General features: G+C 51.7%; 163 protein-coding genes, 3 tRNA genes, 2 rRNA genes and 1 riboswitch. Of the genes, 133 read left to right on the top strand and 35 right to left on the bottom strand.

The annotated features are described in order from the left end of the window. The 11 genes from rrf to ABH899_RS25665 all read left to right on the top strand — a co-directional run. Positions 1-94, top strand: a 5S ribosomal RNA gene (rrf, locus tag ABH899_RS25615); the annotation flags it as partial. Between the two features lie 165 nt (positions 95-259). Next, the gene (gene guaB / locus ABH899_RS25620) at positions 260-1,717 is read left to right on the top strand and encodes an IMP dehydrogenase (RefSeq protein WP_370001546.1); all 1,458 of its coding nucleotides are present in this window, start codon (positions 260-262) and stop codon (positions 1,715-1,717) included. Between the two features lie 91 nt (positions 1,718-1,808). Beyond that, positions 1,809-3,128, top strand: coding sequence for a D-alanyl-D-alanine carboxypeptidase family protein (locus ABH899_RS25625; protein ID WP_370001548.1), 1,320 nt, complete (start codon positions 1,809-1,811; stop codon positions 3,126-3,128). Between the two features lie 115 nt (positions 3,129-3,243). Continuing rightward, on the top strand, positions 3,244-4,125 hold the full coding sequence (gene pdxS, locus ABH899_RS25630) for a pyridoxal 5'-phosphate synthase lyase subunit PdxS (protein WP_009677085.1): 882 nt from the start codon (positions 3,244-3,246) through the stop codon (positions 4,123-4,125). Positions 4,126-4,154: 29 nt separating this feature from the next. Continuing rightward, a complete protein-coding gene (pdxT, locus tag ABH899_RS25635; RefSeq protein ID WP_370001550.1) occupies positions 4,155-4,727 on the top strand; it encodes a pyridoxal 5'-phosphate synthase glutaminase subunit PdxT in 573 nt (190 codons plus the stop codon). Positions 4,728-4,816: 89 nt separating this feature from the next. Further along, positions 4,817-6,100, top strand: coding sequence for a serine--tRNA ligase (gene serS, locus ABH899_RS25640; RefSeq protein WP_370001552.1), 1,284 nt, complete (start codon positions 4,817-4,819; stop codon positions 6,098-6,100). Positions 6,101-6,182: 82 nt separating this feature from the next. Then, a tRNA-Ser gene (locus ABH899_RS25645) sits at positions 6,183-6,272 on the top strand. Between the two features lie 208 nt (positions 6,273-6,480). Further along, entirely contained in the window at positions 6,481-6,831 is a 351-nt protein-coding gene (locus tag ABH899_RS25650) for a hypothetical protein (RefSeq protein ID WP_009677036.1), read from the top strand. 31 nt (positions 6,832-6,862) lie between these two features. Next, entirely contained in the window at positions 6,863-7,009 is a 147-nt protein-coding gene (locus ABH899_RS25655; RefSeq protein WP_016423741.1) for a hypothetical protein, read from the top strand. A 42-nt stretch (positions 7,010-7,051) separates the two neighbouring features. Next, entirely contained in the window at positions 7,052-7,201 is a 150-nt protein-coding gene (locus ABH899_RS25660; protein ID WP_370001555.1) for a small acid-soluble spore protein P, read from the top strand. Positions 7,202-7,585: 384 nt separating this feature from the next. Continuing rightward, positions 7,586-8,167: a thioredoxin family protein gene (locus ABH899_RS25665; RefSeq protein WP_370001557.1), complete on the top strand. Its 582-nt coding sequence runs from the start codon at positions 7,586-7,588 to the stop codon at positions 8,165-8,167. Positions 8,168-8,267: 100 nt separating this feature from the next. Here ABH899_RS25665 and ABH899_RS25670 read toward each other — a convergent pair whose 3' ends face one another. The 9 genes from ABH899_RS25670 to ABH899_RS25710 all read right to left on the bottom strand — a co-directional run bounded on the left by ABH899_RS25670 (position 8,268) and on the right by ABH899_RS25710 (position 16,754). Continuing rightward, positions 8,268-9,410, bottom strand: coding sequence for a hypothetical protein (locus ABH899_RS25670; RefSeq protein ID WP_370001559.1), 1,143 nt, complete (start codon positions 9,408-9,410; stop codon positions 8,268-8,270). Further along, complete coding sequence (locus ABH899_RS25675; protein WP_370001561.1) at positions 9,400-9,948, bottom strand: hypothetical protein; 549 nt, start codon at positions 9,946-9,948, stop codon at positions 9,400-9,402. The genes ABH899_RS25670 and ABH899_RS25675 overlap by 11 nt, the downstream gene beginning before the upstream one ends. After that, on the bottom strand, positions 9,945-10,469 hold the full coding sequence (locus ABH899_RS25680) for an RNA polymerase sigma factor (protein ID WP_009676999.1): 525 nt from the start codon (positions 10,467-10,469) through the stop codon (positions 9,945-9,947). Before ABH899_RS25680 ends, ABH899_RS25675 begins: the two co-directional genes overlap by 4 nt. A gap of 170 nt (positions 10,470-10,639) precedes the next feature. Continuing rightward, positions 10,640-11,482 (bottom strand): ATP-binding cassette domain-containing protein, encoded by an 843-nt coding sequence (locus ABH899_RS25685; protein WP_370001563.1) that lies wholly within the window; start codon positions 11,480-11,482, stop codon positions 10,640-10,642. Then, positions 11,479-12,315: a hypothetical protein gene (locus ABH899_RS25690; RefSeq protein WP_370001565.1), complete on the bottom strand. Its 837-nt coding sequence runs from the start codon at positions 12,313-12,315 to the stop codon at positions 11,479-11,481. The genes ABH899_RS25685 and ABH899_RS25690 overlap by 4 nt, the downstream gene beginning before the upstream one ends. Next, complete coding sequence (locus tag ABH899_RS25695; RefSeq protein WP_370001567.1) at positions 12,308-12,925, bottom strand: RNA polymerase sigma factor; 618 nt, start codon at positions 12,923-12,925, stop codon at positions 12,308-12,310. Before ABH899_RS25695 ends, ABH899_RS25690 begins: the two co-directional genes overlap by 8 nt. Positions 12,926-12,968: 43 nt before the next feature. Continuing rightward, positions 12,969-13,685, bottom strand: a complete 717-nt coding sequence (locus ABH899_RS25700) for a hypothetical protein (protein ID WP_370001569.1) — start codon at positions 13,683-13,685, stop codon at positions 12,969-12,971. After that, positions 13,682-15,892, bottom strand: coding sequence for an ABC transporter permease (locus tag ABH899_RS25705; RefSeq protein ID WP_370001571.1), 2,211 nt, complete (start codon positions 15,890-15,892; stop codon positions 13,682-13,684). The genes ABH899_RS25700 and ABH899_RS25705 overlap by 4 nt, the downstream gene beginning before the upstream one ends. Continuing rightward, positions 15,885-16,754 carry an ABC transporter ATP-binding protein gene (locus tag ABH899_RS25710; RefSeq protein ID WP_218231370.1) on the bottom strand — a complete coding sequence of 290 codons (870 nt, stop codon included), beginning with the start codon at positions 16,752-16,754 and terminating at the stop codon, positions 15,885-15,887. The genes ABH899_RS25705 and ABH899_RS25710 overlap by 8 nt, the downstream gene beginning before the upstream one ends. A 187-nt stretch (positions 16,755-16,941) precedes the next feature. Between ABH899_RS25710 and ABH899_RS25715 the strand changes: the two genes are divergently transcribed. From ABH899_RS25715 to ABH899_RS25730, 4 genes are all read left to right on the top strand, one after another. Further along, positions 16,942-17,018: transfer RNA gene (locus ABH899_RS25715), tRNA-Pro, on the top strand. 217 nt (positions 17,019-17,235) lie between these two features. Continuing rightward, complete coding sequence (locus ABH899_RS25720) at positions 17,236-18,783, top strand: CAP domain-containing protein (protein WP_370001573.1); 1,548 nt, start codon at positions 17,236-17,238, stop codon at positions 18,781-18,783. 234 nt (positions 18,784-19,017) lie between these two features. Further along, positions 19,018-21,006, top strand: coding sequence for an FAD-dependent oxidoreductase (locus ABH899_RS25725; protein WP_370001574.1), 1,989 nt, complete (start codon positions 19,018-19,020; stop codon positions 21,004-21,006). A gap of 196 nt (positions 21,007-21,202) precedes the next feature. After that, on the top strand, positions 21,203-23,359 hold the full coding sequence (locus tag ABH899_RS25730; RefSeq protein ID WP_370001575.1) for a sensor domain-containing protein: 2,157 nt from the start codon (positions 21,203-21,205) through the stop codon (positions 23,357-23,359). Between the two features lie 104 nt (positions 23,360-23,463). Here the strand turns inward: ABH899_RS25730 and ABH899_RS25735 are convergent, their stop codons facing one another. From ABH899_RS25735 to ABH899_RS25780, 10 genes are all read right to left on the bottom strand, one after another. After that, complete coding sequence (locus ABH899_RS25735) at positions 23,464-24,693, bottom strand: phenylacetate--CoA ligase family protein (protein ID WP_370001577.1); 1,230 nt, start codon at positions 24,691-24,693, stop codon at positions 23,464-23,466. 66 nt (positions 24,694-24,759) lie between these two features. Next, positions 24,760-26,049 (bottom strand): 3-dehydroquinate synthase II family protein, encoded by a 1,290-nt coding sequence (locus ABH899_RS25740; protein WP_370001579.1) that lies wholly within the window; start codon positions 26,047-26,049, stop codon positions 24,760-24,762. A gap of 18 nt (positions 26,050-26,067) precedes the next feature. Next, positions 26,068-27,417, bottom strand: coding sequence for a phenylacetate--CoA ligase family protein (locus tag ABH899_RS25745; protein ID WP_370001580.1), 1,350 nt, complete (start codon positions 27,415-27,417; stop codon positions 26,068-26,070). A 27-nt stretch (positions 27,418-27,444) separates the two neighbouring features. Then, the gene (locus tag ABH899_RS25750; RefSeq protein WP_370001581.1) at positions 27,445-28,206 is read right to left on the bottom strand and encodes an amidohydrolase family protein; all 762 of its coding nucleotides are present in this window, start codon (positions 28,204-28,206) and stop codon (positions 27,445-27,447) included. Continuing rightward, the gene (locus ABH899_RS25755; RefSeq protein WP_370001583.1) at positions 28,203-29,087 is read right to left on the bottom strand and encodes a class I fructose-bisphosphate aldolase; all 885 of its coding nucleotides are present in this window, start codon (positions 29,085-29,087) and stop codon (positions 28,203-28,205) included. The genes ABH899_RS25750 and ABH899_RS25755 overlap by 4 nt, the downstream gene beginning before the upstream one ends. Positions 29,088-29,813: 726 nt before the next feature. After that, positions 29,814-29,887: transfer RNA gene (locus tag ABH899_RS25760), tRNA-Arg, on the bottom strand. A gap of 81 nt (positions 29,888-29,968) precedes the next feature. Further along, positions 29,969-30,502: a tRNA adenosine(34) deaminase TadA gene (gene tadA / locus ABH899_RS25765; RefSeq protein WP_370001585.1), complete on the bottom strand. Its 534-nt coding sequence runs from the start codon at positions 30,500-30,502 to the stop codon at positions 29,969-29,971. Positions 30,503-31,099: 597 nt separating this feature from the next. Further along, on the bottom strand, positions 31,100-32,302 hold the full coding sequence (gene alr, locus ABH899_RS25770) for an alanine racemase (protein WP_370001587.1): 1,203 nt from the start codon (positions 32,300-32,302) through the stop codon (positions 31,100-31,102). Positions 32,303-32,457: 155 nt separating this feature from the next. Next, positions 32,458-33,591: an alanine dehydrogenase gene (gene ald / locus ABH899_RS25775; RefSeq protein WP_009676981.1), complete on the bottom strand. Its 1,134-nt coding sequence runs from the start codon at positions 33,589-33,591 to the stop codon at positions 32,458-32,460. 137 nt (positions 33,592-33,728) lie between these two features. Further along, positions 33,729-34,955, bottom strand: a complete 1,227-nt coding sequence (locus tag ABH899_RS25780; protein ID WP_218231360.1) for a PucR family transcriptional regulator — start codon at positions 34,953-34,955, stop codon at positions 33,729-33,731. Between the two features lie 352 nt (positions 34,956-35,307). On the opposite strand from ABH899_RS25780, the gene ABH899_RS25785 reads away from it, so the two are divergent. From ABH899_RS25785 to ABH899_RS25795, 3 genes are all read left to right on the top strand, one after another. Next, the gene (locus ABH899_RS25785) at positions 35,308-36,735 is read left to right on the top strand and encodes an amino acid permease (RefSeq protein ID WP_218231359.1); all 1,428 of its coding nucleotides are present in this window, start codon (positions 35,308-35,310) and stop codon (positions 36,733-36,735) included. A gap of 185 nt (positions 36,736-36,920) precedes the next feature. Continuing rightward, positions 36,921-37,376, top strand: coding sequence for a hypothetical protein (locus tag ABH899_RS25790; protein WP_218231358.1), 456 nt, complete (start codon positions 36,921-36,923; stop codon positions 37,374-37,376). Positions 37,377-37,511: 135 nt separating this feature from the next. After that, positions 37,512-38,048: a hypothetical protein gene (locus ABH899_RS25795; RefSeq protein ID WP_370001591.1), complete on the top strand. Its 537-nt coding sequence runs from the start codon at positions 37,512-37,514 to the stop codon at positions 38,046-38,048. Between the two features lie 106 nt (positions 38,049-38,154). Here the strand turns inward: ABH899_RS25795 and ABH899_RS25800 are convergent, their stop codons facing one another. Together ABH899_RS25800 and ABH899_RS25805 are read right to left on the bottom strand one after the other, a co-directional pair. Beyond that, positions 38,155-38,550, bottom strand: coding sequence for a recombinase zinc beta ribbon domain-containing protein (locus ABH899_RS25800; RefSeq protein WP_370001741.1), 396 nt, complete (start codon positions 38,548-38,550; stop codon positions 38,155-38,157). 341 nt (positions 38,551-38,891) lie between these two features. After that, positions 38,892-39,470, bottom strand: a complete 579-nt coding sequence (locus tag ABH899_RS25805) for a hypothetical protein (protein WP_326050721.1) — start codon at positions 39,468-39,470, stop codon at positions 38,892-38,894. 80 nt (positions 39,471-39,550) lie between these two features. On the opposite strand from ABH899_RS25805, the gene ABH899_RS25810 reads away from it, so the two are divergent. From ABH899_RS25810 to argH, 93 genes are all read left to right on the top strand, one after another. After that, entirely contained in the window at positions 39,551-39,865 is a 315-nt protein-coding gene (locus tag ABH899_RS25810; protein ID WP_370001593.1) for a DUF3139 domain-containing protein, read from the top strand. A 264-nt stretch (positions 39,866-40,129) separates the two neighbouring features. Then, complete coding sequence (locus ABH899_RS28615; RefSeq protein WP_483312624.1) at positions 40,130-40,279, top strand: YhjD family protein; 150 nt, start codon at positions 40,130-40,132, stop codon at positions 40,277-40,279. 98 nt (positions 40,280-40,377) lie between these two features. Then, positions 40,378-41,478 carry a redox-regulated ATPase YchF gene (gene ychF, locus ABH899_RS25815; RefSeq protein WP_370001595.1) on the top strand — a complete coding sequence of 367 codons (1,101 nt, stop codon included), beginning with the start codon at positions 40,378-40,380 and terminating at the stop codon, positions 41,476-41,478. Positions 41,479-41,693: 215 nt separating this feature from the next. Next, positions 41,694-42,764 carry a peptide chain release factor 1 gene (gene prfA / locus ABH899_RS25820; protein ID WP_370001597.1) on the top strand — a complete coding sequence of 357 codons (1,071 nt, stop codon included), beginning with the start codon at positions 41,694-41,696 and terminating at the stop codon, positions 42,762-42,764. Between the two features lie 7 nt (positions 42,765-42,771). Then, a complete protein-coding gene (prmC, locus tag ABH899_RS25825) occupies positions 42,772-43,674 on the top strand; it encodes a peptide chain release factor N(5)-glutamine methyltransferase (protein ID WP_009677038.1) in 903 nt (300 codons plus the stop codon). A 665-nt stretch (positions 43,675-44,339) separates the two neighbouring features. Beyond that, the gene (gene spoIIR / locus ABH899_RS25830; protein ID WP_370001600.1) at positions 44,340-45,050 is read left to right on the top strand and encodes a stage II sporulation protein R; all 711 of its coding nucleotides are present in this window, start codon (positions 44,340-44,342) and stop codon (positions 45,048-45,050) included. A 29-nt stretch (positions 45,051-45,079) separates the two neighbouring features. Then, positions 45,080-46,165 carry an L-threonylcarbamoyladenylate synthase gene (locus ABH899_RS25835; RefSeq protein ID WP_370001602.1) on the top strand — a complete coding sequence of 362 codons (1,086 nt, stop codon included), beginning with the start codon at positions 45,080-45,082 and terminating at the stop codon, positions 46,163-46,165. Positions 46,166-46,405: 240 nt separating this feature from the next. Beyond that, on the top strand, positions 46,406-46,978 hold the full coding sequence (locus ABH899_RS25840) for a manganese efflux pump MntP (protein WP_009677045.1): 573 nt from the start codon (positions 46,406-46,408) through the stop codon (positions 46,976-46,978). An 84-nt stretch (positions 46,979-47,062) separates the two neighbouring features. Further along, the gene (locus ABH899_RS25845; RefSeq protein WP_370001604.1) at positions 47,063-47,644 is read left to right on the top strand and encodes a low molecular weight protein arginine phosphatase; all 582 of its coding nucleotides are present in this window, start codon (positions 47,063-47,065) and stop codon (positions 47,642-47,644) included. A 102-nt stretch (positions 47,645-47,746) separates the two neighbouring features. Further along, positions 47,747-47,827: riboswitch (ZMP/ZTP riboswitch) on the top strand. Positions 47,828-47,992: 165 nt separating this feature from the next. Continuing rightward, complete coding sequence (gene rpiB / locus ABH899_RS25850; protein WP_009677057.1) at positions 47,993-48,451, top strand: ribose 5-phosphate isomerase B; 459 nt, start codon at positions 47,993-47,995, stop codon at positions 48,449-48,451. A gap of 29 nt (positions 48,452-48,480) precedes the next feature. Next, positions 48,481-49,140, top strand: a complete 660-nt coding sequence (locus ABH899_RS25855; protein WP_370001607.1) for a TIGR01440 family protein — start codon at positions 48,481-48,483, stop codon at positions 49,138-49,140. 103 nt (positions 49,141-49,243) lie between these two features. Further along, the gene (locus ABH899_RS25860) at positions 49,244-50,494 is read left to right on the top strand and encodes a serine hydroxymethyltransferase (protein WP_370001609.1); all 1,251 of its coding nucleotides are present in this window, start codon (positions 49,244-49,246) and stop codon (positions 50,492-50,494) included. A 240-nt stretch (positions 50,495-50,734) separates the two neighbouring features. Next, the gene (upp, locus tag ABH899_RS25865; protein ID WP_009676968.1) at positions 50,735-51,364 is read left to right on the top strand and encodes a uracil phosphoribosyltransferase; all 630 of its coding nucleotides are present in this window, start codon (positions 50,735-50,737) and stop codon (positions 51,362-51,364) included. Positions 51,365-51,388: 24 nt separating this feature from the next. Then, positions 51,389-52,525: a non-hydrolyzing UDP-N-acetylglucosamine 2-epimerase gene (gene wecB / locus ABH899_RS25870; RefSeq protein ID WP_009676984.1), complete on the top strand. Its 1,137-nt coding sequence runs from the start codon at positions 51,389-51,391 to the stop codon at positions 52,523-52,525. Positions 52,526-52,722: 197 nt separating this feature from the next. After that, complete coding sequence (locus ABH899_RS25875; protein WP_009677071.1) at positions 52,723-52,956, top strand: AtpZ/AtpI family protein; 234 nt, start codon at positions 52,723-52,725, stop codon at positions 52,954-52,956. Continuing rightward, positions 52,949-53,317: an ATP synthase subunit I gene (locus tag ABH899_RS25880; RefSeq protein WP_103996922.1), complete on the top strand. Its 369-nt coding sequence runs from the start codon at positions 52,949-52,951 to the stop codon at positions 53,315-53,317. Before ABH899_RS25875 ends, ABH899_RS25880 begins: the two co-directional genes overlap by 8 nt. 26 nt (positions 53,318-53,343) lie before the next feature. Beyond that, positions 53,344-54,123 carry a F0F1 ATP synthase subunit A gene (gene atpB / locus ABH899_RS25885; RefSeq protein WP_009677116.1) on the top strand — a complete coding sequence of 260 codons (780 nt, stop codon included), beginning with the start codon at positions 53,344-53,346 and terminating at the stop codon, positions 54,121-54,123. Positions 54,124-54,229: 106 nt separating this feature from the next. Beyond that, positions 54,230-54,442, top strand: a complete 213-nt coding sequence (atpE, locus tag ABH899_RS25890) for a F0F1 ATP synthase subunit C (RefSeq protein ID WP_009677035.1) — start codon at positions 54,230-54,232, stop codon at positions 54,440-54,442. A gap of 110 nt (positions 54,443-54,552) precedes the next feature. Beyond that, positions 54,553-55,038, top strand: a complete 486-nt coding sequence (gene atpF / locus ABH899_RS25895; protein ID WP_009677031.1) for a F0F1 ATP synthase subunit B — start codon at positions 54,553-54,555, stop codon at positions 55,036-55,038. Then, a complete protein-coding gene (locus ABH899_RS25900; protein WP_009677091.1) occupies positions 55,035-55,583 on the top strand; it encodes a F0F1 ATP synthase subunit delta in 549 nt (182 codons plus the stop codon). Before atpF ends, ABH899_RS25900 begins: the two co-directional genes overlap by 4 nt. Positions 55,584-55,599: 16 nt before the next feature. Further along, positions 55,600-57,114: a F0F1 ATP synthase subunit alpha gene (gene atpA, locus ABH899_RS25905; RefSeq protein ID WP_009677068.1), complete on the top strand. Its 1,515-nt coding sequence runs from the start codon at positions 55,600-55,602 to the stop codon at positions 57,112-57,114. A 48-nt stretch (positions 57,115-57,162) separates the two neighbouring features. After that, positions 57,163-58,026 carry an ATP synthase F1 subunit gamma gene (atpG, locus tag ABH899_RS25910; RefSeq protein ID WP_009676985.1) on the top strand — a complete coding sequence of 288 codons (864 nt, stop codon included), beginning with the start codon at positions 57,163-57,165 and terminating at the stop codon, positions 58,024-58,026. A 44-nt stretch (positions 58,027-58,070) separates the two neighbouring features. After that, entirely contained in the window at positions 58,071-59,480 is a 1,410-nt protein-coding gene (gene atpD / locus ABH899_RS25915; RefSeq protein ID WP_009677112.1) for a F0F1 ATP synthase subunit beta, read from the top strand. Positions 59,481-59,627: 147 nt separating this feature from the next. Next, positions 59,628-60,032, top strand: coding sequence for a F0F1 ATP synthase subunit epsilon (locus tag ABH899_RS25920; protein WP_009677079.1), 405 nt, complete (start codon positions 59,628-59,630; stop codon positions 60,030-60,032). A 189-nt stretch (positions 60,033-60,221) separates the two neighbouring features. After that, a complete protein-coding gene (locus ABH899_RS25925; RefSeq protein ID WP_370001615.1) occupies positions 60,222-60,587 on the top strand; it encodes an NADH-quinone oxidoreductase subunit A in 366 nt (121 codons plus the stop codon). Continuing rightward, complete coding sequence (locus ABH899_RS25930) at positions 60,572-61,090, top strand: NuoB/complex I 20 kDa subunit family protein (protein ID WP_009676983.1); 519 nt, start codon at positions 60,572-60,574, stop codon at positions 61,088-61,090. The genes ABH899_RS25925 and ABH899_RS25930 overlap by 16 nt, the downstream gene beginning before the upstream one ends. Further along, positions 61,087-62,058, top strand: a complete 972-nt coding sequence (locus ABH899_RS25935; RefSeq protein ID WP_370001616.1) for an NADH-quinone oxidoreductase subunit C — start codon at positions 61,087-61,089, stop codon at positions 62,056-62,058. The genes ABH899_RS25930 and ABH899_RS25935 overlap by 4 nt, the downstream gene beginning before the upstream one ends. 4 nt (positions 62,059-62,062) lie before the next feature. After that, positions 62,063-63,160, top strand: a complete 1,098-nt coding sequence (locus tag ABH899_RS25940; protein WP_370001618.1) for an NADH-quinone oxidoreductase subunit D — start codon at positions 62,063-62,065, stop codon at positions 63,158-63,160. Continuing rightward, a complete protein-coding gene (gene nuoH / locus ABH899_RS25945) occupies positions 63,160-64,167 on the top strand; it encodes an NADH-quinone oxidoreductase subunit NuoH (RefSeq protein ID WP_370001620.1) in 1,008 nt (335 codons plus the stop codon). The genes ABH899_RS25940 and nuoH overlap by 1 nt, the downstream gene beginning before the upstream one ends. A gap of 46 nt (positions 64,168-64,213) precedes the next feature. Further along, positions 64,214-64,666, top strand: coding sequence for an NADH-quinone oxidoreductase subunit NuoI (nuoI, locus tag ABH899_RS25950; protein WP_042233867.1), 453 nt, complete (start codon positions 64,214-64,216; stop codon positions 64,664-64,666). Then, a complete protein-coding gene (locus ABH899_RS25955; RefSeq protein ID WP_218231343.1) occupies positions 64,659-65,189 on the top strand; it encodes an NADH-quinone oxidoreductase subunit J in 531 nt (176 codons plus the stop codon). Before nuoI ends, ABH899_RS25955 begins: the two co-directional genes overlap by 8 nt. Position 65,190: 1 nt before the next feature. Next, the gene (gene nuoK, locus ABH899_RS25960; RefSeq protein ID WP_370001623.1) at positions 65,191-65,502 is read left to right on the top strand and encodes an NADH-quinone oxidoreductase subunit NuoK; all 312 of its coding nucleotides are present in this window, start codon (positions 65,191-65,193) and stop codon (positions 65,500-65,502) included. Positions 65,503-65,583: 81 nt separating this feature from the next. Further along, the gene (gene nuoL / locus ABH899_RS25965; RefSeq protein ID WP_370001624.1) at positions 65,584-67,458 is read left to right on the top strand and encodes an NADH-quinone oxidoreductase subunit L; all 1,875 of its coding nucleotides are present in this window, start codon (positions 65,584-65,586) and stop codon (positions 67,456-67,458) included. Next, entirely contained in the window at positions 67,448-69,076 is a 1,629-nt protein-coding gene (locus ABH899_RS25970; protein WP_370001626.1) for a complex I subunit 4 family protein, read from the top strand. The genes nuoL and ABH899_RS25970 overlap by 11 nt, the downstream gene beginning before the upstream one ends. Positions 69,077-69,079: 3 nt before the next feature. Beyond that, positions 69,080-70,594, top strand: a complete 1,515-nt coding sequence (locus ABH899_RS25975) for an NADH-quinone oxidoreductase subunit N (protein ID WP_370001627.1) — start codon at positions 69,080-69,082, stop codon at positions 70,592-70,594. A 135-nt stretch (positions 70,595-70,729) separates the two neighbouring features. Next, positions 70,730-73,282 carry a S8 family serine peptidase gene (locus ABH899_RS25980; RefSeq protein WP_009676970.1) on the top strand — a complete coding sequence of 851 codons (2,553 nt, stop codon included), beginning with the start codon at positions 70,730-70,732 and terminating at the stop codon, positions 73,280-73,282. 4 nt (positions 73,283-73,286) lie between these two features. After that, positions 73,287-73,538 (top strand): DUF1146 family protein, encoded by a 252-nt coding sequence (locus ABH899_RS25985; RefSeq protein WP_009677070.1) that lies wholly within the window; start codon positions 73,287-73,289, stop codon positions 73,536-73,538. 165 nt (positions 73,539-73,703) lie between these two features. Then, positions 73,704-75,026: a UDP-N-acetylglucosamine 1-carboxyvinyltransferase gene (murA, locus tag ABH899_RS25990; RefSeq protein ID WP_009676982.1), complete on the top strand. Its 1,323-nt coding sequence runs from the start codon at positions 73,704-73,706 to the stop codon at positions 75,024-75,026. A gap of 225 nt (positions 75,027-75,251) precedes the next feature. Then, the gene (gene spoIID, locus ABH899_RS25995; protein ID WP_370001629.1) at positions 75,252-76,292 is read left to right on the top strand and encodes a stage II sporulation protein D; all 1,041 of its coding nucleotides are present in this window, start codon (positions 75,252-75,254) and stop codon (positions 76,290-76,292) included. A 77-nt stretch (positions 76,293-76,369) separates the two neighbouring features. Beyond that, positions 76,370-77,116, top strand: coding sequence for a M23 family metallopeptidase (locus ABH899_RS26000; protein WP_326050627.1), 747 nt, complete (start codon positions 76,370-76,372; stop codon positions 77,114-77,116). A gap of 199 nt (positions 77,117-77,315) precedes the next feature. Continuing rightward, positions 77,316-77,606 carry a sporulation transcriptional regulator SpoIIID gene (spoIIID, locus tag ABH899_RS26005; RefSeq protein WP_009676986.1) on the top strand — a complete coding sequence of 97 codons (291 nt, stop codon included), beginning with the start codon at positions 77,316-77,318 and terminating at the stop codon, positions 77,604-77,606. Positions 77,607-77,773: 167 nt separating this feature from the next. Then, positions 77,774-78,775, top strand: a complete 1,002-nt coding sequence (gene mreB, locus ABH899_RS26010) for a rod shape-determining protein (RefSeq protein WP_009677017.1) — start codon at positions 77,774-77,776, stop codon at positions 78,773-78,775. A 9-nt stretch (positions 78,776-78,784) separates the two neighbouring features. Then, the gene (locus ABH899_RS26015; protein WP_370001632.1) at positions 78,785-79,603 is read left to right on the top strand and encodes a flagellar hook-basal body protein; all 819 of its coding nucleotides are present in this window, start codon (positions 78,785-78,787) and stop codon (positions 79,601-79,603) included. A gap of 76 nt (positions 79,604-79,679) precedes the next feature. Then, positions 79,680-80,549, top strand: coding sequence for a flagellar hook-basal body protein (locus ABH899_RS26020; protein WP_370001634.1), 870 nt, complete (start codon positions 79,680-79,682; stop codon positions 80,547-80,549). A gap of 29 nt (positions 80,550-80,578) precedes the next feature. After that, positions 80,579-80,836 (top strand): DNA-directed RNA polymerase subunit beta, encoded by a 258-nt coding sequence (locus tag ABH899_RS26025; protein ID WP_231392080.1) that lies wholly within the window; start codon positions 80,579-80,581, stop codon positions 80,834-80,836. Between the two features lie 116 nt (positions 80,837-80,952). Then, positions 80,953-81,507, top strand: a complete 555-nt coding sequence (locus tag ABH899_RS26030) for a CDP-alcohol phosphatidyltransferase family protein (RefSeq protein ID WP_370001636.1) — start codon at positions 80,953-80,955, stop codon at positions 81,505-81,507. A 201-nt stretch (positions 81,508-81,708) separates the two neighbouring features. Then, positions 81,709-82,137, top strand: a complete 429-nt coding sequence (gene fabZ / locus ABH899_RS26035; RefSeq protein WP_009677001.1) for a 3-hydroxyacyl-ACP dehydratase FabZ — start codon at positions 81,709-81,711, stop codon at positions 82,135-82,137. A gap of 45 nt (positions 82,138-82,182) precedes the next feature. Further along, positions 82,183-83,877, top strand: coding sequence for a phospho-sugar mutase (locus tag ABH899_RS26040; protein WP_370001638.1), 1,695 nt, complete (start codon positions 82,183-82,185; stop codon positions 83,875-83,877). Between the two features lie 100 nt (positions 83,878-83,977). Further along, the gene (locus ABH899_RS26045) at positions 83,978-86,041 is read left to right on the top strand and encodes a DUF5693 family protein (RefSeq protein WP_370001640.1); all 2,064 of its coding nucleotides are present in this window, start codon (positions 83,978-83,980) and stop codon (positions 86,039-86,041) included. Then, complete coding sequence (gene csaB, locus ABH899_RS26050) at positions 86,005-87,153, top strand: polysaccharide pyruvyl transferase CsaB (RefSeq protein ID WP_370001642.1); 1,149 nt, start codon at positions 86,005-86,007, stop codon at positions 87,151-87,153. The genes ABH899_RS26045 and csaB overlap by 37 nt, the downstream gene beginning before the upstream one ends. A gap of 15 nt (positions 87,154-87,168) precedes the next feature. Further along, positions 87,169-87,948: a WecB/TagA/CpsF family glycosyltransferase gene (locus tag ABH899_RS26055; protein WP_370001644.1), complete on the top strand. Its 780-nt coding sequence runs from the start codon at positions 87,169-87,171 to the stop codon at positions 87,946-87,948. A gap of 118 nt (positions 87,949-88,066) precedes the next feature. Beyond that, positions 88,067-89,179: a glycosyltransferase family 4 protein gene (locus ABH899_RS26060; protein ID WP_009677093.1), complete on the top strand. Its 1,113-nt coding sequence runs from the start codon at positions 88,067-88,069 to the stop codon at positions 89,177-89,179. A 266-nt stretch (positions 89,180-89,445) separates the two neighbouring features. Continuing rightward, positions 89,446-93,315: an S-layer homology domain-containing protein gene (locus ABH899_RS26065; RefSeq protein ID WP_370001646.1), complete on the top strand. Its 3,870-nt coding sequence runs from the start codon at positions 89,446-89,448 to the stop codon at positions 93,313-93,315. Between the two features lie 430 nt (positions 93,316-93,745). Beyond that, positions 93,746-96,742, top strand: coding sequence for an S-layer homology domain-containing protein (locus tag ABH899_RS26070; RefSeq protein ID WP_370001648.1), 2,997 nt, complete (start codon positions 93,746-93,748; stop codon positions 96,740-96,742). 68 nt (positions 96,743-96,810) lie between these two features. Continuing rightward, positions 96,811-97,377: a hypothetical protein gene (locus ABH899_RS26075; RefSeq protein WP_370001650.1), complete on the top strand. Its 567-nt coding sequence runs from the start codon at positions 96,811-96,813 to the stop codon at positions 97,375-97,377. A 227-nt stretch (positions 97,378-97,604) separates the two neighbouring features. Next, positions 97,605-97,883, top strand: coding sequence for an alpha/beta-type small acid-soluble spore protein (locus ABH899_RS26080; RefSeq protein ID WP_009677087.1), 279 nt, complete (start codon positions 97,605-97,607; stop codon positions 97,881-97,883). Between the two features lie 146 nt (positions 97,884-98,029). Further along, complete coding sequence (metK, locus tag ABH899_RS26085; RefSeq protein WP_218231329.1) at positions 98,030-99,238, top strand: methionine adenosyltransferase; 1,209 nt, start codon at positions 98,030-98,032, stop codon at positions 99,236-99,238. 475 nt (positions 99,239-99,713) lie between these two features. Further along, the gene (locus ABH899_RS26090; RefSeq protein ID WP_370001652.1) at positions 99,714-102,332 is read left to right on the top strand and encodes a stalk domain-containing protein; all 2,619 of its coding nucleotides are present in this window, start codon (positions 99,714-99,716) and stop codon (positions 102,330-102,332) included. 88 nt (positions 102,333-102,420) lie between these two features. Then, positions 102,421-103,608, top strand: a complete 1,188-nt coding sequence (locus ABH899_RS26095; protein ID WP_218231327.1) for a sensor histidine kinase — start codon at positions 102,421-102,423, stop codon at positions 103,606-103,608. After that, on the top strand, positions 103,580-104,305 hold the full coding sequence (locus ABH899_RS26100) for a response regulator (protein WP_009677083.1): 726 nt from the start codon (positions 103,580-103,582) through the stop codon (positions 104,303-104,305). Before ABH899_RS26095 ends, ABH899_RS26100 begins: the two co-directional genes overlap by 29 nt. A 50-nt stretch (positions 104,306-104,355) precedes the next feature. Beyond that, a complete protein-coding gene (locus ABH899_RS26105) occupies positions 104,356-104,748 on the top strand; it encodes a glycosyltransferase family 2 protein (protein WP_370001654.1) in 393 nt (130 codons plus the stop codon). Between the two features lie 1,155 nt (positions 104,749-105,903). After that, positions 105,904-107,073, top strand: a complete 1,170-nt coding sequence (locus tag ABH899_RS26110) for a helicase-related protein (protein ID WP_370001655.1) — start codon at positions 105,904-105,906, stop codon at positions 107,071-107,073. Positions 107,074-107,403: 330 nt separating this feature from the next. After that, the gene (locus tag ABH899_RS26115) at positions 107,404-107,910 is read left to right on the top strand and encodes a ComF family protein (RefSeq protein ID WP_370001656.1); all 507 of its coding nucleotides are present in this window, start codon (positions 107,404-107,406) and stop codon (positions 107,908-107,910) included. Between the two features lie 130 nt (positions 107,911-108,040). After that, positions 108,041-108,457 (top strand): flagellar protein, encoded by a 417-nt coding sequence (locus ABH899_RS26120; RefSeq protein WP_009676992.1) that lies wholly within the window; start codon positions 108,041-108,043, stop codon positions 108,455-108,457. 144 nt (positions 108,458-108,601) lie between these two features. Continuing rightward, positions 108,602-108,865: a flagellar biosynthesis anti-sigma factor FlgM gene (gene flgM / locus ABH899_RS26125; RefSeq protein WP_009677024.1), complete on the top strand. Its 264-nt coding sequence runs from the start codon at positions 108,602-108,604 to the stop codon at positions 108,863-108,865. A gap of 25 nt (positions 108,866-108,890) precedes the next feature. Next, a complete protein-coding gene (locus ABH899_RS26130) occupies positions 108,891-109,391 on the top strand; it encodes a flagellar protein FlgN (RefSeq protein ID WP_326050658.1) in 501 nt (166 codons plus the stop codon). A gap of 51 nt (positions 109,392-109,442) precedes the next feature. Further along, complete coding sequence (flgK, locus tag ABH899_RS26135; RefSeq protein WP_009677022.1) at positions 109,443-111,008, top strand: flagellar hook-associated protein FlgK; 1,566 nt, start codon at positions 109,443-109,445, stop codon at positions 111,006-111,008. Positions 111,009-111,021: 13 nt separating this feature from the next. Beyond that, positions 111,022-111,933, top strand: coding sequence for a flagellar hook-associated protein FlgL (flgL, locus tag ABH899_RS26140; protein WP_370001658.1), 912 nt, complete (start codon positions 111,022-111,024; stop codon positions 111,931-111,933). Between the two features lie 12 nt (positions 111,934-111,945). After that, positions 111,946-112,518 carry a DUF6470 family protein gene (locus ABH899_RS26145; protein ID WP_370001659.1) on the top strand — a complete coding sequence of 191 codons (573 nt, stop codon included), beginning with the start codon at positions 111,946-111,948 and terminating at the stop codon, positions 112,516-112,518. A 62-nt stretch (positions 112,519-112,580) separates the two neighbouring features. Next, positions 112,581-113,012 (top strand): flagellar assembly protein FliW, encoded by a 432-nt coding sequence (gene fliW, locus ABH899_RS26150; protein WP_370001661.1) that lies wholly within the window; start codon positions 112,581-112,583, stop codon positions 113,010-113,012. Then, positions 113,013-113,264, top strand: coding sequence for a carbon storage regulator CsrA (csrA, locus tag ABH899_RS26155; protein WP_370001663.1), 252 nt, complete (start codon positions 113,013-113,015; stop codon positions 113,262-113,264). It abuts the gene before it with no gap. A gap of 166 nt (positions 113,265-113,430) precedes the next feature. Then, positions 113,431-114,252: a flagellin N-terminal helical domain-containing protein gene (locus ABH899_RS26160; protein WP_370001664.1), complete on the top strand. Its 822-nt coding sequence runs from the start codon at positions 113,431-113,433 to the stop codon at positions 114,250-114,252. A gap of 79 nt (positions 114,253-114,331) precedes the next feature. After that, on the top strand, positions 114,332-114,667 hold the full coding sequence (locus ABH899_RS26165; RefSeq protein WP_370001665.1) for a flagellar protein FlaG: 336 nt from the start codon (positions 114,332-114,334) through the stop codon (positions 114,665-114,667). A gap of 22 nt (positions 114,668-114,689) precedes the next feature. Continuing rightward, positions 114,690-116,177, top strand: a complete 1,488-nt coding sequence (gene fliD / locus ABH899_RS26170) for a flagellar filament capping protein FliD (RefSeq protein WP_370001667.1) — start codon at positions 114,690-114,692, stop codon at positions 116,175-116,177. Between the two features lie 61 nt (positions 116,178-116,238). Next, positions 116,239-116,622, top strand: coding sequence for a flagellar export chaperone FliS (gene fliS / locus ABH899_RS26175; RefSeq protein ID WP_370001668.1), 384 nt, complete (start codon positions 116,239-116,241; stop codon positions 116,620-116,622). A gap of 5 nt (positions 116,623-116,627) precedes the next feature. Continuing rightward, a complete protein-coding gene (locus ABH899_RS26180) occupies positions 116,628-116,948 on the top strand; it encodes a hypothetical protein (protein ID WP_370001669.1) in 321 nt (106 codons plus the stop codon). 14 nt (positions 116,949-116,962) lie between these two features. Next, complete coding sequence (locus ABH899_RS26185; protein ID WP_370001671.1) at positions 116,963-120,142, top strand: IPT/TIG domain-containing protein; 3,180 nt, start codon at positions 116,963-116,965, stop codon at positions 120,140-120,142. A 62-nt stretch (positions 120,143-120,204) separates the two neighbouring features. Further along, positions 120,205-121,434, top strand: a complete 1,230-nt coding sequence (gene fliB / locus ABH899_RS26190) for a flagellin lysine-N-methylase (protein ID WP_370001672.1) — start codon at positions 120,205-120,207, stop codon at positions 121,432-121,434. Between the two features lie 10 nt (positions 121,435-121,444). Continuing rightward, complete coding sequence (locus tag ABH899_RS26195) at positions 121,445-122,302, top strand: glycosyltransferase (RefSeq protein WP_370001673.1); 858 nt, start codon at positions 121,445-121,447, stop codon at positions 122,300-122,302. A gap of 284 nt (positions 122,303-122,586) precedes the next feature. Then, the gene (locus tag ABH899_RS26200) at positions 122,587-124,347 is read left to right on the top strand and encodes a glycosyltransferase (protein WP_370001674.1); all 1,761 of its coding nucleotides are present in this window, start codon (positions 122,587-122,589) and stop codon (positions 124,345-124,347) included. Between the two features lie 55 nt (positions 124,348-124,402). Continuing rightward, on the top strand, positions 124,403-125,161 hold the full coding sequence (locus tag ABH899_RS26205; RefSeq protein ID WP_370001675.1) for an FkbM family methyltransferase: 759 nt from the start codon (positions 124,403-124,405) through the stop codon (positions 125,159-125,161). A gap of 244 nt (positions 125,162-125,405) precedes the next feature. After that, positions 125,406-125,603 carry a cold shock domain-containing protein gene (locus tag ABH899_RS26210; protein ID WP_009677088.1) on the top strand — a complete coding sequence of 66 codons (198 nt, stop codon included), beginning with the start codon at positions 125,406-125,408 and terminating at the stop codon, positions 125,601-125,603. A gap of 197 nt (positions 125,604-125,800) precedes the next feature. Then, positions 125,801-126,349, top strand: a complete 549-nt coding sequence (gene hpf / locus ABH899_RS26215; protein ID WP_370001676.1) for a ribosome hibernation-promoting factor, HPF/YfiA family — start codon at positions 125,801-125,803, stop codon at positions 126,347-126,349. 493 nt (positions 126,350-126,842) lie between these two features. Further along, positions 126,843-129,347 carry a preprotein translocase subunit SecA gene (gene secA, locus ABH899_RS26220; RefSeq protein ID WP_370001677.1) on the top strand — a complete coding sequence of 835 codons (2,505 nt, stop codon included), beginning with the start codon at positions 126,843-126,845 and terminating at the stop codon, positions 129,345-129,347. A gap of 197 nt (positions 129,348-129,544) precedes the next feature. Then, a protein-coding gene (prfB, locus tag ABH899_RS26225; protein ID WP_370001679.1) for a peptide chain release factor 2 occupies positions 129,545-130,658 on the top strand; the annotation gives its coding sequence in 2 pieces (ribosomal slippage) (positions 129,545-129,616 and positions 129,618-130,658; 1,113 coding nt in all). Between the two features lie 584 nt (positions 130,659-131,242). Beyond that, positions 131,243-132,127: a YitT family protein gene (locus ABH899_RS26230; RefSeq protein WP_009676976.1), complete on the top strand. Its 885-nt coding sequence runs from the start codon at positions 131,243-131,245 to the stop codon at positions 132,125-132,127. Positions 132,128-132,376: 249 nt separating this feature from the next. Next, complete coding sequence (gene argC / locus ABH899_RS26235) at positions 132,377-133,426, top strand: N-acetyl-gamma-glutamyl-phosphate reductase (protein ID WP_370001681.1); 1,050 nt, start codon at positions 132,377-132,379, stop codon at positions 133,424-133,426. 145 nt (positions 133,427-133,571) lie between these two features. After that, entirely contained in the window at positions 133,572-134,798 is a 1,227-nt protein-coding gene (gene argJ, locus ABH899_RS26240; protein WP_370001683.1) for a bifunctional glutamate N-acetyltransferase/amino-acid acetyltransferase ArgJ, read from the top strand. Between the two features lie 45 nt (positions 134,799-134,843). Then, entirely contained in the window at positions 134,844-135,629 is a 786-nt protein-coding gene (argB, locus tag ABH899_RS26245; RefSeq protein WP_370001685.1) for an acetylglutamate kinase, read from the top strand. Between the two features lie 41 nt (positions 135,630-135,670). Further along, positions 135,671-136,861 (top strand): acetylornithine transaminase, encoded by a 1,191-nt coding sequence (locus ABH899_RS26250; protein ID WP_370001687.1) that lies wholly within the window; start codon positions 135,671-135,673, stop codon positions 136,859-136,861. 65 nt (positions 136,862-136,926) lie between these two features. After that, the gene (argF, locus tag ABH899_RS26255; RefSeq protein ID WP_370001689.1) at positions 136,927-137,883 is read left to right on the top strand and encodes an ornithine carbamoyltransferase; all 957 of its coding nucleotides are present in this window, start codon (positions 136,927-136,929) and stop codon (positions 137,881-137,883) included. Positions 137,884-137,915: 32 nt separating this feature from the next. Beyond that, positions 137,916-139,154, top strand: coding sequence for an argininosuccinate synthase (locus ABH899_RS26260; protein WP_370001691.1), 1,239 nt, complete (start codon positions 137,916-137,918; stop codon positions 139,152-139,154). A 99-nt stretch (positions 139,155-139,253) separates the two neighbouring features. Beyond that, a complete protein-coding gene (argH, locus tag ABH899_RS26265; protein WP_370001693.1) occupies positions 139,254-140,669 on the top strand; it encodes an argininosuccinate lyase in 1,416 nt (471 codons plus the stop codon). 127 nt (positions 140,670-140,796) lie between these two features. Here argH and ABH899_RS26270 read toward each other — a convergent pair whose 3' ends face one another. After that, positions 140,797-142,239 (bottom strand): VanW family protein, encoded by a 1,443-nt coding sequence (locus ABH899_RS26270; RefSeq protein ID WP_370001695.1) that lies wholly within the window; start codon positions 142,237-142,239, stop codon positions 140,797-140,799. A gap of 258 nt (positions 142,240-142,497) precedes the next feature. Here ABH899_RS26270 and ftsE point away from each other — a divergent pair, with 258 nt between their 5' ends. The 5 genes from ftsE to ABH899_RS26295 all read left to right on the top strand — a co-directional run bounded on the left by ftsE (position 142,498) and on the right by ABH899_RS26295 (position 148,407). Next, the gene (gene ftsE, locus ABH899_RS26275; protein WP_370001697.1) at positions 142,498-143,184 is read left to right on the top strand and encodes a cell division ATP-binding protein FtsE; all 687 of its coding nucleotides are present in this window, start codon (positions 142,498-142,500) and stop codon (positions 143,182-143,184) included. Then, positions 143,174-144,091: a permease-like cell division protein FtsX gene (gene ftsX, locus ABH899_RS26280; protein WP_370001699.1), complete on the top strand. Its 918-nt coding sequence runs from the start codon at positions 143,174-143,176 to the stop codon at positions 144,089-144,091. The genes ftsE and ftsX overlap by 11 nt, the downstream gene beginning before the upstream one ends. 44 nt (positions 144,092-144,135) lie before the next feature. Continuing rightward, a complete protein-coding gene (locus ABH899_RS26285) occupies positions 144,136-145,392 on the top strand; it encodes a murein hydrolase activator EnvC family protein (protein ID WP_370001701.1) in 1,257 nt (418 codons plus the stop codon). Positions 145,393-145,487: 95 nt separating this feature from the next. Further along, the gene (locus ABH899_RS26290; RefSeq protein ID WP_370001703.1) at positions 145,488-146,942 is read left to right on the top strand and encodes a S41 family peptidase; all 1,455 of its coding nucleotides are present in this window, start codon (positions 145,488-145,490) and stop codon (positions 146,940-146,942) included. A 175-nt stretch (positions 146,943-147,117) separates the two neighbouring features. Next, positions 147,118-148,407: a PDZ domain-containing protein gene (locus ABH899_RS26295; RefSeq protein ID WP_370001705.1), complete on the top strand. Its 1,290-nt coding sequence runs from the start codon at positions 147,118-147,120 to the stop codon at positions 148,405-148,407. Between the two features lie 248 nt (positions 148,408-148,655). Here the strand turns inward: ABH899_RS26295 and ABH899_RS26300 are convergent, their stop codons facing one another. Both ABH899_RS26300 and ABH899_RS26305 read right to left on the bottom strand, forming a co-directional pair. After that, a complete protein-coding gene (locus ABH899_RS26300; protein WP_370001707.1) occupies positions 148,656-149,483 on the bottom strand; it encodes a flagellar motor protein MotB in 828 nt (275 codons plus the stop codon). Further along, complete coding sequence (locus ABH899_RS26305; protein WP_370001709.1) at positions 149,467-150,267, bottom strand: flagellar motor protein; 801 nt, start codon at positions 150,265-150,267, stop codon at positions 149,467-149,469. The genes ABH899_RS26300 and ABH899_RS26305 overlap by 17 nt, the downstream gene beginning before the upstream one ends. A 290-nt stretch (positions 150,268-150,557) precedes the next feature. Here ABH899_RS26305 and uvrB point away from each other — a divergent pair, with 290 nt between their 5' ends. Both uvrB and uvrA read left to right on the top strand, forming a co-directional pair. Next, positions 150,558-152,555 (top strand): excinuclease ABC subunit UvrB, encoded by a 1,998-nt coding sequence (uvrB, locus tag ABH899_RS26310; protein ID WP_370001711.1) that lies wholly within the window; start codon positions 150,558-150,560, stop codon positions 152,553-152,555. Between the two features lie 469 nt (positions 152,556-153,024). After that, a complete protein-coding gene (gene uvrA / locus ABH899_RS26315; protein WP_370001713.1) occupies positions 153,025-155,916 on the top strand; it encodes an excinuclease ABC subunit UvrA in 2,892 nt (963 codons plus the stop codon). 264 nt (positions 155,917-156,180) lie between these two features. Here uvrA and ABH899_RS26320 read toward each other — a convergent pair whose 3' ends face one another. Continuing rightward, entirely contained in the window at positions 156,181-157,797 is a 1,617-nt protein-coding gene (locus ABH899_RS26320; protein WP_009677005.1) for a nitrite/sulfite reductase, read from the bottom strand. A 304-nt stretch (positions 157,798-158,101) separates the two neighbouring features. Between ABH899_RS26320 and ABH899_RS26325 the strand changes: the two genes are divergently transcribed. Further along, a complete protein-coding gene (locus ABH899_RS26325) occupies positions 158,102-158,302 on the top strand; it encodes a DUF2759 family protein (protein WP_009677089.1) in 201 nt (66 codons plus the stop codon). A gap of 78 nt (positions 158,303-158,380) precedes the next feature. Here ABH899_RS26325 and ABH899_RS26330 read toward each other — a convergent pair whose 3' ends face one another. The 6 genes from ABH899_RS26330 to ABH899_RS26355 form a co-directional block, all read right to left on the bottom strand. Further along, a complete protein-coding gene (locus ABH899_RS26330; RefSeq protein ID WP_009677027.1) occupies positions 158,381-159,349 on the bottom strand; it encodes a sugar phosphate isomerase/epimerase family protein in 969 nt (322 codons plus the stop codon). Positions 159,350-159,503: 154 nt separating this feature from the next. Beyond that, positions 159,504-160,655: an MBOAT family O-acyltransferase gene (locus ABH899_RS26335; RefSeq protein WP_218231301.1), complete on the bottom strand. Its 1,152-nt coding sequence runs from the start codon at positions 160,653-160,655 to the stop codon at positions 159,504-159,506. A gap of 153 nt (positions 160,656-160,808) precedes the next feature. Continuing rightward, the gene (locus ABH899_RS26340; protein ID WP_370001715.1) at positions 160,809-161,714 is read right to left on the bottom strand and encodes a hypothetical protein; all 906 of its coding nucleotides are present in this window, start codon (positions 161,712-161,714) and stop codon (positions 160,809-160,811) included. Between the two features lie 11 nt (positions 161,715-161,725). Continuing rightward, positions 161,726-162,919 carry a class-II aminoacyl-tRNA synthetase family protein gene (locus ABH899_RS26345; RefSeq protein WP_370001716.1) on the bottom strand — a complete coding sequence of 398 codons (1,194 nt, stop codon included), beginning with the start codon at positions 162,917-162,919 and terminating at the stop codon, positions 161,726-161,728. A gap of 4 nt (positions 162,920-162,923) precedes the next feature. Further along, positions 162,924-163,175 carry an acyl carrier protein gene (locus tag ABH899_RS26350; protein WP_009677019.1) on the bottom strand — a complete coding sequence of 84 codons (252 nt, stop codon included), beginning with the start codon at positions 163,173-163,175 and terminating at the stop codon, positions 162,924-162,926. A 123-nt stretch (positions 163,176-163,298) separates the two neighbouring features. Then, complete coding sequence (locus tag ABH899_RS26355; RefSeq protein WP_370001717.1) at positions 163,299-166,520, bottom strand: FG-GAP-like repeat-containing protein; 3,222 nt, start codon at positions 166,518-166,520, stop codon at positions 163,299-163,301. A 178-nt stretch (positions 166,521-166,698) separates the two neighbouring features. On the opposite strand from ABH899_RS26355, the gene ABH899_RS26360 reads away from it, so the two are divergent. Further along, on the top strand, positions 166,699-168,843 hold the full coding sequence (locus tag ABH899_RS26360; protein WP_370001718.1) for a methyl-accepting chemotaxis protein: 2,145 nt from the start codon (positions 166,699-166,701) through the stop codon (positions 168,841-168,843). Between the two features lie 161 nt (positions 168,844-169,004). Here ABH899_RS26360 and ABH899_RS26365 read toward each other — a convergent pair whose 3' ends face one another. After that, on the bottom strand, positions 169,005-170,390 hold the full coding sequence (locus ABH899_RS26365) for a glycine--tRNA ligase (protein WP_009677029.1): 1,386 nt from the start codon (positions 170,388-170,390) through the stop codon (positions 169,005-169,007). An 805-nt stretch (positions 170,391-171,195) separates the two neighbouring features. Between ABH899_RS26365 and ABH899_RS26370 the strand changes: the two genes are divergently transcribed. Then, positions 171,196-173,268 (top strand): glycosyl hydrolase family 18 protein, encoded by a 2,073-nt coding sequence (locus ABH899_RS26370; protein WP_370001720.1) that lies wholly within the window; start codon positions 171,196-171,198, stop codon positions 173,266-173,268. A gap of 333 nt (positions 173,269-173,601) precedes the next feature. After that, on the top strand, positions 173,602-176,268 hold the full coding sequence (locus ABH899_RS26375) for a U32 family peptidase (protein WP_370001722.1): 2,667 nt from the start codon (positions 173,602-173,604) through the stop codon (positions 176,266-176,268). 66 nt (positions 176,269-176,334) lie between these two features. Here ABH899_RS26375 and ABH899_RS26380 read toward each other — a convergent pair whose 3' ends face one another. Together ABH899_RS26380 and ABH899_RS26385 are read right to left on the bottom strand one after the other, a co-directional pair. Beyond that, positions 176,335-177,660, bottom strand: coding sequence for a DUF4179 domain-containing protein (locus tag ABH899_RS26380; protein ID WP_370001724.1), 1,326 nt, complete (start codon positions 177,658-177,660; stop codon positions 176,335-176,337). Continuing rightward, on the bottom strand, positions 177,653-178,270 hold the full coding sequence (locus tag ABH899_RS26385; RefSeq protein WP_370001726.1) for a sigma-70 family RNA polymerase sigma factor: 618 nt from the start codon (positions 178,268-178,270) through the stop codon (positions 177,653-177,655). Before ABH899_RS26385 ends, ABH899_RS26380 begins: the two co-directional genes overlap by 8 nt. 150 nt (positions 178,271-178,420) lie before the next feature. Between ABH899_RS26385 and ABH899_RS26390 the strand changes: the two genes are divergently transcribed. From ABH899_RS26390 to ABH899_RS26415, 6 genes are all read left to right on the top strand, one after another. Beyond that, positions 178,421-179,797 (top strand): ABC transporter ATP-binding protein, encoded by a 1,377-nt coding sequence (locus ABH899_RS26390; RefSeq protein ID WP_370001728.1) that lies wholly within the window; start codon positions 178,421-178,423, stop codon positions 179,795-179,797. Further along, a complete protein-coding gene (locus ABH899_RS26395; RefSeq protein ID WP_009674182.1) occupies positions 179,790-180,506 on the top strand; it encodes an ABC transporter permease subunit in 717 nt (238 codons plus the stop codon). Before ABH899_RS26390 ends, ABH899_RS26395 begins: the two co-directional genes overlap by 8 nt. A 5-nt stretch (positions 180,507-180,511) precedes the next feature. Next, positions 180,512-181,900, top strand: a complete 1,389-nt coding sequence (locus ABH899_RS26400; protein WP_370001730.1) for a GldG family protein — start codon at positions 180,512-180,514, stop codon at positions 181,898-181,900. After that, on the top strand, positions 181,897-182,817 hold the full coding sequence (locus tag ABH899_RS26405; RefSeq protein ID WP_009674181.1) for a DUF4340 domain-containing protein: 921 nt from the start codon (positions 181,897-181,899) through the stop codon (positions 182,815-182,817). The genes ABH899_RS26400 and ABH899_RS26405 overlap by 4 nt, the downstream gene beginning before the upstream one ends. Before the next feature lie 176 nt (positions 182,818-182,993). Then, positions 182,994-183,242, top strand: a complete 249-nt coding sequence (locus ABH899_RS26410) for a hypothetical protein (RefSeq protein ID WP_009674191.1) — start codon at positions 182,994-182,996, stop codon at positions 183,240-183,242. Positions 183,243-183,323: 81 nt separating this feature from the next. Beyond that, entirely contained in the window at positions 183,324-184,523 is a 1,200-nt protein-coding gene (locus ABH899_RS26415) for a spore coat protein (protein WP_370001733.1), read from the top strand. A 92-nt stretch (positions 184,524-184,615) separates the two neighbouring features. Here the strand turns inward: ABH899_RS26415 and ABH899_RS26420 are convergent, their stop codons facing one another. Continuing rightward, on the bottom strand, positions 184,616-184,915 hold the full coding sequence (locus ABH899_RS26420; RefSeq protein WP_016423760.1) for an HNH endonuclease family protein: 300 nt from the start codon (positions 184,913-184,915) through the stop codon (positions 184,616-184,618). 144 nt (positions 184,916-185,059) lie between these two features. On the opposite strand from ABH899_RS26420, the gene ABH899_RS26425 reads away from it, so the two are divergent. From ABH899_RS26425 to ABH899_RS26445, 5 genes are all read left to right on the top strand, one after another. Beyond that, positions 185,060-185,482, top strand: coding sequence for a DUF6130 family protein (locus tag ABH899_RS26425; RefSeq protein ID WP_009674186.1), 423 nt, complete (start codon positions 185,060-185,062; stop codon positions 185,480-185,482). Positions 185,483-185,774: 292 nt separating this feature from the next. After that, positions 185,775-186,461 carry a heptaprenylglyceryl phosphate synthase gene (gene pcrB / locus ABH899_RS26430; protein ID WP_370001735.1) on the top strand — a complete coding sequence of 229 codons (687 nt, stop codon included), beginning with the start codon at positions 185,775-185,777 and terminating at the stop codon, positions 186,459-186,461. A gap of 50 nt (positions 186,462-186,511) precedes the next feature. After that, positions 186,512-188,845: a DNA helicase PcrA gene (gene pcrA / locus ABH899_RS26435; protein ID WP_370001737.1), complete on the top strand. Its 2,334-nt coding sequence runs from the start codon at positions 186,512-186,514 to the stop codon at positions 188,843-188,845. Positions 188,846-188,886: 41 nt separating this feature from the next. Continuing rightward, positions 188,887-190,905 (top strand): NAD-dependent DNA ligase LigA, encoded by a 2,019-nt coding sequence (gene ligA / locus ABH899_RS26440; protein ID WP_370001739.1) that lies wholly within the window; start codon positions 188,887-188,889, stop codon positions 190,903-190,905. 465 nt (positions 190,906-191,370) lie between these two features. Further along, positions 191,371-191,451 (top strand): 16S ribosomal RNA (locus tag ABH899_RS26445); the annotation flags it as partial.

Consider the following 191,451-nt stretch of genomic DNA (forward strand, 5'->3'; position numbering starts at 1 on the left):
ACCACGCGTACCCATCCCGAACACGACCGTTAAGCCTTCCAGCGCCGATGGTACTTGGACCGAAGGGTCCTGGGAGAGTAGGACGTTGCCAAGCACAAATAAAACCTTTTCGAATGAGAGTTCGAAAAGGTTTTTTGTTATAGAAAAGAGACATGCTAGCAGGGAACGCCAAGATTGTCATGCTCTGCTTCTTGACATGAAAAAACGCCTTATGTATGATTGCAATAATATCTAAAGACAGAAGAGGAGGGCAAACCCTGTGTGGGATGCTAAATTCGCAAAAGAAGGATTGACGTTTGACGATGTACTTCTGGTGCCTCGTAAATCAAATGTGTTCGGTAAAGAGATTGATGTTTCCACCAAGCTTGCCCCGAAAGTGAAATTAAATATTCCTCTCCTCAGTTCAGCGATGGATACGGTGACAGAGGCCGCTCTGGCGATTGCAATCGCCCGTGAAGGCGGAATCGGAATTATTCATAAGAATATGTCCATTGAGCAGCAAGCCGGCGAGGTAGACCGGGTTAAGCGTTCGGAGTCCGGTGTTATTACGAACCCTTTCCACCTTACACCGCAGCATCATGTATACGATGCGGAAGCGCTCATGGCGAAGTTCAGAATCTCCGGCGTGCCGATCGTCGATGAGAATAAGAAACTGGTTGGGATTTTGACCAACCGTGATTTGCGTTTTGTTCATGACTACTCCATTAAAATTGAGGAAGTCATGACAAAAGAAAATCTGGTGACGGCTCCGGTTGGGACAACCCTGGAGCAGGCGGAAGGAATTCTTCAACAGCACAAGATCGAAAAGCTGCCGCTGGTGGATGACTCTTTTGTCCTGAAAGGTCTCATCACGATTAAGGATATCGAAAAAGCTATTCAGTTCCCTAATGCAGGCAAAGACGAATTCGGTCGTCTGCTGTGCGGAGCCGCAGTAGGAGTTTCCAAAGACGTGATGGAACGCGCCGCGGCACTTGTAGAAGCCGGAGCGGACGTGCTGGTTGTTGATTCGGCTCACGGTCATCATATCAACATCCTGGAGACGGTCAGAAAGCTTCGCAGCCAATATCCGGAGCTGACGCTTATCGCTGGTAACGTGGCTACCGGAGACGGAACGCGTGATCTGATCGAAGCAGGCGCTTCTATCGTCAAAGTTGGAATTGGCCCTGGGTCAATTTGTACAACCCGTGTTATCGCCGGTATCGGTGTTCCACAAATCACCGCTATCTACGATTGTGCGTCCGTTGCACGTGAGTACAACGTACCGATCATTGCAGACGGCGGCATCAAGTATTCCGGTGACGTAGTTAAAGCGATCGCCGCGGGCGCAAGCGCCGTTATGCTGGGAAGCCTTTTTGCAGGTACGGAGGAAAGCCCAGGAGAGTCGGAGATCTATCAAGGCAGACGCTTTAAGGTTTACCGTGGTATGGGTTCACTCGGAGCAATGAAAGAAGGCAGCAAGGATCGTTATTTCCAGGAGAACGAAACCAAGCTGGTGCCGGAAGGTATTGAAGGACGTGTAGCCTACAAAGGGCCGCTGGCCGATACCATTTATCAACTCGTTGGTGGTCTTCGTTCCGGTATGGGGTACTGCGGTGCTCCCGACATCCACACCTTGATCAACGATACAACATTTGTTCGTATCTCGGGTGCGGGTCTACGTGAAAGCCATCCGCATGATGTGCAAATTACGAAAGAAGCTCCCAACTACTCGTTGTAACTAGATTGTTTCGAGCCGTATAGGCGACCCCGGTTTCAGGACCGGGGTCGCCTTTTTTTTATGCCCGGGGAATGGTACAATAAGACACATCATGAATTTACAAATAGGAGTGTGTGAGTTGAAAAAATTTGGTTTCTGGAAAAGAAAAGTATCTTTGGCCCTCGTTTTTGCAATGCTACAAGTATCCTTCCTTCACATATTTGCGGTTACCGCGTTGGCGGCTGACGGCGAACCCGAATTGGATGTTAGATCTGCAATTTTGATGGAAGCGAGTACAGGACAGATTTTATTCGAGAAAAATGCCGATGAAGTCTTGCCTCCGGCAAGTATGTCCAAAATGATGACGGAATACCTGGTTATGGAAGCGATTCACAATGGCAAGCTCAAGTGGGAAGATACCGCCACGGCAAGCAAGTACGCGGCCAGCGTTATCGGATCCGGTCAGCTAATCGCGGAAGGCGAAACCCTGACCATCAAAGATTTGTTTTATGCGATGTCGATTTATTCTTCCAACGATGCTTCTATTGTTCTTGCGGAAAAGCTTGGCGGGTCGGAAGAAGGTTTTGCCAAGTTGATGAACGACAAAGCAAGAGAGCTCGGCATGTCGGATAAAGCCCAATTCATTAATGCGACGGGCCTATCCAGGGCAGATATTAAGGAGAATGCCCCTAAAAGTATTCAAGGGGAGACGGTGATGTCAGCGAAGGATGTAGCCATTCTCGCAAGACATCTGGTTACAGAGCATAAAGAAGTGCTGGAGTATACAAAGGTTCCTTCAAAAAAACTACGCGAATCAGATAAAAGTCCGATGATTAATTACAACTGGATGCTTGAAGGCAACAGCAGCAATGTGAATTTCAAGAAATATGCTTATCAGGGTCTGGACGGTCTTAAAACGGGGCACACCGATGAAGCTCTGTATTGCTTTACAGGTACGGCCGAACGCAACGGCATGCGCTTAATCAGCGTTGTGATGGGTGCTAAGACAGAGCCGGAACGTTTTAACCAGACACGCAAATTGCTGGACTACGGATTTACCAATTTTGAATTCAAAACGTTGGCTAAAGCCGGAACTGCTCTCGACGCGCAGAAAACCGTGCCGATTACAAAAGGCGTAGAACTGGAAGCGCCTGCTGTCCTGAAAAACGATGTAGCTTTTGCCGTGAAGAAGGGAACCGCGGATACGAAGCTGGAAACGAAGGTGGATCTGCTGGCAGCGGACAAACTGGTTGCCCCTCTCAAAAAGGGAGACAAGCTGGGTACAGCTACCCTGTCCTTCGGTAAAAACTCCGAAACGGTTGATTTGGTGGCCGAAAACGATATGGAAAAAGCAAGCTGGTTCCGGATGATGATGCGGGCGATCAAAAACTTGTTCGCAGATCTGTTCAACGGGGTTAAAGGCTTATTCTAAGCGGGTTCTCTCAGGAAAAGTTATTGTTTTCACGAACAGGTTCATGTAAAATGTTAGCTTAGAAGTTCATGAACGAAAAATCTAGCTAGGGATATAAATTCCAGGAGGATTTAATATGGAGACGGGTACTTCGCGCGTAAAAAGAGGCATGGCTGAAATGCAAAAAGGCGGCGTCATCATGGACGTCATGAATGCGGAACAAGCTAAGGTTGCAGAAGCTGCGGGTGCTTCCGCGGTTATGGCACTGGAACGGGTACCATCCGATATCCGTGCGGCAGGCGGCGTAGCCCGCATGGCGGATCCGACGGTTCTGGAAGAGGTTATGAAGGTTGTTTCCATTCCGGTAATGGCTAAAGCGCGTATCGGTCATATTGTAGAAGCACGCGTGCTGGAAGCGCTGGGTGCGGACTATATTGACGAGAGCGAAGTACTGACACCGGCAGACGAAGTGTTCCATATCGACAAGAAGGACTTCACCGTTCCGTTCGTATGCGGAGCGAAAGATATCGGCGAAGCTTTGCGCCGTATCAACGAAGGAGCTTCCATGCTTCGTACGAAGGGTGAACCGGGAACAGGCAATATTGTGGAAGCGGTTCGTCATATGCGTCTTATTCAATCTCAAATCCGGAAAATCCAGAGCCTGGCGAAGGACGAGCTGTATGCCGAAGCCAAAAACCTGGGTGCTCCATACGATCTGGTTCTATATATTCACGAGAACGGCAAATTGCCGGTCGTTAACTTCGCCGCAGGCGGTGTAGCGACTCCTTCCGATGCGGCTCTTATGATGGAGCTTGGCGCGGACGGTGTATTCGTAGGCTCCGGTATTTTCAAATCGGACAGCCCTGAGAAGTTCGCGCGTGCGATCGTAGAAGCGACTACACATTACAAAGACTACAAGCTGATTGCGGAGGTTTCCAAAAACCTGGGAGCCCCGATGAAAGGCATCGAAATCTCCAAGCTGCATGCTTCCGAGCGGATGCAGGATCGCGGCTGGTAATCAGCCGAGGCAGGAAGCGGGGAAGAACGATGAAAGTTGGCGTATTGGCTCTGCAGGGAGCCGTAGCGGAACATATCCGCCTGATCGAGGCGGTTGGCGGAGAAGGCATCGTTGTGAAGCGGACGGAGCAGCTTGCCGAACTGGACGGCCTGATCATTCCCGGAGGCGAGAGTACCACGATCGGCAAATTGATGAGACGCTACGGTTTTATCGAAGCGATTCGGGATTTTTCCAATCAGGGAAAAGCGGTCTTCGGCACGTGTGCCGGACTGATTGTGATCGCGGATAAGATTACGGGTCAGGAAGAAGCCCATCTGGGATTGATGGATATGACCGTGCAGCGCAATGCGTTTGGCCGGCAGCAGGAAAGCTTTGAAACCGATCTGCCTGTTAAGGGCATTGATCGGCCTGTAAGGGCCGTTTTCATCCGTGCGCCGCTTATCGATCAGGTCGGAAACGGCGTGGACGTGTTAAGCGAGTACAACGGGCAAATCGTGGCCGCCAGACAAGGTCATCTGCTTGCGGCTTCGTTCCATCCCGAACTGACGGATGATTCAAGCATGCACGCTTATTTTCTGGATATGATCCGGGAAACCCGTTAATTGATCCAAAAGCAGAAGCACCTCTTTTGCTCCATACGAGAGAAGGGTGCTTTTGTTCCATTTTTACAACTTTAGGAGGAGGAGTCTCCTTGTTTGATATTAAATTAATCCGTACCGACATAGAAACGGTTCAAACCGCTATGAAAAACCGCGGAGGCAAGCAGCTCGAAGAAGTTACGCGTATAGCGGAACTTGATGTGAAACGCAGAGAGCTGCTGCAGGAAGTGGAGCAGCTGAAGAACCGCCGGAACACGGTATCGCAGGAAGTGGCGATGCGTAAGAAGGCAAAAGAGGATGCGGACGATCTGATCGCCGAAATGAAAGGCGTGGGTGACCGCATCAAAGAACTGGATGAGGAGCTCAGGACACTGGAAGTCGAGCTGAATCACCTGCTTCTTTCTATACCGAATGTTCCTCATGAAAGCGTTCCGGTGGGGGCCACGGAAGAGGATAACATTGAGATCCGCCGCAATGGGAACGTTCCGGAGTTCGGATTCGAGGCGAAAGCTCACTGGGATCTGGCCATGGATTTGGGAATTCTGGATTTTGAAGCGGCCGGTAAAGTAACGGGCTCACGCTTCGTGTTCTATAAGGGTCTGGGCGCTCGTCTGGAGCGCGCTCTGATGAACTTTATGATGGATCTGCACAGTACGGAGCACGGGTATGAAGAAATGCTTCCTCCGTATATCGTAAACCGGGACAGCCTTACGGGAACCGGGCAGCTTCCGAAGTTTGAGGAAGACGTGTTCCATATCGAGAATTCGGAATATTTCCTGATTCCGACGGCGGAAGTGCCGGTGACCAATTACCACCGGGATGATATTCTTGCCGCGGAGCAGCTTCCGCGTAAATTCGTCGCGTTCAGCGCATGCTTCCGTTCCGAAGCAGGAGCTGCCGGAAGGGATACCCGCGGCCTGATCCGCCAGCACCAGTTTAACAAAGTGGAGCTGGTCAAGCTCGTCAAGCCCGAGGAATCGTACGAGGAGCTCGAGGAGCTCACTCAGAACGCGGAGCGCGTGCTTCAGCTTCTGAAGCTGCCTTATCGCGTTCTGACGCTCTGTACAGGCGATATCGGCTTCACATCGGCTAAGACGTACGATCTTGAGGTATGGCTGCCAAGCTCGGAAGCCTACCGGGAGATCTCCTCGTGCAGCAACTTCGAGGACTTCCAGGCGCGCCGCGCCAATATCCGTTTCCGCAGAGATGCCAAAGCGAAGCCGGAATTCGTACATACGCTGAACGGCTCGGGGCTTGCCATCGGACGGACGGTAGCGGCCATCCTTGAAAATTACCAGCAAGAAGACGGTTCGGTTACGGTTCCGGAAGTGCTGGTTCCTTACATGAATGGCGTTACGGTGCTGCGTAAAAATTAACACTTGTAAATAGAACTTTGATTGTGATAAAATTTCTCTGTTACAGTTACTGTCTTCTGTGATCGGAAGTCGGTAGCTTTCTGGAGAGGTGGTCGAGTGGTTTAAGGCAGCGGTCTTGAAAACCGCCGTGTCTGTGAGGGCACCGTGGGTTCGAATCCCACCCTCTCCGCCATTCAACTTTTATAAAATAAGACCTTACGAACTGCGGGCTTAAAGCGCCGCAGTTTTTTGCGTTTGTGTATATTCTTTTAAACCATTGGGAGTGCTTTGGTTGCCTTGAAGGAAGGCTGCAGCACGGAAATCACCCAGCTTTTGTCGCAGCGGGAAAAGAATAAGCGGACCACGCCTTGACGCATGTTAACGGTAGGGGGTGGTGTAGGATGATGATCAAGACGGAAAAGCCGTCTGTGGAAAGAGATCAGCTCGCCAAAGCTTGGATGGAGGAACTGCCCAATACGCTTCCCGAGTCCGATCATGCGCGCGTATGGCCCGATGAGGCTGACCCGCAGGCAATCCGGATTCATATCACGAACGCGGGCAGGACGCATTACACGTTCGATTTTAAATGTACTTACGTGGACTCGCGGGAAGTGAAGGTGGAACTGGTGGATGTGGAGCGTGATGACGTGCACGCGGATGAAACCAGCGAAATTATTCAGGGCCTTGTCAAGGATTATGTCCGGCATATTCACGAGTGTGCTCAAGTTCTGCAAGAGCTCACGCATGCGTAACTGCTTGTAGCCGAAATGGGGGTGGACTGATATGACCCGACAAAGAACGCGGGATAAGAATCTGCAAAATGTGGCCAAAGATTTGAATAAATCGGCTGTAAACAGTCATGATGCCCAGCAAATTCAGCAGCAGACCAATGACCGCCGTCATCAGGATGCTTTGAATCACGAAGAATAGAAGTGCAAAATTCCGAAAACGGACCGTTTGGGGTGAAAAAAGATGTCCAAGCCGAAGACGCAACCCGTAGGGGACGGCGTGACGCAGGAGGAACGGGAGAGATACAACACTCCTGCCAATGAGCCTCTGTCGGGCTCGAAGAAAGCGAAGAAACGGAATCATTCCCGCCAAAATCAGGGAGAAGGAAGTTAACGATAAAAGAAAAAACTTCGCGCGGAGTGCATAGCAATTGAGAACCGGGACATACTAGGATTGTCGGTGAACACAGAGAGGTGTGGTTCCGTTGGAAAAGTCAGCAGAACAATCATCTGAAGGTCATTCGAGCTTGTAAAGCCAAACTGGAGGAGATGTGCCAAAGACACCGGGACGTGTTCTAAAAGCCGTTTCACTGTGAAGGTTTGTGAACAGCAAGATGTAGAAGATCATCCAAGTAATCACCGACGGAAAGGAACCCTTAGGGGTTCCTTTTTCATTTTGATATGCATGAAATTTCTTACAATTTGGTAACAAACCGATTCTAACTTCGTCATAAGAGGTACTGATAAGGTATAGTTTATAGTCAAGGAGGGATGAATTATGGGATTTACGTTAGGAATTGGAGACGGGGCTAGGGATTTTCGTTTACAGGGTACGGACGGCAATATTTACACATTAGACAGTTTCCGGCACGCCAAGGCATTGGTTGTTTTCTTTACGTGCAATCACTGTCCGTATGTCCTGGGTTCAGAGGAGATCACGCGGCGCACGGCGGAGCAATTTACCGAACAAGGCGTCGCTTTCGTTGCGATTAACAGCAACAGCTCCAAGACTAACCCGGAGGATTCTTTTGAGAACATGGTCGAACGCATGGAGGAGAAGAAATTCCCCTGGGTGTATCTTCACGACAAGGGTCAGGAAGTTGCACTTGCGTACGGCGCTCTCCGTACCCCTCATTTCTTTGTGTTTAACGACAGGCGTAAGCTGGTCTACACAGGACGCGGAGTCGATAACCCGAGGGAAACCGCTAGCATGACCGTAAACAACCTCCAAGAGGCCCTAGAAGCGATTTCGGCAGGTAAACCTGTTCCTACCCCTGTCACTAACCCGATTGGCTGCAATGTCAAATGGGAGGGTCGTGACAAGCACTGGATGCCGGAGGAAGCCTGCGACTTGGTTTGAATGGCTAGCCGAGGGGATAGGCGCGCTTTTCCTGTCTCTAAATTCATGAAAAAGAAAATCCGCAGGGCAATATGCTCTGCGGAGCTTGGCGTTGGAATTTTTAAGATTTCCGGTTCGGGGAATTGAAGAGTAGGGTTAACCCGCCCCCGATTAGAACCAAGGCGACGATAAAGGTTTGGAAGTACGAGGAGATCGAATACGGCCAGTGCCAATCCGGATAATATCTCCGTAATACGTCGAGCAGTACTTCATTCGTCAGATAGTACAGGCCGATCAGAATGATGAGAAAGCCGATCTTGCGCTGATGGCGTTTGATTCCTTTAAAAATCGGCTTGTCTTCGACATATCCGAATTCTTGCCGGGAAATCAGCTGCAGGGCATCGAAAAAGCTGTAAAACCAGAAGATCGGAATCAGGAACAAAAAGAGCGAGAGGCGGAGGACATCCATAATATAAATGGAGAACAGGAAGCCTGCCATGATTTGAAGCCCTCTCATTTGAAGCCCGAGATACAAGTGGGCGGCGCCGGGAAATACGGCCAGAACGGTAGCGATCGTCTTGCTCCGTCTGCCTTCCTGACGGCTTTCGCTGAAGTCGTCGAAGAACGTCCGGTCCGTCAGCTCCATGCCGGCCTGTTTCTTTTCCAACTGCCGGACGGCATCAAAAAGAATATAGATCCAAAGCACGGGCAGCGCGAGCAGGAAGAAGAGAAATTCTCCGGTATGGGTGAGCGATGCCCCGAAGAAAATCACAATCGCTGCCCCGATAAAGAAGGTCATAGCGGAGAGCCCGCGGTACATCATGCCCAGCATGTAGTGGCCCAGGCCGGGAATAAAGGAAGCCAGGATAATCTTCCGGCGCTCCTCCCTGCGCTGCCATTCGTAGACGGCCGGATTGAATTCCGGAACGGCGCCAGGGCCGGGACGATGACTATGACCATGGCTGAAATCGTGTCCCGGGTTTCCATATTCATGGTAACCGGGAGGGGGATACGAAGGCCTGCTGCCGAGTGTAATAAACATGTCGACCATGTTAACGACCCAACATGCGGCCGCAAAGAGCAGGAGGAGGACGGCATAGTCTTTAGAGCCGTGCCCATCCACAACAATGAGAAAGGCCAAGGCGACCGGACCGAAGAAACCGGCTCCGTACAGGAAGGCCCTGAAAATGCGTTTTAAGTACAAATGCCCGAGTCCCGGTATAAACGAGAGCAACAGCGCGACTGTGTTGGATCTAGGGTTCAAGGGGATGTCCTCCTTTTGGTTTCTGGGCATGCAGAGAATCGAAGAAAGCGAAGGTCTGTTCCATAAGCTTATCGGACACCGGTGTAGCGAGCGGTTTCTTCTGTTCGGTGTGGACCAGGGAGAACTGGTCCGTCATGCGTCCGAACACGCCGGTGGTCATAAGCAGGAACGTCGCCGCGGCTGCTATAGCGTAATGGGTTAGGGCCGTCCGTCTCGGGGAGCGGGCTTTCCGGTGTTTTTTCGCTTCCGTCCGGTCAAGGCTTTCTTCGGGTTCTTCCTGTTTCTGTGCAGCCATCGGAGCCGCTTCCTGTACAACCGGCAGGCTGCCGCTTCGGGCTAGAATTTGATCGATCATGCGTTCAGTATCGGCCTCATCCGGAAGGGGAAGAGTCGGTGACAAGAATTCCAGGCATTCCGTATATAGCTCCAGGCAAAGATCACATTCATACAAGTGATCCTCCCAAAGGCCTCTCTGACGATCATCCGTAATTTCTCCGGCAATGTAAAGCTTCCATTCATCGCGGCTTCTATGACTCATTCGAACTCTTCCTCCTTCCAGTGCTGCTTAATCCACTGTTTTGCCCGGTATAGTTTGGATTTGATGGTCTGCACGGTGACTTCCTGCTCGTCGGCAATTTGCTGGTACGATTTATCTTCGTAGTAGAAGGCAATAATGACATCTCTATAGTTTTCGGGAAGCTCCTCCAATTTGCGCATAACAAGCGCCTGAAGCTCTTTGCTTAACAGCGGATCTTCGGTATCGGACCCACTCAGGGAGGGAGGGGGCATTGCTTCTTCCATGCCGTCGGTCGCTGTTTCCCGCTGGCGGTAGGCTTTGCGTTTGTAATCGATCGCTTTGTTGACGGCCACGCGGGAGATCCAAGCTTTCAAGCCTTTTACCTCGGTTTGGGGGAGGGAGGTATACATCTTGAGAAAGACTTCCTGCATGACGTCTTCCGCATCTTTGGGATGCCGGACGACCGAAAACACAATTTGAAACACGTAATTCCGGTAAGTCCGGACAACCTCACGAAAGGCTTCCTCATCTCCGGCAAGCATGCCTTGGACAAGCAGTTCCTCTTGCTGCGTTAAAATGTCTTTCTCCCTCCCCTCTCCATCACTATAGACGAAACGATTTGATTCGAGTTCTGCACTTCCGGTAAAAATATTTTTCCAGGTACAAAAAAACCGCCATCTGGTCGAACCAAGGGCGGAATTTTATAAAAAATTTACATTAGGCGCCGGGAGCGGATAAAGTACGCATCCTCGGTTGTCAGCGGGACTTGGACAAACCCCGGTGCGGGGCATTCGCGGCTGAATACCCGCCATTCGATGTGGTCTCCAACCAGCTTGCGGATCATTACGCAAGCCTCGTCGAAGAGGCAGGCATCAGCACGGGGAAGAATCCCCTGCCAAACACCGAGAGGAACTTGCCTCCAGGCTCCCGGCGTTCCGTAAAATTCCGGCTTGCCGGCGTTCAGCCATAGGAGCTGGTCGGCTTCCTGCCACTCGTTCAGCTCATGGGCCGCGATAAGGACGACACTGCCGCGGGCATGCCGGTACAAGAGGCGGATAACCGTTTTGCGCTCGATGGAATCCAGGTAGTTGAGAGGTTCATCCAGCAGCAGATAACGGGGAGAGCCGAGTAGAGCCTGCCCGATTGCCAGCCGCTGCTTCATTCCCTGGGAAAGAGACCCGATCCGCTTCCGTTTCACATCCTCCAGATGCAGCTCGCGCAGCAGCTGTTCTCCTTGAGAAGGATCGGCTCCTTTAAGAAGACACATGTAGTTCATCAGCCGGACGGGCGTCATGTCTTCATGAAGCTCCACATCGGTCGGCACATAACCGATCCGGCTCCGTATCTGGGGAAGCTGCTCCTTAACGGTTCCTTCCAGATAGCTGATTTCCCCTCCGTCGGGAAAATCAGCGGTAGCCAGCAGGCGGAGCAGAGTGGACTTGCCTGCTCCGTTCTTTCCGACGAGCAGAATCAGGCCGGGAGCTAGCGTCAGTTGATCTACATGCAGCCGGATATAGCCCTCGTAGAGACGGACGAGCTGATTAAGCCGGATCATGCCGACCGCCATCCCTGCACGCCTGTCAGCCGCAGACTTTTCCGATAGGCGGATAGAAGGAAAAGAACACCCGCCGCGATAAGCACCGCCTGAAGAATCAGTGCCCGGTTCCAGACCGGTCCGGTTAGTTCCCGGCGAAGCCACTCCTCCATGAACAGTTCTGCCCCCCAGCCTGTCAGAGCGGCCATTATAGCGGAGAGCATGCCGCGCTTCATCATAAAAAAAGCGGTCAACCCCGTGACGAGTAGAAGCGGAGCAATCCAGTCGAACAGAAAAGGAAGCGTCATCCAGGACCTTGAATAGCTCATGGTTGCAAACGTGTAGAGAGAGCCGATGAGGCCGAGCACCGCATTCGTAACGAGCAGAACGATTAAGCGGCTGAACATGAGCAGCGCCGGGGGATAAGGCGTGACGCTTTCGATCATGCGCATCCCTTCATTCCAGCTTCGGTACTGGTACAGAAAGCCGCAAACGAGCAGCAGCGGGAAAGCCAGCGAATAAGACGAGCGGCCCGGCAAAGAGCCGGCTATGGTGTAAGGCGAGTTCAGCAGCAGCAGCATGGCAAAGAGCAGCAGGCTAAGCAGCCAGAACCACTTGTTGTACATAAAAAGCTGGTGGCGGCAAAGCTTCCACAGGGACGGCCGCAGGTCCGCCGAATGTTCAGGCCGGGTTGTATCCGGACCGTTCTCGCGTATGGCATCGAAGTGGCTCTGAAGCCTGCCGAGCAGGTTCGCAGTATCTATGCGGTCAGGCGTTTTAACCAGGTATCCGTTCAGCAGGACAGCCGTATCTTTCTCCAGTTGGTCCAGCTCTTTATCGTCAGGTTCATACATAAGGGGTCCCCTCCTTGGTCGGTTTGCCGCGATTTTCTTTCCGTCCGCCGCCGGTATCGGTTAAGCTCCCGGCTTTGGGGCCGAGGAGAGCTTTGAGTTTACGAAGGCCGCTGTAAAGGTGAGTCTTCGTCGTGCTGAGCGGGATTTGCAGAACTTCCGTAATTTCTTGAAGCTTCAGATCATGAAAGAAACGAAGAATGACAATTTCCTTCTGAACTTCAGGAAGGGAGCGGAGGGCTCCGATAATTTCTTTGCGTGCCTCCTGCCGCTCGTAAATTTCAACAACCGAAGGCTGGGTATCCTGAGACTCGGGCGGTTCAGCCGTCAATTGCTGCTCGTTTCTGTAAGCTAGGCTTTTCCAGTAATCCCGGCATAGATTTAAGGCTACCCGGTACATCCAGGGTCGGATGTGATCGGGGATTTTCTGTTGCTGCAGCTGCTTGAGCAGACGCACAAATACTTCCTGGACCAGGTCCTCCGCCTTGCGGGGATCGTGCAGGGTCCGCTCGAGATAATGCTGAAGCGGTGCGTGATAGCGGTGCACAAAGGCCTCAAAAGCGGCCTGATCGCCGCGGGCCATGGCTTGGACCAGCTCTTCATCCGTAAGCATCTGTCTTCTCCTTTCTCCGGTCACGGTAATGGGGCCGGCTATATTATTCTTCTTCGGAGACAATCCAGCGGCTGCGGTCATGAACCGTATAGTTCAAGATTACGGTTAAAACGAGTGCAGCAGACAGCAGAACAAGGCGGTTCGGAAGAAAAAGATCCGGGATCTCCTTAGACTGCTCCTGAATATGGACCGTATAAATGGTGAAGTAAGGAAGCCAGCTCCCGTGTGAAAGAATATCGAGCATCCACAGGGCGAGCCCTGCAAAAAGTCCGGCGTAGAGCTTCTTGACCGTAAGCATAACTGTAAAGGTAAAAACGGCGATAAACAGCAGAGCCGGCAGCATCTGCAGCAGAAGCGGCATAAAGCTGTGTAAGGTACGCATAGAAGACTGACCGGCAGGGCCGTAAGAATACACCAGCGTTGTTACGGCACCGAATTTCGCCTGGTAGGCCGTAAACCAGGCAGCCTGATAGCCCGTGCAGACGGCAAGCAGGATCAGTCCTTTACGGGCCGCCATCCCTGTCAGGGACTGGGGAAAGGTCGCGTAAATTTCCAGGGGCCCTCCGAGCTCCCGATGAAACAGCGCGGCACAAAGCATGACAACGAGCGGGTAGAAGGCAAGCTCCCCGTAAAACAATGCATTGCCCGGCTGCTCCGGATCCGAGCTCCAGATAGCACATCCGAGCATAAGTACATAAAGAAGCGGAGGCAAGCCCCACATGCTTTTAAATCCTCTGAGGTCCTGCAGCCAAAGACTCACGATCCGAACACCTTTGCCCATTCCCGGTTCCAATCATCGAGAGTGACTACCGGATAGCGGAAAGGGGCGTCGGGAGCGCTAAGACCTTTTTTATAAAAAGAGGCCAGCACTTTTTTCACTTCTTCCGTTTTTCCCGCATCCAATGCCTCACGGACTTGAAGGAGAATATGGTTCTTGATCTGTTGGCCGAGACCCCGGTCGCCGGTCATTCGATCCTTCGGAAGAAACTGGTCCGAGAACTGAACGCTCCTGATTTGCTCCTCCGTAAGCTGAAGTCCGTCCCGATAATACAGATATAAAAACGCGGCACGGATTTCCATGAAAATGGAAGGCTTGATGGTCTCATCTGTGTTACCGTTCGCATCTTTGGAAACCTCAGCGTAACTGCTCTGGTAGGAGTCATCTCCGAACAGGAGAGCATAAGTGGTCCGAATACGCTGATAATCGTCCAGGTTGTGATTTCTGGATTCGTTGATATAATAGCTGCTTCCCGCAACCGCCGATTGACGGCTGTCCGGAGAAATCAGATTCCCGTAAGACAGGTACACGATGTTACGCACGGCGCTTAGATTTGTCTGCAGAAGAGCTTCATAATAAGCTTTCATCCTCAACATATCTTTCCAGAAAAGGTCGGCTTCCAGCCGGTTGCCCGGAGTTGTTTGCAGCTTGAGACTGCCCTTGGCGTCACTGAACTGAATAAGGTTTCCCGCTATGAAGGTCAGATGTTGTACACCCTTCTGCTCAAAATGCTGGATGCGCGCGGCACCTTGTTTTTCCGTAATAGAACCGTAGATGAGGTTGGAAAACCCTTTAAAAGTGACATCGAAATCGGCTGGCTGAGCCAGGGGTTGCGGTCCGCCGTAGAACAGCCCTTTTTTGCGCTCATCGGTAAGGTAGAGCGGTCCGTTGTTAGGTAAAGGATACCATGCTGCCGAATTGGGCAGGTAAAGATAAGGGTCCATGACGAAAGAAATAATCTGCTCACCCTGCTGCGGTCCGTATGTCCAATTGATTCCTTTGCTTTCATAGTTGAAGGTAAGCGTCTGGCTGCTTTTGGAGGAGTCAAAATGACGACTCTCGACGGAAACTAAATTGCCGTGGCGCGTAAACGATACAGGCTGATTATCGAGCAGCAATTGTTCCACGTGAAAATAATCATGCAGGGTAAATGAAACGTCGCCCTGGGGCAAATCCGCGGGCCGGAGCGACACTTTTACAGAGGCCCTGAGTCCATCCGAAGAAGCAGGGGCCAGCTCCATTTTGTAAGAAGAGACGGTAAACTGAGTAATCGTGCGCTGATTATAGACCGATTCTGTCGGTGCGTTCCGAAGTTGTTCCCGGTATGCCGCAAAATGCGGAGTCCAGAATCCCACATAGGTGTAATAAGAGCCCGCGGACAAGACGGTAAAAAGAATCAGGGCGCCCGCCCATCTGGCGCGTGTTCCGCTCGGACGGACCCATTTCAGAATCGTAACGCAAACGGTAAGCAGGACCAGGGTGAAACTGAGTACAAACCATCTGGCGAGCCAAGTTTCCCGTTCTTTTATCCACGGTCCCCATGCTTCATTGGCGTAGAAGGAATCGAGCGTTATCCCGCTGAGATGGAAGGGCTTCAGTACCCGCAGCTCCAGAATGCCGAGACGTTCGATAATGAATTGATCGATAAAAAACGTGCCGAAAACCCACGCGCAAAAGCCGATCAGATACACGATGCGGTTGCGGATGGAGATGGCCAGAAGCATAGCCAAGGCCAGAGTAACCATATAGGACCATTCGTACTGGACTGCGAAAAAGGAAAGCTCCCGAAGCATGATAGGCCTGCCGATGCCGTAGTGAAGGGCAAAGCACACATACACGACTGCCATGGCCGCCGTAAACAAGGAAAGATACAAGAGCCCGGCCGCATATTTCACGCTGAAAAGGACCGCAGGTGAGACGGGAAGGCCCGCCGTCCATTCGTAGGCTGTTTTGGCGGTATCCCTGCGGATAAGCAGGATGCCCAGCAGCATGGCCGCACCCAAAGTAAGCGTGTGCTTCACCTTATGAAAGTCATACACGTACAAATAAAGGTCCTGCGATACAGGAGGAGCGATTCCTGAGAGAGAGTAGACCATCCAGGCTCCGAACAGAACCGGGAGGACCAGAAGAACGGGATTGCTGCGCAGCAGCCGCAGTTCCAGCGAAAAAGCGCGCAGCCATCTATGCACGCCGGTCACCTCCGATCAGCGCGAGGTAGCCGTCCTCCAGCGTGGGCTTCACGGCTGCGGCATTCCCCGCGGGCGGGGTCGCCGACACGATGCGGCAGAGCATGCCGTGGTCGGTCCGGCGGGCGGTTACGACCTCATGCGGCTCATAGGCCGCAAATTCCCGCTCGCTGAGCTCCGTTTCCCAGACCAGACCCTCGGCGCACTCCTGCAGGCCGGCGAGACTTCCCGCGAAGGCGACGCGTCCACGGTGCAGCACCGCTACCCGGCTGCAGCTGCTCTCGATGTCCGCGACGATATGCGTGGACAGCAGTACCGTCCGGCTCAGGCTGGAGCGGTTCAGGAGATTGCGGAAGCGGACCCTCTCCTCGGGATCCAGCCCCGCCGTGGGCTCATCTACGATGAGCACCCTGGGGTCCCCGAGGAGAGCCTGCGCAATCCCCAGACGCTGTTTCATGCCGCCGGAGAAGGTTTTGATCTTGGCGCGCGCTTTGTCGGTCAGATTGACCTGCTGCAGAATCTCGCCGATCTGGGATTTGCGCTCACGGGCGCTTTTGATGCCTTTCATGACGGCCACATAGTCCAGAAATTCGTAGGCTGTGAGCTGCGGGTAGAGATGAAAATACTGGGGGAGATAGCCCGTGATTTTGCGGATATGCTCCGCATCCGAAAGCAGGTTCAAGCCTCCCACGCGAACAGTACCTTCCGTAGGCTCAAGCAGAGTGGACAAAATGCGCATGAGCGTTGTTTTGCCGGCGCCGTTCGGCCCGAGCAGGCCAAACATCTCTTGTCCGATCTCCAGGTTCACCCCGGTGAGAGCCGGGTGATTTTTATATTGTTTAGATAAATTGCGGATCTCAATCATGAGGATCTTCCTTTGTGAAGGTTTACTTTACGCGTATGTACTCTTTCAACGATAGAAGATGTAAAATAGTTTGGACGGCCGGGTGATTGCCGGCTTTTTACGGATCATTTTTGCGTAAGAGGAGTATTGAACTCTTTTGCCGCTGTGCTATAATATTTAGTATCGAATTGATCTATTTCCGAGTAATCGAGACGTGGCTCAGCTTGGTAGAGCGCTTGCTTCGGGAGCAAGAGGTCGCAGGTTCAAATCCTGTCGTCTCGACCATCATTTCCCCCATGAATTGGCTCATTCTCTAAGTACATGTACATACAGACCGCCGACAGGCGGTCTTTTTAGTATGCCGGGAAAGAGGGTTCCGACCCGCCTGACGAAGAAAAAACTTCTTCAATCGCCAAAATCTATCAAATTATCAATTTACCCCGTCCCCATGATTCGCTAGAATAGAAGAGCGGCATCATAATTCCGATCAAGGAGTGAGGGTATGAGAACTAGAACAGGCAAAATGTTGATCGGCGGTTTTTTAACGGCAGCTCTGCTGGCTTCAGGACTGGGCGGGAATGGCTATAAGGCCGCTGCGGCGTCCCAGACGTCCCCTTCCTATAAATCCGCGTTTAAGGACACCAAGGGCCACTGGGCTGAAGAAACGATCCGCTGGGCGTATGAGCACAAGATGACGGACGGTTATGCGGACGGCACGTTCCGGCCGGATAAGGCCGTTACCGAACCGGAGTTTCTGGCATTGCTGCTGCGCGCTTATAACAAAGTGGGGTCCGGAACGGCGGCAGGCTCCCAATGGTTCGATCCCTATTATACCAAAGCGGCTATTTATTCCTGGCCGTTGCTTAAGAATACAACTTCCCCTTATTTACGGGGAGATGCGGCCAGACTGATTGCGGCTACGCAGGGCAATCTGCTTTCAACCAAGGAAGCGGTGCAGCGTTTGCTGGATCAGGGCTTGTCTCAAGGCAAAACGGACGGGAGCGAGAACGGATTCCGCCCCGATGACGCTTTAACCCGCGCGGAAGCGCTGAAGTTCCTGCAAAATCTGCTCGGCGTGCAGAGCGATCTCGTCGCTGTCGCTTATTCGGAAAACCCGAATAATTCCGGCAGCGCCGGCGGGACCGCACCCGGTGGAACGGTCGCCGTGGTGGACAAGCCGGATAGTAACGGCAGCACTAAGACGGAAAGCCCGGAAGCCCGGCATTTTGTGATTGAGGGTGCGGCCGTAGGCGATACGGAAGCGGACCTGATCAAGCGGCTGGGCCAACCCGACCGCAAAGATACGGGAGGCAGCGGGCTGACCTGGTACATATACGACACCACGGACTACAAGCACTATCTGCAGGCGGGAATCAAGAACGGCCGAGTCGCCGCGCTGTATACGGTCACAGGTAATTGGACGGAAGCGAACGGAGTGACGACGCTTATGAACGAGGCGGCGGTCCGGATGAAAATGACAGGCGCCAAAGCTGTCCGCGGTACGGTCAAAAACGCGGTTTCGTTCGAGACGGACGGGCTGAATGTCAGCTTCTATTTCGACACGAACGACAACGGGAAGCTGATCGGCATGCTCGTCCAGGATACGTCCATGTCCGCCGCAAACAGCAGCTCAGGCACCTTAGCCTCGCGCAGTGAGGATCAGCGGATCGCCTACGAGAAGCAGACGTTCGATCTGACGAATGCCATTCGCGTCCGTCACGGCAAGACGCCGTTCGAATGGGACGCCTCTATCGCATCGACGGCCCGCAAGCACAGCGAGGATATGGCCGTGAACGGGTATTTCGATCATACAAACAAGCAGGGACTCTCTCCTTTCGAACGGATGGAGAAGGACGGGTTGAAGTTCTGGAGTGCGGCGGAGAACATCGCGTCCGGCTACTCGGGACCGATTGAAGTGGTGAACGGCTGGATGAATTCCTCCGGACACCGCAAAAACATAATGGGCGATACCACCCGCTTGGGCGTCGGAGTTTACTTCGGCGGCTCCATGAACGTATATTACACACAAAACTTTTATACACCGAGATAATGTAATGTGCATCTCATCTCCTGCGGGAAGACCCGTGGAGCGACGGGTTCCTGAGAAGGAACCCTTTTTTCCGGTTAAGGAACGGAACGGGCAGGCTGTCTCCCCGCGGGTTCGCTTGCGGACAGTCAAAATGAAACCTATCCTCGCCAAACTTCGTCTAAATAAGAGATTTATCGACGGCTTATTCACCAGGGGATTGAGGGGAACCTATTTCGCAGAAGGATGAGGTTGAAGATGACGCAAACGACGGATTCGAGAAAAAAAGAGAGTCAATCACGTACTTATCCCCGTAAGGGAATGGGATTAATAAGCGCTTTTTCTTTTCTGCTGCTGATCAGTTTAAGCTGGTGGGCCTGGTCGGCCTGGAAAGGGACGGATACGGTCAAGCCCGGTCAGTCCCAATCCGTCAAGAAAGTGGCCTCGATTAAAGCGCCCGAGTCCGAATACGACGTGATCGTCGCGGGTACGGACCCGGAAGGCATCACCGCGGCCGTATCGGCGGCCCGCAACGGGCAGAAGACGCTTCTCGTGGAGAACCGCGACCGGGTTGTGCTGGGGGGCTTATTCACCGAGGGCTGGCTTAACAGCCTGGACAACAGCTTCGCGCCCAACGAAGAAGGGAAATCCGACGCCGGCAAGTTTCTGAATGAGGGAATTTTCCTGGAATGGCGCAAGGGGATTGAAGGCACTTCGTTTGACGTGACAACCGCAGCCAACGCATTCTACGACCTGGTGCGGAAGGAGAAGAAAATCGACCTGCTGATGCATGCCAAGAGCTTTACGCCGATGGTGAACGGATCGCAGACCGTAACGGGATTGAATATCACGACGGCGGACGGCAAAGAACACAAAGTGAGTGCCCGGGCCGTCATTGACGCCACACAGGACGGAGACGTGGCTGCGGCCGCCGGCGTGCCTTTTACAATCGGACGTCAGGATCTTGGGGATGACAAATCGCTCATGGCCGTTACGCTTGTATTCCGTTTAAAAGGAATGACCGAAGAAATCTGGCAGCAGATGAAAAAGAACGGCGAGAACGATCCGCATCTGCTCAGAGGCATGGGCGCCGATGCCATGAGCGGCTGGGGATACTCGGCCATGTGGGATTACAAATCGACGAACCCCGAGCGGGTTCGCATGCGCGGCTTGAACATCGGCCGCCAGAACGACGGATCGATTCTGATCAATGCGCTGCAGATCTTCGGGGTTAATCCGCTAGACCCCGCTTCCGTCAAGGAAGGAATGGAAATCGGCCGTGCCGAGCTCCCGCATGTGCTGGATTATATGAAGAAAGAATTCCCGGAACTTGCGCCGCTCGAACTGGACGGCTCCGCTCCCGAGCTGTATGTCCGGGAAACGCGCCATATGATCGGCGAATACCGGCTTACTATGGTAGACGCGCTCGATAACCGCGATCAGTGGGACAAGATAGCTTACGGCTCCTACAACCTCGATATCCAGAGTACGGACGCCAAGTATCGCGGGGATATCGTTTTGAAGCCGAGTCAGTACGCCGTCCCGTTCCGGGCCTTGGTCCCGCAGAAAATAAACGGGCTGCTGGTGGTCGGACGTTCGGCGAGCTTTGATTCGCTGCCCCACGGATCCGCACGGACCGTCCCGGTCGGGATGGCGTCGGGTCAAGCGGCAGGTGCCGCGGCCGCGGTGGCGGCCAAAAACAAGGTCAGCTTCCGAGAGCTGTCCTTGTCGAAGCCGATGGTTACCGAACTGCAGGAAACCCTGGTGAAACAGGGCGTGCGCCTGGAGCCTTACAAATTCGCTGCACCGACGTATACCAAACATAAAGCTTACGAAGGCTTGAAAACTGCCGTAAGTCTCGGTATCGCCGCGGGAGGCGAGAAGAACGAGTTTCAGCTGGACGAGCCGTCCAACCCGCGGCGGTTTGCCAACCATTTTAACACGATGAAGACGGTGCTTGGCCGGACCTACCCCAAAGCCGTAAGCGGCGGCGCGGATGCGGCGGTCAAGGGATTGACCAAACCCGGAGACATCGCACTGACGTGGGATCAGGCGGCCTGGACCATATCTCAGGCGGTGGGAGCTAAAGTAAGACGGAGCGAATCGGCCGCTTATGTGTTGGAACAGAAGCTGGTCGAACCGGCGACTTTCGAAGCGATCGAGAACAAATCGAAGCTGACCAACGGAGAAGCTTATATGCTGCTGCGCGATGTGCTTAAAGCCCAAGCCGGGGTCGTTTACCGGTAGTAGAAAGTGCAGCGAAAACGAAATGAGTCATATTCGGAACCGGTCGTCATGTGCGGCCGGTTTTATTTCTTTTACAAAAATAAATTTATACTAAAACAAGAGAAATGTATCCCTTTAGTCTAGTAGATATCTGCTATAATGATAATAAATGGTAAATGTATGAAGGTTATAATTCCATAAGAAAGTGAGCACTTGAATGAGGCAGCTGAGGTCTAGTCCCGTATATCGGCACATTATCCGAAATGGCAAGGCTTATTTATTAACGCTTCTTGTACTCACTATCGTGAACAACTTGTTCTCGGTCGGACAGGACCACATGATTAAAGTGTTTATATTCCTGACGACCGTTCTATCCGCCGTATTCCTGAGAAAATCAGTTGTGCTGCAACATATCCTCGCTTCGATAGCCTATATTACCTTGTTTACTCTGCTTCACAACATCGACTATTTCAAACTTCCTTCCATCATGTATACTCTTCTGCTGCTGTATGCTTTCCTGCTTCCTGGATTGTGGGTACCGACGATTGTCGGAGCGGGCTTTCTGCTTTTTCTGCTCACCTATTCAAGCACGGTCCAGTTCGATTATCTCCGGGCCAATCTGGTCGGTGTCGTGTTTAATACGGTCGTTTATGCCGCATTAAGCTATTTCTTCAGGCAGATGATCATAGAACGCGATCGGCTTAAAGAAAGCGAGAACCGTTACCGGAGTTTGATCGAAATATGCCCGGAGCCGATTGTGGTCCAGCAGAAGGGCAAGCTTGTCTATGCCAATCCGGCTGCCGTCCAATCACTGGGTGCGGAAGACGTGAACAAACTTTTAGGGCGATCGGCCTTGAGGTTTCTCCATCCGGAATCACGCAAGAATGCCCTGGAGCATGTGAACGAAGTTTTGGAAAAAGGGGCTTCCGCCCGCATGGAGCAAAGGTATGTCCGTCTGGACGGTCAGGTAAGGAGCTGCGAACTGGTACTCGTTGCAACTAATTACGGGGGCAAGCCCGCGTGCATGAGTATCGGCAAGGACATTACGGAACGCAAGAAGGCCGAGGAAAAGATTAATCATATGGCTTACCATGACACCTTAACGGGGCTGCCTAACCGCAGCTACCTCAACGAGTGTCTATATATGGCGATCGAGAGAGCCGGGCAGATGGGATCGCAATTGGCGGTGCTTTTTTTGGACCTGGACCGGTTTAAAAATATTAACGATACCGTTGGTCATATATACGGCGATCTTCTGCTGAGACAGGTTGCCGAACGGCTGCAGGCATGTCTCGGTCCGTCCGATACCGTATTCAGGCACAGCGGGGACGAATTCGTCATTTTGCTTGAAGGGGTGACGGAAGAGGGCGTCCGTGTCCAGGCCCAGACGGTGCTGGATCAGTTTAAGCAGCCATTCCAGCTGCACGGGCACGAGGTCTATACGACGACAAGTATCGGCATCAGTATTTACCCGCAGGACGGCATGGACCGTGATGTACTGATCAAACATGCGGATATGGCTATGTACCTGTCCAAAGAAAACGGGAAAAATAATTACCAGTTTTACCGGGTGCACAACAACCGGCTCGCCCGGAAGCTTAAGCTGGAGAACGGGCTGCGCAGAGCCCTGGAGAAGCAGCTGTTTACCCTTCACTACCAGCCGCAAATTAACCTGGCCAGCGGAGAGATCGTAGGGATGGAAGCCCTGATTCGCTGGATGGACCCGGAACTCGGGGTTGTCACGCCAGGGGAGTTCATTCCGATCGCCGAGGAAACGGGGCTTATCGTGCCTATCGGCAAATGGGTGCTTCACACAGCCTGTCACCAGTACAAACAGTGGAGGGAAGCGGGACTGCCGGAAATCCGTCTGGCCGTCAATATCTCCGTAAGACAATTCCAGGATAAACAGCTCGTCTCAACCATCCAAAGCGTCCTCGAAGAATTCGACATGAACCCGGCTCATCTGGAGCTTGAAATTACCGAAAGCATCATGCAGAATCTGGATCAGTCTCTCGTGATTTTGACCGCATTGAAGAAGATTGGAGTCAAGCTTTCGATCGATGATTTCGGAACCGGCTATTCCTCCCTCTTCTTATTGGATAAACTGCCTATCGACCATATTAAAATCGACCGCACCTTCATAGAAGAAATCACGTTCAATGCCAACACGGAAGCTATTGTCCGAACCATCATCGATATGGGCCGGCATTTAAAATTCCAGCTTATCGGAGAAGGCATCGAACATGAGAGGCAGATTCATTTCCTCCAGGAGCATCAATGCACGATCGGACAAGGCTTTTTCATCAGTCCTCCGTTACCCAGCGAGAAGGCTGGAGAGCTTTTAAGCAGGAAACAGCCATTCGTTCAAGTCTGAAGACCTTTCGCCGACAAACAAATAAAATCCCCCGGCCAAGTAAGGCGCGGGGGATTTTGCTGTATTCGACCCTATCGGGAGTAGACGCCGAACGTTACGACGGTTTAAAGCATAACCTCTGCCGGCTTTACGATGTAAAGCGGCTTGGTACTGACCTGGCGCTCAACAAGCAGGCGGCGGTCGAAAAGGGCTCCGGGCTCGCCTGGTTCCACAACAACCGGAAGCTGAAGCTGTTCGGCGAGAATGGACGCAAAACGCGCGAGCACTCCGGCGTCTTTGCCCTGCCATTCGAACGTGAAGTGAAGCCCGTCCTGCGCGGGCGTTACTTTCCAGGCATCCGGCAGATCCGGCAGGGAATACACGGCGTCATGAATGTCCGCCGGTTCCAGTATCCGGCCGGCAACCTCCAGCCTGTCCAGCTGCCGTCCGTAATGGGTCAGCCTGCGTCCGCTTCTTCCGCACGGACAGTTGACTTCTTCGAGGGAGATCACGTCCCCGTTCAAATAACGGAGAAGGGGGGATCCCTCGTGGGTCAGCGTTGTGATCACGGCAAGACCTTTGCCCCCGCCGGGCTCAACCGCCGCTGACAGGTCTTCGTGCAGCACTTCCACGAAGAAATCGTCTTCGGCCACATGCAGGATGCCGTGCTCGCACATCGCGGCTATGTTGGCCGTCTCCGTAGAGCCGTACAAGTTGTAAACCGGCACGCCCCAAAGCTCTTCAATCTTCTTCCGGCGCGACTCGGCCAGAAGTTCTCCCGCGACGCCGATGGCCCGGAGGTGAGGGAAATCTTCCCGGCAGCCGAGACCGTGCAGTCGTGCGGTTTCTGCCAGTATTTCCATCTCGCGGGGAAGGCCCGTCATCACCGTTACATTCAACTTGCGCAGCAGTTCAATGATGCGCGGATATGGCGTCATCGTATTCCGGCTGCTGGCCGGAAGCACGCATGCGCCCGCCTGCCGCGCGGCCTGTTGAACCAGGTGAGCCGGCAGGGACAGCGCGTAAGGGAACCGGTTAAGCAGCCGGTCCCCGGGTCTAAGGCGCAGGCCGGAATCGCCGATCTGACGGCCTCCCGCCTCCAGATCCCGGACTGTGTACCAAGCCGAAGCGGGCAGGCCGGTCGTTCCGAACGTTTCGAAGTACTGGCAGACTTCCTCCGGCGGCACCGCCAGCAGATTCCAGGGACCCGCTTCACGGAGGTGGTCTTTGGTCGTAAGCGGCAGCTCGCCGATGCGGGAAATATCTCTTATTTCCCGTTCCTCTGCCGAAAGGTGTTTTCTATAGAAAGGTGATTGTTCCAATCGCTCCATAAGGGCGGTAAATTTCACGGACACAGGATGTTCCCCCTTAAATGGGTATGGGCTTGCAGATCGAGAAGGATCTGGTTTTAGAAACGACGCTTACTGTTCGATAATCAGCTCGTCAACTTTCACGCCGACATGTCTGCCGGGGTCCATCGTATAGCCCAGCACCTGGTCGCCGGGCTTTAATGTCGTAATGTTGATCGGCTGGCCCTCTGTGCCGAATACGCGCACGTGCCAGTCCTCTTGCATAATGACATTAAGAGTCGTTCCGTCTTCCGCCCGGGCTTCGATATAAAGCAGAGGGCGCCGTTCGATTTTCACGCGGCCGACCGAAACGCGTCTCGCTTTGCCGGATGTGCTGACGACGAGGACTTCCATTCCCGATCGCAGATCGGACAAGTACCAGGTCCGGTTATCCGGCGCCAGCACATAGGTGTGCAGGCTGCCCGCATTGATGCGGAAAGGTCTCGTCGGCATATACGGAAGCGGGTGTGTCTCGCTGCAGGCAAGAATGCCCCCGCAGGAAAAGGAACCGAGCAGCACGCCTTCGTCGAGGCCGAGATAGCTCGTCAGGTCGATACAGGCGCGATCGCCCATGCCGACATGCTCCGTCCGTGTAATGGTCAGCTTCTGAAGCGGCTGACCGCCTTTTTGGCCCGTTGAAGTAATTACTTCGCCGACCGCATATACTTGGCCGAGATCGCCCGACGCGATCAGGACGCCATCCGCCCCGCATTCGAGTACGCCGAAGACGACTTTCGCTTCGACATCGTCGCGTACTTTCATGACCACTTCGGTACCGAAATTCTGGGCGTCCGCCAGAACGATTTCAAGCGGAATTTTTGTATCGTCGCGGAATTCGACAATTAGCAGAGACACCTCGTGGGTCATGGCTACGGCGAGCTGCAAAGACTCAGGGTCCGTTACATTCACGCTCGTGCCGATTTTACAGGTAATGGCCTCACGGTTGCGTCTGAACCAGCTGCCGCCGATCACCGACGGTTCCAAAATAACGATGTCGTAGGCTTCATTTAAAGCCGCCAGCTTATCGGGAGAAGGGGTTCCTTCGACATAGGTGATTTTATCCAAATTCGGAGGAAGCTGCTTCACCTGCTGCTCGTTGGCTACGACACCGGTGAATTTCTGATGAGGCAGAGCTTGTACGATAGCGCCCCATTGCTCCGGTGTGGTTAAAGAACTGATATCGAACCACGCGTATTTGCTGCGCACGGGCGCGATAGGTTTATTTTTGGCCTGATTAAGGCTGGAAACCGGAGTGGCTGTACCGCTTGCTTTCGCTTCGGCCGGTTTTTCGGTTGGCTGGGTGGTGGAATCGTTAGGTGCCTTCGGATTAATATCAGGCGTTTCTTTCAGCGCTTTACTCATTTCGCAGATCTCCTCTTGTTATAGTCGAATAACCCGGCGGGCTTTTCCCGCGTCTCGCTCCACGTAATCCACGACTTGAACGTCGCAGGATTGCTGGATGCTCGCTTCGATACGTAGCTTTATCTCCGATAATAGCTCCGCCCGGTGTACGCTTGAATCGGAAGCTTCGACGAGTATGGAAAGCTCCCCGTTTTCAACGATAAATTGGTACCAGTTTCCTGTTCCGCCGATTTGCAGGAGCTGCTGTTCCAGATACAGGGGAGAAAAATTCCCGCTGTTAAGGGCGAGCTGATCGCCCATACGTCCTCTCAGCTGCAAACGGCGCAGACGGCAGCCGCAAGGGCAGGGACCTTCCTCAATGCAGCCGAGATCTCCGGTTTTGTACCGGATTATGGGCATGCCGTCGCGCATCAGGGTAGTGAGAACGACTTCGCCGACGATGCCGGGAGCTTGGGGCTCCCCCGTAACAGGATGAACGATTTCGGTATAGATATGGCCTTCTGCCAAATGGTAACCTTGGTGCTCCAGGCATTCGATCCCGATCAGACCTACCTCAAGCGACCCGTACCAGGTTGTCACCGGTGTATTCCAGATCCGTTCGATCCGTTCGCGAAGAGCGGGTGAAGCGCCTTCACCGGTCAAAAACAAATGCTGCAAGTTGAAATCCCGATGAAGGTCCATTCCTAGTTTCTGCGCATGTTCAGCCAGGGTCACGGCGTAGGAAGGAGCAATAATCAAGGTTTGCATATCCCAAGCCAGCATGCACTCAAGAGCCTTATCGGGGTGAGAATAAGCTCCCCCTTTGCCGACAGGCAGTACGCAGCAGTCCTGCATATATTGGAACACCCGATGGAATGAAAGCCCGGACGAGCTCATTTCGTAGGGCAGGGCGTTTCCGACTACGGTATTTCGCGTGTTCTGCATAAGGGATGGGTAGCGGGGGGCCGTATCCAGCCGATAAAGATCATTCAAAGTATGGCCGATGAAGATCGGCTTGCCTCCGGTTGTGCCGGTCGAAGTATGGATATGAGCCAGATCAGGCGAGCAAATGATGCAGCGCGGATCATTGCGCAAGTCTTCCTTTGTCAGGAAGGGCAGCTGGGCAAATAAAGCCGGATTGGATGCTTCTTCGGGAGTCAGATCAGTGATATCCATACGCTGTTTGTAAAACTCGTTGGTTTCATACACAAATTGAAGTAAACTGCGTAAGGCCCTCCGGTGATAAGCATCCACTTCCGCCTGGCTCAGGTTCTCTACCGACATTCCGCGTTCGGTCAGGCTGTTAAGCCACCGGACGTGCGGCTCGAACCTGTCCGCCGCTTTTTGTCCGGACATCAATTCCATTTGGCTTCTGGCTGTTACGGCCACGTGCTTTCCCTCCTTATACGGCGAATATTATAGTCCAAGCAAGCGTGAAATCGTATGATGTAAAATCGTTTCCTTATCCGCATCGGAGATAGAGAGACGGTCGATTTTGACCTTTTCTACGAATGGGTCCGACAAGGGAAACTCCGAACCGAACATAAGTTTATCCGGCCCCGCCAGTTTAACAGCGGTCTGAATCGCCAGCGGGTTGCCCGTAGACGTTTCCAGGTAAACATTTTCCCTTCGTGCCGCTAATTCTATGGCATCTATATCGAGCGGGCCGAATCCCATATGGCCGATAACGAAGTTAGTACCGGGAAAAGCTTCGGCGAGAGAACCCAGTGCGGCCGTGTTTGCGGTTGCTTGAATAACTAGGTGCGTATAGAAGGGAATTCCATAGTCCCCACACAAGGCGGCAAGCTCTTTAACGACGTCTCCCATAAGAGAAATCTGATGGACAAGAGGTGACAGCTTGAGGCCTTTGAAGCCATTTCGATAGGCCTTCTCCAGAGAAGCTAGAGCCGCCGGAGCCCCGTCGTTAGGATTAATGCAGCAGATTCCGTAAAATTTGTCCGGGTATTCACGGATAATATCCAGCACGGTATCGTTGGGCGGATCCGTCAGGATCGGCTTTTCCGCTCCGGTGATGTACCGGGTCATGCGCCTAACGTCCAGCATGCCGCCCGGCACCAGGACGGCTTTGTCTATACCCGCTGAATTCATATCGTCCAGCAGCCGTTCGGGGCTGCTGTAATCTTGTCTCGATATGTGGGCGTGGCCATCAATGATCATGCGTATTCCTCCCAGGGGTCAAATTGTACGGCGGCAATTCCGGGGTCGGTCTGCTTCGTGATAAGCGGCATGCGGGAGGAGGAGGCTAAGTAGGTCTCGTAAGCTTCCTCCGCGCTGCAGTCCTTATGAACAAGATCTCCGAGCGCACGGCACATATCATCGGGACGGGAATCCTCGAACAGATTCCGGCCTATGCACAGACCTTTGCCCCCGGCATCGAGCATCTCCCTGATCCCACGGAAAAAAGCCAGCTTGTCGCCGACCGAACTTCCTCCGGCCATCAGCACGGGGATGTTAAAAGCGGCTACGGCTTCAGCCGCTCTCTGGGGAGTAACCGGCGTCTGGACTTTGACAAGATCCGCGCCCAATTCTCCGGCAATACGGACCGCATGGGCTATTTTATTGGTCGCCGCCGCTCCCCCCGAAAGATCTTCTTCAGGAACGTTCATCATTGCCAGGACCGGAAGGCCCCAAGCATAAGCCTCATCACAGATAAGACCGAGGTCGCGCAGCATCTCATGTTCCTGGGGGACGCCCAGGTTAATATGTACGGAAAGGCCGATAGCCCCGATTTGCAGGCCGTGACGGACAGTCGATACGATTTGCTTATTGGACATATCCGGTGACATTTGAGTGGACGCCGAGAGATGGAGAATAAATTCGGTTCCCCACGGCGATTCACTGCTTTCAAGGGCACGACGGATGGCTCCCTTATGAGCAATGATAGCCTGCAGTCGGAACCGGTTGGCCATACGAAGCAAAGCCGGCATGGAGGAGATTCCGTTAAGAGGTCCGTAGGTGGTGCCGTGATCAACCGGAAGCATGAAAGCGCGGCCGGATTTCGGATGAAAAATCTTTGAAAGACGCAGCAATTTACTCATACATAGATCTCCTTTCCGATGAACATGCAAAATTAAGAAAGAACCCCATTTTCTGAACGGTACGAAAATGGAAGTGATACCGGACAGGCTGAAAAGCGCAAGCTAAAAGATTGTTGCTGAATGTTATGGATGGTCTTGAAGTGAGGAACTCAAAAAATCGTTCTTTTGTCACAGTACGAATAATCCGGAAGATAGGGGTGAAAAGAGGAAGTAGGCCAATAGATTCGAAATGGATGAAATGTAAATAGATACATAAAGATCCATAACCATCTCTTCAACTATGATTTTACTTTTTTAGACAAAAAAAGTAAATTAAAATTTCGTTAAATTGCTCAAAAATCTTTAAATTAAGTTTTAGTATTTAATTTTGGCCTGGCTGTTTTTAAATGGCGAAAGGAAATGATGTGGATGATGCATGAATTCGGAAACCCTGATTGGAGTAAGGGGACGAAGGGGGGAGAACGGTAATCAAGAATCAATTTCGCTATATAAGAAGCAGAGGGAAGCAAAACGGGAGGGGAATATATTTCTAATCTGAGTTAAAATTTGTAATAAATTGTAAAAATAATTTGTCGGTTGGAGGGAGAAAAGAAAAACCGGCTCTACAAAAGAGAAATGCTGCCCAAATTAACCCCACAAGAAAACGCGCAATCAATGCCGAGTTTAATCTATGCCGTAAAAAGGAAAAAACCCTTGTGTACCAAGGGTTTTTGAGCGAATATAGAACGCGCCCGAGAGGATTCGAACCTCCGACCTGCAGTTTAGGAAACTGTCGCTCTATCCTGCTGAGCTACGGGCGCAAATTAATTCCGTTATTCAGTATACCACAGAATGGTTTGAGGGAGGAAGAATCTCCAAGGCAAAACCTTAGAGGAGCGAGGTTACTCCTCCGTTGGAAGTGCCTTCTTCGCTTCCTTGGCCCGGCGGCGCAGTTCCCGGAAGAAATCAGTCAACTGGGAAGCGCACTCGGGCTGCAGTACCCCGCTGATCACATCAACGCAGTGGTTGAAGCGCTCTTCCTGCAGCAGGTTCATCAGCGTTCCGGCACAGCCCGCTTTGGGATCCGGCGTGCCGTAAATCACCTGGGGAACGCGTGACTGGACGATGGCGCCCGCGCACATCGGGCACGGCTCCAGCGTGACGTAGAGCCTGCAGTCCAGCAGCCGCCAGGCTCCCAGCTTCTCGCTGGCTTCGCGTATCGCGATAATCTCCGCATGAGCGGTAGGATCCAGCGAGGTTTCGCGAAGGTTGTGGCCGCGTCCGATGATCTCGCCGCCGCGGACAATCACGGCCCCGATGGGAACCTCCATCAGCGCTTTTGCTTTGTCCGCTTCGAGCATGGCTTCCCGCATCCATTTTTCGTGTTCGGCTTGTATAGGATCATGAGAATCATGGTCAAATTGTACGGTTTCCATAAAGTTGTTTCTGCTCCTTGTCCGGCCTGTTACAGCAGTTATGAGGGAAGAAAATGAAGTTATGCCCCGAACGTTCATTCCCTTTGTTAACATGTTGTGGATAAAAGTGTGGATAACTTCATTCATTGTACCTGTGAATCGTACATTAGTCTATCCAAAATGAGCGACGCAAGCAAACAACGCTACTTGTAAAAAAGGATAAATAAACACAACGTGTTTAAGGATAGTAGATAAAAGAAGAGAAAAGTGCGAAGCGTAAACCCGCGTGAATACTGAGGAAAATTCAGTTTAGTCGTAAAATTCGGAAAATTCAAACACGTTGAAAAAGAACGAAATCCTACCCATCGAGAAATCCGAGAATTATCAAACGTTACCCACAAGTGGATAACGTTTTCCGGTGAATATTTGTTAACAACTTGTGGATAACGATGTTAACAAGTGATAAATCTGTGGATAGTGTGTGACTAACTTATTGAATATACCATGGCTTGACCACGAAAAAAAGAACCCGATCCTTAAAGAGGGAACGGGTTCGTGCTGTTTTATAACTGGGCTCCGGAATACGGGGAGGAACCGGCACTTCTATTTTTAAACCTATCAGGACGGAGAATCCTGAGCAGGTATTTCACCGATCAGATTGTTGACCGAGGCTGCGGGCTTCCCTTTATGAAGGTACACTCTGGGAACACGTTTTCCGATCAGGCAAACGACTTCGTAATTGATGGTGTCCATCAGTTCCGCGATTTCATCCACATGAAGAAACGCGTCTCCGGATTTGCCGAAGATCGTCACCAGATCGCCTTCCTCGGTATTCTCCACGTCCGTGATATCCAGCATCGCCTGATCCATGCACACTCTGCCGGCGATTCTGACGCGTTTTCCGTGCAGGAGCATATCTCCACGGTTGGAGAGGGACCTGGAGAGGCCGTCCGCATATCCGGCCGGAATAGTGCCGATCCGGGTGGGCCGTTCGGCGATGAAGGTGCTGCCGTAGCTGACCGGGGTTCCGATCTCGACGTCCTTCACCTGGACGAGCCGGGTCTTGAACTGCATCGCCGGCTTCAGAGGGTGAGTGTCCCGCTCGGAGGCTACGGAGGGCAGCAGGCCGTACAAGCTGATCCCGACACGGACCATGTCCAGGTGCATGTCGGGATACTGCATCGTAGCGGCGCTGTTGCAGCAGTGGCGCAGCGGGATGTCGATGCCGTCGTCGGAGAGGTGATCGACGATGTCCATAAACCGCCGGAACTGCTCGCGGGTAAAGGTATCGTCTGCGCTGTCGGCGGTTGCGAAGTGTGTAAAGATTCCCTCAAGCGCTACGCCCGGCGTCTGAATGGCTTGGCGGGCGTAGCTGAGGGCTTCCGCCGCTGTTCTCACGCCGATCCGGGTCATGCCGGTATCTACTTTGAGATGGATGCGTGCCGGCGTCCGGGACGAAACCGCTGCGGCGGCTCCGACCGCCTCCAGTACGTCGGTCGTAAACACCGTGAGCGTCACGCCGGCGCGAACGGCTTTCTTGACGGAACGGGGCGGTGTATAGCCCAGTACAAGCACCGGCTCCGTGATGCCCGCCGCACGCAGTTCCAGCGCCTCGTCCAGCAGAGCGACGGCGAGGTACTCCGCGCCTGCGCGGAGAGCGGCACGTGCGGTTTCGTAGGCCCCGTGGCCGTATCCGTCGGCTTTGACGACAGCCATCAGCTTGCAGCCGCGCTGCAGATTTTTTTTGAACGTACGGGCATTGTGTTCGATCGCGTCTAGCGAAATTTCCGCCCAAGTATCGCGGTAGCTGGCAGGATGCATGCAGAATTCGCCTCCAAAAACATTTTGACGAGAACTAACCCGAAAAGAGGTAAATCCCCCCGAAGCAGCTTCGAGGGGATGAAAGCCGCGGAAACCGCGGTATATTTTCGTTAAAGTGACGGATGCGGTTGGCTGGCTCTAAGAAAAGGACCGTTTTAAGAAGAAACCGAGATTTTGTCCAAAGCCTTGCCGACCGGCACGTATTCGTAGCCGAGATCGCGGGCAACCGCTTCATACGTAATGGAACCGCCGGCAACGTTGACGCCAAGCTGAAGAGCGGCGTTGTCTTTCACGGCTTGCAGTACACCTTTGCCTGCGATTTGCAGGGCATAAGGGAGGGTGACGTTGGTCAGTGCCAGAGTAGACGTGCGCGGAACCGCACCCGGCATGTTGGCAACCGCATAGTGAACGACTCCATGCTTCACGTAAGTCGGGTTGTCGTGCGTCGTGATTTTGTCGACGGTTTCGATGATACCGCCTTGGTCGACGGCCACGTCAACGACTACGGAGCCCGGTTTCATGGAAGCGATCATCGCTTCGGAAACCAGCTTAGGCGCTTTGGCACCCGGAATGAGAACGGCCCCGATCACGAGGTCCGAAGCCGCAACCGCTTCCGCAATGTTCAGCGGGTTGGACATCAGCGTGTTCACCTGATTGCCGAACAGGTCGTCCAGCTGACGAAGGCGTTCAGGGCTAAGATCGATGATCGTTACGTCCGCGCCCAGACCGACCGCAAGCTTCGCCGCGTTCGTACCTACGACACCGCCGCCGATAACGGTTACTTTGCCGCGCTGTACGCCCGGTACGCCCGCAAGAAGGATCCCTTTGCCGCCGTGCGGCTTCTCCAGGAACTGAGCGCCGATTTGAGCGGACATGCGTCCGGCCACTTCGCTCATGGGAGTCAGCAGCGGAAGCGTACGGTTCACTTCGACCGTTTCGTAAGCGATAGCCGTCACGCCTTTAGCCGTGAGTGCTTTAGCCAGCTCAGGCTCTGCCGCAAGGTGAAGGTAAGTGAAGAGAATGAGACCTTCGCGGAAGTACTCGTACTCGGAAGCAAGAGGTTCTTTAACCTTCATAATCATGTCCGCTCCGGCCCATACATCCGCCGCCTGATCGATCAGGGAAGCTCCTGCTGTTAAGTATTCTTCGTTCGTAAAGCCGCTTCCGATACCGGCATTCTTCTCCACGAGAACTTCATGACCTGCTTTAACAAAAGCCACAACGCCCGAAGGAGTTACGGCGACACGATTTTCGTTGTTTTTGATTTCTTTAGGAACACCTATCCGCATAAGAACTGCCTCCTTAGATTAGGAAATCTAAGGCTAGTATAGTTTTGAAAACGCTTTTTTGCTTCGTGTACTTTCCAGAAAAAAGCGCCCGCTTTTTGTGTAAATCCACAAAGCTTGCCATAGAATGCCGAATGGCGCTACAGTTTTTCGCTTTTCAAATCGAGATATAGGCTGACTTTCTGGTCCATATCTTTCAGATCGATGTTGCCAATCTCGGAAATCCGTTTCAGCCGATAGTTTAGCGTGTTGGTATGAACGTGGAGAGCATCGGCGGCGTCTTTGACGTTGCTGTCCTGCAGAAGAAATATTTCCAGTGTATGCAGGAGATTGCCGTTATGCTCCCGGTCGTACTGCCGCAGTTTAAGCAAGGACGGGTTGGTGTGGGCGTGAATCCGGTTTTCCTCGGCCATAAGAGGAAGAAAGCGATAGAAACCGAGATCCCGGTAATGAACAAACCGTTTCGTTTCCTGGGGAAACTGCCGCTTCACCTGAAGAACGGAGAGAGCTTCCCGGTAGCTTTTTTCGACCAGGCCGTAGTCTTCATAGATATTGCCGATAGCGGTTTGTCCGGGGGAGACACCGAACCGGTCTTTCATCTGCTGGGCAAAGAGCCGCAGGAACTCCGAGGAATCCGCCGCAAACTGATTACGGGAAGAAGAGGTCCCGAGCAGAACAAGCTGGGTGCGGTCGACAATATGAAGGGCGATCCGGATCCGCTGGGTCGTACTGATAAGGTAGCGGATCTGCTGAGCCCTCTGCTCGCTGATATCCGAATCGAATTCGACGATCATGACCTGGAAGCAGTCCATGAGAGGAATGCCCAGCTTATCGGACTTTTGCCGGACGGCGTCGCCCGAGGATATATGGCCGGTGAGCAGCTGCCAGAAGAAGTCCTCGAATCCTTCCTGTTCCTTGCGTTTCTGCAGCTGCAGCTGCAGCAGCTTGGTTTTGGCCGCGCGGGAGGCGTGCTTAAGCTGTAGGAAATCGGCTTCTTCCAATAAGCGTGCATCCTCCAGCACCCAAATGTAGCCCAGCACCTCGCGGTTGTTGCGGATGGAAATGGCGATGCGGCGGCCGAGTTTGACGTCGTCCAGCGCTTTGATGGGCACAGGATCCTCGCTTTTCATCAACTGCTGAATAAACCCCTCGCGCCAGAGGCTGGCGATAACCTTCTCGGGCACGCGGCGGCCGACGATCGTGGCGATCCGTACGGGGTCGGTCTGAGCTTCGTGCGTGCTGTACGCGATCAGCCGATGGTTGGCGTCTTCTATGGTGATGGCGCAGCCGAGCACCTCGCTGATGGTATCCGCCAGTGCTTCCAAACTTTCAAAACTTCGATCGAACGGATTTAATTCGTTGCTCATGCGGGTCTTGACTCCATTTCCTTTGGCTTGCGAAGCGGTTTGTTTTATATAAGTAAGGTTCATTTAATGTCGGTACTTTTATTATAAAACGATTGTGCGAAAAGCCATAGACGGAATGCGCCGGTTTGTGCATTTACACAAATCGCGGAAGAAACATTCTCATAATCACACAAAAACAGATCCTACACAAATATGCTACACTTCTTTTTGTAAATGAAGCGCTTTCAATAAACATAAAACAAATGATAACGCTTACTTTTACAGAAATTAGCTACTTTTGTTGGACAGACTTCACGCCCTTAAGGAGGGTATAATCAGTACACGTTTAAGACGAATTTTTCAGGAGGTACCTATGTCCAAAAAAACTCAGCCCAATGAACTGCAAAGAGGATTGGAACAACGACATATCACCTTGATGTCACTTGGTGCCGCCATTGGTGTAGGCCTGTTTCTCGGCTCCGCCTCCGCGATCAAACTTGCCGGTCCCGGCATTCTGCTGGCTTACGCGCTCGGAGGTCTCATTATTTTCTTCATTATGAGAGCTCTCGGGGAAATGGCCATTGAAAATCCCGTAGCCGGTTCGTTCAGCCGGTATGCGAGAAATCATATTTCACCTCTTTTCGGATATTTGACCGGATGGAACTATTGGTTCCTATGGATAATCACCTGTATGGCCGAAATTACGGCAGTCGGCATTTATATGGAGTACTGGTTCCCGGGAACTCCGCGCTGGCTCTGGGCCCTTGGTGCGCTTATTCTCATGAGCGCCATTAACCTGATCGCCGTTAAAGCTTACGGGGAATTCGAGTTCTGGTTCGCTTTGATTAAAATTGTCACGATTATCGGCATGATTGTTATCGGAGCCGGGATGATCTTCTTCGGACTCGGTAACGGCGGCATCGCGGTCGGATTCAGCAACCTCTGGAGCCACGGAGGATTTCTCCCTAACGGGGTAACGGGTCTCCTGCTTTCTTTCCAGATGGTTATGTTCGCTTATCTGGGCGTTGAGATGATCGGGGTAACCGCGGGCGAAGCCCAGAACCCTGAGAAAACTCTGGCAAAAGCCATCGACACTGTCTTCTGGCGTATTCTTATTTTCTACATCGGCGCACTTGTTGTCATCATGTCCATCTATCCGTGGGATGAAATCGGCAAAGCTGGCAGCCCGTTCGTGATGACGTTCGAGAAAATCGGAATTCCGGGAGCCGCGGGCATTATCAACTTCGTTGTCCTGACGGCAGCCTTGTCTTCCTGCAACTCCGGTATTTTCAGTACGGGCCGTATGCTCTTCAACCTGGCTCAACAGGGCGAGGCGCCGGATTCCTTCCGTAAGGTTTCCAAAAGCGGCGTTCCGGGCAAGGCCATCGTCGTATCGGCCATCGCGCTTCTTATCGGCGTCATTCTGAACTATATCGTTCCGGAAAAAGTGTTTGCCTGGGTAACAAGTATCGCCACTTTCGGAGCCGTATGGACATGGGCGATGATTCTCATCTCCCAAATGAGATACCGTAAGAAACTAAGCCCGGATCAAGTTCGTAATCTTAAGTACAAGATGCCGCTGGCGCCTTATACTTCCTATATCTCTTTGGCATTCCTCGTGCTCGTCATTGTTCTTCTCGGCTTCTCCGCGGATACGCGCGTCGCGCTGATTGTCGGGCCGATCTGGCTGATCGCTCTCGTTGTCGTTTACTACAGCAGGGGATATCACCGGAAAAACGCGCTTCCCGAAAAGAACTCCGATAGCGCCGGAATCAGCATTAATCCTCAGTCTGAACTGTAAGTCCGGTTCTTGAATGAACAAAACGTTTATAAAGGTAAGGACGGATTCTGAAATGGAGTCCGGACTTGCCTTTTTTTATTTTCAGTAAAATTTATGAAAAACCCTTGTTTTTGGAAGCCCGATCTGGAACTTTTAAGGACTCCCGGTCGTTATAAAACTAAGAGCATTTTCAGGAGGGGGTCAGGTTGTCAGCCAACCGTGAAGCAATGGGACAAAAGCAATTCGCCAAAGGTCATTTCCTGTTCATCCTTGGAACTTGTCTGCTCAGCTTGCTGCTGGGTATTTTATATACCCCGATATGGGGAGGAGAAACGGCATTCTCCATTCAGTTTATTGCACACGAAATCGTGGCCGAACCCCGCGGGTTAAAGCTTTGGGCTTATCTTTCCATCGGTCTGGGGGCCATCTTGCTGGCCGGGTTGGTCGGACTGATCCGGCCCGGAAAAGCTTGCGGACTCAGCTGTATCGTCCTGGCCGGAATAGCGGGCGTTCTTGTGCTGATTCAGCTTCCGCCCGTTTTTCTGTGGGGGATGGTGCTTCCGGTAGATGCCGCTGCCTGGCTCCCGATCTTACTGCATGGGACGGCTCTGTTTGTCGGACTGTGTGCGGCGGGTCTGCTCAAAGGCTTGAAAAATAAATGACAAAATGGAATTCATACATAGATTAAAACTTTTAAAATTCCAAAGGTTCACCGACAATGGCTTTGAATAGACTTACCCGACGGCATTTAACTCCGCAACCATTGCTCAGAACTAGGCAATTAAGGAGGCAGCTCGTTGAACATTAAAAAAACACTGATAGTCGGTGTCTGCTCGGTAACCGCTCTTGTAATAGTCGGTTTGGGTTTGAACAGTTCCAGTCAGGCAGTTGGTTTTGATAAGAAAGAGAGACTGGAAACTTTAAAGAAGGAAGAACAACGGTTAAGAGCTACACTCGATTCCAGACAGCCGGGGGCTTCCGAAACGACCACAGAAAAATTACAACGTGAGCAAGATGAGATCTTGGTCAAAAAAATCGGAATCGAAGCGGGGACTTTGCAGGATGAGTTATACCCGCCTGACTCTAAGACAGTCCTTGAAGAAAATATAAGATCGCTAAAGAATATATTAGAAATTAACGGTTACTACGAGATTAAGAAGAATGATCCCGTAAATGGGAAGGCTTATGAAAAAGCTGCTCGGATTTTGAATGAAAAGAAAAAGACGCTTGCAGAAATTGAGCATCAATTAAAAGACGGGAGCAAGCCCATCGAGCAATTAACTAAGGAGTTCGAGGATTTAAGAGCTGTCCGGGAACTAACTATAAAAGAATAAAAAATTTATAGCTTTAACGAGTGTTTGGCTGCTAGCCGGTTTAACCGTATGGTGGTTCGGATGGGGCATAGCTGCCCTTTACCATCAGCCGATAACCGCGGACCAATTATAAAGAGGCTGTGATGTTCATTTTCCGCAATTGGCCCGGCGCGGCCTTAATAACTTCTTGGATACGGGAGATAATAAGGGTCTCCAATTCATCCCGTTTGACGCTATGAAAAAAGCATTTGCTTTTTTTTGAGGTACCCGTCACAGAGTATCGGTAATGCACATTGGTGCTGTTTAACTTCTTGGAATAATTCTGGCTCATCTTCCCATTCATCTTTGATCCGCAATGAGCGCAGACGACAAGCCCGGTCAATAAATAACGGTCCTCATGATAATATCTCCCGATACTCTTACTGCCAGCGAGTATAATTTGCAGATCATCGAATGTTTCTTTGTCCAAGATCGGCTCATGATGATTTTCGATGCGTATCCATTCCTCTGGTGGCTTCTTTATTACCTTGTTTGAGCAATTTGGCTACATACTCACCTTCGGGGCGTATCTCGGGGGTCGGAGCTTTGCCAACGCCTTCTCCACGTCTGCTTGCTACCATTGAGGCCGCTTGGATGCAAAATAACAATGAGGGGTAAGGTAATCGCTCCTACAATTACAGTTAACTCCAACGGTGATAATACAGAGGAAATGGCTAATAGAATTGCACAGGAGATAAAGTCCAATTTTACCAAGTGCCTATGAATATTCTGTGCTAAAGAATATACAAAAAGCAAATGATACCTAATATTGGTATATTAGGTATCATTTGCTTTTTGTATAAGTTATTATAAAGAAGTATTTGCTCAGTCTGTTGCTCTAGAGTCGAAACTGGCTTTTTTAACCAGACGACCACTACTAATCAACTTGGAAGGTGTAATGATATCAGGAACACTGCCTGTTGACGCAGTTAAGTCCGTGCCTCCTCCGTAATAAAACGCCTGCCAAACAAATTTTGAGCAATAATTGTCATCAAGTGTTGAGTGATCATTTGTAATCCAGTATCTTTTCATTTTATAAATGTTCTGAGCCGCCCAAGATGCGGCAGCAGAAGCGCCGTAACTAGCACGGTAAACTGAAATTGTCTCATTTGGTTTATGCCTTTGATTCATATAAAAAGTAAGTGTATCTTTAGCAGGACCGTCTGGATGTGCATGATATAAGTAACCGTCGTTGCCTACAACCGCCACGTGACCCACAAAAGGTTGAGCGCCGAAGAGAGATTTACTGGAATAGATAACATCGCCTGGTGTTATTACAACTTGAGTACCCGGATAGTAGGCATCTGGAATACCTTCAGCCTCAGCAGCATAAGACGATTGGGGAAGCAACAAGATGGTAAAAGTAAAAATAGCGACTAGAAATGACAAGACCTTCTTTTGCACTTAACAAACATCCTAATTTTTGGTATAAAAATACTATAATATATAATTATGGAAAAAATCAACAGAAAGGAAGTTTTTCAGTGAAAAAATTTATAGTTGGCTTTTTGGTAGTGTTGATTGTTGTGGGTGCGACTGTTTTTGTCACGATGAAGATTAAAGCGAATGAGCTAAAAAAGGAAGTGCAGATACATCTGAAGAATAAAGGTTATAAAGAAAGCGACCTTAAAAATGTAGAGGGCAAAATATCTAAAACACCACAATACGTAGCTCGAGTAACATTTAATGATGAGCCTGATATTGTTTACTTTTATACCAAAAATGAACAAGGTATAACCCAATACGGTGCTACGCTAATCCAAAATTATCAGTATAAACATAAAGAGTCCAATTGGTAGAATGGTTTACAAAGTACTTTATGGTCTGATAAACGCAGATGCCCCCGCGCCTAATGGCCGGGGGCTTATTCTTATTTCACTTTAGCAAACTTCTGAACAAATTGTTCTCGTCCTTGCCTTTGTGAAATGTTTATTTGAAAGCTGTTCTTTCCACTTCTCGTTACTCTTATCTGCATTTAATTCCGCGAATTTAACTCCGTAATAAGCCTCTGCACTCTTTTTATCCAGCAGCTCAACAGAATAGGTTTTTCCCTCAAGGTGTACATGGTTACGGAGGATGAAAATAGCCTGCGGTGCATGTACGCCTTTTCGGGTTGTGAAGAACGGATGTCGATGGTCTGGCGGCTTGTAAAAGCTGAGGTAACGACACGCATGAAGTATTATTTAGAGATCGGTGTAGCTAAGACGAATTAAACTATAGGATTTTACGCGTTTTTCCTGTATAATACATTGATTGAAGACTTAACTTAAAATCACTAATCATAACCTAACTTCAGAGGAGTTGTTTATATATGCCACTCTCTTGTGGTATCGTCGGGTTGCCGAACGTAGGAAAATCGACGCTATTTAACGCGATTACACAAGCGGGTGCCGAATCCGCAAACTATCCTTTCTGCACGATTGATCCGAACGTCGGTGTGGTTGAGGTGCCTGACGAAAGATTGCAGAAACTGGCCGATATTGTGAATCCGAACCGGATCGTGCCGACTGCTTTTGAATTCGTCGATATTGCAGGTCTGGTCAAAGGCGCGAGCAAAGGCGAAGGCCTTGGGAATAAATTTTTGGCAAACATTCGCGAAGTGGATGCGATTGTGCATGTCGTCCGCTGTTTTGTGGACGAGAACATTACCCACGTGTCCGGTAAAGTCGATCCGATCTCCGATATCGAGACGATTAACCTGGAGCTGATCCTGGCGGACCTGGATTCCGTGGAGAAGCGCATCGACCGTTCGCGCAAAAATATGAAAGGCGGCAACAAGCAGTATGCCGCTGAAGTGGAATGCTTCGAGAAGATCAAGGAAGCTTTGTACAACGACCAGCCGGCCCGCAGCGTGGAGCTGACGGACGAGGAGCGCGTGCTTGTGCGCGACCTTCATCTGCTGACCATGAAGCCCGTGCTTTATGCCGCTAACGTGAGCGAAGCGGAAGTGGCGGACGGCGATAACAACCCTTACGTGCAGAAGGTCCGCGAGTTTGCGGCTCAAGAAGGCGCGGAGGTTGTGGCCATCAGCGCGAAGGTTGAATCCGAGATCGCCGAGCTCGAAGGCGAAGACAAAGAAATGTTCCTGGAAGAGCTCGGTCTTCAGGAGTCCGGTCTTGACCGTCTAATTAAAGCGGCCTACAAGCTGCTCGGTCTTTACACCTACTTCACGGCCGGTGTTCAGGAAGTAAGAGCTTGGACCATCCGCAAAGGAACGAAAGCTCCGCAGGCGGCTGCCGTCATCCATACGGACTTCGAACGCGGTTTTATCCGGGCGGAAGTTGTATCTTATGAAGATTTGACCGCAACCGGCTCGATGAACGCGGCCAAAGAGAAAGGCCAGCTTCGTCTGGAAGGCAAAGAATATATCGTGCAGGACGGCGACGTGATGCACTTCCGTTTCAACGTTTAGGGTGCAGATACAGCTGTGTCCTTAGCTTGATACGGTGTTATATAGAACAGGCGGGAATGTACATCCCTCGGTGGTATAAAGGCCCTTGAACGGTTAACCGGTCACCTACGTAAACTATCCTGACCGCTGCCGAGAGGTGCGTTTAGTATTTAAGCTGTTTGCAAAAGCAGCGCAAGGCCCTGATTATTTTGACATTATGGTAAGGAGTGGTCCAAATGCTGGATCGTTTGCAGGCTCTGGCGGATCGCTATGAGAAACTGAGCGAGCTGCTCTGTGACCCGGATGTAACGAGCGACACGAAGAAGCTCCGGGAATTCTCAAAAGAACAATCCGACCTACAAGAAGCCTACGATGCTTATGTGGAATACAAAGACGTGCTGGAACAGCTGGATGCGGCGAAAGCGATGCAGGCTGAGAAGCTTGATGACGAAATGCGCGACCTCGTGAAAATGGAGATTGAGGAACTGTCCGGCCGCAAAGACGAGCTGGAAGAGCGTCTGACGGTGCTCATGCTGCCTAAAGATCCTAACGATGACAAGAACGTGATCGTGGAAATCCGCGGTGCGGCCGGCGGTGACGAGGCCGCTCTGTTTGCCGGAGATCTGTACCGCATGTACTCCAAGTTCGCGGACGCCCAAGGGTGGAAAACCGAAGTGCTGGAAGCGAACCTCAACGACCTTGGCGGATTTAAAGAGATTATTTTCATGATTAACGGCAAGGGCGCATACAGCAAAATGAAATACGAAAGCGGCGCACACCGCGTTCAGCGGATTCCCGTTACGGAATCGGGCGGCCGTATTCATACATCTACTTCCACGGTTGGCGTAATGCCCGAAATGGAAGAGATCGATATCGAGATCAAGGACAGCGATATTCGGGTTGATACGTTCTGCTCCAGCGGAGCGGGCGGCCAGTCCGTTAATACGACGAAGTCCGCGGTCCGGGTTCTCCACGTGCCGACAGGCATTATGGCGACCTGCCAGGACGGCAAGTCTCAGAACGATAACAAGGCGAAAGCGCTGCAGGTTCTGCGCGCGCGCATTTACGATGTTAAACGTCAGGAAGAAGAAGCGAAGTATGCCGGGGAGCGTAAGAGCAAGGTCGGCACGGGTGACCGCAGCGAGCGCATCCGGACCTACAACTTCCCGCAAAGCCGCGTAACGGACCACCGCATCGGTCTTACGCTTCACAAACTGGATACCATCTTGAACGGAGACATGGGCGAAATCGTCAATGCTCTGACTATGACGGCGCAAGCCGAGCTTCTTGAAAAAGGGGAGCAATAAAACCATCATGAACAGGCTTATTTATCAAGCCGGCATGTCAATCCGAGAAGCCTATACCCAGGCTTCTTCTTTTTTCAAAGAGCGGCAAATCCAGGACGCGGCTATCTGTGCGGAGATTCTGCTTCAGCACGTGCTGGGTCTGAGCCGGACGGAATTCTTCTTCCGGATGGAAGAGCCTTTTCCCGCTGCGCATGCGGAGCAATGGGGCGAGGTCGTGGAGCGTAAGGCCGCGGGCGAGCCGGTGCAGTACATCACCGGCGAGCAGGAGTTCTACGGCCTAACGCTCCGGGTCACGGACGCGGTCCTGATCCCGCGTCCCGAAACCGAGCTCCTCGTGGAGGAAATCCTCCGCGAGGGCTCGCGCCTGTTCCCGCAAGGCGCTCCCCTCCTTGCGGATATCGGCACCGGGAGCGGAGCTATCCCGGTGAGCCTGCTGCATGCGCGCCCCGATTGGCGCGCGGCGGCATGCGACCTCTCGCCGGAGGCGCTGGAGGTCGCCAAGGGCAACGCCGAACGATGCGGCGTAGGGGAGCGGATCGCCTTCTGCGAGGGCGATCTGCTCCTGCCCTGCGTCGAACGGGGGCTGCCCGTCGACATCCTGGTTTCGAACCCGCCGTACATTCCGGCGGGGGATTCGCCGTCGCTGCAGCCGGAGGTGCGCGACTATGAGCCGCATCTCGCGCTGTTCGGAGGCGAAGACGGGCTGGATCTGTACCGGCGGCTGGCCGGCCAGATCCCCCTGCTGCCGAAGCAGCCGAGGCTGGTCGGGCTGGAAGTCGGCATCCATCAGGCGGAGGCAGTGGCGGACCTGCTGCGCGCGGCGGGGGAGTGGAGCGAGATCCGCTTCGTGAAGGACCTGGCTGGGATCGACCGGCATGTCATAGCGATACAGGACCCCTCAGAAGCCTGACTCTGGCAGGACCCGCACAAAGCAGTCAGAGGCCGGTCACAGGCTATGAATCCTTGATTGGAGCGGCGAAGCCCAAGTCCTAGACGACCACGTCGGAGATATTCAGTGAGTTGATGTCGATTTCATGACTGTCCGGGTTAACAAAGGACTTTGGGCCGCGTCTTGTATCGGCAAACGTTAGTCTGACCGGTAGCTCAAAGGATTTATCGTCGTACGCAAATAGCGTGTGGCTGTGAGAAATCCGCTTGCTTAGGAAACCGACTGCGTGCAACGGGGGGGAAGGATGGCGAACCCCATTTTTGACGTGGGTATAGCGAAAGAATAGCTTTTCAACAGAGAGATGCTGAAGGCTTTGCTATTACCCTTCCCCTAACGGGAAATCTATAAACCTCGTATCTAGCGAGCATCAATTTTTTAAGAGATATCAGCACGTTCGCCATACAGGCCCACTATGAAAGTCCTGTGCTGCGATAACGTCGCTGCGATTGCCGGTCACTTTCCTAAAGGTTTCTATGTTTCACACCCACAAATTGTTCCACGTGAAAAAATCATAGATTACTAGTTTAAAAGAATTGCCTTTTGACCATACTAACCGTTACAGAGGAAGAAACAGAGAACAGCTTCGAAGCTGGCGCTGTTTTTCCGGGAAACGGGAGGGAATTATTATGGTCATCCGCAAATCATACAAGCACTTGTTTTATACGTTTTTCGCTCTTGCCATCATGATGATGAGCTGGGAAGGTACGCGTTCGAATGCGGCTCTGGCGGAAGGGGCTATCCCGGACCAGTCGATCCGTCTTCGCATACTGGCCAACTCCGATAAGCCGGAGGATCAGGCCATCAAGCGGCTGGTGCGGGACGCCATTGTCGCTCAGATGAACGAATGGGTCACCGGACCGCATTCCATTGACGAAGCGAGGCAAATTGTGCGGCAAAACCTTCCGATTCTGGAAAAAGTCGTCCGCGATACACTGACATCCCGCGGTCTGGGAGGGCTTCCTTACACAGTGGAGCTCGGACAGGTGCCGTTCCCGACCAAAATGTACGGCAGTCGCGTCTATCCGGCTGGGGATTACGAAGCTCTTCGTGTATCTCTGGGCGAAGGGAAGGGCCAGAACTGGTGGTGCGTGCTTTTTCCTCCACTTTGCTTTGTAGACGGCGTGTCGGGCGAAGCGGTGGCCCAGGCGGCTCCTGCTGAAGACGGCGGGGAAGGACCCGGTGAAGCCAAAACCGCTGGCGTGCAGAAAAAAACGGCCGACGCTCCCGCCGAAGGATCGGCGGCGGCTGCAACTGCCGGCGGAGATACGGAAGTGAAATTTTTTCTGTGGGAACTGCTTCAAGGTATTATCGGATTCTTCCTGAATCTGTTCAGATAAATTTCGGAAACCAGTAAGGGTGAACAGCATTGACAACGACTAAACTATGGCAGATTCACGATGAAGCCGGAACGGGGACGGGGACAAGAGAAACGGCGGATAAAGCGATTGCCGAAGCTGCCGGTCTTCTCGTTCAGGGAGAGACCGTAGCGTTTCCGACCGAAACGGTATACGGCTTAGGAGCCGATGCGACGAATTCCGCTGCGGTAGAAGGCATTTACCGGGCCAAGGGCCGTCCGTCGGACAACCCGCTGATCGTCCACGTCGCGGACCGCTCCCAAATGGACGCGTTCGCGGAGGGCGCGCCCGCCGAGCCCCTGCGCAGGCTCATGGACGCCTTCTGGCCCGGGCCCCTGACGGTCATCGTGCCGGTCCGCGCGGGCGCGGTTTCCCCGCTGGTCACGGCGGGGCTGTCTACCGTCGGGGTCCGCATCCCCGACCATCCTGTCGCCTTGGCGCTGCTGCGCGCCGCAGGCTGCCCGGTTGCGGCCCCGAGCGCGAACAGCTCGGGGCGTCCCAGCCCGACGATAGCGGAACACGTCGCCGATGATCTCGGCGGACGAATCGGCGGCATCGTCGACGGGGGCCCGACGGGCGTCGGCGTAGAGTCGACCGTCGTGGAGTGGGCGTCCGGGGCGGTCTACATCCTGCGCCCCGGCGGGGTGACGGCCGAGCAGCTGCGCGAGGCGCTGCCGGACGTGCCGGTGCGCGAGCCTGTGCGCACCGGGGAACCGGCCGGGACACCGCGGGCTCCCGGCATGAAGTACGCGCATTATGCCCCGAAGGGGAGCATGCGCGTGGTGCTGGGCGACGATCCGGAGGCCGTCGCCGAGTGGATGCGGCGTGACCTGGACGCCGCCAAGGCCCGCGGTGAGCGCACGGGCGTGCTCACCTATGACGAGCGCCGCGGTCTGCATCACGCGGACGCCGTAATCTCCTCCGGCCGTCTGGCCGAGCCGGAGACGATCGCGCGCGGGCTGTATGCCGCGCTCCGGCAGTTCGACCGCGAGGGAGCGACGTATATTCTCGCGGAAGGCTGCCCGGACACGGGAATAGGCCGTGCCGTCATGAACCGTCTGCTGAAAGCGGCGGGTCAGGAAGTCATCCGGGTTTAAACACACAAGGGCAAACCCGGTGCCCGTAGAACGGCCTCTTAAACTCTCCGGTTCGTATAAGGTAACTGCCGTCAGAGGCTAAGCTTCGGGCAGTTGCAGGTCCCCCGGAACGTCTTTATTCTTTTCCGTTCCGAAAAGCAGCCGCCTGTATCGGTTATGCAGACAGGTACAAGTCCATAGCATGTTTCCCGGTTTGTCCGCATATCTTGAGAGAGAAAAAGTGGACAGGGGGAAATACCAATGGCGGCACTGGCGGGCGTGTCACCTTTCGTATGGGGCCAACTGGTGACGATCTTCATCATGGCTATTGCGCTTGGTTTTGACGCGTTTTCTTTAGGGATTGGAATTGGAATGAGGGGTATACGCCTGCTGCATATTCTTAAAATCAGCATCGTGATCGGTCTCTTTCATATCCTCATGCCGCTGCTCGGCATGTATGCGGGACATTATCTCGGTTCTTTACTCGGACAAGTTGCCGTAGCGGCCGGGGGCGGTCTGCTCATTTTGTTAGGATCCCATATGATTTACAGCTCGTTCCGGGGAGAAGATTCCAATGCATTCGATCATCGCACCTTCTGGGGAATGGTCCTGTTTGCGTTAAGCGTGAGCGTGGATTCTTTTTCTGTCGGCGTTTCGCTGGGGATTTTCGCAACGGATGTGGTTTTGACGGTGCTGCTTTTCGGATTGCTGGGCGGAGGCATGTCGATTCTGGGGCTTATGCTCGGGCGTCATGTGGGAAGCTGGATCGGTGAATACGGAGAAGCGCTGGGCGGTGTGATTTTGCTGCTGTTCGGTCTGAAATTTCTGCTGTAAAGTGTCCCTGATTTCAAAAAAACGGTACAATATATAGAGAGCGGAATAACCCGTTGGAATACTCTGTAAGGAGGTAGACGAAACATGAAACAGATCCTTTTTGTCTGTACCGGAAATACATGCCGCAGCCCGCTGGCTGAAGGGATTTTGCGTCATATGGCCCGGCAGGATAACCTGGAAGTCCATATCCGTTCTGCAGGGGTTTTTGCTTCCGACGGCAGTCCGATTTCCCGGCAATCTTCCTCCGTTTTGCGTGAAAAAGGCTGTGAAGCTTCTATCAGCTCCAGTCTTCTTAGATCCGCAGACGTGGATTGGGCCGATCTCATCTTAACGATGACACAAGATCATAAACGCGCCGTTATTCAGCGGTTCCCGCAGGCGGCGGATAAAACACATACACTGAAAGAATTTGTAGAAGACGACCCCAAGGTTATCACGGCTGCCGCGGAATGGGAGAAGCTGATTGCCGAAGTGCAGGTTAAGCATGCCCTTTCCGAAGAAATCACGATAGAAGAGCGGACACGGCTCATCCACTTGGAAAAACAACTCCCGGATTACGATATTTCCGATCCTTACGGCGGTTCGTTGGAGCTTTATCGCCATACGGCGGAAGAAATCGAAGAAGCGCTCGTTAAACTGGTTCAAAAGCTAAAGGAAAGCCGATGAGCGTCAAACGGTCGCAGTATCTTTCTGCCCGGCCTAACAAAATCTTCATTTTTTAGCGGCTTTACAGTTTTGCGGGAATACGGTAAGATAGGGGCATAAAAGAAGACCCGATGTAACTGGCGACGAGTGGGTGTAACCACAGTGGAGCATCGGGGTATACGGCCGGTCGCCTGGGCAAAAGAGCAGTACATGCGTATTTACGCGTGTCATGCTCTTTTTTTCATTGTCTCTTAACGATTACACAGGTGCAGGTTAAGTCGGAATTTGCCGGTTTTTTTTCTCCGGCCGATCGGTTTGGGTTATAATAGAGCCAAACGCAGTTTATTCCCACCCGAGGAGGGCTTTTCAATGAAAATTGCAATTGGCGCCGATCACGCCGGATACCGGCTTAAAGATGTTATCGTTCCTTACCTGGAATCGTTAGGTCATGAAGTGAAGGATGTCGGCTGCAACTGTGAACAATCGGTCGACTATCCGGACTACGCCGTTCCGGTTTGCGATATGGTGCTTAACGGGCAGGCGGACAAAGGTATTCTGATTTGCGGTACAGGCATCGGCATGACCATTGCCGCGAACAAAATGCCGGGCATCCGCTGCGCGCTTGTGCACGATATGTTCTCCGCGAAAGCAACCCGGGAGCACAACGACACGAATGTGCTTGCTATGGGAGAACGCGTAATCGGACCCGGCGTGGCGCAGGAAATCGTCAAGATCTGGATTGAGACCGAGTTTTCGCACGGCGAACGTCATGAGAACCGCCTGAACAAAGTGAAGCTTTTGGAAGAGAAGAATACGATTCATCCGTAAGGAGCTCTATTTTAAATGGAGGTGATCGTATGAATGACGGTGAGAAAGCCTGGCTGGACGGAATAGGGCCTGCGGTTGAGGCCAATTTCCGGGCGCTGATTGAGGCCGGCGGCTTAAGGCGCGGCCAGATCGTCGTGTTCGGTACCTCGACCAGCGAGGTCCGGGGCCAGAGAATCGGCACGTCCGGTACGCCGGAAGCGGCCGAGCGCATTTTCGCCGCCGCTGTCCGGGTGGCGGAAGAACACGGGCTGCGGCTCGCCTTCCAGTGCTGCGAGCATTTAAACCGCGCGCTTGTCGTCGAAGAAGCGCTGCTGGAGCAAGACTCCCGGCTGGAGCCGGTGAATGTAGTGCCGGTGCCCAAGGCGGGCGGCTCGATGGCCGCCCATGCATACCGGCACCTGGAGCGCGCATGCGTCGTGGAAGAGATCGCCGCCCATGCGGGCATCGACATCGGCGACACGCTGATCGGCATGCACCTCCGCCGGGTAGCCGTCCCTGTGCGCCCGCCCGTGAAACGGGTGGGTGAGGCGCACGTGACGATGGCGTATACGCGTCCGAAGCTGATTGGCGGACAACGGGCGGTGTACGAAGCTGTCCCGGAGAGCCCGGGCATTCCCGTACTCGTCGGCGCTGCTGCTCCTGCCCGGACAAGTCCGGGAAGTGCGGCAGACAGCGGCGCCTGCGAATAATGTATCTGGAGCCGTGATAAGCGGGGGACCTTTTTTTCTGCTTATCCGGCTTGTACAAAGTGAAACTGATTGTGATTTTAAAATCCATGGGAGGTTGTTATAGATGGTAGAATTTTTGCGTAAACAGGACCCGAAAATCGTTGAGGCTATGAACCTGGAGCTTGGCCGTCAACGCGACAAAATCGAGCTGATCGCTTCCGAAAACTTTGTAAGCCAGGCGGTTCTTGAAGCTATGGGCACCGTGCTGACGAACAAATACGCGGAAGGCTACCCGTCCAAGCGTTATTACGGCGGCTGCGAGTACGTGGATATCGTCGAAGATATCGCGCGCGACCGTGCGAAGGAACTTTTCGGGGCCGAGCATGCCAATGTACAGCCTCACTCCGGCGCTCAAGCGAATATGGCCGTTTATCTGGCCGCGCTGAAGCCGGGGGACACAGTCCTGGGTATGAACCTGGCGCATGGCGGACACTTGACACACGGCAGCCCCGTCAACGCGTCCGGTATCCTCTATAATTTCGTAGCTTACGGCGTAAGCGAACAGGATTCCCGCATCGATTACGACGATGTCCGCAAAGCCGCGTTCAAACACAGACCTCGGATGATCGTTGCAGGGGCAAGTGCTTACCCGCGCATCATCGATTTCGAAAAACTGGGACAAATCGCGGACGAAGTCGGCGCCCTGTTTATGGTTGACATGGCTCACATCGCGGGTCTTGTTGCGGCAGGTCTGCATCCGAACCCGGTTCCGCATGCCCATTTTGTCACGACAACGACTCACAAAACGCTTCGCGGACCGCGCGGCGGTTTGATTCTGTGCCGCAAGCCATGGGCTGCCGCAATCGACAAAGCCGTATTCCCGGGCTCCCAAGGCGGACCGCTGATGCACATCATCGCCGCTAAAGCCGTTGCGCTGGGAGAAGCCCTGCAAACCGACTTCAAAACATACGGAAAGAACGTTATTGATAATGCCAAAGCGCTGGCTGAAGGTTTGACGGCCGAAGGCATCAACCTCGTTTCCGGCGGTACGGACAATCACCTGATCTTGATCGACCTGCGCAGCCTGAACATCACGGGTAAAGACGCCGAGCATCTTCTTGACGAAGTGGGTGTGACCGTCAACAAGAACGCGATTCCGTTCGATCCGACCAGCCCGTTCGTAACCAGCGGTATCCGTATCGGTACGCCTGCCGCGACTTCCCGTGGAATGGATACGGAAGCCATGAAGCAAATCGCCAAGATTATCGCCCTTACGCTTAAAAATCCGAGCGATTCCGCCGTTCACGAGCAAGCCCGCGGACTCGTTAAAGAAGTTACCTCCAAATTCCCGCTGTACACGGGATTGGAATATTAATTCTTCCATATAAAATAGCCTGCTTTCCAGTAGGCGGTTTGTGAATCGGGGAACCCGTAAAGGGTTCCTTTTTTTATGAAAAAAAAGAGGGTGGATTGTTCATACAAAAGCAGATTCTTGTCATAAGAGAGTGTGCTTTTTGGGGAGGATATCTAAACAGACATATGATATAATGGACGAGGTTTGTGGAAAGTTGGAAAGACATCCAGATCAGCCAGATCGATATTCGGGAGGAATACTATGAGTAAGGTGTTCATTTGCGACCACCCCTTGATTCAGCACAAACTCACATACATAAGAGACGTAAATACGAAAACCAAGGATTTCCGTGAATTGGTGGATGAAGTCGCCACTTTGATGGCGTACGAGATTACGCGTAATATCCAGCTGGAGAACATCCAGGTCAAAACGCCTGTAGCGACTGCGGACTGCCGGATTATTTCCGGACGCATGCTCGGGATTATCCCGATTCTCCGCGCAGGACTCGGCATGGTGGACGGGATTCTGAATCTGATTCCGGCTGCGAAAGTAGGCCATATCGGGCTGTATCGCGACCCCGAGACGCTTCAACCTGTCGAGTATTATGTGAAATTACCCACAGATGTACAGGAAAGAGAATTGATCGTCGTGGACCCTATGCTGGCGACGGGCGGTTCCGCTAACCTGGCTATCACCGCTTTGAAAAACCGAGGATGCGTGCAAATCAAGCTGATGTGCCTGATCGCCGCTCCTGAAGGGATCGAAGCCGTCCAGAAAGAGCATCCGGACATTGACATCTATGTGGCCGCTATCGACGATTATCTGAACGATCATGGTTACATCATTCCCGGTCTGGGAGACGCGGGCGACCGTTTATTCGGTACGAAATAAAGTATTTTGGGGGGACGTACGTTCATGAAAAGGTTGAAAGTGATTACGATTTTCGGTACAAGACCGGAAGCCATCAAGATGGCTCCGCTTATTTTGGAGCTTCAGAAGCATCCGGAACAGATTGAATCACTCGTGGCCGTAACGGCCCAGCATCGTCAAATGCTGGATCAGGTGCTTGAGTTGTTCAATATCCAGCCAGATTTCGACCTCAACGTCATGAAGGACCGTCAAACACTCAACGAAGTTACTATCCGGGTTCTTCAAGGCCTGGAGCCTGTTTTCCGCGAAGCGAAGCCGGACCTGATTCTGGTGCACGGCGATACGCTGACCACCTTCCTTGCCAGCTATGCGGCCTTCCTGCAGCAGATCAAAGTCGGCCATGTGGAAGCGGGCTTGCGGACCTGGAACAAGATGTCGCCGTATCCGGAGGAGATGAACCGTCAGTTGACTGGCGTCCTCGCGGATTTGCACTTTGCTCCGACCCAGTTGTCGGCAGGCAACCTGCGCAAAGAGAATAAATCGGAAGACACGATTTATGTTACCGGCAACACCGTAACGGACGTATTCCAGTACACCGTGAAGAAGGACTTCCACCATCCGGTTCTGGACTGGGCGGAAGGCAAGCGTCTCATCCTGATGACGGCCCATCGCAGGGAAGCGCAGGGCGAGCCGCACCGTCAGATCTTCAACGCGGTCAAGCGCATTGCGGACGAATTCGAGGATGTCGCGATCGTGTATCCGGTTCATCCGAGCCCGGCCGTTAAGGAACCGGCTTATGAGATTCTGGGCAACCACCCGAGAATTAAACTGATTGATCCGCTCGACGTGTTCGAATTCCATAATATTTATCCTCATACTTATATGATTTTGACAGATTCCGGAGGTATGCAGGAAGAAGCCCCTTCTTTCGGGATTCCGACCTTGGTTCTTCGTGACACTACGGAACGTCCGGAAGGCGTAGAAACCGGAAACTTGGAAATGGTTGGTACAGACGGGGAAAAAGTTTACGAGCGCGCACGCGCTTTGCTCACCGATCCGCAAACGTATGATCGTATGAAAGACGCTGTGAACCCTTATGGGGACGGACAAGCTTCCCGCAGAATCGTGCAGGGAATCCTTCACCATTTCGGCTATAAAACGGAAAAACCGGACTCATTTTGACGCAACTCTTTCGACATTGTGACGATGCAATGACAAAGGTCACACTGTACAGTTCCACTGTTTGGTTTTAAATGCTGAAATCCCTTGATATACAAGGGATTTCGGCAGTGCTGTTCACGAAATGTTTGATTTTATACGAATTGACAAAGTAGACTTTGCTCCGATACAATATATGAGGATTGATAGGGGTCAAAGCCATGAAAAACAAAGGAAACCGCGATAATCCTTGGAGGGCGGCCGGCCTTGTAGGCGCACTCGGGCTTGATATCGCTATCTGTACACTGCTCGGCTACTTCGCCGCGAACTTCGCAGTCCAGCGTTTTGGCGGTCCGAGAAGCTGGATAGTAGCAGGCGTGATGCTTGGTCTCTTCGCGGGGATCGCTTCGGTTATCATGCTGCTTAAGAAGTTTCTGGAGGAACCCGATGAATGACCTGCTCAAGAAAGCTATGCGTATCGCACTTCTGCTTCTCGCCGCATGTTTACTGGTCTGGGCGCTTGTCCCTTCCGTACGCACGGTAGCTGCAGGATTATCAGTAGGTGCGGTTGCAAGCGGCATCAATGCTTTGCTCCTTCAGCGCAGAGTCGATTTGATCGGCAAAACCGTTGCAGAGCGGGGCGCACAGCGTATGAGTCTCGGATTTTTAAGCCGTCTGGCTACCGTGCTCCTTGCCGTTATGATTGCGCTTAAATTTCCACAACATCTTGATATCGCCTCAACCATTATTGGTTGCTTTTTGGTTCCATTTATACTTTTGCTAGTCGGCATTTTGAGTCGTCCACACAAACCGTAATGCATGGAAAGGGGTGAAATTGGAAAATGCATGAGTTTCCCGTGCTACACTTCGAAAATGGTATCGATATTGACATTTCAACCTTTTTGGCGATTATCGTATCCTGCGTGGTTGTGTTAGTCCTGGCTCTTCTGTCCGTGCGGAATCTGTCCGTCGACAAACCTTCCAAATTGCAAAACTTTATGGAATGGGTCGTTGAGTTCGTTCATAACACGATTGCGAGTACGATGCCGCTCAGCAAGGCAAAGTCCTACATTTCGTTAGGATTGACATTAATTATGTTTATCTTTGTCTCCAACCTTCTCGGTCTTCCGTTCGGTATCGTAACCGACCATCATAATGGATTTACGCTATTCGGTCAGCAAGTCTTGACGGATGCCCGTATTCATGAGCTGGAGGCAGCAGGCAAGCATGCTTCTGTGGCTTGGTGGAAATCACCGACAGCCGACCTTTCCGTAACGTCCGCACTCGCCCTGATGGTGTTTGTTATGACGAATACACTCGGTTTGACACAGAACACGAAACATTATCTGAAGCATTACTTTGAGCCGTTCTGGTTCTTCCTGCCGCTGAACATCATTAAAGAGCTTTCCAAGCCGTTGACGCTTGCTCTTCGTTTGTTCGCGAACATCTTTGCGGGTGAGGTTTTGATCTCCACCATTATGATGCTGGGTGTTGTAGGGATACCGCTGCTCGCCGTTTGGCAGGGCTTCAGTATCTTCGTAGGTGCCATCCAGGCATTCTTGTTCACCATCCTTACCATGGTTTACATTTCCCAAGCTACCGTTCATCATGAAGATCACTAAATGATCGGCTCAGCTGCGATTAGCAGCTCTGCGCGGCTTCCGCAAGGCGTGGGATCCATATACACATTACAGGTACAAAACCTATTTTCTGAGGAGGAAATTTTTCATGGAATTCCTGGCAGCAGCATTAGCAATCGGTTTGGGCGCACTTGGCGCTGGTATTGGTAACGGTCTGATCGTAAGCAAGACAGTAGAAGGTATCGCTCGTCAACCTGAGCTTCGTGGTACTCTGCAAACAACGATGTTTATCGGTGTTGGTATCGTCGAGGTTGTTCCGATTATCGGTGTCGTTCTGGGCTTCCTGATTTTCTTCAAATAATTCGCATAGCCTCGGTTGGGCGGGGAAGGCCTGAGCCATCCGCGCCTTCGCTATGAATTAGGTTTTTGAAGAATCGCCCCAGCACACAGTTACGGAAAGGAGTGACTCGAATGTCTTGGAATTGGGAATCGTTCGTATTCGCGCTTGTCGCGTTCGGAATTCTATACTGGGTGCTCAGCAAATACGCCTTCGGTCCGTTGCTCGCAACGATGGAAGAGCGCAGAAAGCTGATTGCCGACCAGATGAACTCTGCTGACGCAAGTCGTGTTCAAGCCGAGCAAATGCTCGAAGAACAGAAGCAGGTAATTCAAGAGGCACGTAAAGAAGCTTACCAAATGATCGAGCAAGCTAAATTGACGAGCTCCAAGCAAGCCGAAGAAATCGTCGATAAAGCGAAAGGCGAAGCGGACCGCGTGAAAGAAGAAGCGGTACGCGAGATCGAAAGCGAGAAAAACAAAGCGGTTGCAGCACTGCGCGGTCAAGTTAGCGCTATGTCCGTTATGATCGCTTCTAAAATTATTGAAAAGCAAGTTGACGAAAAGTCACAGGAAGAATTGGTGAACCATTACCTGAATGAGGTAGGGGGATCTAAATGAGTGACATCGTGGTAGCGAAAAGATATGCGAAAGCACTTTTTGAAGCTGCGAAGGAGCAGAACACGGTCGCTCAAGTTGAAACTGAACTGACCGAGATTGTTCAGACGATCCAGGATCATGCGGAACTGCGCAGCGTTCTGGATCATCCGAATATCGACGTGCCTGCGAAACGTCAGCTTTTGTCGAACATCTTTGCGGATCGGATTTCTCCGCTCGTTATGAATACGATTAAACTCCTGATCGATAGAAGACGGCAATCCCTGCTTCCTATTGTACTGTCCGACTTTGTTCAGATTTCCAACGAGTCGCTTGGCCAGGCAGATGCTACGATTTACACAGCCCTGCCGCTGTCTGAAGTACAAGTCAAGGAAATTGCAGACAACTTTAGCCGTATGACCGGCAAACAAATTCGTGTACAGACGGTAGTCGACCCGAGCTTGCTTGGCGGCATTACTGTTCGGATCGGTGACCGTCTATACGACGGCAGTTTGGCTGGCAAACTCGAACGTTTGGAAAAATCGCTGAAACAAGCTCAAGCAATGTAGATAGGGGTGAGGTTCGTTGAGTATCAGACCTGATGAAATCAGCACGCTGATTAAGCAGCAAATCGAAAATTATACAGCAGATCTGCAAGTCGTTGAAGTCGGTACGGTTATCACTATCGGTGACGGTATCGCTCGTGTGCACGGCTTGGAGAACGTCATGGCCGGTGAGCTTCTCGAGTTCGCCAACGGCGTTGTGGGCATGGCGCAGAACCTGGAAGAAAACAATGTAGGTATCATCATTCTCGGACCGTATTCCGACATCCGCGAAGGTGACCAAGTTAAGCGTACAGGCCGCATTATGCAGGTGCCTGTAGGCGAAGCGCTGCTCGGGCGCGTTGTTAACGCACTGGGTATGCCGATTGACGGCAAAGGACCGATCGAAGCTTCCGGATACCGTCCGGTTGAATCCGCGGCTCCTGGCGTTATGGCGCGTAAATCCGTACACGAGCCTATGCAGACCGGTATCAAGGCGATTGACGCGCTTGTACCGATCGGCCGCGGCCAGCGTGAGCTGATCATCGGTGACCGTCAAACCGGTAAAACGGCGATTGCCATCGATACGATCATCAACCAAAAAGGCAACGGCGTGAAATGTATCTACGTGGCCATCGGTCAAAAGCAGTCCACCGTTTCCAACGTAGTGGATACACTCCGCCGCAACGGCGCTCTCGATTACACGATCGTGGTAACCGCGAGTGCATCCGAACCGGCTCCATTGCTCTTCCTGGCTCCTTATTCCGGCTGCGCAATGGGCGAATACTTCATGTACAAAGGCGAGCATGTCCTGATCGTTTATGACGATCTGTCCAAACAAGCTGCCGCTTATCGTGAGCTTTCCTTGCTCCTCCGTCGTCCACCGGGCCGTGAGGCTTATCCGGGTGACGTATTCTATCTTCACTCCCGTTTGCTTGAGCGTGCAGCTAAGCTGAACGACGAACTGGGCGGAGGCTCCATCACGGCGCTTCCATTCATCGAAACTCAAGCGAGTGACGTATCGGCGTACATTCCGACCAACGTTATTTCCATTACGGACGGTCAAATCTTCTTGGAATCCGACCTGTTCTATTCCGGTCAGCGTCCGGCCATCAACGTGGGTATCTCCGTATCCCGTGTAGGTAGCTCCGCTCAAGTGAAAGCCATGAAGAAAGTTGCCGGTACCCTGAAGACTGACCTTGCACAATATCGCGAATTGGCTGCTTTCTCGCAGTTCGGTTCCGACCTTGATAAAGCAACGGTTTCCCGTCTGAACCGTGGTGAGCGTACACTGGAAATCCTGAAGCAGGGTATTAACGAGCCGATGCCTTTCGAAAAACAGGTTATCAGCATCTATGCCGCTACTAAAGGATTCCTGGACGAATTGCCGGTTAAAGACATTACCCGTTACGAAAAAGAATTCCTTGCATACCTCGATGCCAACAAACCGGAAATCGCCAGCTCCATCCGTGACACGAAGGATCTTACTTCCGACACGGAAAAAGCGCTGGTTGCAGCTATCGAGACATTCCTCAAAGGATTCTCGGTATCCGAATAATTATGAGAATTTGCGATTCCATAATCAAGCTGCAGGGGGTGAAACAGTATGGCTAAGGGTATACGCGAGATTAAGCGTCAGATTAAGAGCAAACAGAACACAAGGCAGATCACTAAAGCGATGGAGATGGTCGCGGCTTCCAAGCTGAAGCGCGCCCAGAACAATGCGGAGGCATCCCGTCCTTATGCGGATAAGATCCGCGAAGTGGTGTTTAGTGTGGCTGCAGGCTCGAAGGGCGTTCAGCATCCGATGCTCCAGGTTCGTGAAGTCAAACGCACGGGATATCTGGTTTTGACTTCAGACCGCGGACTCGCTGGCGGTTTTAACGCCAACGTGCTTCGGAAGGCGTTAAATGCTATTCGTGAGCGGCATAAATCTACGGATGAATATGCGGTTTTCGTTGTTGGCCGCAAAGGCAAGGATTTCTTCAAGCGGAGAAACATCCCGGTCTTTGACGAAGTCTCAGGTCTCAGCGATTCTCCGACGTTTGCCGATATTAAGCAGCTCGCTTCGTCCGCTGTACAGAACTTCATCGACGGCAATTACGACGAGCTGTACGTCTACTACAACCAGTTCCATAACGCAATTACGCAAACGCCGGTTGAGAAAAAGCTGCTGCCGCTCGAGCAGCCGGAGTCCGGCAGCAGCGCTGTCTCTTCTTACGAATATGAGCCCTCCGCCGAAGGCGTTCTGGAAGTACTGCTTCCGAAGTATGCGGAAACGGTCATTTTCAGCGCCGTGCTGGAAAGCAAAGCGAGCGAATTCGGCGCGCGTATGACCGCTATGGGTAGCGCGACGAAGAATGCGACGAAGATGATTGCAGAGCTTACACTTTCCTACAACCGTGCACGTCAGGCGGCAATTACCCAGGAAATCTCGGAGATTGTTGCCGGTGCCAACGCATTGAACTAATGCGCAGTGCGGAACTAAGCATTTGAGTACAGGAGGGAAATACAATGAGCAAAGGACGTGTTGTTCAGGTCTTGGGACCAGTTGTCGACATCGAGTTCGAACGTGGACATCTTCCCGAGATTCTGAATGCCATTAAAATTCAAAAAACTGCTCAATCCGCTGATCAAGAAAACAGCGAAGTGACAGTTGAAGTTGCCGTACACCTTGGCGACAACCAAGTACGCTGTGTGGCTATGTCTTCCACGGACGGTCTCGTGCGCGGAATGGCAGCTATCGATAGCGGTGCCGCTATCTCCGTACCGGTCGGTCCTGCTACGCTGGGTCGTGTATACAACGTACTGGGCGATCCGATCGACGGCAAAGGTCCTGCGGACCGGACCCTGACATCCCCGATTCACAAGCAAGCTCCTGAGTATGTCAACCTGACGACTCAAGCTGAAATGCTGGAAACGGGTATCAAGGTTATCGACCTTCTTGCTCCTTACATGAAGGGCGGAAAGATCGGCCTCTTCGGTGGTGCGGGTGTAGGTAAAACCGTAACCATGCAAGAGCTTATTCATAACATCGCGCAGGAGCATGGCGGTATCTCCGTATTTGCCGGCGTAGGTGAAAGAACACGTGAAGGTAACGACCTTTATCACGAGATGAGTGATTCCGGCGTTATCGCCAAGACCGCAATGGTGTTCGGTCAAATGAACGAACCTCCAGGCGCGCGTCTGCGTGTTGCTCTTTCCGGTCTGACTATGGCCGAGTATTTCCGTGATGAGGAAGGCCGTGACGTACTTCTGTTCATCGACAACATCTTCCGTTTCACACAAGCGGGTTCCGAAGTTTCCGCCCTCCTCGGACGTATGCCGTCCGCGGTAGGTTACCAGCCTACGCTGGCAACCGAAATGGGTCAACTTCAAGAGCGTATTACTTCCACGACCAAAGGTTCCGTAACGTCGATTCAAGCGATCTACGTACCGGCGGATGACTACACTGACCCGGCTCCGGCAACCGCGTTTGCCCACTTGGACGCAACGACTAACCTCGAGCGTGCCATTGCCGCGAAAGGTATCTTCCCGGCGGTTGACCCGCTTGCCTCTTCTTCCCGTATCCTGACTCCTCAGGTAGTAGGCGAAGAGCACTATGAAGTGGCGCAAGGCGTTAAGCGTCTGCTTCAGCGTTACAAAGAACTTCAAGATATTATCGCGATCCTCGGTATGGACGAGTTGAGCGAAGAAGACAGGGTTGCCGTTAACCGCGCAAGACGCGTAGAACGCTTCCTGTCCCAACCGCTCCACGTTGCCGAAGCGTTTAACGGTATGCCAGGTCTCTACTGCCCGGTTAAAGAAACCGTACGCAGCTTTAGAGAACTGCTTGACGGTAAGCATGACGATCTGCCGGAAGCAGCTTTCGTTAACGTAGGTTCGATTGATGAGGCCGTTGAAAAGGCAAGAACGATGGTATAAGCAATCGGGTCATGCGGGCATCTGCCTGCTTTCCCGGGTTTGAGCCGAGTCGGGGAGAGGATCTCTCGCAGAGCGCTTCTTTCTGACAAGGTGAAAAGCTTACGAAGCGAACGAACTTTCTAGCGAAAGTTCTGGGGAGGAATGAGCGTGAGTACTTTCCTTTTGGAAATCGTAACTCCGGAGCGCATCGTATATACCCAGAATGTTCACATGGTAAGTGTCGACGGCATCGAAGGCCAACTTGGCATTCTTCCGAACCACATTCCGTTTGTGACACCCTTGAAAATCGCACCCGCCACGATCAAATTTGAGAATGGCAAACAAGAAACTGTCGCTTTGAACGGCGGTTTCATGGAAGTGCGCAAAGATAAGGTTGTCATCCTGGCGGAAAGTGCGGAGCTGCCTGGCGACATTGACATCGAACGTGCGAAGTCTGCGAAGGAACGCGCCGAGAAACGTTTAACGGGTAAGAAGGACGAAGCTGATTTCCAGCGCGCCGAACTTGCTCTTAAACGGGCGTTGAACCGGATCGGGGTTTACGAGCATAAATAAGCAAGAAGAACAGAGGACGTTCATGCGTCTTCTGTTTTTTATTTTCTCAGCAAAGTATACGCTTACATCTAAAATCATTTTCATTAGACACATTTTTTGAGCGTATGCTATAATTGGAAAGGCGTTACATTACCAAATTTTATGAGATGATTCAAGATTTCTTATGAAAATGGAGGCGGTTTCAAGCAGATGTACGCGGTAAAGTATGTGATCGTAGCCATTTTCGTCGCACTCGGCATTTTGCTTCCGGTTGCAGCTCTTACGATCGGCAGATGGCTTAGACCCAACAAGCCGAACGAAGACAAGGCGACCACTTACGAAAGCGGAAATGAGCCGGTAGGGGAAGGTCAGGTCAGGTTCAATATCCGGTATTATCTTTTCGCCTTATTGTTTGTTATTTTCGATGTAGAAACCGTATTTTTGTATCCGTGGGCCGTGGCGTATAACAAGCTGGGGCTGTTTGCACTGGTGGAAATGTGTATTTTTGTCCTGCTTCTCGGTGTCGGGCTACTTTATGCTTGGAAGAAGAAGGTGCTGCAATGGACTTCAATTTAGAGTCGATAACTCCGGAGGATCGTGCTGAACTGGATCGTAACGTGTTTATGACAACCCTGGAGCAGGTCAAAGCCTGGGCAAGGAGCAATTCCTTGTGGCCGCTCACTTTCGGTCTTGCCTGCTGTGCCATCGAAATGATGGGTACGGGCGCATCGCATTATGATCTGGACCGTTTTGGCGTTATTTTCAGGACATCTCCCCGCCAATCCGATGTGATGATCGTGGCCGGCACGGTGACGAAGAAAATGGCTCCGCTGCTGCGCCGTCTGTACGATCAAATGCCGGAACCGAAGTGGGTCATTGCGATGGGGTCCTGCGCTACAGCGGGCGGTCCGTACGTAAAATCTTATGCGGTTGTAAAAGGCGTCGATCAGGTGGTTCCGGTTGATGTCTATATTCCGGGCTGTCCGCCGAATCCGGCGGCATTGATTTATGGAATCAATAAGCTTCAGGAGAAAATCCGTTACGAGGCAAAAACCGGAAAGCAGGTGACGAACCTGTGACCGATAAGGAAAAGGAAAATCCGCAGGAAACCGATATTCGATCAAAACCGACAAAATCAGACGAAAAATTGGAAGCGAATACAATTGAATATAAGGAAAAACAAGGGATTTTGTCGAAAGAGGAAAAAGACGAGTTACATACAAGTTTAGAGAGCACAGGATCAGCGGGGGACGGCACGGCGCCTCGGGTCCCTTCGCCCGAGCAGAGCGCCTCGGCAGCGGACACCGACGAATCGGCGCCGGAGACCCCGGCGTCCGGTGCTGCACAGCGCCCGGACGCAAACCGTGCGGCAGCGCGAAGCACCGCTGCCGCTGAATCCGGCGGCACCGCTCCGGCCGCGGTGAGCGGCGCTGCCCCGACTGAGGGTGCAGCGGCCGAGGACGGCGGCGACAAAGCGAAAGCCTCCGCCGAAGCTCGCGCAGCCCGTGCGGCGGCCCGCGCCGCCAAAACCGGGGCTCCGGCGGAGGATGCCCCGCCGAAGCCGCCGTCCCCGAACCAGCCGCTGCTGGACCGGCTGGTCGAGATCCTGAAGGGAGAGGTGGCCGAAAACGCCGTTGATGAAGCGTTCATCAACGAGATCGACGGCCACCGTCCCTTCGTGGTTATCCGCGGCGAGCACTGGGTGCGTGCCGCGGAGGTCTTCCTGCAGCACGAGGAGCTGCAGTGCGGCTACCTGCGCAGCGTGAGCGGCGTAGACCTCGGCAGCCAGCTGGAAGTGGTTTACCATCTGCTCTCTATCCCGCTGCGCAAAGAATACGGAGTCCGCGTGCGCACAGAGCGGGAGGCTCCGTCCGTTCCCTCTGTCGCTTCCGTATGGCCGACCGCGGACTGGAACGAGCGGGAAATCTATGACCTGCTGGGCATTGATTTTCCCGGCCATCCCAACCTGACGCGCATCATGATGCCGGACGAGTGGGTCGGCCACCCGCTGCGCAAAGATTACGAAGCGTACGACCCGGAGGTGTAGCGTTGTGTTACGGACAGAAGAACTGCTGCTTAACGTAGGGCCTCAGCATCCCAGTACCCACGGGGTATTCCGGATTATCGTCAAGCTGGACGGGGAGATTATCCGGGAGGCGATCCCTGTAATGGGTTATCTGCACCGCGGTACCGAGAAACTTGCGGAAAATCTCAATTACACACAAATTATTCCTTATACGGACCGGATGGATTACGTTTCGGCCATGACCAACAATTATGTGCTGGTCAATGCGGTCGAACGGATGCTTGGCCTGCAAATACCCGAAAGAGCCGAATATTTGCGTATTCTGGTCATGGAGCTTCAGCGGATTGCCAGTCATCTGGTCTGGTGGGGAACTTATTTGCTCGATATCGGGGCGATGAGTCCGTTTCTTTATGCGTTCCGCGACCGGGAGATGATCATCGACTTTTTCAATGAACTGTGCGGCGCCAGACTTACCTACAATTATATGCGTGTCGGCGGGGTCAAATGGGATGCCCCGGAAGGCTGGCTGGACAAAATCCGGGCATTTATTCCTTACATGAAGAGTAAGCTGGAAGAGTATGACCGTCTTGTCAGCGGCAATGAAATTTTTCTCGCTCGGATCAAAGGCGTGGGCCGTTACGATGCCGATACGGCTATCGCTTACGGATTAAGCGGGGCGAACCTGCGTTGTACCGGCGTGAAATGGGACTTGCGTAAGGATCAGCCTTACTGCATCTATGATCGTTTCGATTTTGACGTACCGGTGGGAACCAAGGGTGACTGCTACGACCGTTATCTCATTAGAATGGAAGAGATCGTTCAATCCCTGCGTATCATCGAACAGGCGCTGGATCAGATTCCCGAAGGCGATACGATGGGAAAAGCCCCCCGGGTCATTAAGCCGCCGGAAGGCGATATTTATGCGCCGATCGAATCACCGAGGGGGGAAATCGGCTGTTTTATTATGTCCAAAGGGCGGCCCGAACCGTTCCGGCTGAAGTTCCGCCGCCCCTCCTTCGTGAATCTTCAAATTTTACCGAAGCTGCTGGTCGGGGAAACCATGACGAATCTGATTACCATTCTCGGCGGGATTGATATCGTTGTAGGGGAGGTGGACGGCTGATGCTGGATCTGGTCGGACAACCGCTGACATGGACGACGGGGCTTATTTTCGCGGCCTACGGCGTTGTGCTGCTTCTTATCATCCTGGGATTCGTAACGTATGCCATCTACTTCGAGCGAAAAGTCATTGGCTGGATGCAGGGGAGATACGGCCCGAACCGTGTAGGTCCGCTGGGACTGCTGCAAACGGTCGCTGACGTGTTTAAGCTGCTCATCAAGGAAGATACCATTCCGCGCAAAGCGGACCGGGAGCTGTTCATTCTCGCGCCTGTGCTTACGTTTATCCCGGCGTTCGTCGTTGTGGCGACGATTCCGTTCACGGCCAATCTCATTCATGCCGATCTTGATGTCGGCCTTCTTTATTACGTAGCGTTGTCCGGTATTTCCACCCTGGGAATGATTCTCGGCGGTTGGGCTTCCAACAACAAATATGCCCTGCTTGGCGGCATGCGGTCAGCCGCCCAAATGATCAGTTACGAGGTTCCTCTCGTCATTTCCGTGATCGGGGTCATCATGATGACCGGCACCTTGAACCTTCATAAAATCGTGGAAGCCCAAGGCGATAACTTCTGGAACTGGAACTTCCTCCCCCAGATTGTCGGTTTTATCGTCTTCGTCATTGCGGGCGTGTCCGAGCTGAACCGCACCCCGTTTGACCTGCCCGAAGCCGAATCGGAACTTGTAGCCGGCTACCATGTCGAATACAGCGGATTCCGTTTCGCTTTCTTCATGCTTGCGGAATATGTGTACGTCTTTGCGATCGCTTCTTTAACGACGGTCCTTTTCCTGGGCGGCTGGCACGCTCCTTTTGCTTTTCTCGCTTTTATTCCCGGCATTGTCTGGTTTCTGCTTAAATTCTCGTTCATTGTCTTCTTCTTTTTCTGGATCAGGGCGACTTTGCCCCGAATCCGGATTGATCAGCTGATGGGACTCGGCTGGAAGGTGCTTTTGCCTCTGGCGCTGCTCAATATTTTTATAACGGCTCTCTACATGGGGATTACCGGGTAACGCGGCCGCTGCCGTTCTATGAAGTCGTAAAAGGAGGAGAGGGCCAGTGAAAGGTCTTATCAAAGGATTAGGCGTCACACTCAAAACGATGACCCAGAAAAAAGTGACCTACGCTTATCCCGATGTGCCCCTGCAAATGCCGGACCGGTTCCGGGGAATCCAGCATTTCGAACCGGACAAATGTATTGTCTGCAATATGTGCGCGAAAGTGTGCCCCACGGAGTGTATTACCCTGACGGGGAAACCCAATCCCGATCCCGATAAAAAGGGCAAAATTATCGACACTTACGATATTAATTTTGAAATCTGCATCCTTTGCGATCTTTGCACGGAAGTTTGTCCGACCGAAGCGATTGTGATGACCAACCATTTTGAATTGAGCGCCTACAGCCGTGACGAGCTGTTTAAAGATATGAAGTGGCTCACGGACAACAACACGCTGGTGCGTAAAGAAAACAACTCCGCCCTTCCCAAAGGAGGCGCGAAGAAAGATGTTTAGCGGGTTAGGAAGCTTTTTGTCGCAGGGGGAGAACTGGTGGTTCCTTCTGTTTGCCATCTGTGCGATAGGAGGCGCCATCTATATGATCACCTTCACGAAAGTCGTTCATATGGTGCTGTCCGTTGCTTTTACGTTCGTGAGTCTGGCCGGGCTGTACGTGCTGCTGGAAGCGGAGTTTGTCGGTTTTGTCCAGATTCTGATTTATGCGGGAGCCATCTCGATCCTGATGATTTTCGGCATTATGATGACCAACCACCGGGCTGAGGAGAAGGCCAAGAGCGGGCCGGTTCAGAAGATTCTGCTCGGTATCGGGTCGTTGGGGCTCTTCGGCATCCTTTTCTATGCGATTCAAAATACGACCTTTCCGTCGGCCTCAGGCTCTCTTCAGACCGGGCAGGATAATACGCTTGAGATCGGAAAACTGTTGTACAACGAATACGTCATTCCGTTCGAAATTATGTCCGTGCTGCTGACGGTCGCCTTTATCGGAGCGATTGTCGTTGCCAAAAGAGAGGAGGATTAACGTGACAAGTGTCGTGACTCCTTATCTGACTCTGGCGGCCATTTTGTTCTGTATCGGTTTGTACGGGGCTTTGTCCAAGAGGAACGGTGTCATCGTTCTCCTCTCCATCGAACTGATGCTCAACGCCGTGAACCTGAATCTGGTCGCATTCGCCAAAATGGGCGCGCAGCCTGCGCTGATCGGGCAAGTTTTTTCCTTGTTCACCATCACGGTAGCGGCAGCGGAAGCGGCTGTTGGCGTCGCTATCCTGATCGCTCTCTACCGCAATAAGGGAACGGGCAACGTGGATGAAATGAACACCATGAAGCATTAGCGGCGAACGGTGCGGCTCTTATCCTCATCTTTGATTGGCAGAGCTGTCTAACGTCATGGCCTTGAAGGAGGAAGGAAAAATATGATTTCCGTTTATTCGCAATATGCCTGGCTCATCCCGCTGTTTCCGCTCCTGGCCTATGTTCTGATAACCGCTTCGGGCAGGTCGGCAAGAAGAACAGGTCTATACCTGAGCACGGCCGCTATCTTCGCTTCGTTTGTTGTGGCCCTTCTCATTCTTATCGAGAGACTTGGAAAAGGCGTTCAAGACTACACTTGGAACGGTTTCCAGTGGCTGCGGGTGGGCGATTTTGCGGTGAGCCTGGGCTTCGAGGTCAATAATTTAAACGCGATCATGCTCATTGTTGTCACTCTCGTATCATTGCTGGTCCATATCTATTCGATCGGATATATGAAGGATGACGAGCGGGTCCATGTGTTTTTCAGCTACATAGCGCTCTTTTCTTTTGCGATGCTGGGGTTGGTTATTTCGGTCAACCTGGTGGAGTTTTACATGTTTTGGGAACTTGTCGGAGTCTGCTCGTTCCTGCTGATCGGATTCTGGTATACGAAACCCGAGGCTAAGGCTGCCGCAAAAAAAGCTTTTATCGTGACAAGAATCGGCGATTTCGGATTGTTTATCGGAATTCTTCTTCTGTTCTGGAGCATGCCGGGTCATGCGTTGGATTTTAATTCGGTACAAAATGCGTTTACAAGCGGTCAGGTGGAAAGCTCCGCAGCAACTTGGATCGCGCTTCTCTTCTTTATGGGGGCCATGGGAAAATCGGGGCAATTCCCACTGCATACCTGGCTGCCCGATGCGATGGAAGGCCCTACTCCGATCAGTGCGCTTATTCATGCCGCGACTATGGTGGCGGCCGGGGTTTATCTGGTCGCCCGTACGTTCGATGTTTTCCTCGCATCGGATACGGCCATGCAGGTCGTCGCTTATGTAGGCGGTTTTACGGCGATTTTCGCAGCGACAATCGGAACGGCGCAGAACGATATCAAACGGATTCTCGCCTATTCGACCGTATCCCAGCTGGGGTATATGATGATGGCGCTTGGAGTGAGCGCTACGTATACGACAGGAATATTCCATTTGTTTACGCACGCGTTCTTTAAAGCTCTCCTGTTTCTGGGTGCGGGCAGCGTTATTCATGCCGTACAAACGCAGGATATTACCAAAATGGGCGGAATCGGCGGAAGGATGAAGATTACGGCGTGGACGTTCGCGATCGGAACGCTGGCTTTGTCCGGAATTCCTCCGTTCTCCGGTTTCTGGTCCAAGGACGCGATTCTGTCTCAGGCTTACGAGACGAATTCGTTGCTGTTCTGGGTCGGCATCGTCGGTGCTTTCTTTACGGCCTTGTATATGGCCCGGCTCTTTTTCCTGGTATTCTGGGGCAAATCGCGCAGCGGTCAAGAGGTTCACGAATCCCCGGCCTCTATGACGCTCCCGCTCCTTCTGCTGGCGGTTCCCGCCGCTCTTGCCGGCTTTCTCTACACCCCGTGGAGCGGGTGGTTCGGCGACTGGCTGACAGGCAGGACCGAGGAAGAGGCCGTTCACGCGGGCGTGATGCTTCTCTCTACGGCGGCGGGCGTTCTGGGCCTCGTTCTAGGCTACTTGCTGTACGCAAGAAAGTCGGGAAGCTTTGTGTTCTCCGCAAAGTTTCCATGGCTGTACAATCTCGTACGTCGTAAATATTATATCGACGAAATTTACCAGACGGTCATTGTCCTCCCGCTGCGGGGAATCGGGTATCTCTTGCAGGCCGTAGACACGTTTATCGTGGACGGTGCCGTCCGGCTCGTGGCCGCAACCGCCGTCGGACTAGGCCGAACGGGCTCACGTCTGCAGAACGGCCAGGTCCAGACTTACGGTCTGATCACCCTGCTCGGCCTGCTTGTTCTCATCCTTGCTGTAGCCGGAAGGAGGTTTATCCATGTCGGCTAACCTGCTTAGTCTGATCGTGTTTTCCCCGCTGCTCGGCGTGCTCGTCCTCCTTTTTCTGCCGAAGGAGAACAAGAAAGCGCTCCAGGCCGTATGCATGGCGGCGACCGGAATCCCGCTTCTGCTCAGCGTATGGCTGTATGCGGCTTATTCCAACGGAGCGTCGGGGATGCAGTTCAAAGAGCAGCTGGACTGGATCCGCATCCCCCTTAACAAAGAAGGGGTCGAAGGTCTCGCCAGCTTCTACTGGACCGTTCAATACCATCTGGCCGTTGACGGTTTGTCGATGCCGCTCGTTTTCCTCACCGCGTTAGTGTTTACAATGGCCGCCCTCGCTTCGATCTACATCAAAAAAAGATGGAAGGCTTATTCGATCTGGCTGCTGCTGCTGGAAGTCGGCGTTTTCGGCGTGTTTACGTCCCAGGATCTGTTTCTGTTCTTCCTCTTTTTCGAAGTCACCCTCGTTCCGATGTTTTTCCTGATCGGAATCTGGGGCCGCGTAGACCGGGAAAAGGCAGCCGGCCGCTTTCTGATTTACAACGGACTCGGCTCGGCCATCATGCTTGTCGCATTCGTTATTCTAGTCACGACGGCGGGAATTTCCCAGCAGGTCACCGGCAATCAACTGACCGTATTCTACAGCGGCGATATCCAGACGATTGTACATAACCTGCTCCAGGACCCGGCCGCCCTGGTGAATCAGGTGTCGCCTAATCCTCAAGCGGAAAATCCGTTCTTCTTGAGCGGGGGCATGAAAACGGCCCTCCTGGTCATGCTTCTCATCGCTTTCGGCATCAAGCTGCCGATTTTTCCGTTTCACACCTGGATGCTCAAGGTGCACACGGAAGCTCCGCCTCCCGTGGTGATGATTCACTCGGGTATTTTGCTGAAAATGGGCGCTTATGGACTCATCCGTTTCGGCATCCTGTTGTTTCCGGCGCAAGCGCAGGATTGGGCATGGTTACTTGCCCTGTTGGGTGTCATCAACATTTTGTACGGAGCCCTGCTGGCTTTTGTCCAGAACGAGTTCAGGCTAGTGCTCGCATATTCCAGTATCAGCCACATGGGCATTGTACTGCTGGGCTTGGCGGCCTTTAATCCGATCGGTATGCAGGGAGCGATTTTCCAACTCGTTTCTCACGGCCTGATTTCCGCTCTCATGTTCCTGCTCGTCGGCAGTATTTACGAACGGACCTCCACGACGGAACTAGGCAAGCTGGGCGGGCTGGCGAAATCCATGCCTTTTCTTAGCGCTATTCTGCTTGTGGGAGGGCTTGCTTCCCTCGGTCTGCCGGGGCTCTCCGGCTTCGTGAGCGAACTGCTGGCGTTTATCGGCTTGTTCGGTACGGCCCGGATCCTGGCGATTATAGGTGCAGTCGGCATTATCCTGACGGCCGCTTATGTGCTGAGGGGGGTCATGAAGATGACGTACGGACCTCTGCCGGAACGGTTCAAGGGACTGCCGGACGCCCGGTTTATAGAAGCTGTGCCGATGATTGCGCTGGTCGCCTTCATTCTTCTGCTAGGCGTGTATCCGGGTATACTGAGCGAGCCTCTGCAGCAGACGGTAAACGGGTTTCATCAGACGATTCACAGCTTAGCTGGGAAGATAGGGGGATAGAACGTGGAACCGATACGAATTCATGTACAGGATTTAACGCATCTGCTCCCGGAAATGACGCTGGTGATCACGGCTATCCTGCTGTCGGTGCTCGACCTGTTTTTGCCGAAGGGGGTCAACCGGAAATGGATCGGCGGGCTTTCCCTCGCCGGTATTGCGGTCTCTATCGCCTTTGTCATTGCCCAGCTTAATCCCGGTCAGGCAATTGTGCTCCTTAACGAAAGCTACCGCGTAGACGATTTCGGAAACCTGCTGAAACTGGCGTTCCTCGGCGGAACCGCGCTGATTATTCTGATGAGTCTGGGAAGCGTGGAAGACGGGGAGATACCGCATGTCGGGGAATATTATTATTTCCTGCTGCCGGCTGTGCTGGGTGCCATGGTGATGGCTTCCTCCGCCGATCTCATCACGCTATTCGTAGGATTGGAGCTTCTGAGTATTACTTCTTACGTGCTTGTCGCCATGAAAAAGAAAAACACCCGGTCCAACGAGGGCGCCTTCAAGTATGTCATATTGGGCGGAATATCGTCCGCCGTTATTTTATACGGAATGTCATTCCTTTACGGAATTGCGGGAACAACGAACCTGGGGGCGATACAGGCGGCCATCGTCGCAGGTTACGAGAGCTACAAACCGCTCCTGTATGTATCTTTCTTCCTGCTCTTGGCGGGGTTCGGTTTCAAAATAGCGGCCGCGCCTTTCCACTCGTGGGCGCCGGATGTTTATCAGGGAGCCCCGACACCGGTCACCGCTTTTCTCGCCGTTATATCCAAAGGGGCGGCTTTTGCCATCCTGTTCAGGGTCTTTTATGTGCTTCTTGCCTTAGGACAGTTCGGGGACGAAGGGCTTCAGAAAGACATCTTCCTGGCCCTGTCGGTGGTAGCGGCAACCGCCATGATCTGGGGCAATACAGTCGCGCTGCGGCAAAAAAACGTTAAACGGCTGCTGGCTTATTCCGGAATTGCCAATGCCGGTTATCTGCTCGTTCCTTTGGCCGTCCACATCAACCTGGTGCAGGTGGATAACTTCTCCAAATTTTTCTTTTATTTGACCGCCTACATTCTGATGAATATCGGCGCCTTCGCGGTCCTTCTGATTATAGAAAGATCGACCGGAGACGAGGAGATTAAAGGGTTTGCCGGTCTTTATTACCGTGCCCCCTGGACTTCTGCGGCCGCTGTCATTCTTCTTCTGTCGCTTGCGGGCATTCCGGTTTCTGCGGGTTTTTTTGGAAAGTTGTATCTGCTGTTTGGCACCATGCAGGCGCATCTGTATTGGCTCGGTGCCGTTATGATGATCACGAGCGTCATTTCGTTTTATTATTACTTCGGCATTATCCGACAAATGTTCATGCGCGCCGACCTTGAAGACCGGCCCGTAAGCGTGCCGGTCCCCCTCGGAATCACCCTTTGGATATGTGCCGGCTTGACGTTATTGCTGGGACTCGTTCCCGGATATCTGCTCGCTTATATCGATCGGATATTCAGTTTGACTAGGGACCTCCTAATCCTGTCATAAATTTGATATAATATAAGCTTCTCCGCTGTTTGGGCAGTGGAGGGGCTTATTTTTATTGTTTTTATCTTCGATTAGACGGCGTAAAACTATCCGGGCTTATTATTTTTTTAAAATGACCGAAAGAGGACTCTCTAAATGAACCGAAAATTTCGATATAAATGGATGTATGGATGGCTCGGGATTGTACTGCTCGTATGGACCGTCGGCATATCGAATGTACAGGCGTATCCGGTTTCCAGCGACCCTTTGCGGGTGAAACAAACCTATTTGGATGACATACATATGGATGAAGGCTGGGCACAGGCAGGCGATAGCGATGAACCCGTCATCGTGGCGGTCGTGGATACGGGCGTCGATCTGACGCATCCCGATCTCGAAGGCAGACTCGTCCCGGGAGCGAACCTGCTTAATCCGCAGGAGAAGCCCCAGGACGATAACGGCCACGGTACGAACGTGGCCGGGATTATCGCCGCCAAGATGAACAACGACAAAGGCATCGCCGGCATCGCGCCCAACGCGAAAATTATGCCGATCAAGGCATTGGAAGCGGACGGTACGGGCGGGGAGACCAAGCTCGGCGAAGGCATCCGTTATGCCGTCGATCACGGAGCCAAGATCGTCGTACTCTCGCTGGGCTTGAACAAATATTCAAGCTTCATGGCCGGCACGGTCCGCTACGCCGAGGAGCGCGGCGTGCTTCTCGTCGCCGCCTCCGGCAACGAAGGCGGCAGCGTGAAGTATCCCGCCGCGTACCCGACGGTGCTCGGGGTAGGCGGCATGACCTCCGCGCGCCTCGCGGACGACCGGTCGAACTACGGACCGGATCTTGACCTCGTGGCGCCTTGGCAGGTGTACACCACCGCCAAAGGCGGAGGCTACGAGAGCAAGGAGGGCACGTCGATGGCCGCTCCGCAGGTGGCGGGCGCTGCGGCGCTGTTATGGGGCCGCGCCCCTTACCTGGAGCCCTGGCAGCTCAGGGAGCTCATCAAGCAGACGGCGGAGGATCTGGAATCGCCCGGATGGGATGCGACAACAGGCTTCGGGCTCCTGCGGGTAGACCGACTGATGAAGGAGCCGCTTCTGAGCGACCGTTTCGAGCCGAACGACGATTCGGGCCATGCGCCCATGCTGCCCGTACACACTCTCATCCATGCGGATTTTAGCTCCGGCAAAGATACCGATTGGTTTACACTGGATAGTCCTTACGACGGTTTTGTGAAGCTTGTCTTAAAAACAAGTGACGCTAGTCCTGTTTCTATTCGGTACTTTCGGGATAATAAAGAGGCAGAAGAGGTTTTCACCACGGACCCTCAGAATCCGGTTGTGACTCTGCCTGTTCAGAAGGGAAAGAGCAAAATCGCGGCAAGTCTTCTGGATCCGGGTAGAGCAGGGGCAGTCCTGTATACGCTGCAGACCGATTTCCAGATTTATCAAGACGCTTTTGAAGATAACGACCATCAGTATAAAGCGACTTCCCTGCCTGCGAGAAGCCAGATTGTGAAGGGCACCTTTCATCAGGAGAACGATCAGGATTGGTTTATGATTTCTTTTAAGAAATCCGGTACTCTCCGCTTGAAAACTTCCGTGGATACCGCTAGAATAGACCCGGTAGTATTGATTCAGAAAAAGGGAGAAAAATCGACAACTTTTGACCAGTTTGGAGAAGGAGCGACCGAGGCGACCCCTCTTATGAATGTCACGCCAGGCGACTATTACATCCGGATCAGCAATGTGAAGGACAATACGCAGCCGGTGATGGGGGAGTATACGCTATCGGTTGATTATACACCTAAGCTGATTGACCCGAATGAACCCAATAATAAGCCCTACCAGGCTACGACACTGACACTTCATGAAGATCGTCCCGGCGTTATAGAGAGTGCTTCGGATTTGGATTGGTTTCAATTCCGGCTGGAGCAGGAAAGTCTGGTGCAGCTGAAGTTCGGCTCTCTCCAGCGGGGATGCGATATGGCGTTCACGCTGTACGATCACACCCTGAAGGAGCTCGACAGCAAGAGCAGCGAAGGGTCTGCCGAGAATCTTGTTCTTGACAGGCGCTTGCCGGCAGGCTTGTATTATATCAAGCTGCAGAGTGACAGGGCTGCGACTCAGCAGATGTATCAGCTGAATGCGGCCGCACAGCCTCTCGTTGCCGGATTTTCCGATATTCACGGACATTGGGCCGAGAAGGCTATCGCAGACCTGGCCAGCAGGCATGTTATCGACGGAGACGGGAGCTACAAATTTTACCCTGACCTGCCGATCACCCGCGCACAGGCCGCTGTAATGCTGGCGAACGGATTCCGCCTGGATAAGAACAGGCCGGTCGATTATCCGGATCTCAGCAGCAGCCATTGGGCCTATGATTCCATTGCAAGGACAACAATGGCCGGTTACATGGACGGGTATGAGGATGGGCATTTCCGGCCGGATCAGCCTCTGACCCGGATGGAAATGACGCAAGTGATTGCGAATACGATGCAAATGGCAGGCAAATACCGCGGGCGTTCTCCTTTCTTGGACGTTAACGACCGGTATTGGGGCGTCGGCATTCTGAAGCAAATGTCCGGGGACGGCTGGATTCGGGGATTCCCGGATGGGACTTACCGCCCTGACAATCAGGCGACCCGGGCCGAATTTGCAGCCCTTTTGTCCCGGTTTTCGAATGTTTTCGGGAGGAAGAGGTAGAAACATGTCGAATATGGAAGAACTGACAACTGTTGTTCCGCAAATGCCCCTGATCAATATTGTTGTATATTTAGCCGCCGTGGGACTGTCGTGGTGGGCACTCCAGCAGTTCCGATTCGACGTGCTGCTGAAGCAGCCGCGAAGTCCCGCAGCCAAGATGCTGCAAGTGTTTATGTCCATCGGACTCGGTTACCTGGTAGCCAGTTTTTTCTTGAAGTATCTGGAATGGTCTGTAGGATTAAACGGAATTTTTTGACATTTTGTCGAATAACATCGCTTAGACTTGTAAACAATGGTAGTACAACGGTGCCAAACCCAGACCCCATTCCGAACTGTATGAATGGTGTGTTCATGACGACATAGACCGACAGTCACGTTTTACCCGATTTAGAACGATAAATTAAGACGCGGAGGGACCGAGATGAGCAAAATTATCGTCCGCGGTGGCCGTAAATTAGCCGGCAAGATTAAAGTTAACGGCGCCAAAAACGCTGTACTGCCCATCATTGCGGCATCAATTTTGGCTGCGGAAGGAGAAAGTGTCATACATGACGCTCCTCCGCTTGACGATGTACTTGTAATTAACAAAGTACTTAGAAGCCTGGGCCTGCAGCTCAGCTATCATAATCACAGCGTGAAAGTAAACGCTCAAGCGATCGAAACGTGCGAAGCTTCTTACGAGCTCGTTCGTAAAATGCGGGCTTCTTTTCTCGTGATGGGACCACTTTTGGCCCGCCTGGGCAAAGCCCGTATCTCCCTTCCGGGGGGATGTGCTATCGGCACGCGCCCGATCGACCAGCACCTGAAAGGCTTTGAAGCCATGGGAGCGGAGATCGAGCTGGGTCAAGGCTACATCGAAGCCAGAGTGGAGAAACGTCTCAAAGGCGCGAAGATCTATCTCGACGTCGCCAGTGTAGGCGCGACCGAGAACATCATGATGGCCGCTACTCTGGCTGAGGGCACGACGATTATTGAAAACGCGGCGAAAGAGCCCGAAATCGTCGATCTGGCCAACTACTTGAATGCGATGGGCGCAGTTGTCCGGGGTGCCGGTACCGGTGTCATCCGCATTGAAGGCGTGGAAAAAATGAAGGGCGCGGTACATAGCGTCATACCGGACCGTATCGAAGCGGGTACTTATATGATCGCCGCTGCGATTACACGCAGTGAACTGTACGTGGAAGGCGCCATCGGCGATCACCTGCGCCCTGTGATTTCGAAGCTGCAGGAAATGGGCGTACACGTGGAAGAGGACGAGAACGGAATTCTCGTCCGTGCCGACAAACCTTTGCGCGCGGCCGACATCAAGACACTGCCGTATCCCGGCTTCCCCACGGATATGCAGTCTCAGATGATGGCGCTCCAGCTGGTTGCGGACGGCACGAGCCTGGTTACCGAGACGGTATTCGAGAACCGGTTCATGCACGTGGACGAATTTATGCTCATGAACGCCTCGATTAAAGTCGACGGCCGTACGGCTGTCGTGAGCGGCAGCAATAAGCTTAAGGGCGCCAAAGTTTGTGCGACCGACCTCCGCGCGGGTGCCGCTTTGATTCTGGCCGCTCTTGTAGCCGAGGGAGAGACCGAGATTACCGGACTTCACCATATCGACCGGGGATACGTGGATATTACCTCCGCGCTCCGTTCAGTGGGTGCCGATATTCAACGGGTCGTCCCGCAGGAAGAAGAACAGGAGATACCGCAAGAAATCGGACTGTTCGCCGTTCAGCCCACCTGGGCTTAAGCACTGTACTTTCGTGATCCGTTAAAGGATCCAATCAGATATAAGGAAAGCCGGCTCTCCTATCGGAGGGCCGGTTTTTTCGTTCTAATCTAGTAAATACCTTCATAAGATGAGAGTAATCCCGTTCCGCAGAGAGAGGACGATTGGAGCATCCATTCCTTAAGGGCGGCTCCCGGCTATCCTTCTCGATACTAAGACGGAACGGAACACTTACGGAGGCCATCTATGAAGTTTAAGAGACGTTCAAAGCTCAAACAGCCGGCACTGCTTTGGACGGGCATTGCGGTTTCGGGTTTGCTGCTGGTCACCGTTTTGCTTCCCGCCGTGGTCGTCAAACAGCAAACCGGCACTTTTGCGGATCCTCATGACACCGAAGCAGTCTCTTCATCCGCCGGCATGGTTATGGTTCCGGTCTACCTCTCCAAGCAGAAGCAGATTCAGACGGTAAGTCTGGAGCAGTATGTGAAAGGAGTTGTAGCGGCGGAGATGCCTGCGGAGTTTTCGGAAGAGGCTCTCAAAGCTCAGGCGGTTGCGGCGCGTACTTATATCGTACGCCGTATTTTAACGGGAGATTTCAGCAACGTCCCCGTCAAGGAAGCATGGGTCACGGACACGATTCAGCATCAGGCCTACCTGACCGATGACCAGCTTCAGAAACAATGGACAGGCAAGGCGTACGAGTCGAACAGCAAAAAGATCGACGCCGCCGTAAAGGCTACGGCCGATCTCATACTTACCTACGAGGGGAAGCCGATTCAGGCCACATTTTTCTCCACGTCCAATGGGTATACGGAGGATGTCCGCAATGTGTGGGGGTCCGATGTTCCTTATCTGAAGTCGGTCAGCAGCCCGTGGGATGAGAAGCTTTCGCCCAAATTCAAACAAACCATAACCCTTTCCTATAAAGACATTCTTCAAAAGATGGGGCTTCCGGCTTCATCGTCCTTAAATACGGGCAGCATAAAAGTTCTGGAACGGACGGAATCCAAACGGGTCAAGACTGCCATGATAGCGGGCAAAGCATTTACGGGAAAAGAAATAAGAGAGAAACTGGGTCTCAACTCTACCGATTTTGAAGCGGCTTTGAGCGGATCGGATTGGACATTTACGGTAAAAGGGTACGGACATGGAGTCGGAATGAGCCAGTGGGGGGCGAACGGAATGGCCAAAGAAGGGAAGAAAGCCGCGGAAATCGCCTCTTATTATTATCCCGGCGCAAAGCTGACTTCCGCTTCCACTCTACTGAACAAGAAAACTCAAAAATAAGACCTGCTAGAATTTCTTTAGGGCAAATGTATAAAACTCTCAAACGTGTCAACAATGGTTATTGAGGTGATAACCATATGAGAGATGGTAAACAAGAGTTTCAGAACAAGGAAGAAGCTCCCCAAACTGTAACGGGAGCAGGAAATGTCCCTAACTCCGCATGGAAGAGATTTTTGGCCAAAAAGTGGGTTTTCCCGGCAACTTATGTAGCGGCAGCGGCAATTATCTTAACCTTAATGTGGGTCTATCAGGATGCGGTTAAGAAACCGGTCGCAACGAATACGCCGGCTGATTCCGTTCAATCCGATAAACCTGCTGGTGAAACGGCTAACAAAGACAATGCCGTTCCCGTAGGTGCCAAAGCCGAAAGCATTCAATGGCCGGTAAAAGACCGCAGCCAAGTAACGATTTCGCTTCCGTCCTACGACAGCAAAGGCAGCAATGAAGCCAAGCAAGCGGCGATGATCGAATACGGAGATACGATTACCCCTCACGTGGGCGTCGATCTTGTCCGTGCAGACAAGCAGGCGTTTGATGTAAGCGCGGCCCTCAGCGGTAAAGTAACCGCGGTGGACAAAAATCCGGTCGTAGGCAATCTAGTCGAGATTACGCACGACAACGGGCTTGTAACGGTTTATCAAAGCCTTGGGGAAGTGAAAGTAGCCAAAGGCGCCGCCGTTAAACAAGGCGATGTTATCGCACAGGCCGGCCGCAACGAGCTGGAGAAGGACCAAGGCGTCCACCTTCACTTTGAAGTCCGCAAGGCGGAAGACGGCACGGCCGAGCTGCCGGAGCAGCTGCTTCCGGAATTCAAACCGCAATAAATCTTTACCATATCGGCGGATGGGGAGAACCCTATCCGTCTTTTTTTTGCCTGCATACGGAAAACGTCCGGGGGACTAGCTTTCACCTTGTCCGTCAAAATAATTGGACGGAAATAGCTTGTCAGCGGCGGAAACAACGAATATTAGGCCCTACCCCTCATATAATGTACCAAACTATCCGAGTAGGGAGGCGAGGGGAGTGCACGATTACATCAAAGAGCGAACCATTAAGATCGGAACTTGCATCGTTGAGACGAGAAATACGGTTCGCACCATAGCGAAGGAGTTTGGCGTTTCCAAAAGCACGGTGCACAAGGATTTGACGGAGAGACTGCCGGAAATCAACCCGGAGCTGGCCAATCAGGTCAAAACGATCCTCGAATACCACAAATCGATCCGCCATCTTAGGGGAGGGGAAGCGACCAAAATCAAATACCGCAAGACCAAACCTGTCAAATCCGCTGAACCGCTTGTTACGGTTAAATCCTGACTCCCAAGCCCGCCCTTCCTTCCGGAAAATTGTCGAAATTGTCCCGAAAAAAGAGGAATTTCTGTTTTTTTCTGCGAAATTAGCTTATAATGAAAAATATGTATACTATTCGAAGCACCGCTTCAGTTTATGGGGATGGACGGTTAGTTTAGGGAGGATTATTTTTCATGTTAAGTAAGGATATCGGAATCGACTTGGGCACTGCGAACGTCTTGATTCATGTGAAAGGACGCGGCGTAGTGCTCGATGAGCCCTCGGTTGTGGCGATCGAAAGCGATACAAAACGCGTTCTAGCGGTCGGTGAAGAAGCCAGGAGAATGGTAGGGCGTACGCCCGGTAACATCGTGGCTATTCGCCCGCTCCGCGAAGGTGTAATCGCTGATTTTGAAATTACTGAAGCGATGTTGAAACATTTTATTTCCAAAGTTGGGGGCAAAAGCTGGTACTCACATCCTCGAATCCTCATCTGTGCGCCTACCAACATTACCTCTGTGGAACAAAAAGCAATTCGGGAAGCGGCTGAACGCAGCGGCGCACGCGAAGTGTTTATGGAAGAAGAACCGAAAGCCGCTGCAATCGGCGCCGGAATGGATATTTACCAGCCGAGCGGTAATATGGTCGTTGATATCGGTGGAGGGACGACGGACGTGGCCGTGTTATCCATGGGTGATGTCGTCACCTCTTCCTCCATTAAGATCGCCGGCGATAAATTCGATACGGCGATTACCAAGTACATCAAGAACAAATACAAATTGCTGATCGGCGAACGCACCTCCGAGGACATTAAGGTCCAAATCGGTACGGTACAAGCCGACAGTGTTCAGAATGAAATGGATATCCGCGGCCGGGACATGGTATCCGGTCTTCCTTTGACGATCACGATTCGCTCCAGTGAAGTGCAGGAAGCTCTGTGGGATCCGATTTCTTCTATCGTAACTGCCGCAAAAAGTGTATTGGAACGTACACCTCCGGAACTTTCTGCCGATATAATAGATAGAGGGGTTATTTTGACAGGTGGCGGTGCCATGCTTCACGGTCTGGATCAGCTTTTGGCGGACGAGCTCAAGGTTCCCGTTCTGATTGCGGAAGACCCGATGCACTGCGTCGTCAAAGGTACGGGCATTATGCTCGACAACCTGGACAAAGTGACCAAACGAAAATTCGTATAGAGGTGACTCATGCTTAGGGGATTATACACGGCGGCATCCGGCTTGACCATGCAGCAGCGTAAACACGATACCGTGACGAACAACATTGCCAATCTCAATACACCGGGCTTCAAACAGGAAACCACTTCGGCGCGTTCCTTTCCGGAAGTTCTTATCTCGCGTATCCGCGGGGGAGAAGCCGGGGACGGTACCGTGGTGAATGTGGGCAGAATGAATACGGGCGTTTTTGCCGAGGAAACCGCCAGACTCATGGTGCAGGGTCCGCTTCAGCAAACGGGAAATCCGCTTGATTATGCGCTTGTTTCCGATATTCAGGTAAACGGCTTGAAGTTCGACAACGGCGGTAAGGCTGTAGGCCCGGACGGTACGGTCGTTTACCAACCGGAAGCGTTGTTTGTGGTCGAGAATCCGCAAGTTGCGGGTGAACGCCACTATACGCGCAACGGCAAATTCACGGTGGATGCGGAAGGTTTCGTTGCCAATGCGGACGGTTATCGTCTGGTGGCGGCTAACGGCCAGACAGTCCGTTACGATCCGGCCAATCCGCCCATCCCGCTCGTGATGAAAGTCCAGAATCCGAATGTGCTTCTTCCGGAGGGCAACGGGCTTTTCACGGTCGGCGCGAATGACGAAGGACAAGTGGTGGCGCTGGCGGCAGGAGATCAAGTCGAGGTCCGTAAGGGTTTCGTGGAACGCTCCAATGTGGATCCGACTCAAGCGATGGTCGATATGACGACGGCAGCCCGTGCCTATGAAGCCAACCAGAAGATGGTCCAATTCTATGACCGCAGTATGGACAAGCTAGTAAATGACGTGGGCCGGGTATAAGCAGTGGGCATGATAAAATCCCTCTCAGGGAATGCTTTCGAAGCAGCTTTCTCCGGAAAGCTTGGAGGAGATCACGATGAACAACTCAATTATTAACGCATCGGTCACGATGCAGGGCCTGCAGCAGAAGTTGGATGTGTTGGCTAACAACATGGCGAACGTCAATACCGTCGGATACAAGAAGAAGGAAGCCAGCTTCGAGAATGTACTGACGAACACCATGAATCAGCCGCAAGGTTTTATGAAAACCGGACGGATGACTTCTCTCGGGTTTCCTCAAGGCTGGGGCGCTAAGCTGGTCGGCCTGCAGAATATTATGACGCAGGGAAGCCTGAAACCGACGGATGAGCCGTACGATCTGGCTATCGAAGGGGACGGTCTGTTCGAGGTGACCATTCCCGGTTCCAACACACCGGCTTGGACCCGCGACGGGGCTCTTAAGCTCAGCGCGTACAACAAAGTGGACCCGGCTACGGGCAATGTGACCAAAGCCATGGGGCTTGCCACCAAAGACGGTTACTTCGTAAAGGACACGGCCAGCAATCAGCCGATTGAGATCGCGATCGATCCGGCCGATCCGACCCTGCAGAACAGCCGCGTTCGCGTGGATGAGCAGGGGCGGGTAGTGGTTTACAACGAAGCCAATCCGGCGAGTACGGGCAGACAAGTCGGTCAGATTAAGCTGGTCAAAGTCATTAATCCGCAGCTGCTCGGCGAAGCCGACGGCAACTACTTCCGTCTTCCGGCGAACGTGGCACAGAATAACGTTTTCGCAGCCAATACGGACGGCGTGACCGTCAAGCAGGGCTTCCTGGAGCAGTCCAACGTGGATCTGCAGCAGGAAATGTCCGAACTTGTTATGATTCAGCGTGCTTTCCAATTGAATTCAAGAGCAATCTCCTCGGCGGATACGATGATGGGGCTCGCTAACAACTTGCGCGGCTAATGCGTGAAGGAGGGGCGATTCTCGTGTCCATGGAAGAAGAGAGCAAGGAGACGGAAACAGCATCATCTACGCAGGCTAAAGAACCGGACACGGGCAAACCGGGAGGGACTTCAAGATCCGCCGGAGCGCTTCGCGTCCTGAAGAAACTGCGCGTTCCGCTCATTTTTTTGGGAGCCTTGATTGTCGGGCTTTGGATCGGGTATTCAGGAATCGGCGGTCAGCCGACTTTAGACATATTCAGAATCAGCACCTGGAAACATCTCTTCGATTTGGTGTTTGCAGACTGAGCGTGGGCTCCCGCAAGGGAGTTTTCTTTTTGCCCGGAGAAACGGTATAATGGAAACCAATGAAAATGAGAGGAATCGCGCCTGTTCCAGCTTTAGCCGTAGAAAGGGAGAGACGATTGAATTTACCGAATCTGCTTACCATAAGCCGTTTTTTTCTAATTCCCGTCTATCTGTACATTTTCTATGCAGGCTATACGAAACTGGCTTTTCTCGTTGTCGTCCTAGCGGGCATAACTGATATCGCAGACGGATATATCGCCCGCAAACGGAATCTGGTTACCCAGATGGGCATTATGCTCGATCCGCTTGCGGATAAGTTGATGATGATCGCGGTCATTATCTCCCTGCTCAGCTCCGGGATGATTCCCTGGCTGGCCGCAGCGGCTTTTTTCATCCGGGATATCGGCATGATCGCAGGGTCGGCTTTTTTTCATTTCCGCGGCAAACAAACGCTTCCGGCCAACGCCATGGGCAAGCTGACGACGGTCCTGTATTACCTGGCTGTCCTGCTTATCCTCTTTCACGTTCCTTATGCAACGGAATACCTGGCGGCCGTCATCTTGTTTTCTTTCGTCACCTCTATTATTTACGTGGCCCAGTTCAATACGGTCAATCGTAAAACCAGGCGATTAAGTACGGAAGAGACAAGTCCGGTAAAAAAAGGGTCGTAAAGACCTTGTTCGAACCTTGAAAAATTGTTTATAAAGGATAGGGAAGCAAAAAAAGAGCATATTCCACGACCATTTCGGTGGCCGCAAAATACGCTCCCTTATATCAACCTTCACTTCTGCAGCGGTGAAGGGATAGGGTTAGTGTGAGTTGTTTCAAACCAAAATATACAAACGGAAAGCGTCGGAAGGAGCAAGATTGCAATGTTGGACAACAAGCAGATTCAGGAGATTATCCCGCACCGCTACCCCTTTTTGCTGGTAGACCGTATTTTGGAGGTAGAGGACGGCGTCCGTGCCGTGGGCCTCAAAAACGTAACGGCGAACGAACCTTTTTTCCAGGGACATTTTCCGGGCTATCCGGTTATGCCGGGCGTTCTTATCTTAGAGGCACTAGCACAGGTCGGAGCGTTTGCGATTTTGAATGTGGAAGCCAACCGCGGGAAAATCGGTCTGCTGGCCGGTGTGGATGGGTTCAGATTCCGCAGACAGGTAACTCCTGGCGACACGCTGACGCTGGAAGTGAAAATCACCCGCTTGAAGGGTACCATAGGCAAAGGCCAGGCGACCGCTAAAGTCGGAGAAGAGCTGGTAGCCGAAGGTGAAATCATGTTTGCGCTGGCAAACGCCTAACCGGATAAAAAAGATCCTATCATTTTAATAAGGGGACGATGAACGATGACTCGTGTACAGAATCTTTATGAAAAATGGTTGCAGGACCCGTCTATCGACGAAGAGACGAAAAAAGAGCTTCAATCCATTGCAGGACAGGACAAAGAGATCGAAGATCGTTTCTACAAGGATCTTGAATTCGGAACCGGCGGTCTTCGCGGCGTAATCGGCGCGGGTACAAACCGGATGAACCTATATACGGTAGGAAAAGCTACGCAGGCACTTGCTGAATTCGCTTTGAAAAACGGAGGAGCTCATCCTTCCGTTGTGATTGCGTATGATTCGCGCCATCAGTCACCGGAATTTGCTTTGGAGGCTGCGCTTGTTCTTGCGGGCAACGGAGTGAAGGCCTATGTGTTCGAGTCACTGCGACCGACGCCCGAGCTTTCTTTTGCCGTGCGCGAGCTTAAAGCTTCCGCCGGAATCGTGGTAACGGCCAGCCACAACCCTCCGGAATATAACGGGTATAAGGTGTATGGCGCCGACGGTGGCCAATTGGTGCCGCACGATGCCGAACAAGTGCTTGCGAACATCCAGAAGATCGAGGGATTTGACAGCGTCCGCAAAATCTCCCGCTCCGAGGCGGAAGAGAAAGGACTTCTGGAATGGCTGGGCGGAGAGATGGACGAGAAATACTATGCGGCCGTTACATCCGTGAGTCAACATCCCGATGTTATTAAGCAAACGAGCGGAGACTTCCGTATCGTATACACCCCGCTGCACGGGACGGGCAACAAACCGGTCCGCGAAGCCCTGAAGCGCATCGGTTTCGAGCAGGTGCGCGTCGTGAAGGAACAGGAGCAGCCGGACAGCAATTTTTCTACGGTCAAATCGCCTAACCCGGAAGAGCGGGAAGCTTTCACGCTGGCTCTGAGAGACGCCAAAGAGTGGGACGCCGACATCGTTGTGGGAACGGACCCGGATGCCGACCGGATGGGCGCAGTTGTGAAAGACGATAAAAGCGAATATTTCGTACTCACGGGAAACCAATCGGGCGCTATAATCGTCAATTATTTGTTGGGTTCGTTAAAAGAACGCGGACAGCTGCCTTCTAACGGCGTCGTGATCAAGACCATCGTAACGAGCGAGATGGGAGCCGTTATTGCCGAAAGCTACGGGGCGAAAGTCATGAACACCCTGACGGGATTCAAGTACATCGGGGAGAAAATGACCGAGTTCGAGTCGACCGGTGAGCACCAATTCTTGTTTGGGTATGAAGAGAGCTACGGCTACCTGGCGGGAACCTATGCCCGGGATAAAGACGCGGTCGTAGCGGCCATGCTGATTTGTGAAGCGGCTGCTTACTACAAGAGTCAGGGTAAGACACTATACGATGTTCTGCAGGAGCTTTACCGTCAGCACGGCTTCTTCTTGGAGAAGCTGGAGTCCAAGACGCTAAAGGGCAAAGACGGCGTGGAGCAGATCGGTCGGATGATGGAAGACTGGAGAAACAACCCGCCGGCTTCCATTGAAGGCGTGGAGGTTGCGGAGGTAGAAGATTACAGCCGCGGCATTAACGGGCTGCCCAAAGAAAATGTATTGAAATTCAAGCTCAAAGACGGCTCCTGGTTCTGCCTCCGTCCTTCCGGAACGGAACCGAAGATCAAATTCTACTTTGCGGTAAAAGGAACGACAGGCGACGAGGCGGCGAAACAGCTGGAAGGTCTGGTACGCTTCGTTCTGGGCAGAGTAGAGCAGTAACAGCCGAACCCTCTCCAAGGCCCCTGCATCCATACGGTGCCGGGGCCGAGAGGTTTTCGGGTACAAATGACGCATGATTCAAGAAACGGAGTTGAACAGATTGGTACACAGGTATACTGCGGCAAACCGGTTGCTGCGCAAGCTTTTATGGTGGCTTGTCATTATCGGCCTTCTGGCTTCCCTGCCGCTTGCCTTCTTCCGCGAACAGACGGAGAAGTCCGCAAATCAAGTGGAGTTTGTTTTTGATTATCGGGACTTATTGGAGATGGCCGACGTGCGGCCGAATCCGCAAGGATTTGTATCGGAACAGCTTCAGGCGATGAAAAAAGCCGGCATCGGATCGCTTTCCGTGTACGAATCGACGCTTTCCGAATTAAGATTGAGCCGACGTATTGAAGTGTTCTCCTCCAAGGATGCGACTTCTCTTACGCAAAAGCCGATCTCGCCGAATGAAAATTTTACGTATATCCTGTTCACCGACCCGGCATCGGAGTCCCAGATCAAACCGATGATCGAGACGGCTTTTAACAAGCTCGGTGTTAAGACAAGCCCATGGAGCTTCAAGAACCAGACGGGCATGATTATCGAAATGAACATGGAAGAAGCCAATATGAAGCCGATGGACCCCGATCCTATTACACTTCAAATGATGAAGGATGAAGGCTTCCGTATCGTGGTACGTCTCGGCAACAAACGTGAATTCGTCACGAACGAGATGGACGCGCTGCTCGCAAAATTATACAAAATGGGTGCCCGACGTATCATCATTGACGGAGATTACGCCCCGGGATACTCGGATGATCCTGAACAGGTCACTCTCCACAAGATGGGGATTCTGCTCAAAAAGTACGATATGGGCCTGGCCAATATCGAGATGTTGAAACAACCGCAGAAAGGCTTCGGTTCTTTGGCCAAAGATACCGACTATAACGTCGTCCGCCTGCACTCCTTTACGGAGAAAGACGGCGAGAAACTGACGGAGAACCTGACGAAAGATGATCAGGAAGCCCGTATTCAACAAACGGCGGACCGGTTTGTGCTTGCGGTTAAAGACCGGAATATCCGGATGATCTTCCTTAACGGACGCGCCGTCAAGAATCTGGACAAGGCAGCGATCCTCACTCCGCTGGATGGCCTGTACGAGAGCTTGAGCGGCAAAGACGGGGCGATCAAAAGGATCGAAGATGCCGGTTTCAAAGTGGAGCCTGCCAAGCAGTTCGACTACACGTACAACGCTTACCAGAATGTCGCCCGGTTCTTTACACTGATCGGCGGTGTCAGCCTGATTGTTCTGTTGGTCGGCTACTTCGTTCCCGAAGCCGTACTGGCATTATTTATCATCGGCTTGTTAGGAGCGGCGGGGTTGTTCTTAAAATCGCCGGATCTGTACGCGCAGGGACTTGCGCTCGCTTGTGCGATATCGGCGCCGAGCATCGCAGTAATCGAGGCGATCCGCTCCATTCAATCGGGCCGGGCAGCTAAGGCGAAATCGGCAGTCCTTTATGCTTTGGGCCTGCTGATTAAAACGACACTGATCTCGTTAATCGGAGTCGTTTACCTGGTCGGTTTGCTCAATCATATTTCGTACTTCCTGGTACTTCAGCAGTTCCGCGGTGTCAGCCTTCTGCACCTGCTGCCAATCGCCATCGTCGGTCTCTACCTGCTATTCTTCCGGGAAACCTTAAACTATCGGGAACGCGGAGAGCGGGTAAAGAAGCTTCTTTTCACTAACATTAGCGTGCTTTGGATAATTGCTGCAGCCGCGGGGGCCGGAGTGATCTACTACTACCTGTCGCGTACGGGTAATGAAGGTCAAACTTCAGCGATTGAGCGTTATCTCCGCTCCTTCTTGGAAAATACGCTGGGTGTACGCCCGCGGAATAAAGAATTTATGCTGGCACACCCGCTCTTCCTGCTTGGAGCTTATCTGTCGGTCAAATACCGGAACGCCGTTTATTTGCTGCTGATCGGTGTGGTCGGACAGTTGTCCATCGTCGATACATTCGCGCATTTGCACACCCCGCTTGAGATCTCGGGCATCCGGATTACCTACGGAATCGTATTCGGTGCCATGATCGGACTCGTGCTGATCGCCGTCTGGGAAATTGCATCAAGGAGTTGGATAGCATGGGCCGCGAAATCGCGAACAAGAGCAAACGGCTAGTTGTTTCGGGCTATTACGGTTTTGACAACAGCGGGGACGAGGCCGTTCTGCAATCGATTCTTTTTGCGCTAAAAGAACAGGGGGAGACGGCGGGCATCCACATCGAGCCTGTTGTGCTGTCCGCCAACCCCCAGCGTACAAGGGAGATGTACGGAGTCGAAGCCTGCCACCGGATGAAGGTGCCGGATTTGTTCCGGGCGATCAAATCGTCCGACGGACTGATCAGCGGCGGCGGAAGTCTGCTGCAGGATGCGACCAGCTCCCGCACCATTCCTTATTATCTGTTGGTCCTCAAACTGGCCCAGTGGATGCGTAAACCGACCTTTATTTATTCGCAGGGGATCGGTCCGGTGAACAATCCGCGCTTCTTTTCCTGGATCCGGTCCACTTTCAAAAAATGCGCCATGATCACGGTCCGCGACCAAGAATCCGCGGATCTCATCGGGCGCATGGGCGTACCGGGCTCTTCGGTCAGCGTGGTGCCGGACCCGGTCATGGGGCTCCCGCTGCGCGGGGAGGCAGCCTCCGGCAAAGCCGGAACCGCTGCCGATGCGAGCGGCGAAACCGGCCGCGTTCCCGTCGTGGGCGTATCCGTCCGCTTCTGGAACGCCGACCGCTCCGAGCTGGGCGCGCTCGCCGAGGCGCTGCGCGCCGTGATGGACAGCCGCCGCATTGAAGTGCGGCTTCTGCCGTTCCATCTCCCTTCGGACGAGGAAGCTTCCGCCTATGTGGCGGAGCGTCTCTCTCCCGCGGGAGAAGGCGGCGACGTCCGCATCGTGCGCGGCGTCACGCATCCGCAGGACATGCTCGCCGAGGTGAGCGCCTGCGATGTGCTCGTCGGCATGAGACTGCATTCGCTGATCTATGCCGCCTCGCAGTTCGTGCCCATGATCGGCGTGTCCTACGACCCGAAGATCGACCAATTCCTCGCCCGGCTCGGAATGAAGGCCGCGGCATCGACGCAGAGCTTCGACGCCGCGGCGGTAGCCGCCGAAATCGGGCGGCTGCTGGACGGCCGCCGCGAGTGGGCGGACGGCAAGCAAGCCGCCATCGACCGGCTCAAAAAAGAGGCGCAGTTGCCAGCGCAACAAATCATGCAATTTTACCGTTAAGAGGGATGAAGACCAATGACTGCTAATGCAAACGCAAACGCAAGCGTGCCGATTGTCCGGATCTACGGCGTTCCCGTTTCCAAAATGAACATGAAGGATACCGTCACGTACTTGACGGGAGCGATCGAGTCCCGTATTCCGCATCAGATCATAACCGCCAATCCGATTATGATCATGTCGGCTCTCGAGGACCCGGCCTATATGGAGATGATGCGCAGAGTGGAGCTGATTGTCCCGGATGGCGCCGGACTGGTTTGGGCCGCCGGCTACGTCGGACAGCCTGTCGCCGAACGCGTTCCGGGTATCGACCTCATTCATGAGCTGATGAGAGCGGGAGAGCCGCGCAGATGGAAAGTTTACCTGCTAGGTACGACTCCGGATACAATTCAGGCGGCTGCGGCTAAACTGGCGCGCGATTATCCTCTCATTGATATCGTCGGTTTCAGGGACGGTTATTTCGGAGAAGCGGAAGACCGGCAGGTTGTGGACAGCATTCGGCAGCTGCAGCCGGACATCCTTCTCGTCGGCCGTTCATCCTCAACACAGGAACCCTGGATTTCGAAATACAAGCGGGACCTGGACGTTCCTGTTATAATGGGCGTAGGCGGAAGCTTTGACGTTTTGGCCGGTAAGCTGAAGCGTGCACCCAAGATTTTTCAAAAGCTTAAGCTGGAGTGGTTTTACCGCCTGCTTCAGGAACCGTCCCGTTTCGGACGCATGCTGGCTCTGCCTAAATTTGCGTGGAAAGTGATTCGCGACAAAGAAAATGTGTTAAAAACCGATGAAAACCATTGAAAATTGGCGTTGTCCATCTGTTTGGGTGTAAAATAGGACTGGTAATGTTTATAAAGTAGCAGTATAATTTTGTCGGCAGTACAAGTTACTTGCGACAAGAGGGGTTGAAAAACCGATTATGTATGGATTATATGTGCTGGGCTTTGTTGTATCCTGCCTGTTTGCACTGTTGTTGACCCCGCTGGTCAAACGTTTTGCCTTCTGGGTAGGCGCCATCGATAAACCGAATCACCGCAAGGTACATACGAGAATCATGGCGCGTATGGGTGGAGTGGCGATTTTCTTGGCTTTTGTCGGAGCATACTTTGTCATCTCACCGGCCTTGTCCGACGTTAACGGAAACGCGGCGCTGGCTTTGGTGCTCGGAGGATTTGTTATTGTGCTTACCGGCGCTCTGGATGACCGTTTCGAGCTTTCTCCCAGATGGAAGCTTCTCGGACAATTCGTTGCGGCCTGTATCGTAGTGGCATGCGGACTGAAGATCAATGAATTCAATGTCCCGTTCGGCGGACACTTCTCCCTGCCTGATTACGTGAGCATGCCTCTGACCGTTCTCTGGATCGTCGGGGTTTCCAACGCGGTGAACCTGATCGACGGTTTGGATGGTCTGTCCGCCGGTGTATCCGGAATCGGTACGGGTACTATTTTGGTTCTTGCGCTGCTGACACCGTTCAGCGATGCTTTTACCGTAATCTTGCTTTGTACGATACTTCTTGGAAGTATTTCCGGGTTTCTGTTCTACAACTTTCATCCGGCCAAGATTTTTATGGGAGATTCGGGAGCCTTGTTCCTCGGTTTTGCCTTGGCTACACTGTCGATACTCGGGTTCAAAGTATCCGTCGTTCTCTCCTTGTTGACACCTATCATGATTCTGGGTGTTCCGTTGTCCGATACATTCTTTGCGATCATGAGACGTTTTCTCAATAAGAAACCGATCTCGGAAGCGGATAAGAATCATCTGCATCACTGTCTGCTTCAGCTGGGTTTCAGCCACCGCACTACGGTGCTGATTATTTACGGAATTGCGGCCATGTTCGGCGCGGTAGCTATCATTTTGAATAACTACACGGATTCCGCCTGGTTGACGGTATTGATCGTTGTCATTCTGCTCTTTGTACTTGTAGTCGGCGCTGAAGCGATCGGCATCATTAGCAGCAGTCAGAAGCCGGTTATCCGTTTTCTCCAGAAGCTGCTCTTTAAACCTTCCGTGAACAGTCGTTTACCCAAATAACGGCACGTATTCCGGCAACAGTTTTACTGAACTTATCAAATAAAATACCTAACCATTCCATCTGTGGAATGGTTTTTTTGTGCCTTTTTTATTCCAAAAAATGAGAAATGGCTAAACATTTCGGCGATCCGGGCCGATATTTAAAATACAACTGTTTAAAGGACACCAGGATTAGCTTCGCCTAATATCGGAAGGGGGCCCGCAGGCAGCAAGATTGTACGTTCCATTTGTAGATTTCATCCATTTATATAAGGAGGAGTTTTGTTTTGAAAAAGCATACCCGTAAATGGTTCAGCGTTCTCGTGCTCTTTTCGATGCTGATTAGCCTGCTTCCGCCTCTTACGGCTTACGCGGCTTCCACCATTTCCATCACAAACATGTACAACCAGACCGTAAACTTCGGTACGGACAAGGAAGCTCCACAGGATTACAACAACGTTACACGCGTAACACGCAATCCGTTCACTCTGAAGGCGAGCATTTCCAACATCAGCGACTCGCAGATCAGCTCGATCTACTATGAGATCATGAATGTGAATACAAAGCAGGTTACGGTGGAGAAATCCCACAAACCTACACAAACGGGCGCGAACGAGATTACATTCTCGAACATCACGCTGTCCGAAGGACTTAACCGCATCATCGTTAAAATGGGGGACACCAACACGCTGTCTTCCGCACCGGGCTGGATTTACTACACCCCGACGACCAACCTAACCGATTTTACGGTAAATAACGCCGGTCTGGTGGACGGCAAAATTTATCCGGTTGACCGCGGCAACATCAAGCTGGGCGTTACCGCTGTCGATATTAAAGCCAAAGCTTCCAACGCGAACGAAGTAAAGGCTTATGAAACCGGGAGTACGGTTCCTAAAATCGGTATTCTGAACCGGACCGAAGGCATGGTTTATTTCCGTGGGGGAGATGCCGCCGCAGGCTGCGGTTCCACGGGGGAAATTTGTTTGAAAGCCGGGGATAACCGGATTGTTTTCGATTCCAGCAACGATTCGAACTCCTACCAGACGGAAAAACGGTTCGTGTACGATAACGGCCAACCGTTTGCATTCGGGGTAGAGATGGGCGTTACGAGCGCAGGTACTACACAGTCTCTGCTGGACAAGCCTAACTTCGATGTAAAAGAACTGACGCTTAAAACAAGCCTTAAAGTTGACTATGATTCAACCGGCGCTCTGCGTCAGAATCGTGTTGACGTACTGATCAACGGACAACAGGTAGCCGCAGGCCTTGACCTGAATACGCCAAGCAGTTCCGTAGGGGGCGCAGTCAAGAAATTTACTCCAAACTCCACGTTCACACGTGCCAATGAATATGCGGCTTATGATCTTGTTCTGGATCTGAACGTTGCCGGTCTGACCGATTGGACAGCGGCGCGTAATCCGCAAACGATTCAATTTATTTTCAAGGATGCAACAGGTTCGGCAGGACAAGGTGAGTCTTCGTATACCTTTAACTACACCAACCCGAACGAAGCCGGCATTCTCGATGTTTCGATGGTAACGGGCAAAGACGCCGCTACGAACACGAACATCTACACTTCTTTGACCGAGTCGGCAACGACCGAGGTTAACGAACTGCCGGTAGAAATGAAGATTAAAGCTAACGGACATACAGCTAAGATCAAAGTTTTCCTGGATGGCAAAGAATTCGCAGAGGTTGCTAATCCGTCTAACAATGAATTTATCTACAAACTGGAGAACATCACCGACGGCCAAAAAAACATCAAGTTTGTTCCGGTTGATGCTTCTGGCACGTTAGTTGAGAACGGAAGCCGTCAGTATACGATTCAAATTAACAACGCACCGTATATTATCGCGAACCAGATCGCAAGCCCGGGCAACACGGGTATCACGCTCCGTGACGTTAAACAACTGACTTGCGGATCCGATGTCGCTTGTCTTTCGGGTAAAGCAGTCAACTACCTGCCTACAGGCGCCGGTAACAAAGTCGAGCTTTATGTCAACGACAAAATGATCGAACTTCAAGCGAGCGACTTTGACGCCAACCGTCAATTTAAGTTTGATCTGGCCAGACTGGGAACGAAATACGGCATCACGCCAGCCCAACTGTTCAGCGAAGGCGCTAACCAAATCAAGTTCTTTATGTACGTAAACAACTCGCTGATCAGCAAGGCGATTTATAACGTAAACCTGATCACGGCCGAGGCGCCGGAAATCGTTCTTTTCGTACCGAATGAAGATTCGGTCGGCAAGAGCAAGTTTCCGAAAGCTCAAAAGCCGGACATGTATGCCACGAATGAACGTACCGTTCAATTGAACGGTAAATTCTTTAACACAACTAACGCAGGCAACGTTACGGTTTCCCTGAACGTGTACTCCAAAGATAAAGACGGCAATCCGCGCGCCGACTATCACGTGTGGAACAGCGTTTCCGGCTCCAGTACGAACGTAAGCGGAGGATTCTTCACCGGTATGCCTAGCTCCGGCGTTGAATTCAGAACGAATGCCATTAAGCTTCCTGAAAAAGGCGAAATGACGTTCCAGTTCACCGTTACGAACCAAGCTAACATGAGTGTTTCCAAAACGGTTACCATTGCACGCGAACCGCTTCCGTATGTCGTGAAAAAGCCGGTACTTATCGAGAACGAAAAGCATGAGTACCAAGCGAACATCAACAGCAACTTCTACACGATTGTGATCGACGCCGAGAAAGCGGACAGCGTTACTTTCGGTAAAGAGACGGCAAGCAAACAAACCTTGAACGAAAACGGCCTCGATGTCGATCGTTTCTCTTATGAAGTGAGAGATCTCAAGGCAGGCAAAAACACGATCAAGTTCACAGTCAACCGTGGGACTTCGAAAACAAACGGTACTATCGTGCTGTACAACACAAATACACCGGTTGTCGGAGCTGAATATCTGGACGGTATGACCAGCAACTTCAACGTATTTAACGGTGACGTTAAACTGAAGTTCGATAAAGACACCAAACTGATGCGTTTTAAACCGACTTTCGATAACAATCAGTACATCACTGCCGACCGCAAAGTGTACTTCGGTATTGCAGATACCGTTGACGGCCGTGTAGACAAGATCAACAATCCGTTCAGCAGCGACTATGCCAAGTCTTTACTTGCCAGAAAAGGCAAGGGCGATAACTTTAGCGCAGCGAGCAAATTGTTCTACATCGATTCCGGTACGATTCCCGAGAAAGCAAGCGGACAATCGACGGAAGATTACCTGCAAAACGCTCTCCGGGGAAGAGGGATGGAGCCGTTTGATCTTAAAAACAACTTCTATACCCGTTCCGTTGATCAAACTGTAGTTCCTACCAAGCGCGGTACGCTGACTCTTAAGTTCGACCAAGCTATCCGTGATGACGCAGGTAAGTATATTTCCGTCTTCTTCTTTGATACGTATGAGCAGTACAACACATTAACAGGACGCGGTTGGGTTAATCTTGGCGGCGTTGTGGATGTGAAGAGCAACACGGTCACGGTTCCGTTCGAGAAATTCGGTTACTATCAAGTTATGTACATGGATAAGGGCTTCGATGATGTAACGGGCCACCCGTGGGCAAGAAATGAACTGGAAACCTTGTTCTCCAAAGGGATCATGAACAGCAAAACGAACTATTCGTTCAGCCCGAACGAACCGATTTCCCGTGGCGAATTCGCTACCATGCTCGTTCGCATTTTCGATCTTCCTTTAAATTACAGCGGCACGCCGACCTTTATCGACGTATTTAAGGTTGAAAATCTGTACGGATTGTATGACTTTAAGTACATCGAGACAGCTGCAAGAGCAGGTATCGTCAGGGGTACTGCGGGCAACCGCTTTAGTCCGGACAGCTCACTTACACGTCAGGATGCTTCCGTGATGATTGCCCGTGCGGCAGATTTGAAGCTGGGTACCGACAACAAAAAGATTCTTGCAGGGCTTCAAAAAACATTTACCGACGCGAATACAATCGATTATTATGCCCAGCCGGCCGTAGAGGCCGTTGTAAAGGCTAAATTGATCGAAGGCAAGCCTAACGTTCTTATCGAAGGCCAGAAGAAAGAAACGGTCCGTTTCGATCCATTGGAAACCTTCACGAGAGCCGAGGCGGCTATTGTTGCGATTCGTGTCATGAAGCAGCAAGGCAAACTGAAGTAAACGGATAAAAAGAAAAGACACGGCAGCAGATTGCTGTCGTGTCTTCTCTTAAATCAAAGCAATCCTTTTCAAAGTCTTCAAAATTGGACATCCATAATTATCCCAAGCTATAATACATATGGGTAACAAGAAAGTTACAAAAAGATTTCAAAAAAAAATAAAAAAAATCGCAGCAACCGCAACTTTTTCCGAAACCGCTCGTTTAATACATTGGAAGAGCAAGAGAGCTCCAAAAACGCAAGGTTTTCTGGAATCATTTCTCAAAATTCTTCTTTACGTAGCAATAACGCCCATGTATAATATTTAGAGTGGTGTTAGATGTCTACATATCTATTAGTTTCGTTACTAGATTCTATGTGGTCTTTTAGGCTGCAGATGAATTAGTTATACATTTAGGCTCAACCACTCTGGAAAGGGGGTGAATCATTCAATGAGTAATATGAGCTCTAGAATTCCTAATCACTCTCAAAACCCGAAAGATATTCAAGGAGGAGACAAAAAGGTTATGAAAAAAAGTTTATCCGTAATTCTTTCCACAGCTATGGCATTGTCCGTATTTTCTTCCGTAGCATTCGCAGCTAAGGCTGATGATTTCTCTGATCTTAAAGATCTGGACGCGGCTACAAAAGCCAAGTTCGATTCCATGATTCAAGCAGGCATCTTTGACGGTGTTGAAGAAGGCCGCTTTGGTCTGAACGACAAAATGAACCGCGCCCAATTCGCTAAAGTAGCAGCTCTGATTTTCGAACTGAAATCTTCCGCTACTACTTCCAGCTTCGAAGACGTTAAATCCAGCGACCCTGCTAACGGTTACGCTCTTCCTTACATCGAAGCTCTCCGTGTTGCCGGCATTACTGACGGTAAAGCAGAAGGCAAATACGTTCCAGCTGGCGATGTAACTAAAGAAGAACTCGCTACATTCCTGATCCGTGGTCTTGGTAAAGAGTCCGAAGCTAAAGCTAAGCCGGGCGTTTCCGATAAAACAGTTTCCGACTGGGCTAAAGGTTATGTTCAACTGGCACAAGAACTGAAATTGTTCGAAACTCCAGCTGGCCAGCCTTTCAACGGTACTGCAGCTGCTACGCGCGACCTGCTCGTAACTTCCGCTTACCAAGCACAACAACTTAACAACGCTAGCAAAAAGCTTTCCGTTTCCGAAGCTAAAGCTACTGGCGTTAAAACTGTAACAGTTAAATTCAACCGTGAAGTTGATACTGCTAAAGCATCCCTTGCTCTGAAAAAAGGTACTGCTTCCGTAGCAACTGACGTTAAATGGGCAGACGATAAGAAATCTGCTGTACTTACACTGACTAACAGCAAACTGAGCGCTGGTGCTTACTCCGTAACACTGAGCGGTCTGGCAGCTGAAACAGTTGACAAAGCCGTAGCAGAATTCTCCGCTGAAGACGAGAAGCTGACTAAAATCGAGTTCTTGAACCCTAGCGACACTATCGCTTACAGCAAGAACGTAATGATTAAACTGGCTGCTACGAACCAATACGGTGAAGCTGCTTCCCTGTCTGCTGGTGCGTACACTGTATATGCCGGCAACAACAACGATGTACTGAAAAGAATCACTAAAGCAGAAGACGGTACTCTTCGTTTGATTCTCGATACAGCTACAGGTGATAACTACAAGCAAGGCTACGGCATTGTTTCCGTTAACATCATTGAGAACGATTCCCGTGTTAGCGTAAATAAGACGTTTAAAATTGGTACGCAGCCAATCATCACGAAGAGTGAACTGGGCACAGTGAAATACTCCACTGGTGATGCTCTTTCCGGCAAAGGTCAACAAGCAACAGTTGAATTGCTTCGTTACGACCAATACGGCAACCTGGTAGCTGCTGATGATTCCGAAGATTATGACAAAACAATTACTCGTTTCTTCTCTGAATATGAGAAAAACCTGAAAACTGAAGTTGTAAAATCCGGAAATGACGGCATTCTGACCGTTAAGGTATCTTTGCTTGATAACGTAGCAAAATCCGGCACTTATACACTGAATGTTCAAACTCAAGCTTCCTTCTCTACTGTTAAAATCAACGTTAAATCTTCGAAGGTAGCTACGAAAGTTAAACTGGGAGATGTTAAAAAAGAAATCTCCGCAGGTGACGACGAAGCAATTATCGATCTAGCTGCATTTGACAGTGAAGGCAACCAACTGAGTGCTGATGACATCGTTAACAGCCTGAAAACAAACCAAGGCAACGATAACACTGTGAACCTTTCGACTTCGAACGGTAAGATTGAAATCGTTCAAAGCGGTGAAAACAAAGGTAAACTGCGCATCACTGAGATGACTGCATCTGACAAGAGCATCATCAGCGTAAGCATTGTGTTGACTTCCCCAGGCCTTAACTCGTTCGACACAAAAACTTACAACGTTAAAGGTGCACGTATTCCTAGCACGCTTAAGCTGACTAACGATCCAGCTAAGAAAGCACTGCCAGGCGCAACTGCTGATATCGAGCTGAACGTACTTGACCAATTTGATTCCAAGCTTGACAAAGCAGTTACTGGTGATGTGTATGTTCAAGTATCCTTCGCTGGTAGTGCTGGTGTTGAACTTTGGGAAGATGGCCAGTCCGGTAAAGCAGGACAATCAGCTATTACTACTAAAAAATACGAAGAGGCAGGACTCAAAACCTTCAATAAAGGTTTCGATGTTGTAGTTGGAGCTGGCGTTGATAACTCTAAGAACGACGTTTCTGGAACATTCAAAGCTGAGCTTGTTAACTCTAAAGGTAACGTACTTGCAAGCATTACTAAAGACGTTAAAGTTATTGACAAGACTGCAGACCTTTCTTACACGGTAACTCCTGTAAGCGACCTTTATGCTGCAGGTGACAAATTGAAGGGTACGCAAGCAACTCTTGATAGCGCTCTGCGTAAAAAAGTTAAAATCACTGCGAAAGACAACGCTGGTGACGTCGTTGCACTTCCGTCCAACGTAATTACTTCCATTGCTACTTACAATGAGTCCATTGTAAAAGCAGACATCGTTGGTGGAACTCCTTACGTGCTTGGTAATAAAGTTGGCTCCACTACAGTAGCTGTTGGTTACAACACTGCTAAAGGCGAGCAAAAAACAGCTTCTATCTCCATCAACGTTAAAGACGAAGCCGTTCAAGTTGCTAAAGTTGTAGGTGAAAATGACAAAGCAGATTACACTGGTGCAGAAAATGCTCAGACTCTTCTTGATCTGACTGTGACTGATAACTACGGTGTTGAGTATGGTCCTGGTGTAATTGCTGATAACAACAACATCCTGGGTGTTATCTACACTGCAACAGACGTACAAGGTAGCGGTTCTGTAACAATCTCCAGCAAAGGTGTAATCACAGTTACTGGATCTGTTAAGAGCTTCACACTGCAAGCTATTGCTAACGGAAAATCCGATTCTGCTGTAATCACAGTTAAGTAATCAAATTTCCAATAGTAAAATAAAGGAGACCCAATTGGGTCTCCTTTTTTCTTAAAGGAGGTACTTTTATGAAGAAGGTTGTAGGACTCGGGATGGTTATATTAACAGTACTTGCATCTCCTATCCATGCTGCCGCTCCCACACCCGGCTCCGCAGATGACCCGGTCGTAACCAAGAGCTATCTGGAACAATACGTTCAAGGCCTTGGCGGGTCAGTTGGTACCGGTGGGGGAAATGGCTTAACAGAGAGCAAAATTAAAGAAATCATTGCGCAAGAAATCGCTAAGCTGCCAACGAACAACGGTGGAGGTGGAACACCATCCACAGGTCAAGGCAATGCCATGAAAGTTGTTGCGCTTAAAGCCGGACAAACTATTTTGGCGGACGCAGGTTCTGAGCTGATTGTACGTAATGGTAAAACTCTGGCTGTGAGTAACGATGATAATGGCATTCCGGATGTAACGGCCGGTAAAGACCTAGCTGCTGGTACAGTGGTACAAAACAATCATCTGCTTATTTTTCCGAGAGACGGCCGCGGAGTTAAGCCTGATCTTAAGGAGACAGCAGACGTTTATGTAATGGTTCGTGGTGGATATGTGGTTCAGAACGCGGATGGTTCTAAGGTTCCTCAATAAAGAGGACCCTAGACTGGAATATTTTTATAACATTAATGGTGGCATGGATTCCAATTTTGGAGTCCTTGTCATTTTTTTATTTTTGTAAATGATTTTATTTCATCTAAAACGATCTATGGCGAACGCAAACTCCTCCATAAATTAACCAAGCTGACAACAACTTATACGGGTCGAATGAAGTCGAAAGGTGATACTAATCGCACAACCAATGAAGGAGTGTGAAAAAGATGTCGAAGAACAACAACAAGGTGGTACCGGAGTCGCATAAAGCTTTAGACCTACTTAAATACGAGATCGCTGCAGAGATGGGGCTGCCTGTTGGGAAACAAGCTTTGGGAAGCTTGGATTTAAGCACGGAGTTTGCATCGGAGCTTGGTTCTATACCCGCAACTTCGATAAAAGAAGACTACTGGGGGCACATCAGTTCACGGGACAGCGGGGCGGTTGGAGGGGCTATCACTAGCCGGTTAATCCGCAAAGCGGAAGAGGTTCTTTTCACTTTATAATTCATACCTGTTTCGTTGACATTCATCGACAAATGAAGTAACATAACTTCAAGAAGGTCCTGAAGCAACCTTTTCCACCGAGGAAAAGGTTCATTTTTTGTGTAAGTTCGCACTTGTTTCTACATACTAAATCCAGTAGGAGGTCGATGACATTGGCACTAGAACGCGGCAGACGTTTGTTTACATCCGAGTCCGTGACAGAAGGTCATCCCGATAAAATTTGCGATCAGATTTCCGATGCGGTGTTAGACGCATTTTTGGAGAACGATCCGAACGCACGTGTAGCTTGTGAGGTATCTGTGGCTACCGGTTTGGTTCTGGTCATCGGCGAAATCACGTCCCGTTCCGAATATGTGGACATTCAAGCCATTGCCAGAAAAACAATTAAGGATATTGGTTACACACGCGCGAAGTATGGCTTCGACTACCAAACGTGTGCTGTGCTTACATCCCTGAACGAACAATCCCCTGACATTGCACAAGGGGTAGACCAGGCTCTCGAAGCCCGTGAAGGCCAAATGAGCGACGCTGAAATTGAAGCGATCGGTGCAGGCGACCAAGGTCTCATGTTCGGATACGCAACGAACGAAACACCGGAACTGATGCCGCTGCCAATCTCGATGGCACACCAGCTTTCCCGCAGACTGACCGAAGTCCGCAAGAACGGCACCCTGGATTACCTCCGTCCGGACGGTAAGACTCAAGTAACGGTTGAGTACGATGGGGACAAGCCTGTACGTGTTGATGCGATTGTAGTATCTACACAGCACAGTGAGGAAGTCACTTTGGAGCAAATCCAAAAAGACATCAAAGAACACGTTATTAAGCCAATCGTTCCGGAGCAATTCCTGGATGAGAACACCAACTACTTCATCAACCCGACGGGCCGTTTCGTAATCGGCGGACCTCAAGGGGATGCTGGTCTGACTGGCCGTAAAATTATCGTAGATACTTACGGTGGTTACGCTCGTCATGGCGGCGGCGCGTTCTCCGGTAAGGATCCGACAAAAGTCGACCGTTCCGGCGCTTACGCGGCTCGTTACGTCGCGAAAAACCTCGTTGCTGCAGGACTCGCAGAAAAATGCGAAGTACAGCTTGCTTACGCCATCGGCGTTGCTAAGCCCGTTTCCATCAGCATCGATACGTTCGGCACAGGGAAAGTAAGCGAAGAGAAGCTCGTTGAGCTGATCCGCAAACATTTTGACCTTCGTCCTGCCGGTATCATTAAGCAGCTCGACCTGCGTCGTCCAATCTACAAGCAAACGGCTGCTTACGGTCATTTTGGCCGTAACGATCTGGATGTTCCTTGGGAACGTACAGACAAAGCTGAACTGCTCAAAGCGGAAGCTCTGTAGAACTGAGGTTTTACTTTTCAACAATTGTCTGATAAGACGTGAAGAACACGGCTTGATCCTAAGGGATCGGGTCGTGTTTTTTTGCTCGCTAAATATTGGCGGAAGAATGGTTAAATTTAAGCGGCTATATAGCTAGAAACAAGAAGATAGCGATATTCGGGGAACAGCGGCAAATATGTTGAACATAATTTGTGAAAATAATCGCCACAGAACAACAACCTCTCTCTAAAAGCCACTAAATTACTATCTCCTTAAGCACTTCTAATCTTCTCATGTCCTCAAAAAGGCATAAAAAGACCGATTTTAGACCCGATTATTCCAGTTTAGACCAAATTCCGAGCCTTTTGCTCTCTTTTCTCAATTACTCTAGGAAAAATCACATAAATTTCGTAACTTTTTAGCTAGTTTAAGAGTCTATACTATTGTGTGTCCTAGCTGATTTTACCTATTCAGGAGAGAGGAAAGTGAAAGAAGGATGAGGTTTACCAACAAGCTGTGGAGATCGACACTCGCATTCGTCGTTGCTTTTCAGGTAGTCGTATCCCTGCCTGTTCCCACATTTGCCGCTGACCCTACGGTTACTTTGAAGTCGGAGAGCATTTTAACTTCGGGTGCCGTTATGAAGAAGTATGTTTGGAATTTTACGAGAAACAATAAGAAGGTCTCGGCAACTGCCAACGTAGTAGAGGTAGATTTGACGAACCCGTATGTAAAACTGGATGTAATCGCTGGAAAAAATAATCAGTTTACCGACAAGCAGACGGTGGCGACGATGGCCAAAGCGGCCGGCGCAGTCGCGGCGGTTAACGGGGACTTTTTTAATACGCAAGCGGAGGGTGTGCCCTTGGGCCCGCAAATCACCAACGGTCAAATCATGTCGACCCCATCCAATAAAATGTCCGGTCTTTACGCTTTTGGGATAACAAAGGATAACAAGCCGGTGATTGACCTGTTTGCTTTCCAAGGTGCGGTAAAAGCCAAGGACGGCACTTCTTTCGAACTCGGAGGCATCAACAAAACGTACTATTGGTATGATGACGGTACTCACAGCCATACGGACGGGTTGTTCATGTATACCGATGCTTGGGGACAGGTGGACCGTTCCAATGACGGAAAATCCGTACCGACCGAGGTCTTGGTACAAGACGGGGTTATCAAACAAATCGCACCGGATACGGTTATTAAAGTCGAGCCGCCTAAGAACGGGTACATTTTAAGAGCCGCGGGCAAATCCGCTCAATTCGTCAAAGAACATTTAAAAGTCGGAGACCCTCTTACGGCGGACTACGCGTTTACTAACCAGCGTACGGGAACGGCCTATGCGAACGATGCTTTTAAAACAATGATCGGGGGCCACTCCATTCTCGTAGACGGAGCTAAAGCGACTTCCTTCTCCCGTGATGTCTCTTCCCTGGGTGGTTACCGTTCCCGTACCGGCGTAGGATACTCCCAAGATATGAAGAAGGCCTATCTGGTTACGGCCGATAAGAACGACAATAGCGCAGGAATGAGCCTGCAGGAATTCCAGCGTTTCCTAATTCAGATCGGTGCTTACAAAGCGATGAATCTGGACGGCGGCGGCTCCACGCAAATGGTCGAACGTCCTCTTGGCACGAACAATATCCAACTGGCTCATGTAACGGAATATGGCACGCAGAGGGCTGTCGTGAATGCCCTGGGAGTCTTCTCGACGGCACCGAAAGGCCAGCCGAAGGGCTTCACTATGAAAGGCGACACAGAACTGTTCCTGAACGAGAAAGCGACGTTCACCTTCAGTGGTTATGACGAATATTACAACCCGATTGTTTCGGACAGCGTTCAGCCGACCTGGAGCGTTTCCAACAATCTTGGGAAATTCGACGGAAATACCTTCATTCCTACTAGCTTCGGAAGCGGTAAAATTACGGCAACAACCGGTGCAGGGTCGTCGAACCTGGACGTAAAAGTAATACGCCGTGCGGATATCAGCTCTATGAAGGTTTCGAAAGCGAGCGGACAAGGGCTTGTTGCGGGCGGAAGCTACAATCTGAACGTAACCGCGACGACCAAGAGCGGCAAAACCAAGGAAATTTCCCCGGCGTCGCTTGAGTGGGAAGTGCTCGGTGTGAAGGGCGAAGTCAAGAACGGCGTCCTGAAAGTAGACAGCCTGGAGGGCAGTAAGAATGCCCAAGTTATCGCCCGGTACGATGGGTACAGCAGTATGCTGAACATCCCGCTCGGCAATGAGTCCATGTGGTACAACCTCGATGACAAATCGATTCTGACCACTTCGGAAAGTTTCCCGGCTGAAGTCAGTACGAAGCTGAGCATCGTGAAGAACGAGTCCGGCAACAACAGCCTGCAGCTCGCTTACGATTTTACCAAAGGCAGCGGCAACAAGGCGTCTTACGCGGTCTTCAACAATACCGGCGCGCAGTTGTACGGCTACCCGCAAACAATCAACCTCAAGGTAAAAGGTGACGAAAGCCAGAACTGGCTCCGCGCCGAAGTGATCGATGCGGATGGTAAAAAAGAATTGGTTGAGCTCGCCAAAAACATCAACTGGCAGGGTTGGAAGTCCATCTCGGCCAACTTGTCCGGCCTTAACCTGAAATACCCGCTGACTTTGCGCAGCATCTATGTGGTTAATCCGGAGCAAGGTCAGGACGAGCGTGCGCTGCAAGGCAAGATCGAGCTTGACGACATCTCTTTCAGCTATCCGAATTATGATACACCGTCCGGCAGCCTGAACAAAGTAACCCTGCAAATCGGCAATCAGATGGCAACCGTTAACGGAAAATCGTACTGGCTGGAGCAAGCCCCGATTAACGACCGTGGAAATACGCTCGTTCCGACACGCTTTGTTTCGGAAGCTCTGGGAGCGAAAGTGTTGTGGGATCAGGAGGCACTCCGGGCAACGGTTGTAAAAGACGGGAACATCGTCGATATGTGGAACAATGAGCTCGATTTAATCACGAACGGCAAGCGGGTTACCGCCGAAGTTCCGCCGCGTATCATGAACAATTTAACGATGGTTCCGCTGCGTCTGCTGACTGAAACTTTAGGCTGGAAAGTCACGTGGAATCAGGCCGAACAGATCGTTAACCTGCAATAAATAGTTCTATTAGTTTACTCTCAAACAGCACAAAGTATGGTACTATAGAAGGCAGACCAATTTGTTTTGAAAAGGGGTTTGGAGCGATTTGCAGGTGGATGCATTAGACCGTGTCATCAAGAACGCCATCGAAGTCATGGAGAGCAGCAAGTACCAGGTATTCGAAATTTGCGAAAGCGCCCGGGGCGAACGAGAGTCGCTTCTTAGGGAATTAAGTCAAGTTAAGGATGAAGTTACCCAGACGATCGAGCTGGTGGACAACCTGGAACGTGGCTACAAACGTGCGCGTATCCGTCTTACGGAAGTAAGTCGTGATTTTGCCAGATACCGGGAAAATGACATCAAAACCGCCTACGAGGCGGCTATATCGCTCCAACTGCAGCTTACGGTATCCAGAGAAAAAGAGAATCACCTGAAAGAAAGACGCAACGACATCCAACAAAGAATCAAAAATGTAGACAAACAGCTCGAGCGGGCGGAAATGATCGTCTCCCAAATGAATGTCGTTCTCGAATATTTATCGGGTGATCTTAATCAGGTCACCCGCATTCTGGAGTCGGCCAAAAACCGCCAACTGCTCGGGCTGAAAATAATTTTGGCCCAGGAAGACGAGCGCAAGCGCATGGCCCGAGAGATTCATGACGGGGTAGCGCAGACCATGGCGAACGTCGTACTTCGCACGGAAATTGCGGAGCGCATGGTGACCAAACAGGAATATACGGCGGCAAAGGAAGAACTCATAGATCTTAAGTCCCAGCTGCGGTGCGGGCTGGAGGAAGTTCGCAAAATGATCTTCAATCTCAGGCCGATGGCGCTGGACGATCTTGGCTTGATTCCGACCGTACGTAAATTCGTACAGGATTTTGAAGATAAGACCCAGGTACATACGAAGCTTGAAATTTCGGGCAAAGAAACAAGACTTCCATCCGGGATGGAGGTCGCTATTTTCCGCCTGATTCAGGAAACCTTCTCCAATATTCTCAAGCATGCCCACGCAACGTTCGTTACACTTGAGCTGTCTTTCCAAGAGGATCTGGTGAGTATCTCCATTAATGACAACGGAATCGGTTTCAATGTGGACTTGACGGAGCATAAGATTGCCAAGGGCAACAATTTTGGCATCATCGGGATGCGGGAACGGTTGAAGCTACTCGAAGGGGACATGGCCATCTACTCAGAAAAGGACGTGGGAACGAAGATTACGATGTTGATTCCCATTCGCGCAGAGAACAAGGAGGAAATTGGTAATGGACAACCAGGGGAGTCCCAAGCGTAACGTAAGACTCATTCTTGCGGACGATCATCAGCTGTTTCGCGAAGGCCTCAAACGAATCATTAATATGGAAGACGATATGGAAGTCATCGGGGAGTGCGGCGACGGTATTCAGGTTATCGAGCTCTGCAACGAAATGCAGCCGGATGTAGTCCTGATGGATATTAACATGCCGCTGGAAAACGGCGTTGTCGCTACTGAGCGGCTAAAGCTTATTTTTCCCGACGTTAAGGTGATCATCCTTTCGATTCACGACGATGAAAGTTATGTGTTTGAGACGCTTCGCAAAGGTGCTTCCGGATATCTGCTGAAGGATATGGAGGCGGAGGCGCTGATCAATGCGATTCGCTCCGTTGTAGCCGGGCATGCCTATATTCACCCGAAAGTCACCGGTAAATTGATCAACCAGCTCCGTCGTATGACATATCTGGATGATAACGGTGTTATGGGTTCCGGCAACGGTGTTCAAGAATCCGGACTAAAATATATTCATGTTCCGACAAGCCCGCTGACCAAGCGTGAAGCGGAAGTTTTGCGTTTGATGGCTGAAGGCAAAAGCAACAAGCTGATCGGAGAATTCCTTTATATCAGCGAGAAGACTGTAAAAAACCATGTGAGCAGCATTCTGCAAAAGATGGAAGTAGACGACCGTACACAGGCCGTTATTATTGCCATCAAAAACGGCTGGGTGACTCTCTAGGAACCAACCCTCCCGCCAAGGCATATAGTATGCTAAGGGAGGGAGCCGTCATGTGGACCGGATTGATGTTATTTGTAGGGAGCTACATCTTCTGTGTATGTATGCTCCATGCATTAAAACGCCCCAATGAAGAGGTACGTTCGTACCACCTGCTTTTAGTGACCAAGGATAACCAACTGCACATCGAGTGGTATATCCGTTCTTTGTTTTTTCTGGCGAGGTTCAGCGGAAAATCGCTGACCGTCTCTGTAATTGACGAGGGGTCAACGGACGATACGCTGCGGATTGCCGAGAAGCTTTCACGTTCCTACGAGCTTAAGATCAGAACGGTTTTGCCCGAATCTTCCTGGGAAGAATGGGCTTCATTATCCGAGCGCGATAACCTGGTGGTTATGCATGTGAGCGACCAGAAACAGCTGGTTAAACTTCCGTTGTTTGAGTAAGCACCTAGGATTCTTCATTGGCTCTGTGCCGTCTGTGGTTTACGTAATCGTTTACAACCGAATAAGCGTTGAAGTAGGTGAGGCATGAAAGTTCAAGTTTACGCTGCTGCCGACGATAATGGTTGGCAATGGCACATTTCCCTTGCAATGGCCGTCGACTTCACGTACTGGTTCGAGCGGCTCGGACGTTCCGTCCGGATTGTGCTGCTGGAGCCTCCTGTCTCAGTTGGACAAGCTCTGGCTCTGATTGATGTGCTGAGCTCTCCCTCATGCAAGAAGCGATTCCCCCATGTTTTTCCCGAAATTCATCCGTCTGTTTATACACCCTCCTCGTCAAGAGAAGACCCTGATTGGCTGAAAACCGAATTTTTAATCCCCCACTCTTATTCTACAGGTAAAAGAAGTACCTCCAAAACCCATTCTGATCTTTTCAAGCCCCCTTATGTAATTCACCCTAGACTTTCTTCACCAGAGTCTTTAAATGATTACTTACAAGCAGCAACCCTAACGGAATCAACCCCAGATTTAAACCATTCTCCGCCGCCTGACGGTAGAAAAAAAACGCTCCTCTCAGAAAAATTAATGCGTACGTCCCCGCCGGTTCCTTCAGAAATCGTTCAATCCCTCACTTCCCGTTCGATAGATTATGACAGCTGGCTTACTTGCGGCCCATCTGAGTTTCCTGACAATTCCACCACATATGATCGAATTATAGAAGCACTAAACGGCAGAAGTCTTTTGAGTGAAGAAGTCATCCGGTTGCTGGAGGCTTCTGGGATGGCAGAGCTGTTGGAAAATGGAGTTTGGAAAGCTTACATCCAATTGGCTTATTTAAACGGGGATATCACCTTGACCAATGGATTACAGAACAACCAGATGAGAAAGATTCCGGCCTTTTGGCGGCGGCAGACCACCTATAGCTGCAGAAGATGCGGAAGCGGCAAACTTCATTTTACTCCCTGTTATCATTGCGGAACGGATTGCGCCTACTGTGAAGAATGTCTGACTATGGGGCGAGTGCGTTCCTGTACTTTGCTCATTGAAGGAGTTAAGGGAAACGACAAGGGCGAGGAGGATGTTTACCGGTGGTCTGGAGAGGAAAAAGAAAACCCAAGGGGGAACCGTTGTCCTAAAAATAGTACAAGGGAATCTGTATTGGATCCTACTTTGGAGGTTTATTTAACCCCTTGGGGTCTGAGTCCGGCTCAAACAGCAGCTTCGAAGGAGGCGCTTGCGTTTTTAAGCAGCACATCGCCCGGCAGCAAAGATGCGGCAGGAAAAGTGGCGCTGGCGCGAAACGGCGGAGACCCGGATGAGGGAGAGAAAGGCGGCAAAACAGCCCCCAGCTTCTTGATCTGGGCGGTCACGGGAGCGGGAAAGACCGAAATGATCTTCCCGCTCCTCCAATACGAACTTGCGCACGGCCGCAAGATCGCGATTGCCACTCCGCGCCGGGACGTCGTACTCGAGCTGCAGCCGCGCCTGATGCGCGCGTTTGAGGGCCGCAGCATCGTGACGCTGTACGGCGGCGGCAGCCAGACGTGGGAAAGCGGCGATATCACGATCGCAACCACGCATCAGCTTATGCGCTTCGCGCATGCTTTTGATGCCGTGATTATCGACGAGATCGACGCTTTCCCGTACCTGAACAGCGCGGCGCTGGAATTCGCCGCGCGCAAAGCTCTCGCGCCGGGAGGACGCTACGTGCTCCTCTCGGCGACGCCCCCGCGGGCACTGCAGCGCGAGGCGGCGTCCGGACGCCTGCCTCACGTCACCGTGCCCGTGCGCTTTCACCGGCACCCGCTGCCCGTGCCCAAGCGGGTGCCGGTGCCTCCGCTGCGGCGTATCCTACGCAGCGGTGCCCTGCCCCAGACGCTGCGTGCGCGTCTGGAAGGCTCGCTCGAACGCGGCGCGCAGCTGTTCGTGTTCGTGCCGGAGATCAAGCTGGTGGACCCGCTTGTCGGGCTGCTTCAAGGCCTCTGGCCGGACAAGGTTATCGCCGGCACATCGTCCAAAGACCACGAAAGGTCGGTGAAGGTAACCGACTTCCGCGGGAAGGTTACGGACATCCTGGTCACCACAACGATTTTGGAGCGTGGCGTGACCGTGCCTAAAACGGACGTATTCATCCTCGACGCGGATTCCAGTTTGTTCAACGAAGCGGCTTTGGTTCAAATGGCAGGCCGTGCGGGAAGATCGAAGGATGACCCCCGAGGACTTGTTTTTTTTGCAGGATTGGAAAATACCGTCTCGCAAACAGGGGCAATCCGGCAAATCAAAAAAATGAACCGGACAGCACGGAAAAGAGGCTATTTATTGAATTAAGTCAGTGAAAGGAAGGATAAACGAATGATCGGTCTATCCAACCCCAAGCCGCCTGCGGCATGGTGGAGCAAGGTGAAACGATGGTTTCAGTTTCCTGAAGCCGAGATAAACGCACGTGATCGAGAAACGGCTAATTGTGTTTGCTGCGGCGGGCGCAGGAGCTCCGCCCAAGAGAGCCTCGGGCTTTGCATGACCTGTTTTACCGCCATTCCTTGGATAATGGCTGTGCGTTGTCCGGTTTGCGGCCGTCCGGATGATTGTCCGGACTGTATCCGACGAACGACGTGTTTTTTCCGGTACAGCCGAAGTGCAGTCCGCTATGACTCCCTGATGAAAGAATGGCTGGCCTCCTACAAATACAGGGGCAATGAGCGCCTGCTTCCTCTTTTCTCCGGGATGATGGTACATGCCTATCATCAATTGATCAAAGAACTGCCGGCAGCGGGGCACGAAAGTTCCGGCTTTCACTGCATCAGTTACGTACCCATGAATGTCAGCCGCCTGGCGGAAAGAGGCTTCAATCAGGCCGAGGCCATGGCCGTAGATCTGGGAAGACGGCTCTCGCTGCCTGTGATGCCCCTGCTTGAGCGGACAAGGCATACGGCTAAGCAGAGCTTTAAGTCAAGGGGGGAGCGGCTCAACGATCTGCAGGGAGCTTTCAAGCTTCTTGAGGAAGCCGCAGGATCGATTGCGCGGCTGCAGGCGGGTCAAGGATGGCCGATTCGCGTCCTCCTGCTTGACGATGTCTACACAACAGGGAGTACTCTAAACCAATGCGCCCAGACTATAACGCAATCTTTACCGGTAGAGGTTTACGGGCTGATGTGGGCGCGTTAATTCTGCCAAGGTGCATGATATGGAGAGAAATAAACATATTTCCAACTCTTTCAGAAGGCCCCTTCTCAACGCAAGTCCAATACGTTACACTAGTCGTATACTATACTTGAAGTTTGATAAGGTGATCATAATGAGCATGAACGTTCAAAACTGTCCGCGCTGCGGAAAGCTTTTTGTGAAAGGATTTGCCGAAACTTGCCCGGCCTGCGTAAAAGACATTGAGGCTCAGTATGTTGCATGTGCGGACTACCTGCGGCAGAATCGTAAATGCGATCTTCAGGAGCTGCATGAAGAGACGGAAGTCCCTATGCGCCAGATTATCCGTTTTATCCGCGAAGGCCGTATTTCGATAGCGGATTCACCGAATCTGACCTATCCCTGCGAAGTTTGCGGAAACCCTATTCGTGAACATACCATGTGCGACTCCTGTCGCCAGCGCCTTGTACGGGATGTGAATCAGATGATGGATGAGGGCAAAAACAGCGCAAACGCGGAAAAAGACGCTCATCATTTTCGCATTACGGACCGCTTAAAAGACCGGCACTAATCAGAAAAGCTGTATTTAACTAAAAAGATCATATCCTTCTGCCGATAATAGTAATAACCATTATCGGTTTTTTTGTAGAATCGAGCCGTAAAGCGGCCTTGGAAAGTAGAGGATCCTCCATCAGATAACAAGAGGTGAATAACTATGAAAATTAATGATAGCCATCGTATCGGAAATGTAAATCCGTATGCCAAGCATAAAGAACAGTTTCAGACGGCTGCCGCTGATAAACGTAACCGTCCCAAAGACGAGGTTCAAATTTCCACGGAAGCCAAAGAGCTGCTTGGAGCCGCAGGGGATGAGAATAGAATGCGCAGAGTAGAAGAATTGAAACAGCAGGTTAAATCGGGAACCTATCATGTGGAAGCGGGCAAGATCGCCGAGAAACTCCTTCCGTACCTCAAATAAGACCGGCAGAAACGGGTGAAAAGCTGTGTCCGTATCCGAAATCGTCAACGTTTTGAATCGCATTATTGAATGCCACCAGGAACTTCGGGAGCTTGGGACAAGGAAGAGAGAAGCGATTCTTCAGAACTCCATAGAAGAGCTGTCGGCTATTGTCCAGAAAGAATCCAAGGCCGTTAAAGAAATCCAGGAGCTGGATCAGCGCCGTGTAGTCAAGATCAATGAATACATGGTAACACGCTGCTATAAAACGAACCCTTTTATAACCGTCGGAGAATTGGTTAAGCTGGTTTTCAAAGCGGAAGAAAAACAGCAGCTGATGGATTGTCAGGAGCGGCTTTTAAAAGAAATCAGACAGCTTAAAGAACTCAATGCTTTAAATCAGCAATTGGTGGAACAGTCACTCGGATTCATCGACCTTTCACTCGACCTCTTAACGGCAACACCCGAGCAGGACGCGATCTATGCGAACCCGACCCAGCAGGGACAGGCCAAACGCAAGAACGCTTACTTCGATACACGGGCTTAGCCCGGCACATATTCCGGCCGCTTAAGGCCCTACAGCAAAGGAAGTGAATTTATGCGTTCTACATTTCATGGACTGGAGCTCGGCAAACGCGGTGTTATCGCACAGCAAGTCGCGCTGAATACAACGGGCCATAACATTACCAACGCCAACACTCCGGGATACTCCCGCCAGGTGGCTCAGATGGTTGCCGCCCGTCCGCTCGAATATCCTTCTGTGACCAATTCCACCTCTCCCGGCCAGCTGGGCATGGGGGTTGAAGTCAATGCGATCCAGCGTATACGGGACATTTATTTTGACGTGGAATACCGGAATCAGAACTCATTAATGAACGAATCGAAAGTTATTTCGGAAACGCTCGGCAACATTGAGGGCGTCGTTAACGAACCGTCGAACAACGGTCTGGCTAAGAATATCACGGAATTCTGGAAAGCCTGGCAGACGCTTAGCAAAAACCCGAGCACGGAAGACCTGGCCGCCCGTTCCGCAGTCGTTCAGCAGGCGATGGCGATGGCCGATTCTTTTAACAGCATGGCTAATCAGTTTGCGACGATGGGTAACAACATCACGGAAAGAATCAACGTCAAAGTGTCTGAAGCGAACAGCTATGTGACCGAAATCTCCGACCTGACGAAGCAAATTAAACACATTGAGTCCGGTGGGGATAATGCCAACGATCTCCGGGATAAACGTGACTACCTTGTCGATCAACTGTCCAAGCTCGGTAACGTGAAAGTAACGGAGACTTCGCAGACTTACCAGATCACGTTCGGAACGAAACAGGTTATCGACGATCTCAACTCAGATTCTATTGTGCAGGCCGATGTCGCGGGCGTCACATCCGGTGAGATCTTCGGCTATGTACAGTCCCGGGATACGTTCATTGCCGAATACACCAAACAAATCGATCTCATGGCCAATACGCTGGCTACCGGCAAAATCGAGGTCACCCTTCCGGCGGGAAGCATTTTGCCTAAAGGGATGACGCCTCCGGCAGGAGCGAAAATGGATCCGGCCAATCCGCGCAAACTGGCTGCCGACGCGAAGGTAACCGTCGATGGCTTGAATGGGCTTCATAGGCTCGGATACACCCTCGAAGATCCAGCTACCAACGGGAAGGACTTCTTCGTCACTTCCGACGGATCGGGGAAATTTACGGCAGAGAACATTCGGGTTAACCCGGACATTGCCAAAGATTTGAAGAAGATCGCGGCTTCGCTGCGTATCGAAACCGTCAGCAAACCGCCTGCGGCACCTACCGACAAAGTGGTGCAAAGCAACGGCGATCTGGCGCTTCTTATCGGCGGCCTGGCGGAGAAGACGTTTGATTTCGGCGGTACAGCCTTGACAGCATCTTCGACCTACGGCGGTTACTATGAAGCGGTAATGAGCCAATTGGGTGTTCAGACCGATCATGCCAAGAAAATGCTCGAAAACGGCGAGCTGCTTACCGACCATGCAGACAGCTTGCGTCAATCGATCAGCGGTGTGTCGCCCGATGAGGAAACGGCCAACCTGATTAAATTCCAGCACGCCTACAACGCTTCGGCTCGTGTTATCACCGTTGTAGATGAAATGCTCGACAAATTGATTAACGGGACCGGCGTTGTCGGCAGATAGGAGGGGTAGCTAAATGCGGATCACACAGAACATGATGAGTTCGTCGATGATGAAAAATCTCCAAACGAACTATAATAGGTTGGATAAATATCAAGAGCAGCTGTTAACGCAGCAGCGGATTAACCGTCCTTCCGACGATCCCGTAGGAATATCCAGCTCGCTTCGTTATAGAGGCGAAATCGATATGACGGATCAATTTGCCGAAAATGCCAAGGATGCGGACTCTTGGATGAATTTTTCGGATACTGTGATGAACGAGGCTGTGCAGCTTCTACAAACTGTATCCGAAAAGGCTATACAGGGATCCACAGAATCCATTAACCCCGAGGCACGTAAGATTCTTGGTCAGGAAGTTGACGAGTTATATAAACAACTGGTGGCTATTGGAAATTCGCAATTCAAAGGGAAGTATATCTTTAACGGCCAGATGACGGATCAGAAACCGTTTTCCGATGACCCAGCAAATACGGCTTATACCCTTGATGAAGGAGTTATGCGCTATCAGATAGGTGCGGGCATTTATGTAGATGTGAACTCTCTTGGCAAAGATGTTTTTGGTACTTTTCAGGATCCGGCTGATCCAACTAAGGCAACTAATGTTTTTAAAGTGTTGGATAACTTAAAAGTTGCTTTGAACGGTGACAATACAGCGGATATTGAAAAAAGTATCAAAGAAATTCAATCTAGCATGGATCGTGTACTCTATGCCCAAGCAGATGTAGGTGCTCGTCAAAATCGTCTTAAGTTTACAACCGATCGGCTGGAAGATCTTACGATAAACTACACAGATCTTCAATCCAAAATTGAAGATGTTAACGTACCTAAAACTATTACCGATTTGAAAACAGCAGAGAGCGTTTTTCAAGCTTCCCTTGATACAATGGGCCGGATTATCCGTCCAAGCTTGCTGGACTTCCTGAGATAGGAGGGGCGGCTTATGCAGCTTCCACGTATTCAAATTAGCCAGCAGTATGGAAAAATCGGACTCTCCAGAACTCAAGGGCAGTTGTCGATTGAGCAGCCAAAAGCCGAACTGAACCTTCATCGGGAAAATGCAAAAGTCAGCTTGAATATGGAGAAATCTGCTCTTGAGATTGATTCAACCAAGGCTTGGTCCGCTTTGGGTTCTTCAAAGCTGATTGAAATGAGAGATCGTATCGCACAAAGCTCATTCGACATTTCCATGCAGAACATTGCAGAGATCGCCCAAAATGGTGATCGTATGATGGACATAACGAATCACTCTAATGCATTCGCGGATATTGCACGGGAAAACGCATCTAAGGATAGGCCGATACAGATAACGGGCGAACCATCTTTTGATAATGTCGATATTCAATATACCCCTGGCGCAGTACATCCAGAGGTTCAGGAAGGGGTTCTTGCATTTAATCCCAAACAAAACCAACCCCAGATTCGCTTTGAACCTGGGAAACTGGATGTCTATGTTATTCAGAAGAATGCCATTTCCTTTGCCGTAGTGGGTGGAAATATAGATGCATCAATTTAAAACATGTGAGACAATAGCTATATTTCTATAGCTATTCTTTCTTTTTATAGGGAGGAAATTCGATGATTATACAATCTACACGATTTGGTGAAATTGAAATTTCAAAGGATCAACTGATCAATTTTGAAACGGGAATATTCGGTTTTGAACAGTATACTCAGTATGCTTTACTTGAGTTAGATGGGAAAGAGTCTGTGTTTCTTGTGCTTCAATCCCTAGATGATGAAGATCTTGCCTTTATTGTAGCAGAGCCCTTTTTATTTGAACCTGCCTATGAATTTGATTTACCAAAGCTGATTAAAGAGCAGCTTGGTATAAAAGAGGAACGAGATACACAAGTATTTGGCATAGTAACCGTTCGAGATAAAAGTATTATTACTATGAATTTAAAAGCCCCTATTGTTGTAAACAGAAGTTTGAAGAAAGCGGCGCAAATTGTTTTAGAAAATTCTACTTTTCCTATTAGGCATTCCTTGATTAAGGAGGCGGATTGAATGCTTATCCTTTCTCGTCTCAAAGGCGAAAAAATTATGATTGGTCAAGACATTGTCCTGACGATATTAGATGTGGCCGGAGACCAAGTCAGGATCGGTATCGAGGCCCCAAAAGAAGTTACAATCTATCGCGAAGAAATTTACCAAGCTATTCAAGCCGAAAACCAGGCTGCTATCAGTTTGAATTCCGATAAAACTTCTCTTCTTCATGCCTTACGAGGCATTTCCAATAAATCCGGAAATTCAGAATAAATTTTTTTGAAATTCATCTAAATAGCTATAAAGTATATATCAGTTTGCTCCGATATATATATCATGGGAGCAAGCGGGCTTTGGCGGCCGACTGAACTCGCTTAATCCACAAATCAGGTGAACGCAAGGATGCGATCACTGCCTACATTCAAGGAGGAATATAATCATGCGTATTAACCACAACATTAGCTCTTACAACACTCAACGTCAACTAGGTGCCAACAATGCTTCCCAAAGCAAATCTTTGGAAAAACTCTCTTCGGGTTACAGAATCAACCGCGCAGCTGATGATGCAGCCGGTCTGGCAATTTCCGAAAAAATGCGTAACCAAGTTCGTGGTCTGGAGCAAGCTTCGAAAAATGCATTGGACGGTATCTCTCTGATTCAAACTGCTGAAGGTGCTCTTAACGAGACTCACGCTATGCTGCAGCGTATGGGCGAACTGTACACTCAAGCAGCAAACGAAGTATTGACAACTGAAGATAGCGCTAAAATTGATGCTGAAGTTAAAGAGTTGACTGCTCAAATTGACTCTATTGCGAAGCAAACAAGCTTTAACACTAAGAACCTGTTGGGAGATACTGCTCCAACTGATCTTACGTTCCAAGTTGGCGCTAACAAAGATGAAGTTATTAAATTGACGCTGACAAAAGCTACTGCCCAAGAACTCGGTGTTGATGGTCTAGCTGCTTTGGATGGAACAAATGCAAAAGCAACTGCTAACCTGGAAAAAGTTCAAAAGGCGATTGATAAAGTATCGACTAACCGTTCTAGCCTGGGTGCAGTTCAAAACCGTCTGGAGCACACTATCAACAACCTTGGAACTACATCCGAGAACTTGCAAGCGGCTGAGTCCCGTATCCGTGATACCGACATGGCTAAAGAAATGTCCGAATTCACCAAGAATGGTATTCTGCAGCAAGCTGCTACAGCTATGCTGGCACAAGCTAACCAACAGCCGCAAGGCGTTCTTCAACTGCTTCGTTAATTTGATTCCATTTGGAATTGGTCCGGCCGGATTACCCGGCCGGTCTTTTTAATATAATTTTCGAAAGGGAGTTCACAGAATGAGGCTTGAGGTTGCAACAGGCTTTGTTCCGCAAACCTCGGATACACAAACATATGGGCAGCCAGCGGTTTCTGGGACGGAAAAATCAGAGATTAAAGTATTGGCAGTTAGTGAAGAAGAGCTTTCGAAATTAGTAGATCAGGCTAATAAGACTCTTGTAGGTGCCAATACACATCTGGAATTTACTATTCATTCAAGCAATCACAGGATAATTGTAAAAGTAATGAATACGGATACGGATGAAGTGATACGGGAAATTCCACCCGAGAAGTTCATAGATATGATCGATCAATTGCTTAAACAGGCCGGTATTCTGATGGACGAAAAAAGATAGAACAATTTGGAGGTGAATGCAATTGGTTTCCTCAATAAAATTCAGCGGGATGGCTTCCGGAATAGATACGGATAAGGTCATAAGCGATTTGATGAAAGTGGAGCGGATGCCGCTCAATAAACTGAAGCAGCAGAAGCAAATCATCGCTTGGAAACGTGACGATTACCGAGAGGTCAATACCACTTTAAGTTCCATTCGCTCATTGGTTGATAAACTCAGATTCTCTTCAAATTATAACAAACAAGCGGCGACAAGCAGCAATCCGGCTGTCGTAACAGCAGCAACAACTTCTTCGGCTGTCAGCGGCAGCTATACAGTAGAAGTTAAATCACTCGCTTCCTCAGCTCTCTTAACGGGTAATACTGTGGACCTCGATACCAAAAGCAAGGTAGGGGTTTCTGGTGACTTTGTGGTGGAAGGCCCGGAAGGAAAAAACGTTAAGATCACTGTTACGCCAGATACCACTTATGATTCAATAATGAAGCAAGTCAACGGTTCCGGTATAGGTGTTAATATGAGCTATGACAAAATCAATAAGCGTTTTATGCTCAGTACAACATCAACCGGTAAAGCAGCTTCCGTTAATGTTCAGGACGGAACCAATAGTCTGGCGTCCAACGTTTTGAAGCTAGATACGACTACTACCGTTACAGGAACAGATGCTACCGTTGTTATAAACGGGTCGACGATGGAATTGAAAAATAATTCTATGGAATTTAACGGTTTGAAGTTTAATTTGAATGGAGTTTCGACCTCAGCAGTGACCGTAAAAGTGTCCCAAGATACAGAAAATGTAGTAGGCCAAATTAAGGAATTCGTCACTCAGTATAACCAGCTCGTCGAAAAAATTAATACTAAAACAAAAGCGATTCCCTCAAAAACTTATACTCCATTAACAGATGAACAGAAGGAAGCTATGACAGAAACCCAAATAAATTTGTGGGAGTCTAAAGCTAAAGTGGGGATGCTTTACAAGGATGATATTCTGCAAGGAACGCTGGATGCCACTCGTAGTTCTCTTGTAGGAACTATTAAAGGATTGCCGGATGATTTTAATTCCTTGTCTGACATTGGCATTACGTTTAAAGGGTATCAAAAAGGGCAACCTAGTGAGTTAGGCAAATTAAATCTTGATGAGAAAAAGCTGCAGGAGGCTGTCGATACCAATCCGGACGCTGTAATGAAGATTTTTACTCAAACAAGTACGTTGGACCCTAAAGATAAGGATTATAAATCCCAAACCGGTTTTGCCGAAAGAATTTATAGCGATTTAACCAATCAAATCAATAAAATTGTTAAACGTATTGGAACGTCCACCATTTCGGATGCGGTAGATGGAAGTCAGCTAGGTAAATCCCTCAGGGATATTAATGACAAGATGGATACGCTCGAAGATAGAATCAAGTCCGTACAAGAAAGATACTATAAACAATTTACTGCTATGGAAAAGGCTATCCAGAAACTGAACAGTCAAGGTTCATGGTTATCTCAACAGTTAGGACAGCTGTAAGAATTGAATTGGCCTATTCTTGCTGGAAGAACAACAAAAAGGTTTTAAGGAGAGAAGTTAAATGATTGCACCAAATTATAAAGAACAATACTTGAAAACAAAAGTTGAGACAGCGAGTCCTGGCGACCTTACCCTCCTTTTATACGAAGAGTTGTATCGAAAGCTGAATATGGCCAAAATGTTTTTTAACCAAAACGATCATGAAGCCATGCTTGATAAAATTCATGGAGCTAGATCGATTTTTTATGAGTTGATTGTAACACTTAATTTCGATTATGAAATTTCTAATCAGCTAAAAGAGTTGTATGAATACTATTTAAGAAGAATCAATGAATTTACAGTGCGAAAGCAAGAAGAAATCCTTATTGAAGTAATCGATTTTGCTAGGGACTATGCTGAAACTTGGAAAAAAGCTTTACATATTGTAAAGAGCAGTAGGGGCTAAGAGGTATGGAACGGATACGGATCATGCTGCAGATAAAGGCAATATACGAGAAACTCTTGGATAAATCTGATCTAAATGGATATCACGCTGTGGAACAAGAGCTGGACAACTACTTTAAAGCATTGGACTCTTTAGGAGATCAATCTTATACCGATGCCGAAAAGGAGCTCCTTGAACAACTTTTCGAGTTAAATAAGCAGCTTATGCTATCCATGTCCAGAAAAAAAGATCAAATGGACCGTGCCAACCAAATTTCCCCTAAAGTCTCAAGTAAATACGATTCTTATGGTTGCAATGAAGCATATTTCATTGATCAAAAATTTTGATTCGGGGGCTATATATGAACATTATTAAGCGTTCAATAACATTCTTACTTATTACAATAATGGTAATAAGCTTGTTACCCATGAATGCATCTAAAGTTCTGGCAGCTACGAGTTACGTGTCAGCTTCCAAAACAGTAAATCCCTCCAGCATTCTTGTAGGAGAAGAAACTGAAATTACATTAAATATTCAGGGAACACCACCAGTAAACGTGGTAAAACCAAACGATGTTATTCTGATTATCGATAGATCAGGAAGCATGGGTACAGAGAAGATGAATAGTGCTAAAAATGCCGCCAAGGGATTCATAGATTTGATGGATTTTACAAAACATCAAGTCGGAATCGTAGATTTTAGCACGAATGTAGGTTCCTTTAATCTTACAACCGATAAGCAGAGCGCAAAAAGTTACGTGGATACTTTAATTGCGAATGGTTCAACCAATACAGGTAGTGCTATTCAAAAAGCAACAGAATTGCTTGCAAACCATCGGAGCGATGCTCAGCCAGTTATCGTTTTGTTAACAGATGGTGAGGCAACTGGTGCGGGTGACGGTCTTAATGCCTTTGATTATACACTTAAGAAAGCTCAAGAGGCCAAAGATGCCGGGATTGTCTTTTACACCATTGCGCTTTTAAACGCTACTGACAATCCTGACTCAAGCTCCCCTAACATTTTGATGAAAAATATGGCGACTACGGCACACCATCACCACTTTATTTTGGGTTCCGTAGGGCTAAGTGAGATTTATGCGGCAATAGTACAGGAAATCGGTCTAGCCAGCGCCTATGATGTGATCGTAAAAGATGTCGTAGCGGATGGATTCGAAATTGTTCCGGGTTCTTATAATAATAATATTCCTAAACCTGTAGTCAGCGGTAACACACTTACATGGAATTTCCTTGAGCTGAAGAAAGATGTTCTCTCTTTTACGTATAAAGTGAGACATACGGGATTGGTTGCCGGAACGTTCCCTGTAAGTAAAGGATCCGTAATTACTTATAAGGATTATACGGGAGCGAGCAGAACCTATGATATACCTGTCTCAAATGTTGTGGTAAAATACCCTGCTCCGGTTATTACGTCTGTTACGCCCAATAAAGGACACATTCTTGGTGGGGAGACAATTGTGATCGAAGGGGCTAATTTCCTGCCTAACGTTAAGGTTAGAATAGGAGGGTCTTACTCGACATCAGTTAATCTTATCAGTGACAAAAAAATTGAATTTATCGTTCCGTCAGGTATTCAGGGAGAAAATGTCCTCTCCGTTATAAATCCGGATGGTCAATCTGCTTCTGATAAGTTTTTCTATTACGCAAATCCTGAGGTTTCAAAATTGGAACCTAGTTCGGGGCCTCTCTCTGGAGGCACTAAATTATTGATAACAGGGAAGTATTTCATGAATGGTGTTAAAGTCAAAGTCGGTGAGAATTATTCTCCTACCGTGACATATAACACCACCCAATATATTACCGCTATTACTCCACAGGGTGCCCAGCCTGGACTAGTGGATGTTACACTTGAGAATCCAGATGGTACTTTTTTGGTGGTTAAAGGTGCTTTCACTTACAATGAACCTCCTAAACTTGAACTAAAATCTCTATCACCTAGCCAAGGTTATACTAGCGGTAATGAAACAGTTGTGCTAACTGGTCAGTTGTTTGAAGCTACAAGTAAGGTGTTTTTTGGTGACACACCTGCTGCAAGCGTTACTTTTGTTAACCAAGGCACTTTATCTGTGAAGACACCGGTTTCGCTTCAAGAAGCAACGGTTGACGTCAAAGTGTTGAATGCAGATGGTACTTCGGCTACATTACCTCAAGCATACAAATACATTTTGCCTCCACCTCCTAACGCTCCAACCATTACTTCCGTTTCTCCTAACAGTGGGCCTATGGAAGGCGGAACGATCGTATATGTTGAAGGTAAAGACTTTGTAACAGGCGCGAAGGTAACAATAAAAAATGACACAGACAGTAAAGAAGCAGAAACGACTTTCGTCAGCGGTACTCGTTTGAAAGTTAAAATGCCGGCTTGGTCAAAAGCCGAGATTGTAAACTTTAATGTAATAAATCCCGATCTTCAAACGAATACATTGCTGCAGGCCTTCACTTATTTGGCTCCTCCGGCAGCTCCAGCACCTACCGTAACGAGCTCATCGCCAAACCATGGGCCACTTGAAGGAACAACTATTATTTATGTGGATGGTTCTAATTTCAAAAGCGGGGCTAAAATGTTCTTTGTTACAGGTGGCCAGGAAATAGATCTTAATGCCACCTATGTAAGTACCACCCGTATGAAGGCTACAACACCGGCATATACGACAGCAGGACCACTTACTATTAAAGTGGTTAATCCGGACAACCAATCCGGTGAGTTAGTCAATGCTTTCATTTATGATGCGCCACCAGTTTATCCGGATCCTGTGGTAACAAGCATAAGTCCAAACAGCGGTAATAAATTAGGCGGTTATACAGTTGAGATAGCTGGCACCGACTTTCGGCCAAACGCTACTGTCAAATTCGGCAGTACGGTGGTTCCACTGAGCGGATTTGTTAGTCCTACTCTTGTAAGAGTGAAGGCTCCTGCCGCTGCTGTAGCAGGTAGTGTGGACGTTACATTGACTAACCCGGATGGTAAATCTTCCACCGTAATAAACGGATTTACTTATGAATTAGATAAACCATCCATAAGAGTGCTTACACCTGGTAACGGTCCTATGGCAGGCGGTACTATTGTGTATTTGGATGGAAGTTTTTTTGAATCTGGATTAACGCTAAAATTCAATAATGCCGTGATTCCATATGATTATATCAGCTCATCCAGAGTCAAATTTAAAACGCCATCGGCTTCAGTGCCTGGTGCAGTAAATGTAGAAATCATTAATCCAAGTGGTCTTTCAGCCAGTTCTACATTTACTTACGATGCTCCTCCTGCAATACCGGCTCCTAAGATAACTAGTGTATCACCTGGTTACGGTCCTGTTAGCGGAGGAACAATTATTTATATCGATGGTTCCAGTCTCCAGCAGGGTTCGAAAATTATATTTAATGGTGTGCAGTATGACGCTACTTTTGTAACAACAACACGGGTGAAATTTAAAACACCAGCTATGGCTGCGGCGGGAGTAGTGACATTTAAAATTATCAATCCCGACGGTCAGGAAAGCGGTTATTTGAATTTTGAATACAGATAAGCTCGGAGCGGGGCCTTTTATAGGCCCCTCTTTATCTAAAACTACACAAGGAAGTGCGCATAATGAAAGATACTGTACTTTTACCAACCTACATGAAATCCTTCGCTTGTATAGGATCAGAGTGTGAGGATAGTTGCTGTGTTGGATGGAGGGTAACTCTAGATAAAAAATCTTTTAAAAATTATAAAAATCTTAAGCATCCGGTCCTAACAGAAAAATTTAAAAATTCTGTGAAAAGAAATAAAAAAGATTCAAGCGAATTAAATTACGGTCATTTTGTAATGGAGCCGAAAACTCTTAGGTGTCCTATGTTGGATGAGGTAAATCTTTGCAGTATTCAAAAGAACATGGGAGAAACTATGCTGTCTCCAACCTGCAACACTTATCCTCGTATTGTGAATAAAATGAACAATAGTTTTGAACTGTCGGCGAAATTATCGTGCCCGGAAGTTGCTAGGCTTGCTCTATTGAATGAAGAGGGAATAGACTTCGAAGAACTTGACTATGAAATCAATCCTTTATGGGGAGTAAATAATTCAACTCACGCAACCTATACAGAGGAACAGAACCGAACTTTTTGGGCAATCAGAATATTCACAATCGAAATTTTACAGGATCGTAATTTGTCTGTAAGTGACCGCCTAATCTTTTTAGGCTTGTTCATTGATAAGGCTAAGAGGGCGATAGCAACTAATTTTGCAAACGTTGAATTTCTTATCGAAGAATATAAAATGAAAAGAACAAATGCTGTATTCCTAAGCAGCATCAGAGATATTAAAGTAGACTATGAATTTCAAATAAAATCTGTTTTGGAATTGATTCGTGTTAGGGACACATTTGGTTCTGGCAATAAACGCTATATAGAATGCTACTCAGATATGTTGGAAGGTTTAGCAATAGAAGCTGGCGAAAAAATCGACATCAAACTTTTAAAAGAGAATTATTTATATAACGAACAAAATTACTTTAGACCGTTTATGGATAAGTATTCTTATATTCTCGAAAATTACCTTGTTAATTATATATTTGAAACAAAGTTTCCTGACTTTAAGGTTGAAGATGTTTTTGAGCAATATGTAAAAATAGTTGTCGTATATGCGATGCTAAAAATTCATTTTATAGGAATATCGGGGAAATACAGAGATTTACAACCGGAGATTGCTGTGAAAATAATACAATCTTACGCTAGAGTAGTAGAACATAATAATGTATATCTCGATAATATTATGGATATGTTTAAAGAACAGAATTTCAATACTTTAGCCCATCTTGTAACTCTGATAAAAGATTGAGGTTTTTCTTATGAATAATCTTGCGGAAATTTCTGCATGTTTAATTGTCAAAAATGAAGAAGAACATATCGAACGCTGCATCACATCCTTAAAATCAGCTGTACAAGAGATCGTTGTAGTAGATACAGGATCAACCGATAATACTATAAATATATTAAAACGATTAGATATTCAAGTTTATCATTACGTATGGGATAATGATTTTTCGAAAGCGAGGAATTTTTCTATTTCCTTTGCAACAAAACCATACATTCTAATTATGGATGCCGATGAGATTTTGGAAAGAGATTCTGTAAAAAAAATCATAGAGTATACAGCTAACAAGAGGAATAAGAAGCTACCAGCCACCGTAATTATTGAGAATTATATCAACGCTGACCGTTGTGTTAAAAATAGATTAACCCGTATGTTTCCGAACAACCAATCTTTTTATTTTGAGGGATTTATTCATGAACAGCTCTACTCTCATGGAGAACCTGTCGCGAAAAAATTGGATACAGATGTGCGGATTGGACATAACGGGTATAAAGAAGATGAAATTAACAATAAAAACAAGTTAGCTAGAAATTTATCTTTATTAAAAAAACAACTAGTAAAAGAGCCAAATTCGCCGTATATTAATTTTCAAATCGGACAGACCCATTACGTCGGTAAAGAATATGAGAAAGCGGAATGTTATTTTGATGAGGCTCTTAAACTGTTGTCTAAGTATCAGAACCTTCCGGGGTATGCTTCATCCATTTTTCTCTCTTATGGTTATTGTTTGTTTTACAAAGGAAAGTTTCAGGAACTGGATCATTTATTAAATGACGCTTTAGATTTTTATTCTGATTATACAGATTTATATTTTTATACGGTCTCTCTTTAATAGAAAGAAAGGATGTCAACCGATTTTCTGAAATACAGCATATATTTGAACATTGTCTCTTTTTAGGTGAAGTAAAGACAGGGAGCTATGAAACAGTTGACGGAGTAGGCTCATACCGATCGCTATATAATCTGGGACTATATTATGAAGTAATAGGAAAAATCGACCTTGCTCATTCATACTATACAAAAAGCAGTGAGTATTCTTTCGTTCCGGCTCTTGAGAGATTAAAGGTTCTTAATGGATAAGCTGATTTTATGCCGAATTGAATTTTAGGAGTTAATATGCTGGATAAACTTCGTTCCGCTCTTCAACTCAAAAGAAAAAATGATCTAAGAAATGATGGAAATCGCTTAAAGCGTGAATTGGAAAGAAAGAGTTTGGATCCCAAGCACCGACTTCATATCGTTTTCGTTATGAATCAGGTCGGTATTTGGGGCGGCGTTAAAATCGTCTTTGAACAAGCCGATCGTCTGATTGAAAAAGGCTTCCGCGTAACGATTATATCAAGACATCCTTTTCCGGAATGGTTTCCACTGCAGGCACAATATATCCAGATACCTTACGGTTTGGATTTGGGGCAGGGCATTCCTACTTGTGATTTGATAGTGGCGACGTATTACGATCACATCTATGAATGTGTGCAGACGGGGATTGCGCCGGTTGTTTACTTCGAGCAGGGGGATAAACATTTATTTGAACCGGAGAAGCTGGAAGAAGAACAGCTGCAATTTATTCAAAAGCAATTAGATCGGGCGGATCGGGTATTAACGGTTTCCCATCAGGTTAGCAACTTGCTCAAGGATATGTACAATTGTGATTCTACAGTCATTCATAACGGTATTGATTCTCAGATTTTTAAGCTTTCAGGCCATATACTTAAGAGAGAGCGTCCGTATATCTTAATGATGGGGAACGAACAAATAGCGTTTAAGGGCATTCATGATGTTTGGAAAGCCTATCTACATTCCCCTGCAATCCAGGCAAATTATGATTTAATTTGGATTACTCCGGTTAAACCTCAGTTTTCGCCGCAAGAAAAACCGTGGATATCCGAGATTTACGTGAATCCGACTCAGCAAGAGATTGCCGATCTGTATCGGGGAGCGGCTGCGTTTGTCTCCGGGTCACATTATGAATCTTTTTCACTGCCCGTGATAGAGGCCATGGCTTGCGGCTGCCCGGTTGTGAGCACCCGTAATCAGGGTGTTCTGGAATATGCGGTAGAGGGATCTAATATTTTGCTGGCGGAAATCGGTGATCCGGAGAGTTTGTCCAAACAATTGACTTGGTTGCTTGAGAATCCCCTGCCAAGAGAAAATCAGATTGTAAAAGGCCTTGAAACGGCAGCCCGTTTCTCATGGAAAGCGGTTCTGCCTCAGGTAGAGATGTACTACAAGGAAGTGGCCGGCTACGATCCCGTACCGGTGAATTCTTTGGATGAATGGAACATTTTGCTCCATGAGAAAGACTTCTTGAATGAAGAAGAGCACCGGCGATTTATAAAAAGGCTGCTGCATAGCAATAAAGATAAAATCGAGCTTGTTTCCGTATATTCTCTCATCGAAAATCACTCGTTTGGCAGATGGGAGACAGCGGCTGTAAGAAAGCAACCGGGAAGCCGAATGTCTGTAGACAAAGTGTATAGCTTAGCCCGGAATATAAAATCACCCGAATCCGATCACGATGCTGCTATCGGTTGGCTTGCGCAAGGAATGCCGGAAGAAGCGTATCGCCTGTGGCAGCGATTGATAAATACAAACGACTCTTCGCCAGAGCAGCAAGGCGTTTATACGAAATGGCTGATACTATGTTTGATAGAACTTGAGAGAGATGAGGATGCTCTCCACATGTTAAATAGGGCTCTTCCTAAATACCCGGATTATACGGATTTATATTATTTATATGCTCTTGTGCTCACTTTGCTGGGTAAAGGCAGCGAGGCGGCTCCGGTAATAGGGATAGCCAAATTAGTGGGAGACGCGGCTCATTATCCCGAGTTTTTCCTGAACAGCTCCGCATTATTAAAAAAATTACAACAGTGAACAGCTAAAGGGAGAGAGGATAATCATGCACGGAACCTATATAGGAAACAATAAAATGATGGTGAAGTTAGCGTATAATGCCGTAATCACGATACCGTCCAATGATTTGAGTCTAATGCCGACATTGGTAACCACCGGTATGTTTGAAGTCCCGTTAACGAAATATTTCCTTACTCAGTTGAAGCCCGGGTATACGGTCGTGGATGTAGGAGCAAACATAGGTTATTTTACGGTGCTGGCCGCCAAAGTAGTCGGAAATACGGGGAAGGTTATCGGATACGAAGCCGACCCCAACACGGCTGCTGTCTTAAAGGATAACTTGGCTATGAACTGGCTTACGGAGAACGTAACCGTCATAAACAAAGCGGTTTATTCGGAAAATAAGACGCTGCAATTTCGGAGCTCGGAAAGATTTCATGGATATTCCTCATGGAAGGAAAAGCCTAAGGACGACAATCTGATCGATCACTATACGATCCGGGACGTCGAAGCTGTCTCCTTAGATAACGAGTTGCAAGAACTGGATACGATTGATCTGGTTAAGATCGATATCGAGGGTGGAGAGTATCATGCTTTTCTGGGGATGAAAAAATTGATACAAGACCGGAAGATTAAGAAAATCACATTCGAATGGAATAAAGCGATGCTTGGAGCGGATGAAGGTCCTTTCCTTGATCTGATCAACGATCTAATTACAAATCGGGGAGCACGTCTCACGCTGCTGGACAAAGAAGGCGAAGTTGTGGAAACAACGTTAAAGGATCTGGCAGCCTTCGAATTTTATCCATTTGTTTTGTTAGAATTCCAAAACTAACACAAATCTCTCCCTGTGGACAATGTGTATAACTTTGTTGATAACTCTGTGAATAAGTGCTTAAATCCCGCTTTCGACAAGGGATCTAGGGCTTAAAGCCTATGCTGTCGAAAATGTGAATACCTAAATTTTCAAAATATTTAGGATTATCTTGTCATCAGATTGACACAATTATTTCCGTGGTGATATATTCAAAAGGTAAGCAAAGGCTTACATTTATTTGAAGACGAAGGGAATGTGTCCGATGCAAGGTAAAGTAAAATGGTTCAATGCGGAAAAAGGCTACGGTTTCATTGAGCGCGAGGACGGCGGAGACGTATTCGTACATTTCTCTGCAATCCAAACGGACGGTTTCAAAACACTAGAAGAAGGTCAGGCTGTCGAGTTTGACATCGTGGAAGGCGCTCGCGGACCACAAGCAGCTAACGTAAACAAGCTGTAATTATTCGGCCGTTTGGCCGGTTCATAAAACATGGTAAAGATGTTTGAACCAGCACCCTGGATTGCGATCCGGGGTGTTTTTTTGCATGCGCTCGGAGTTCACAGTTTAGCCGCAGAACGGACACAAAACGTATATTAAGATTTTTTGAATATTCAAAATAGTTGGTGTATAATAGAGACAGAAGGGAGGAGTTTTATATGAAATTCACCGTTCGAGGAGATCATCTCGAGATAACAGTTGCCCTCAGGGAGTATGTGGAGAAAAAGCTGAGCAGACTGGAGAAGTACTTTGAAGCCCCCCTCAACTCGGAAGGATTTGTGACACTTAGCGTAGTCAAAAACATCCACACGGTGGAAGTGACGATTCCGCTCCAGGGCGTCCTGCTCCGTGCCGAGAATAAAGATCAAGACATGTATGCGGCAATTGACCTGGTGGTCGACAAGCTGGAACGTCAAATCCGCAAACACAAAACGAAAATGAATCGTAAAATCCGCCTGGAAGGCAACAAACGCGAGTTGAGCAAGCTGGAAAGCCCGGTTCTCACCATGGATGAGGAAGAGGAGGATTACGAGCTGGTCCGGACGAAGCGGTTTACGCTGAAACCGATGGATATCGACGAAGCGATTCTGCAGATGAACATGGTTGGTCATGATTTCTTCGTTTTTTCCAACATGGATACGGAGCAAGTGAACGTGGTCTATAAAAGGGACGATGGCAGATACGGTCTGATCGAACCGGCTATTTGACCACAACCCGTCTTACTGATTGCGCAAGTGCCAGACGAACTTCTAACTGAAAATATGAAACCAAAGCTTGATCCGACAGGGTCAGGCTTTTTAATTGTTTATAGCTTATCCGGCACAAAAAATCGGGTGAAAACAGCTGACGTTTGACGTGGAAGCCGCCGTTACGTTATCTTCTCTTTAATAGTAGGAAGAAGCTCGCAGATCTTGCGCTCGTTTACGAATAATAAAACAATTCTAAAGGCTCTCGTCTGTTCAACAGCCGACCGGTAAAATTTCGCCAACTTTGGAAACGGAAAATCGGCTTCTCAGCGGCTTTGCCGACAACAACTGCAACAAAGCGCGAGCTTTTACGTATGTAAAGGAGTAGGTTTGCTACAGAGAAGCACATCTGATAAACTGAAATGTTCCCGCTCTGAAGCCTTGTTTTGTTGCGGCTTGACGAGCAAACTGATACAATTTAAGGATACTGAGTGTAAGGGAAAGGGGTTCACCGATGCTAGGACTGGTCAAAAAAATGTTTGGTGATTCCAACGAACGTGAAATCAAGCGATATTGGAAAGCAGCCGATGCTATAAATGGGCTGGAGCCGGAAATTTCCGCTCTGTCCGACGAACAATTAAAGGGCAAAACCGTCGAGTTCCGCGAGCGTCTGGAAAAGGGCGAAGACCTGGACGACCTGCTGCCGGAAGCATTTGCCGTTGTGCGTGAAGCTTCCAAACGGGTGCTGGGCAAACGTCACTATGACGTGCAGTTAATCGGCGGCATGGTGCTCCACGAAGGCAAAATCGCCGAGATGAGAACCGGTGAAGGTAAAACCCTCGTCGGTACGCTTCCCGTCTATCTGAATGCGCTGGCGGGCAAAGGCGTGCACGTGGTTACCGTCAACGACTATCTGGCGCAGCGTGACAGCGGCGAAATGGGCCAAATTTACGATTTCCTGGGGATGACCGTCGGGGTCAATCTTCATGATCTTTCGCATGAGCAGAAGCAGGCCGCCTATGCTTGCGACGTAACCTACGGCACGAACAATGAATACGGATTCGACTATTTGCGCGATAATATGGTGCTTTACAAAGAGCAGATGGTTCAGCGTCCGCTTTATTTTGCCGTTATCGACGAAGTGGATTCCATCCTGGTCGATGAAGCGAGAACACCGCTGATCATTTCGGGACAAGCTGCCAAATCTACGGATTTGTATTATGCGGCGGACCGTTTTGTGAGCAAGCTGGAAGCGGAGAAAGATTACACCGTCGATATCAAGGTGCGTTCCGTATCTTTGACGGAGCAGGGTGTGGAGAAGGCAGAGAAGGCGTTCGGGATCGAGAACCTGTTCGACCATCAGAACGTGACCCTCAACCACCACGTTACCCAGGCTTTGAAAGCCCGCGTCATTATGCGCCGCGACGTGGATTACGTCGTTCAGGACGATGAAGTTCTGATCGTCGACGAATTTACGGGCCGTCTGATGACCGGCCGCCGCTACAGCGAAGGCCTGCACCAGGCGATCGAAGCGAAAGAGCAGCTCCAGGTGCAGAACGAGAGCATGACGCTGGCGACGATCACGTTCCAGAACTACTTCCGTATGTACCGCAAGCTGGCCGGCATGACCGGTACGGCGAAGACGGAGGAAGAAGAGTTCAAGAAGATTTACGGTCTGGACGTTATTATTGTGCCGACTAACCGTCCGATGATCCGTAAAGATATGCCTGACGTCGTTTATAAGACGGAGATGGGCAAATTCAAAGCGGTCGTGGAAGAAATCGTCGAGCGCTATAAAAATAAACAGCCGGTGCTGGTCGGTACCGTTTCCATCGAGAATTCCGAGCTGCTGTCCGAAATGCTGAAGAAAAAAGGCGTTCAGCATAAGGTACTTAACGCGAAGTACCATGCCGAAGAGGCGGAAATCGTCTCCCGCGCGGGACAAGCCGGCGCGGTAACGATCGCAACGAACATGGCGGGCCGCGGTACCGATATTATGCTGGGCGACCAAGTCCACGAAATCGGCGGACTGCATATTATCGGTACGGAGCGCCATGAGAGCCGCCGGATCGATAACCAGCTCCGCGGTCGCGCGGGCCGTCAGGGTGACCCGGGTTCCTCCCAGTTCTATCTGTCGCTTGGCGATGAACTCATGAAGCGCTTCGGCGCCGAGAACATCATGGCTATGATGGACCGTCTTGGCATGGAAGAGGATCAGCCGATCGAAAGCAAGCTTATCACGCGTGCGATCGAGTCCGCTCAGAAGCGTGTAGAGGGCAACAACTTCGACATGCGTAAAGTCGTCCTCCAATATGACGACGTTATGAACCAGCAGCGTGAAATTATTTATAAACAGCGCCGTGAGGTGCTCGAGTCCGAGAATATCCGTGAGATCGTGGAAACGATGCTTCGTTCCAGCATTGAGCGTATCGTGAACGCCCACTGCAGCGAATCTCAAATTCCGGAAGAGTGGGACCTTCAGGCAGTTGTCGATTACGTAAATAACAACTTCCTTTCCGAAGATGCGCTGAACAGCAAAGATATCTGGGGTAAAGAGATCGACGAAATCATTCAATTTATTGATGAGAAAGTCAAAGAAAAATACAACGAGCGCGAAGAACAGATCGGCGCTGAATTTATGCGCGAATTTGAGAAAGTCGTCGTACTGCGTGCGGTCGATTCCAAATGGATGGATCACATCGACGCGATGGACCAACTGCGCCAAGGGATTCACCTTCGTGCATACGGCGGCACGGACCCGCTTCGTGAGTATCAATTCGAAGGCTTCGAAATGTTCCACGAAATGGTCGACAGTATCCAGGAAGAAGTGGCCACTTATATTATGAAGGCCCACGTCGAAAGCAATCTGGAGCGTCAAGCCGTGGCCGAAGGCCAAGCCGTGGATCCCAAAGTGGAATCCGCAGGCAAACAGCCGATCGTAAAAGAAGAGCAAATCGGCCGCAACGATCCTTGCCCTTGCGGAAGCGGCAAGAAATATAAGCAGTGCCACGGAGCGTAATTCGCATCCGTCCGGGACTTTATAAGCTGTATCTTATGCAAGGTTATGCATTTTTCATGCATAGCCTTGCATATTCGCTTATATCCTGGCACAGGCCCGGTTATGATAAGCTTAGAGCGGCCGGGACCGGCGAATTTTTTACTACCATGTGTTACAACTAACTGCTAGAACAAATATGAGGACTCCGAGGTGTTGGTATGCTGGAACCGGAAGTAAAACAAGACCTGCGCGAAATTGCAAAGCGACTAACGGAATTAAGGGGGTCTCTTTGACTTAGATCATAAGCTCGAAGAGATCGGAGATTATGAAGTGAAAATGGCGGCGCCGGATTTCTGGGACGATAACGAGAATGCCCAGAAAATCATCGGCGAACTCAACGCCATCAAGAGCGTTGTGGATCAGTTCCAGGCGCTGAATAACGAATATGAAGACCTGGACGTTATGGCGCAGCTGGCTGACGAGGAGAACGATGAGGATATGGCGGCCGAGCTGGCCGACGGCCTGAAAGGCGTTCTCCGCAAGCTGGAAGACTTCCAGCTGCAGCTGCTGCTCAATCAGCCGTACGACCGGCTGAATGCCATTCTCGAGCTGCATCCGGGCGCGGGCGGGACGGAGTCCCAGGACTGGGCGGAGATGCTGCTGCGGATGTACCGCCGATGGGCCGAGAAACGGGACTTCAAGGTCGAGGTGCTCGATTATCTTCCCGGAGACGAGGCCGGCGTGAAGAGCGTTACGCTCCTCATTAAGGGCTACAACGCCTACGGGTATCTTAAAGCGGAGAAAGGCGTACACCGTCTCGTGCGCATCTCGCCATTCGACGCCTCGGGCCGCCGCCACACGTCTTTCGTGTCATGCGACGTGGTCCCGGAGATCGAAGACGACGTGGAGGTCGATATCCGTACGGAGGATCTGAAGATCGACACGTACCGCGCGAGCGGAGCGGGCGGCCAGCACATCAACACGACGGATTCGGCCGTGCGGATTACGCACTTGCCGACAGGAGTCGTGGTGACGTGCCAGACGGAACGTTCCCAGATCAAGAACCGGGAACGGGCCATGAAGCACTTGAGATCGAAGCTCTACGAGAAGAAGATCGAGGAGCAGGAGAAGCATCTCGCGGAAATCCGCGGAGAGCAGTCCGATATTGCGTGGGGCAGCCAGATCCGTTCCTACGTCTTCCATCCTTACAGCATGGTCAAGGATCACCGGACTACGGAAGAGACAGGCAATGTGGGAGCGGTGATGGACGGCGATCTCGATCCGTTCATCGATGCTTATCTCCGCCTGCAGATCCAGAAGAAAGAAGAATAAGAAACGTGCGGGGAAGGAGGCCAAGTGCCTGCGGCCCCGCATTTTTTGTATGGCGGGGAAGGATGGCCGAGGAGGACTCAAGCGCTCAGCCAATTCCGCTGCCAGAGAGGTAAGAACAGGCCAGGCTGTGCATCCTCGGATTGCGTGAACACCGCATGGAGCCCGCCCATGCTGACTACCTGCGCCGATGCGCGAACTTCCGACGCGCCGGTAAGGCGACGCGTGGTGATTGTTTGGGCGACCACCGTCATACGCTGCTACACGGCGGGCTGGGAGCTGCCCAAGCGTTGTGGTCAATCACAAGCTGGTCACAGCTGAAAAACCGGAGTGGCACGCCATTGAAAGAGCGAAATCTCTTCAAATCAGAAGGATACTGGACGAGTGGTGCGAACCAGTCCTATACAAGGTTCTGGTTATGCAACGCTTCCGAATTATTTTTGACCTACGGTTAATTAGAGGTAGGCAAACTCTTCTTTTGATGCCATAATAATTCCAGTACCTTACTCATACAACAATAGACCTTCATCAGGCAAAACTAGAGATAACCGGCGCGAACGGCCGGTAAAAGATAGGAGGAACGCCCCATGGCTATGGCCAAAGGCAAACGGAGAAAAGCCCGTCTTGTCCTGAACAGTCCGCAGCAGAAAGTGTACGAATATGCGATGCTGTTGATCGGCTGTTTGATTATTTCCATCAGTTTTAACGTCTTTCTCAATCCCAATCAGGTTGCTTCCGGAGGGGTATCGGGCCTGTCGACCATTATCCAGCAAACTTTGGGCTGGCAGCCGGCTTTAACGCAGTGGGGCTTGAATATTCCGTTATTTCTCCTCGGCTTGTGGCTTCTGGACCGCTCCTACAGTCTTAAGGCAGTCGTAGGTTCGATCGTCCTGCCGCTCTGCGTCATGCTGACCAGCCATCTGCCCACTCTGACTCATAACATTCTGCTTGCAACGATCTACGGCGGCATGGTGCTGGGACTCGGTATCGGGATCGTGTTCCGCGGCCGCGGATCGACGGGAGGCTTCAGCATTTCCTCGCAAATTTTACATAAGTATTCCGGCTTGAGCTTGGGTGTATCGGTTGCCGTTTTTGACGGAATGGTCATTTTGCTGGCCGGTCTTTTTTTCGGTCCTGAAAAAGCTCTTTACGCGCTGATCGGTCTCTTTGTGACCACGAAAACCATTGACATCGTGCAAGTCGGGCTCAATACGTCAAAGGTGGCTTACATCATTTCGAATGATCCGGAGAAACTTCGCGAAGCGATTCTTCATGATCTGGACCGTGGTCTGACCCAGTTGACCGGAGCCGGCGGATACACGGGTGATGCACGGCTTGTGCTTATGGTTGTCGTCAGTCAAAGCGAAGTCAGCAAGCTCAAAGCGCTGGTACAGTCGATCGACCCTCAAGCGTTTATCATTTTAAGCAATGCGAACGAGGTGCTGGGGGAAGGTTTCAAACGCGCGGTATAACTTTGCATATATACAGAACATTCTGCATAAAAGATCAAAGACTTGGAGACTGATCCTCTCCAATAACACTCATCTTCGAACATGTATCCTGTAACAGAAAACAGCTGTCTGTATAGACAGCTGTTTTTTTGCGCGTGATTTAATACTGTGGAAGAGAGGCTCCTTGGCAGGCAAAAAAGTCGTTGAATTATTATACCTGTGTCTGTATAATAATACATATCATTTTTAGGACGTTTGGGGGAAAAAGCAATGACGGAACACGTGAGAGCGGCAATTGTAGGTTCAACCGGTTACGGAGGAGTGGAGCTGATCAGGCTGCTGCTCGGACATCCTGCTGTAACGATCACTTCGGTAATTTCGTCTTCGAGTGCAGGGACGCCTATTTCGGACGGATTTCCTCATTTGAACAGCATTATACACGATTCACTGGATGCTGTGGACGTATCGCTTATCGCGTCCAAAGCGGATGTCGTTTTTCTGGCGACACCGGCGGGTGTGGCTGCCAAGCTGGCGCCTCAAATGCTGGAGGCCGGTCTCAGAGTGATCGATCTGTCCGGAGATTTCCGGCTGAAAACCCCGGAGATCTACACCCAGTGGTACAAGCGCGAGGGCGCGTCCCAGGAAGATCTGGATAAGGCGGTTTTCGGTTTGTGCGAAATTTACGGAGAGCAGGTGCCGGGAAAAGAGTTTATTTCCAACCCGGGCTGTTACCCGACGGCTACACTTCTTGGTCTAGTTCCGGCTGTGAAAGCGGGATGGATCGATCCGTCCACGATCATTGTGGATGCCAAATCCGGCATTTCCGGCGCGGGCAGAGGACTGGGTCTCGGCGTCCATTACGCGGAAGCCAACGAGAACCTCTCGGCTTACAAACTTAACCGCCATCAGCATATTCCCGAAATCGAGCAGGTGCTGAGCGATGCCGCGGGACGTGAAGTCATCATCACTTTCTCGACTCATCTTGTGCCGATGACGCGCGGAATTATGGCGACCTGTTATGCGCAGTTGAACGGAAAGCATGACACCCGCGAGTTTATTGAAATGTACCGTAATTTCTACGAAGGACGCCGTTTTGTGCGGATTCGCGAAGAAGGCAAGTGGCCGGCTACCAAAGAAGTTTGGGGCTCGAATTACTGCGATATCGGTTTCGCCGTAGATGAGAGGACGAACCGGGTTACCGTCGTTTCGGTTATCGATAACGTGATGAAAGGCGCGGCCGGGCAAGCCGTGCAGAACTTGAATCTGATGCTTGGCTGGGATGAAACGACGGGTCTTCAACTTACGCCGGTTTATCCGTAATAGTTCCGATCGGTTTGATGACAGTTTGCTTTCCATAGATTAGCAGGGCTCTAATGAGGAACCGTTATATTTTACCGGCTTGCGAGAGATTTAACAGATAGTAGATATCCCAGGGATAATGGGCAAAAAGGACAGGTGAGCATCCATGACGCTGCTAGGCCGTTTTACCGTCGTGCCGGATGGCACGGTGACTACACCTCAAGGCTTCCGCGCTGGCGGCCTGCATTGCGGTTTAAAGAAAACCGAACGCAACGATCTCGGAGCGATCGTATGCGACGTCCCGGCGGCCGTTGCGGCCGTTTACACGCTTAACGCGTTCCAGGCCGCGCCGCTTCGCGTGACGCAGGAAAGCATAGCCGCAGGCGGCAGGCTCCAGGCGATGCTCGTCAACAGCGGCAACGCCAACGCGTGCACGGGCGAGCAGGGACTCGCGGATGCGCGCGCTATGCGCGATGCCCTGGCACGCCGCCTCGGGATCGCTGAAGAGCTGGTCGGCGTCACCTCGACAGGCGTCATCGGCGAGCTGCTGCCGATGACGAAAGTGCTCGCCGGCATTGATGCGCTGCCGGAGAAGGTTCACGCCGCAGGCGGAGAGGACTTTTCCCAGGCGATTCTGACGACCGACCTGGTGAAGAAAGTCATCTGCGTGCGTGTTAACATCGGCGGGCGCGAGGTGCATATCGCCGGAGCGGCCAAAGGTTCGGGGATGATTCATCCGAACATGGCGACGATGCTCGGTTTTGTCACCACCGACGCGAACATCGAGAGCAAGCACCTGCAGCAGCTGCTTGGCGAAGCGACCGACTCCACCTTCAATATGATTACGGTGGACGGCGACACCAGCACGAACGACATGGTCGTCGTGATGGCCAGCGGCCTGGCCGGCGGGGAGGCTCTTCAGCCGGGCCATGCGGACTGGGAAGACTTCGCGGCCGCTTTCCGCCACGTGTCGGAGCATCTGGCGAAAGCGATCGCCAGAGACGGCGAAGGAGCGACGAAGCTCATCGAAGTCAACGTGCACGGGGCCGCTTCACAGGAGGCCGCACGCGCGATTGCCAAAACCGTCGTAGGCTCCAGTCTTGTGAAGACGGCGTGCTTCGGAGCGGATGCCAACTGGGGGCGGATCATTGCAGCCGTCGGACGCGCGGGCCAGCCGGTGAATACGGAGACGGTGGATGTAAGTCTTGGAGGCATCGCCGTACTTAAGCAGTCCAAACCGGTTGCGTTTGACGAGGACCGGGCGGAAGCTTACTTAAAGGGAGATATCGTGCAGATTGACGTGCACTTAAATATGAGTGAGAGCGGAGCGACTGCTTGGGGCTGCGATTTGACCTATGATTACGTCCGCATCAATGCGGCGTACCGGACTTAGGCCGCCAGGACCCGCTTGGGGAGACGAACGGAGGCAAGGGGAGACATGGAAAGTTTTGTGATGAAGTGCGGCGGGAGTACCCTGGCTGCACTGCCGGATTCTTTTTTCACGGATTTAAAGCAGCTTCAGGATCGCGGCATTGTCCCTGTCATCGTGCATGGCGGGGGGCCTGCCATTTCAGAGACGCTGAATCAGCTTAGTATCGCGAGTGAGTTCGTGGGCGGGCTCCGCAAAACAAGCGAGGCTGTCCTCGACGTCGTCGAAATGGTACTGGCCGGACGGATCAATAAAGAAATCGTCAGACGCATCCAGTTGTCCGGAGGCAAAGCCCTGGGATTGTCCGGAGTAGACGGACGCCTGATTACGGCCCGCCCGGTGGAAAACACCTCCGAAGTAGGACTCGTAGGCGACGTGACCGATGTGAACGCGGAGCTGATTCAAGGTGTAGTCGGGATGGGCTACATGCCCGTCATTGCACCGATCGGTCTCGGCGGGGACGGAAACCAGCGCTACAACATTAATGCCGATACGGCAGCGGGTGCGGTCGCATCCCGGATCGGGACGGACCGGCTCATCGTTGTGACCGATGTACCCGGTATTATGAAGGTGGAGGACGGTGTGAAGCGGGTGCTTCCGACCGTCACCATTGCGGATATCGAGGCGATGATCGAGAGCGGAGATATTTACGGGGGCATGATCCCTAAAGTACGGGCGGCGATCCAGTGCATCCAAGGGGACGTGGGGGAAGTCGTGATCGTGGACGGTTCCGTCCCCGGTATTCTCAGCAGCGTTCTGGACGGAGCGCAGGCCGGGACCCGGATTATCCGCTAGCGGCAACTATCTTTAACAATTAAACGATGGGAGTGAAGAACATGGTTCAGCAGGCAAGCAGTTTATTTCCGACGTATGCCCGGTTTCCAATCACACTGGTAAAGGGAGAAGGCAGTCGATTGTGGGACGACCAAGGCAAGGAGTACATCGATTTGATGGCCGGTCTTGCCGTTACGAATTTAGGGCATGCTCCGGAAGTTGTTAAAGAGAAGCTTGTGGCGCAGCTTGATCAGCTTTGGCACGTGTCTAATCTGTTCCATATCCCGAATCAGGAAAAGCTGGCGAAGCTGCTGACCGATAACAGCTGTGCGGACGCCGTGTTCTTCTGCTCGACCGGTGCCGAAGCCAACGAGGCGGCTATCAAGCTTGCGCGCCGTTATTCGCAGAAAGTACTGGGCGAGAACCGTTATGAGATCATTACGTTCCATCAGTCGTTCCACGGCCGTACGTTGGCTACCCTGACCGCAACCGGACAAGAGAAGGTGCAGGAAGGCTTCCATCCCCTTCCCGAAGGGTTTGTCTACGCCGACTATAACGACCTTGCTTCCGTCGAAAAGCTGATCAGCGAGCGTACGTGCGCCGTTATGCTGGAAATGGTTCAAGCCGAAGGCGGCGTAATCCCGGCGGATCCCGCTTTCGTGAAGGCTCTGGCCGAACTTTGCAAGGAGCGCGGCCTGCTTCTCATCGTCGATGAAATTCAGACGGGTATGGGCCGCACCGGCAAGCTGTTCGCCTATGAGCATTACGGCATCGAGCCGGATATCTTTACTCTGGCCAAAGGCCTCGGCAGCGGTTTCCCGATCGGGGCTATGCTGGGGAATGCCAAGGTGGCGCCGGCTTTCTCCGCAGGTTCCCACGGCAGCACGTTTGGGGGAACTCCAATCGCTACGGCTGCAGCTATAGCAACGGTTGAATACATGCTGAGCGAGAAAATTCCTCAGCGCGCGGCGGAGCTTGGCGAATGGACGGTTAAGACGCTTCGTGAGAAGCTTGCGGGCAATCCGATCGTCGAAGAAGTGCGCGGCGAAGGCCTCTTGATCGGCATCGTGTGCAATCAGCCCGCAGCGGAGCTTATAGCCGAGATTCATGAAGCGGGCGTTCTGGTCGTATCGGCCGGCCCGCAAGTGGTGCGTCTGCTGCCAAGCCTCGTTATTCCGAAAGAAGATTTGCAGAAGGGCCTGGACGTCGTTTGCGATGTACTGGCAAGAAAAGCCTCTGCTTTAGTACAATAGACAAGAAGGTCGTCCGCAGCTCTGCGGACGCTCCGACATTTTGCAGGAAGAAAGGACGGATTCCCATGTCCAGCACGGTACAGGAAGAAATGCAGCAGCAGCTTAAGGGAAGAGATTTCCTGGGGCTGGTCGATTACACACCCGCGGAGCTTAATCACCTGATCACGCTGGCCCGCGATCTGAAGGCCAAACAAAAGGCCGGCGAAGCCCATCAGCTTCTCAAAGGCAAAACGCTCGGCATGATTTTCGAGAAATCATCCACGCGGACGCGTGTTTCTTTTGAAGTGGGGATGTTTCAGCTCGGGGGTCAAGCCTTGTTCCTTAGCAAAAACGACATCCAGCTCGGACGCGGAGAAACGGTTTCCGATACGGCGCAGACGTTGTCCCGCTATCTGGACGGTATTATGATCCGTACGTTTGCCCACCGCAACGTGGTCGATCTGGCGCGTGCCGCGACTATTCCGGTTATTAACGGATTGACGGACTTTTCTCATCCGTGCCAGGCACTGACGGATTATATGACGATTCAAGAGCATAAAGGCCGCCTGGAAGGGCTTAAAATCGCTTATGTCGGCGACGGTAACAATATGGTCCACTCCCTGCTTGTCGGAGCGGCCAAACTCGGCCTCAACATCACGGTCGCTTCTCCGGAAGGGTATACGCCGGATGAAGAGCTTGTCCGCAGCAGCAGGGAATTTGCTTCCCAATCGGGCGGCTCCGTGCTGGTTACTCAGGATCCGAAGGAAGCGGTGGCGGATGCGGACGTGATTTATACGGACGTATGGGCGAGCATGGGCTTCGAAGCGGAGCAGCAGGAGCGCGAGCGTGCTTTCAGCGGCTACCAGGTGAACGAGGAGCTTGCCCGCTACGCGAAGAAGGATTACCTCTTCCTGCACTGTCTCCCGGCACACAGGGGAGAAGAGGTCAGCGAAGGCGTAATCGACGGACCGAATTCTTTCGTATTCGACCAGGCGGAAAACCGCCTTCACGCACAGAAAGCCGTTATGGCTTCGATTATGTAACCAAAATTATGGCAGCAAAGGTGAGGGAAAACATGGCTAAAGAAAAAATCGTGCTGGCCTACTCGGGCGGTTTGGATACGTCCGTTATTCTGGCTTGGCTTAAAGAAACATATGACGCTGAAATTATCGCATTTACAGCGGATATCGGGCAGAAGGACGAACTCGACGGCCTGGAAGAAAAAGCGCTGGCGACCGGCGCCAGCAAGGTCTACATCGATGATCTCCGCGAAGAATTCGCGAGCGACTTCATCTATCCGATGTTCCAGTCCGGCGCGCTGTACGAAGGGCAATACCTGCTCGGGACGAGCATCGCGCGCCCGCTGATCGCCAAGCGCATGGCCGAGATCGCCCGCGCCGAAGGCGCTACGGCCATTGCGCACGGCGCAACCGGCAAAGGGAACGACCAAGTGCGCTTTGAGCTGACGGCCGCTGCGCTTGCGCCGGAAATCGGCGTAATCGCCCCATGGCGTCTGGAAGCGTTCCGGGAGCAGTTCCCGGGCCGCGCCGAAATGATCGCGTATGCCGAGAAGCACGGCATCCAGGTGCAGGCGACCGCGTCGAAACCGTATTCGACGGACCGCAACCTGCTGCACATCTCTTTCGAGAGCGGCATGCTCGAGGACCCTTGGTTCGACGCAAGCGCCGATTCCAACCGCGATATGTACGTGCTCAGCGTATCTCCGGAAGACGCGCCGGATCAGCCGGAGTACATCGAGCTTGAATTTGAGCAGGGCAATGCAGTCGCTATCAACGGCGAGAAGCTGAACCCGCTGCAAATGATGGAGACGCTCAATGAGCTTGGCGGCAAGCACGGCATCGGCCGTATCGACATGGTCGAGAACCGCTTCGTGGGCATGAAGAGCCGCGGCGTGTACGAGACGCCGGGCGGCACGATTCTGTTTGCGGCTCACCGCCGCATCGAATCCCTGACCATGGACCGTGAAGTCATGCATCTACGCGACTCTCTGATCTCCAAATACAGCACACTCGTATACAACGGGTTCTGGTTTGCTCCGGAACGTCTGGCTATTCAAGCGCTTGTAACCGAGAGCCAGAAAAACGTAACGGGCACGGTTCGTATGAAGCTGTACAAAGGTAACGTGATTGCCGCCGGCGTGAAGAGTCCGGTGAGCTTGTATAACCCGAATATCGCGACGATGGAAGCGGATCCGACCCAAGCTTACGACCAGGGCGATGCGGCAGGTTTCATCCGTCTCAACGCGCTGCGTTTGAAAGTAAGTTCCGGCGTAGAGCAGCAATCCGGGAAATAAACGGGAAACCAATCGTTTGTTTATATACCTGTGAAACAGGAAACGGGGAACGGGCCGGAAGCGGCCCGTTGTTCCGTTAAAATCGAAGGAGGCAGCAACGTGTCGAAATTATGGGGCGGTCGGTTTACGAAGCAAACCGACCAATTAGTAGAAGAATACACAGCTTCCATCACGTTCGATAAAGAACTGGCGGAAGAAGACATCCAGGGCAGTCTTGCCCACGTGACTATGCTCGGCAAATGCGGCATCCTGCCTCAAGAGGATGTCGAAACGATCAAGGACGGTCTTAACCGCGTACTGGGCATGATCCGCCGCGGCGAGCTGGAATACACGATCGCCAACGAAGACATTCATATGAATATCGAAAAGACGCTGATCGATGAGATCGGGCCGGTAGGCGGCAAGCTGCACACGGGCCGCAGCCGTAACGATCAGGTGGCGACCGACATGCACCTGTATTTGCGCGGGCGCGTGGTGGAATTCGTCAGCCTGCTCCAGAAGCTTCAGGAAGCCCTCCTGACGCAGGCAAAGGCCAATCTGGATACTATCGTGCCGGGATATACGCATCTCCAGCGTGCGCAGCCGATTCTGTTCGCCCACCATCTGATGGCCTACGTGTCGATGTTCCAGCGTGATATCGAGCGTCTTCAGGACAGCTACAAGCGGATCAACGTTCTGCCGCTGGGCGCCGGTGCGCTTGCGGGCACAACGTTCCCGATTGACCGTCATTTTGTTGCGGAACAGCTTGGCTTCGAGGGAGTATACGAGAATAGTCTGGACGCCGTCAGCGACCGCGACTTTATTCTGGAGTTTCTCGCCAATGCATCCTTCATCATGATGCACCTGTCCCGTTTCTGCGAGGAGCTGGTTATGTGGTCCAGCACCGAATTTAACTTCGTCGAACTGGACGATGCGTTCTGTACGGGCAGTTCCATTATGCCGCAGAAGAAGAACCCGGATGTCGCCGAACTTGTCCGCGGCAAAACCGGCCGCGTCTACGGCAACCTGTTCGGTCTCATGACCGTTCTCAAGGCGCTCCCGTTGGCCTATAACAAGGACATGCAGGAAGACAAAGAAGGCATGCTGGACACAGTCCGTACCCTTCAAGGCGCCCTGCAGCTTTTTGCACCGATGATCTCGACAATGAAAGTGAACAAAGCCCGCATGCGCCAGGCGGTTAATCAGGATTTCTCTAACGCCACAGACATTGCGGACTATCTCGTAAACAAGGGTCTGCCATTCCGCCAGGCTCACGAAGTGATCGGCAAGACAGTCCTCTACTGCATCCAAGAGGGTAAATTCCTGCTCGATTTGTCCATGGAAGAGTTCAACAAGTTCTCTGAACTGTTTGGTGACGACATTTACGAAGTGCTTCAACCGGAGCAGGTGGTCAATGCCCGTAACGTATACGGAGGCACGGCCAGCAGCCAGGTAGAGGGAGCTATTTCGCGTGCGGAGAAGGGTCTGGAAGTAACTGTAAACTGGGTTGACAGCAAGCTCGATAAAAGTAAATAATGGGGAAATAACCGAAAGGCTCATGAAATTCATGCGTTTGGCCGTTGTGCCGCGCACGGGTTATTCAGGGCCTTTCCTGTTTCGCCCTGTCCCTCTTTTGCCGGGTGAACGGGTTGTTACGCGGGCACTAAGGTGTCTTGCCGTTTTGGGTGACTCCGTCTTCAATGACGTTCTTTGGCGGAGGAGCGGATTCCGCCGGCGGCTTGAGTACACCTGTATTAGACGCGACGACTCTCGCTTGCGGAGTATAGCGGTCTCTGGAAATTTTTTCACGGGAGACTTCTTTGCCGGCCTGCTTTTTTATCCGGTAGGTATCGACCACAAACCCTTGCTTGCCGGGACTTAGCTCCACCTGTTCGCCGGCTCTCAACCCGGGGTTGTGCACGTATTTGACGGGCGGTTGAATCGTCTCAACGGTATTCGACATAATCTCATACGTCGTATCCGAGGGAATGCTCCCGAATAGTTTAATAGTCAGCGCCGTATCCGACATTTCCGTTCGGATAAGGAGGTGGGCTTTTGTGTCGTTTCGGAAGCGAAAATTGATGAAACCTGTCGAAAAGGTGGCATCTTGCCCCAAAGGGGCGTAGCTGATCGGCAGCGAATGGTTTCTTCGTTCGACAATCTCCAGACCGGCGCGCAAAACCGCGTTGTAGAGCGTGGTGGAAACTTGGCAAATTCCGCCCCCTACTCCGGGAACAAGCTTGCCGTTTAGGATAACGGGAGCTTCCCGGAAGCCGAATTTAACGCCGGTCTGTTCAATAATAGGGGCGTAATCGAAAATTTCGCCCGGCTTTAGGATTACTTCATGAAGCATAGCTGCGGTCGAGCGGACGTTATGCTTGCGTCCCGGCGACGATTGGTTAAGCGGGGTCGAGAACTGCGTGATAAGCCGGTCCACATGCTGGTCGCGCAGCATTTTTTCCGTCACCTCGGGTTCCTGCAGCCGAAATGGGACTTGGATGGAAAGCGGATTCTCCGCCCGTTTAGGATCTATCTGCCTGATCTGTTGCTCTATGTCCGCCTTCAAGCGGGAAGCATCGATGCGGAGGGCGGGTTGTCCCGCTTTATACTGCACGCGGTCATCGGGCGTAACGATGCGCTGGGCGGATACCGGTTGTACGGCATAGATATCGGGCCATAGGATCCGCAGCTTCTTTTCGAGCTGATCCGCTTCTATGAACAAGCCGATTTTCGCTTGGTAATGGCGGAGCTTCCAGCGGTTGCGCGCACGATCCAGCAAATTTCCTTCCGTAAGGTCATGAAGGAGTGTCTGAAGCTCGCGGTCGTCTATGCGCAATCCCAGGTCCTGAAGCTTCTGCGAGCGGGAAGGAACTTCCTTCCGGTCGGACACAAGCTGTACGGGAACGGAATTCAGAAGCGCAACCTGACGGCTTAACTGCCCGGGGAAATCGGCGTAAGCCATTCCGCCCACCTTCCACCCCGATACGGTGAATTGCTCCGGAAAAGCCGGGCGCGAGCCGTAAAAGGCAATGGAACCCAGAGCTATAACGGCCGCCAGCGGCAGGACGATGGCAATTGTCGTTAGCACACGCTTAACTGGCTTCATAAGTAAACTCCTTCAAAGAATTTGGCGCACTGACACTTTGGACTCAAGTTGAACTTGAACATTCAGACGGATGCCTGTTCTACATGTCTATGGATTCATCGGACAAATATGCCTGAGTCGAAAATAGGGCAAACCCCAACAAAATTCGCGTCCGCTGTGAAAAGATGTTGAATATTCCCTTTTTTAAAAGGATTTTTAAGATGGATGTCGAACTTGTATGAGCTAGGATCAATCCGCCGTTAACAGGAAGTGATGATTTTGATCGAAATGCAGGATGTCTGGAAAACGTATCCTAACGGAACTCATGCGCTGCGGGGGATCGATGTCAAGGTCGACCGCAACGAATTCGTTTATATTGTCGGCCCGTCCGGCGCCGGTAAATCTACTTTTATGAAGATGATCTATCGGGAGGAAAAACCTACAAAAGGGCAAATATTTGTGAACGGGTTTAATATCGAGAAGCTTAAACAACGGAAAATCCCGTATGTGCGCCGCAACATCGGCGTTATTTTTCAGGATTACCGGCTGCTGCCGAAGATGACCGTCTATGAAAATATTTCTTTTGCGATGGAAGTTATCGAGGCACCGAAGAAGTTGATCAAAAAGCGCACGATGGAAGTACTCGACCTCGTGCACTTGAAGGATAAGGCCAATTCTTTCCCGGGACAGCTCTCTGGCGGTGAACAGCAGAGGATCGCAATTGCCCGGGCAATAGTGAACAACCCGGCCGTGATTGTCGCCGATGAGCCGACAGGCAACCTGGATCCCGAAACCTCGTGGGGAATCATGAAGCTTCTGGAAGAAATCAATTTCCGTGGAACGACGATCATGATGGCGACCCACAACAAAGAAATCGTCAACACGATGCGCAAACGCGTTATCGCTATCGAGAACGGGATTATTGCCCGTGACGAGCTGCGAGGTGAGTACGGTTATGAAGAGTAGGACAATGGCCCGCCATCTGCGGGAAGGCTTTCGCAACATCATTCGCAACGGATGGATGACCTTCGCGTCGATCAGTTCCATCACTATTTCGCTTTTTATACTGGGCTTATTCCTGCTGCTGTCATTGAATGTGAATTATGTGGCAGATCAAATAGAGAAACAAGTCGAAATCCGCGTGTACATGGATTTGAACATTACGGAAGATCAGACCAACCAGTTGAAGCAGGAGCTGAATGCCCTGCCCGAAGTCCAGAAGGTCACTTTCGTTTCGAAGGAGCAAGGGCTTGAAGATCTCCGGAACCGTCTCGGGGAAGAAGGAAAAGGGTTCCTGGAAGGGTTCGAAGGCGACGAGAATCCGCTGCCGCCTGCTTTTAAAGTCGAGGTTAAAGACCCCCGGCAAGTGGCGGGAGTTGCAGATAAAATCAACAAGCTTAACGAAGGCAAGGAACCGAAGCCGATCGGCAGCGTCAAGTACGGCCAGGGCACGGTTGAGAACATGTTCAAAATTACGCAAATTGTCCGCAACGTCGGACTCGTTCTTGTAGCGCTTCTCGCTTTTACATCCGTATTTCTGATTGCCAACACCATCAAGCTTACCATTGTCGCCAGACGCAGAGAGATCTCGATCATGAAGCTGGTCGGCGCGACGAACGCTTTTATCCGCTGGCCGTTCTTTATCGAAGGGGCTCTGCTGGGAATCGGCGGTTCCGCCATACCGGTGGCCGTGCTCCTGTACGGGTACAACAAGCTGGTGGAGTCCAGCAAGTCGGACCTGAGTATGGTCTTTATCAAATTAAAGCCTTTTGCCGAAATCAGTTATGTCATTGCCGGACTGCTGTTATGCCTGGGTTTCCTTATCGGAATTTGGGGCAGCATCATCTCCGTGCGCAAGTTTCTCAAAGTGTAGACGTGAATGGGCGCATGCACAATGTGTAAGAGGAGGATCAACACTTGAAGAAAAGACTCATGCCTTTAGTGGTTGCACTCGGAATCTCGACAACATTGCTGCCGTATGCGGTGGCCAACGGGGCTTCCAACTCGGCCAAAATCGATCAGGAAATTTCGAATATGAAGAAAATGAAGTCCGCAGCCGAACAGAAGGCGAAGGACGTTCAAAATCAGCTTACACAGGTTCAGCAGGAAAAACAGGAAACCGCCAAGGATATCGAAACCTTGATGGACCAGCTCGACAGCGCGACGGCCAAACTTTCCGGCTTGAACGTCCAGATCGAGAACACGACCGAGGACCTCGAAGACAACGCCAAGCAGCTGGACGAAGCGGAGAAGCGGGTTGAAACCCGGGACGAGCTTTTGAAGAAGCGTATGCGCATTATGTACGAGAACGGTTCGGTATCTTATCTGGAAGTCGTCCTGAACTCCACGAGCTTTTCGGATTTTATCGACCGGATGTCGGCGCTGAAATCTATCGTGGGCCAGGATAAAGAGATTCTGGAAGCGAACAAGAAAGACCGCGCCCTTGTGGCCGAAAAGAAACAGCAGATCGAGAAACAGCTGGCTTATGTGAAAAATCTGTACGCGCAGACGGAAGATCTTAAGCAGGATCTCCTCGTCAAAGAAAAAGCAAAAGAAGTGAAAATCGCATCCCTGTCCGCCGAGCAGCAGCATTTGGAAGAGATTAGCAGCGATCAGGAACAGGCGATTATGGAATATGCGAAGAAAGAATCCCAGCTTCAGGCCAAGAAAGCAGCCGATGCGAAAGCTGCAGCGGCGGCTGCGGCGGCAGCCGCGTCGAAGAATTCATCGTCTATCGGCGGCTCCAGCGGTGGCGGTCCGGCAACGGGTTCCGGAGGCAGCATGGGCTATCCGCTTCCGAAGAGAGTTTCGCTGTCATCCGGTTACGGAGGCCGTGTAGACCCGATCAACGGCTCCTTCGCCGGTCATACGGGAATTGACATGCCTTCTCCGCAAGGAACCGATATTTATGCGGCGGAATCCGGCACCGTTCTGGTTGCTTCCGAGTGGAGCGGCTACGGCAACTGTGTCATTATCGATCACGGGGGCGGCGTTTGGACCCTATACGGACATATACGTAACGGAGGCATTAAGGTTTCCAAAGGTCAATCCGTGAAACGCGGCGAGAAAATCGCAGAGGTAGGTTCAACGGGAAGATCAACGGGGAATCACTTGCATTTCGAAGTCCGGATCAATTCGAAACCGGTCAATCCGTCCAGCTATATCGGCTATTAAGGTTTTCGGCGACTGGCACTCATAAATTGGAAGAGCTTGTCATACACTAACAAGAGCAGCTCATAAGGGTGCAAGTACAAAGGTGGTGAACGGCAGTGCAATTCAAAGGGCGTACGGTGATCGCATTCGTTCTGCTGGGGATGTTTGCAAGCAGCATTCTGACGCTGACCTTTACGGGCAGAAATCTGCTGCCTCTCGGGAGCAAATCCGTCGGAGCTTCGGCAACCGCAGGAAGTTCGGGACTCAGCAGTCAAGACGTCGGCAAAATTGCAAAGACGTACCAGCTGATCGAGAACAAGTATTTGAACAAGGTCGATCACGACAAAATTATGAACGGCGCCATCAACGGAATGCTGGAGTCGCTTGAAGACCCGTATACCGTGTATATGGATTCCAATGAAGCGAAGCAGTTCAGCGAGAGCATCAATTCTTCGTTCGAAGGAATCGGGGCAGAGGTTACGTCGGAAGACGGCAAAATCAAAGTCGTTTCCCCGATCAAGGGATCGCCGGCCGAGAAAGCCGGAATCATGGCTAACGATGTAATCGTATCTGTCAACGGTGAAAAATTGGACGGTCTAACCGTTAATCAGGCGGTCGTCAAAATCCGCGGCCAGAAAGGCACTCAGGCCAAACTGGAGATTTTGCGGCAGGGTTCGACGGAGCCGGTTCAAGTGGTTGTAGTCCGTGACGAAATCGACATTGAGACGGTTTTCGGCGAAATGCTTGAGGGCGGCATCGGCAAGATCGAAATCCGCCAGTTTTCGGCAAATACCACGGAGCACTTCCAGCAGGAGCTGAAGAAGCTGGAGACGCAGGGAATGAAAGGGCTCGTAATCGACGTCCGGAACGATCCCGGCGGTCTTCTCAACGTTGTGATAGATATTGTCGAGCCGTTTGTGCCGAAGGGCAAACCGATCGTACAGATCGAAAACCGGGAAGGCAAACGGGAAGCGACTACGTCCAAGGACGGCAGCAAGAAGTATCCGGTTGTCGTGCTGACGAATAAGGGAAGCGCCAGCGCTTCGGAGATTTTGGCGGGAGCGTTTAAAGAAGCGGTCGGCAGCAAGACCGTTGGCGAAACTACGTTCGGCAAAGGCACCGTGCAGGAAACGTATGTGAAGGAAATGGGAGACGGCAGCAATATCAAAATGACCGTCTACAAGTGGCTGACCCCGGACGGGAACTGGATCCACAAGAAGGGGATCGAACCGGATATCGCGGTCGAGCAGCCGGCATTCTTCAAAGCATCGATTCTGTCCAAGAAAGATACTTTAAAGCCGGACAGCAATAGCGACGATGTGAAGAACCTGCAGCTGATGCTGACCGGTGTAGGTTATGAACCGGGCCGGACAGACGGCTACTACAACAGCAAAACGGCGGATGCCGTCAAGGCGTTCCAGAAGAGCAGCGGTCTGCCCGTGACCGGTAATGTGGATGCGGCGACGGCCAAGAAGCTGGAAAGCGCCGTTCTGGAAGCCGTTAAGCTTCCGAAGAATGACAACCAGCTGAAAGCGGCCGTTAAAGAGCTGCAGACCCAGCTTTCGAAATAAAAGAGGGACGGTAGGACTTTGTGCGCTCCGGCGCGGGTCCGGCCGTCCTCTTCTTTTTGCCAATTGCATGGGGACGGAAGGAAATGAAGGGGGCGGGTCGAATGTATATAACTAAGTCGGACCGTCGGATTTTTTACAAAAAAGAAGCGTGTTTCGAGCCTCGAGGGAGTGAGTTATGGACATTATTGCGGAAATTGCCGGACGTTTCTTGACGGCGTTCGGCCGGTTATGGCTGAACCCTTTTACGTATATCGGACTTCTTCTCGTCCTTCTGCAGTACCGGAAACAAATTCAATTTGAGCGAAAATTGTTTGCCACCCGCCTTCATTCCCTGATCGGGGAGACCTGGCGGACTTATTTATGGGGCTGGGTCGCGGGACTTGGCGTATCGGTCGTTATGCTGTTCGTAGGCGTCTCCCTGCAAGCCGATACGATTCTGCTGCTGTGGGGCCTGTCCGTCGCGATGATTCTCATCCGCATCCGGTTTCTGTGCCTCGCTTATTCGGTGGGACTCCTCGGTATTCTGCAGGTTGTGTTGGCCGGACTGCCCGCCCCTGGCGGGGACGGTTTCTGGAGCAGCGTGGCTGCCGCGGTAAGGAATGCGGACGTTCCTTCCCTGCTTGCTCTGGTAGCCGTCCTACATGCGGCGGAAGCCCTGTTGATCCGCTCGCAGGGAGCCCGGATGGCGAGCCCCATGTTCTACGAGGGCAAGCGGGGCAAGATCGTCGGAGGCTACCAGCTCCAGGGATTCTGGCCGGTGCCGCTTTTCCTCGCGGTTCCGGTTCAAGCGGGTACAGGAGCGGCTGATTTTCCCTGGTCGCCGCTGTTTACCGGCGATGCTCTGATGGCGGGCTGGAGCTTGCTCGCATTCCCCGCCATGATCGGGTTTACGGAGCTGACGATGACCCGGCTTCCGAAGGAGAAGGTGGGGCGAAGCTCCGCTATGCTGCTGGTCTATGCAGCGGTGCTCTTCCTCTCCGCGCTGCTTGCGCAGGTCTGGAGTCCGTTCACCGTTGTCGCTGCCGTGCTTGGAATTGTGCTGCACGAAGCGGTGATCTGGTACGGACGATGGGAAGAAGCGCAGCGCAGCCCGTGCTTTATCAACCAGCCCCGCGGGCTGAAGATTCTGGCGGTGGTGCCCGGTAGCCCCGCCGCCGAGCTGGGGCTGAGACCCGGAGAGCTTGTACACAAGGTAAACGGCGTCCGGGTCCACAGCAAAACCGAGCTGCACCAGGCGATCCAGGTGAGCTCGGCGTACTGCAAGCTGGAGATCGTCGACATGGAAGGCGAGATCCGTTTTCACAAGCGGGCCGTCTTCGCGGGTGAACATCATCAGCTGGGCATCGTCATCTGCCCGGATCAGGATGCCGTTTATTACGTCGAAATCCGGCAGCTGCCGCTGCTGACTTATTTTACGAGAAAGCTGACGGGGCTGTTGACGAAACGTTCGGAAGAAACCTTGTAGGGAGCGAACGGAGCGAGTTCCGCGGGGAAATCGGTTCTCAAACGCGCATGTCCGCCTTCTGCTCGCTGCCGAGCAGTTTAGAGACAGGCGGAAGCAGACGCTGCAGGAACTGACACACCGGCTTGCGGGCTCTTCATCCAAATAAAAACCTCGACATCACCTTATGGTGACCGTCGAGGTTTTTTTAGCGCTGCGATGCAGGCGGGAGGGAAGGAAAGTTTCCCAAACCTTTACAATAGGAGCGTGAACTAGTTAGCTTTTGCTGGAGCCGCTTCCGCGACAGCTGCCGGCGGCGCTTCTTTCTGTGGCTGCGGCTGCTGCTCGTCATTTTGGAACTCCCTCAATACGACGATCTCCACACGCCGGTTCTTGGCGCGGTTCTCTTCGCTTGTGTTAGGCATTTTAGGAACGGTATCCGCATAAGCCGTCGCCATCAGATGATCATCGCTCAGTTTAGCCGTATTCGTAAAATAACGGAGTACGGAAAGCGACCGCGCAAACGAGAGTCCCCAGTTATCTTTGTAAGTCGATCCGGATGAAATCGGAATATTATCGGTATGCCCTTCGATGCTGACCCGGTTGCTCAGCGTAGGTAGAAGGGTAGCGAGCTTTTCAAGTACGGGATAAGCGGCCGGTTTAAGATCGGCTTTACCCAGATCGAACAGGAACAGATCGTTCAGCGTAATGGCGATGCCCCTTGGTGTATCCGATGCGGAAACTTTAGCTTCCAGGTTGTTATCTTTGATGTACGCCTGAATCGCTTGAAGCATGTCCTTGAGCTGCTGCTCTTTCTTGGCCGCTTCTTCCGCGGAGGTATCCTTCTTAGGCTTAGTTCCGTCGCTCGCCGTGGGTATAATCGTGCCGGAAATTCCGCTGCCTTGAGGCAGAAGGGATTCATTTTTCATAAATTGCGAATTCAGGGCCTTGGCCATAGTCTCGTATTTGTTCATATCGACTTTGCTCATCGCGTACATGACGATAAAAAATACCAGGAGCAGTGTAATCAAGTCGGAATAAGTAATCAGCCAGCGTTCATGGTTCACGTGTTCTTCTTGTTTCTTACCTCTCTTCCGCAAGAACGGCACCCGCCTCTCCGCTGCTTTGCTTATCGGCATTCTTCTCGTGAACGAAGGAAGCCAGCTTTTTGCGGATCAACTGAGGATTCTCACCGGCCTGTAGAGCCAGAATGCCTTCCAGCATCAGTTCCATTTCGGAAATTTGCTCTTTGCCGCGCAGCTTGATCTTGTTGCCGATCGGCAGATAGACCACGTTGGCGAACATAACGCCGTACAGGGTGGCGGAGAAAGCGACCGCGATGGCCGGACCGAGTGTGGAAGGGTCGGACAAGTTGCCGAGTACGTGAATAAGCCCGAGCACTGTTCCGATAATTCCCATGGTCGGAGAGTAGCCGCCTGCGGCTTCGAACATTTTGCACATGCCGTCGTTGCGGTGTTCGATGGAATCCATTTCAAGCTCCAGAATCTGCCGGGTAAGCTCCGGATCCGTTCCGTCTACGACCATCATAAGACCGTCTCTCAGAAAAGGATTGGGATGCTCTTGGGCTCTCTGTTCCAGGGCCAGTACGCCTTCGCGGCGGGCGATGGAAGCCATGTCGACGATTTCGTCGATGGTGGCGGTCGTGTCCCGCTGGGTTTGCTTGAATGCGATTCCGAGCGCTTTCGGAATTTTTTTGAGTGTTGCTACCGGGAAACTCACCGCGACTGCACCGAAGGTGCCTCCGAAGACGATCAGCATGGCACTTGGAACGAGGAGCGAGGTCAGATGACCGCCGTCCCACATGTATCCCCCGATTAGTGCCCCCAAGCCGAGTATAAGCCCTAACAATGTTGCCAAATCCACGATTGACCACCTCTAGAATCGAAATATGTTCATGATGCAGACCAGGCTGCCGCCTAAAATAAGGAAATGAAAATGAGTCTGAATATTTGCAACCGGATCATAAAAAGAGTATAATTATACGGGAACACATATTCTTATTTCCGGCAGCCCGAATATCTCCGTTGTAGGTAAGTATATATGTTCTATATCGGAGCAAGACGGGTAAAAGTTTATAGGTATTAAGACAGGCATACGGGGTGCAAGCCGCCGCGTGCTTTTAAATTTGACTACCTGACGGTGGGTGATAAATTTTGAGTGAAATAATCAAGAGCACGAACAAGTTTGAACTCGTATCGGATTTTTCTCCTCAGGGAGACCAGCCTTCCGCGATCCAAGAGCTCGTCAAAAGCATACAGAACGGGACGAGGCACCAGACGCTTTTGGGCGCAACGGGTACGGGAAAGACGTTTACGGCGGCTCAGGTCATTGCCCAGCTAAACCGTCCGACCCTCATTATTGCGCACAATAAGACGCTGGCGGCTCAGCTTTGCAGCGAGTTCCAGGAGTTTTTTCCGAACAACGCCGTGTCTTATTTCGTCAGCTACTATGATTACTATCAGCCGGAGGCTTATATAGCTTCTTCGGATACGTATATAGAGAAAGACTCCAGCATCAATGAAGAAATCGATAAGCTCCGCCATTCGGCGACGAGTTCTTTGTTTGAACGCAGAGACGTTATCATCATAGCGAGCGTGTCGTGTATTTACGGCCTCGGTTCACCTGCGGAATACGGATCGCTGCTGCTGTCGCTGCGCACCGGAATGGAGAAGTCCCGCAACGAGATTCTTCACCGGCTTGTGGACATCCAGTATCAGCGCAACGATATGAACTTCGTGCGCGGCACGTTCCGTGTCCGTGGCGATGTCATTGAGATTTTCCCGGCTTCCCGAAGCGAACAGGCCGTCCGTGTGGAACTGTTCGGGGACGAGATCGAGCGGATCACCGAAATCGACGTGCTTACGGGCGAGATTCTGGGTGAACGCGACCATATCGCGATTTTTCCGGCGTCTCACTTCGTAACGAAAGAAGATACGATGAAGCGTGCGCTGGTGAACATCGAGCGCGAGCTGGAGGAGCGGCTCGAGGAACTGCGCGGCAAGGGCAAGCTGCTCGAAGCGCAGAGACTGGAACAGAGAACGCGCTACGACATCGAAATGATGGCGGAGATGGGCTTCTGCTCCGGGATCGAGAACTATTCCGGGCCGCTGACGTTCCGCGAACGCGGGGCGACGCCTTATACGCTTCTCGATTATTTCCCGGACGACATGCTGGTGATGGTCGACGAGTCCCACGTGACGCTGCCCCAGATCCGTGCGATGTACAACGGGGACCGGGCGCGCAAGGAAGTGCTGGTCGAGCACGGATTCCGTCTGCCGTCCGCGCTGGATAACCGTCCTCTGCAGTTCGAGGAGTTCGAACGCAAGGTGAATCAGATCGTTTATATCTCGGCAACGCCGGGGCCATACGAGCTGGAACACTGTCCGGAGATGGTTCAGCAGATTATCCGTCCGACCGGACTGCTTGATCCGATCATTGAAGTGAGGCCAACCAAAGGTCAGATCGACGACCTCATCGGCGAGATTCAAGACCGGATCGCCAAGGACGAGCGGGTTCTCGTGACGACCCTCACGAAGAAGATGTCCGAGGATTTAACGGATTACTTCAAGGAAATCGGCATTAAGGTGCGTTATCTGCATTCCGATATCAAGACTTTGGAGAGGATGCAAATCCTCCGCGACCTGCGGCTCGGTACCTTCCACGTTCTTGTGGGAATCAACCTGCTCAGGGAGGGGCTTGATTTGCCGGAAGTTTCGCTGGTGGCTATTCTGGATGCCGACAAAGAAGGCTTCCTCCGCGCGGAACGTTCGCTGATCCAGACGATCGGCCGGGCGGCCCGGAATGCGAATGGACGCGTGATTATGTACGGCGATAAAATTACGGATTCCATGGATAAGGCGATTAAGGAAACCGAACGCCGCCGGACCATACAGGAAGCCTACAATATAGAACACGGGATAACCCCGCAAACCATTGCGAAGAAGATTCGCGACGTAATCGAGGCGACGAAGGTCGCCGAGGAGAAGACGGAATACCTGGCAGAAGTGAAGACAGGCAAGATGTCCAAGAAAGATCGCGCCGCGGTAATCGAACGTCTCGAGGCAGAGATGAAAGATGCGGCGAAGAGTTTGCAGTTTGAAAGAGCTGCGGAATTGCGCGATGCTCTTCTTGAACTGAAAGCGGAAGGTTAGGATAGCAACGATGCGGCACAGACAGGCAGGAGAACAGAAAGGGATCCTGCCTGTCTGTCTGCTTATATCCGGCCCAATCGGGGCATAACTGGTACTAAGCGAGGCAAATATGGTAAATAGAGTACCTGTACCCGTATAGTTGGGGATGACAGTTGCACAATTGATAGATTATCGTATATATTGACGTATATACGTTTTGATTAATATTTTAATGGGACCCGCGTCCAAGCGACAGCTGGACGAAGGGTTTTGTTCATAGATATCTTTTTGGTGTGAATCTGTTCTGCTATATTCGAAGAGTCGGTATGTACAAGCCGGAACAGACAATAGAGACTGGATTTTGAAGCGTGTGGAGCATCAAAGAGATTAACTAACAGGAAGCTCAGCCTTCGAACCCGGAAAGGGAACCTTTCAGATGTTCCGGGGAAAGGACTGGATGGCCTGCGAATAGAGAGGGTGTACGTACAAGGTGGCCAGAGAAAACATAGTCATTAAAGGGGCACGGGCACACAATCTGAAAAACATTGATGTGACCATTCCGCGCGACAAGTTTGTCGTGCTTACGGGACTCAGCGGTTCCGGGAAGTCGTCCCTGGCCTTCGATACCATTTATGCGGAAGGACAGCGCCGTTATGTTGAATCGCTGTCTGCTTATGCGCGGCAATTTTTGGGACAAATGGACAAGCCGGACGTCGATTCCATCGAAGGGCTTTCACCGGCGATCTCGATCGACCAGAAGACCACCAGCCGGAATCCCCGTTCTACGGTTGGAACCGTTACGGAGATTTACGATTACCTGCGTCTTCTCTTCGCGCGTATCGGGAAACCGCACTGTCCCGTACACGGCATTGAGATTACTTCCCAGACCGTCGAACAAATGGTCGACCGGGTGATGGAATATCCGGAACGGACGAAGCTGCAAATCTTGGCTCCGCTTGTTTCCGGACGGAAAGGCGAGCACACCAAGCTGCTGGCCGATATTCAGAAACAGGGTTTCGTCCGCGTGCGTGTTAACGGAGAAATCATGGATCTCTCCGACAAGATTACGCTGGAGAAAAACAAAAAGCACAACATTGAAGTCGTGGTTGACCGTATCGTCGTTAAAGACGATATTCAAAGCCGGTTGGCGGATTCCCTGGAGACGGCGCTGAAGTTGTCCGAAGGCCGCATTATCGTCGATATTATCGACCAGGAAGAACTGCTCTTCAGCCAGAATCTCGCCTGCCCGGAGTGCGGGTTCAGCATTGATGAATTGTCTCCGCGCATGTTTTCCTTTAACAGTCCGTTCGGAGCCTGCCCGGAGTGTGACGGTCTTGGCAGCCAGATGATTGTAGATCCGGATCTTCTGGTGTCCGATCCGAACAAGACCATCAACCAGGGAGCCTTTGAAGCTTGGGCGGGAAGCACGTCCACTTACTACCCTCAATTCCTGGCGGCCGTTTGCAGCCATTATCAGATTCCGATGGATGTTCCGGTGTCGGAACTGAGCCAGGAGCAGTTCAAAATCATTCTGTATGGCACAGACGGGCAGCGTGTCCGCTTCCGTTATCAGAATGAATTTGGAACCGTCAAGGACGCTTACGTGCCGTTTGAGGGCATCGTGCGGAACTTGGAGCGCCGTTATCGCGATACTTTCTCGGATGGAATCCGGGAACACATTGAGGCGTACATGAGCTCCAAGCCATGTCCGAAATGTAAAGGACAGCGGCTTAAACCGGAAACCCTTGCCGTAACGGTAGGGGGAACCAACATTGCGCATGCGACAGAGCTCTCTATCGGAGACGCTCAGAACTGGTTTGAGGATCTTGACGGAGGGCTGTCCGAGAAAGAGCGGACCATCGCCAACCTGATTCTTAAAGAAATCAAAGCACGCCTAGGGTTCCTGGTAAATGTAGGGCTGGATTACTTGACTTTGCACCGGGCAGCGGGAACGTTATCCGGGGGCGAGGCCCAGCGTATCCGGCTTGCTACCCAAATCGGGTCATCCCTGATGGGTGTCCTCTACATTCTGGACGAGCCGAGTATCGGTCTCCACCAGCGTGATAATACACGACTGATTCAGACGCTGGAGCATATGAGAAATCTGGGCAACACGCTGATCGTTGTGGAGCATGACGAAGACACCATGATGGCTTCCGATTATATTATCGATATCGGTCCGGGTGCAGGTATTCACGGCGGACAAATTATCGCTCAAGGTACGCCGGAAGAGATCATGAACAATGACAACTCCCTGACGGGCCAGTATTTGAGCGGTAAAAAATTCATTCCGATTCCGGCGGAGCGGCGCAAGCCGAACGGGAAATGGCTCGAGATTAAAGGAGCCAAGGAAAATAACCTGCGCAACGTAAGCGTGAAATTCCCGCTGGGTGTATTTACGTGCGTAACGGGCGTGTCGGGATCGGGTAAAAGTACCTTGATTAACGAGATCCTGTATAAGACACTGGCACGCGATCTTAACAAAGCCAAAGTGCGTCCGGGTCTGTACCGTGAAATGAAGGGTCTGGAGCACGTGGACAAGGTGATTGATATCGATCAATCGCCGATCGGACGGACGCCCCGTTCCAACCCGGCAACGTATACGGGAGTCTTCGATGATATCCGTGATCTCTTTGCTTCCACGACGGAAGCGAAAATCCGTGGTTATAAGAAGGGCCGTTTCAGCTTTAACGTGAAGGGCGGACGCTGCGAGGCGTGCCGAGGCGACGGGATTATCAAAATCGAGATGCACTTCCTTCCGGACGTCTATGTGCCGTGTGAAATCTGCAAAGGCAAACGGTACAACCGTGAAACGCTTGAAGTCAACTATAAAGGTAAAAGCATCTCCGATATCCTGGATATGACGATAGAAGATGCCTGCGAATTCTTTGAGAATATACCGCGGATTCACCGCAAGCTTTATACCCTTCTGGACGTAGGCTTGGGTTACATGAAGCTCGGACAGCCCGGAACGACCTTGTCCGGCGGGGAAGCCCAGCGTGTGAAGCTGGCGGCGGAGCTGTACCGCCGCAGTACAGGCAAGACGATCTATATCCTGGATGAGCCGACAACGGGTCTGCATATTCACGATATCGACCGGCTGCTGAAAGTGCTTCACCGTCTAGTTGAGAACGGCGATTCGGTTCTGGTTATTGAGCATAATCTGGATGTAATCAAAACAGCCGACTATTTGATCGATCTGGGTCCTGAAGGAGGCAGCCGCGGCGGTGAAATCGTCGCAGCCGGTACTCCGGAAGCCGTCGTCAAGGTCGAAGGCTCCTATACCGGCCAATATCTCAAACCGATATTGGACCGCGACCGCAAGCGTTCGGACGACTATGCCGAGCGCGCGAAGGAACTGCTGGAGGACGCGGTCAGCTAAGGCGGGCGTCGGGAGTACTCTTAGGCACCTTGCCTCGAAGCAAAAAGGAAGCAGGAACAAAGCGGTGATTCGCTTTGCTCCTGTTTCTTTTGCGTTGGACGACAAGTAAATAAAAGAAAAACGGGCAGGATCGCTTTAGAACGATCCTGCCCGTTTTCTGTAGTTCTTTAAGAATATATGGGATTCATGAAAGCTCTGTACGAGCATAAGGGATGCTGTGGTCGGCAGCTGCACCCGAATTCAGCTCATTCTCATCCTTTCGAATTAAGAAGCTACCGTAAGGATTTCCGTCAATTTCGCCTGGAATGCAGGTGCACCTACGCGGAGGAAGAATTGATGGAACGTTTCCTCGGGGCTGCGATTTTCCTTGTAGAAACGGATAAGCTCGGCAAGCACCGGGCCTACATCGTCCCCTTTAACACGGCCTTTCAGCCCGGTGTTAAACTGGGCGCCGGGACCTAGGATACCGCCGACCGCGATATCGAACGCATCTACCGGGCCATCCGGCGTTTTAACGAGCGTACCCTGCAAGCCGATGTCCGCGATTTGCTTCTGGCCGCAGGCGTTCGGGCAGCCGATGAAGTGGATGCGGACTTCTTCGTCCAGATCAACATTGGCGTCCAGGTACTCGGCAACGCGGCGTGCGCGTTCCTTGGTTTCGACGATCGCAAGGTTGCAGAATTCGTTGCCTGTGCACGATACCGTCCGGCTCATGAAACGTTTCGGGAACGGTGTCAGACGCTGCAGCACGGTTTCCTGGAGAACATCGTCCACCCGGTCGTTCGGGATATCCGACAGAATGATGTTCTGGGACATGGTCGTGCGGATCGTGCCTTGGCCGTACTGGTCCGAGATGCGGGCCAGTTCGCGCAGCTCTTCCGCATTGAGACGGCCTACCGGAACGTTCAAGCCGACATAGCTGTAGCCATCCTGTTTTTGGGGGTGAACGCCGTCAAAATAAGCCGCTGTCCAGCCGGCGACTTTCTCTTCTCCGCGGGTTGGCATAGGACCGATCAGCTCGATGAGCTTCTCCAGGAATTTCTCCGGGCCCCAATCGGCCACGAGAAACTTCAGGCGCGCATGGTGGCGCTTCTCGCGATAACCGAAGTCACGGAAAATAACCGTTACGCCGGTAGCGACTTTCAGCACTTCTTCCGGACGCACGAAGAGGTCAAGCTGTTTGGCCAAATGGGGCTTCGCGGAAAGACCGCCGCCGACCCAAGCATGGAAGCCGAGCACTTCTTCTCCGTCAATGATTTTAACGGCCGGTGTAAAACCGAGGCAGTTAATTTCAGCATGAGCGGAGTTATATACGTTGCTGGAAATGGACATTTTATATTTACGCGGCAGGTTGGAGAAATCCTTATTCATCAAGAAGAAATCGTTTACTTCATTTACCAGGGCAGTCGTGTCCATAAGCTCATCGGGATCGATACCTGCCAGCGGATTGCCGACAATCGTACGCGGGCAGTCGCCGCAAGCTTCATAAGAATAAAGGCCGACTTCTTCCAGCCTTTTGAAGATATCGGGGAGGTTCTCAACGGTCAACCAGTGGAACTGGATCGCCTGACGCGTGGTGACGTCGACCAGATTCCGTCCGTAATCTTCCGCAATGCCGGCGAGTGCACGAGCTTGAGCGCTGGTCAATACGCCGGAGTTGATGCGGACGCGCATCATAAAATGGCCGTCCTTGGGCTTTTGTTGATAAACACCGGCCCATTTGAACAAATTCATATCGTCTTCAGGAATGGAATCGTATCCTTCCAGAGCATACTTTTCAATAATGGTACGAATCACATCGAGTCCGTCTTTTTGAAGCTTGACGAGTTCCATCTTGTTCAGTTTCGACGTGTCTTGAGCCCAGATCGGTTGATAAGCCATGCGTGGGACCTCCCTTTTTATACGTAATTCCGATAGAAAAAGTGTGAAATAAGATAGGTTGATCGTATCATATTTAGGTCAGGGCGTAAATCCGTGCAGGGCAAAAGCGGGTATAAACAATTATTATGAAACAGACAGGTTTTGTTTATAATTACCCTCCTATTCATAGAAATGAATAAATCGTGACAAACTTGTTAACATCAAGACTAGGGCCTTGCATCTTGACCCCGATAGAGCTAACATAGAGAGTAAAAGGCTATTTCGTTAAGTTACCTGGTTGGATAAATGAAGGAGGTCTCTCACAATGTTATTTGCAGAAGAGGCAGCACAAGCATCCAGTTTTTCCGGATTCGATCCATTTGTGATCATTTTTACGATCCTGATCGCAATCGGCTTGGTCCGTCTGTTTGCGGCCAAAAGAAAAAACGTTTTCGCGATCGCATTTGCGTTGGTTAGCTTGGCTGTATTCCTTTTCATGGATTTCGTCATGATCAAAGGCTGGTAACAAGCTGCCGCTTACAAATATGCAGCGCATGAAGAAAAGCCCCTTATCTGCCGATAAGAGGCTTTTCTTTTTGTTCAGTTACACCCACCACATGTCGCCGAGCGGTTCTTTGATAAGAATCTGCTGCAAGTTCTCGACGGCTTTCGTGAAGCCTTCGTTAACCGACATCAGGCCGTCTTCGTGCTCAATGCTCACGACATAGTCGTAACCGACCAGACGCAGGGCGCTGATGATATCCGCCCATGTCTTCATGTCGTGGCCGTAGCCGACGGTACGGAACTGCCAAGCGCGATCCAGCATAAGCGAGTAGGACTGCATATCCGTGATGCCGTGCTTATTCACGTTGATCGGATCGATCGAAGTATCCTTGGCATGGAAATGATGGATCGCATTTTCACGGCCGAGAATTTGAACAGCTTGAACCGGGTCGATCCCCTGCCACCACATGTGGCTCGGATCCAGGTTCGCGCCGATCACTTCGCCGGCTGCTTCACGCAGACGGAGCAGGGTGCCCGGTGTATGAACGGAGAAACCGCCGTGCAGTTCAAGGGCGATCTTCACACCGCGGTCCGAAGCGAATTTACCGGTTTCGGTCCAGTAAGGGATGACTTTATTTGTCCACTGCCAGTCGAGAATCTCCTGGAAATCGTTCGGCCAGGGAGCTACGGGCCAGTTCGGATATTTGGCATCCTCGTGATCGCCCGGGCAGCCGGAAAATCCGTTTACGACCGGGACTTCAAGCTTTTCAGCCAGTTCTAGCGTACGGATAAAATCGTCGTGGAACTGTTTGGCTACCGCCTTTTGAGGATGAAGCGGGTTACCGTGGCAGCTGAGAGCGGAAATCGTCAGACCGCGGGAATCGAACGCATGTTTAAATGCCTTTAGCTTGCTTTCGTCGGCAAGCAGTTCTTCGGGCTTGCAGTGAGCGTTGCCCGGGTAACCGCCGGTGCCGATTTCAACGGCTTCAAGGCCTTTTTCTGCAATGTAATCGAGTGCTTCTTCTAGAGGTTTTTGTCCGAAAAGGACGGCAAACACGCCTAGTTTCATTTTTGTACACCTCCACGAATTATAAAAAGAACGCGCGTACACTTATTATATCACCGCTTTGCCGGGAAATGAAGCGCACAGCCGTAACAAGTTCCAGTCAGGGAAAACCGGCTTGCTTTTCCGAAAAACAAAAAGGTCTTCCCACCTGCCTCTTTTAGAAGGGGAGATGGAAAAGACCTTTGTAAACGCGTAAGACCACGTCGGGGTTATTCAAGTTAATGATAATGGCCGCGACGACAAGAGCCTGGGTTAGCAGGCATCGCATATAGAAGTAAGGCTTGGAAACCTTTCTGCGGATGACGGTCGTCTTGCCGAGCAGATTCTCAATCGCGATAATCACCCCGTGATAAACCCCGTAGATCAGAAACAGCCACGAGAAGCCGTGCCACAGTCCCATCAGCGTCATAATGAAAATCGAAAGCCCGGCGGTCATGAGCTTGGATGGCGTTTTGCGCGAAAAGAAAATGAAGATATGATCGCGGAACCAATCCCCCAAGGTAGCGTGCCAGTTCCGCCAGAATTGAGTAAGAGTGGGAGAGAGGAACGGCTTCTTAAAGTTTTCGGGAATCGTGAAGCCCATCAGACGGCCGAAGCCGACGGCGATATCCGAGTAGCCCGAGAAGTCCATGTAAATCATCAGGTAGAACCAGATCATCAAGAAGAGGCTCTGATGGGTATGAAGCTCCTGGTCCATCACTTTGTTGAACAGATCGGTCATCCAGACGACCACGACGACTTTTTTGAAAAGGCCCAAAATAATCCGCTTCACGCCCGCCTCAAACTGGGGCGCATCGACTTTGTACGGCACTTTTACATCGGCCATGAAGTCCCGGAACTTTAAGATCGGACCGGAGGTAAACGTCGGAATGAACAGAATGTAGTTCACATAGTCGATAACCTTGGCTTGCCCATCTTTGCCGAAGAAATAGGCGAAATACAGCGCATCGATGATTTTGAGCACGTTGAACATGATGCCGAGTGTCATCACGCCGTCTGCCAAAAGCGAAACCGAGCCCTGCTTGCCGAGCATGTGAAACAGGATTACGGCGCCTATGTTGGCGAGAATGAACAGCGCGAACGCAAATTTCCGCCAGACGGGTGTACGGCACAAATAGACGAAGAATATATAATTAAGCAGCGTATAGGCGATATAGAACGCAAACAGTTTGCCGCTCCACAGAAAAAGAAAGCCGAGGTTGAACAGCAGCATCAGGATGCGTTTGTTCTGCGGCCATTTTCTCGTCGCCATCAGCACGAACACCATGCCGCACATGGCGAGCAGCGCGTTCATGTTCAAATAAAACATAACAGGACTCCTTCAACGGACGGAGAATGAGTGGGTCCACACATAAGCGGACAGGTAAGACCTCATGGGGAGGCTGGGGCTAAAACCCTTCATAGATAAACAAGCCTTGCCCGGTAAAATAAACGAGCACCAAATAAAGCATTCCTACATAAATCAGGATTTCGAAGGTTTTCTTAAAGAAAGAAGCCATTCGTCAACCTCCTTCGTAAACAGGGGAGCCCCTTCCTCCCGGTTAAGGTGGACGAGGTCGTGAAAGTACTTGGGCGCATAACGGTCCATGAGATCGAGCACGGGAACGTCCGCGGCTTTGAGACGCGCATTCACTTCCTGCTTCATGGCAGCGGTATAGGGTGGCTTTGCATGGTCCTGGCGGAATGGCATCCAAACGACGCGAAGCGGTATCCCTTTCTCTTTGGCGTCATTCAGTACCCACTGGAGCGCATCCAGGTTATCTTGCATGTCCTTGAGCGTCATCCAGTTGTAATCCTTCTCGTACCGGGCCCAGCTTTTGGTCATCGCGTCTTCCGTAGCGTACCCGTGATAAAGTTCCTTGTCGATCCAGCGGGGCTCATAAGCGAGACTCCCCTGAAAAGCCAGATTGCGGACCAGTTCTTTGCCCGCATCCAGGAAGTCGGCCCGGTACGCGTATACGTACGGCTTGTACCAGGGCTTGTTCCACGGGAACCGGTAGTCGGTTTCCATCTTGTCCAGCAGCGTATGCACATCGATGCCGATCACGAGCTCATCTTTCACGGAATATAACCCGCGCTGAAGAATCTGCTGCAAATCCGTCAGCTTCCCGTAGGATAAGCCCATTTCGACCAGCTTGGCTGCCGACTTCTCCTCGATATACGCCCCCGTAACGGAGGAATTGCCGTAAAATACGGCTCCGCTGCGCGACCAGCCGTGATGGTAGAGCGTCTTCGTAAAGTCGTCTTTACCGAACCGGCGGCTTGTCTCAAGGGGATTCCACCACATGACGAGAGCTTCAGCGACCACAAAAATAAGAAGCAGCCCCAGGACGAAGCTGTTCTTCTTGAAAAAAGCGAGTATGTTCACACGATCACTCTTTATAGGGATTTTTGTTGCCAAGCAAGGTACTGCTCACGGAAAGACGCCGGCCAGTTGGCCTCATCCATGCCGTATTGAGCGAGGAATGCAAACGCCCAGCGCTCGATGCCGAATCCTACGCAGCCGGTGACGGCGGCACGCTTGCCTACTTTGATGTCGAAGGCGTTGCCGAATGTGTTGCTGTGGAAGTTGACGGAACTGCAGGCGATGGACTTATCCAGGTACGGAATCGTCAAACGCAGTTCATATTTCATCTCCTGATTGCGCTGGAAGGACGCTTTTACCTGAAAATCGTTGGTGAAAAACGGATCGTTCGCAATTTCAAGCAAGCTGTCGACTTCCCACTCTACGGCAAGCTCTTTAATGTATTCGATGGATTTCAGACGATTTTCCTTCACGAAATCCGGTTTTCCCACAAAAATAATTTCCCGCATCGAGAAATCGAGCAGACGGCCGAAATCGGTGTGGTTCTTGGATTCGAACCGGTGACACTTCGCGACAGCCGTTACTACGATTCCGTCTCCTTCGAGAGTCTCGCCCTGCAGGCCTTCATAGCAGTGGTAGCACGTGGACGGGTTCATCGTAAATTTAGGCTTCGGCATGGTGGCGTTCAGATCGAGCGGAAGCTCGTCCTTCCAGCCGCCGGTAGCACGGATTGAGTCGGAGAAGGATTCGATCACATCCAAATCTTCGCGTAAGTGCGTGAGGAAGTGGATATGCTCCGGAAAAGAAGTGAAGTGATTCGTTTTGTTCAAGGTCTCCGAGTGAATCACGGCCGGGTAAGACTCTTCCTTCACCTGGAAGCGGTTCGCAATCTTCGTAACGAACGAATAGTCGAGAAAGCGCATGAGAGAGGAGAACGGCTCGCGGAAAATAAACAGGCCCGGCTCCAGCACCTTAATGCTCTTGCTTTCCACGAGTTCGCGGATAATGTCGCCGCTGTATGGAACGGAAACTTCGTTGCGGAACAGGACGTTTTCTTTAAAACCGAAGTCGCCCTTGGAGAAGCGTTCGATAAGACGCTCTACGCGTTCGCGGATCGCTTCGTCGCCGTTCGGGGACGTATGGACGATCCGGAGATGTCCGTCTTCCAAGGAAATTTCCTGAATGTGCTCATCCACGAAAGCGGATGCGTATTTAACCTGTCCGTGCTGGCTTTCGGAAAGCCGTCCCAGCGATATTTTGCATTCCATGGTGTTACCTCCCGGTTTTCGTGGAAATGAATTGGGCGATCTCGCGAACGGTATTCATCGGATACAGCATCAGATCCTGGTTCGTCACTTGAATGCCGTACGTTTGCTCGATATGAGCGATCAGTGCCGTGGCGCCCATCGAGTCGATAAAGCCGTAATCGAACAGATGAACATCTACGCCGAAATCGTCGTCGTCTTCTTCAATCTCATAGCGGCTTCTGATGTGTTCTTCCAGCTGCTTTATGATTTCTTCCATAGTCAGTCGGGCCTCCCAGGCAGGAATAGATTGGTGTAAAGAAGGCGTACAGCCGGATGGGCCGTAGGAACGGCAGGCACCGGCTGTACTCGGGAGCGGGACGGCGTTAACCGGCCCCTCCGTTTATTTTTTAAGAGACAGGCTTATGGTCGTCTTATCTCCGTAACGCGTAAGTGTATACATGCCGGTTGCCGCATCCTGTTCAAGCTTGATATCCGCCGGGTTTCCCGGGATCGTCAGCCCGGACGGGCTGTAGATTTTAATTTGCTGCAGACCGGCCGCCTGCAAATCGAGCTTCCAGGTGCCGCTCTCGCGGGTATCCAGCTCGAACGGCACATTGGCACGTACAATGTGAGCTTCTCCGGCAGGCTTGCCGATATGAAGCTGCGCCTCGCGGGCAAGGCCGAGGTACAGCTTGCCGCTGCGCTCGGTGTATACGTCGGACTTGGCGGCAAGGGAGTAAGGCGCGTATTTCTCGCCTTTTTCCACCACGACGCCCGGCGTATTGGCGTACTCGGCCGCCTGTTTCGGCACGGCGGACGTATCCGCTCCGATCGTGAGAGACAGATGAAGGCCTTTGCCGGAAATCCGGTCTTTCACTTCGTCCATGATATAGTCGGCCCAGGTACGTTTCACGGTAACCCGCGTTGTCAAGGTAGTCAGGAAGGAACGGGCCATTTGGGTTTCCGTCATAAAGTTATAATCGTACTGATTCCGAATGTCATCGAGGAAGGAAGCGAATTCCTCCAGTTCCCCTACGCGAGCAGGGAAGTGATACTCGATGTGTTCGAAGTAATCAATGGGCATATCGCGCTTGATATAAGAATCGTAAATATCGATCGTAGAGCTTTCGCCCGTTTTGCGAAGCACCGGAGCCGGCGTGTAAATCAGCATAGGCTGATCGCTGCCGCTTTTGTCCTTCGTCAGCAGGAAAGGAAGCCCCCAGATGTAATCCGTACCGAGCCGGGGCTCCGTAGGCGTATGTGACGGCGTAAAGCCAAAGTTGAACCAGATTCCCTGCTCGTTCTCGTTGCGGAGTGTCTGAAGCCGGTCCGGGAAGTTGATCCGCCAGGTGTGCTGGTTCGTTCCGGGCATCGTCCAGGGAAGGCCGAGCTTCTCGAACGCCTGCTTGTGCAGGGCGATCTCCTGCTTCTCTTGGGCGTCGCTGACGAAATTGTGCACATATATGTGCGGATACAATTCGAGATGATTCTGCTTCGTATACTGCAGGAACTCCTGCAGTTCCGCCTTGTAAGGGAAGGCCGGCGAATCAACCGGAACCGGCGATCCGAACTCCAGCTGTCCGACGATCAGGTCTACGACACCGTCGTGATTCACATCGTGCCAGACCGGCACGGAGTTGTGCCCGCCGACCAGGGCGTTCGTGCCCATCTGATTCAGCGTGGCACCGTTTACGCTTCCCTGGGCGGTGAAGGTTCCGCCGCTTTCCTGGCGGAACACGCGCAGATCCCCCTCGTTGCTGCCGACAACGAGGTCGGCCCGGCCGTCGCCGTCCATGTCACGGACGGACGGCGCGGCGTACTTGGCGCCGACGTCCGCGACTACTGCGCCGGCGGAGAGGCGCAGCGCGCCTGCCTGCGGCGCGCGGTACACCCGGACCTTGCCGTCGGCGTCTCCGACGACCAGGTCCGGAAAGCCTTGGCCGCGGAGGTCTCCCGCGGCCGCAAGAGCCGGTCCGGGCACCTTGATGGGCCCGGACGGGTCCTGCAGGGCGGTTAGCGGTGCGAACCGCCCGCCGCCTTGGCCGAGCGCGATCTGCACGGCCCCGGTGGCATCGCTGACGAGAAGGTCGATCTTCCCGTCGGCGTTCCAGTCCACCGCATGCACGGAAGCATGCGGACCGGTCTTGAGCGGCTGGCCATTCGTCAGCAGCAGCTTCTCCGGCTTGCCGTATACATCCGGCAGCTTGAGGCCGCCCGGCGCGGGATCGCGCTCGTAAGCCTCCGGCTTCGGCCCGAGGTTCGGATACACGTAGACGTATCCGTCGCTGCTGCCGGCGAGAAGGTCTTCCTTCCCGTCCCCGTTGATGTCCGCGAACGCCGGTACGAGCCGATGCGGGCCTTCTACGGGATCGGCCAGCGATTTGTAGTCCGGATACTCCGCCAGGCGTATGGCGCCTTCCTCGGACTGCAGATGCATGCCGCTGCTGTAATACGAAGCGGGCGATTCCCCGCTGAACTGCGGCTTCTCGTTCGATCCTCCGTTCAGGTGGACGGAGACGCTCTCTTTCCACTGTCCCCAATAGAAGGCGGAGCGGACCAGCGAGAAGGACGGGATCTGATTGTACTTCTTCGTCAGCTCCGCCCATTGGATCGCTTCCTTGTCCTTGAACGCCGGCATGGCTTCGAAATGGTTCTGGTAGGACATGGCCGGACGCCCGTAAGGCCCGAGTACTTTGGTCACGCTGTACCCGAAGGTTTCCTTGGACACGTAAGTGACAAATTCCGTGCGGAACTGGGCGTTGGCCGCCGAGAAAGCGAAGTTGAAGTAGGGCTCCAGCTTCAGGTCTTTCTTGTCGAAAAAGGCGGTGCCCGGTTTCAGGCTCCGCTGCTGATCGTACTTGGCGGCCAGGCTGCCGAACCCCTGCGCGGGGTCCATGCCGCTTTGAAGATCGTAGCCCGTAATAAAGTACCGGTTAGGCAGGAAGGTGCTGCTCAGGAGTACCGTTCCTTCGCCGACCTTATTGACGGCGACGAGCGCTTGTCCGTTCAGCGTAACCAGCGGCTGCGCCGTTGAAGGATCAAGGCCGTAGCCCCAATAGAAGCCCGGAAGATTGTCCATCGTTTCCCGTTTGAAGAAATTATCGCTGAAAAGTTTGATGACTTCCTGCATGCCTTGAGCGTTCACCGGCACGGCCGGATATTGAAACTGCGGTTTGGCCTGCGGCGGCGCTATGAGCTGCGTCTGATAGGCTCCCAGAAAATCGGCGGGAAACTTGCTTGCGAACGCATTGTCGAGAAGCAAATGCCCTCCGTTTTGCACATAGTCCTGGAGCTTCTGGATGTATCCGTTGTCGGGTATGTTTGCGAGCTCCGGATCCGGCACGACCGCATCGTACGATTGCAGCTTGCGGGCCGACACTTCATCCATCGGCTTCCGTTCAAGCTCCAGATTCGCCGCCAGCGACTGCCGGAACTGTTCGAATGCCGCCGTGTCATAGCGATCGCCGCCGGTTGCGTACAGCAGGCGGACCTGCTCTTTCTTCCCTGTGAGGAAGGCTGCCGCTCCGACTGCCAAGAGAAGGGCGGCCAGGCAAAATACCGCTATGGCGGTTCTTTTTTTCGACAAATTCATCCCTCGATTTTTGTATATGATCCTTGCCATTATAGCACTTCTCCCTCCGTTTGTTAACTTTGGGAGCGGCTGCGCCGCGGTTTCGCGCATTCGCCGAATCTGAAAAATTTTGCCGAAAAATAGGTTCATAAATAAAACCTCAAGCGCCGATATATAGGAAAGGTGAATATTTACAATCCGAAATCATTCTGACAAATGGGGAGTTGCTATGAGTAACAAGTGGAGTGAGAAGATAGCCGGAGGCTGGCGGAGCGCGGTCAAAAAGATACAGAACCTTGCGCCGGCCAAGACTGCGGCGGGCGGCCCTTCCGGCCCGGGGGGAGGCGGGAATTCGGTTCCCGCGTTGAAAGCCGTAGGAACGAAGCTGTTCGTCATCTTTTTTCTCAGCATTCTGATCGCCGTTCTGATTGTGGGAACGCTGTCTTACCAGACTTCCAGCAGCGTTGTGGAAGAAGAAGTATCGAAAGCGGCTCAACAGACCGTTATCCAGACGGGAGAAAAGCTTGATTTTCTTTTCCGGACTTACGAGAAGATGTCGCTGGATATTATGATCGACAAAACGGTCGGCGCTTCGGTGGATCAGCTTGCACGCCCGAATATATCCGATTCGGATGTCGCCATCGCCCGGATGAATCTGGACAGCAACCTCAAGAAATACTCGCAAACGGACGAGAATCTGGCGGGCATTTACATTATCCCGGTCACGGAAAAAGGGGTTCCTACCGGCTACGGTCAGGAAAAGCTGATTCAGGAGAATGCCGCCCTCATTAAGAGCGTGAAGGATGGAGACGGTAAGGCCATCTGGTTCGATTCGAAAATCAACGGCTATTTTACACAGCTTTCCTTCCCTACATTCGGTGTCGCGCGTGTAATGAAGAACGATTACGGACAAGGGAATTATATGGTCCTGCTGGAGATCAAGACGGACTATCTCTACAATCAGCTTTCCGGCGTTCACGTCGGACAAACGGGCAGGATCGAAGCGATGAATGCCAAACAGCAGCTGATGGTGACCGAGAAATCCGACATGATCGGCAAGGAAGCACAGGTTAAACTGGAAGGCCAGCTGCAGGATCAAGGCCGTACGAAGGCCGATGTGAGCGGAGAACAGAATCTGATCGTTTATACAAAAAGCAAACAGACGGGCTGGCTCATTTACGGCTTCGCGCCGCTGGATGAAATCACGGAAAAGGCGAACGGTATTTTCGTACTGACCGTCTGGGTGGCGATTATTTCCGCTCTGCTTGCGGTCGTGGTCGGCTGGCTGATGAGCCGCATGATCGGCAAACCGCTGGTCGAGCTGGGCCATCTGATGAACGAAGGGGAGAAGGGCAACCTGGCGGTACGCACTCTCTTCACGCAGCGTCAGGACGAGATCGGCCAAGTGGGCAAGAGCTTTAACGGCATGATGAGCAAAATCACGGATCTCGTCAATCAGACGAACCGTTCGGCGGACAGCGTGCTCGAAACGGCGCGGGAGCTTACGGACGCATCCAAGAAAACCGCGCTTTCGGCGCGGGAAATCGCGACGGCTACGGAAGATATCGCCGGAGGAGCGACAAGCCTGGCAGTTGCGGCCGAGAACGGAAACGATCTGACATCTAAAATTTCCGAGCAGATGAAATACGTCATCGAGAAAAACATCCGGATGTCTATCGCCACTTCCGAAGTGCAGCAGATGAGTGAGCGGGGCATCGAGCAGATGGATGAACTGACGCAGAAAACTCTGCAGAGCGAGCAGATGACCCACTCTCTCGTAGATCGGGTCGATACGCTCAAGCAGAGCACCAGCTCCATCCGCAAAATTCTGGATGTGCTTACGAAAATCACCGCGCAGACGAATATTTTGTCGTTGAACGCGAGTATTGAAGCGGCGCGCGCCGGGGCGGCGGGCAAGGGGTTCATGGTCGTTGCCGGAGAGATCCGCAATCTGGCGGACCAATCCAGAGAATCGATCGTGAACGTAGCCCAGATCACCGAGGAAATTCAGCGCGAGATGGACGCTACGGTAGAAGCGCTGTCGGCCGCTTATCCGCTGTTCCGCGAACAGACGGAGTCGGTGAAGGAGGCGAACCAGATGTTCTCTTCCGTGAAAAACGAGATGGACAATCTGCTCATCCAGTTGGATGAGGTCTCGACTTCCATCAACGATCTGAACGAGTCCCAGATGACGCTTGCCGATGCGATGGCCAACGTGAGTGCCGTTGCGGAGCAATCTTCCGCGACAAGCGAAGAAGTCGCTTCCCTGAGCAGCGAGCAGCAGAGCGTGAGCGAAGGGCTGGTACGCCTGTCCGGGAAGCTGGAGGACGTTTCCAGCCGGTTGAGCGAATCGCTGACGAAGTTCAAGGTGTAGAACCGGATCGGTAAACCGCACAGCAAAAAGCCCGGCCGACGCAGCATCCTGCGGTGGCCGGGCTTTTCATGTAGGAAGCCCCTTGCGGGGCGGAGCGCAGCTTTTGAGATTCAGGCTGTATTCCGCTCCATAAGGGGCTTTTTAATCAGCTCCATGTTGTCTTAGAACTGAATTTTGCTCTCGATGAACGCCTTCAGCTCGCTGATCGGCATCCGGGTTTGTTCCATCGTGTCGCGGTCGCGCACGGTAACTTGGCCGTCCTGTTCGGACTCGAAGTCGTACGTGATGCAGAACGGCGTGCCGATCTCATCGTGACGGCGGTAACGCTTGCCGATGGAGCCGGTGTCATCGTAATCGACCATGAAGCTTTTGGCCAGGTCGGAGAAGATCGCCTGCGCGCCTTCGGACAGCTTCTTGGAAAGCGGGAAGATCGCCGCTTTGAAAGGAGCAAGCGCCGGGTGAAGGTGAAGCACGGTGCGGCTGTCGTCGCCTTCCAGCTTCTGCTCTTCGAAGGCGTCGATCAGGAAGGCCAGCGTTACGCGGTCGGCTCCGAGCGAAGGCTCGATGCAGTACGGCACGTACTTCTCGTTGCCCGCTTCTTGATCCACATAGTTGAAATCTTCGCCGGAGTGTTCCATATGCTGCTTCAGGTCGTAATCGGTGCGATCGGCGATGCCCCAGAGCTCGCCCCAGCCGAACGGGAAGCGGTACTCGATATCCGTCGTGGCGTTACTGTAGTGGGACAATTCGTCATCGGAGTGGTCGCGCAGACGGATGCTGGCTTCTTTCACGCCGAGGTTCAAGAGCCAGTCGCGGCAGTATGCGCGCCAGTATTCGAACCATTTCATGTCCTCGCCCGGTTTGCAGAAGAATTCAAGCTCCATCTGTTCAAACTCGCGCGTACGGAAGGTGAAGTTGCCCGGCGTGATTTCGTTCCGGAAGCTTTTGCCGATCTGGCCGATACCGAACGGAAGCTTTTTGCGCATGGTGCGCTGTACATTCTTAAAGTTAACGAAAATACCCTGCGCCGTTTCCGGACGCATGTAAACGACGTTGGAGCTGGACTCCGTTACGCCTTGGAACGTTTTGAACATCAGGTTGAACTGGCGGATGTCCGTGAAATCGCGGCTGCCGCAATCCGGACAGGCGATTTCGTGTTCGTCCATCAGCGCTTTCATCTGATCGAAGGACAAGCCGTCCACCACGAGCTCGATGCCTTTGGCATCCAAAGCGTTTTCGATGATTTTATCCGCGCGGTGGCGGGCCTTGCACTGTTTGCAGTCGATCATCGGATCGTTGAAGTTGCCGACGTGGCCGGATGCGACCCAAGCTTGCGGGTTCATCAGGATAGCGGCGTCCAGACCGACGTTGTACGGAGACTCCTGGACGAATTTTTTCCACCAGGCGCGCTTCACGTTGTTCTTCAGTTCTACGCCGAGAGGGCCGTAATCCCACGTGTTGGCCAGGCCGCCGTAAATTTCGGAACCCGGGAAAATAAAACCTCTGTGCTTGGCCAGAGCTACGATTTGATCCATGTTGACGCTCATTTTTGTTCGCTCCTTTGCGTATTTCGGGAATGGGTAAAACATGATGCAAGCCAAATCGCCTGATCGCTGCCCGGGTCATGGGAATTTCCGTCTGAGCAGACTCCGCAGATCCGTACGGAGCCCTCCGCCGCCCAATCGAAAAAGCCCCCAATCCCACAGGCATCCGATATGCCTAGGGACGAGAGCTTGAGCACCCGCGGTTCCACCCTAGTTGATGCTCCGCCCGGATATCCGCCGTTCCCCGTCATTCCGTGCCCGTCCGGCGCTTGCTCATCGGACAAAGGATCGGATTGCGGTGAATGGCGCCTGGCTGGCGCATCCCCTTTCTTGCCGCACGCGGCTCCGGACTGCCGTTTCGCTGGTTCCTTGCCCGGGCTTCCACCATTCCCGGATCGCTGATTCGAAGGAAATTCAGGTACTATTGGTCCTTCACGGCCGCATCGTATGCAGTTGGGAATAGTTTACCTAAGTTGTGCAAAAAAATCAATGCGGCAGATGCGCAGCCGGGACGCAAAATATTTTTATGGAAAAGGAAGGAAATAAATGTTGAGAGTCGAACTGTTTAGGTATTAAGAGAACTGCGGCGATAAAAATGACCCGGACGCATGCATCCGCAGATGCACATTTTGCAGCTTGTAAAGTTAAAGCCATTTAACTTTTACAGAGACTCGGAGGAGGAGATAAACGAAAGAACGACAGGCTGACGAGCAAGATACGAATGACAGTCAAGGAAACGGCTGTGCCCGGACGGGTTAAACGGGTTGTCCCGGAAAGTTTCCTAATTATGAAGGGAGAGAATTAACGGATGAATGAAAAAGCAAAAAGAGGATTAGCGTTCGCTCTGGTCGTCCTGCTGCTGCTCGTATCCCTGCCGCTGACCGCTTTGGGCGCGTCGGAATGGGCACCGGGAACGGCTTACAAGAAGGGTGAGATCGTCAGTTACAGCGGAACGCTCTATGAATGTGTGCAGCCGCATACGGCACTGCAGGGCTGGGAGCCGCCGAACGTACCGGCGCTGTGGAAGAAATCGACAGCCGTCCCGGACACGCAAGCGCCGACAGCGCCTACGGGATTGAACGCGGGAACCGTAACGGGGAATTCCGCTGCACTCAGTTGGACGGCTTCTACCGATAACATCGGTGTAAGCGGTTACGAAGTGTACAACGGCACGACCCTGGCCGGAACTTCCACGACGACTTCATATACGGTAACCGGCCTGCAGCCGAATACGTCCTACACGTTTACCGTGAAGGCGAAAGACGCTGCCGGCAATGTATCCGCGGCCAGTGCGGCGGTTACGGTTAAGACGGCAGCCCCTGACACGCAGGCGCCGACTGCTCCGACTAATTTAAAGGCCGGAAATGTAACCGCTAACAGTGTAGCGCTAAGCTGGACAGCGGCTACCGACAACGTCGGTGTAACAAGCTACGACGTATACAACGGCACAGCACTCGCGGGCTCCACGTCCTCGACAAGCTACACGGTGACGGGCCTTCAGGCGAACACGGCGTACACGTTCACCGTGAAAGCCAAAGATGCGGCGGGCAACGCGTCCCCTGCAAGCGCGGCTGTAACGGCAACGACGACGACACAGCCGACCGGAAGCAACGAGATTATCGGTTACTTCCCAAGCTGGACTTCGTACAATACGCCTTCTTTCACACCGGCTAACGTAGACGCAACGAAAGTATCCGCCATCAACTACGCGTTCCTGGATATTTGCTGGAACGGCAGACACGGCAACCCTTCCAATGATCCCGAGAATCCGAATGCTCAAACCTGGCCGTGCCAGGACGGCAACGGAGCGGCGAACAACGCGCCGAACGGGTCCATCGTACTGGGCGATCCTTATGTGGATGATGTCGGCGAAGGCGGCGGCTACGAGAGCCTGAAAAAGCTGGCTCAGCTGAAAACGAAAAATCCGAAGCTGAAACTGTTCTTCTCCGTCGGCGGATGGACTTGGTCCAACCAGTTCTCCAACACGGCTGCGGATGCGACAGCCCGCCAAAACTTTGCGACTTCGGCGGTTTCCCTGCTCCGCCAGTACAATTTTGACGGCATTGATATCGACTGGGAATATCCGAACGCCATCGGCGTACCTTGCGCTTCCGGTCAAACCTGCCAGCGCTCGGCGGATAAAGCCAATTACATCCTGCTGCTGCAAACTCTGCGCCAACAACTGGACACCGCCGGACAGAAGGACGGCAAGCAGTACTATATCACGATCGCGTCCGGAGCTAACTCCACTTTCGTGGCGGATGCGGGCGGCACTTCGAACTGGATCACCCAAGCTGCGAACTATCTGGACTGGATCAACATCATGACTTACGATTTCCACGGTCCTTGGGATACTTCCAGCAATCACGTAGCACCGCTTTACAACGATCCGAGCGATCCGTCGGGCACTCCGCAGTTCAATGTGGATTCCGCCGTCAAAATCTATCTGAACAAAGGCGTGCCGGCCAGCAAAATCACGGTAGGCGAACCGTTCTACGGCTACGGCTGGAACGGCTGCAACGCGGGAGCCAAAGGCGACGGCCTGTACCAAAGCTGCTCCGGCTCCTCCAACACGGGTTCGGACGGCTCCACGTTCAACTTCTCGTACCTGCAGAACAAAGGCTACCTGACAAAAGACGCAAGCGGCAAATATACAGTGGGCGGCCTGGGCTTCACGCGTTACTGGAACGACGTGACCAAGACACCTTACCTGTACAACCCGACGAGCAAAATTTTCATCACTTACGAGGACGAGGCTTCGATTCACGCGAAGAACGAATATGCGAAGTCCAAAGGGCTGCGCGGCGTCATGTTCTGGGAGCTGGAAGCCGACAGCAACAAAACGCTGCAAACGGTCGTTTCCAACGATCTGCCTCACTAAGCACTTATCCATTTGGAGATTTTTATAGGAAGAAAAGCGGGCGCTGTCTTATGACGGCGCTCTTTTTCTATGGAATGGGTGCGCTGGAACGGTTCCGTTTCGCTTTCTTATACGACTGTAGATGTGCTTCAAATAGGCAGTACGCAGCGGTGAACGACTTCCTTATGGCCGGGGCCGCCAGCCGCCTGCGGAAGAATTTTGTCCGGGGGGCTTATTTTTTTTAACCTTATGACAAAAAAAGGGCGCCGCGGGGGCTTTTGCGGGTTGCGGGCGAACATTCACAAAGGTACACTAGTTATGTTACCTGATTTGCACAATGAAAGGATATGAATCATGCGATCTTTACGCAGAGAAGATATAGAGCTTCTGGCTCCTGCCGGCGACTGGGATTGTCTGCGGGCGGCCGTAGCGAACGGCGCCAATGCGATTTTTTTCGGGGTTGAAAAATTCAATGCCCGCGCACGCGCGCACAATTTCAAGATGGATGAACTGTCCGACATTATGTCGTTTCTACATTTATATGGCGTCAAAGGCTTTCTGACGTTCAACATTCTCGTGTTTGAGGACGAGCTTCGCGATGCGAAAGAACTTATCGAGGCTTGCGTGGATGCGGGTGTGGACGCGGTAATCGTACAGGACCTGGGCCTTGTCAAAATGATCCGCGACATCTCCCCGGATTTCCCGATCCACGGATCGACGCAGATGACCATTACTTCGCCGGAAGCGGTGGAGTTTACAAAACCGTTCGATATCGAACGTGTCGTGCTCGGACGCGAAAACAACTTGAAGCAGATCAAAACGATCGGCGACCAGGCGAAGCTTCCGATGGAAGTTTTCGTGCACGGTGCGCTGTGTGTTTCCTATTCAGGACAATGTCTGACATCCGAAATGTGGGGCGGACGCTCCGCCAACCGCGGAGAATGCGCCCAGGCCTGCCGGCTGCCGTATGACCTGATCGTCGACGGAGAGCCTAAACCGATGGGGGACGTAGCTTACCTGCTGTCGCCCAAGGATTTGGCCGCTATCGAGCTGGTTCCGCAGCTTATCGAAGCGGGCGTCACCTCGTTCAAGATCGAAGGACGCCTGAAAAGTCCGGAGTATGTAGCCAACGTCGTGAGCAAGTACCGCCGGGCTATCGACGCGTATTTCGACGGGAAGGATGCGAAGCCGTCCAAGGAAGATATCCGCGAACTCCAGCAGAGCTTCTCGCGCGGATTCACGAGCGGGTTCCTCGAAGGAACGAACAACAAGAAGCTCGTGGACGGCACGTTCCCGAAGAGCCGCGGCGTATTCCTCGGCCGCGTGAAGCAGGTTCTGCGCGATGCGGTCATTTGCGAGATTGAGGCGCCGCTCAAACGCGGAGACGGGATCGTGTTCGATGCGGGCGACCCGACGAAGAAGGAAGAGGGCGGCCGCGTGTACGACTTGCGCCGCAAAGGCGTCAAGATGGAAGGCGAAGCCGAGGGCGGCCTGATCGAAATCGTGCCGGGGCGCAACGATGTGGATCTCGGGCGTGTCCGTGTCGGAGACCGGATCTGGAAGACGAGCGATCCGGCGCTCGACAAGCGTCTGCGTCAGACGTACGAAACGGAGAAGCCGTACCGTACGTTCCCGGTCCACCTTCGCGTCACGGGAGCGGTAGGCCAGCCGCTGAAGACCTGGTGGAGCGATCCTTCCTCGAACCACAGTGTGTTCGTGGAAAGCGAAGCGCTGCTGGAAGCGGCCCTGAAGCGCCCTCTCGGCGAAGAGGTGCTGGCGGAGCAGCTGGGACGTCTCGGCGGCACGATCTTCGAGCTGGCCGGACTGGACGTCCAGCTTAGCGGCGACGTGATCGTCCCAATGCGCGAGCTGAACGCCCTGCGCCGCCGCGCCGTGGAGCTGCTCGAAGCCGAGCGCCAGAAGCCGCGCCGGTACATGAAGCGCGAGGTCGACGCTTACGCCGACGAGCAGCTGCTCCAGGCGCCGGTGAGCGCCGAAGAGCGCCGGGCAAGCGGCCGCGCGGATGCGGCCGCACAGCAGATGCCTGCGGAAGCGGCCCCTGTGCACACGGCTGACGCGGCGGGCAAGACCGCAGACGGCATCGGGGCCGCTGGCGGACAGGCAGCGCAGCCTTACGGCGTGCGCCTGACCGCTCTCTGCCGCGGCATCGAGCAGGTGCTTGCGGCCGTTGAAACCGACGTCGATATGATCTACGCCGATTTCGAGTTCATCAAGCAGTTCCCGGCCGCTGTGGAGGCCGCTCATGCCGCGGGCAAGAAGATTGCGCTGGCGACTCCGCGCATTCATATGCCCGGCGAGACCGGCTACTTCCGCAATATTTTGAAATTGCGGCCGGATGCGGTGCTTATCCGAAACACCGGCGCGATGTACTTCTTCATGAAGTACCGCGCGGAGAACCCGGAGGAGCACCAGCCGGAGCTGATCGGCGATTTCTCGCTGAACATCGCCAACCATAAGACGGCTTCGCTCTTCGTAGATGCCGGATGCTCCATGGTCACTCCGTCGTACGATCTGAATATCCAGCAGATGGTGGATATGCTGTCGCGCACGGATACGTCGAAGATGGAGATGGTGATCCAGCAGCATATGCCGATGTTCCACACGGAGCACTGCGTGTACTGCACGTTTATGAGCGAAGGCACCGACTTCACGAACTGCGGACGCCCTTGCGAGGATCACCGCGCCTCCCTGCAGGACCGGATCGGCATGTCCCATCCGGTTCGCGTGGATGAAGGCTGCCGCAACACGGTCTACAACGCCATTGAGCAATCCGGCGCCGAATATTTGAACCATTTCCTTGAACTGGGCGTACGCTCGTACCGCGTCGAGTTCCTGGAGGAATCGCCGGAGAAGGTCAAGGAAGTGCTGGACTTGTACCGCCGGGCGATCCGCGGCAACATGACAGGCACGCAGGTCTGGAAGACGCTCAAAGCGACCAACCAGCTCGGCGTTACCCGCGGTCAGCTTGTTAAATGGGGCCGCGTGGATACGATGGAATAAGCAACCGATCGGAACAAAGAAAGGCCTGCCGGCAAACCGGCGGGCCTTTTTCGATTATAGATGTCGTTACTTGATACGAATGCGGTACGGTTCTCTTAGAGGGTTCGGCCACTCTTGCAAAGTAGTGGTAAACACACCTCCGTAGTCTTTTTTGGGAATCGTAAAAGATTCCAAGGATGCGTTGGATTCGGGATCTTCTCCTAAAGTCCTGCTTGAAGTATGGTTCGACACTTCGACAGTGTTTCCGTGCGCATCTTTCCAGGTGCCCGATCCCGCCATATAACCCATGTTGTCCCAGGAGGAATCGAGCCCGCTTAGTTTAAGGGAAACAGCGTAGCTGTCGCCCCTGTCGGTCAGCTTCAGAAGTTGAATCCGGTTGCCCGGAGATACGAGCTGTTTGTTGGCCAAGTCCAGCTTCACGGTTAATTGATCTTTGTCCAAAGCGGTAACCAGGCTGCCTTCGACATACAATTCTTTCGGTTGTGTGAAGTAGGTGCTTTCGAAGATGAGTGTCTTTTTGTTCTCGCTATCGTTGGATGCACCCCGGCTCGGAAGGTGTTCCCCTTTTTCGGTGACCAAATGAACGTCGCGCAGCCCGAAAAGCTGCTTGGTGTTGCTTTCCTCGTATGAAACGTCCAGTAAAATCCGGGTCGGGTAAAGCTTGGCTTCATTAAACGTGACCGTTTGACCCTGGATAACGACGCTTTTGCCGATCGGAATGGTTTCCGCCCGGTTCATGAACAGCTCCCGGTCGAGCTTGAACGGCACTTTCCAGACCGGCCCGTCATCCCCGGCAAGCTTCACCTCGAAAATAAAATCGTCCGGCATCGGGGTCCCCTCTACGAGCATGGCATCCAAATAGTCACTGCCCGAAGTTACAGGCTCGGCAGGGACAGGTGAATGCTGAAAACCAATAATAGCCGGCATATGGCTCCCGTCAGCTGGGTGCAGGTTCACCTCAGGGCCGCGTTTCGAGGTGGAGTGGGCATTGCTCCACGAATAAAAAACGACGATCCGCGATTCATCGGCGATGACGCCGTTGAGCGTGACGGTTTCTCCGTTGAGCGTGTGGGATATGTTAATCGGTTGGAAAAATTCGTTATCGACCGCTTGCGCCAACCCTTTATCCTGGGTGCCCATTATCCGGACGAAAATCTCCATACCCGGAATCTGGCGAATCGCAGAGGCAAAGGCGGGAGACACATGGACCATGGCCGCAAATATCGTAACCAGCAAGATTAAAGAAGCCGCAGCGGTTAAGAACGTCCGGTTACGCTGCCGCAATGCCTTTGCTCTCTGAATGCCTTGCGCTATAGCCAAATCCGCCTCGGGGGGTATTTCCCCGTCCGTTGTTCCGCGCAGTTCTTTTTGCAGCCAATCTTTCTCATCCATAGGCTTCGTCCTCCCTTCCCAGGATTGATTTTAACTGGTCGAGCGCCTTGCGCGCCCTGGTTTTGATCGTGCTTTCCGGTATTTGCAGCAAGGACGCGATTTGAGGGTATGTCCAGTCCTCCATATATTTGAGGATGATGAGTTGTTTTTCGGAAGGCTGCAGGCGGTCTAAAGCCATATATAAATCCAGGTTATCGGGCTTCGGACCGGAAACTTCATTAGCTGCCGTGTAATCCGGATAAACGGGACGGTTTCGGCGCTTCCGTTCATCGGCGCAATAATTCAATAGAATACGGGTGATCCAAGTGGAAAACAGCGTGTGATCGTTCAGCCTGCGAATGTTTCGGTAAGCGCGGAAGGCCGTTTCCTGCAGGGCATCCAGTGCGTCCGGCCGGCTGTGAAGGTAGGCGTAGGCGATCCGGTACAGCCTTGCTTTTTCCTCATCCATAAGCCGGGTAAAAGCCTTATCGTCCCCGTTTCGTGCCGCCCGGACCAGCATTTCGGTGTCCAGAAAAAGCTCCCTCCTTCCAGGTTCTATTGTATTAGACGGAACAGAAGAGGGAATCGTCGGAGTTCCGGTGAAAATATTTTGTTCACAATTTAGACACATTTTTTTAATCCGAAATTCAGTTTTGTTTAAGCTTGTTTTATTGTGCTCTGGATATATTGAGTACGGCTTCTACAAAAGAACGTTGTCTATCCATCCCAGAACATGTGACTCGTGAACATCTATTTGAACGTTGAAAAGGAGGGGGCAGGATTGCTGGAAGTGAACGGAGTCAGCAAGCTCTACGAAAACTCCCGGGGAGTTAAAGAGATCAATTTCTCCATGCAGCGCGGGGAAATCGTGGGCTTTTTGGGGCCCAACGGAGCAGGCAAAACGACTACCATGAGGATGATTACGGGGTACTTGAATCCGACGGGCGGGAACATCCTGGTGGACGGCTTGTCCATGGCCGATCATCCCCGCAAGGCAAGGCGCAAGATCGGATATTTGCCTGAAACGCCGCCGCTTTATCCGGAAATGACCGTACGGTCGTACCTGAAATTTGTGGCCGATCTCAGAGACGTACCTGTCCGGGCGCAAAAAGGCAGGGTTAACGAAATTATTGACAAGCTGGGGCTTAACGGACGCGAAAACCAGATCATTCGCAGCTTGTCCAAAGGGTATAAACAGCGTCTGGGACTGGCGCAGGCGATCGTTCACAAACCCGATTTGCTTGTGCTGGACGAACCCACTTCGGGGCTGGACCCGAAGCAGATCATTGAAATCCGCAGCCTGATCCGCGAGCTGGGCGAAAATCATACGGTGCTGCTCAGCACGCACATTCTGCCCGAAGTGAACACGCTTTGCAACCGGGTGCTCATCATTAATCAGGGGCAGATTGTGCTCGACGAGAAGCCGGAGATGCTCGGCGCGACAATGGGCGACACCTTCGAGGTGTCGCTGGAAGTGAAGGGCCCGCGCGAGGAAATCATCTCGCTGCTGGGCTCTACTGCCGGCATTGCCGCTGTGCGGGAGCTGGCGGACGGCACACCCGCTGCGGGGGCGCTCGGCCTGGCCGGTGCCCCGGAGGCAGCCGCGTCTGGAGCGGCATCCGGCGGAGCGGGCGACACTGCGAGCGAGGCTGCAGAGGCAGCGGCTGTGGCTCCGGCCTCGCCGGATGCAACAGCAGAGCCGGCGGGCTCTTCCGGCTCCGCCGTGCAGACGGACGGCCCCGGACGGCCCCAATCGGGGGCCGTCGAAGAGCCGGCTGCAGCCGGAGCAGACGCCTCGGCGGCACCGCAGGCGAAGACCGGCGGGCGGCAGACCGCTTCTCCGGGGGGAACTGCCCCGGATACGGTCAAGCTGCTCGTCTCGTCAGCCGATAGCACGGACATCCGCGAGCCGCTTTTCTTCCGTCTGGCGGAAGCTGGTTATCCCATCCTGGAGATGAAGCGGGAGAGCCTCAGCCTCGAGGATATTTTCCTCAAGCTGACGACCGACGAGAGCTTGTCCGGCTCTGCCGAAGACGAGCCGGAGAGCCGTCCGGGACAGCCGTCCAGGCTGGATCGTGTAAGCAAATGGCTGCCGCTGAAAGACAAGTCCGGAAGCGCGGCGGCAGGCCAATCGAAGGGAGGCGGCGAAGATGCGTAGAACGTGGGCGATCTGCTCGAAAGAACTGCAGCTGTTTTTCTATTCGCCGACCTCGTATGTCGCATTCGCTTTTTATGTGCTGGTGTCGGGCATCATGTTTTACTTGAATTTTGTCATGGTGCAGCCCAGTTTGATCGATATCCGGTATGTGGTCGGTAATATTACGTTCATTTACCTGTTCATCATCCCGCTGCTTACGATGCGTCTGGTGGCGGATGAATTCCGTCACGGTACGGATGAGCTGCTGCTTACTTCACCTGCCGGAATCGGCGAAATTGTGCTGGGCAAGTACCTGGCCGCGCTTATCGTCCAGTTTCTGCTTACCATATGCAGTCTGGTTTATCCGCTGATCATGTCTGCCTTCGGCACGCTGGACCAGCCGGTCCTGTGGCTGTCATACCTCAGCATGTTCCTGCTGGGAGCGGCCATGATGGCGATCGGCCTGTTTGCCTCCACGTTATCCAACAACCAGATGGTGGCCGGGATTGCGGGTTTTGCCTTTCTTCTGTTCTTCTGGCTGATCGACTGGATGGCCGACGGATTCGGCGGCAAGTTCCGGGAATGGATTATCCAATTCTCGATGAGCGGCCGGATGGCCAATATGCAGAAGGGAATTCTTCAAGGAGCGGATATCCTGTTCTTCGTGACGCTTGCGGCCGTGTTCCTTATTCTCGGCATGCAGACCCTTGAAAGAAAACGGTGGAGGTGACAGCGATGAAGAAATGGCTGCGCGGTACAAATACGGCGGTGATTTCAATCGCCGTCATCGGAATTTTTATTCTGCTGACCTTCTTTCTCCATTCATTGAAAGATTTTCAGCTCGACTTATCCAAAAACAAAATGTACACACTTTCGGATCAAACGCTGGGAACTCTCAAAGATCTGGGCAAGGACATTCATGTCACGGCTTTTACGAATCCTCAGGAGGATCCGGACGGCGTGCTGACCCGCGAAGTGACGGATATGGTTCAGGAATACAGCAAGCGTACGGGCAAGATTACGTATAATCAGTACGACATGCTGAAGGAGCCCTCCAAAGTCCAGCAGTACGGCGTTCAGCAGAGCAGTCTTGTTTTTGAAAGCGGAAGCCAGAAAAAAGTGATCACCTTCCAGGAGATGTTCACGGCCGGTCAAGACTCCGGATCTTATCAGTTTGCCGGGGAAGAGAAAATGACCCAGGCCGTCAAAAGCCTGACCAGCACTGAAAAACATACGGTTTATTTCTTATCGGGGCACCAGGAAATTACGCTTCAGGAAATGACCGTTTTGAAATCAAGCTTGGAGGGCGAGAATTACACGGTTAAAGATCTTAATCTATACCGGGAAGGCAAGATTCCGGACGATGCCGACATGCTGTTTCTGATCGGTCCCCAAACCGATTTGAACGACAAAGAGGCCGAATTGATCAAGCAGTACCTGAGCGGAAAAGGGAAGCTGTACGTTTCCCTGGGCTTCAGCCAGGAAATGGCGTCCAAATGGAAAAACATCGATGCCCTCATGAACACATACGGTGTCAAGGACCAGCATGCGGTCGCCATCGAAGCGAAGCAGAGCACTCTGTACGATCCGCTTACGATTATTCCCGAGTACGGGGATCACGACATCACGACAAAGCTGAAAAACTACAATCTCCTGACGATGATGTCGCTGGCCGTTGCCCTGAATGCTCAGGAAGAGGGCGACTTTAAAAGCACGCCGATCTTGAAGACGTCGGCACAGGCTTACGGGGAAACGGATATCGCCGGGCTGATGAAATCCCAGACGAATCAGGACGACAAAGATGTGAAAGGCCCGCTCAACCTGGGCTATGCCGTAGAAGATAAAGACAGCAAGCCTAAGGCCGTCATACTCGGCGGTTCCACGTTCCTGATGGATCAGGAGATCAACGTGCAGGGCAACCGTGATTTTGCGATGAACAGCATCGGATGGCTTCAGGAGAAAAAAGATCAGGTGACGATCCGGCCCAGACAGAATGAAGCGTATCAAACCGCTGCTTTAACGCCGGGGCAGGCCAAAACGATCTTTTTCGTGGCGATCGTCTTTATGCCGCTGATCTTCCTGCTGCTCGGCGGGTTTATCTGGTGGAGGAGGAGAAAAGGGTGAAAAAATTCGCGCCCGCGCTGCTTTTGATTCTCGTGTTTCTGGGCGGTCTCTGGTATGCCTGGAGCCAGGATTTTTTCAAGGAAAAACAAGCGGAGACATCCAAGCCTCTTGTCCATGTAAATGTTGCGGATGTCCAAAGTTTCTCTATCTTGAGCGGAGGCCAGCAGACGGAACTGGTCCGCAAGGACGGCGAATGGTCGATGACCAAGCCCTCGGCTGCCCCGCTTAATCCTAACTTGACCGAAGGCTGGATGGATTCTTTTAATTTACTGACACAGGAAAGGGTCGTCGAAGAGAAGGCGTCCGATCTGGCCAAATACGGGCTCGACAAGCCTTCATCCGTCTATAAAGTAAATCTTGCAGACGGTACTTCTCAGGAAGTGAAGGCCGGTTCGCCGACGCCGGTGGAAGGGTACGTCTATGTGCAGTTGGGAAGCTCTCCTGCCGTCTATCAAGTGGGAGAATCCTCGCTGTCCGTCTTGAATAAGTCGCCGCTGGATTTCGTGGAAACGAGTCCGGTGAAATTCGATTACGATCAGGTAAAAAGCGTCACGTTCTCCTGGAAGGATCATAAATGGTCCCTGACGAAGAACGAACCGGATAAATCGGCGGCCCAGTCTAAATGGAAGCTGCCGGATCGTGAGATCGAGGGAGCGGAGGCGACCCAGGTTCTGGATAAGCTGCTATTCATGAAAACGGAAGAAATGCCGAAACGGGCCGCCGATGAGGCGATTAAGCCGGGGGAATGGACGCTGGAAATTGTCCGGACCGTGGATGGCAAAGAGATGAAAGATACGTACAGCGGCCGCTCCGACGGCAAATCCGTATGGATTGCCAAGCAGGGCGGGGATTGGGCCTATGCCATTCCGCTGGCGGCTATGGAAGAAGCAGCGGCTTCTAATGTGAAAAAGGAATAGAGAATGCCGTCTGCATTCCCTCCGTTTATTAGACGGAAGACCCTGAAGAATAAAAGCGCACGATGCTTTTATTCTTTTTTTTGCTGCGAGCTGCTTGTGCTAAGAGAGAATGAATCACATAGGACGGGTAAAAAATGGGCATGCTAATAAAAACATCCGATCAGGGGGTTGAGGGAATGGCAATCAGTCATGCCGGCGAGCATCGTGTCGTTTACAAAGAAGAACATTTGGAAAGGGTCACTCTTCCCGAGCTTCAGTCGTTAGGTGACCTGATCCGTTTTGAACATACACTGGCCAAACGCTGTGCCGAAGAAGCGGAATCTTCCACGGATGTAGAGCTGCGGGAAGTGCTGGAGCAACTGGCCGTGCTCCGGCTCGGCTGTGCCCGGCAGCTTCTGGCCGCGCTGAGAAGCACGGAATTATGACCCGGCACCTTAAATCTCAGGCTCTAAGCTGTAGAGGATCTTTATGAACAGACCGTATGAACTAAATGGAGGTGGCTGCAGATGAAACAGGAACTTCAAACGGATCAAGCCGGAGAGAAACAATGGGAGGCTGCCGAACGGACGATGGCCGATTTTAAAAGGCTTGCGTCCCGATACGCATCGGCCGCATGGGATGCCCGGCAGCCCGGCATTCGCGCTCTTTACCGCCAGCTTCTCCAGCAGACGCTGGATGATCAGGATAAGCTGTACAGGCTTCTGGCCGATCGCGGGGACAAGAAGAAGGTCCAAAACGCCAGCGGGGAAGACGTGCTGCAGGAGATTGCCAGCCACGACCGGGCGCTCTCCGAGCTGGAAGCCGCTATCCGGAAAGATTTTGCCGGAATAGAAGCGAAAGAAGCTGAAACAGGGGCGTCGCCGGAAGCGGTTCTGTATACAGCAGAGGCGGACAAAACGACAGCCTTAGAACCTGTTACATACGAAGAGAAAGAACTTGAAATATTCGGAGAACGTCCCGATTACTATTCTTCTCTTTCCTCGTCTTCCGTCTATGATTCTTCATACGGAGACGTCTACCATCCCGAGCCGTCAGTCTCGGAAGAGGAAGAATCGGTTTCCGCGGAAGCGGCGGAAACGGGCTCGAGCGCGCTCGCTGCACCTGAGCAGCCAGCTCCCGCACCGGCGGCAAGCACCGCCCCCGCGCCGATGGCGCCGTCGCGCTTTGGAGGCGCGCCCGCTTCCGCAGCGCCTGAGCAGCCGGCTCCCGCACCGGCGGCAAGCGCCGCCCCCGCGCCGATGGCGCCATCGCGCTTCGGAGGCGCGCCCGCTTCCGCAGGGCCCGAGCAGCCCGCTCCCGCACCGGCGGCAAGCGCCGCCCAGCCGTACGCAGCTCCGCGCTCCCCGTACGGCAGTCCTGCCACAGGCGGAGCGGTGCCTTACGGCACGCCTGCCGCTGCAGCGCCGCCCGTGGCCTACGGGCAGCCCGCTTCCGGCGTGCCGGTTGGGCCGTCCTACGGCGGCTTCCGCAGTCCGGCCCCGGCTTCGACCCGCGAGCCGTACGGCCAGTCCCGTCCGCAGCCGGGTCAGCCCGCGGCAGGCGCTTACTCTGCCGGCCAGCCCCAGCGGTACGGGCAGCCTTACGCCAGCCAGCCGCAGCAGTCCAGCCCGACGGCAATCACGCCGCCATCTGCACAGCAGCCTTACAACTCCCCGTATAGGGGAGAGGGCGGCGGCAGGCCGCCTGCATATCGTCCGCAGGGTTAACCGCTCTGGCCCCGGTTTTTCGAATCCTGTCGGCAGCCTGGCACAATGCAAGGTGCCATCCTCAAAAAAACGCCTCCTCGAAAGGCGTTTTTTTATTGCCGCAATTCCCGGGACTTGCGGACTCGGGGAAGTGACGCCGATGGCTGTTTACGGATCCACTTCAGGAAAGCCCGCATCCGTTCATCGCCGCGCAGTGCATCAAGCGTATGCAGATCCCGCTCCAGCTGTTCGTTCGTAAACAGGGCGTGAATCTGCTTGTGGCAAGGAATGCAAAGCATAGCCGTAGGCAGAAAGGTGCCTCCTTTTTCCTTCGGAGTCAAGTGATGTTCGGTCCGTTTCACCTCGTGGCGTCCACATAATTCGCAGGTTCCCTGCTCTCTCTTTTTAACCATATTCACCTCTCCCTTCCGGTGCATTTTCGCCGTTTACAGTATTCCCTTGCCGAAGATGCTGGCATGTTTCCTCATTGCGCCACATATACAAGTTACAGGGATGTCCCTCCCGGCCATTTTATTAATCAAAGGAGTGTCTAAATCATGCGTAAAATAAGCGGTAAAAGATCTTTTGTGCTCATGCTTCTCCTCATTTTTGCCTGCAGCGGGGCCTTAACGGCATGCGGCTTTCAGAACAAATCGGAGCAGGTCGGCAGTTCGGCCGTTTCAGGCGCGGCCCCGACTATTGACGCAACCTTAACGCAGGAAGGCACATCCGCCGTTATTTCCTACAAGGTCAGCAATTTGACGATCGCAGGCGACAGCATGGGAGCAGCGCCCAAACAAGGGGAAGGCCATCTCCACATTTACGTGGATGGCGTTCAGAAAGCCATGCTGAAGACAGACGCCCCGGTCCGCCTGGAAAACATCCCTCCGGGCAAACATACGATCAAACTGTCCCTCCAGCAGAACGATCATGTTCCTTTAAATGTGGAAAAAGTATTCGATGTAACGATTAAAAAGTAAACCGGACCTTTCAAGGCCTACATAACCGGGTATCCCGAGAAGCCGAAACCGGACGAACCTCGCGTTCGGACCGGTTTCTTTTTTTATTTTCCCGGCTTTAAGCGCGGGCTTCCTTTCACTCCCACCTCTCAAAATGGAAGTTCCTCTTTCGCGAACGTACATTCCTGTTTTATAATAAAAAGAGGTCTGTTTCCTGATTTGACACACCCGGAAGCGTAGCATAGACTGAGGGTATTGAAGTGCAGACAGGCGGCTTATTTGCGCCTATGCTTGAGCGGAGGGAAGAAACGTTTTGATCGTAGACAGCTCAACCTGGAAACATGTGTTTAAGCTCGACCCCGACCGGGAAATATCCGACGAGGCTCTGGAGCGTATTTGCTTGTCCGGCACCGATGCCATTCTTGTCGGCGGCTCGTCCGGTGTAACGTTTGACAATACCGTGGATCTGCTTGCTCGGATACGCGGATTTGAAGTGCCCTGCATATTGGAAGTGTCCGATGCGGAAGCGATTGTGCCGGGCTTTGACCTGTTTTTTATTCCGATGGTGCTAAATGCCGGAGATCCCCAGTGGATTCTCGGACGGCATCACGAGGCGCTCAAAGAATACGGGGCTATCATGGACTGGAATGAAATTCTAGTCGAAGGCTATGTCATTCTGAACGGGGAATCTACCGCCGCGAAAGTGACGTCAGCCCGTACGGACCTGACCGAGCGTGACGTTGTGGCTTATGCCCGCATGGCGGAGCATCTGCTGCGGCTGCCCATTTTTTATGTGGAATACAGCGGAACTTTCGGCGATATGGAGCTTGTCGGAAGGACGAGACGTGTCCTCGAAGGCACCCGGCTTTTCTACGGCGGCGGCATTGACGGTCCCGAGAAAGCCAAGCTGGCGGCCGAAGCCGCCGATACGATTGTGGTCGGCAACCTTATATATGAAGATTTGGACCTGGCGCTGGAAACAGTGCGGGCGTTGATATAAACAAGCGGGGATCGGTTTCGGCCGCTCAGCCGTGGAAGGAAGGTAATTTCATGATTGATATACAGCAAGCCGTTCAGAAGCTCAACCCTCAGCAGCGTAAAGCCGTGGAAGCGACCGAAGGGCCTCTTCTCATTATGGCGGGCGCGGGGAGCGGCAAGACCCGGGTGTTGACCCACAGAATCGCGTATCTGATCGGAGCGAAACGGGTGGCCCCTTGGAGCATTCTGGCCATCACGTTTACCAACAAAGCCGCACGTGAAATGCGTGAACGGGTCGAACAGCTTGTGGGCCCGTCCGCGAACGACATCTGGGTCTCCACGTTCCACTCCATGTGTGTGCGGATTCTCCGCCGCGATATCGACCGGATCGGGTTCACTTCGAATTTTTCCATCCTGGATTCCGGCGATCAATTATCCGTTATTAAAACTTGCATGAAAGAGCTCAACATCGATACAAAGAAATTCGAGCCCAAAGCCGTTCAGGCCGCACTCAGCACCGCCAAGAACGAACTGATCACCCCTCAGCGTTTTGAGCAGAAGATCGGGGATTATTTTGACGGTCTGGTGGCCAAAGTCTATACCCTGTACCAGAAAAAACTCAAAAGCAACAACTCCCTGGATTTCGACGATCTCATAATGGCGACGATCCAGCTTTTTACCGATGTGCCTGAAGTTCTGGACTTTTATCAAAATAAATTCCGCTTCATTCACGTGGATGAGTATCAGGATACGAACCGCGCCCAGTATATGCTGTGCCAGATGCTGGCGGACAAATCCAAGAATCTCTGTGTCGTAGGTGACTCCGACCAATCGATTTACCGTTGGCGGGGAGCGGACATAACGAATATCCTCAACTTCGAGGAAGATTATCCGAACGCCACGACCATTTTGCTGGAGCAGAATTACCGCTCCACTTCGACCATTCTGCAGGCGGCCAATAAGGTGATCGGCAACAACACGGGCCGCAAAGCCAAGAATCTCTGGACCGACAAAGGCGAAGGCAGCAAAATCCGGGTATACCAGGCGGATTCCGAGCATGACGAGGGGTATTTTATCGCCGGTGAAATCAATAAGAACGTCGGTTCCGCGCAAAAATACGGGGATCACGCGATCCTGTACCGGACCAATGCCCAATCCCGGGTCATCGAGGAAATTTTAATTAAATCCGATATTCCTTATCAGATCGTGGGAGGCGTCAAGTTCTACGATCGCAAAGAGATCAAGGATATTCTGGCTTACTTAAGACTTATCTCCAATCCGGACGATGATATCAGCCTGACGCGGGTCGTGAATGTTCCGAAGCGGGGAATTGGGGATACTACTCTGGATAAGGTGGCCGATTTCGCGGCCAAACGGGGAATCTCTATGTTCGCTATGCTCGATGAAGTGGAATCGCTGGAAATTTCAGCGAGAACGCGCAACGCGCTTGCGGACTTCCGGGACATGATCCATAACCTTCACCGGATGGTGGACTACTTGTCCGTAACGGAACTTACCGAGAAGGTTCTGGAAATGAGCCAATACCGGATGGAACTGCAGCGTGAGAATACGCTGGAATCCAAGTCCCGGCTGGAGAACATCGACGAGTTCTTATCGGTTACCAGCGAGTTTGAAACCCGCAATGAAGACAAATCCCTTGTCGCTTTCCTGACGGATCTCGCGCTTATTGCGGATATAGATACGATGGACAAAGATGCGGGACCTCAGGACTCGGTCGTTTTGATGACTATGCACAGCGCCAAAGGCCTGGAGTTCCCCGTCGTCTTTATCATAGGCATGGAGGAAGGCGTCTTCCCTCACAGCCGCGCTGCCACGGACAACGAGGAACTGGAAGAAGAGCGGCGCCTGGCTTATGTAGGGATCACGCGTGCCGAAGAAAACCTGTTCCTTACCTGCGCCCGGATGCGGATGCTTTTCGGCCGGACAAGCGCCAACCCGCCGTCCCGGTTCCTCAAAGAGATTCCGCAGGAGCTCATGGAGATCGTTTCGTCCGGCGGAGGGGGCAGCACATTCTCCGGCTGGTCCCGCAGCGGCGGTACGAGCTTCGGGGGACGCACATCCTCCGGCTTCGGCAGTTCGGGCTCCACGAGCTTCGGACAATCTGCCGCGGGCGGCTCCTCCTGGGGAAGCCAGACTTCCTCGTTCGGCAAGTCTTCTCCGGGAGCCTCGACTGTGCGCAGTACGCCTCGTACGGCCCCTGCGGCAGCGGGAAGTCAGCCGGGAGACTTCAAGATGGGCGACAAGGTATCCCACGGCAAATGGGGTACAGGCGTTATCGTGGCGGTTAAAGGCAAGGGGGACGATACCGAGCTCCAGATCGCTTTCCCGGCGCCCGTAGGCGTCAAACGGCTTTTGGCCAAGTTTGCACCGATTACGAAGCAATAACCCGAATTTAAGGAATAGATGAGACGAGAGGAAGAAAATAGATGGCCGACTTCACTGCGGAGATGAAGACACTCATCGAAGCTATCGAGCAGCACAATTACAACTATTACACGCTGGACCGCCCGGTAGTTACCGATGCCGAATATGATAAGCTGTATGACCGGCTGGTGGAATTGGAGCAGGAGTCGGGAATGACTCTTCCGAATTCTCCTACAAGGCGTGTCGGCGGCGAGCTGTTGAAAGGGTTCGAACCCCACCGTCATCTCTCCCGGCTGTGGAGTCTGGACAAGACGCGGGACAAAGACGGCCTTAACGCGTGGCTGACGCGAGTCTTGAAGCTCGTTGGCGAGTACAACAAACAGAATCCGGACAATCCTCTGCCGCATCCGACCTTCGTCGTTGAGCTCAAGTTCGACGGTCTCACCCTCAATTTGACGTATGACAAGGGGACACTTGTCCAAGCTTCGACCCGCGGCAACGGAACGGTAGGAGAGGGAATCCTGGAGCAGGTGAAAACCATCCGTTCCGTCCCTCTGGAGATTCCGTACAAAGACGGGACCATTGAAGTGCAGGGCGAAGGCCTGATGTTCCTGTCCGTTTTGGATCAGTATAATCAGACGGCGGCCGAACCGTTCAAAAATGCGCGCAATGCGGCCGCAGGGGCTCTTCGCAACCTGAATCCGCAAGTAACGGCGAAACGCAAACTGAGCGCCTTCTTCTATAATGTAGGCTATTCCGATAACCTCCGGTTCACCGACCACCGGGAGATGGTGGAGTTTCTTAAAGTGAATCGGTTTAAAGTTAATCCGGACATCAAATTTTTCGACTCCATCGACGATGTTATGGAGGAACTGGAGCGTATCGGAAGCAATCGCCTAAGCTATGACTTCCTCATCGACGGAGCAGTAGTCAAAGTGGCGGATATGCGTACGCGGGAAGTGCTGGGCTATACCGAGAAATTTCCGCGCTGGGCTATCGCATTCAAGTTCGAGGCCGAAGAGGTTACGACCGTTCTGGAATCCGTATCCTGGGAAGTGGGACGCACAGGCAAAATAACGCCGGTAGCGCGCGTGGAACCGGTCGATCTGGCAGGTGTGACCGTACAGAACTGTACGCTGAACAATATCGGTGACATCGAACGCAAAAACTTGAAGCATGCTCTGGGAAGTCTTGTTTATATCCGCCGCTCCAACGACGTGATCCCGGAAATACTCGGCAAAGCCACGGAAGAGATTGACGGTGAAGAGATCGTATACCCGGAAAATTGCCCGGCTTGCGGAACTCCGCTTGAACAGCGCGGGGCCCATTTATTCTGTTCGAACCGCCTGGGCTGCAGGCCTCAGATGATCGGCAGAATTACTCATTTCGCTTCCCGCGACGCGATGGATATCGATACGTTCAGTGTCATGACGGCGGAACAGCTCTATCAGGAGGTGGGCGTACGCGATCCTGCGGACCTGTACAGGCTCACTTATGACGATTTGATCAAGCTGGAACGTTTCGGCGAGAAAAAAGCCAACAAGCTGCTTGCCGCGTTCGAGAAAAGCAAGGAGTGCGACCTTTCGTCCTTCCTGTTTGCTTTAGGCATTCCGAATACGGGCAAAACCACGACCAAAGTGCTGGCCGAGCATCTCGGCAGCCTGGGTAGGGTCATGGAGGCGTCGATCGAAGAACTGATCGCACTGCCGGATGTCGGCGGTATCGTCGCCGACAGCATCTACAGCTTCTTCCGCGATCCGCTCATGCAGGACAGCATCTCCCGCATGCTTGCGGCGGGCGTCGCACCTCGCGCGGAAGAAAAGCCGGCCGCCGCGGCGGACGAGAGCCATCCCCTCTTCGGCAAAACCATCGTGCTGACAGGTACACTCAGCGCGATGAGCCGGGACGAAGCGGCGGATAAGCTCGAAGCTCTCGGCGCCAAAGTAACCGGCAGCGTCTCGAAGAAGACGGACATCGTGATCGCCGGGGAGAGTGCCGGCAGCAAACTTGCCAAGGCCCAATCTCTTGGCATCCGCATAATAGATGACGAGCAGGAGCTTCTTGCTCTGCTCGGTGAGTAGTTAGTCACCGTTTGGATACAAGAGACAAGGCTCGTTCGTACGGGCCTTGTCTTTACTCTTGTATATAGAAGAAGTTCGAGTGAGGAACTCCGCCAGTTTACTGGTTTATCCCGCGGGGTCTTTGCAGCAGCCACCATGTGATTGACCATGGTCGTGGATGCCAAGCGCCGCACGCTGTAAAGGAGAAAGCAGCGGCTATTCAGAGTTATTTCAAAGGCTTTGGAAGCCTGAATTTCATGCTTGTACCCATTTTCCAACCTCATTAAACACCTGGAAGAAAATTCTTTTAAAATAGGGGTTGCAAATAGTTAAAAAGCCTGATAATATTAGTTCTTGTCACCGCAAGTGACGCAAACATTAAGTAAGCTCCTTGAAAACTGAACAGAACTAATTTACAACCAGCATAGATTTAAAATTGAGCTTAATCAGCTTGAGATAAACCGCTGGCCTATGGCCGGCACAACTTTATCGGAGAGTTTGATCCTGGCTCAGGACGAACGCTGGCGGCGTGCCTAATACATGCAAGTCGAGCGGACTTGATGAGAA

Source organism: Paenibacillus sp. RC84 (genome assembly GCF_041260495.1).
In the GTDB taxonomy this organism is placed as follows: Bacteria; Bacillota; Bacilli; order Paenibacillales; family NBRC-103111; genus Paenibacillus_F.

What these genes read in the sequence shown, in the direction of transcription:
- secA (WP_370001677.1), top strand. Translation starts at nt 126,843, where the DNA reads ATGCTAGGACTGGTCAAAAAAATGTTTGGTGATTCCAACGAACGTGAA.
- ABH899_RS25930 (WP_009676983.1), top strand. Translation starts at nt 60,572, where the DNA reads ATGGACTTCAATTTAGAGTCGATAACTCCGGAGGATCGTGCTGAACTG.
- fliB (WP_370001672.1), top strand. Translation starts at nt 120,205, where the DNA reads ATGAAAGATACTGTACTTTTACCAACCTACATGAAATCCTTCGCTTGT.
- ABH899_RS26320 (WP_009677005.1), bottom strand. Translation starts at nt 157,797, where the DNA reads ATGGCTTATCAACCGATCTGGGCTCAAGACACGTCGAAACTGAACAAG.
- prfA (WP_370001597.1), top strand. Translation starts at nt 41,694, where the DNA reads ATGCTGGATCGTTTGCAGGCTCTGGCGGATCGCTATGAGAAACTGAGC.
- pdxS (WP_009677085.1), top strand. Translation starts at nt 3,244, where the DNA reads ATGGAGACGGGTACTTCGCGCGTAAAAAGAGGCATGGCTGAAATGCAA.
- ABH899_RS25730 (WP_370001575.1), top strand. Translation starts at nt 21,203, where the DNA reads ATGAGGCAGCTGAGGTCTAGTCCCGTATATCGGCACATTATCCGAAAT.
- spoIID (WP_370001629.1), top strand. Translation starts at nt 75,252, where the DNA reads ATGAAGTTTAAGAGACGTTCAAAGCTCAAACAGCCGGCACTGCTTTGG.
- ABH899_RS26420 (WP_016423760.1), bottom strand. Translation starts at nt 184,915, where the DNA reads ATGGTTAAAAAGAGAGAGCAGGGAACCTGCGAATTATGTGGACGCCAC.
- atpG (WP_009676985.1), top strand. Translation starts at nt 57,163, where the DNA reads ATGGCTAAGGGTATACGCGAGATTAAGCGTCAGATTAAGAGCAAACAG.
- ABH899_RS26250 (WP_370001687.1), top strand. Translation starts at nt 135,671, where the DNA reads ATGGTTCAGCAGGCAAGCAGTTTATTTCCGACGTATGCCCGGTTTCCA.
- ABH899_RS25750 (WP_370001581.1), bottom strand. Translation starts at nt 28,206, where the DNA reads ATGATCATTGATGGCCACGCCCACATATCGAGACAAGATTACAGCAGC.
- ABH899_RS25840 (WP_009677045.1), top strand. Translation starts at nt 46,406, where the DNA reads ATGGCGGCACTGGCGGGCGTGTCACCTTTCGTATGGGGCCAACTGGTG.
- atpB (WP_009677116.1), top strand. Translation starts at nt 53,344, where the DNA reads ATGCATGAGTTTCCCGTGCTACACTTCGAAAATGGTATCGATATTGAC.
- ABH899_RS25660 (WP_370001555.1), top strand. Translation starts at nt 7,052, where the DNA reads ATGTCCAAGCCGAAGACGCAACCCGTAGGGGACGGCGTGACGCAGGAG.
- ABH899_RS26015 (WP_370001632.1), top strand. Translation starts at nt 78,785, where the DNA reads ATGCTTAGGGGATTATACACGGCGGCATCCGGCTTGACCATGCAGCAG.
- fabZ (WP_009677001.1), top strand. Translation starts at nt 81,709, where the DNA reads ATGTTGGACAACAAGCAGATTCAGGAGATTATCCCGCACCGCTACCCC.
- hpf (WP_370001676.1), top strand. Translation starts at nt 125,801, where the DNA reads ATGAAATTCACCGTTCGAGGAGATCATCTCGAGATAACAGTTGCCCTC.
- ABH899_RS26335 (WP_218231301.1), bottom strand. Translation starts at nt 160,655, where the DNA reads ATGTTTTATTTGAACATGAACGCGCTGCTCGCCATGTGCGGCATGGTG.
- ABH899_RS26040 (WP_370001638.1), top strand. Translation starts at nt 82,183, where the DNA reads ATGACTCGTGTACAGAATCTTTATGAAAAATGGTTGCAGGACCCGTCT.
- ABH899_RS25685 (WP_370001563.1), bottom strand. Translation starts at nt 11,482, where the DNA reads ATGATCCGGCTTAATCAGCTCGTCCGTCTCTACGAGGGCTATATCCGG.
- nuoH (WP_370001620.1), top strand. Translation starts at nt 63,160, where the DNA reads ATGCTGGATCTGGTCGGACAACCGCTGACATGGACGACGGGGCTTATT.
- flgK (WP_009677022.1), top strand. Translation starts at nt 109,443, where the DNA reads ATGCGTTCTACATTTCATGGACTGGAGCTCGGCAAACGCGGTGTTATC.
- ABH899_RS26330 (WP_009677027.1), bottom strand. Translation starts at nt 159,349, where the DNA reads ATGAAACTAGGCGTGTTTGCCGTCCTTTTCGGACAAAAACCTCTAGAA.
- ABH899_RS25690 (WP_370001565.1), bottom strand. Translation starts at nt 12,315, where the DNA reads ATGTATGAACCTGACGATAAAGAGCTGGACCAACTGGAGAAAGATACG.
- ald (WP_009676981.1), bottom strand. Translation starts at nt 33,591, where the DNA reads ATGCGGATAGGTGTTCCTAAAGAAATCAAAAACAACGAAAATCGTGTC.
- ABH899_RS26410 (WP_009674191.1), top strand. Translation starts at nt 182,994, where the DNA reads ATGGCAATCAGTCATGCCGGCGAGCATCGTGTCGTTTACAAAGAAGAA.
- ABH899_RS26295 (WP_370001705.1), top strand. Translation starts at nt 147,118, where the DNA reads ATGGACATTATTGCGGAAATTGCCGGACGTTTCTTGACGGCGTTCGGC.
- ABH899_RS26080 (WP_009677087.1), top strand. Translation starts at nt 97,605, where the DNA reads ATGTCGAAGAACAACAACAAGGTGGTACCGGAGTCGCATAAAGCTTTA.
- ABH899_RS26210 (WP_009677088.1), top strand. Translation starts at nt 125,406, where the DNA reads ATGCAAGGTAAAGTAAAATGGTTCAATGCGGAAAAAGGCTACGGTTTC.
- ABH899_RS26060 (WP_009677093.1), top strand. Translation starts at nt 88,067, where the DNA reads ATGTATGGATTATATGTGCTGGGCTTTGTTGTATCCTGCCTGTTTGCA.
- rpiB (WP_009677057.1), top strand. Translation starts at nt 47,993, where the DNA reads ATGAAAATTGCAATTGGCGCCGATCACGCCGGATACCGGCTTAAAGAT.
- ABH899_RS26415 (WP_370001733.1), top strand. Translation starts at nt 183,324, where the DNA reads ATGAAACAGGAACTTCAAACGGATCAAGCCGGAGAGAAACAATGGGAG.
- pcrA (WP_370001737.1), top strand. Translation starts at nt 186,512, where the DNA reads ATGATTGATATACAGCAAGCCGTTCAGAAGCTCAACCCTCAGCAGCGT.
- fliW (WP_370001661.1), top strand. Translation starts at nt 112,581, where the DNA reads ATGATTATACAATCTACACGATTTGGTGAAATTGAAATTTCAAAGGAT.
- ABH899_RS25880 (WP_103996922.1), top strand. Translation starts at nt 52,949, where the DNA reads ATGAATGACCTGCTCAAGAAAGCTATGCGTATCGCACTTCTGCTTCTC.
- ABH899_RS26425 (WP_009674186.1), top strand. Translation starts at nt 185,060, where the DNA reads ATGCGTAAAATAAGCGGTAAAAGATCTTTTGTGCTCATGCTTCTCCTC.
- alr (WP_370001587.1), bottom strand. Translation starts at nt 32,302, where the DNA reads ATGCATCCTGCCAGCTACCGCGATACTTGGGCGGAAATTTCGCTAGAC.
- ABH899_RS26000 (WP_326050627.1), top strand. Translation starts at nt 76,370, where the DNA reads ATGAGAGATGGTAAACAAGAGTTTCAGAACAAGGAAGAAGCTCCCCAA.
- upp (WP_009676968.1), top strand. Translation starts at nt 50,735, where the DNA reads ATGAGTAAGGTGTTCATTTGCGACCACCCCTTGATTCAGCACAAACTC.
- atpF (WP_009677031.1), top strand. Translation starts at nt 54,553, where the DNA reads ATGTCTTGGAATTGGGAATCGTTCGTATTCGCGCTTGTCGCGTTCGGA.
- fliS (WP_370001668.1), top strand. Translation starts at nt 116,239, where the DNA reads ATGATTGCACCAAATTATAAAGAACAATACTTGAAAACAAAAGTTGAG.
- ABH899_RS25675 (WP_370001561.1), bottom strand. Translation starts at nt 9,948, where the DNA reads ATGAGTCATAGAAGCCGCGATGAATGGAAGCTTTACATTGCCGGAGAA.
- ABH899_RS25680 (WP_009676999.1), bottom strand. Translation starts at nt 10,469, where the DNA reads ATGCTTGCCGGAGATGAGGAAGCCTTTCGTGAGGTTGTCCGGACTTAC.
- ABH899_RS26380 (WP_370001724.1), bottom strand. Translation starts at nt 177,660, where the DNA reads ATGGATGAGAAAGATTGGCTGCAAAAAGAACTGCGCGGAACAACGGAC.
- prmC (WP_009677038.1), top strand. Translation starts at nt 42,772, where the DNA reads ATGAACAGGCTTATTTATCAAGCCGGCATGTCAATCCGAGAAGCCTAT.
- ABH899_RS26145 (WP_370001659.1), top strand. Translation starts at nt 111,946, where the DNA reads ATGCAGCTTCCACGTATTCAAATTAGCCAGCAGTATGGAAAAATCGGA.
- ABH899_RS25650 (WP_009677036.1), top strand. Translation starts at nt 6,481, where the DNA reads ATGATGATCAAGACGGAAAAGCCGTCTGTGGAAAGAGATCAGCTCGCC.
- ABH899_RS26105 (WP_370001654.1), top strand. Translation starts at nt 104,356, where the DNA reads ATGTGGACCGGATTGATGTTATTTGTAGGGAGCTACATCTTCTGTGTA.
- ABH899_RS26180 (WP_370001669.1), top strand. Translation starts at nt 116,628, where the DNA reads ATGGAACGGATACGGATCATGCTGCAGATAAAGGCAATATACGAGAAA.
- tadA (WP_370001585.1), bottom strand. Translation starts at nt 30,502, where the DNA reads ATGGAAACCGTACAATTTGACCATGATTCTCATGATCCTATACAAGCC.
- ychF (WP_370001595.1), top strand. Translation starts at nt 40,378, where the DNA reads ATGCCACTCTCTTGTGGTATCGTCGGGTTGCCGAACGTAGGAAAATCG.
- ABH899_RS26270 (WP_370001695.1), bottom strand. Translation starts at nt 142,239, where the DNA reads ATGAAGCCAGTTAAGCGTGTGCTAACGACAATTGCCATCGTCCTGCCG.
- ABH899_RS25720 (WP_370001573.1), top strand. Translation starts at nt 17,236, where the DNA reads ATGAGAACTAGAACAGGCAAAATGTTGATCGGCGGTTTTTTAACGGCA.
- ABH899_RS26350 (WP_009677019.1), bottom strand. Translation starts at nt 163,175, where the DNA reads ATGGAAGAAATCATAAAGCAGCTGGAAGAACACATCAGAAGCCGCTAT.
- atpE (WP_009677035.1), top strand. Translation starts at nt 54,230, where the DNA reads ATGGAATTCCTGGCAGCAGCATTAGCAATCGGTTTGGGCGCACTTGGC.
- ABH899_RS26120 (WP_009676992.1), top strand. Translation starts at nt 108,041, where the DNA reads ATGAGCATGAACGTTCAAAACTGTCCGCGCTGCGGAAAGCTTTTTGTG.
- ABH899_RS25955 (WP_218231343.1), top strand. Translation starts at nt 64,659, where the DNA reads ATGTTTAGCGGGTTAGGAAGCTTTTTGTCGCAGGGGGAGAACTGGTGG.
- ABH899_RS26230 (WP_009676976.1), top strand. Translation starts at nt 131,243, where the DNA reads ATGGCTATGGCCAAAGGCAAACGGAGAAAAGCCCGTCTTGTCCTGAAC.
- murA (WP_009676982.1), top strand. Translation starts at nt 73,704, where the DNA reads ATGAGCAAAATTATCGTCCGCGGTGGCCGTAAATTAGCCGGCAAGATT.
- ABH899_RS25785 (WP_218231359.1), top strand. Translation starts at nt 35,308, where the DNA reads ATGTCCAAAAAAACTCAGCCCAATGAACTGCAAAGAGGATTGGAACAA.
- csaB (WP_370001642.1), top strand. Translation starts at nt 86,005, where the DNA reads ATGGGCCGCGAAATCGCGAACAAGAGCAAACGGCTAGTTGTTTCGGGC.
- ABH899_RS26260 (WP_370001691.1), top strand. Translation starts at nt 137,916, where the DNA reads ATGGCTAAAGAAAAAATCGTGCTGGCCTACTCGGGCGGTTTGGATACG.
- flgM (WP_009677024.1), top strand. Translation starts at nt 108,602, where the DNA reads ATGAAAATTAATGATAGCCATCGTATCGGAAATGTAAATCCGTATGCC.
- ABH899_RS26075 (WP_370001650.1), top strand. Translation starts at nt 96,811, where the DNA reads ATGAAGAAGGTTGTAGGACTCGGGATGGTTATATTAACAGTACTTGCA.
- csrA (WP_370001663.1), top strand. Translation starts at nt 113,013, where the DNA reads ATGCTTATCCTTTCTCGTCTCAAAGGCGAAAAAATTATGATTGGTCAA.
- spoIIR (WP_370001600.1), top strand. Translation starts at nt 44,340, where the DNA reads ATGGTCATCCGCAAATCATACAAGCACTTGTTTTATACGTTTTTCGCT.
- ABH899_RS26205 (WP_370001675.1), top strand. Translation starts at nt 124,403, where the DNA reads ATGATGGTGAAGTTAGCGTATAATGCCGTAATCACGATACCGTCCAAT.
- ABH899_RS26055 (WP_370001644.1), top strand. Translation starts at nt 87,169, where the DNA reads ATGACTGCTAATGCAAACGCAAACGCAAGCGTGCCGATTGTCCGGATC.
- ABH899_RS26165 (WP_370001665.1), top strand. Translation starts at nt 114,332, where the DNA reads ATGAGGCTTGAGGTTGCAACAGGCTTTGTTCCGCAAACCTCGGATACA.
- ABH899_RS26070 (WP_370001648.1), top strand. Translation starts at nt 93,746, where the DNA reads ATGAGTAATATGAGCTCTAGAATTCCTAATCACTCTCAAAACCCGAAA.
- atpD (WP_009677112.1), top strand. Translation starts at nt 58,071, where the DNA reads ATGAGCAAAGGACGTGTTGTTCAGGTCTTGGGACCAGTTGTCGACATC.
- ABH899_RS26360 (WP_370001718.1), top strand. Translation starts at nt 166,699, where the DNA reads ATGAGTAACAAGTGGAGTGAGAAGATAGCCGGAGGCTGGCGGAGCGCG.
- ABH899_RS26020 (WP_370001634.1), top strand. Translation starts at nt 79,680, where the DNA reads ATGAACAACTCAATTATTAACGCATCGGTCACGATGCAGGGCCTGCAG.
- ABH899_RS25655 (WP_016423741.1), top strand. Translation starts at nt 6,863, where the DNA reads ATGACCCGACAAAGAACGCGGGATAAGAATCTGCAAAATGTGGCCAAA.
- ABH899_RS26200 (WP_370001674.1), top strand. Translation starts at nt 122,587, where the DNA reads ATGCTGGATAAACTTCGTTCCGCTCTTCAACTCAAAAGAAAAAATGAT.
- ABH899_RS25665 (WP_370001557.1), top strand. Translation starts at nt 7,586, where the DNA reads ATGGGATTTACGTTAGGAATTGGAGACGGGGCTAGGGATTTTCGTTTA.
- ABH899_RS26100 (WP_009677083.1), top strand. Translation starts at nt 103,580, where the DNA reads ATGGACAACCAGGGGAGTCCCAAGCGTAACGTAAGACTCATTCTTGCG.
- ABH899_RS28615 (WP_483312624.1), top strand. Translation starts at nt 40,130, where the DNA reads ATGGTTACGGAGGATGAAAATAGCCTGCGGTGCATGTACGCCTTTTCG.
- ABH899_RS26385 (WP_370001726.1), bottom strand. Translation starts at nt 178,270, where the DNA reads ATGTGTCTAAATTGTGAACAAAATATTTTCACCGGAACTCCGACGATT.
- ABH899_RS26400 (WP_370001730.1), top strand. Translation starts at nt 180,512, where the DNA reads ATGAAGAAATGGCTGCGCGGTACAAATACGGCGGTGATTTCAATCGCC.
- ABH899_RS25755 (WP_370001583.1), bottom strand. Translation starts at nt 29,087, where the DNA reads ATGAGTAAATTGCTGCGTCTTTCAAAGATTTTTCATCCGAAATCCGGC.
- argJ (WP_370001683.1), top strand. Translation starts at nt 133,572, where the DNA reads ATGACGCTGCTAGGCCGTTTTACCGTCGTGCCGGATGGCACGGTGACT.
- ABH899_RS25725 (WP_370001574.1), top strand. Translation starts at nt 19,018, where the DNA reads ATGACGCAAACGACGGATTCGAGAAAAAAAGAGAGTCAATCACGTACT.
- wecB (WP_009676984.1), top strand. Translation starts at nt 51,389, where the DNA reads ATGAAAAGGTTGAAAGTGATTACGATTTTCGGTACAAGACCGGAAGCC.
- pdxT (WP_370001550.1), top strand. Translation starts at nt 4,155, where the DNA reads ATGAAAGTTGGCGTATTGGCTCTGCAGGGAGCCGTAGCGGAACATATC.
- ABH899_RS25980 (WP_009676970.1), top strand. Translation starts at nt 70,730, where the DNA reads ATGAACCGAAAATTTCGATATAAATGGATGTATGGATGGCTCGGGATT.
- ABH899_RS26345 (WP_370001716.1), bottom strand. Translation starts at nt 162,919, where the DNA reads ATGGAATGCAAAATATCGCTGGGACGGCTTTCCGAAAGCCAGCACGGA.
- ABH899_RS26365 (WP_009677029.1), bottom strand. Translation starts at nt 170,390, where the DNA reads ATGAGCGTCAACATGGATCAAATCGTAGCTCTGGCCAAGCACAGAGGT.
- argB (WP_370001685.1), top strand. Translation starts at nt 134,844, where the DNA reads ATGGAAAGTTTTGTGATGAAGTGCGGCGGGAGTACCCTGGCTGCACTG.
- ABH899_RS25625 (WP_370001548.1), top strand. Translation starts at nt 1,809, where the DNA reads ATGAATTTACAAATAGGAGTGTGTGAGTTGAAAAAATTTGGTTTCTGG.
- ABH899_RS26185 (WP_370001671.1), top strand. Translation starts at nt 116,963, where the DNA reads ATGAACATTATTAAGCGTTCAATAACATTCTTACTTATTACAATAATG.
- ABH899_RS26370 (WP_370001720.1), top strand. Translation starts at nt 171,196, where the DNA reads ATGAATGAAAAAGCAAAAAGAGGATTAGCGTTCGCTCTGGTCGTCCTG.
- ABH899_RS26025 (WP_231392080.1), top strand. Translation starts at nt 80,579, where the DNA reads ATGGAAGAAGAGAGCAAGGAGACGGAAACAGCATCATCTACGCAGGCT.
- ABH899_RS26195 (WP_370001673.1), top strand. Translation starts at nt 121,445, where the DNA reads ATGAATAATCTTGCGGAAATTTCTGCATGTTTAATTGTCAAAAATGAA.
- ABH899_RS26160 (WP_370001664.1), top strand. Translation starts at nt 113,431, where the DNA reads ATGCGTATTAACCACAACATTAGCTCTTACAACACTCAACGTCAACTA.
- ABH899_RS26395 (WP_009674182.1), top strand. Translation starts at nt 179,790, where the DNA reads ATGCGTAGAACGTGGGCGATCTGCTCGAAAGAACTGCAGCTGTTTTTC.
- ABH899_RS25780 (WP_218231360.1), bottom strand. Translation starts at nt 34,955, where the DNA reads ATGAGCAACGAATTAAATCCGTTCGATCGAAGTTTTGAAAGTTTGGAA.
- argF (WP_370001689.1), top strand. Translation starts at nt 136,927, where the DNA reads ATGTCCAGCACGGTACAGGAAGAAATGCAGCAGCAGCTTAAGGGAAGA.
- ABH899_RS26375 (WP_370001722.1), top strand. Translation starts at nt 173,602, where the DNA reads ATGCGATCTTTACGCAGAGAAGATATAGAGCTTCTGGCTCCTGCCGGC.
- ABH899_RS26325 (WP_009677089.1), top strand. Translation starts at nt 158,102, where the DNA reads ATGTTATTTGCAGAAGAGGCAGCACAAGCATCCAGTTTTTCCGGATTC.
- metK (WP_218231329.1), top strand. Translation starts at nt 98,030, where the DNA reads ATGACATTGGCACTAGAACGCGGCAGACGTTTGTTTACATCCGAGTCC.
- ABH899_RS25860 (WP_370001609.1), top strand. Translation starts at nt 49,244, where the DNA reads ATGGTAGAATTTTTGCGTAAACAGGACCCGAAAATCGTTGAGGCTATG.
- ligA (WP_370001739.1), top strand. Translation starts at nt 188,887, where the DNA reads ATGGCCGACTTCACTGCGGAGATGAAGACACTCATCGAAGCTATCGAG.
- ABH899_RS25970 (WP_370001626.1), top strand. Translation starts at nt 67,448, where the DNA reads ATGTCGGCTAACCTGCTTAGTCTGATCGTGTTTTCCCCGCTGCTCGGC.
- ABH899_RS25900 (WP_009677091.1), top strand. Translation starts at nt 55,035, where the DNA reads ATGAGTGACATCGTGGTAGCGAAAAGATATGCGAAAGCACTTTTTGAA.
- ABH899_RS25875 (WP_009677071.1), top strand. Translation starts at nt 52,723, where the DNA reads ATGAAAAACAAAGGAAACCGCGATAATCCTTGGAGGGCGGCCGGCCTT.
- flgL (WP_370001658.1), top strand. Translation starts at nt 111,022, where the DNA reads ATGCGGATCACACAGAACATGATGAGTTCGTCGATGATGAAAAATCTC.
- ABH899_RS25845 (WP_370001604.1), top strand. Translation starts at nt 47,063, where the DNA reads ATGAAACAGATCCTTTTTGTCTGTACCGGAAATACATGCCGCAGCCCG.
- ABH899_RS26115 (WP_370001656.1), top strand. Translation starts at nt 107,404, where the DNA reads ATGAAAGAATGGCTGGCCTCCTACAAATACAGGGGCAATGAGCGCCTG.
- ABH899_RS25855 (WP_370001607.1), top strand. Translation starts at nt 48,481, where the DNA reads ATGAATGACGGTGAGAAAGCCTGGCTGGACGGAATAGGGCCTGCGGTT.
- ABH899_RS26090 (WP_370001652.1), top strand. Translation starts at nt 99,714, where the DNA reads ATGAGGTTTACCAACAAGCTGTGGAGATCGACACTCGCATTCGTCGTT.
- ABH899_RS25695 (WP_370001567.1), bottom strand. Translation starts at nt 12,925, where the DNA reads ATGCTTACGGATGAAGAGCTGGTCCAAGCCATGGCCCGCGGCGATCAG.
- mreB (WP_009677017.1), top strand. Translation starts at nt 77,774, where the DNA reads ATGTTAAGTAAGGATATCGGAATCGACTTGGGCACTGCGAACGTCTTG.
- argC (WP_370001681.1), top strand. Translation starts at nt 132,377, where the DNA reads ATGACGGAACACGTGAGAGCGGCAATTGTAGGTTCAACCGGTTACGGA.
- ftsX (WP_370001699.1), top strand. Translation starts at nt 143,174, where the DNA reads ATGAAGAGTAGGACAATGGCCCGCCATCTGCGGGAAGGCTTTCGCAAC.
- ABH899_RS25925 (WP_370001615.1), top strand. Translation starts at nt 60,222, where the DNA reads ATGTACGCGGTAAAGTATGTGATCGTAGCCATTTTCGTCGCACTCGGC.
- ABH899_RS26355 (WP_370001717.1), bottom strand. Translation starts at nt 166,520, where the DNA reads ATGGCAAGGATCATATACAAAAATCGAGGGATGAATTTGTCGAAAAAA.
- ABH899_RS25740 (WP_370001579.1), bottom strand. Translation starts at nt 26,049, where the DNA reads ATGAGTAAAGCGCTGAAAGAAACGCCTGATATTAATCCGAAGGCACCT.
- nuoL (WP_370001624.1), top strand. Translation starts at nt 65,584, where the DNA reads ATGATTTCCGTTTATTCGCAATATGCCTGGCTCATCCCGCTGTTTCCG.
- ABH899_RS25985 (WP_009677070.1), top strand. Translation starts at nt 73,287, where the DNA reads ATGTCGAATATGGAAGAACTGACAACTGTTGTTCCGCAAATGCCCCTG.
- ABH899_RS25710 (WP_218231370.1), bottom strand. Translation starts at nt 16,754, where the DNA reads ATGATTGAGATCCGCAATTTATCTAAACAATATAAAAATCACCCGGCT.